The 230686-nt window shown below is 58.2% G+C and carries 209 protein-coding genes, 9 tRNA genes, 3 rRNA genes, 4 pseudogenes and 1 riboswitch (2 of these 226 running past the window's edge); of the genes and pseudogenes, 131 read left to right on the top strand and 94 right to left on the bottom strand.

The window, feature by feature from the left end; translation table 11 throughout:
• The 7 genes from QP027_RS09220 to QP027_RS09190 all read left to right on the top strand — a co-directional run.
• Window positions 1-148, top strand: a 16S ribosomal RNA gene (locus QP027_RS09220) (it extends 1356 nt beyond the left edge of the window).
• Between the two features lie 387 nt (window positions 149-535).
• Window positions 536-3599 (top strand): 23S ribosomal RNA (locus QP027_RS09215).
• A gap of 203 nt (window positions 3600-3802) precedes the next feature.
• A 5S ribosomal RNA gene (gene rrf, locus QP027_RS09210) occupies window positions 3803-3920 on the top strand.
• The 16S, 23S and 5S rRNA genes sit together here, the layout of an rRNA operon.
• 495 nt (window positions 3921-4415) lie before the next feature.
• The gene (locus tag QP027_RS09205) at window positions 4416-5180 is read left to right on the top strand and encodes an ABC transporter ATP-binding protein (protein WP_284824276.1); all 765 of its coding nucleotides are present in this window, start codon (window positions 4416-4418) and stop codon (window positions 5178-5180) included.
• Window positions 5180-7723 carry an ABC transporter permease gene (locus tag QP027_RS09200; protein ID WP_284824274.1) on the top strand — a complete coding sequence of 848 codons (2544 nt, stop codon included), beginning with the start codon at window positions 5180-5182 and terminating at the stop codon, window positions 7721-7723. Before QP027_RS09205 ends, QP027_RS09200 begins: the two co-directional genes overlap by 1 nt.
• A 98-nt stretch (window positions 7724-7821) precedes the next feature.
• The gene (locus tag QP027_RS09195) at window positions 7822-8580 is read left to right on the top strand and encodes an ABC transporter ATP-binding protein (RefSeq protein WP_284824272.1); all 759 of its coding nucleotides are present in this window, start codon (window positions 7822-7824) and stop codon (window positions 8578-8580) included.
• Window positions 8580-11135, top strand: coding sequence for an ABC transporter permease (locus QP027_RS09190; RefSeq protein ID WP_284824270.1), 2556 nt, complete (start codon window positions 8580-8582; stop codon window positions 11133-11135). The genes QP027_RS09195 and QP027_RS09190 overlap by 1 nt, the downstream gene beginning before the upstream one ends.
• A 5-nt stretch (window positions 11136-11140) precedes the next feature.
• Here the strand turns inward: QP027_RS09190 and QP027_RS09185 are convergent, their stop codons facing one another.
• The 3 genes from QP027_RS09185 to QP027_RS09175 are packed head-to-tail and all read right to left on the bottom strand — an operon-like array spanning window position 11141 to window position 13270.
• Window positions 11141-11497, bottom strand: a complete 357-nt coding sequence (locus QP027_RS09185) for a FluC/FEX family fluoride channel (RefSeq protein WP_284824268.1) — start codon at window positions 11495-11497, stop codon at window positions 11141-11143.
• A complete protein-coding gene (locus QP027_RS09180; protein WP_284824267.1) occupies window positions 11494-11838 on the bottom strand; it encodes a fluoride efflux transporter family protein in 345 nt (114 codons plus the stop codon). The genes QP027_RS09185 and QP027_RS09180 overlap by 4 nt, the downstream gene beginning before the upstream one ends.
• Window positions 11839-11848: 10 nt before the next feature.
• The gene (locus QP027_RS09175) at window positions 11849-13270 is read right to left on the bottom strand and encodes an alanine/glycine:cation symporter family protein (RefSeq protein ID WP_284824265.1); all 1422 of its coding nucleotides are present in this window, start codon (window positions 13268-13270) and stop codon (window positions 11849-11851) included.
• Window positions 13271-13531: 261 nt separating this feature from the next.
• Here QP027_RS09175 and pgm point away from each other — a divergent pair, with 261 nt between their 5' ends.
• The 6 genes from pgm (at window position 13532) to QP027_RS09145 (ending at window position 17795) form a co-directional block, all read left to right on the top strand.
• Complete coding sequence (pgm, locus tag QP027_RS09170) at window positions 13532-15190, top strand: phosphoglucomutase (alpha-D-glucose-1,6-bisphosphate-dependent) (protein ID WP_284824262.1); 1659 nt, start codon at window positions 13532-13534, stop codon at window positions 15188-15190.
• Between the two features lie 136 nt (window positions 15191-15326).
• Complete coding sequence (locus QP027_RS09165) at window positions 15327-15845, top strand: MauE/DoxX family redox-associated membrane protein (RefSeq protein ID WP_349293192.1); 519 nt, start codon at window positions 15327-15329, stop codon at window positions 15843-15845.
• Between the two features lie 49 nt (window positions 15846-15894).
• Window positions 15895-16626 carry a DsbA family protein gene (locus QP027_RS09160; protein WP_284824258.1) on the top strand — a complete coding sequence of 244 codons (732 nt, stop codon included), beginning with the start codon at window positions 15895-15897 and terminating at the stop codon, window positions 16624-16626.
• 141 nt (window positions 16627-16767) lie between these two features.
• Window positions 16768-16840, top strand: a tRNA-Ala gene (locus QP027_RS09155).
• Between the two features lie 28 nt (window positions 16841-16868).
• Window positions 16869-16941, top strand: a tRNA-Ala gene (locus QP027_RS09150).
• A 92-nt stretch (window positions 16942-17033) separates the two neighbouring features.
• Complete coding sequence (locus QP027_RS09145; protein ID WP_284824256.1) at window positions 17034-17795, top strand: fructosamine kinase family protein; 762 nt, start codon at window positions 17034-17036, stop codon at window positions 17793-17795.
• On the opposite strand, the gene nadE is transcribed toward QP027_RS09145, so the two are convergent.
• Window positions 17792-18640 carry an NAD(+) synthase gene (gene nadE, locus QP027_RS09140; RefSeq protein WP_284824254.1) on the bottom strand — a complete coding sequence of 283 codons (849 nt, stop codon included), beginning with the start codon at window positions 18638-18640 and terminating at the stop codon, window positions 17792-17794. The genes QP027_RS09145 and nadE overlap by 4 nt on opposite strands.
• 26 nt (window positions 18641-18666) lie before the next feature.
• On the opposite strand from nadE, the gene QP027_RS09135 reads away from it, so the two are divergent.
• The 5 genes from QP027_RS09135 (at window position 18667) to nrdE (ending at window position 24012) form a co-directional block, all read left to right on the top strand.
• On the top strand, window positions 18667-20067 hold the full coding sequence (locus tag QP027_RS09135; protein ID WP_284824252.1) for a sugar porter family MFS transporter: 1401 nt from the start codon (window positions 18667-18669) through the stop codon (window positions 20065-20067).
• Window positions 20068-20223: 156 nt separating this feature from the next.
• The gene (gene ykgO / locus QP027_RS09130) at window positions 20224-20346 is read left to right on the top strand and encodes a type B 50S ribosomal protein L36 (protein ID WP_005511141.1); all 123 of its coding nucleotides are present in this window, start codon (window positions 20224-20226) and stop codon (window positions 20344-20346) included.
• Between the two features lie 472 nt (window positions 20347-20818).
• Window positions 20819-21052 carry a glutaredoxin-like protein NrdH gene (gene nrdH / locus QP027_RS09125; RefSeq protein WP_284824250.1) on the top strand — a complete coding sequence of 78 codons (234 nt, stop codon included), beginning with the start codon at window positions 20819-20821 and terminating at the stop codon, window positions 21050-21052.
• Between the two features lie 172 nt (window positions 21053-21224).
• A complete protein-coding gene (gene nrdI / locus QP027_RS09120) occupies window positions 21225-21761 on the top strand; it encodes a class Ib ribonucleoside-diphosphate reductase assembly flavoprotein NrdI (protein ID WP_284824248.1) in 537 nt (178 codons plus the stop codon).
• 85 nt (window positions 21762-21846) lie between these two features.
• The gene (nrdE, locus tag QP027_RS09115) at window positions 21847-24012 is read left to right on the top strand and encodes a class 1b ribonucleoside-diphosphate reductase subunit alpha (RefSeq protein ID WP_284824246.1); all 2166 of its coding nucleotides are present in this window, start codon (window positions 21847-21849) and stop codon (window positions 24010-24012) included.
• A gap of 71 nt (window positions 24013-24083) precedes the next feature.
• Here the strand turns inward: nrdE and QP027_RS09110 are convergent, their stop codons facing one another.
• Entirely contained in the window at window positions 24084-24800 is a 717-nt protein-coding gene (locus tag QP027_RS09110) for a FadR/GntR family transcriptional regulator (RefSeq protein ID WP_284824245.1), read from the bottom strand.
• Window positions 24801-25107: 307 nt separating this feature from the next.
• Between QP027_RS09110 and nrdF the strand changes: the two genes are divergently transcribed.
• The 5 genes and pseudogenes from nrdF to QP027_RS09085 all read left to right on the top strand — a co-directional run bounded on the left by nrdF (window position 25108) and on the right by QP027_RS09085 (window position 31346).
• The gene (gene nrdF, locus QP027_RS09105; protein ID WP_284824242.1) at window positions 25108-26103 is read left to right on the top strand and encodes a class 1b ribonucleoside-diphosphate reductase subunit beta; all 996 of its coding nucleotides are present in this window, start codon (window positions 25108-25110) and stop codon (window positions 26101-26103) included.
• A 376-nt stretch (window positions 26104-26479) separates the two neighbouring features.
• Window positions 26480-28221, top strand: a pseudogene (ctaD, locus tag QP027_RS09100) (aa3-type cytochrome oxidase subunit I).
• Between the two features lie 143 nt (window positions 28222-28364).
• Window positions 28365-29621, top strand: a complete 1257-nt coding sequence (gene serB, locus QP027_RS09095) for a phosphoserine phosphatase SerB (protein ID WP_284824241.1) — start codon at window positions 28365-28367, stop codon at window positions 29619-29621.
• Window positions 29621-30367, top strand: a complete 747-nt coding sequence (locus QP027_RS09090; RefSeq protein WP_284824240.1) for a peptidyl-tRNA hydrolase — start codon at window positions 29621-29623, stop codon at window positions 30365-30367. The genes serB and QP027_RS09090 overlap by 1 nt, the downstream gene beginning before the upstream one ends.
• 115 nt (window positions 30368-30482) lie before the next feature.
• The gene (locus QP027_RS09085; protein ID WP_284824239.1) at window positions 30483-31346 is read left to right on the top strand and encodes a hypothetical protein; all 864 of its coding nucleotides are present in this window, start codon (window positions 30483-30485) and stop codon (window positions 31344-31346) included.
• Here the strand turns inward: QP027_RS09085 and QP027_RS09080 are convergent, their stop codons facing one another.
• Window positions 31347-33326, bottom strand: coding sequence for an ATP-dependent DNA helicase (locus QP027_RS09080; RefSeq protein ID WP_284824237.1), 1980 nt, complete (start codon window positions 33324-33326; stop codon window positions 31347-31349).
• A 45-nt stretch (window positions 33327-33371) separates the two neighbouring features.
• Window positions 33372-34577: a hypothetical protein gene (locus QP027_RS09075; RefSeq protein ID WP_284824235.1), complete on the bottom strand. Its 1206-nt coding sequence runs from the start codon at window positions 34575-34577 to the stop codon at window positions 33372-33374.
• A gap of 223 nt (window positions 34578-34800) precedes the next feature.
• Here QP027_RS09075 and QP027_RS09070 point away from each other — a divergent pair, with 223 nt between their 5' ends.
• The 3 genes from QP027_RS09070 to QP027_RS09060 are packed head-to-tail and all read left to right on the top strand — an operon-like array spanning window position 34801 to window position 39917.
• A complete protein-coding gene (locus tag QP027_RS09070) occupies window positions 34801-36630 on the top strand; it encodes a dynamin family protein (protein ID WP_284824234.1) in 1830 nt (609 codons plus the stop codon).
• A complete protein-coding gene (locus tag QP027_RS09065) occupies window positions 36627-38078 on the top strand; it encodes a dynamin family protein (protein WP_349293164.1) in 1452 nt (483 codons plus the stop codon). Before QP027_RS09070 ends, QP027_RS09065 begins: the two co-directional genes overlap by 4 nt.
• 6 nt (window positions 38079-38084) lie before the next feature.
• The gene (locus tag QP027_RS09060; RefSeq protein WP_284824233.1) at window positions 38085-39917 is read left to right on the top strand and encodes an Hsp70 family protein; all 1833 of its coding nucleotides are present in this window, start codon (window positions 38085-38087) and stop codon (window positions 39915-39917) included.
• Between the two features lie 27 nt (window positions 39918-39944).
• On the opposite strand, the gene QP027_RS09055 is transcribed toward QP027_RS09060, so the two are convergent.
• The 4 genes from QP027_RS09055 to QP027_RS09040 all read right to left on the bottom strand — a co-directional run bounded on the left by QP027_RS09055 (window position 39945) and on the right by QP027_RS09040 (window position 42913).
• Entirely contained in the window at window positions 39945-40493 is a 549-nt protein-coding gene (locus tag QP027_RS09055) for an RNA polymerase sigma factor (RefSeq protein WP_284824232.1), read from the bottom strand.
• A gap of 17 nt (window positions 40494-40510) precedes the next feature.
• Window positions 40511-40894, bottom strand: coding sequence for a hypothetical protein (locus QP027_RS09050; protein ID WP_284824230.1), 384 nt, complete (start codon window positions 40892-40894; stop codon window positions 40511-40513).
• Between the two features lie 81 nt (window positions 40895-40975).
• A complete protein-coding gene (locus QP027_RS09045) occupies window positions 40976-42331 on the bottom strand; it encodes a nicotinate phosphoribosyltransferase (protein WP_284824228.1) in 1356 nt (451 codons plus the stop codon).
• A 42-nt stretch (window positions 42332-42373) separates the two neighbouring features.
• Window positions 42374-42913 carry a CAP domain-containing protein gene (locus QP027_RS09040; RefSeq protein ID WP_284824226.1) on the bottom strand — a complete coding sequence of 180 codons (540 nt, stop codon included), beginning with the start codon at window positions 42911-42913 and terminating at the stop codon, window positions 42374-42376.
• A 168-nt stretch (window positions 42914-43081) separates the two neighbouring features.
• On the opposite strand from QP027_RS09040, the gene clpS reads away from it, so the two are divergent.
• The 9 genes from clpS (at window position 43082) to rdgB (ending at window position 49376) form a co-directional block, all read left to right on the top strand.
• On the top strand, window positions 43082-43369 hold the full coding sequence (gene clpS, locus QP027_RS09035; protein WP_349293191.1) for an ATP-dependent Clp protease adapter ClpS: 288 nt from the start codon (window positions 43082-43084) through the stop codon (window positions 43367-43369).
• A gap of 50 nt (window positions 43370-43419) precedes the next feature.
• The gene (locus QP027_RS09030; protein WP_284824224.1) at window positions 43420-43959 is read left to right on the top strand and encodes a DUF2017 domain-containing protein; all 540 of its coding nucleotides are present in this window, start codon (window positions 43420-43422) and stop codon (window positions 43957-43959) included.
• Window positions 43959-44912 carry a P1 family peptidase gene (locus QP027_RS09025; RefSeq protein ID WP_284824222.1) on the top strand — a complete coding sequence of 318 codons (954 nt, stop codon included), beginning with the start codon at window positions 43959-43961 and terminating at the stop codon, window positions 44910-44912. The genes QP027_RS09030 and QP027_RS09025 overlap by 1 nt, the downstream gene beginning before the upstream one ends.
• A gap of 12 nt (window positions 44913-44924) precedes the next feature.
• A complete protein-coding gene (locus QP027_RS09020; RefSeq protein ID WP_284824220.1) occupies window positions 44925-45653 on the top strand; it encodes a rhomboid family intramembrane serine protease in 729 nt (242 codons plus the stop codon).
• A gap of 210 nt (window positions 45654-45863) precedes the next feature.
• The gene (locus tag QP027_RS09015; RefSeq protein ID WP_284824218.1) at window positions 45864-46337 is read left to right on the top strand and encodes a MarR family winged helix-turn-helix transcriptional regulator; all 474 of its coding nucleotides are present in this window, start codon (window positions 45864-45866) and stop codon (window positions 46335-46337) included.
• A 10-nt stretch (window positions 46338-46347) separates the two neighbouring features.
• Window positions 46348-47184: a glutamate racemase gene (gene murI, locus QP027_RS09010; protein WP_284824216.1), complete on the top strand. Its 837-nt coding sequence runs from the start codon at window positions 46348-46350 to the stop codon at window positions 47182-47184.
• A 60-nt stretch (window positions 47185-47244) separates the two neighbouring features.
• Window positions 47245-48015: an MBL fold metallo-hydrolase gene (locus QP027_RS09005; RefSeq protein ID WP_284824215.1), complete on the top strand. Its 771-nt coding sequence runs from the start codon at window positions 47245-47247 to the stop codon at window positions 48013-48015.
• A gap of 27 nt (window positions 48016-48042) precedes the next feature.
• Window positions 48043-48774, top strand: a complete 732-nt coding sequence (rph, locus tag QP027_RS09000) for a ribonuclease PH (RefSeq protein WP_284824213.1) — start codon at window positions 48043-48045, stop codon at window positions 48772-48774.
• On the top strand, window positions 48768-49376 hold the full coding sequence (gene rdgB, locus QP027_RS08995) for an RdgB/HAM1 family non-canonical purine NTP pyrophosphatase (RefSeq protein ID WP_284824210.1): 609 nt from the start codon (window positions 48768-48770) through the stop codon (window positions 49374-49376). Before rph ends, rdgB begins: the two co-directional genes overlap by 7 nt.
• On the opposite strand, the gene QP027_RS08990 is transcribed toward rdgB, so the two are convergent.
• On the bottom strand, window positions 49373-49747 hold the full coding sequence (locus QP027_RS08990; protein WP_284824209.1) for a DUF3817 domain-containing protein: 375 nt from the start codon (window positions 49745-49747) through the stop codon (window positions 49373-49375). The two genes, rdgB and QP027_RS08990, sit on opposite strands and share 4 nt — an antisense overlap.
• On the bottom strand, window positions 49748-50245 hold the full coding sequence (locus tag QP027_RS08985) for a hypothetical protein (RefSeq protein WP_432418588.1): 498 nt from the start codon (window positions 50243-50245) through the stop codon (window positions 49748-49750).
• Window positions 50246-50333: 88 nt separating this feature from the next.
• On the opposite strand from QP027_RS08985, the gene QP027_RS08980 reads away from it, so the two are divergent.
• Window positions 50334-50415, top strand: a tRNA-Leu gene (locus tag QP027_RS08980).
• A 154-nt stretch (window positions 50416-50569) separates the two neighbouring features.
• Here the strand turns inward: QP027_RS08980 and QP027_RS12395 are convergent.
• Window positions 50570-50758 carry a replication initiation protein gene (locus QP027_RS12395; RefSeq protein WP_489886174.1) on the bottom strand — a complete coding sequence of 63 codons (189 nt, stop codon included), beginning with the start codon at window positions 50756-50758 and terminating at the stop codon, window positions 50570-50572.
• Window positions 50759-51386: 628 nt separating this feature from the next.
• Between QP027_RS12395 and QP027_RS08970 the strand changes: the two genes are divergently transcribed.
• From QP027_RS08970 to QP027_RS08955, 4 genes are all read left to right on the top strand, one after another.
• Window positions 51387-60182, top strand: coding sequence for a type I polyketide synthase (locus QP027_RS08970; RefSeq protein WP_284824207.1), 8796 nt, complete (start codon window positions 51387-51389; stop codon window positions 60180-60182).
• Entirely contained in the window at window positions 60182-60559 is a 378-nt protein-coding gene (acpS, locus tag QP027_RS08965) for a holo-ACP synthase AcpS (RefSeq protein ID WP_284824205.1), read from the top strand. The genes QP027_RS08970 and acpS overlap by 1 nt, the downstream gene beginning before the upstream one ends.
• A 190-nt stretch (window positions 60560-60749) precedes the next feature.
• Window positions 60750-61175 (top strand): hypothetical protein, encoded by a 426-nt coding sequence (locus tag QP027_RS08960; protein WP_284824203.1) that lies wholly within the window; start codon window positions 60750-60752, stop codon window positions 61173-61175.
• A 1-nt stretch (window position 61176) separates the two neighbouring features.
• On the top strand, window positions 61177-61473 hold the full coding sequence (locus QP027_RS08955) for a winged helix-turn-helix domain-containing protein (protein ID WP_284824202.1): 297 nt from the start codon (window positions 61177-61179) through the stop codon (window positions 61471-61473).
• Here the strand turns inward: QP027_RS08955 and QP027_RS08950 are convergent.
• Complete coding sequence (locus QP027_RS08950; RefSeq protein ID WP_284824200.1) at window positions 61470-62105, bottom strand: TetR/AcrR family transcriptional regulator; 636 nt, start codon at window positions 62103-62105, stop codon at window positions 61470-61472. The two genes, QP027_RS08955 and QP027_RS08950, sit on opposite strands and share 4 nt — an antisense overlap.
• A 2-nt stretch (window positions 62106-62107) precedes the next feature.
• Window positions 62108-62581, bottom strand: a complete 474-nt coding sequence (gene bcp / locus QP027_RS08945; protein WP_284824198.1) for a thioredoxin-dependent thiol peroxidase — start codon at window positions 62579-62581, stop codon at window positions 62108-62110.
• A 93-nt stretch (window positions 62582-62674) separates the two neighbouring features.
• Here bcp and QP027_RS08940 point away from each other — a divergent pair, with 93 nt between their 5' ends.
• Window positions 62675-62953 (top strand): DUF3618 domain-containing protein, encoded by a 279-nt coding sequence (locus QP027_RS08940; protein ID WP_284824196.1) that lies wholly within the window; start codon window positions 62675-62677, stop codon window positions 62951-62953.
• 103 nt (window positions 62954-63056) lie between these two features.
• Window positions 63057-63578, top strand: coding sequence for a DUF305 domain-containing protein (locus QP027_RS08935; RefSeq protein WP_284824194.1), 522 nt, complete (start codon window positions 63057-63059; stop codon window positions 63576-63578).
• Here the strand turns inward: QP027_RS08935 and QP027_RS08930 are convergent.
• From QP027_RS08930 to uxaC, 5 genes and pseudogenes are all read right to left on the bottom strand, one after another.
• On the bottom strand, window positions 63575-64141 hold the full coding sequence (locus tag QP027_RS08930) for an isochorismatase family protein (RefSeq protein WP_284824192.1): 567 nt from the start codon (window positions 64139-64141) through the stop codon (window positions 63575-63577). The two genes, QP027_RS08935 and QP027_RS08930, sit on opposite strands and share 4 nt — an antisense overlap.
• A gap of 79 nt (window positions 64142-64220) precedes the next feature.
• Complete coding sequence (locus QP027_RS08925; protein WP_284824191.1) at window positions 64221-64715, bottom strand: gluconokinase; 495 nt, start codon at window positions 64713-64715, stop codon at window positions 64221-64223.
• A gap of 177 nt (window positions 64716-64892) precedes the next feature.
• A complete protein-coding gene (locus QP027_RS08920) occupies window positions 64893-67013 on the bottom strand; it encodes a cytidylate kinase family protein (RefSeq protein WP_284824189.1) in 2121 nt (706 codons plus the stop codon).
• A 65-nt stretch (window positions 67014-67078) separates the two neighbouring features.
• Window positions 67079-68434 (bottom strand): mannitol dehydrogenase family protein, encoded by a 1356-nt coding sequence (locus tag QP027_RS08915; protein ID WP_284824188.1) that lies wholly within the window; start codon window positions 68432-68434, stop codon window positions 67079-67081.
• Window positions 68431-69836, bottom strand: a pseudogene (uxaC, locus tag QP027_RS08910) (glucuronate isomerase). Before uxaC ends, QP027_RS08915 begins: the two are co-directional and overlap by 4 nt.
• Window positions 69837-70045: 209 nt before the next feature.
• Here uxaC and gntP point away from each other — a divergent pair.
• Entirely contained in the window at window positions 70046-71398 is a 1353-nt protein-coding gene (gntP, locus tag QP027_RS08905) for a gluconate permease GntP (protein WP_284824187.1), read from the top strand.
• Between the two features lie 6 nt (window positions 71399-71404).
• On the opposite strand, the gene QP027_RS08900 is transcribed toward gntP, so the two are convergent.
• Complete coding sequence (locus QP027_RS08900) at window positions 71405-72520, bottom strand: LacI family DNA-binding transcriptional regulator (protein ID WP_284824167.1); 1116 nt, start codon at window positions 72518-72520, stop codon at window positions 71405-71407.
• 185 nt (window positions 72521-72705) lie between these two features.
• Here QP027_RS08900 and QP027_RS08895 point away from each other — a divergent pair, with 185 nt between their 5' ends.
• Window positions 72706-73398 (top strand): hypothetical protein, encoded by a 693-nt coding sequence (locus tag QP027_RS08895; protein ID WP_284824165.1) that lies wholly within the window; start codon window positions 72706-72708, stop codon window positions 73396-73398.
• A gap of 70 nt (window positions 73399-73468) precedes the next feature.
• Here QP027_RS08895 and QP027_RS08890 read toward each other — a convergent pair.
• A tRNA-Lys gene (locus QP027_RS08890) sits at window positions 73469-73544 on the bottom strand.
• A gap of 236 nt (window positions 73545-73780) precedes the next feature.
• On the opposite strand from QP027_RS08890, the gene QP027_RS08885 reads away from it, so the two are divergent.
• The 3 genes from QP027_RS08885 (at window position 73781) to QP027_RS08875 (ending at window position 77939) form a co-directional block, all read left to right on the top strand.
• A complete protein-coding gene (locus QP027_RS08885) occupies window positions 73781-74989 on the top strand; it encodes a L,D-transpeptidase (RefSeq protein ID WP_284824163.1) in 1209 nt (402 codons plus the stop codon).
• 2 nt (window positions 74990-74991) lie between these two features.
• A complete protein-coding gene (locus QP027_RS08880) occupies window positions 74992-75942 on the top strand; it encodes an MsnO8 family LLM class oxidoreductase (RefSeq protein WP_284824162.1) in 951 nt (316 codons plus the stop codon).
• A gap of 320 nt (window positions 75943-76262) precedes the next feature.
• A complete protein-coding gene (locus QP027_RS08875; RefSeq protein ID WP_284824161.1) occupies window positions 76263-77939 on the top strand; it encodes a BCCT family transporter in 1677 nt (558 codons plus the stop codon).
• 63 nt (window positions 77940-78002) lie between these two features.
• Here the strand turns inward: QP027_RS08875 and QP027_RS08870 are convergent.
• Window positions 78003-78078, bottom strand: a tRNA-His gene (locus QP027_RS08870).
• Between the two features lie 47 nt (window positions 78079-78125).
• The gene (orn, locus tag QP027_RS08865; protein ID WP_284824159.1) at window positions 78126-78761 is read right to left on the bottom strand and encodes an oligoribonuclease; all 636 of its coding nucleotides are present in this window, start codon (window positions 78759-78761) and stop codon (window positions 78126-78128) included.
• A 235-nt stretch (window positions 78762-78996) separates the two neighbouring features.
• On the opposite strand from orn, the gene nrdD reads away from it, so the two are divergent.
• Together nrdD and nrdG are read left to right on the top strand one after the other, a co-directional pair.
• Window positions 78997-81123 (top strand): anaerobic ribonucleoside-triphosphate reductase, encoded by a 2127-nt coding sequence (gene nrdD, locus QP027_RS08860; protein WP_284824157.1) that lies wholly within the window; start codon window positions 78997-78999, stop codon window positions 81121-81123.
• A complete protein-coding gene (gene nrdG, locus QP027_RS08855) occupies window positions 81107-81673 on the top strand; it encodes an anaerobic ribonucleoside-triphosphate reductase activating protein (RefSeq protein WP_284824156.1) in 567 nt (188 codons plus the stop codon). Before nrdD ends, nrdG begins: the two co-directional genes overlap by 17 nt.
• On the opposite strand, the gene cmrA is transcribed toward nrdG, so the two are convergent.
• From cmrA to QP027_RS08830, 5 genes are read right to left on the bottom strand one after another with little or no spacing between them, the layout of a single operon-like run.
• Window positions 81655-82455, bottom strand: a complete 801-nt coding sequence (gene cmrA, locus QP027_RS08850; protein ID WP_284824155.1) for a mycolate reductase — start codon at window positions 82453-82455, stop codon at window positions 81655-81657. The two genes, nrdG and cmrA, sit on opposite strands and share 19 nt — an antisense overlap.
• 45 nt (window positions 82456-82500) lie before the next feature.
• The gene (locus QP027_RS08845) at window positions 82501-82806 is read right to left on the bottom strand and encodes a transcriptional regulator (RefSeq protein ID WP_284824153.1); all 306 of its coding nucleotides are present in this window, start codon (window positions 82804-82806) and stop codon (window positions 82501-82503) included.
• On the bottom strand, window positions 82803-83225 hold the full coding sequence (locus tag QP027_RS08840; protein WP_284824151.1) for a hypothetical protein: 423 nt from the start codon (window positions 83223-83225) through the stop codon (window positions 82803-82805). Before QP027_RS08840 ends, QP027_RS08845 begins: the two co-directional genes overlap by 4 nt.
• On the bottom strand, window positions 83222-83635 hold the full coding sequence (locus QP027_RS08835) for a hypothetical protein (protein ID WP_284824149.1): 414 nt from the start codon (window positions 83633-83635) through the stop codon (window positions 83222-83224). Before QP027_RS08835 ends, QP027_RS08840 begins: the two co-directional genes overlap by 4 nt.
• Window positions 83632-84054: a hypothetical protein gene (locus tag QP027_RS08830; RefSeq protein WP_284824147.1), complete on the bottom strand. Its 423-nt coding sequence runs from the start codon at window positions 84052-84054 to the stop codon at window positions 83632-83634. The genes QP027_RS08835 and QP027_RS08830 overlap by 4 nt, the downstream gene beginning before the upstream one ends.
• Window positions 84055-84137: 83 nt before the next feature.
• Between QP027_RS08830 and QP027_RS08825 the strand changes: the two genes are divergently transcribed.
• Window positions 84138-84317 (top strand): hypothetical protein, encoded by a 180-nt coding sequence (locus QP027_RS08825; protein ID WP_284824145.1) that lies wholly within the window; start codon window positions 84138-84140, stop codon window positions 84315-84317.
• Here the strand turns inward: QP027_RS08825 and QP027_RS08820 are convergent.
• Entirely contained in the window at window positions 84314-85519 is a 1206-nt protein-coding gene (locus tag QP027_RS08820; protein WP_284824143.1) for an MFS transporter, read from the bottom strand. The genes QP027_RS08825 and QP027_RS08820 overlap by 4 nt on opposite strands.
• A 123-nt stretch (window positions 85520-85642) precedes the next feature.
• Between QP027_RS08820 and QP027_RS08815 the strand changes: the two genes are divergently transcribed.
• Both QP027_RS08815 and QP027_RS08810 read left to right on the top strand, forming a co-directional pair.
• Entirely contained in the window at window positions 85643-85933 is a 291-nt protein-coding gene (locus QP027_RS08815; RefSeq protein WP_284824142.1) for a hypothetical protein, read from the top strand.
• Complete coding sequence (locus QP027_RS08810) at window positions 85933-86385, top strand: hypothetical protein (RefSeq protein ID WP_284824140.1); 453 nt, start codon at window positions 85933-85935, stop codon at window positions 86383-86385. The genes QP027_RS08815 and QP027_RS08810 overlap by 1 nt, the downstream gene beginning before the upstream one ends.
• 190 nt (window positions 86386-86575) lie before the next feature.
• On the opposite strand, the gene QP027_RS08805 is transcribed toward QP027_RS08810, so the two are convergent.
• Window positions 86576-86652 (bottom strand) — tRNA-Arg (locus tag QP027_RS08805).
• 155 nt (window positions 86653-86807) lie between these two features.
• Here QP027_RS08805 and QP027_RS08800 point away from each other — a divergent pair.
• The 5 genes from QP027_RS08800 (at window position 86808) to QP027_RS08780 (ending at window position 92400) form a co-directional block, all read left to right on the top strand.
• Window positions 86808-88913, top strand: a complete 2106-nt coding sequence (locus QP027_RS08800; RefSeq protein ID WP_284824138.1) for a bifunctional copper resistance protein CopD/cytochrome c oxidase assembly protein — start codon at window positions 86808-86810, stop codon at window positions 88911-88913.
• 157 nt (window positions 88914-89070) lie between these two features.
• A complete protein-coding gene (locus tag QP027_RS08795; protein WP_284824136.1) occupies window positions 89071-89583 on the top strand; it encodes a single-stranded DNA-binding protein in 513 nt (170 codons plus the stop codon).
• A gap of 81 nt (window positions 89584-89664) precedes the next feature.
• Window positions 89665-91335: an energy-dependent translational throttle protein EttA gene (ettA, locus tag QP027_RS08790; protein ID WP_284824134.1), complete on the top strand. Its 1671-nt coding sequence runs from the start codon at window positions 89665-89667 to the stop codon at window positions 91333-91335.
• A 10-nt stretch (window positions 91336-91345) separates the two neighbouring features.
• On the top strand, window positions 91346-91783 hold the full coding sequence (locus QP027_RS08785) for an acyl-CoA thioesterase (RefSeq protein ID WP_284824132.1): 438 nt from the start codon (window positions 91346-91348) through the stop codon (window positions 91781-91783).
• Window positions 91780-92400 carry a DUF8185 domain-containing protein gene (locus tag QP027_RS08780; protein WP_284824130.1) on the top strand — a complete coding sequence of 207 codons (621 nt, stop codon included), beginning with the start codon at window positions 91780-91782 and terminating at the stop codon, window positions 92398-92400. Before QP027_RS08785 ends, QP027_RS08780 begins: the two co-directional genes overlap by 4 nt.
• Window positions 92401-92403: 3 nt before the next feature.
• Here QP027_RS08780 and chrA read toward each other — a convergent pair whose 3' ends face one another.
• Genes chrA through QP027_RS08765 form a run of 3 tightly spaced genes read right to left on the bottom strand, consistent with a single transcriptional unit; the run spans window position 92404 to window position 94944 of the window.
• Window positions 92404-93540 (bottom strand): chromate efflux transporter, encoded by a 1137-nt coding sequence (gene chrA / locus QP027_RS08775; protein ID WP_284824128.1) that lies wholly within the window; start codon window positions 93538-93540, stop codon window positions 92404-92406.
• A gap of 13 nt (window positions 93541-93553) precedes the next feature.
• On the bottom strand, window positions 93554-93928 hold the full coding sequence (locus QP027_RS08770) for a globin (RefSeq protein ID WP_284824126.1): 375 nt from the start codon (window positions 93926-93928) through the stop codon (window positions 93554-93556).
• Window positions 93929-93948: 20 nt separating this feature from the next.
• Window positions 93949-94944 (bottom strand): mechanosensitive ion channel family protein, encoded by a 996-nt coding sequence (locus tag QP027_RS08765; protein ID WP_284826994.1) that lies wholly within the window; start codon window positions 94942-94944, stop codon window positions 93949-93951.
• Window positions 94945-95033: 89 nt separating this feature from the next.
• On the opposite strand from QP027_RS08765, the gene QP027_RS08760 reads away from it, so the two are divergent.
• Together QP027_RS08760 and QP027_RS08755 are read left to right on the top strand one after the other, a co-directional pair.
• The gene (locus QP027_RS08760) at window positions 95034-96170 is read left to right on the top strand and encodes a cystathionine gamma-synthase (protein WP_284824124.1); all 1137 of its coding nucleotides are present in this window, start codon (window positions 95034-95036) and stop codon (window positions 96168-96170) included.
• 109 nt (window positions 96171-96279) lie between these two features.
• Window positions 96280-97011: a GntR family transcriptional regulator gene (locus tag QP027_RS08755; protein WP_284824122.1), complete on the top strand. Its 732-nt coding sequence runs from the start codon at window positions 96280-96282 to the stop codon at window positions 97009-97011.
• A 6-nt stretch (window positions 97012-97017) separates the two neighbouring features.
• Here QP027_RS08755 and QP027_RS08750 read toward each other — a convergent pair whose 3' ends face one another.
• From QP027_RS08750 to pepN, 4 genes are all read right to left on the bottom strand, one after another.
• Window positions 97018-97671: a response regulator transcription factor gene (locus tag QP027_RS08750; RefSeq protein ID WP_284824120.1), complete on the bottom strand. Its 654-nt coding sequence runs from the start codon at window positions 97669-97671 to the stop codon at window positions 97018-97020.
• Window positions 97668-99092, bottom strand: coding sequence for a sensor histidine kinase (locus QP027_RS08745; protein ID WP_284824119.1), 1425 nt, complete (start codon window positions 99090-99092; stop codon window positions 97668-97670). Before QP027_RS08745 ends, QP027_RS08750 begins: the two co-directional genes overlap by 4 nt.
• Complete coding sequence (locus QP027_RS08740; protein WP_284824118.1) at window positions 99085-99546, bottom strand: hypothetical protein; 462 nt, start codon at window positions 99544-99546, stop codon at window positions 99085-99087. The genes QP027_RS08745 and QP027_RS08740 overlap by 8 nt, the downstream gene beginning before the upstream one ends.
• A 99-nt stretch (window positions 99547-99645) precedes the next feature.
• The gene (gene pepN / locus QP027_RS08735; protein WP_284824116.1) at window positions 99646-102039 is read right to left on the bottom strand and encodes an aminopeptidase N; all 2394 of its coding nucleotides are present in this window, start codon (window positions 102037-102039) and stop codon (window positions 99646-99648) included.
• A gap of 119 nt (window positions 102040-102158) precedes the next feature.
• Between pepN and QP027_RS08730 the strand changes: the two genes are divergently transcribed.
• On the top strand, window positions 102159-102785 hold the full coding sequence (locus tag QP027_RS08730; protein ID WP_284824115.1) for a mycothiol-dependent nitroreductase Rv2466c family protein: 627 nt from the start codon (window positions 102159-102161) through the stop codon (window positions 102783-102785).
• Window positions 102786-102872: 87 nt separating this feature from the next.
• Window positions 102873-103355 (top strand): ribose-5-phosphate isomerase, encoded by a 483-nt coding sequence (locus QP027_RS08725; RefSeq protein ID WP_284824114.1) that lies wholly within the window; start codon window positions 102873-102875, stop codon window positions 103353-103355.
• A gap of 86 nt (window positions 103356-103441) precedes the next feature.
• Here the strand turns inward: QP027_RS08725 and QP027_RS08720 are convergent, their stop codons facing one another.
• A complete protein-coding gene (locus QP027_RS08720) occupies window positions 103442-104266 on the bottom strand; it encodes an aldo/keto reductase (RefSeq protein ID WP_284824112.1) in 825 nt (274 codons plus the stop codon).
• 50 nt (window positions 104267-104316) lie between these two features.
• Window positions 104317-105102 carry a DUF1542 domain-containing protein gene (locus QP027_RS08715; protein ID WP_284824110.1) on the bottom strand — a complete coding sequence of 262 codons (786 nt, stop codon included), beginning with the start codon at window positions 105100-105102 and terminating at the stop codon, window positions 104317-104319.
• Between the two features lie 132 nt (window positions 105103-105234).
• On the opposite strand from QP027_RS08715, the gene QP027_RS08710 reads away from it, so the two are divergent.
• From QP027_RS08710 to QP027_RS08685, 6 genes are all read left to right on the top strand, one after another.
• Window positions 105235-105309: transfer RNA gene (locus QP027_RS08710), tRNA-Gly, on the top strand.
• 291 nt (window positions 105310-105600) lie between these two features.
• Window positions 105601-105674: transfer RNA gene (locus QP027_RS08705), tRNA-Pro, on the top strand.
• Between the two features lie 171 nt (window positions 105675-105845).
• Window positions 105846-105919, top strand: a tRNA-Pro gene (locus QP027_RS08700).
• An 88-nt stretch (window positions 105920-106007) separates the two neighbouring features.
• Window positions 106008-107387: a trigger factor gene (gene tig, locus QP027_RS08695; protein WP_284824108.1), complete on the top strand. Its 1380-nt coding sequence runs from the start codon at window positions 106008-106010 to the stop codon at window positions 107385-107387.
• Between the two features lie 157 nt (window positions 107388-107544).
• The gene (locus QP027_RS08690) at window positions 107545-108144 is read left to right on the top strand and encodes an ATP-dependent Clp protease proteolytic subunit (protein WP_284824106.1); all 600 of its coding nucleotides are present in this window, start codon (window positions 107545-107547) and stop codon (window positions 108142-108144) included.
• A 23-nt stretch (window positions 108145-108167) separates the two neighbouring features.
• Window positions 108168-108788, top strand: coding sequence for an ATP-dependent Clp protease proteolytic subunit (locus QP027_RS08685; RefSeq protein WP_284824104.1), 621 nt, complete (start codon window positions 108168-108170; stop codon window positions 108786-108788).
• Window positions 108789-109221: 433 nt separating this feature from the next.
• Here QP027_RS08685 and QP027_RS08680 read toward each other — a convergent pair whose 3' ends face one another.
• Complete coding sequence (locus QP027_RS08680) at window positions 109222-110553, bottom strand: MFS transporter (RefSeq protein WP_284824103.1); 1332 nt, start codon at window positions 110551-110553, stop codon at window positions 109222-109224.
• A gap of 251 nt (window positions 110554-110804) precedes the next feature.
• Between QP027_RS08680 and catC the strand changes: the two genes are divergently transcribed.
• Window positions 110805-111101 carry a muconolactone Delta-isomerase gene (gene catC / locus QP027_RS08675; RefSeq protein WP_284824101.1) on the top strand — a complete coding sequence of 99 codons (297 nt, stop codon included), beginning with the start codon at window positions 110805-110807 and terminating at the stop codon, window positions 111099-111101.
• Here the strand turns inward: catC and QP027_RS08670 are convergent.
• From QP027_RS08670 to benA, 5 genes are all read right to left on the bottom strand, one after another.
• Complete coding sequence (locus QP027_RS08670) at window positions 111098-113671, bottom strand: helix-turn-helix transcriptional regulator (protein ID WP_284824099.1); 2574 nt, start codon at window positions 113669-113671, stop codon at window positions 111098-111100. The genes catC and QP027_RS08670 overlap by 4 nt on opposite strands.
• A 22-nt stretch (window positions 113672-113693) precedes the next feature.
• Entirely contained in the window at window positions 113694-114533 is an 840-nt protein-coding gene (locus tag QP027_RS08665) for a 1,6-dihydroxycyclohexa-2,4-diene-1-carboxylate dehydrogenase (protein WP_432418587.1), read from the bottom strand.
• Window positions 114533-116131 carry a benzoate 1,2-dioxygenase electron transfer component BenC gene (benC, locus tag QP027_RS08660; protein ID WP_284824097.1) on the bottom strand — a complete coding sequence of 533 codons (1599 nt, stop codon included), beginning with the start codon at window positions 116129-116131 and terminating at the stop codon, window positions 114533-114535. The genes QP027_RS08665 and benC overlap by 1 nt, the downstream gene beginning before the upstream one ends.
• A gap of 104 nt (window positions 116132-116235) precedes the next feature.
• Entirely contained in the window at window positions 116236-116730 is a 495-nt protein-coding gene (benB, locus tag QP027_RS08655; RefSeq protein ID WP_284824096.1) for a benzoate 1,2-dioxygenase small subunit, read from the bottom strand.
• A gap of 42 nt (window positions 116731-116772) precedes the next feature.
• The gene (benA, locus tag QP027_RS08650) at window positions 116773-118290 is read right to left on the bottom strand and encodes a benzoate 1,2-dioxygenase large subunit (protein WP_284824095.1); all 1518 of its coding nucleotides are present in this window, start codon (window positions 118288-118290) and stop codon (window positions 116773-116775) included.
• Between the two features lie 537 nt (window positions 118291-118827).
• Here benA and catA point away from each other — a divergent pair.
• Window positions 118828-119697 (top strand): catechol 1,2-dioxygenase, encoded by an 870-nt coding sequence (catA, locus tag QP027_RS08645; protein WP_284824093.1) that lies wholly within the window; start codon window positions 118828-118830, stop codon window positions 119695-119697.
• 86 nt (window positions 119698-119783) lie between these two features.
• The gene (locus QP027_RS08640) at window positions 119784-120905 is read left to right on the top strand and encodes a muconate/chloromuconate family cycloisomerase (protein ID WP_284824091.1); all 1122 of its coding nucleotides are present in this window, start codon (window positions 119784-119786) and stop codon (window positions 120903-120905) included.
• A gap of 65 nt (window positions 120906-120970) precedes the next feature.
• On the opposite strand, the gene QP027_RS08635 is transcribed toward QP027_RS08640, so the two are convergent.
• From QP027_RS08635 to QP027_RS08620, 4 genes are all read right to left on the bottom strand, one after another.
• Complete coding sequence (locus QP027_RS08635; RefSeq protein ID WP_284824089.1) at window positions 120971-122203, bottom strand: benzoate/H(+) symporter BenE family transporter; 1233 nt, start codon at window positions 122201-122203, stop codon at window positions 120971-120973.
• A gap of 146 nt (window positions 122204-122349) precedes the next feature.
• Window positions 122350-123117, bottom strand: coding sequence for a 3-oxoadipate enol-lactonase (pcaD, locus tag QP027_RS08630; protein ID WP_284824088.1), 768 nt, complete (start codon window positions 123115-123117; stop codon window positions 122350-122352).
• Window positions 123117-124343 carry an acetyl-CoA C-acetyltransferase gene (locus tag QP027_RS08625; protein WP_284824086.1) on the bottom strand — a complete coding sequence of 409 codons (1227 nt, stop codon included), beginning with the start codon at window positions 124341-124343 and terminating at the stop codon, window positions 123117-123119. The genes pcaD and QP027_RS08625 overlap by 1 nt, the downstream gene beginning before the upstream one ends.
• Window positions 124344-124353: 10 nt before the next feature.
• Complete coding sequence (locus QP027_RS08620; RefSeq protein ID WP_284824084.1) at window positions 124354-125124, bottom strand: IclR family transcriptional regulator; 771 nt, start codon at window positions 125122-125124, stop codon at window positions 124354-124356.
• 116 nt (window positions 125125-125240) lie between these two features.
• Here QP027_RS08620 and QP027_RS08615 point away from each other — a divergent pair, with 116 nt between their 5' ends.
• From QP027_RS08615 to clpX, 3 genes are all read left to right on the top strand, one after another.
• Window positions 125241-125984: a CoA transferase subunit A gene (locus QP027_RS08615; RefSeq protein ID WP_284824082.1), complete on the top strand. Its 744-nt coding sequence runs from the start codon at window positions 125241-125243 to the stop codon at window positions 125982-125984.
• Window positions 125984-126631, top strand: a complete 648-nt coding sequence (locus QP027_RS08610) for a 3-oxoacid CoA-transferase subunit B (RefSeq protein ID WP_284824080.1) — start codon at window positions 125984-125986, stop codon at window positions 126629-126631. Before QP027_RS08615 ends, QP027_RS08610 begins: the two co-directional genes overlap by 1 nt.
• A gap of 190 nt (window positions 126632-126821) precedes the next feature.
• Complete coding sequence (clpX, locus tag QP027_RS08605) at window positions 126822-128099, top strand: ATP-dependent Clp protease ATP-binding subunit ClpX (protein WP_284824078.1); 1278 nt, start codon at window positions 126822-126824, stop codon at window positions 128097-128099.
• A 75-nt stretch (window positions 128100-128174) separates the two neighbouring features.
• Here the strand turns inward: clpX and QP027_RS08600 are convergent, their stop codons facing one another.
• Window positions 128175-128981 (bottom strand): TetR/AcrR family transcriptional regulator, encoded by an 807-nt coding sequence (locus tag QP027_RS08600; RefSeq protein ID WP_284824077.1) that lies wholly within the window; start codon window positions 128979-128981, stop codon window positions 128175-128177.
• 279 nt (window positions 128982-129260) lie between these two features.
• Between QP027_RS08600 and QP027_RS08595 the strand changes: the two genes are divergently transcribed.
• The 7 genes from QP027_RS08595 (at window position 129261) to QP027_RS08565 (ending at window position 138127) form a co-directional block, all read left to right on the top strand.
• Window positions 129261-130259 (top strand): malate dehydrogenase, encoded by a 999-nt coding sequence (locus QP027_RS08595; RefSeq protein WP_284826992.1) that lies wholly within the window; start codon window positions 129261-129263, stop codon window positions 130257-130259.
• A gap of 29 nt (window positions 130260-130288) precedes the next feature.
• Complete coding sequence (locus QP027_RS08590) at window positions 130289-131755, top strand: Hsp70 family protein (RefSeq protein ID WP_284824076.1); 1467 nt, start codon at window positions 130289-130291, stop codon at window positions 131753-131755.
• 10 nt (window positions 131756-131765) lie between these two features.
• On the top strand, window positions 131766-134459 hold the full coding sequence (locus QP027_RS08585; protein ID WP_284824075.1) for a valine--tRNA ligase: 2694 nt from the start codon (window positions 131766-131768) through the stop codon (window positions 134457-134459).
• Between the two features lie 129 nt (window positions 134460-134588).
• Window positions 134589-136043, top strand: coding sequence for a bifunctional folylpolyglutamate synthase/dihydrofolate synthase (locus QP027_RS08580; protein WP_432418629.1), 1455 nt, complete (start codon window positions 134589-134591; stop codon window positions 136041-136043).
• A gap of 31 nt (window positions 136044-136074) precedes the next feature.
• Window positions 136075-136491, top strand: a complete 417-nt coding sequence (locus QP027_RS08575) for a DUF4233 domain-containing protein (protein ID WP_284826991.1) — start codon at window positions 136075-136077, stop codon at window positions 136489-136491.
• Between the two features lie 9 nt (window positions 136492-136500).
• Complete coding sequence (locus QP027_RS08570; RefSeq protein ID WP_284824071.1) at window positions 136501-137358, top strand: ATP-grasp domain-containing protein; 858 nt, start codon at window positions 136501-136503, stop codon at window positions 137356-137358.
• The gene (locus QP027_RS08565) at window positions 137351-138127 is read left to right on the top strand and encodes an ATP-grasp domain-containing protein (protein ID WP_284824069.1); all 777 of its coding nucleotides are present in this window, start codon (window positions 137351-137353) and stop codon (window positions 138125-138127) included. The genes QP027_RS08570 and QP027_RS08565 overlap by 8 nt, the downstream gene beginning before the upstream one ends.
• On the opposite strand, the gene QP027_RS08560 is transcribed toward QP027_RS08565, so the two are convergent.
• A complete protein-coding gene (locus tag QP027_RS08560; protein WP_284824067.1) occupies window positions 138124-139683 on the bottom strand; it encodes a purple acid phosphatase family protein in 1560 nt (519 codons plus the stop codon). The genes QP027_RS08565 and QP027_RS08560 overlap by 4 nt on opposite strands.
• Window positions 139684-139856: 173 nt before the next feature.
• Here QP027_RS08560 and QP027_RS08555 point away from each other — a divergent pair, with 173 nt between their 5' ends.
• The 3 genes from QP027_RS08555 to ndk all read left to right on the top strand — a co-directional run bounded on the left by QP027_RS08555 (window position 139857) and on the right by ndk (window position 141506).
• The gene (locus QP027_RS08555; protein ID WP_284824066.1) at window positions 139857-140165 is read left to right on the top strand and encodes a hypothetical protein; all 309 of its coding nucleotides are present in this window, start codon (window positions 139857-139859) and stop codon (window positions 140163-140165) included.
• Window positions 140165-141019: a hypothetical protein gene (locus QP027_RS08550; RefSeq protein WP_284824064.1), complete on the top strand. Its 855-nt coding sequence runs from the start codon at window positions 140165-140167 to the stop codon at window positions 141017-141019. Before QP027_RS08555 ends, QP027_RS08550 begins: the two co-directional genes overlap by 1 nt.
• A gap of 76 nt (window positions 141020-141095) precedes the next feature.
• Entirely contained in the window at window positions 141096-141506 is a 411-nt protein-coding gene (gene ndk, locus QP027_RS08545) for a nucleoside-diphosphate kinase (RefSeq protein ID WP_284824062.1), read from the top strand.
• Between the two features lie 59 nt (window positions 141507-141565).
• Here ndk and QP027_RS08540 read toward each other — a convergent pair whose 3' ends face one another.
• From QP027_RS08540 to QP027_RS08525, 4 genes are read right to left on the bottom strand one after another with little or no spacing between them, the layout of a single operon-like run.
• Window positions 141566-142039: a carboxymuconolactone decarboxylase family protein gene (locus QP027_RS08540; protein WP_284824060.1), complete on the bottom strand. Its 474-nt coding sequence runs from the start codon at window positions 142037-142039 to the stop codon at window positions 141566-141568.
• 25 nt (window positions 142040-142064) lie between these two features.
• A complete protein-coding gene (locus QP027_RS08535; RefSeq protein ID WP_284824058.1) occupies window positions 142065-143027 on the bottom strand; it encodes a pirin family protein in 963 nt (320 codons plus the stop codon).
• A 19-nt stretch (window positions 143028-143046) separates the two neighbouring features.
• Window positions 143047-143733 carry a metallophosphoesterase family protein gene (locus QP027_RS08530; protein WP_284824057.1) on the bottom strand — a complete coding sequence of 229 codons (687 nt, stop codon included), beginning with the start codon at window positions 143731-143733 and terminating at the stop codon, window positions 143047-143049.
• Window positions 143628-144569: a purple acid phosphatase family protein gene (locus QP027_RS08525; RefSeq protein WP_284824056.1), complete on the bottom strand. Its 942-nt coding sequence runs from the start codon at window positions 144567-144569 to the stop codon at window positions 143628-143630. The genes QP027_RS08530 and QP027_RS08525 overlap by 106 nt, the downstream gene beginning before the upstream one ends.
• 252 nt (window positions 144570-144821) lie before the next feature.
• On the opposite strand from QP027_RS08525, the gene QP027_RS08520 reads away from it, so the two are divergent.
• The 15 genes from QP027_RS08520 (at window position 144822) to QP027_RS08450 (ending at window position 160996) form a co-directional block, all read left to right on the top strand.
• Window positions 144822-146552, top strand: a complete 1731-nt coding sequence (locus tag QP027_RS08520; RefSeq protein ID WP_284824054.1) for an alkaline phosphatase D family protein — start codon at window positions 144822-144824, stop codon at window positions 146550-146552.
• Window positions 146553-146672: 120 nt separating this feature from the next.
• Entirely contained in the window at window positions 146673-147254 is a 582-nt protein-coding gene (locus tag QP027_RS08515) for a TetR/AcrR family transcriptional regulator (protein ID WP_284824052.1), read from the top strand.
• A gap of 211 nt (window positions 147255-147465) precedes the next feature.
• Complete coding sequence (locus QP027_RS08510; RefSeq protein WP_284824050.1) at window positions 147466-150597, top strand: translation initiation factor IF-2 N-terminal domain-containing protein; 3132 nt, start codon at window positions 147466-147468, stop codon at window positions 150595-150597.
• A gap of 154 nt (window positions 150598-150751) precedes the next feature.
• Window positions 150752-151057, top strand: coding sequence for a 50S ribosomal protein L21 (gene rplU / locus QP027_RS08505; protein WP_284824048.1), 306 nt, complete (start codon window positions 150752-150754; stop codon window positions 151055-151057).
• A gap of 30 nt (window positions 151058-151087) precedes the next feature.
• Window positions 151088-151366: a 50S ribosomal protein L27 gene (gene rpmA / locus QP027_RS08500; protein WP_284824046.1), complete on the top strand. Its 279-nt coding sequence runs from the start codon at window positions 151088-151090 to the stop codon at window positions 151364-151366.
• 167 nt (window positions 151367-151533) lie between these two features.
• Entirely contained in the window at window positions 151534-153045 is a 1512-nt protein-coding gene (gene obgE / locus QP027_RS08495; RefSeq protein ID WP_284824044.1) for a GTPase ObgE, read from the top strand.
• Between the two features lie 23 nt (window positions 153046-153068).
• Window positions 153069-154217 carry a glutamate 5-kinase gene (gene proB, locus QP027_RS08490; RefSeq protein ID WP_432418586.1) on the top strand — a complete coding sequence of 383 codons (1149 nt, stop codon included), beginning with the start codon at window positions 153069-153071 and terminating at the stop codon, window positions 154215-154217.
• A 24-nt stretch (window positions 154218-154241) separates the two neighbouring features.
• Entirely contained in the window at window positions 154242-155150 is a 909-nt protein-coding gene (locus QP027_RS08485; protein WP_284824042.1) for a D-isomer specific 2-hydroxyacid dehydrogenase family protein, read from the top strand.
• A gap of 26 nt (window positions 155151-155176) precedes the next feature.
• Window positions 155177-156088: a D-isomer specific 2-hydroxyacid dehydrogenase family protein gene (locus QP027_RS08480; protein ID WP_284824040.1), complete on the top strand. Its 912-nt coding sequence runs from the start codon at window positions 155177-155179 to the stop codon at window positions 156086-156088.
• A 53-nt stretch (window positions 156089-156141) separates the two neighbouring features.
• The gene (locus QP027_RS08475; RefSeq protein WP_284824038.1) at window positions 156142-157431 is read left to right on the top strand and encodes a glutamate-5-semialdehyde dehydrogenase; all 1290 of its coding nucleotides are present in this window, start codon (window positions 156142-156144) and stop codon (window positions 157429-157431) included.
• Between the two features lie 94 nt (window positions 157432-157525).
• Entirely contained in the window at window positions 157526-158158 is a 633-nt protein-coding gene (gene nadD / locus QP027_RS08470) for a nicotinate-nucleotide adenylyltransferase (RefSeq protein ID WP_284824036.1), read from the top strand.
• Between the two features lie 117 nt (window positions 158159-158275).
• The gene (gene rsfS / locus QP027_RS08465) at window positions 158276-158749 is read left to right on the top strand and encodes a ribosome silencing factor (protein WP_284824035.1); all 474 of its coding nucleotides are present in this window, start codon (window positions 158276-158278) and stop codon (window positions 158747-158749) included.
• 41 nt (window positions 158750-158790) lie between these two features.
• The gene (locus tag QP027_RS08460; protein WP_284824034.1) at window positions 158791-159456 is read left to right on the top strand and encodes a histidine phosphatase family protein; all 666 of its coding nucleotides are present in this window, start codon (window positions 158791-158793) and stop codon (window positions 159454-159456) included.
• On the top strand, window positions 159456-160262 hold the full coding sequence (locus tag QP027_RS08455) for a DegV family protein (protein WP_284824033.1): 807 nt from the start codon (window positions 159456-159458) through the stop codon (window positions 160260-160262). The genes QP027_RS08460 and QP027_RS08455 overlap by 1 nt, the downstream gene beginning before the upstream one ends.
• A gap of 68 nt (window positions 160263-160330) precedes the next feature.
• Window positions 160331-160996 (top strand): ComEA family DNA-binding protein, encoded by a 666-nt coding sequence (locus QP027_RS08450; protein ID WP_284824031.1) that lies wholly within the window; start codon window positions 160331-160333, stop codon window positions 160994-160996.
• A gap of 65 nt (window positions 160997-161061) precedes the next feature.
• Here QP027_RS08450 and QP027_RS08445 read toward each other — a convergent pair whose 3' ends face one another.
• The 8 genes from QP027_RS08445 to QP027_RS08410 all read right to left on the bottom strand — a co-directional run bounded on the left by QP027_RS08445 (window position 161062) and on the right by QP027_RS08410 (window position 167953).
• Window positions 161062-161487: a hypothetical protein gene (locus QP027_RS08445; RefSeq protein ID WP_284824029.1), complete on the bottom strand. Its 426-nt coding sequence runs from the start codon at window positions 161485-161487 to the stop codon at window positions 161062-161064.
• Between the two features lie 194 nt (window positions 161488-161681).
• Window positions 161682-162107 carry a roadblock/LC7 domain-containing protein gene (locus tag QP027_RS08440; protein WP_284824027.1) on the bottom strand — a complete coding sequence of 142 codons (426 nt, stop codon included), beginning with the start codon at window positions 162105-162107 and terminating at the stop codon, window positions 161682-161684.
• A 338-nt stretch (window positions 162108-162445) separates the two neighbouring features.
• On the bottom strand, window positions 162446-163573 hold the full coding sequence (locus QP027_RS08435; protein ID WP_284824026.1) for a ThiF family adenylyltransferase: 1128 nt from the start codon (window positions 163571-163573) through the stop codon (window positions 162446-162448).
• Window positions 163570-164364, bottom strand: coding sequence for a thiazole synthase (locus QP027_RS08430; protein WP_284824025.1), 795 nt, complete (start codon window positions 164362-164364; stop codon window positions 163570-163572). Before QP027_RS08430 ends, QP027_RS08435 begins: the two co-directional genes overlap by 4 nt.
• A gap of 1 nt (window position 164365) precedes the next feature.
• Complete coding sequence (gene thiS / locus QP027_RS08425) at window positions 164366-164569, bottom strand: sulfur carrier protein ThiS (RefSeq protein ID WP_284824023.1); 204 nt, start codon at window positions 164567-164569, stop codon at window positions 164366-164368.
• Complete coding sequence (gene thiO, locus QP027_RS08420; RefSeq protein ID WP_284824022.1) at window positions 164566-165756, bottom strand: glycine oxidase ThiO; 1191 nt, start codon at window positions 165754-165756, stop codon at window positions 164566-164568. Before thiO ends, thiS begins: the two co-directional genes overlap by 4 nt.
• Window positions 165757-165762: 6 nt before the next feature.
• Window positions 165763-166434 carry a thiamine phosphate synthase gene (locus tag QP027_RS08415; RefSeq protein ID WP_284824020.1) on the bottom strand — a complete coding sequence of 224 codons (672 nt, stop codon included), beginning with the start codon at window positions 166432-166434 and terminating at the stop codon, window positions 165763-165765.
• Window positions 166435-166444: 10 nt separating this feature from the next.
• Window positions 166445-167953 (bottom strand): bifunctional hydroxymethylpyrimidine kinase/phosphomethylpyrimidine kinase, encoded by a 1509-nt coding sequence (locus QP027_RS08410; protein ID WP_432418628.1) that lies wholly within the window; start codon window positions 167951-167953, stop codon window positions 166445-166447.
• Window positions 167954-167959: 6 nt separating this feature from the next.
• Window positions 167960-168061, bottom strand: a riboswitch (TPP riboswitch).
• Between the two features lie 146 nt (window positions 168062-168207).
• Between QP027_RS08410 and QP027_RS08405 the strand changes: the two genes are divergently transcribed.
• Genes QP027_RS08405 through QP027_RS08390 form a run of 4 tightly spaced genes read left to right on the top strand, consistent with a single transcriptional unit; the run spans window position 168208 to window position 171839 of the window.
• Window positions 168208-169845, top strand: a complete 1638-nt coding sequence (locus QP027_RS08405) for a ComEC/Rec2 family competence protein (protein ID WP_284824015.1) — start codon at window positions 168208-168210, stop codon at window positions 169843-169845.
• A 14-nt stretch (window positions 169846-169859) separates the two neighbouring features.
• Window positions 169860-170789 carry a DNA polymerase III subunit delta gene (holA, locus tag QP027_RS08400; RefSeq protein WP_284824013.1) on the top strand — a complete coding sequence of 310 codons (930 nt, stop codon included), beginning with the start codon at window positions 169860-169862 and terminating at the stop codon, window positions 170787-170789.
• A 13-nt stretch (window positions 170790-170802) separates the two neighbouring features.
• Window positions 170803-171198: an ankyrin repeat domain-containing protein gene (locus QP027_RS08395; protein WP_284824011.1), complete on the top strand. Its 396-nt coding sequence runs from the start codon at window positions 170803-170805 to the stop codon at window positions 171196-171198.
• A complete protein-coding gene (locus QP027_RS08390) occupies window positions 171195-171839 on the top strand; it encodes a LysE family translocator (RefSeq protein WP_284824009.1) in 645 nt (214 codons plus the stop codon). The genes QP027_RS08395 and QP027_RS08390 overlap by 4 nt, the downstream gene beginning before the upstream one ends.
• Window positions 171840-171898: 59 nt before the next feature.
• On the opposite strand, the gene rpsT is transcribed toward QP027_RS08390, so the two are convergent.
• Both rpsT and QP027_RS08380 read right to left on the bottom strand, forming a co-directional pair.
• Entirely contained in the window at window positions 171899-172162 is a 264-nt protein-coding gene (rpsT, locus tag QP027_RS08385) for a 30S ribosomal protein S20 (RefSeq protein WP_284824008.1), read from the bottom strand.
• Window positions 172163-172347: 185 nt separating this feature from the next.
• Entirely contained in the window at window positions 172348-172929 is a 582-nt protein-coding gene (locus tag QP027_RS08380; RefSeq protein ID WP_284824007.1) for a type II toxin-antitoxin system PemK/MazF family toxin, read from the bottom strand.
• Between the two features lie 214 nt (window positions 172930-173143).
• Between QP027_RS08380 and lepA the strand changes: the two genes are divergently transcribed.
• Window positions 173144-175000 (top strand): translation elongation factor 4, encoded by a 1857-nt coding sequence (gene lepA / locus QP027_RS08375; RefSeq protein ID WP_284824006.1) that lies wholly within the window; start codon window positions 173144-173146, stop codon window positions 174998-175000.
• 11 nt (window positions 175001-175011) lie between these two features.
• On the opposite strand, the gene QP027_RS08370 is transcribed toward lepA, so the two are convergent.
• The 3 genes from QP027_RS08370 to QP027_RS08360 are packed head-to-tail and all read right to left on the bottom strand — an operon-like array spanning window position 175012 to window position 178450.
• Complete coding sequence (locus QP027_RS08370) at window positions 175012-175734, bottom strand: FMN-binding negative transcriptional regulator (protein WP_284824005.1); 723 nt, start codon at window positions 175732-175734, stop codon at window positions 175012-175014.
• Between the two features lie 24 nt (window positions 175735-175758).
• A complete protein-coding gene (locus QP027_RS08365; protein ID WP_284824004.1) occupies window positions 175759-176454 on the bottom strand; it encodes a YoaK family protein in 696 nt (231 codons plus the stop codon).
• 19 nt (window positions 176455-176473) lie between these two features.
• The gene (locus tag QP027_RS08360) at window positions 176474-178450 is read right to left on the bottom strand and encodes a BCCT family transporter (RefSeq protein ID WP_284824003.1); all 1977 of its coding nucleotides are present in this window, start codon (window positions 178448-178450) and stop codon (window positions 176474-176476) included.
• A gap of 124 nt (window positions 178451-178574) precedes the next feature.
• Here QP027_RS08360 and QP027_RS08355 point away from each other — a divergent pair, with 124 nt between their 5' ends.
• Window positions 178575-179204 (top strand): DsbA family oxidoreductase, encoded by a 630-nt coding sequence (locus QP027_RS08355; protein ID WP_284824002.1) that lies wholly within the window; start codon window positions 178575-178577, stop codon window positions 179202-179204.
• On the opposite strand, the gene QP027_RS08350 is transcribed toward QP027_RS08355, so the two are convergent.
• Entirely contained in the window at window positions 179201-180919 is a 1719-nt protein-coding gene (locus tag QP027_RS08350; protein WP_284824001.1) for an FUSC family protein, read from the bottom strand. The genes QP027_RS08355 and QP027_RS08350 overlap by 4 nt on opposite strands.
• Window positions 180920-181072: 153 nt before the next feature.
• Between QP027_RS08350 and QP027_RS08345 the strand changes: the two genes are divergently transcribed.
• Window positions 181073-181210: a hypothetical protein gene (locus QP027_RS08345; protein WP_284824000.1), complete on the top strand. Its 138-nt coding sequence runs from the start codon at window positions 181073-181075 to the stop codon at window positions 181208-181210.
• Here the strand turns inward: QP027_RS08345 and QP027_RS08340 are convergent.
• Entirely contained in the window at window positions 181195-182106 is a 912-nt protein-coding gene (locus QP027_RS08340; protein ID WP_284823999.1) for a ribokinase, read from the bottom strand. The genes QP027_RS08345 and QP027_RS08340 overlap by 16 nt on opposite strands.
• 30 nt (window positions 182107-182136) lie before the next feature.
• On the opposite strand from QP027_RS08340, the gene QP027_RS08335 reads away from it, so the two are divergent.
• Together QP027_RS08335 and thpR are read left to right on the top strand one after the other, a co-directional pair.
• Entirely contained in the window at window positions 182137-182613 is a 477-nt protein-coding gene (locus tag QP027_RS08335; RefSeq protein ID WP_284823998.1) for a hypothetical protein, read from the top strand.
• Window positions 182610-183146: an RNA 2',3'-cyclic phosphodiesterase gene (thpR, locus tag QP027_RS08330; protein ID WP_284823997.1), complete on the top strand. Its 537-nt coding sequence runs from the start codon at window positions 182610-182612 to the stop codon at window positions 183144-183146. The genes QP027_RS08335 and thpR overlap by 4 nt, the downstream gene beginning before the upstream one ends.
• On the opposite strand, the gene QP027_RS08325 is transcribed toward thpR, so the two are convergent.
• The 6 genes from QP027_RS08325 to QP027_RS08300 form a co-directional block, all read right to left on the bottom strand.
• The gene (locus QP027_RS08325; protein WP_284823996.1) at window positions 183116-184285 is read right to left on the bottom strand and encodes a hypothetical protein; all 1170 of its coding nucleotides are present in this window, start codon (window positions 184283-184285) and stop codon (window positions 183116-183118) included. The genes thpR and QP027_RS08325 overlap by 31 nt on opposite strands.
• 78 nt (window positions 184286-184363) lie before the next feature.
• A complete protein-coding gene (locus QP027_RS08320; protein WP_284823994.1) occupies window positions 184364-185743 on the bottom strand; it encodes an ATP-binding cassette domain-containing protein in 1380 nt (459 codons plus the stop codon).
• A complete protein-coding gene (locus tag QP027_RS08315; RefSeq protein WP_284823993.1) occupies window positions 185740-186549 on the bottom strand; it encodes an ABC transporter permease in 810 nt (269 codons plus the stop codon). Before QP027_RS08315 ends, QP027_RS08320 begins: the two co-directional genes overlap by 4 nt.
• Window positions 186546-187484, bottom strand: a complete 939-nt coding sequence (locus QP027_RS08310) for an ABC transporter permease (protein ID WP_284823992.1) — start codon at window positions 187482-187484, stop codon at window positions 186546-186548. Before QP027_RS08310 ends, QP027_RS08315 begins: the two co-directional genes overlap by 4 nt.
• Complete coding sequence (locus QP027_RS08305; protein ID WP_284823991.1) at window positions 187481-188962, bottom strand: ABC transporter substrate-binding protein; 1482 nt, start codon at window positions 188960-188962, stop codon at window positions 187481-187483. Before QP027_RS08305 ends, QP027_RS08310 begins: the two co-directional genes overlap by 4 nt.
• A 45-nt stretch (window positions 188963-189007) precedes the next feature.
• Window positions 189008-189796: a GntR family transcriptional regulator gene (locus tag QP027_RS08300; protein ID WP_284823990.1), complete on the bottom strand. Its 789-nt coding sequence runs from the start codon at window positions 189794-189796 to the stop codon at window positions 189008-189010.
• A gap of 224 nt (window positions 189797-190020) precedes the next feature.
• On the opposite strand from QP027_RS08300, the gene QP027_RS08295 reads away from it, so the two are divergent.
• From QP027_RS08295 to QP027_RS08270, 6 genes and pseudogenes are all read left to right on the top strand, one after another.
• Window positions 190021-191136, top strand: a complete 1116-nt coding sequence (locus tag QP027_RS08295) for a TIGR03364 family FAD-dependent oxidoreductase (protein ID WP_284823988.1) — start codon at window positions 190021-190023, stop codon at window positions 191134-191136.
• Window positions 191137-191295: 159 nt separating this feature from the next.
• A pseudogene (locus tag QP027_RS08290) lies at window positions 191296-192231 on the top strand (phosphate/phosphite/phosphonate ABC transporter substrate-binding protein).
• An 18-nt stretch (window positions 192232-192249) separates the two neighbouring features.
• A complete protein-coding gene (gene phnC / locus QP027_RS08285) occupies window positions 192250-193071 on the top strand; it encodes a phosphonate ABC transporter ATP-binding protein (RefSeq protein WP_284823987.1) in 822 nt (273 codons plus the stop codon).
• Window positions 193072-194745: a phosphonate ABC transporter, permease protein PhnE gene (phnE, locus tag QP027_RS08280; protein ID WP_284823985.1), complete on the top strand. Its 1674-nt coding sequence runs from the start codon at window positions 193072-193074 to the stop codon at window positions 194743-194745.
• 22 nt (window positions 194746-194767) lie between these two features.
• Entirely contained in the window at window positions 194768-195442 is a 675-nt protein-coding gene (locus tag QP027_RS08275; protein ID WP_284823983.1) for an HAD hydrolase-like protein, read from the top strand.
• The gene (locus tag QP027_RS08270; protein WP_284823981.1) at window positions 195439-196443 is read left to right on the top strand and encodes an alcohol dehydrogenase catalytic domain-containing protein; all 1005 of its coding nucleotides are present in this window, start codon (window positions 195439-195441) and stop codon (window positions 196441-196443) included. The genes QP027_RS08275 and QP027_RS08270 overlap by 4 nt, the downstream gene beginning before the upstream one ends.
• Here the strand turns inward: QP027_RS08270 and QP027_RS08265 are convergent.
• The 7 genes from QP027_RS08265 to QP027_RS08235 all read right to left on the bottom strand — a co-directional run bounded on the left by QP027_RS08265 (window position 196440) and on the right by QP027_RS08235 (window position 206129).
• Window positions 196440-197216, bottom strand: a complete 777-nt coding sequence (locus QP027_RS08265; protein ID WP_284823980.1) for a GntR family transcriptional regulator — start codon at window positions 197214-197216, stop codon at window positions 196440-196442. The genes QP027_RS08270 and QP027_RS08265 overlap by 4 nt on opposite strands.
• Before the next feature lie 451 nt (window positions 197217-197667).
• Complete coding sequence (locus tag QP027_RS08260) at window positions 197668-198693, bottom strand: LLM class flavin-dependent oxidoreductase (RefSeq protein WP_284823978.1); 1026 nt, start codon at window positions 198691-198693, stop codon at window positions 197668-197670.
• 70 nt (window positions 198694-198763) lie between these two features.
• The gene (gene brnQ, locus QP027_RS08255) at window positions 198764-200101 is read right to left on the bottom strand and encodes a branched-chain amino acid transport system II carrier protein (protein ID WP_284826988.1); all 1338 of its coding nucleotides are present in this window, start codon (window positions 200099-200101) and stop codon (window positions 198764-198766) included.
• 130 nt (window positions 200102-200231) lie between these two features.
• Window positions 200232-201332 carry a phosphotransferase gene (locus QP027_RS08250; RefSeq protein ID WP_284823976.1) on the bottom strand — a complete coding sequence of 367 codons (1101 nt, stop codon included), beginning with the start codon at window positions 201330-201332 and terminating at the stop codon, window positions 200232-200234.
• Window positions 201332-203086 (bottom strand): maltose alpha-D-glucosyltransferase, encoded by a 1755-nt coding sequence (treS, locus tag QP027_RS08245; RefSeq protein WP_284823974.1) that lies wholly within the window; start codon window positions 203084-203086, stop codon window positions 201332-201334. Before treS ends, QP027_RS08250 begins: the two co-directional genes overlap by 1 nt.
• A 10-nt stretch (window positions 203087-203096) precedes the next feature.
• Window positions 203097-204233 (bottom strand): MalY/PatB family protein, encoded by a 1137-nt coding sequence (locus QP027_RS08240; protein ID WP_284823972.1) that lies wholly within the window; start codon window positions 204231-204233, stop codon window positions 203097-203099.
• A 33-nt stretch (window positions 204234-204266) separates the two neighbouring features.
• Window positions 204267-206129, bottom strand: a complete 1863-nt coding sequence (locus QP027_RS08235) for an ABC transporter ATP-binding protein (protein WP_284823970.1) — start codon at window positions 206127-206129, stop codon at window positions 204267-204269.
• A 105-nt stretch (window positions 206130-206234) separates the two neighbouring features.
• On the opposite strand from QP027_RS08235, the gene QP027_RS08230 reads away from it, so the two are divergent.
• Together QP027_RS08230 and idi are read left to right on the top strand one after the other, a co-directional pair.
• A complete protein-coding gene (locus QP027_RS08230) occupies window positions 206235-206816 on the top strand; it encodes a hypothetical protein (protein WP_284823968.1) in 582 nt (193 codons plus the stop codon).
• Window positions 206817-206827: 11 nt separating this feature from the next.
• Window positions 206828-207379, top strand: coding sequence for an isopentenyl-diphosphate Delta-isomerase (idi, locus tag QP027_RS08225; RefSeq protein WP_284823967.1), 552 nt, complete (start codon window positions 206828-206830; stop codon window positions 207377-207379).
• Here the strand turns inward: idi and QP027_RS08220 are convergent.
• The 3 genes from QP027_RS08220 to QP027_RS08210 form a co-directional block, all read right to left on the bottom strand.
• Complete coding sequence (locus QP027_RS08220) at window positions 207362-208480, bottom strand: phosphotransferase (RefSeq protein WP_284823965.1); 1119 nt, start codon at window positions 208478-208480, stop codon at window positions 207362-207364. The two genes, idi and QP027_RS08220, sit on opposite strands and share 18 nt — an antisense overlap.
• Before the next feature lie 19 nt (window positions 208481-208499).
• Window positions 208500-209795: a carboxylesterase family protein gene (locus QP027_RS08215; protein ID WP_284823963.1), complete on the bottom strand. Its 1296-nt coding sequence runs from the start codon at window positions 209793-209795 to the stop codon at window positions 208500-208502.
• An 83-nt stretch (window positions 209796-209878) separates the two neighbouring features.
• Complete coding sequence (locus tag QP027_RS08210) at window positions 209879-210907, bottom strand: hypothetical protein (RefSeq protein ID WP_284823961.1); 1029 nt, start codon at window positions 210905-210907, stop codon at window positions 209879-209881.
• A 231-nt stretch (window positions 210908-211138) separates the two neighbouring features.
• Here QP027_RS08210 and QP027_RS08205 point away from each other — a divergent pair, with 231 nt between their 5' ends.
• Genes QP027_RS08205 through QP027_RS08195 form a run of 3 tightly spaced genes read left to right on the top strand, consistent with a single transcriptional unit; the run spans window position 211139 to window position 213432 of the window.
• Complete coding sequence (locus QP027_RS08205) at window positions 211139-213106, top strand: M3 family metallopeptidase (protein ID WP_284823959.1); 1968 nt, start codon at window positions 211139-211141, stop codon at window positions 213104-213106.
• A gap of 12 nt (window positions 213107-213118) precedes the next feature.
• The gene (locus QP027_RS08200; protein ID WP_284823957.1) at window positions 213119-213280 is read left to right on the top strand and encodes a hypothetical protein; all 162 of its coding nucleotides are present in this window, start codon (window positions 213119-213121) and stop codon (window positions 213278-213280) included.
• Window positions 213281-213291: 11 nt separating this feature from the next.
• Entirely contained in the window at window positions 213292-213432 is a 141-nt protein-coding gene (locus tag QP027_RS08195; RefSeq protein ID WP_284823956.1) for a hypothetical protein, read from the top strand.
• Window positions 213433-213438: 6 nt separating this feature from the next.
• Here the strand turns inward: QP027_RS08195 and malQ are convergent, their stop codons facing one another.
• The gene (gene malQ / locus QP027_RS08190; RefSeq protein ID WP_284826987.1) at window positions 213439-215571 is read right to left on the bottom strand and encodes a 4-alpha-glucanotransferase; all 2133 of its coding nucleotides are present in this window, start codon (window positions 215569-215571) and stop codon (window positions 213439-213441) included.
• A 118-nt stretch (window positions 215572-215689) separates the two neighbouring features.
• Here malQ and QP027_RS08185 point away from each other — a divergent pair, with 118 nt between their 5' ends.
• The 13 genes and pseudogenes from QP027_RS08185 (at window position 215690) to QP027_RS08125 (ending at window position 227666) form a co-directional block, all read left to right on the top strand.
• On the top strand, window positions 215690-217528 hold the full coding sequence (locus QP027_RS08185; protein WP_284823954.1) for an AMP-dependent synthetase/ligase: 1839 nt from the start codon (window positions 215690-215692) through the stop codon (window positions 217526-217528).
• Window positions 217529-217633: 105 nt separating this feature from the next.
• Window positions 217634-218305: a hypothetical protein gene (locus tag QP027_RS08180; protein ID WP_284823953.1), complete on the top strand. Its 672-nt coding sequence runs from the start codon at window positions 217634-217636 to the stop codon at window positions 218303-218305.
• 3 nt (window positions 218306-218308) lie between these two features.
• Window positions 218309-219415, top strand: a complete 1107-nt coding sequence (gene hemW, locus QP027_RS08175; RefSeq protein WP_284823951.1) for a radical SAM family heme chaperone HemW — start codon at window positions 218309-218311, stop codon at window positions 219413-219415.
• Window positions 219416-219462: 47 nt separating this feature from the next.
• A complete protein-coding gene (gene hrcA, locus QP027_RS08170) occupies window positions 219463-220479 on the top strand; it encodes a heat-inducible transcriptional repressor HrcA (protein WP_284823948.1) in 1017 nt (338 codons plus the stop codon).
• Window positions 220480-220509: 30 nt separating this feature from the next.
• Window positions 220510-221643: a molecular chaperone DnaJ gene (gene dnaJ / locus QP027_RS08165; protein WP_284823947.1), complete on the top strand. Its 1134-nt coding sequence runs from the start codon at window positions 220510-220512 to the stop codon at window positions 221641-221643.
• A 3-nt stretch (window positions 221644-221646) separates the two neighbouring features.
• Entirely contained in the window at window positions 221647-222351 is a 705-nt protein-coding gene (locus tag QP027_RS08160; protein ID WP_284823945.1) for a 16S rRNA (uracil(1498)-N(3))-methyltransferase, read from the top strand.
• Between the two features lie 10 nt (window positions 222352-222361).
• Window positions 222362-223366 carry a PhoH family protein gene (locus tag QP027_RS08155; RefSeq protein ID WP_284823942.1) on the top strand — a complete coding sequence of 335 codons (1005 nt, stop codon included), beginning with the start codon at window positions 222362-222364 and terminating at the stop codon, window positions 223364-223366.
• Complete coding sequence (gene ybeY / locus QP027_RS08150) at window positions 223366-223944, top strand: rRNA maturation RNase YbeY (RefSeq protein WP_284823940.1); 579 nt, start codon at window positions 223366-223368, stop codon at window positions 223942-223944. Before QP027_RS08155 ends, ybeY begins: the two co-directional genes overlap by 1 nt.
• Window positions 223944-225278 carry a hemolysin family protein gene (locus QP027_RS08145; protein WP_284823938.1) on the top strand — a complete coding sequence of 445 codons (1335 nt, stop codon included), beginning with the start codon at window positions 223944-223946 and terminating at the stop codon, window positions 225276-225278. The genes ybeY and QP027_RS08145 overlap by 1 nt, the downstream gene beginning before the upstream one ends.
• 48 nt (window positions 225279-225326) lie before the next feature.
• Entirely contained in the window at window positions 225327-226178 is an 852-nt protein-coding gene (pdxY, locus tag QP027_RS08140; RefSeq protein ID WP_284823936.1) for a pyridoxal kinase PdxY, read from the top strand.
• Window positions 226178-226420 (top strand): annotated as a pseudogene (locus QP027_RS08135) (pyridoxal kinase PdxY); the annotation flags it as partial. The gene pdxY and the pseudogene QP027_RS08135, both read left to right, overlap by 1 nt.
• Window positions 226421-226893: 473 nt before the next feature.
• Window positions 226894-227157: a helix-turn-helix transcriptional regulator gene (locus QP027_RS08130; RefSeq protein ID WP_284823934.1), complete on the top strand. Its 264-nt coding sequence runs from the start codon at window positions 226894-226896 to the stop codon at window positions 227155-227157.
• Window positions 227157-227666, top strand: coding sequence for a hypothetical protein (locus tag QP027_RS08125; RefSeq protein ID WP_284823932.1), 510 nt, complete (start codon window positions 227157-227159; stop codon window positions 227664-227666). The genes QP027_RS08130 and QP027_RS08125 overlap by 1 nt, the downstream gene beginning before the upstream one ends.
• Window positions 227667-227934: 268 nt before the next feature.
• Here the strand turns inward: QP027_RS08125 and QP027_RS08120 are convergent, their stop codons facing one another.
• The 5 genes from QP027_RS08120 to QP027_RS08100 all read right to left on the bottom strand — a co-directional run.
• The gene (locus tag QP027_RS08120; protein WP_284823930.1) at window positions 227935-228588 is read right to left on the bottom strand and encodes a CPBP family intramembrane glutamic endopeptidase; all 654 of its coding nucleotides are present in this window, start codon (window positions 228586-228588) and stop codon (window positions 227935-227937) included.
• Between the two features lie 106 nt (window positions 228589-228694).
• Window positions 228695-228979 (bottom strand): hypothetical protein, encoded by a 285-nt coding sequence (locus QP027_RS08115; RefSeq protein ID WP_284823928.1) that lies wholly within the window; start codon window positions 228977-228979, stop codon window positions 228695-228697.
• Entirely contained in the window at window positions 228972-229274 is a 303-nt protein-coding gene (locus QP027_RS08110; RefSeq protein WP_284823926.1) for a DUF2089 family protein, read from the bottom strand. Before QP027_RS08110 ends, QP027_RS08115 begins: the two co-directional genes overlap by 8 nt.
• Before the next feature lie 116 nt (window positions 229275-229390).
• Window positions 229391-230032 (bottom strand): recombinase family protein, encoded by a 642-nt coding sequence (locus QP027_RS08105; protein ID WP_284823924.1) that lies wholly within the window; start codon window positions 230030-230032, stop codon window positions 229391-229393.
• Window positions 230033-230163: 131 nt separating this feature from the next.
• Window positions 230164-230686 carry the end of a TniQ family protein gene (locus tag QP027_RS08100; protein WP_284823923.1) on the bottom strand. It continues 626 nt past the right edge of the window, so 523 of the gene's 1149 nt are visible here — the last part of the coding sequence; its start codon lies off the right edge, out of view; the stop codon is at window positions 230164-230166.

Here is a 230686-nt window from a genome sequence, read left to right as displayed (position 1 = left end):
ACACACCGCCCGTCACGTCATGAAAGTTGGTAACACCCGAAGCCAGTGGCCTATCCTTGTGAGGGAGCTGTCGAAGGTGGGATCGGCGATTGGGACGAAGTCGTAACAAGGTAGCCGTACCGGAAGGTGCGGCTGGATCACCTCCTTTCTAAGGAGTTTGTTTTTTCCATCAACAGTTGTTGGTGAAGGCAGTTAAGTGACCGGATGTGTTGCTGCTGTGTTTTTTTAAAAATCCGGGTGGAGGCATACCGATACGCGTTGTTGTGTGTTCGGGTGCATGCTGGGTTAGATGTCTTTCCATGAATGTGCATGCTGCGGTGTTGTGTCGTGGTGTGGGGTATGTTGGTGCGCTGTTGGGTGTCTGGGGCAGCATTGTCCTTGTGTGTGACTGTCATGTCGTGGGGTGATCGTGTTGTGTGGTTGCTTCCGTGTGGTGGTTGTGTTGTGTGAGAACTGTATAGTGGACGCGAGCATCTTTATTCTTTTTTGTGTTTTTTGTTTGTTGTGTTCATCCATTGACTGTTTGTTGGTGGTTGTGTGTGTTTTTTATGGGCACATGGTGGATGCCTTGGCATGCTAAGCCGATGAAGGACGTGTGAGGCTGCGTTATGCCTCGGGGAGTTGCCAACTAAGCGTTGATCCGAGGATGTCCGAATGGGGAAACCCAGCACCAGTTATGTGGTGTTACCTGCCGGTGAATTCATAGTCGGTGTGGGGGTGACGCGGGGAAGTGAAACATCTCAGTACCCGTAGGAAGAGAAAATAATGTAATGATTCTGCTAGTAGCGGCGAGCGAACGTGGATGATGGCTAAACCGTATGCGTGTGATACCTGACAGGGGTTGCGTGTGTGGTGTTGTGGGATGCAACTGTTCAGGGCTGTTGACCTGGAGCGTGCGCGAAGCGTTAGTGGAAGTGGTCTGGGATGGCCTACGGAACAAGGTGAGAGTCCTGTACATGAAGGCGTGGTTGTGTGTGTTGTTGTTGTCCCGAGTAGCAGCGGGCTCGTGGAATCTGCTGTGAATCTGCCGGGACCACCCGGTAAGCCTGAATACTTAGTGTGACCGATAGCGGATAGTACCGTGAGGGAATGGTGAAAAGTACCCCGGGAGGGGAGTGAAATAGTTCCTGAAACCGTGTGTTTACAATCCGTCAGAGCACTTCTTATGTGCGATGGCGTGCCTTTTGAAGAATGAGCCTGCGAGTCAGCGGCATGTCGCGAGGTTAACCCGTGTGGGGTAGTCGTAGCGAAAGCGAATACTAAATTTGTGTGTTTCAGTGGCATGTCCTGGACCCGAAGCGGGGTGATCTACCCATGGCCAGTGTGAAGCAGAGGTAAGACTTTGTGGAGGCGCGAACCCACTTAGGTTGAAAACTGAGGGGATGAGTTGTGGGTAGGGGTGAAAGGCCAATCAAACTCCGTGATAGCTGGTTCTCCCCGAAATGCATTTAGGTGCAGCGTTGTGTTAGCTTGCCGGAGGTAGAGCTACTGGTTGGTTGAGCGGGACTATTATCTTAGCAATGTCAGCCAAACTCCGAATGCCGGTGAAGTGTTGCATGGCAGTGAGACTGCGGGGGATAAGCTTCGTAGTCGAGAGGGAAACAGCCCAGATCGCCGGTTAAGGCCCCTAAGGGTGTACTAAGTGGAAAAGGATGTGGGATCGCGAAGACAGCCAGGAGGTTGGCTTAGAAGCAGCCATCCTTGAAAGAGTGCGTAATAGCTCACTGGTCGAGTGGTTCTGCGCCGACAATGTAGTGGGGCTCAAGTACACCGCCGAAGCCGCGGCAATATTTTGTATTGGGTAGGGGAGCGTCGTGCATGGGGTGAAGCATTACCGTGAGGGGGTGTGGACTGTGTGCGAGTGAGAATGCAGGCATGAGTAACGAGTGGTAAGTGAGAATCTTATCCGCCGAATGACTAAGGGTTCCTGGGTCAAGTTCGTCTTCCCAGGGTGAGTCGGGTCCTAAGGCGAGGCCGACAGGCGTAGTCGATGGTTAACGGGTTGATATTCCCGTACCCGTTCATGTGCGTTCAAGAGTGAGGCAGTGATACTAACTACCCATAATCTGATCATGTGCCTTCGGGTGTGTGGTTGGTGCGTGCGTAGGGCCTGATCTGTAGTAGTTCAGTGATGGGGTGACGCAGGAAGGTAGCCGAGCCACCTAATGGTGTGTGGTGTAAGCGTGTGGCACGAGTGCTTGGTAAATCCGGTGCTTTTTTGTGTGAGGCGTGATGCGTAGCCCTTTGGGGTGATGTTGGTGATCCTATGCTGTCGAGAAAAGCCTCTAGCGAGTGCGTGGACGGCCCGTACCCTAAACCGACACAGGTAGTCAGGTAGAGAATACTAAGGCGGTCGGGTGAACTGTGGTTAAGGAACTCGGCAAAATGCCCCCGTAACTTCGGGAGAAGGGGGACCATCGCATGTGATCAGATTTTCTTTGTTGAGCGTGTGGTGGTCGCAGAGAATAGAGGGAAGCGACTGTTTATCAAAAACACAGGTCCGTGCGAAGACGTTGAAGTTGATGTATACGGACTGACGCCTGCCCGGTGCTGGAAGGTTAAGAGGACCTGTTAGGACTTTGTGTTCGAAGCGGAGAATTTAAGCCCCAGTAAACGGCGGTGGTAACTATAACCATCCTAAGGTAGCGAAATTCCTTGTCGGGTAAGTTCCGACCTGCACGAATGGCGTAACGACTTCCCTGCTGTCTCAACCACAGGCCCGGTGAAATTGCAGTACGAGTAAAGATGCTCGTTTCGCGCGGCAGGACGAAAAGACCCCGGGACCTTCACTATAGCTTGGTATTGGTGTTCGATGCGGTTTGTGTAGGATAGGTGGGAGACTGTGAAGCGGCCACGCTAGTGGTGGTGGAGTCGTTGTTGAAATACCACTCTGACTGTATTGGATACCTGAACCTTGGCCCATGATCTGGGTTGGGGACAGTGCCTGGTGGGTAGTTTAACTGGGGCGGTTGCCTCCTAAAATGTAACGGAGGCGCCCAAAGGTTCCCTCAGCCTGGTTGGCAATCAGGTGGTGAGTGTAAGTGCACAAGGGAGCTTGACTGCGAGACTGACAGGTCGAGCAGGGACGAAAGTCGGGACTAGTGATCCGGCACCTACTTGTGGATGTGGTGTCGCTCAACGGATAAAAGGTACCCCGGGGATAACAGGCTGATCTTCCCCAAGAGTCCATATCGACGGGATGGTTTGGCACCTCGATGTCGGCTCGTCGCATCCTGGGGCTGGAGTAGGTCCCAAGGGTTGGGCTGTTCGCCCATTAAAGCGGCACGCGAGCTGGGTTCAGAACGTCGTGAGACAGTTCGGTCTCTATCCGCCGCGCGCGTTGAAACTTGAAGAAGGCTGTCCCTAGTACGAGAGGACCGGGACGGACGTACCTCTGGTGTGCCAGTTGTCCTACCAAGGGCATAGCTGGTTGGCTACGTACGGGAGGGATAACCGCTGAAAGCATCTAAGCGGGAAGCCTGTTTTGAGATGAGGTTTCTTTTGAGGTTCCCTAGAGACTATGGGGTTGATAGGCCAGATCTGGAAGCATCGTAAGGTGTGGAGGTGACTGGTACTAATATGCCGACAAACACATACCCGCACTTTTGTGTGTGGTGATGCAGCGAAAAAATATTGTTTGATCACTGATTAGGTTTGGTGTTCGCGTCCACTGTGCAGTGTCTGACACAATACGTGTCAGGCGCATCTAAATGATTATGTGCATGGCATGCACCGCGTTGTGTGGTGTGTGTTGTGTGGTCCACTTGTTCGCTGGATTGATCGATGTGCCGTTTTTAGGTGTGTCGGTGGTTGATGGCGGCGGGGAAACGCCCGGTCCCATTCCGAACCCGGAAGCTAAGCCCGCCCGCGCTGATGGTACTGCACCTGGGAGGGTGTGGGAGAGTAAGTTACCGCCGGCCTATATGTAAATAGGATAATTGAATAGTGTTTGTGTGTGGAGGGTATGTTCTTCCCACACCCCGTGTGAGCGCCCCTGCTGTGTGTGGTGGGTGCTTGGGGGTGTGGGGGGAATGTGCCCTCCTTTTTCTTGTCGTGGTGCCCGGGTGGTGTGGTGGTGAACAATGATGCACGTTTTACCACCTGCCGGGGTACCGACACCACCTGAAACGGGCACCACTGTACGGTGGTAGCGGTCAAAGGGGGGCACGGTGTCTGAACAGTCATGCACGTTTTACCACCTGCCGGGGTACCGACACCACCTGAAACGGGCACCGTTGTACGGGTGCGATCACCGCAACGAACCATCACCCCCACACACCTCAGGGTTTTCCCGTAGATGGACTGAGACGAAGATCAGGTTGATACCTGATGCGGAAAGTGTGCGCTTCTAGAGACAATTGAGGTAGAAGGTTTCAACGAATGTGACCTCACTTCTGCTCCGCAAAGGATCCGCCATGCCGTCCTCTATCTCTCCAATCTCTGAATCATCAAACTCCCGTGCTGCAGCCAGTGCAATCGACCTCCGCAAGACATACGGCGAAGGAAATACCGCCGTGCATGCGCTAGACGGCGTCACTGTTGACTTGGAGGAGGGTAAGTTCACCGCGATCATGGGGCCGTCCGGCTCGGGGAAGTCGACCTTGATGCATTGCATGGCCGGATTAGATGAACCAACCAGCGGTCAAACGTATCTCGGCACGACTGACTTGTCGCAGCTCAACGATGGTGAGATGACTGCTCTGCGACGCGATCGAATCGGTTTTATTTTCCAGTCGTTCAATTTGGTGCCCACACTAACCGCCGAGGAGAACATCACTTTGCCTGCAAGAATTGCTGGCGAGGCAACTGACGCCGCATGGTTTGACGAAGTCACTCGACGGTTTGGCATCGCTGATCGGTTGGACCACCGTCCGGCTGAGCTCTCCGGCGGTCAACAGCAGCGCGTGGCGTGTGCACGGGCGATCGTCGGCAAGCCTGAGGTCATCTTTGGCGACGAGCCGACCGGCAACTTGGACTCGAACGCATCGACTGAGGTTTTGACTCTGTTACGCAACTCTGTGGATGAAATGGGACAGACAGTTGTCATCGTGACACATGACGCGATGGCCGCGAGCTATGCGGATCGGGTCATTTTCCTGGCGGACGGGAAACTTGTTCACGAACTTGCAGATCCAACGACAGAAGACATTTTGGCTGTGATGGCGGGGTTTGATCAGTAATGGACAACATACTCGTTTTCCTTAGTTGGAAGAACATTAAATCGAATGTCACGCGACTGATACTGTCGGTGATCGCGGTGGTCTTGGGGACGAGTTTCGTTGCTGGTGGCTTTATTTTGACGGCTTCGCTGTCCAAGGCGTTCGACGAAATATTGAAGGCGGGCTACGAAGGGGTCGACGTCACTGTGAGCTCCGAGGGGCCAGTCCCGCTCGTGCGAGGTGAGATATTGCCGGAGCTGGAGCAGATGAAAGAAGTCGCCAAAGTTGAGGCCTTGGACCAGCAAAGCATTGTCTTGATTGTCGATGACGAGCCCGTGCAGACGGGCGGCGCCGGGGCGTGGGTGATTCCTTACGTGGGTGCCAATGAACGCGTCGGCTTCTTGGACGAACGCATCGTGGATGGGCATGAGCCGACGCAGCCGAACCACGCAACACTGAACTCTTCGACGGCTGAACAATACGGAGTTGGCGTTGGAGACAAGGTCGAGATCATTGATCGTGAAGGTCGTCGCGAGATCACCATCGATGCGATTTCTGAAATGGGGATGTCGGTCGGCGACTGGGCGGGCATCCAGATTCCTGCCAGCCAGTACTGGCGCGAATTTGCTGTAGGGGATACAGCATCGTCGTTTAGCTTGAAAGCTGCGGAGGGCACAACCGCGGAGGAGCTTGCCACCCAAGTGCAGTCGAAGCTTCCCGACACCCAGGTGCGCACGGGCGAAGCCGCAATGAAGGAGGAATCGAAGGGGCTGCGGAAGCAACTGTCGTTCGTATCCTACATAATGCTTGGGTTCGGCCTCATTGCATTGCTGGTGGGCACATTTATCATCTCTAATACGTTCTCAATGATTGTCGCGCAACGCACCAGGGATTTCGCCTTGCTGCGCGCACTTGGCCTCTCGCGGAAGCAGTTAACCGGCTCAGTGGTGATGGAAGCAGCGATCATCGGGCTCGTGGGATCCTTCTTCGGAATCCTGCTCGGTATGGGTCTGGTTGCAGCAATCGTTTGGGGCATTGAACAGGGTGGATTGGGCTTTCCTAACGCCGGTATCGGATTGGACTGGAAATCGACGGTAATTCCCATCCTGGTTGGTGTGGGCGTGACTATCTGGGGAGCATGGGCACCAGCCCGTCGCGCAGGGTCCATCCGCCCAGTCGAAGCGATGCGCTCAGGCGATCAATCTACCGCTCAACCGCTGAAAGCGCGTTCGCTAACCGGTGTTCTGCTCTTCCTCGTAGGGCTCGCCTTGACCAGTGCAGCATTGCTTGTCGACGACACCACCGCCGTTCGTGCGTCCCTGCTGGGCGCGGGCGCAGTCGGGTTGGTTCTGGGGTGGTGGCTGTTGTCGGCTTGGGTCGTTCGGGCAGTATTTAGCAAGTCGCCTCCGACGAAGAACGCAGTGGTGACTCTCGCTGGAACGAACCTCGCGCGCAACCCACGGCGTACCGCCTCGACGGCGTTTGCGTTGATGCTGGGAGTAACTCTCGTGTCCACGGTCGGAATCCTGGGCGCGACCATGAAGAACTCAGTCTTCGGCGCCATCGACCAGTACTTGATCGCGGATGCGGTTGTGTCAACCGGGTACATGCCTAACCAGGAGTACCCGAAGGGGGCACTAGAGGACATCGAGGCGATGGACGAAGTCGCTGGCACGCTGACCACGACTTGGGCCCCCGTTACGGTAAACGGCAAGGGCGCTACTTCGGACGGGACTAATCAAGTGACCACGGTTGCAGAAAGCGACCCTACGGTGGCTCTTGCTATCGAGGTCACGGGCGGATCGTTTGAGGATCTTGCTGCGAAACCAGGTGTTGGCATGCGCACTAGCTACGCGGAAGAGCAGGGCGTGAAAATCGGCGACATGGTCCAAGCGGAATCGCCGATGCACCCCGAGCCGATTAGCGTTCCATTGGTAGTGACCTGGGACGACGAAAGCACATACACCAGCATGTCGGTTTCGGCGGCTACGGTCCGCGAATTAGTCCCCGAAGAGTCCATGTGGATGCGGCAGCAAACCTACGTCACTTTCAACGACGGCGTGGACACTCAGGCGGCCCTGAACAAGCTCAAAGACACCGTCTCGCCTTATGAAGTGCTGCAGGTCATGGACCGCGCAGAGTTCCGCGAGGGTGGTGCGACGCAAGTCAACGGCTTGCTTGCAATCGTGTATGCATTGCTTGCCCTTTCGGTAATCATTGCGGTGCTAGGAATTATCAACACGCTGGCTCTATCGATCACGGAGCGCCGCCACGAGTTCGGCATGCTGCGAGCCGTGGGCATGCAAAGGGGTCAGATGCGCCGGATGATCACGCTGGAGTCTGCAGGCATCGCATTGCTTGGAGCGTTCGCCGGCACAGGACTAGGCGTGTGGTTGGGTTATGTATTCGTCAGCGTGCTTAGCGACGATGGCCTCGACCGCCTGTTGATCCCTTGGGGACAGTTGGCCATACTCGTTGCCGGTGCCCTGGTTGTAGGCATGATCGCCGCTATCGCCCCGGCACAGAAGGCCGCGAGGACGCACCCGCTTGCAGCTGTCGAGTAAAAGGCCAGGCAGGGGGTAGTCCTCCCCGGTGAATGTCCCAATGTCGGAGGAGCAAAGTACCATGTACGAAACAGATAGTTCAAGGGAGTTGCACCATCATGGGGAGACATCGTGCCGTAGAAGACGAACCTGAGGACATCGCCGCGCGCGCTATTGCTTTGTACAAGCAGTACGGCGAAGGCGAGACCGCGGTTGTTGCGCTTGATCATGTGTTTGTTGAGTTCGGACGCAACGAGTTCACCGCGATCATGGGGCCCTCAGGCTCTGGTAAGTCGACGCTTATGCACACGATGGCAGGGCTGGATTCGGCGACTTCCGGCTCGGCTTTCATCGGCGATACCGATTTGACGCGTCTCGACGACAAGGCGATGACCAAACTACGTCGCGACCGCCTTGGCTTCATCTTCCAGTCTTTTAACCTGGTGCCTACTTTGACGGCGGCGGAAAACATTACTCTCCCTTCAGATATTGCTGGTCAAAAGATTGACCAGAAGTGGTTTAACGAGATCACGTATCGCCTTGGCTTGACTCGCCGTTTGAATCACCGTCCGGCGGAGTTGTCGGGTGGACAGCAGCAGCGTGTGGCCTGTGCCCGAGCGCTAGTTTCCCGACCCGAGATCATCTTTGGCGACGAGCCCACGGGTAACCTTGATTCAAACTCGTCGCGTGAGGTGCTTGATATCTTGCGTCATGCTGTCGATTACGACGACCAGACCGTGGTCATCGTGACCCATGATGCGCGTGCCGCGTCTTATGCCGACCGCGTGATTTTCCTTGCCGATGGTCAAATCGTAAGCGAGCTTCGTGATCCAACCATTGACTCCATCTTGGCCTTGATGGCGGGATTCGATCAGTAATGGCTTCTACGATGCGAAAGGTGTCGCTGAGAAATATTGCGGCACATAAGCTTCGCCTGGCATTGACCGTCCTCGCCGTGGTGTTGGGCACGGCGTTTATCGCCGGCTCGTTCATGTTTACAAATTCCTTGTCGAACACTTTCGACTCGGCCGTAAACAATGCGTACAAGGGCGTCGATGTCGTGGTGGAGCCTGGACAGGGCAATCCGGGAGTGCCCCGCGATGTTGTCGACCAAGTGATTGCCGATCCCGAGGTTGCAAATGTCAACATTGCTGGGTCGACCACGGTCGTTGTGGCCAACGAGGACCGCGAAGCTTTCCAAACCGGCGGTGGCGCTTCGACGGTGACAACGTATTATTCCGGTGACGCGGTCGTCGGTAAGGCTGTCGAGTTGGTTGAAGGCAGCGCTCCAGCCGGCCCTGAAGAGGTTATTGCGAACAAGAAGGCCGCAGACAAGTTTGATCTCAGTGTTGGCCAGCGCATCATCATCGTTGATCCGGCGACGCAACGCGAGGCCACTGTTGTCGGGCTTTACGACGATGACCTGGACCAAGGCAGCTCGCTGAATTTACGCATGGCTGAGCCGGACTACATCGAAGCGTTTACCGACGGAATTTTCTTACCGTCGTTGTCGGTTGCTGCCGCGGAGGGCACCGAGGCGGAAGAGCTGGTGACGCATTTGTCACAGGCCTACCCCGATATGCGCGTGGAAACTGGCCAAAAGCTAGCCGACGATGCTTCGAAATCCATCGAAGAGGCGCTGAGTTTTGTCAACTACTTCTTGATTGCGTTCGGCCTCGTTGGCTTGCTGGTGGGAACGTTCTTGATCGCGAATACATTCTCGATGATCGTTGCGCAGCGATCCAAAGAATTTGCTCTGTTGCGTGCACTGGGTGCTGCGAAAGGCCAGATTACGCGTTCGGTGGTGGGGGAATCCATCATCGTGGGCTTGATTGGCTCAGCGCTCGGCGTGGCTGCTGGTGTGGGACTTGTGGCCGGCATCAAAATGCTGCTCGCCGCTTTCGGAACCCCACTGCCTGATTCCGGGTTGGGATTATCCACTAGCGCGGTTGCTGTGCCGATGGTGGTAGGCACTCTTGTCACAGTGATTTCGGCTTGGACCCCTGCGCGCCGTGCTGGCCAAGTCGAGCCCGTTGAGGCTATGCGATCGACCGAATCTTCATCGCCGCAGCCGTTGAAAAAGCGCACCATCTTCGGCATCGTGCTCATCGCAGTCGGCGTAGCACTGACCGCCGGGGCGATGTTCTGGGAAGACGGTTCGACTGGGAACCGCGCTTCACTCATTGGTGTGGCTACTGTCGCGGTAGTTATTGGCGTTTTCCTCGCGGGTCCTGCGCTCTCGCTGCCGCTGGTGCCGACGTTTGGTGCGCTAATCGGTTTGCCTTTCCGCGCGGTCGGCCGATTGGCTGCGACCAACTCCAAGCGCAATCCACGGCGCACTTCAGCCACAGCTTTCGCGTTGACATTGGGCATCGCTTTGGTCACCGCGATCGGCATGTTCGGCGCGACGACAAAAGCCTCGATCTCCAGTCTCGTAGAAAACGACATCAGCGCCGATTATGTTCTATCTGGCCCTGATTCCGGCGGGTTCCCTGTGCCCAACGACGTGCCGGAAGCAATCCGCGGGACCAGTGGCGTGGACAACGTCGTGTTTTACGCACAGGCCCCAGTGGCTGTCAATGGACAATTTGCCTACCAAGCTGGACCCCACAGCACCACAGACGTGATGAGCGGGGACCCGAGCCAACTGATTGCCCTAGAAGTCGAAGAAGGCACGGCGGACCTCACAGGCAACACAATCATTGCTCCGCGTGGAGTGGCAGATGCCCAAGGCTGGAACGTGGGCGACACCGTAGAGCTTTCCGCCCCCGCAGTGAGCACGGAAACATTGCAGCTCACCGTTGGCGGCATCTTCACCGAATCTCCGGTATTTCCGAGCTACCTGGTGTCCTACGATGCAGTTCAGGAACTAGTGCGGCCGCAAATGTCGTCGATCATGATGGTCGGAGTGAACAATGACGGCAGCGTCGACGACGATACTTTGCGCGCAAACCTCGAGGCTGCGGTGAAGGATTTCATCGTGGTGCAGGTACGCAGCACCGAGGAAATGTCCGGCTTGGCGTCAGTAGCGGTCGACCAAATGCTGTCGATTCTGTATGCGCTGCTAGCGTTAGCAATCGTCATCGCGATCCTAGGCATCGTCAACACCCTGACCCTTTCGGTGATTGAGCGACGCCAAGAAATCGGCATGCTACGGGCAGTAGGAACTCAGCGCAGGCAGATCCAGACGATGATTATCCTTGAATCCGTCCAGATCGCGGTATTCGGTACCGTCATCGGCATGGCAATCGGGCTCGGCTTGGGGTGGGCCTTCCTCACCGTCCTAGGCGATTCTGGCCTTGAAACCATCACGATTCCATGGACCCTATTGGTCATAATGCTGATTGGTTCGGTGGCAATCGGAGTACTCGCGGCGCTGTGGCCGGCGCGTCGCGCAGCCAAAACTCCGCCACTGGACGCGATTGCTGACTAATTCAACTACAGGTAGCCCCAAATTCGTGCGCCCCAAATCGTCCCACGCCATGCCGCAACCATGCCGACGGCCATCGTCGCAACAAAGTAGGTGGCAAGCATTGTCCATCGACGGGCAAGAACCAATTCACCGAACTGCTTGGCAAGCGTTGACCACGTGGACAGCGCGCCTGCGCAACCTGTCCCCAGCGCCAGTGGGACTATTCCGGGCCCGGTGATTGCCACACCGAGGATTACGCAGGCCACCATGTTTGCTGTCCAGGTTCCGACGAACTCACCGGGGATCTTCGCCAACGCCCAGCGTCCTAAACCTCCGAGGAACCCGCCGGCGACCACCGTGACAACGGCCAGCACCGCGGTCATAGGGTCCTGCCTCGGCGGTAGGCTTCGTCGCCAAGCAAAAATGCGCCTGTGCAGGCAACAAACGTCAATATCACGATGCTCGCGGCGCTCGGTGCGCTTGATTGGGAGGCGACGAGCGCCATGGCGGAGAAAGTTGTAAAGCCGCCGAGGACTCCGGTGCCCCAAAAAGCGCCGGGGCGCAGCAGCCCCATGGCGAAGCAGCCGAGGATGTTGATGGTGAGCGTGGCCCAGAGGTCGTCGATAAGCGGGGCGGAGAATAAAGAAAGCCCGTAGCGTGCCAAGGCGCCGAGAGCGGCGCCGGCACCTACGAGCAGGCCTTCTTTTGCTTGGGCGTTGATCACTTACATGATCTTACTTCCAGTCCATCTGCTGCTTTTCGACGAACGCGCGGACCTCTTCAGGGGAGCGGTTGAGCTTCGGGTCGAACTTGAGGTACTCGCGGGTTTCGCGGGCGACCAATCCAGAAAGGATCAGGAGACCGATGAGGTTTGGCAGTGCCATGAGGCCGTTTGCCAAGTCGGAGAAGGTCCAAGCGAGCTCGAGCTCGGTGGTTGCGCCGATGAAAACGACCATGGTGAAGAACAGGCGGTACGGCAGGGATGCCCACTGACCCAGCAGGGAGATGATGGAACGCTCGCCGTAGTATGACCAGCCGATGATGGTGGAAAACGCGAAGAAGATCAGCGAGACGGAGACGATGGTTCCGCCCCATTGCTCGCCGAGGACGGAAGAGAAGCCTGCCGCGGTCATCGTTGCAGCGTGGTCGGCGCCCTGATCCCAGACGCCGGAGGTGACGATGACTAGGCCGGTGATGGAGACGACGATCATGGTGTCGATGAAGGTCTGGGTCATGGAGACCAACGCCTGGCGGGTGGGGTGGGAAGTCTTCGCAGCGGCTGCAGCGATCGCAGCGGAACCCATGCCGGATTCGTTGGAGAAGATACCGCGGGCGACACCGTAGCGAACAACGGTCATGATGGCGGCTCCGACGAAGCCTCCAGCAGCGGAGGTTCCAGTGAATGCGTCGGTGAAGATGAGTCCCAGGGCGGCCGGGATTTCTCCTGCCATCAGGGCCAGCGCGATGAGGCCACCGGTGACGTAAACGAAGATCATCAGTGGTACGAACGCAGCGGTGATTTTACCGATCGCCTGGATTCCACCGAGCAAGGTCGCGCCGACAGCGACGAACATGATAATGCCGGAGATCCATGGATCGACGCCGAACGTGTCTTCCATGCCCGCTGCCACGGAGTTGCCCTGAGTCAAGTTGCCGATGCCAAACGAGGCGATGACGGCGAAGACGGTGAAGGAAAAAGCGAGGATCTGGCCGGTTGGGCCAGGAATGCCGCGACGCAGGTACTCCTGCGGGCCGCCAGCCTGTTCGCCGTTGGCATCGGTGGTGCGGAAGCGCACACCAAGATACGCCTCGGTGTACTTAGAGGCCATGCCGACTAGGCCGGTGAACCAGACCCAAAACAGTGCGCCTGGGCCACCGATGCTGATTGCGGTGGCAACGCCGACGATGTTACCGGTACCAACGGTGGCGGCGAGTGCGGTAGTTAGTGCCTGGTAGTTGGAGATATCGCCTTCGCCGGATTCGCGATCGTTGTCTACAAACGCGTGGCGCATGGCGCGGCCCAGCGTGCGGAACTGGATGCCGGACAGGCGGAAAGTGAGGAACAGACCGGTGCCCAAAAGAAGTGGGATCAAAAGCCACGGTCCCCACACGAAGGAGGACATGGCACCCAAGACGCTATTTAATGACTCAACCATGTGAAAAAACGTAGTGTGCCGTAGGCCACATCAACAATTAATGTCGACTGGTGGCACTAATGGCACCCCCTCATGAGGGTGGGGCGACGTATCACTCGGATCTCAATAGCGAATCGGGGGAGTGATCTGGGGTGAGCTGCGCGCGGATCACCCGCTTCCGTGGATAAAAGTAGGAAAAGCGACCAAAATGGGAAGAGAGCACTTTTTGTGACCCAACCATCTGGAACCACAGATCCCCATCATTGCCCAAGGAGCAGAGTCATGGCACACGAACGCGCAGGTCAAATTGCACAACCGGAAGATCTCATCGATATCGCCGAATTGGTTACCGCTTACTACACCCGTGACATCGATCCGAACAACCCTGACCAACAAGTGGCGTTTGGTACCTCCGGCCACCGTGGATCCTCGCTAGACAACGCATTCAATGAGCAGCACATTTGGGCAACCACCCAGGCAATCGTCGATTACCGCCGTGACAACAACATCGGTGGCCCTGTTTACGTGGGTCGCGATCCGCACGCGCTTTCCGAGCCTGCAATGGTCTCCGCGCTCGAGGTTCTCTTTGCTAATGACATCGCAGTGCTTGTCGACGACCGCGGTCGCTACACCCCAACCCCAGCGGTCTCGCACGCGATCCTGGCTCATAATGCGAAGCTGGATGGGGGAGTAACCGGCACCGATCCAAAGCGTGCCGACGGCATCGTGATCACCCCGTCCCACAACCCGCCACGCGATGGCGGGTTCAAGTACAACCCGCCATCAGGTGGCCCTGCGGATACCGACGCCACCGATTGGATCGCAGCACGCGCAAACGAGTATCTGCAGAAGGGCCTGGACGGCGTTCAGCGCACCCCGGTGACCGGCGTACTGGATGACCGTGCGACCAAGCACAACTTCATGGACAACTACGTGGCCGATCTGCCCAACGTTGTCGATATCGCAGCAATCCGCGAATCCGGCCTCTCCATCGGCGCAGACCCAATGGGCGGCGCATCCGTGGACTACTGGGGCGCAATCGCGGAGGCACACAAGTTGAACCTCACCGTGGTTAACCCGCTTGTCGACGCCACCTGGCGCTTCATGACTCTTGATACCGACGGCAAGATCCGCATGGACTGCTCCAGCCCGAACGCGATGGCGTCCCTGATCCACAACCGCGACAAGTACGACATTGCAACTGGCAACGACGCGGATGCTGACCGCCACGGAATCGTCACCCCGGATCACGGTCTGATGAACCCGAACCACTACCTGGCAGTAGCAATCGAGTACCTCTTTGCTAACCGCCCAGGTTGGGGCGAGGGCACAGCGGTGGGCAAGACCCTGGTGTCTTCTTCCATGATTGACAACGTGGTCGCATCGCTGGGTAAGAAGCTCGTCGAGGTGCCAGTTGGGTTCAAGTGGTTCGTCCCTGGCTTGATCGATGGCTCCGTGGGATTCGGTGGCGAGGAGTCCGCAGGCGCGTCCTTCCTTCGACTTGACGGCACCGTCTGGTCGACCGACAAGGACGGTCTTATTCTTGATTTGCTCGCGGCAGAGATCACCGCGAAGACCGGCAAGACTCCATCTCAGCGTTACGCGGAACTGGCGCAGGAATTCGGCGCGCCGTCCTACGCTCGTACCGATGCGGCGGCGAACCGTGAGCAGAAGGCAAAGCTCAAGGCTCTCTCGCCTGATGATGTGACCGCGACTGAGCTTGCTGGAGAGCCGATCGTCGCCAAGCTGACGAACGCGCCGGGCAACGATGCACCGATCGGTGGCCTGAAGGTTACCACCGAGAGCGCATGGTTTGCGGCGCGTCCTTCTGGCACTGAGGACAAGTACAAGATCTACGCGGAATCCTTCAAGGGCGAGGAGCACCTGGCGCAGGTCCAGAAGGAAGCTCAAGAGGTAGTTTCCGCAGTTTTGGGTCAGTAAGATACGCCTGCCATTCGGGCCGAAACAGGGGCTCCCTGGAAGAACACAATAGTTGACATGTAACCTTCCAGGGAGTTCACAGCGTGTGGAATGTTGCGATTACGAGACGTCGGCTAGAGTTTTCTGGGTGACCACGATGGAAAGTAACAGTAGCCAGAACGCTGGATCTGAAGTCTTCTTGGATGAGAAACCGGAGACGAATCCGGAGACCAAGAAGGATCGAATCCTCGACATTATCGCGGCGCTGTGCCGGTTTATCCTCGGTGGTGCGTGGGTTTATGCAGGCGCGACCAAGCTGGGCAACCACATGGTGATGACCCAGACGATCGAAGCCTATGAGATTTTCACCCCGTATTGGTCGAACATCCTGGCCCAGCTCATCGGGCCACTCGAAATCGCCGGTGGTCTCTTGTTGCTGGCAGGTTTGTGGATTCGCCCAGCAGGGATCGTGTCACTAGTCGTGCTGGCGCTATTTATGATCGGAATCAGCCAAGCGTGGTCGCGCGGACTCGTGATCGACTGTGGTTGCTTCAACCCAGCGCAATCCGAAGGCGGTATGGATTACCTCTTAACGCTACTGCGTGACGCGGTGTACGTGGTGATGACGGCGTTCATGATCTATCGCCCCTTCAAGCGGTGGGCGATTTACCCTTAAACCTATAATTAACGTATCTACTCCTCGAATTGCGCAAGGTGAAATATAAATGAGCAAGAAGGTTCAAAACCCGAATCAGAGCAGCAGCGCTGGCTTTATTTGGGCAATCGTTGCTGTCGTTGTAATCGCGGCAGTGGTTATCGGCATCTTCGTCTACAACAGCCGGAGTGAGAAAGCGGAAGCGCTAGCCGAGAACATGACGCCCGTCGAGGGCGTTGCGATGGAATACAACAAGGAAGAGGGCACCATCCACCTCATCGCAGAAGATGGTGCGGAGGATTTGCCTTCCGGTTCGGTTTTCGAAGACTTCTCCTGTGTTTATTGTGCTGAACTCTCTCAAGCAACCGACGCGGACATGCTTGAGAAGATCCAGGAAGGAAAGTTGCAGGCCGAGATCCGCCCCCTGAACTTCCTGGACCGCGGCTCCGAGGGTAACTCGACCAAGATTCTGGCTGCGGCGCTCGCGATCGCTGATTCCGGCGACGCGGAGGCTTACTGGAACTTCCGCGACACCATGATGGCGCAGCAGGCAGAGGTCTACAACAAGTGGTCCAATGAGGAGTTCGCTGACCTTGCTAAGAACTTCGGCGTCGAAAGCAAGACTGTCGACGCTATCATCAACGGCGATTACCTCGAAGAAGCCAAGTCCGTTGGCCAGGTCAACTACGACTTCTTGGATAGGGAGACCGGTTCGGTTTCCTCCCCACGTGTTCTCGTCGATGGTGAGGATCTTGAAGGCGAGAAGATGCAGAACTGGGTTAACGAGACTGCACTGCCGTAAAACAACTGGTCAATCCCCTGACACGGATGCCTCAGCGTTTCGTGTCAGGGGATTTTCGCGATTTGGAGGGCGTTTCGCCGGCGGGGTATAGTGTTCAAAGTCGCAAAACAAGTGGCCATAGGTAGGCACACAAGTTGACGCGGGGCATTGGCGCAGTTGGTAGCGCACCACAATGGCATTGTGGGGGTCAGGGGTTCAAATCCCCTATGCTCCACTCGATCAATTTCATACTTCCAAGACTTGGGGCATTGGCGCAGTTGGTAGCGCACCACAATGGCATTGTGGGGGTCAGGGGTTCAAATCCCCTATGCTCCACCCCGCGAAGACCTCGAATTGGGCCAGGTAACACGGCACCAGCTCGGGGTCTTTTTCATGTCTTCGTCCAATCCCGCACGTATCCTGGCCACATGGCAGCTTCGACGTTTACAAAAACTGGCACTAGCCCACACGCGGCCGCAGCGGAGGCAGCTGGCTTAGCCTGGCTGCGCGAAGGCTCCGAGTGCGTGGTCGAAGTCTTCGCAGTCGACGACGATGCCAACACGCTGACGATCCCACGTATCCCGTCCGCCCGCCCCACTCCCGAGGCGGCTTTTCGTGCCGGCGTAGAGCTGGCACAAGTCCATGCCACCGGTGCAACGGCGTTCGGAGCGCCCCCAGCAGGGTGGGAGGGGCCCAACTTCATCGGCCGAGTGCAGCAAGATTGCGTGCCGACGACCAACTGGGCCGATTTCTACGTCCACCAACGGGTGCTGCCTTTCGCATCTCAGGCGCTTCGCCGCGGGACGCTCGATGAAGCCGGATACGCGGTCGTCGATAAGGCGTGCCAAGCGCTGCTTGCGGAGGGGCAGTCTGCACCCGTGTCGAGGATTCATGGCGATCTGTGGGCTGGGAATCTCTTGTTTGGCCCCGATGGCCCGCACTTCATCGACCCGGCGGCACACGGTGGGCACGCGCTCACGGACATCGCGATGCTGGCATTGTTCGGGGCACCATACTTTGAGGAGATCGTTGCAGGCTACCAGTCACGTGGCGAACTTAGCGACGATTGGCGCGCCCGGATTCCCATTCACCAGCTGCACCCGCTGGCCGTGCACACGTTGACACATGGCAGTGGATACGCCGGCGAGCTGGTGCAGGCAGCGCAGCGTACGTTAGCGCTGCTTGGCTAGTCGCGCCACCACTGGTCGGTAGGTTCGACGGGAAGGTGACGCTTGTGCTGGCCGATGCGCCAGAGGTGTTCTAGGCGCTCGCGTGCCGCAACGGGCACCTCCTTGCCTTCGAGATAGTCGTCGATGTGCTCGTAGGTTACTCCGAGCGCCTCTTCGTCGGGAAGCGCTGGACGGTCGTCTTCCAGGTCTGCGGTGGGAACCTTGGCGTAGAGCTCGGGTGGGCAGTCGAGGTAGGCAAGTAGCTGGGCACCTTGGCGTTTGTTGAGGCCTCCCAGCGGCATGATGTCAGCGGCACCGTCGCCGAACTTAGTGAAGAAGCCAGTGATGTTCTCTGCCGCGTGGTCGGTGCCTAGGACTAGTAGTCCGTATTCGCCGGCGATGGCGTATTGAGCGATCATGCGCTGGCGTGCCTTGATGTTGCCCTTGTTAAAGTCGTTGAGTTCATCGGTGCCCAACGCTGCTGCTACGGCTGAGTCCATTGCGGTGGTGGCTGGCTCGATGTTGACGGTAACGCGCTTGTCAGGCTTGATAAAGTCCAGGGCTGCTTGGGCGTCGTCCTCGTCAAACTGCACGCCATGGGGGAGCCGGACAGCGTAAAAGACTGCGTCTGCACCTTGGGAGCGTCGCTTTTCCACTGCAAGCTGGGCAAGTTTTCCACCCAAGGTGGAATCTTGTCCGCCAGAGATCCCGAGCACGTAGCCTTTGGTGCCCGTTGCCGCTAGGTAATCCGCGAGAAAAGTCACACGTTTGTTTACTTCTTCTTCTGGATCGATCAAGGGGCGGGTATCCAGGGATTTTATGATCAGTTCTTGGGTGCGGTCGAGGTTATGGGACATGACTTTCATCGTAATAAGGGGGAAAGATGGTGCCCATGACATCTTCATCAATCACCCCCGCTGGGCCCCCTTCCCAAGAGAATCAGCGGTCACAGTCGACGTACGTGCGCATGGTTGCCGCGATCGCTGCGTTTGGCGGATTGCTGTTTGGCTACGACACCGGTGTGATGAGTGGCGCCCTATTGTTCATCAGTCCCGAATTTGGGATGACTGCAGCCGAGGAAGGTTTTGTCACCTCAATGCTGCTGGTCGGTGCGGCGGTAGGTGCGTTGACAGGCTCCGCGGTGGCGGATCGGATCGGGCGCAAGGCCACCCTGATAGTTGGTGGATTCATCTTTGTCGTCGGTTCGATCTGGTGTGCGCTCGCTGGTTCGGTGCACATGCTCGCGGCAGCCCGCACATTCCTCGGCGTGGCGGTGGGCGCGGTCAGCATTGTGTCGCCGATGTACATCTCCGAGATGGTCCCGGCAAAGGTGCGCGGCAAGTTGGTCTCCCTTAATACCTTGATGATCGTCGTCGGCCAGCTGTTGGCCTATCTTGTTAATTCGTTGCTGGCTCCGACCGGCAACTGGCACCTCATGTTGGGGCTGGCCGCGGTTCCGGGCGCGATCCTGATGTTCAGCATGATGTTCTTGTCGGACACGCCGGTATGGTTGGCGCGCCGAGGTCGGATCGACCAAGCTCGCGCCACGGCGCAACGCTCCGGGATGGAACTTAACGAGCTTACAGCGATCACTGCCACCGACACCGCGGAACGCCAAGCCCAGCAAGGGCAGTGGCGTGCCCTGCTCTCGCAGCGGTGGCTGCGGATTACCGTGGTCGTGGCGGCGGCGCTCGGCGTGACACAGCAGATCACAGGTGTTAATGCCATTGTGTATTTTGCTCCGACCATGATGAACCAAGTTGGTCTTTCAACCGAAAATTCTGTGTACACCTCGATCGTGATCGGCCTTGTCAGCGTCGTTGCTTGTTGGGTTGGGCTGCAGGTGATCGACCGAATTGGGCGCAAGAACCTGTTGACCATCGGTTTGACGGGCAATGTCATTTCCCTGTTGGTCTTGGCGCCGGTCTATGGTGCCGCTCACGGAAACCCAGCGCTTGCATTCGTGTCGTTAGGGCTAATGGCTGTGTTTATCGCCTTCCAGCAGGCGGCCGTTTCGCCGACGACGTGGCTGCTGATCTCCGAGCTCATTCCCACGCGAATCCGCGGGCTGGGGATGGGGCTTGCCGGCCTGGCCCTGTGGATGGCCAACTGGGCCGTGGCACAATTCTTCTTGCCGCTTGTGGAATCGCTCGGTGCTACCAACACCTTTGTCATGTTCGCCGCGCTCGGCGTGGTGGCATTGGGATTCGTTCGCGTGTGGGTTCCGGAGACGATGGGGCGCAGCCTGGAACAGGTCAGCGAGGATCTCCGTGGCCGTTACTCGAAGCAGTAGACCTAGGGAGGTTTTGTTCCTGTAGGGGTTTCGGGTAAAGTAACCCCTCGTGTCACGACTTGGCTCGTATGTTTTGCTCTGTACGGCCTGTTGTTGCGGAGATTTGTACCGTGCAAATCGTCCATTAATAACTCATTGAAAAGAAAGGAGCGCCCGATGAAGGTTCGCAAGTCGCTTCGGTCGCTGAAGAACAAGCCGGGCGCCCAGGTTGTGCGTCGCCGTGGCAAGGTCTACGTCATCAACAAGAAGGAGCCACGCTTCAAGGCTCGCCAGGGCTAAAGCTTCGGTTTCTAGCTACCCCGCGCTGTTTCGCTTCTCGACGAAATGGCGCGGGGTAGTTTTCTTTCTGTATTCTTTTCGGCGCGTCGGAAATGTTTAGGCATGACTACCCCCAATTTGGGGATCTATAATGATAAACCAGTAAGCCAAGGCTGAGTAGGCTATAAGAAATCGCACTGTTGTAACTCTGGGTGCTGTGCCCATGGTTGAAAGGCGAACTACATGTAGGTGATTCTGAAGATCCATCCTGGGAATTCCACGCGTGTAACTACTAGATGTTGTGTCTGTTGCTGAAATCTGACACAAAGTATAGTGTCGTTTCTTGTCAGTCGGAAGGACGCTCAACACTCCGAAACATCCCGGAATGAGCGCGTGGAAGACGCAAGAATTAAGTCGGCGACAACCGTAGTTGCCGCGAGTACACCAGATCAATTGAGAAATCTGACGAGAAGAAGAAAAGAAGGGTTGAGAAATGTCCATCACCGTTTACACCAAGCCAGCCTGTGTCCAGTGCAACGCAACCAAGAAGGCACTGGATAAAGCCGGCCTGGATTACAACCTTGTTGACATCAGCCTTGACGACGAAGCACGCGACTACGTTCTGGCACTCGGCTACCTGCAGGCACCAGTAGTAGAGGTAGACGGTGACCACTGGTCCGGTTTCCGTCCTGACCGCATCCGTGGTCTCGCTGCACTGGCTGCATAACTCGCAGCTACACCACTTCCTCGAAACATACTCGAAACCTACTTGCGATCAAGTAAGTTTCACTTCTTTTCCTTGGCCGCCCGACTAGTTAGCTGGCGGCCTTTCTCATGTGCGGGGAACCTTTCAAGATCCACCGCTAGAAAAGTACATCCAGAAGGGACGTGAGTCGCGCGTGCTCGTCGTGTATTTCTCCTCTGTTACGGAGAACACCCGTCGGTTCGTCGACAAGCTGGGGCTTCCCAGCAAAAGAATTCCGCTGTACCGCAACGATGCGCCGATTCGGATCGACGAACCGTACGTGTTGATCTGCCCGACGTATGGTGGGGGAGCGTCCATGAGCCACCAGAACACTCGACCCGTGCCAAAGCAGGTCATCCGCTTTCTCAATGATGAACACAACCGCGGTCTAATTCGTGGCGTCATCGCAGCGGGGAACTCCAACTTTGGCACCGACTATTGCCTTTCCGGAGACATAATCGCGCGCAAATGCAAGGTCCCGTACCTGTACCGCTTCGAGCTCATGGGGACTCATGAAGATGTCGAACACGTCCGCGCAGAACTGCTTGACAACGCCGAGGCTTTGGGGCTGAAACCGATGGACACCGCGGGGCTTGTAGATGTCCAGCGGAAGCAGGAGGAACAGCGCCAAGCGGCTTCCGATCGCCTTGCCCAGTTGCGTGCCCGTTACGACAATCGTGTGCGGGCCTAGTTCCGCACACGAATCCGCATAAGATCGATCTCCAGACTTAATTCTCAAAATACTTTCAACAATCAGATTAGAAAGGCCTGCACCTGTGTCCTCTCAGACTTTGGGTAAGAACGTAGCTGAACCAGTAAAGAAGGAAGACCAGCTGGATTACCACGCGCTGAACGCGCTGCTGAACCTTTACGACGAAAACGGCCAGATCCAATTTGATAAAGACCGTGAGGCTGCAAACCAGTTCTTCCTGCAGCACGTTAACCAGAACACTGTCTACTTCCACGACCTGGAAGAAAAGATCAAGTACCTGATTGACAACAAGTACTACGAGCCAGAGGTTATCGAGCAGTACGACTGGGAGTTTGTCAAAGAAACCTTCAAGCGTGCCTACGCATTCAAGTTCCGCTTCAAGTCGTTCTTGGGCGCTTACAAGTACTACACCTCGTACACCCTGAAGACCTTCGACGGAAAGCGTTACCTTGAGCGCTTTGAGGACCGCGTGTCCATGACAGCGTTGTTCCTTGCGCAGGGCAATACCGAGCTCGTCGGCGCACTTGTCGACGAAATCATGACCGGCCGCTTCCAGCCGGCAACCCCGACCTTCCTCAACGCGGGCAAGGCGCAGCGCGGCGAGCTGGTTTCCTGCTTCCTGCTGCGCATCGAAGACAACATGGAGTCCATCGGACGAGCGATTAACTCCTCCCTGCAGCTGTCCAAACGTGGCGGTGGCGTGGCACTCCTGCTGTCGAACATCCGTGAGTCTGGTGCGCCGATCAAGCACATCGAGAACCAGTCCTCCGGCGTTATCCCGGTAATGAAATTGCTGGAAGACTCCTTCTCCTACGCTAACCAGCTTGGCGCCCGTCAGGGCGCAGGTGCTGTGTATTTGAACGCACACCACCCGGACATCATGAGCTTCTTGGACACCAAGCGCGAGAATGCCGATGAGAAGATCCGCATCAAGACCCTTTCTTTGGGTGTTGTCATCCCAGATATCACGTTCGATTTGGCAAAGCGCAATGACGATATGTACTTGTTCTCTCCGTATGACGTCGAACGCGTTTACGGCGTACCATTCGCCGACATCTCTGTCACCGAGAAGTACGAGGAGATGGTCGAAGACCCACGCATCCGCAAGACCAAGATCAACGCACGCCAGTTCTTCCAGACGATCGCCGAGATCCAGTTCGAGTCCGGCTACCCGTACATCATGTACGAAGACACCGCGAACAAGGCGAACCCAGTCAAGACCGGTCGCATCAACATGTCCAACCTGTGCTCTGAAATCCTCCAGGTCAACACGCCGTCAGTGCTCAACGACGATCTCTCCTACGACACCATCGGCGAAGACATCTCCTGCAACCTCGGTTCTCTCAACATCGCGATGACCATGGACTCTGATAACTTCTCGCGCACGGTCGAGACCGCGATCCGTGGTCTGACCTCCGTGGCTGATCAGACCTCCATCGACTCGGTACCATCGATCCGCGAGGGTAACGACGCTTCCCACGCAATTGGCTTGGGACAGATGAACCTGCACGGCTACCTCGGCCGCGAGCACATCCATTACGGCTCCGAAGAAGGCTTGGACTTTACCAACGCCTATTTCGCAGCGATCATGTACGAATCCATTCGCGCTTCCCACAAGATCGCCGTAGAGACCGGCCAGAAGTTCAAGGACTTTGACAAATCCGAGTACGCAACTGGCGAATTCTTCGACCGCTACAACCCGGCGGACTTCCAGCCGAAGACCGACCGTGTGAAGGAGCTCTTTGCTAACTCCACGGCTCACATCCCAACCGAAGAGGACTGGGCGAAGCTGAAGGAAGAGGTCGCGCGCGACGGCATCTATAACCGATACCTGCAGGCCGTTCCGCCAACCGGCTCAATTTCCTACATCAACAACTCCACTTCGTCGATCCACCCGATCGCGTCCAAGATCGAGATCCGCAAGGAAGGCAAGATCGGTCGCGTGTACTATCCGGCCCCGCACCTGGACAACGACAACCTGGAGTACTTCGACGACGCCTACGAGATCGGCTTTGAGAAGATCATCGACACTTACGCGGTTGCCACCAAGTACGTCGACCAGGGCCTGTCCCTGACCCTGTTCTTCAAGGACACCGTGACTACCCGCGATATCAACCGTGCGCAGATTTACGCATGGACCAAGGGCATCAAGTCCCTCTACTACATCCGCCTGCGCCAGATGGCGCTGGAGGGCACGGAAGTTGAAGGCTGCGTCTCCTGCATGCTCTAAGAAACGTGCTTAACGACGAAGCCCTGGCAACCATTGTGGTGGCCAGGGCTTCGTCGTCAAGCGGAGAAGGACTAATTCTCGTAGAGTGCGGTGCGCACCTCGCTGAGGATGTCGCGCGCGGCGTTTTCGGCAGCTTGAGCATCCCCATCGACGATCGCTTGGGCGACAGCCTTGTGGCTGGCAAGGGCTTCTTGGGCCGGCTCGTCGGGCTGTAGGCCATAGCGGGTGCGCCCCTCTAGCGCGTACATCAACGAGGGGGCGAGGTCCATGATCATCTCGTTGCCAGATGCCAAGAAGATCATGGTGTGGAACTGCATGTCCGCTTCCAAGAATTCGTCGGTTGCGCCACGCGAGCTGGAACCGAGCTCGATGAGTTCGTCGGCAAGCTGGGCGATCTTCGCCTTTTGCTCTTTCGTGGCAAAAGTGGCCGCGTTGTAGGCCGCGATCGGTTCAATCGCGACGCGCAACTCGGTGAGTGAACGCAGCTGGCGCGGGCGCTGCTCCTCGGCTGCAAGGCGCCAGCGGATCACCGACTGGTCGAACACGGCCCACGAAGTCTCGGGAAGCACCGTGATGCCAACCCGACGCGAAGAAGCGACGAGGCCAAGCTGTTCGAGCGCGCGCATTGCCTCGCGCGCAACAGTGCGAGAAATCCCGAAGCGAGCGGAGATATCTTGCAACGTAAAGGTGCGCCCCTCCGACAAGGTGCCAGCAACGATTTCTCCACCGAGTTGATCGAGTACGGACGTCAGCAGGGGAGCTGCAGGTGACTCATTGGGAGTGGTCATAGTCGGTATTGTCCTTGTAGTTGGGGAACCGAAAGGTGCAACTATTAGTTTAATATCATTTGTCAACGGCGACCCAAGCATGGCCTTTTATGGGGGTAACCGACCATTCCGATTTTACGGCCAAAACCACACAAATTACGTGTGTTTCGGGGGTGTAACTGTGGGATTTGAGGGAGTTTTCACTATGGAGATCAGCAAGCTTTGACAGACTTAACCGGCGGGTGACTCGGCAGGTGGACTGAGATAGTAACTGCGGTAACATGGGTATTTATCATTATGAAACCAACAAGCTAGGAAATGATGACTGGTGTCTGAAGCTCACGAATACGATGCTTACCTCGAATCCCATCCTCAACCGATTAAAGCAATCAACTGGAACGAAATCCCAGATGAAAAGGATCTAGAGGTATGGGATCGCCTCACCGGTAACTTTTGGTTGCCAGAGAAGATCCCAGTGTCCAATGACATCCCAAGCTGGAAGACGCTCAACGAGGCCGAGCAGCTAGCGACCATGCGCGTCTTCGCTAACCTGACACTGCTGGACACTATCCAGGGCACTGTTGGCGCAGTCTCGCTGATCCCTGATGCCCGCACCCTCCACGAAGAGGCGGTCTACACCAACATCGCGTTTATGGAGTCGGTTCACGCGAAGAGCTACTCGAATATTTACATGACGTTGGCATCCACTCCGCAGATCAACGATGCTTTCCGTTGGACCGAAGAAAACGAAGAGGTTCAGCGCAAGGCGAAGATTATCCAGAGCTACTACAAGGGTGACGATCCGTTAAAGAAGAAGGTCGCCTCCACGCTGTTGGAGTCATTCCTCTTCTACTCTGGTTTCTACCTCCCATTGAACTGGTCCGTTCATTCCAAGCTGACCAATACCGCCGACATCATCCGTCTCATCATCCGCGACGAGGCGGTGCACGGCTACTACATCGGCTACAAGTACCAGGTCGGCGTGGCTCAGGAAACACCGGAGCGCCGCGAAGAGCTCAAGGAGTACACGTTCGACCTCCTCTACGATCTGTACGAGAATGAGACCCAGTACACCGAAGATATCTACGACCCACTGGGCTGGACCGAAGATGTGAAGCGCTTCTTGCGTTACAACGCCAACAAGGCGCTGAACAACTTGGGCTACGAGGGGCTGTTCCCAGCGGACGAAACTCGTGTCTCTCCGGCGATCCTGGCATCCCTATCTCCAAACGCAGACGAGAACCACGACTTCTTCTCTGGCTCTGGTTCCTCGTATGTCATCGGTAAGGCCGAAGACACCACTGACGACGACTGGGACTTCTAGATTTCACCAAAGCTGCAGAACTGCCCCCCGATGCGAGGGGCAGTTTTTGCTTTTTGTGGGCAGAGTAAATTCGGCGTGTCGGTCCCTTGGGGCGGGGGAGGATTGGGCTAGGGGAGGGCTCAGTTCGCCCGTAAAACTTGTCCATCGAAAGTTTGAACCAGATAAGGGGGTGAGTCGGACTTTCCCGTGTGCTGCAATGTAAGGACCATTGCATGGGAAGCTAGCAAAGTGCCTGTTCGCAACCTTTTCATTCGGGCATTCTGATGACTTGAAGATAGAAACATAGGAGTATTCGGGGAAACGGGCTACACTCATTTCTGTTACTGGCCCAAAGTGGCTGGAAATAACCTATACCCATCATCTATGATATTGCGGTATGAAAAATGACGCTTACGCAGAGGCCTGCGTAAACGTCGATAGTCAGGAGGATCGCATGACAGCAGTGGCACCACGGCTAGACGACTACGTCGTGCCGGAACGACCACAACCCACCGGTCATGACCGGAAGGGTGCAAAGCTTTACAAGCTTCTCGCTACAACGGACCACAAGACGCTTGGTGTTTGGTACATCATCTTGTCCTTCATCTGGTTCTTTGTCGGCGGACTTATGGCACTTCTGATCCGTACGGAGCTCTTCTCCCCGGGTCTGCAGTTCCTTTCCAACGAGCAGTTCAACCAGCTGTTCACCATGCACGGCACCATCATGCTGCTGGCCTTCGGTACGCCAGTTGTGTGGGGCTTTGCAAACTACGTCTTGCCACTGCAGATCGGTGCACCGGACGTGTCCTTCCCACGCCTCAACGCATTCGGCTTCTGGATCACCCAGGTCGGCGTTGTAGCGATGCTCGCAGGCTTCCTCACCCTGGTGGCGCAGCTGACTTCGGCTGGACAATGTACGTTCCACTATCCGACCAGGTTCACACGCCAGGCGTTGGCGCTGACCTGTGGATCATGGGCGTAGGCATGACCGGTATCGGTACCATCGCATCTGCGATCAACATGCTCACCACCGTCCTCACGATGCGTGCGCCGGGCATGACCATGTTCCGCGTTCCTGTCTTCACCTGGACCATCCTCGCGGGCTCCATCATCGCGCTGATGATTTTCCCGCTGCTGACCGCAGCTGCTCTTGGCGTCCTGTACGACCGTAAGCTGGGCGGACACATCTTCGACACCGCAAACGGTGGCGCAATCCTGTGGCAGCACCTGTTCTGGTTCTTCGGACACCCTGAGGTCTACGTTCTCGCACTGCCATTCTTCGGCATCATCTCCGAGGTCATCCCAGTCTTCTCCCGTAAGCCAATCTTCGGCTACATCGGTCTGATCTTCGCTACCCTCGCGATTGCTGGTCTCTCCATGGCTGTGTGGGCTCACCACATGTACGTCACCGGTGCAGTCCTGCTTCCGTTCTTCTCGTTCATGACCTTCCTGATCGCGGTTCCAACCGGCGTTAAGTTCTTCAACTGGGTCGGTACCATGTGGAACGGTCACATCACCTGGCAGTCTCCGATGATCTGGTCCATGGGCTTCATGTCCACGTTCCTCTTCGGTGGTCTTACCGGCATCATGCTGGCATCCCCACCACTGGACTTCCACCTCGCTGACTCCTACTTCCTGATCGCGCACTTCCACTACACCCTGTTCGGTACCGTGGTGTTCGCATCCTTCGCTGGTGTCTACTTCTGGTTCCCTAAGATGACCGGCCGTATGGCAGACGAGGGGCTGGCAAAGTGGCACTTCTGGTTGACCTTCATCGGCTTCCACACCACCTTCCTGGTTCAGCACTGGGTCGGCAACATGGGTATGCCACGTCGCTACGCGGACTACCTCGACTCCGACGGTTTCACCCTGCTTAACCAGATCTCCACCGTTGGTACCTTCATCCTCGGCGCATCGGTTATCCCACTGGTCTGGAACATCTTCAAGTCTTGGCGTTACGGCGAAGTTGTCACTGTCGACGACCCATGGGGTTATGGCAACTCCCTTGAGTGGGCAACCTCTTGCCCTCCTCCACGCCACAACTTCACCTCGCTGCCACGTATCCGCTCCGAGCGTCCAGCTTTCGAGCTGCACTACCCACACATGGTGGAGCGCATGCGCAAGGAAGCACACACCTAAAGAAGCTCTCACAGGCTCCCTTTAGAGCGAGCTTCTGTTCAGCGTCATTCTGACTACTTGAAACCCCCGGGGCTTAACTCAGTTAAGCAACCGGGGGTTTTCAAATCCCACTTACTTTCACCACAAGGATGTGAACCTACGCCGTGACCAACCACGTCGTTGACCTACAACCAGGTCTCACACACGCAGTTATTTCTGTGACCGGTCCGGATCGGCCGGGTGTCTCTGCTGCAACATTCCGAGTTCTCAGCGCGCACGGCGTTCAGCTTCTCGATGTCGAGCAGGCAAACTTTCGCGGCAGCATGTACCTCGCAGCATTCGTTGGCATCGAAGCCGATGGGCTTGATCGCTTAAAGCAAGGCCTCACCGACACCCTGAAAGGTTACGGACAGCGGGTCACAATCGAGATGGGAGAGCAGGTCGCTGCGAGTGGCCGTCCACGTTCCACCCATGTCGTCGTCATGTTGGGAAATCCAGTTAATGCCCAAGATGTTTCCGAGGTTGGTCGCACGCTGGCAAACTTCAACGCGAATATCGACCGCATCCGTGGTATTTCTGACTACCCGGTCACCGGTCTTGAACTGTATGTGACAATCCCGGACTACACCCCTGGTGACGGGGCGACAATCCGCAAGGCGTTGGCAGAGCTGACCCCACGTCTCGGCGTAGATCTCGCTATCGAGGGCGCAGGCCTAGCGCGCCGTTCAAAGCGCCTAGTTTGCTTCGACTGTGACTCGACTCTGATCACCGGCGAGGTCATTGAAATGCTCGCTGCCCACGCGGGCAAGGAAGCTGAAGTGGCTGAGGTAACCGAGCGCGCGATGCGTGGTGAACTCGACTTTGAGGAATCCCTCCGCGAACGTGTGAAAACTCTTGCTGGACTAGACGCGTCTGTCATCGATGAAGTCGCCGCCGACATCGTGCTCACTCCGGGGGCCCGGACTACGATCCGCACCCTGAAGAAGATGGGATACCGCACCGCGGTTGTCTCCGGCGGGTTTATCCAGGTGTTGGAGGACCTTGCAAAGGAACTCGAGCTTGATTACGTCGAAGCCAACACCCTCGAGATTGTTGACGGCAAGCTGACTGGCAATGTCATCGGCAAGATCGTCGATCGCAAGGCAAAGGCCGAATTCTTAGGTGAGTTTGCAGCTGATTCCGGGCTGACGATGAATCAGACTGTGGCCGTAGGCGACGGTGCAAATGACATCGACATGCTCTCCGCCGCGGGTCTTGGAATTGCGTTCAACGCTAAGCCAGCTCTGAAGGAAATCGCGGACACTTCGGTTAACTACCCATTCCTTGATTCCGTTCTGCACATCCTGGGTATCCCACGCAGCGAGATCGACTTCTCTGACCTGGAAGACGGCACATACCACCGGGTCGCGCTGCACAACTAATGTCCACTGAGCACATCGCCCAAGCGCACGCATTTCTTGCCAGCAGTGTGGCAGTGGACCGAGGTGAGCGAACCGAAGATCCCTCTGACCCGGCAACCGTGCAGGCGATGCAAATCGCATTGCACATCCCAAAGACTGATCCGCCCCGGCGAAACGACCTCCTTGTTGCCGCGGCGCAGTCTGTGGTTGCGGTGTGCTTAGCTCCCGAGGCGGTGACTGATTCGCAGTGGCACGCGCGCCTTGAGCAGTGGTACGGCCACTTAATCCGCAAGATCGCGCGCCGCGGTCGCAACCTGGCCTGGCGTGCAGTGCAATCGACTCCAGGAATCACAGCGCAGTGGGGCAGTGCAGAGGCTCGTGCGTTTCTCCCGTCCGCAGTTAGCGAGGTTCCCACCGAGGTGCGCAAGCTGCAAATCCAAGGCACAGACCTGCCTCTTCACGAGGACAGCGACATCAATCCAACCTGGCCGACCATCGCAGTCAACCGGGCTTTGTCGATGACCGTAGGAAAAGCTGCTGCTCAGGTGGGGCATGCCAGCATGCTCTACGCCGCTCGGATGCCAGCCACGATCATCGTCCCATGGGCGGAACAAGGCTTTCCCCTTAACGTTGTTGAAGCCGCGCCAGAGCTTTTCGACGACGCGGTCAACCACCCCCAATCAGTAGTGGTACGGGACGCCGGATTCACAGAGATCGCACCGAATTCGATCACAACTGCAACTTTTCCACCGGCTGCGAGCATTTAACCGGCAGAGCGCATTTCCAGAGCGCTGACGAAAACACTCGCACCGTTTATTGTTGACTGCATAATCAGGAAACCACTTGGTGTTTCCGGTTGCAGGATTGAAAAGGAGAACCGCCGTGGCTCACACCTCTGAAAAACGACACCGTCAAGGATCAATTCCCGTCCTTGTACCCTTCATCGCCATCCTCGCGGTGCTTGCGTTGATTGCTGCGATGGTCTTTTTCACTAAGGCTGAAACCCCGGTTGCGCAACAGGGTGCAGTCTCTGCAACTGGCGACGATCAATTGGTCGCGGCTCCCGAGGAGACAGCAGGTTCCGAAGACCCACATGCAGGACTTCCCGAGGAACCGAAAATTGAAGAGGGAGGCACCGAGGCTGAGCACTTTTGGTCGGATGCTCCCGTTGATCCAGCGGTAGAGGAGCTGTTGGACAGTGAACTCATCACCGACACCTCCTTCACCGTGCACAAAAACACCTTCGTCGGTGACTACAGCCGAGTTACGCTGAATGGATCATTCGGTGTCAGGGCGAATAAGGATGCTGAAGAACTGTTCGACTTGGTGGAAAAACTCACTCAAGAGTTCTGCTTTAACTCGATTAACCTTTCGAACCTTGACGGCCCGAGCGTGAATTTTGAAAAGGCCTGCGGCAATGAAGGGCTTGCCGACGATTACTTCGCGGTATGGGAGCAAGTGAAGTCCTTCAACGGCAGCAACGTGGTGTACAACTACGGTCGAATCAACGTGGCTCACCGAGTACAGCAAGACGGCGTATTCATCCCGCAAGTTGCCGAGCAGATCAAGGACTTCACCGCCCCAAACAACCCCGAAATCCCGCACACGATCGTTTCCGTTGGTGACAGGTATGGCGCGAAGGAGTTCATCCTCGAACCAGGGGAAGTGCTTGGCGACGTCGTAGCGCGCGAGGCCGATTGGATGCAGGAAGCACCCGCACCAGACGCACCCGCACCCGCGCTGTAACTAGTCGCTAGTAGGTGGCGCGACGAGTCGTCGTAAAGCGCCACGCACGACATCAGGGTCAGTAGTCTCCCAAAAGTCCGGCAGACTGCGTCGCAGAAACGAACCGTAGCGCTTGGTGACCAGGCGATTGTCCAAGACTGCTACTACCCCTCGGTCGTCCACGCTGCGTAAGAGGCGTCCCGCGCCCTGAGCCATGAGCAATGCCGCGTGAGTAGCCGAAACATCCATGAAACCCGAACGTCCCGCGGCATCGGCCGCCTGCGCGCGTGCCTGCAACAGGGGATCATCGGGGCGAGGAAAAGGAATTCTGTCGATGATCACCAGCGACAGGGAACGGCCTGGAACATCCACGCCCTGCCACAAGGTCAAAGTGCCGAATAGGCAGACGTTCTCGCTAACCGCGAACTTCTCGACGAGCGCCCCGGTGGAATCCTCACCTTGGACAAGGATGTCGAAAGGCAGGCGAGTGCGCATCGCTTCTGCGGCCTGTTGAGCTGCTCGGCGCGACGAAAATAGTCCAAGGGTGCGACCGCCAGCCACGGTAATGAGACCGGCGATTTCATCAAGTGTCTCCTGTGCAAGACCGTCGCGGCCAGGAGGAGGGAGGTGCTTCGCGGTGTAAAGAATGCCTGCTTTACGCGGGTCGAATGGTGTTCCGGCGTCGAGTGAATCCCACGAGTCTTTCGGAAGACCCCAGCTTGCCGCCATCGCGTTGAAATTGCCACCGACATTCAACGTCGCTGAAGTAAGCACGACGGTTTGCTCACCAAAAAGTCGGTCGTGGAGGAGACCTGCAACAGACAACGGCGCCACGGCCACGGTATCGCCGTATCTTTCGGAACGCTCCAGCCAGACCACGTCGTCGTGAGCCGCGGGATCATCTTCGTCGAAGACCTCCAGGATGCGCACGATGGCATCGTGCTGTTCTTGCAGGTGATTCTTCAGATTCTCACGTTCAGCGAAGCGCTCCGGATCGTTGGTGGACTCGCCTTCGGGGGTTCGTGCGATGGCATCGCGGGTCCGCCAGAGAGCGTCACGCACGGCGACGAATCCACCGCGCGCGGAATCGGAGATGTTTTCCCACCGTCCGGGTTCTTCTAAGTCCACGGCGGCAGTGAAATCGTCAATGACGTCCTGGAGCTTGTCTTTCTCAGTTGTGGCTCCAAGCTTTCCGGCGCGTCGAGCGGACATCGAGAGGGTGCGGGCTGACACCTCAGAAGTTGCCACCGAAGTGATGCGGCCATCGAGCTCGTGGGCCTCATCAACGATGACCACATCGTGTTCAGGGAGGACGTTGATATCGGCAAGGGCATCAATGGCGAGCAAGGCGTGGTTGGTAACAACAACATCGACATCCCTAGTGCGTCGTTTGGCTACCTCCGCAAAGCATTCCTCGCCGTGGGGGCAGCGCGTTGCACCGAGACATTCGGCAGATGTTACCGACACCTGTCGCCACACTGTGTCGGGTACGCCGGGTTCTAGGTCGTCGCGGTCGCCGGTCTCGGTATCTTGGGCCCATTCGTGCACTCGGGCTACTTGCTGGCCGAGCCAGGATGTGGCGCCGGAGTCGTCGAAAAGCGATTCGGGTGCTTCCTCATCGATGGAGAGTTTATGCAAGCACACGTAGTTGGAACGACCCTTTTGGATAGCAAAGGTGGGACGGCGTTCCATGACTGGCTCTAGTGCGTCGGCGAGGCGGGGGAGGTCGCGTTCGACAAGTTGTCGTTGCAGGGCAATTGTCGCGGTGGACACGATCACGGTCGTGTCATTGGCTTGCGCATAGCGCAGAGCCGGAACCAAGTAGGCAAGAGACTTGCCCGTACCGGTTCCGGCTTGAACAGCGAGGTGACGCTCCTTGTCTAACGCCTGGGTTACGGCTTTTGCCATGGCCACCTGGCCAGGACGCTCAGCGCCGCCGAGGGATTCCACGGCGGCGCTGAGAAGGTCAGTTGTTGTCTGCGTCAGGGGCTGGTCACTCACACTCGAAAGTGTATCTGCTCCAGCTTTACAGAGTTATCCGAGGGCTTACGCGAGGTCGGTCGCAGAGTCGTCGGCACCGGAGAAGTCAGCATCGAAGCCTGCAGAGCTGTCTGGCATATCGGTGATCTCCTGGGTGTTGGCTTCGTCCGCGTAGGAGTCGTAGAAGCCGTCACCGTCGGTGTCTAGGCCGATGGAATCGATCATGCCGTCGCCATCGAGATCTAGGTGAACCTTGTCGGTGATGTCATCCTCATCGGTGAAGACGTGCGCTTCGTCGGTCTGGCCGTCGCCGTCAAGGTCCACCAGTACCTGGTCTTCGATGCCGTCGCCGTCGAGGTCAACGCGGACTTCATCTGCAACTCCGTCGCCGTCGAGGTCGATTGCTGCGGTGTCGATGATGCCGTCACCGGTGGTGTCCATGTACACCTCGTCTGCCTGGCCGTCACCGTCAAGATCAACTGCGACGGTGTCGATTACGCCATCGCCATCGGTATCCAGCTCGACCTCGGTTGCGCCGGTCTCTGGGTTCACGATTGGGTTGGTAGCAGGTGCGTCTGCTGGGGCTTCTGCAGGATCCTCAGCTGGGGCTTCTTCCGGAGCCTCCGTGGTGTCTTCTTCGAGCTCGACATCCTCAGGGGCAGGGGTAGTTCCGGCGTTGCTGTCCATAGCAAGGTCGATGAGTTCCTGCTGCGCTGCGCTCGGGGTTGCAGTGCCCTCGCCGTCGATGCTGGTGGAGTCGATGACGCCGTCGCCGTCGAAGTCGTACTGGCGGAAGTCGTCGATGCCGTCGCCGTCGGTATCAACTACCACTGCGTCTACTAGGCCGTCGCCGTCGAAGTCGTAGATTACTGTGTCGCCCTCGCCGTCGCCGTCGGTGTCTACCTCGACGGTAGTTGGGTTGCCCTCGGAGTCGAAGTCACGCAGCTCCATCTCTGCGACACCGTCGTTGTCTGCGTCAACGTAGCCAGTATCCAGCTTTCCGTCACCGTCGCGGTCGATGAAGATCTGGTTGTGCACCCCGTCGCCGTCGGTGTCGATGTGCAGCTCGTCTGCAGTGCCGTCGCCGTCGGTGTCTACCACTGCGGTTTCTGCGTAGCCGTCGCCGTCGGTGTCAAACTGCTCGATGTTGTCAACGCCGTCGCCGTCGGTGTCAAAGCCACCCATCTTGGTGCCGTCTACGAACTGGGTGTTGTCTGCGGTTGCGTTCTCGTCGCTGGAAACTGGGTTCTGGTTGTTCTCTGGTGTGGTCATGGTGGAGCCCTTTCGTGAGTGATTGAAGCCTTGAGTTGAAGTATTAAGGACTTTGTTCCGTTTGTCCTTTCATCAATTAAATGCGGGGGGCTTTGAAATGTTCCCGACCGTTGTAGAGTTCTTAAGAGAGCCAACTCAGAATGCGTATTGTGGCTGGACAATGTAACTTTCGTGTGGACGATGATCGATTCAATCCGCCCACCGACGAGGAAGAGAGGACCCCTTGGCAGATACACCCGCACGCCCAGCAGGTCGGACTGCACAGGAATCTGTCGAGCGAGCAGCTGACATCGCAAGTCGGTACGGACTCAAAGATGCAGCTAACCATGCGACAAGTCTGGTGAAGGCACAGTTCAAGACAGGTAGCGTCGTCGTCATTGGCGAGATTAAGCGCGGCAAATCCAGCCTCGTTTCGGCGCTTGCCGGCCAGCGCAACCTGCTACCTTCCGACGCAGTAAATTCAACTTCGGTGCCGATGCGCGTGCGTTTCGACGACACACTCGCCCCCGACGCCACGCCGGTATACAAGATGCTGCGTGGCGACGACTACGTGGTCATCGACCGCGATGAGGTGGATAAGTGGGGCACCCAAGATGAGGTCACACGGATCTACGAGTCAGGCAACACGGAAGAGATCGATCAGCTTCCAAGTGCTATCGAGATCACTGTTCCGTCGCGCGATATGGGGACAATGACTGTCGTCGACACGCCCGGTGTTGGTGGCTTGGACAAGTACGCTATTGATGCCGCGATCGCCGAATCCAAGGGTGCGGGTGTGCTGTTGATGGTCTGCGACGCTTCGACACCCATTACTGCCCCGGAGATCGACATTCTCAAGCGGGGATCCGCATCTGCTGGTGCCGTGATCGTGGTGGTGACAAAGACGGATAAGAACATTCGACGGTTCCGCGACATCGTTGCCGATGATGCCCGGTTGATTCGCGAGCACCTTGGCGCCGAGGTTCCTGTCGTGGGTGTCTCTAGTTTGCGCGCACTCGATGCCACTGACATCGACGATCCCCTCCGACGCGGAGAAATCGAGCGCCGTAGTGGTATCACCGAGCTGCGCCACCTGATTTTGAGCCATTCGGAAGATGTGGAGACCCAGGGCGTGCTGCGCGCTGTGGAATCTATTGGCACCACCATGACAACGCTCTTAGAAAGCATCGAGCGCGACCTGCTGATTCATACCCAGACGTCCGAGGCTGTGGAGAGGCTTGAGAACGAGCGAGCAGAACTGGAAAAGGTTCGTGACCAGGCGAGCGAGTGGGAGCAGCTGTTCCAGCGCGACATGTCGGTGCTGAGAAACCAGATGACAGAACAGCTCGATCTCCAGCTGGATTCTCTGCGGCAGACTTGGACCACCAGAATTAGTTCGGAGGGCATGCGTGTTTTGCGCAGCAAGCCGCAGGTCTTTACCTCCCAGATGGAGGTCGACGTCCGTCAGATCATGGAGCAGACTATCGGCGCGTTGATCCAGGAAATTCGTGGACATGCTGCAGCGATGTTCCCGAATAACCCCGAGGTGGTTGACGCAATCACTCAGGAACTCATGCGTTCCGTGGGTAATCCGGCCGTGTCCGAGCGTGACGTGGAGAAGAAGTCCAAGGACCTTTTCGATCCACAGCTGCTGACCCTCGGCGTGGTGGGAGCGGGTGTGTTGAGTGCGATTGTCCCGATCGCTCCCTTGGCCGGTGCCGCCTGGATTGGCGTTAACTTGGCCTATCGTGCGATGCGCAATGGCAAGCAGCACCTGTTGTCGTGGTTGCGTGACACAACGATGACCGTGCGTGGATCGACCACTCGCATGATGGATACGCTCATGACAACCGCGCGGACTGAGATCATGCTGCGCCACCGCGCGAACTTGCGTGAGCAGATCCGCCAACTGCAAGCAGCAATCGAGGAGGCACGCGATGTCGCCCGCTCATCGGAGCAAGATCGCAAGCAAAAGGTCGCTCGACTGACGAAGAACCGTGACATCGTCCAGGCAATGCGCGACGAGTTGAACACTCACGCCGAGCGCGTCAGCGCACGAAAGGTATACGCATGATGAATTCGAGCCGCGTCAACGTCGTCGGCGCATTGAACACTTTGCTCTTGCAAGCTGCAGATGCGTTGCAACAGGGCGGTGGCGACATGGTAAACCAAGCAGAGACTGTTCGGACGATCGTTAACCGCCCGCCGCAGGTTGCCGTTGCAGGTCGCCTGAAGTCAGGCAAATCGACACTGGTCAACGCACTTACGCAGCACAAGATCGCCGCGACTGGTTCCCTGGAGTGCACAATGGCAGTGTCCATTTACTCCGATGGGGCGCCAGCACGCGCGGAGATCCACGATCTCGATGGCGGGGTGCGCCGTATCTCACTTGCTGATGGCCCGCTGACCGGTCTTGGCCGCCCACTGGATGAAATCGATTACATCCATCAGTACCTGCCCAACCGTGAGCTGCGCCAACTTGGCCTCATCGATACACCAGGTACCGCGACGTTGACCGTGGAAAACGAGCAGCGCACCCGGCGCGTGCTCGTCGATGGCCAAAAAGACACTGCGCGTGCATCCGCATGGGCCGATTCCGTCGTCTTCCTCTCGGATTCCACCCCGCGTGACGACGAACGTGAGTTCCTCGCAACTTTGGGAATGACCCCTTTGACGCTGGTGGGTGTTTTGTCGCGCGCGGACTCGTTTGGCGCGGGTGCCTTTGGCGATCGCGATCCGATCGAACACGCGGCCTCACATTCACAGCGCATCGTTCGCGAACTCGGTGGCGCGGTGTCTGCTGTCTTGCCATTGTCGGGCCTACTCGCCGAATCGGCATTGACCGGCCAAATCACGGAGGACTTCGCACGCATGCTTGCAGCACTCGCTCCGCTGAGCCGTACTGAGTTGCTTGATGTCCTCGAATTGCCGGACCCATCCAGTGTTGGTCCGGGTTTGAATGCCCAACAGCGAGACTGGCTGTTGGACACTGTCGGCGAATACGGCATCTTTATCGGACGTAATGTTGCCGCGCAAAGTGGAGCAGTGGGCCTGATGCGTTGGATGGTAGAGGCCAGCGGCCTGCAGAATCTGACCAACTTGCTCACCGGTGACTTGACCTATTACTCGCTGCTTCAGCGTGCAGCCCGGGTGCTTGACATTCTGGACGAATTGGCGGGCACGCATGCCCAGCGCGATCACGCACGCTGGGTGCAATCGGTCACTGTCACTCAACCCGCAATGCAGCAAGTTTTGTTGTACCGTTCTTTCCAACGCACTTATCGTTCTTCGCCGATGTCGCGCCTTGTTCCGATGCTGCACCAGGCCATCACCGCAACCTCTCCAGCAGGTGTGGCGGGTCTCACAGAAAACGCTCCGGAATCCGAGGTGCGCGACGCATTGAACAATAAAATCGTCGAGCTCCAGCAGATGGCTATGGCACCGCTATCAGCCGCTGAAGAAGAAGCTCGCACGCGTCTCGTGGTGGCACACCAGGAGGCACTGAACGTAATTGGAGGATAAATAACCATGACTGCCTGGCATCTCGCGGTGGACTTCGGAACCAGCAATACCGCGGCCGCACACTGCGAAACCGATGGGCACATTGATGTTGTCCAGCTAGGCACTCGAAGTCCTCTGATGCCCTCGGCGGTGTATGACAACAATGGCGAACTTGTCGTCGGCGATGAAGCGTTGTCTCTGGCGGTGGCTGATCCTTCAGGGCTTGTGTCTAGTCCAAAGCGTCTCATCGGACACGACCACATCGATATCCGTGGAACTCGGTTTCCTACGGATTCTGTCGTCGGCGCCGTTTTCACTCACATTTTAGACTGTGCCAAGGCCTTACACGCTGGAACGATGCCGGAATCTGTGACGCTGACTTACCCGGAGGCGTGGGACCAGTACGCGATCAATCAGCTGATCAAAGGCGTCGAGCACGCGGGGATTGAGAAGCATCGCGTGCGTAGCCTATCCGAGCCTCGCGCGGCGGCGGTGCACTACGCACGGGAGGGGAAGATCGCGCCAGGCAGCAACGTGGGTGTTTTCGACTTCGGCGGGGGCACCTTGGATGTTGCGGTTCTTCGGGCGCAGGACAAGGGCGACTTCCAAGTGATCGCGACGCGCGGCGACAACTCAGTGGGTGGACGCACTGTGGATTCCCTGATGTATCAGTGGGTCGTTGACAAGATCGGTCACGACGACCCAGATCTGGCGGACAGCTTGCACAGCGCCACCCCCACCGTGATGCATAACTTGCAGATGAGCATCCGACGCGCCAAAGAGATGCTGTCAGAAACCTCATCGGCAACGATCGAGGTTTCTACCCCTGAGGGCGAAGAGCACATCCTGATCACCCGAAGCGAGTTCAACGACTTGATCCAGGGCGTTTGCGATCGCTCCCGTGAACTCATGGCCGCGGCCTTGCAGGAAGCTGGCGCGCCGGCTCAGTCCACTCCGATCTTCATGACTGGTGGGTCTTCGCGCATTCCGCATATGCAAAACGAGCTTGCCCACGTTGGTTACGTGATGACGCTCGACGACCCGAAAACCGTGGTCTGCCGGGGTGCTCTCCGCGCCAATACCTTGGGTGTCACCAACACCCACGGTAAACCGCCCGCGCCAAAGACGCACGTGAAGCCTGCGACCCAGAAGGCGGCATTTGCGCCAGGGGTGTCGTCGACAAGCAAAAAGGCTTCGAACAAAACGAAAGTCATCGCGGCAGTGTCGGTAGTGGCTCTAGCAGCCGTGGGCATTGGTGCGGCGGCATTGCTGGGAGGTGGCGAGGACACACCGACCAACGTTGCTGGGCCGAATGCGACGACGAGTACTGGGGAGCCGGCGAGCACACAAACCACGGGGGCGCCCAGCGAGGCAGACGGTGGCAACAGCGAAGTGGTGAAGAGCGATGACCCAGGGCACGTGACCAACATGATCCCCGGAATCGCCGATATCGCACCTGCGCCGTTGCTAAATCGGTTGAATCGTTGCAGCTGGGTGCAGCCCGGATCCCTAGGAGTGAAGGCTGTGGACGGGGCGCCGGAAGCAATGCTGAATTGCGTCGTGCGTGTCGACGACCGCCCGGAGACGGGTCGTGCCCTGTACGAGAATCGCCTAGTGGCATTTGGAAAGTCCGCGGAAAAGAATTACGAATTTGCTGTTGACGAGGCAGAAAAACGCAGCGTGTGGATGATGCAAGCGCCATCCGAGGGCAAGCCGGAGGTGCAAATTTTCAATTTCGACGAAGGGAAGGGCTGGTCCGCGTACTATCCAGACGACGAAATCCTGATCATTGCTGATGCCCCGACCTCCGATGAATGGCAGGTACAGCAAGTCCTTCGTGAAGAAGGCTTGATCAAATAGAAAAAGGAGCCTAAGCCCAACGTCGGCTTAGGCGTGCTCAACTCCGCGGGCAATTAACGCCTCTTTCAGGCGTGTACGACCGCGATTGATGCGGCTTTTCACGGTTTGCAGGTTGATACCTTGGTGCTCCGCGATTTCCGCATAACTCATTCCCGCATATTCGCGGAGTACGAGGGCTTCGCGGAACTCATCGCTGAGAGTTTCCATCGCTTCGCGCACAACAATCGTCGCAGTTACCGACGAGTCGACGGCAACATCAGTCGATGCTTCGGCCACGCCGGTGTCTTCTTCCGGGTACTCGCGACGACGCCGCACGACCTGCAGGGCAGCGTTGGAGGCGATCCGGTAAGCCCAAGTGGAAAAACGCGCCCGGGGAACGAAAGAATCGAAGTTCTTCCAGATCGCCGTTAGCGCGTCCTGCATCGCGTCTTCGGCGTCATGCTGATTTCCACACACAGAGTAGGCCACAGCCCACATGCGACGGGACGCATCCTCGACCAGGGTGGCGAATGCTTTTTGGTCGCCACCCTGGGCCTTCTCGATGAGTTCTAATTCAAACGAATGCTCGAGTGTCATGGGAAGGCTGCTCCTTTCTAAAATGCGTCGGACGAGTCGTCGAAAAGATCGGTTTCGTCCGCATCCGCCCCAGAGGTGGGTGCATCAGAAAGCTCGTCCGCTCCGAAATCGGTCGACTCGAAATCATCAAATCCATTCAGATCGTCAGAATCCGTCGCATCATCGGGGAACAACTCTTCGTCGCTAAGCGGTTCGACGAAGAATTCGTCAGAAGCCTCGGGAATGAGGTCGCCTTCCGGCTCGGGAGTCGCAGGATCGAATGCTACGTTTAGCATATGTTCCAAGAGTCCCTCCCGCATGTCGGGAACGGAGTCGAGCGGAGGCAGCACCGACGTGTCTACCTCCGACGCTGCTAGATCGTCCGCGTGATCAGAAAGGTCTGGGTGTGGTGCATCGTGCATCTAGTTTCACCTCCTTTGTATGCCCGTGTAATGCGCGAGCATACAATTTTGTTCCTGAGTGAATTTCTGTTGCTTCGTACTCTAGCGGTGGGGCTTTTCGTACGCAGTTTCTGGGAAGCCAGTAAAGCGGGTGTTGATCGCCGGTTCATCACGGGACAGTGCGAGGCCTTCCCACGGTAGGGTCTCGATTTGAGCAGCCAGGTAATCGCGGGATTCATCAAGCGTGAACTCTTGGTCGGTGCGCTCGCCGTCACGGACGAATGGATAGACCAAACTGCGGGTGGTGAGGCCGTTGACCTTAGGTTCTTCAGCGTCAAATGGGTAGACGATTTCTTCTACCGCAACGCCGGTTTCGCGGTAGGCGCGCACCGCACACTTGGTGCCGCCGGTCATCGCCTTGCCGCGCGAGCGCTTGAACACTGGGTGGCCGTCAACCTCAACGAGCTTGTACACCATTCCCGCTGTCGGAGCACCGGAGCCGGTAACTACCGAGGTACCCACGCCGTAGACGTCGACAGGGTCGCCTCGCAGGCCAGCGATAGCGAACTCGTCAAGGTCAGAGGAGACTACGATCTTAGTGTTGTAGGCACCGAGGTCATCTAGCTGTTTGCGCACGCGGCGAGTAAGCGCGCCTAAATCTCCGGAGTCGATTCGTACACCACCGAGTTCAGGTCCAGCGACCTCGACGGCGGTCTGGACCCCCTGGGTGATGTCGTAGGTATCAACCAACAAGGTGGTGCTTGGCCCCAAGGAGTCGACCTGTGCTTGGAAAGCTGCCTTCTCGTTGGGGGTGCCATCTTCGTTGATGTGCAGCAAGGTCCACGCGTGAGCGGACGTGCCGGAAGCCGGGATTCCGTAACGGAAAGAAGCCTCCATGTTGGATGTTGCCTGGAACCCGGCGAGGTAGGCAGCGCGTGCGGCGGTCACAGCCGCGTACTCGTGGGTGCGACGCGAACCCATCTCGATAATCGGGCGACCGTCTGCGGCAGTGACCATGCGTGCGGCAGCGGAGGCGACTGCGGAGTCGGCGTTCATAATCGACAAAATGACCGTCTCTAAAATGACGCACTCTGCGAAAGTGCCTCGCACGGTCAGGATCGGAGAATAAGGGAAGTACAGATCGCCCTCGCGGTAACCGTCGATTTGGCCGGAGAACTTGTAATTGCGCAGGTAATCCAACGCTTGTTCATCCAGGAAGTCCATTGTTGCCAGCTGCTCTTCTGTAAAGCGGAAATCGCGAACCGCGCGCAGTACACGTTCGGTGCCCGCGACTACACCGTAACGTCGTTCATTTGGCAGTTTGCGGGAGAACACTTCGAAGGTGCATTGGCGATTTGCGGTGCCGTCGCGAAGTGCGGCCTGCAGCATTGTTAATTCGTACTTGTCGGTAAGAAATGACGTCGTGCGAGTCGCGGAAGGGGAATTGTCGGAAGTCATAGTCCTCAAGCTTAACGCAGGAAAGCGCAGAGCTGTGCGACATCACTGGGAAAACGCGACGACGACCCACACTCGATCATGCCCTTGAGCCACGCCGATGCCGATGTTTTCGTGACGTGGGTCAAGTAGAACACGCGTGTGTGCGGGGGAGTGGAGGAAGTCGTCGAGAAGCACGTAGGCGTTTGCGCGGTAGGCAGGTTTGTTGTTTTGCACCATAGCCACGGGTGCATCGATGCGTGCCTCTTCGTTGGTGACGGCGTTGCCTTCGGCGTGCTCCTGGGCGACCCGCTGCAAATTGAAATCGAGGTGAACCGGGCCAATGCCTGGCTCATTGGCGCGCAGATCAAGCACCGCTGTGAAGAAATCCGCCCGGATTTTTTCTAGCTCTTCTGCTTCATCAAAGCTGGGCGCAACATAGCCTTCGGCGCGGGTGCTGCCGGAATCGGGCGTCGCGGGTGGCGGAGGCGGTGTGGTTTCGGCGGTGACGAAGGTCGTGACGAGCGCATACACCACTGCCAGGACAGCGGCGAAGGGTTGCAACAGTGCCAGCGCATCGGAAAGCGTCCGAGGAAACGATGACATGGTTTCTCCTTGTGCTTCCTGTGTTGACCCAATATAGCTAGTGAAAACTGTTGCTAATAGGATTTGCGGTGTGATTGTAGGCTATCCAACTTGCAGGGTTTGTGCCCAGAAAAGAGCAAAATGAGTACTCTAGGTGGCATGAACGGATCACCACACATGGGCTCCCCGATGGCAACGCCTGAACTCGACGAGGAACTAGAAGTCGATGTTGCCACCGCAGAAAACCTGCCGTGGATGTGCATCGTTTGGGACGACCCCGTCAACCTGATGAGTTACGTCACCTACGTGTTCCAGACCGTGCTGGGGTATGACCGCAAGCGCGCAACAGAACTCATGATGCAGGTTCACACCGAGGGTAAAGCTGTTGTCTCCACTGGCGAGAAAGACAAAGTGGAAGGCGACGTAAAGAAGTTACACACCGCAGGCCTGTGGGCCACGATGCAGCAAGCGGGCTAAGCGCTCCCTGGCGGGTTCGAACATTACTGATACGAGAAAGAGGGCTTTTAATGGAGGCGTGGCGCAGAAAAAAGGGACTCATGAGAGCCCCGAAGTTCACCACCATCTTTGATCCGATGGAACGTGAGGTCTTAGGCGACCTCACTGCAACAGTTGCCGAGGCGCTCATCCAGCGAGCGCAATCCGCCCCCAAAGACCCGTTGGCTGAGATGATCGACATGCCTACCGGCCACAAGGACGCTCCTGAAGATCCTTCGCTCGCACGGCTCCTGCCTGATTTTGAGCGCGAAGATGACGAGGAATTCGAGGGTGACCGCGCCATGCTGCGCAGTTTCCACGAAACCGACATCATTAAAGCCAAGCTGGAAAACCTGCAGTTAATCAACACGGTTCTTGGGCCGACTGGTGGCGTCGAAGTCACCCTCGACGAGGCTGAAGCTCACCAGTTCGTCGCGGCGCTCAATGACCTTCGCCTATATGTTGCAGCGGAAGAACACGGCGGCGAGGGCGCAGAGATGGACCGAAAGAACCTTGTCGAGTGGATGGGCTTTTGCCAGGAGAGCCTGCTCGAAGCTCTCATGGGGGCATAATGCAAGGCGCGCTTATCGACGTCCCCGGCCTCCGCGTCGGGCACGCCTCCCTCGGGGATACTGGAGTGACCGCTATTGTCTCCCACGACCCGCGAGGCATGGTGTGCGCGGTAGACGTTCGTGGAGGTGGCCCAGGTACTCGTGAGACCGACCTATTGGCACCACATAACACTGTCGAGCGGGTCCACGCAGTCATGCTGGCCGGAGGCTCTGCGTTTGGCCTTGCAGCAGCCGACGGAGCGATGTCCGCACTCGAAGAGCGAGGCATCGGTTTCCCCGTCTTAGGCGAAGAGGCTCCAGGACCCCGCGTACCGATTGTCCCGGCGGCCGTAATCTTCGACCTCATCGTGGGCGATCACAATCATCGGCCACAGCCGGTCGATGGGGCAGCAGCCATAAAGGCAGCGCTTGACGACGACCCCGACCGGTCGTCGGGAAGCGTCGGTGCAGGCTGCGGGGCAACCGCCGGGGTGCTGCGCGGTGGGTACGGCCAGGCTTCAGTTGTGGTGGGTGAATACACCGTAGCTGCTGGGGTAGTAGCGAACCCAGTGGGCAATGTCATCGACGAAAGCACGGGAGAATTCTTCGGCGCACCGGGAGAAGGCAAGGTGGACGCTGTGGCTTTTCAAAAGCTTGAGCGCCCGATGCCTAAGCTCAACACGACGATAGGTGTTATCGCAACGGATGCGCCTCTGCCGGTGGCACAGCTCCAACGACTGGCCATGACAGGCCATGACGGGCTGGCTCGGTCGGTGCGTCCGGCGCACTCCCCACTGGATGGGGACACACTTTTCTCCGTTTCCACGGCTGAAAACACCACGGCCGTGGATGTTGATCTGCTTTCTAGGCTATGCCAGGCGGCGGCAGACGTTGTGCAATTCGCAATCGTCGATGCAGTGCGCTCGGCCCGCGCGGACTTTGGCATTACAGCATGGCAGGAAATCGCACAGTAAACTCATCCTACGATGACTTACTTGCCACCTTCATACAACAATCCCAACATGCCTCAGGGGCCGCGCGAGCCGCAGGGGCCTACGCCTGGCGTGCCCTCGCGCAGCCCGGTTCCCAACACCGGTTACCCCGCCCAGCATGCAAAGAGCTACGGCGCCAAGACCGGCCTGCTCTATGCGGCCGGCTACGTCGTTGTGATTTGGACTGTCCACCTAGTCAACCTGATTTTTTATAACGGCCGCCTAATCGGTTACGGAATTCATCCGCTGGATCCCTCCGGGCTGCTGCATATTTTTACGTCACCCTTGTTGCACGGCAGCTTTGAGCATCTGATCTCAAATACCGTGCCGGGCGCGATCTTTTGCTTCATTATCGGCTTTTCTGGACATCGGGTCTTTTGGGAAGTCACGATGATCGCAATGATCGTTGGCGGGGTGGGCGTGTGGCTCTTTGGCGGTGTCGGCACCAACCACATCGGGGCTTCGGGCCTTGTCTACGGCTGGTTGGCGTACCTGTTGATACGCGGTATTTTTAATCGCTCTGGCCGACAAATCCTTTTGGGGCTTGGGTTGGGCTTTATTTACTCAGGTTTCGTCTGGGGAGTGCTTCCGGGCACGCCTGGGGTGAGTTGGCAGGCCCATCTTTTCGGTGCTTTGGGTGGTTTCGGGGCAGGTGTATTTATTACTTCCGACGACCCTCCTGCGCTGCGTGCTCGTCGTGACGCGAAGAAGTTGCAGCGGTAAATCTAAGTAATTTTCCGCATTAAAGTATATGCACCCCCATAATCCTGTCAGTTACCTGGGTAACTAAGAATATCTCGCTGGATATTCGAAATCTGAGGGGGTGGGGGGAAATGCATAAGTGCAGGTAGGTTGGGGTGCCGGGGGATAGTTTCCCGTGAACCTAAGTGTGTCTGAGTTTCTTTTCTTAGGTTGTTGCGTATTATAAAGACCATGACCGAGAATATGAATACCTGGTTGACCGAAGAAGAGAACAAGACGTGGGAAAATGTGTGGTCTTTCTACGTTGGATTGCCTTCTAAGTTGGACGCGCAGCTGAAGCGCGATGCTGGTATTAGTCACTTTGACTACTACGCAATGGCACAAATCTCCGAAACCGAAGAGGGCTCCCTACGAATGAGCGAGCTTGCTCAGGCAGCCGACATGTCCCTGTCCCACCTGTCGCGAGTGATCACCCGTCTGGAGAAGAAGGGGTTGGTGAAGCGCGTTCCGGATCCTAATGATGGCCGCTCTACCTTGGCTGAGCTCACCCCAGAAGGCTGGGAAGTTGTGCGCAAGGCAGCGCCGGGACACGTCTCTGAAGTCCGCCGTTTGGTGTTTGACAACCTCACTCCCGAGGAAACTCGCGCGATCAGTTCCGCAATGGCCAAGATCGTGAATGTCATGAACCCGGAGCACGCAGCGTAATATCAGCTGGGTGACTACACTTCGCAGTTCGAACATCGTCGACAACAATTCGCCCATTGGAGTTTTTGACTCCGGCGTAGGCGGGCTCACCGTAGCCCGTACGATCATGGACCAACTACCGGGTGAGTCCATTACATACATCGGTGATACCGCAAACGGGCCTTATGGCCCGTTGTCCATTGCGGAAGTAAGAAACCACGCCATGCGCATTGCCGACGACCTCGTCGAGCGTGGCTGCAAAATGCTGGTCATCGCCTGCAACACGGCGACGGCCGCTTTTTTGCATGATGCCCGCGAGCGCTATGAAATCCCCGTAGTCGAGGTCATCCGTCCCGCAGTCCGGCGTGCGATCACCACCACCCGTAACGGCAAGGTTGGTGTCATCGGCACTTCGGGAACCATCAACTCCGGTGCCTATCAGGACCTATTCTCCTTAAACCCGGGCATCGAAGTCACCGCCGCCGCGTGCCCAGTGTTCGTTGAATTCGTCGAACGCGGCATCACCTCTGGGCGCCAGATTCTCGGGATCGCCCAAGGATACGTCGAACCACTCCAGGCAGCTGGGGTAGATACATTAGTTCTCGGCTGCACCCACTATCCACTGCTGTCCGGCGTGATCCAGCTTGCGATTGGCGACGACGTCACCCTCGTCTCATCAGCCGAGGAAACCGCCAAAGACGTGCTCCGCGTTCTTACGGAATCAGACATGCTGGCCGATGAAGACCACAATCCGATCCTTACCTTTGAGGCTACGGGCGATCCGAAGGTGTTCGAACAGCTCTCCGCCCGCTTCCTTGGCCCGCGGGTCACACACGTGGAACACGTAGAACCACACGAAAGTTTGTAAGTTAAGGAATAATTGGAGACAAAATCTTTTTAGTCGAACAAGTAATGGGGCAGTGATCTTATGCAATTGACAATTCTTGGCTGTTCCGGTTCCCTCGCGGCTCCGGGCAATCCAGGTTCGTCGTACTTGGTCACTCTCGCTGATTCCACTTCCATCGTGATGGATTTGGGGCCGGGCTCCCTCGCTGCACTAGAAGGCGCACAGAATCCTTCTGACGCGCACGTCGTATTCAGTCATCTGCACGCAGACCACTGCTCAGACTTCATCTCGTTGCTGATCTGGCGCCAGTATCACCCTGAAATGGCTGCGCGCAGCCGCAACTTGATGTTCGGACCGACCTACGCGCCGGAACACTTCGGGCGCATGGGCGGTAACGGCCCGTCCGATATCATCGACTTCTCTGACACCCTAGCTTTCGGTCCATGGGTGCCACATCAAAAGGAGCTCCTCGGCTCCGCGACTATCACGCCGTTTCCGGTTCTCCATCCGGCGCAAGAGTCCTACGCGCTGCGCGTCGAAGAATCAAACACCGGAAAGGTGCTGACCTATTCCGGCGATACCGCGTACACTCAAGAGCTCGTCGACGCAGCACGCGGTGCAGACGTATTCCTGTGCGAAGCAGCATGGGGCCCAAGTAGCGAAGGCATGGCCCCAGATATGCACATGTCCGGCGGAGAAGCAGGCCGCGTCGCCCGAGAAGCAGGAGTCAACACCCTGGTCCTCGTCCACATTCAGCCATGGGCCGACAAGGAGGAGACTGCCGCTGCTGCCGCGAAGGAATTCGACGGCGACATCATCGTCGGCTACCCAGGACAGGTGCTCGACGTTTAGGTTCTCCCGGCAGGTACGCTGAGAACCATGACTGAATCTTTCCAGCGCGCCGATGGCCGCGAACTTGACCAACTCCGTGCCGTCCGCATCACACGTGGATTTACCGACAATCCCGCAGGCAGCGTCCTCGTCGAATTCGGCAACACACGAGTCATGTGCACCGCGAGTGTCGAAGAAGGCGTGCCCCGCTTCAAGCGCGATTCCGGCGAAGGCTGGCTGACCGCCGAATACGCCATGTTGCCATCAGCTACTCATGAGCGCATGCCGCGCGAATCCATGCGCGGTAAGGTCAAGGGCCGCACCCACGAGATTTCCCGCCTTGTAGGGCGAGCGCTGCGCGCCGCCGTTGATCTGTCGCAGCTTGGCGAGAACACCATCCAGCTCGATTGCGATGTCCTGCAGGCAGACGGCGGTACCCGCACCGCGTCGATAACCGGTGCGTACGTTGCGCTTGCCGACGCCATTGCAGTTCTGAAGGATCGTGGAGTTGTTCCAGGCGAGCCACTGTTGGATCCAGTCGCAGCGATCTCCGTTGGTATCGTCGACGGCAACGTGTGCCTCGACCTGCCATACGAAGAGGATTCTCGCGCAGAGGTCGACCTCAACGTGGTTATGAACGCCTCCGGCAACTTTGTTGAGATCCAGGGCACTGGCGAGAATGGCCTCTTCGGGCGCGACGAGCTCAATGACATGCTCGACGTAGCCCAGAAAGGGTGCTTTGAACTCATCGAGGCGCAAAAGGCAGCACTGGGATGGTAAAACTGCTCGTGGCCTCGGGGAACGCGAAGAAGCTCCTTGAGCTGGAGGCAGTACTCAAGGAATCGTCGATAAGCGGGGTCGAGCTTCTTTCGCTGAAAGACATCGCTCCCTATCCCGAACCTGTAGAAGACGGCCTTACTTTTGCCGAGAACGCCTTGATCAAAGCGCGCGCCGGTGTACGTGAGACCGGGCTAGCGTGCATTGCCGACGATTCCGGGCTGGCCGTCGAGGCATTGAACGGGATGCCGGGAGTGCTGTCGGCGCGTTGGTCGGGCAGGCACGGCGACGATCAGGCAAACAACGACCTGCTTCTGGCACAGATGTCTGACATTAAGCAGCGTGCGGCGGCTTTTGTGTCGTGTTGTGCGCTGGTGACTCCAACCGGTGAAGCATTCACCGCCGAGGGACGCTGGGAGGGTACTGTGTTGCCCGAACCTCGTGGCGAAAACGGTTTCGGTTACGACCCGCTTTTTGAGCCGGAGGACGCACCTGGTCGCTCGAGTGCCGAACTAACGCCGGAAGAGAAAAACGCCCGCTCCCATCGGGGGCAGGCGCTTCGTCGATTAGCTCCGCATATTGCGCAGCTGGCAGCAGGCGCTTAGGCGGCGTTGAGCTGGAACTTCTCGGTGACTTCGTCGCGACGCCACTTCTCAACAAAGAAGGACAGAAGTGGCACCACGCCGGCGATGACGGTGACGATCCACTGTGGCATAGACCAGCGCGCCTTGAGACCCAAGTTCAGTGCCGCAATGAAGAACGCCAGGTAGCACCAGCCGTGGACGATCGCGACCCAGCCGAGCATCGAGACGTCCATATGCAACAGGTACTGCATGACCATGCGTACGACGAGAAGCAGCAGCATGATGCCCGTAATCCACGCGGTAATCGAGAAGAAGGTCAAAGCCTGCTTTACGCGACGTTTGCGTTCGGGGTGGATCTGCTTCGGTGCTGAAGGGGAGGATGGGGTAGTCATCTAATCACTTTCTACATCTCGGGGGCGCTGGCGACGAGGCTTGTTAAGTTCGTTGAATTCGTCGATATCTAGTTCGGGGCGACTCGGCAAGAAATCCTCGTCGATCTCGGTGATTTCCGGTTCGCTGTTGTCGCCGGTGGCATCACCGTATTTGGCAAGGTCAGCTTGGTAGAGGTAGTCCAAATCATCCACGGCATTTTCTGCGTCGATCTTCTCATTCTCCATCTTGATACCCATGCGGTAGGCATAGACGAAAAAGAAACCAAACAATGGCCACTGTAGGGCATAGCCAAGATTCTGAAAGGTGCCGGTGCCGGACTGGAAGCGAGTCCACTGCCACCAGGCCAGAAGGATCGTGCACACCACAGCGACTGCCAGGAGGATGACGTGCCAGGCCCTGACCTTGATCCGCTTCCTCTTGTGCGGTGCGGAGCCAGGGGAGTGCGTCTCGTCCTCAAGATTGTGTAAATCGCCTTGATTGTCAGTTACCTCGCTCACGACAAATGAGTCTAGCAAGTCCATCGAAAGTTTGAACAATACCCACGATTTTGTACTGAGCGATTCGTAGGTAAAATAGTTCGGGCGCGGGCTTGTGGCGGAATTGGCAGACGCGCTGGATTTAGGTTCCAGTGTCTACGGACGTGAGAGTTCAAGTCTCTCCAGGCCCACCGAGCGAAAGGCCCCCTACCAGTAGGTAGGGGGCCTTTTTCTTGCTCCTTTTGCTCGTGGAGTACAAGTCGGGACGAGCATTGCGCAAATCCGTTCGGCTGGTGGTACGGATTTGCGCAATGCTCGCTCAGACACACCTGGGCCTTGGAATGGTTAGCGTGGACACGTGCGATGTCTCCACCCATCCCGGTCCCACAGAGCCCGTACAAGCGCATCTGGGTGGTCAATATCGACGACTAGGAGGTTGCTCACCGCGTCCGGGTTCGCTTCGACGTATCGCTTGCCCATCGCCTTCGTGCGACTGGTGCGGTAGATACCGTTGCGCAGCTCGTCGCTCGCCAGTGGCCATAGGGGCGGCCATGTCCAGGATTTCGGCTCGATCGAAGACTGCCTTTTGTCCAGTTACATCAATAACTGCGATGGTTCGGTCGGGACTTGGTGATAATCCATTTGTGGATTGACCTGGCGATATGGTCAACCCCGGTGGTCGGCAGCGGCTCTATGAACATCTCGACGTTGATCGCTTGTGCCGCAGTTACGGCCTAAGCCGACCGGGTTTTTACGCCTGGTTTGCTTCCGGGACTTCGGTGGCATGAAGCTAGTTTCGTCAAGCCAGAACGCGAGTTTGTCCAACGAGGAGAGATGGTCAGTGGCCCAGTGACTATCCCAGTGCTCGGGGTTCTTTGTTGTCGGGCCGGAGTAGCCACGGTCATCGTCGACGCTGCGGCGTAGTCCCTCGGTGCGGGCAAGGGTGCCTGGGGCGCCCACACGGCGTGTGCGTGGCCGTTAGACGGGTTTTAACCACCGCGTTAGGTGTACTTACCGTCAAGTTTGGGTGGCGAAATGACCGGACGGTGTCCGACAGAGTAGAATTCTGCCTCACGAGCAAAAGGTGACGCTTTCCTCATGATTGTGTGGGGAGTCAACCGTCGTAAGTCCCCGATCCACTGTTAGTAGGAGCCCTCACACTGTGACTATTACGAGCATTTACTCAGGTCAAGAACGTTTGATTAGCCGGCTTGGGAATGGAGATCAGAAAGAGGGCTTCGCGCTGTCGTTCTCTGGCCAAGGGTATGACTGGCTGGGCACGCTGCGGACTACTCTCGCGGCCGGTGTCGCACCGGCCTTGAACGCAATTGTCGACGAAGCCTCCGCGCAGTTAGCCCCACTAGAGAACTCACTCGCGCCTTACCGTCCCTACGGGTTCCAGCCGATTGCGTGGGCGGAATCGTCGGAAAGCCCAGCGTTTGATGCCTTTGATGCAGCCGTAAGCGTGCCGGGCATCTTGATTGCGCAGCTTGCGGTCTTGGAATCGGCGCAGCAACAGGGGCTGGATGTGAGCCAGCGTGTGGCGGCAATTGGGCATTCTCAAGGCGTACTTGGTGTCGCGGCGTTGGAGAATGATCCAGCGACTGTGCTTGCCATTGCGCAGCTGATCGGTGCAGCGATCACTCGTACGGGTCGGATGGCCGGTTTGGTCCGCGACCACGATTCCAGCCCGATGATGGCGCTGGCCAAGGTTACCGAGGTACAAGTTGTGCAGGCCCTAGCAGGCACCAACGCGGTGATTGGGCTACGCAATTCTCGCGATTCCTTTGTCGTATGCGGCGCTCCGGCAGAGCTGGAAATGGTCGCGGCGCGGCTTGAGGGCGCTTCGGCCAAAGACAGGAAGGCCGTAGAAAACAAGGAGCGTGGTGGCCTCCCGTTTGCGCCGATTATCAATCCATTGTCGGTGCAGGCTGCATTCCACCACCCGGCGATGCAGCCGGCGGTAGAACAGGTCGTTGAGTGGGCTGAGCAAGTAGGCATCGACGCCGATCTGGCGCGCGACCTCGCGGAGCATGTCTTGACCGAAAGTATCGATTGGCTTGCGGAAACTCGCCAGCTCGCGGACCAGAATGTGCGCTGGGTGCTGGAGATCGGACCATCCGGTGGCGTGGCTAAGCTCACTCGCGCCAACGTCGCTGGCCTCGGCATCGGTGTGCTGACGATCTGCGATAACGAAGGCCAAGCACAGCTTTTCGACGTCGGCCTCGCCCCCCAGACTCCTGGGAAGTATGAAAAGTACCAGCCGGTCGTCGTCAAGCGTGGCGAGAGCACCCGCTTGTCGACGCGCCTGACCGAGGTCACGGGGCGCAGCCCGATCATGCTCGCGGGAATGACTCCGAGCACTGTTGACCCCGAGATTGTGGCAGCAGCGGCTAATGCCGGCCACTGGGCGGAACTCGCCGGAGGCGGCCAAGTCACCGACCAGATCCTTGAGGAAAACCTGCAGCGCTTGGCCGACATGCTCGAGCCAGGCGTCAACGCGCAGTTCAACTCAATGTTCTTAAACCCTCAACAGTGGCGCAGCCAGATCGAAGGCAAGCGATTAGTCCCGCGTGCCCGGGCCAACGGCGCCCCGATTGATGGCGTTGTGGTCTCCGCAGGTTTCCCACCGCACGATGAAGCTGTCGCGCTCGTGGAATCTCTCCGCGCTGAAGGTATCCCATGGGTGGCGTTCAAGCCGGGTGCGATCAGCCAGATCCGCAAGGCCTTCAAGCTTGCCGACGCCCTGCCGGATACTCCGATTATCATGCAGGTCGAAGGCGGCAAGGCAGGCGGGCACCACTCGTGGGAGGACTTGGACGAACTCCTCATTGCCACCTACGAGGAGGCTCGTCAACGCGACAACATCATTTTGGCCGTGGGTGGCGGCATCGGGTCGCCGGAAATCGCCGCGCAGTATCTCACCGGTGAGTGGGCGAAGAAGCACGACCTGCCGGCGATGCCCGTCGACGGCATCCTCGTGGGTACCGCAGCAATGGCGACCAAGGAATCAACCGCCAGCGAATCTGTCAAGCGGCTCCTTGTGGAAACCAAGGGCATTGAAGGCTGGGTCGGCGCGGGTGAGGGTCGTGACGGGATGGCATCCGGTCGTTCCCAGCTCGGCGCGGACCTCTACGAGATTGACAATGCGTGGGCGCGCGCCGGCCGTATCCTGGACGAGGTTGCTGGGGACCAGGAGCTCGTCGAAAAGCGTCGCGACGACATCATCGAAGCGATCTCCCACACCTGCAAGCCATATTTCGGCGACACTCAGTCCATGACCTACGAGGCGTGGCTGCGTCGCTACGCTGAACTCGCCGCGCCGTGGGTGGACATCACGTGGTTCACGCGCTTTGCCGAGATGCTCACCCGCGCCGAAGCCCGCCTCATCGACCAAGACCACGGCGAATTTGCTCCGGTCATCGCCGCAACCTTCGACGACGACCCTGCCGCGCTTATCGACGCGCTCGTTACCGCATACCCAGCCGCGGCAACCGACCTCCTTCACCCAGCCGACCGCGACTGGTTTGTTCGACTCTGCCTACGCCCGGGCAAGCCGGTTCCATTTGTGCCGGTCATCGACAAGGACGTCCGCCGCACGTGGCGCAGCGACTCGCTGTGGCAAGCTCACGACGAACGATACGATGCCGACGAAGTCTGCATCATCCCGGGCATCGTCGCTGTCAGCGGCATCGAGCGCGCCAACGAACCCGTCGCGGAACTACTCGGACGATTCGAGCAGGCGGGCATCGAGGCTGTGAGCACCGAGCCGCTTATCGACGACTCCACCGCCTCCCAACGCATCCTCCGCGCGCCGGGAATCAACTGGGTAGGACGCGAACAGACCAACCTTGTCGCTCGCCTTGGCGATTCCGACTACCAGCTGGTCGATATCGACCAGACCACCGCGGAGCTTGTGGTCAACGTGGGCCAGACTGACCTGGCCATCCGCATTACCGCTCCTGTGGATCCAGCGCTGAGCCCATATGTCACGCAAGAAGACGCTGAACAGGCGATGCTCGAACTCACCCGCGTTGCCGCTGGTGGGGAACTAGCGCCAGTTACTGATGGCATCGCTACCTGGACTGTTCCACTGACCACTGCTGATCGCGCCGACTACGACAATGTCACCGCCGGCTACCTGCCGGGTGCGCGTGGGGGAGCGCCGGACGTGCTCGTCGGCAAGGCATGGCCTGCAGTATTTGCAGCCGTGGCGGATGCGAAGATCCCGGGGACCGAAGCACTGGTCGTTGAAGGCATGCTTTCGTTGGTTCATTTAGAGCACCACGTGACCATGTTGGCACCTTTGCCTAGCGACGACGTCACCTTGACGATCACAGCCCATACCGACGAGGTAGCCGATACGGATCTCGGCCGCCTTGTCATCGTGCGCGCCGAAATCACCGCCGACGGCGAAGACTTGGCGACACTGTCCGAGCGCTTTGCTATCCGCGGTCGTGCTGGTAAGACCACCGCACGCACGAACACCTCGGCGCTGCCGAGCGTGGTGGATACCCCTCGTTCGCATCGCGGTTATGCGCGGGTTATCACGCCGGAATCAATGGTGCCGTTTGCAGTGGTGTCTGGTGACCGCAACCCGATTCACGTTTCTGACAACGCGGCGCGGCTTGCCGGCCTCGATGGCGGCGTGATCGTGCACGGGATGTGGACTTCGGCGATTGGTCAGCTCATGGCCGCACAAGCCGGGGGAGAGGTAGTCGAGTACACCGCCACGATGCTCGCGATGATCCTGCCTGGTCAAGAGGTCGAGATCGATGTCGAGCGCACTGGTATCGACAACCGCGCGGGCCGCGGGGAGGTCCGCACCGTAACGGTGACCGCTGATGGTCAGCTCGCGGTGACGGCCACCGCCGTGATGCGCGAGAAGACAACTTTCTACGGCTTCCCAGGCCAAGGTATCCAGTCACAGGGGATGGGCATGGAGGCCTACGCGTCCTCGGCAGCTGCCCGTAAAGTCTGGGACCGCGCCGATCAACACACCCGCGAGAAGCTGGGCTTTTCCATCCTGGAGATCGTGCGCAATAACCCACACGAGGTTGTTGTCGATGGCGAAAAGTTCCATCACCCGGACGGCGCGCTCTTCCTCACCCAGTTCACCCAAGTGGCGATGGCAACCCTGGGCTGTGCGCAGATCGCTGAAATGCGCGAAGCCGGTGTGCTCAACGAGCAGGCGTACTTCGCGGGCCACTCTGTAGGCGAGTACAACGCGCTCGCCGCGTACGCCGAAGTGCTCTCGTTGGAAGGCGTCGTGGAGATTGTCTACCGACGTGGACTTACCATGCACCGCCTAGTCGAACGCGACCTTGATGGCACCTCCAACTATGCGCTCGCTGCCCTGCGCCCGTACAAGATGGGGCTTTCCGGCGCAGATGTCGAAGAGTACATCTCCGAGCTCTCACAGGCCACGGGCGAGTTCTTAGAGATCGTCAACTACAACATCGACGGCCGCCAGTACGCCGTCGCTGGAACCTTGGCCGGTTTGCGTGCCCTCGCAGCCGACGCGGAGCGTCGTGGCCCTGGCCAGCGCGCACTCGTGATGATCCCGGGCATCGACGTGCCATTCCACTCCTCCAGACTCCTCGGCGGTGTGGACGACTTCCGCGCGCACCTGGACTCCCTGATCCCAGCGGAGTTCAACCTTGACGTTCTTGACGGACACTACATCCCAAACCTTGTGGCCCGCCCGTTCGAACTCACACAGGACTTCGTTGCAGCTATCGCCGAGGTCGTTGAGTCTCCCTATATCGCAGAGATTCTCGCTGACTTTGACGCGGCCGCACAAGACCGCATGAAGCTCGGCCGCACAGTGCTAATCGAGCTGCTCGCATGGCAGTTTGCTTCTCCGGTGCGTTGGATCGAGACCCAAGAGCTGCTGCTCACTGCCCTTGGCATCGAATCCTTCGTCGAGGTGGGCGTTGGTGCTTCGCCGACCCTGGCCAACATGCTGGGCCAAACCCTGTTGTTGCCAAAATTCCGCGGCGCCGAATTGTCCGTGCTCAACCTCGAACGCGATCGTGCACTGGTGTTCGCCACCGACGAGGTTGTCCGCGAGGTCGAAGAACTTGTCGACGATTCTCCTGCCGAAGTAGTCCAAGCCGTCAACCCAGCCCCAACCGAGCAACCAGCCCCTGCGCCCGTGTCCTCGGGAAGCGGTGAACGCCCGGCCGACATCGCGTTCACCCCAGCTGATGCCACTGAAATGCTGGTGAGCGTGTGGACCAAGGTCCGCCCAGATCAGATGGGCACCACCGACTCCATCGAGACGTTGGTGGAAGGCGTGTCGTCGCGACGCAACCAGTTGCTGCTGGACCTTGGCGTCGAATTCGGTCTGGGCGCGATCGATGGTGCCGCCGACGCAGCCCTCGACGAGCTAAAAGCCACCGTGACCAAGATGGCCAAGGGCTACAAGGCCTTCGGGCCTGTGCTCGGTGACTCCGTAGCAGACGCGCTGCGCCGTATCACCGGCCCGACCGGGAAGAAACCGGCCTACATCGCCGAGCGCGTAACCAACGCGTGGCAGCTCGGCCAAGGCTGGGCTGACCACGTCACCGCGGCGATTGTCATGGGTACCCGCGAGGGCGCATCGCTGCGGGGAGGTGAGCTTGCTACCCTGCCTGAGGCCTCCACCGCCGCAGAACTCGACGCACTGATCGATGCCGCGGTGCAGTCCGTGGCTCAATCCCGTGGCATCTCCGTCGCTCTGCCTTCCGCTGGTGGTGCGGCTGGCGGAGTGGTTGACTCCGCCGCCCTCGGTGAATTCGCCGAGCAGCTCACCGGTGAAGCAGGCGTGCTTGCCGAAACTGCCCGTGAACTGCTGCGACGCCTAGGCCATGAGCACATCGTGGCGGAATCCTTCGACGAACCCGAGCAGGATCTCATGGAGCTTGTGACGCGCGAGCTCGGCTCCGATTGGCCTCGACAGGTAGCGCCAAGCTTCGACGCTCACCAAGCAGTGCTTCTCGACGACCGGTGGGCCTCAGCCCGCGAAGACATCGCACGCGGTCTCGACATCGACATCACCGGTGCCGGCGAGGAAGCAGCTCGCATCGCTGAGTTCTTTGGCAACACCACGCAGGCCGACCAGGCCCGCGACATGGACCCACTCGAGTTCGCTGACGACATCGCCGTGGTCACCGGCGCTTCCCCCAACGGCATTGGCGCAGCGGTCACCGGCCAACTTCTCGCAGGTGGCGCGACTGTCATCGTGACCACCTCGCACCTAGGCCACAAGCGCCTTGAGTTCTACAAGGACCTCTACCGTACCCACGCCCGCGGCAACGCTGCGCTGTGGGTTGTGCCGGCGAATCTTAGCGCGATGCATGACCTTGACCAGCTGATCGAGTGGATCGGCGCGGAGCAATCCGCCACTGTGGGTGGCGCGAAGAAGGTAACAAAGCCCGCGATGGTGCCGACACTGCTGTTCCCGTTCGCTGCTCCGCGCGTCACGGGCACCCTTGCTGACGCTGGCCCGAGCGCCGAATCTCAGATGCGCTTGCTGCTGTGGGCAGTGGAGCGTCTCATTGCCGGACTATCTCAACTTGGTGTTGATACGCATGTGGGCAATCGCCTCCACGTTGTCCTGCCGGGTAGCCCGAACCGCGGTCGCTTTGGTGGCGACGGCGCTTATGGCGAAGCCAAGGCAGCCCTGGACGCGATGGTGACCCGTTGGCACGCCGAGCCGGTCTGGGGCGATCGCACCAGTGTGGTCCATGCACTAATCGGCTGGGTGCGTGGCACCGGATTGATGGGTGGCAATGACCCGCTCGTTGATGCCGTCGAGGCGAAGGGCGTGACCACTTACTCCACCGAAGAGATGGCACAGCTGCTCATCAGCCAAGCCGCCGCCGAGGTCCGGGCCCAGGCGGCCGAGTCCCCGGTCACCGCTGATTTCACCGGCGGACTGGGGCAGGCTGACATCAACCTCCCTGAACTGGCGCGAGAATTGCAGGGCGGGGGCATCGTCGACAAGCTTGACGACGAGCCCGCGACCGCGCAGGCTCTGCCGACCCCGTATAAGCGCATCGAGTGGACGAAGCCGGACTTCGACGTCACGATCGACCCGAAGGACATGGTTGTCATTGTTGGCGCCGCGGAGATCGGACCGTATGGATCGTCGCGCACTCGCTTCGACGTGGAACTCTCCGGCGATCTCACCGCCGCAGGGGTGACCGAGTTGGCTTGGTCCATGGGGCTGATCGCCTACGAGGACGGCCAGTGGGTCGATGCCGAGGGCAACGACGTGGCCGAAGAGGACATTTTTGAAAAGTACCACGACGAGGTGCTGGCGCGCGTGGGCGTGCGACGCTTCCACGATGACTTCCACATGGTAGACAACCTTGCGCCTGAGCTGACCACCATCTACTTAGAGCACGACATGAGCTTCACGGTGGGAGATCGGGAAACGGCGCGTTCGTTTGTCGAATCCGATCCAGAACACACCGTGGCATCTTTCGATGGTGCGGAGTGGACAGTGACTCGCAAGGCCGGTACCCCGGTGCGGGTGCCTCGTCGCGTGGCGATGACCAGGTTTGTCGGCGGGCAGATCCCAGAGGATTTCGATCCGGCTCTGTGGGGCATCCCGGCTGACATGATTGACAACCTGGATCGTGTTGCGCAGTGGAACCTGATCGCCACCGTGGATGCGTTCTTGAGCTCCGGATTTAGCCCCGCTGAACTGCTGGGCAGCGTGCATCCGGCGCGTGTTTCCTCCACGATGGGTACCGGTATGGGCGGCGTCGAGTCGCTGCGTGCGCTCTACATTGACGGGCTGCTTGCGGAGCCTCGCCCGAACGACATCCTCCAAGAGTCGCTGCCCAACGTTGTCGCGGCCCACGTCATGCAGGACTATGTCGGTGGTTATGGCCAAATGATCCACCCGGTTGCCGCTTGTGCAACCGCGGCGGTGTCGGTGGAAGAGGGCATGGACAAGATCCGGCTGGGCAAGGCCGACGTGGTTGTGGCCGGCGGTATCGACGACCTCTCCATCGAAGGCATCACTGGCTTCGGCGACATGGCCGCTACGGCCGATTCCGCCGAGATGGAGGCCAAGGGCATCGAGCACCGCTTCTTCTCCCGCGCGAACGATCGTCGCCGGGGAGGCTTTGTCGAGTCGGAGGGCGGCGGTGTGCTGATCCTCGCGCGTGGTTCCGTCGCCTACGAGCTTGGCCTGCCTGTCCTGGGCGTGGTCGGGTTTGCGGAGTCGTTCGCTGATGGCGCGCACACCTCGATCCCTGCCCCAGGTCTGGGCGCGCTGTCCGCAGCACGCGGCGGGGTGGACTCGCGTCTTGCTACCGCTTTGCGCGAGCTGGACGTCACGCCCGACGAAATCGCAATTGTCTCCAAGCACGACACCTCCACCAATGCTAACGATCCGAACGAGTCTGACCTGCACGAACGCATCGCAGCGTCCCTGGGGCGTGCCGCTGGCAACCCCTTGTATGTAATCTCGCAGAAGACGCTCACCGGGCACGCCAAGGGTGGTGCTGCGGCGTTCCAGCTGGTGGGGCTGACCCAGGTGCTGCGCTCAGGGATGATTCCGGCGAACCGCTCGCTCGACTGTGTTGACCCTGCGCTGCGTGAGGACTCCCACATGGTCTGGCTGCGTTCTCCGCTCGCCTGCGAAGCGAAGGCCGGCCTAGTCACTTCGTTGGGCTTCGGCCACGTGTCGGCGCTGGTTGCAGTGGTGCACCCAGAGGCGTTTGTTGCGGCGTTGCGCTCTGCGGGGCTCGACGCAGACAGGTGGCTGGCGGAGTCGTCGGTACGCGAAACAGCTGGCTTGGCGCGGATCAATGATGCCATCCACGGCGGCCCGGCGCCTTACGAGCGTCCCGCCGACCGCAACCTTGGCCACGGCGGCAAGGAGCTCGAGGCAGCAGTGCTTCTCGACGACTCCGCCCGCCTAGTCAACGGCGTGCTGAAGCCGGGAGTTGCTGAGTAATGCATATCGGCGTAGATCTGGTCTGCATCTCCGACTTCCGGACGCAGCTCGAGGTGCCCGGATCGACCTTTGAGCAGGTCTTCACCTCGCGTGAGTTGCGCGTGGCAGGGGGAAAACCGGATCGCGCCGAGCACCTCGCGGGGCGATGGGCTGCGAAAGAGGCGTTTATTAAGGCTTGGTCGCAGTCGCTTTACGGGCTGCCGCCGGTGATTGAACCGGATCGGGTGGATTTCGCGGAGATCGAAGTGGTCGCTGACCGGTTCGGGCGTGTCGCAGTGCAGTTGCATGGTGCGGTGGCTGCGGTGGCTCCGGTGGCGCAGTCGCTTTCCATTAGCCACGACGGTGATTACGCCATGGCGACTTGTTTGGTGATGTAGGCGAGGGGCTCGTCGTCAAGCGCACAATGGTTACCGTTTATTGGGTGGCAGCAGAGCTATCCGGGCGACAAACGGTAACCGTTGTTCGAAAATCCCGCAGAAAGGGCTTGCAAAAGTGGAAAGTGCTTTCCTGTACTTTGGTTGCAACGTTCGGAAGCTCCACCTAGACCTTGTAAGGCGGTCGCACCACATGGATAAGCACGACGCACAACAACTTCTCGAACAAGCAAACTCTCTCACCAGCAAGGTGGCCACGTTCTCCCCGAGCTGGTTGGCATACATCTTCTATTGCGCAGCCGGAGCTGTGTACTCCGTCGGGCGACCTGGCGCTAGCGCGGAAGAATCCATGCTAATCATGGGTGGCTCGATTGCGTGGGTCATCGTCGGCATGGTGTTCATTCCGCTGGCCGTGTCCCACAGCACGCCAACTCGTCGGGGATTCACCAAGCGTTGGGGGATCGCCATGTTTGTATGGGCAATACCGTGGGCTGCCACGATGATTGTTGGTCCTCAGCTCACCGAAGCGCAGGGTGTCGCGCTGAGCTTCGTCTACATGGCGCTGGCCGCGATCGGCCCGATGTGGGAGCTCACCGCCTTGCGACGAAATGCAAAGTAACATGGCGCACCCTCGGCATCAGCTCAACCCGCATTTCAATAATCCGCTGCGATTCTCCCTTATGGCCAGTCTCGCGGGCGCTGAATCCATGACATTTCAGCAGGCCAAAGATTACCTTGGCACCACAGACTCCACCTTGTCCAAGCACGCATCGGCCCTGGAGAAGGAAGGGTATGTGAAGATTGACAAGCACTTCGTAGGAAAGAAAGCCCAGACAAAATTTTCGCTGTCCAAGGAGGGCTTGCGCGCTTGGAATGATCACCTCGCTGCGCTGAAGGCGATTGCCGAGGGCCCCTAGGCCTGAGCCACGGCGAAGAGATACGCGATCAACATGCGCTTGATCTCAGGGACCACGCGCACAAACGAGTCTTCGCCCGCGTCAAGGTCACTTACTGCGTAGTTGAGCAGCGAGGAAACGGTGTGGACCAAAAGTCCAGCAAGGTTATAGCGGGCGTCGTAAGAGGCATGCGAGTTGAGCGGCTCCAGTGCGTCCGCGATGATCTCAAGCATTTCGCGCTCGGTGACCGAGGCGGTGTAGCGTGTCGCCGGGGTCGATTGGACCGCGTGCCAAACGGCGCGGCGCGAAGGGTCTTCGTGCCACATTCGGGCGAGGTGGTCGATGAATTCGTCGAGAATATCGGGCCACTGGAGTGCAGGAACTTGTTCGGAGAAACGGCGTAGTTCAGCAACGGCTTCGGCTGTGTCAACGCGGTCAAGCTCGCAGATCAGCACGTATTTATTAGCAAAGAACTGGTACAAAGTGCCGATCGGCACTTCAGAGCGCTTGGCCACTTCGTCGAAAGTGAAGGATTCGAATCCGACATCGACAAGGACGCTTCGGGCCGCCACCAAAATACGGTCGAAGCGTTCCCGCGAGCGGGCCTGGGCGGGCCGGCGGCGGGGGACAAGCAGTTCCTGTTCGTCGGTCATTCTTACAGCGGCAGATCCCGCAGCAGGCGACCAACGTGGCCGGTGGCCTTGACGTTGTACTGGGCCGATTCAATGGTGCCATCGGTACCGACGAGGAAGGTGGACCGGATGACTCCCTGGACGATCTTGCCGTAGTTCTTCTTTTCACCAAACGCGCCCCAAGCGGTCATGACCTCTTTGGACTCGTCGGAAAGCAGCGGGAACGTAAGTTCGTGGTCGTCTCGGAACTTGGCCAACTTCTCTACTGGGTCAGGGCTGATGCCGAGAACAGCGGTGTCGGAGTCATTAAATTGTGCCAAGTTATCGCGAAAATCGCAGGCTTCCTTGGTGCAACCTGGGGTGTTGGCGCGCGGGTAGAAGTACACGATCACACGCTTGCCGGCGTAATCGGAAAGTGAGACATCCTTGCCGGAATCGCTAGGCAGAGTAAATGCTGGGGCGGTATCGCCAACATTGAGTCGCGAGGGTTCAGTCATGGCTTTTAGCTTACCGGCACACAAATTTTGCGACTACACTACTGTGGAGGCAAAGCATTACGTTTACTCAATACCAACACGGGAGTATTTAAAGTGGCACGAGACATCAACGATATTCAGCGCGACATCGCCCGCACCCGTAGCCAGTTGGCTAGCACCCTGGATGAGCTGGCGAACCGCACCCAGCCAAACAATCTGGTTGCTGATGCGAAGGTGCAGGCGAACGAGAAGCTTAACGATCCACAGGTGCAGAACATTCTTGCCGGCGTCGGCGCAGTGGTTGTTGGTCTGATCGCTTTGACTGTTGCTCGTAACCGGAAGAAGAAAAACGAGCTCAAGGAAATCAAGCGCATGCTCGCAGCTCGCGCATAAAAATCGGCTGGTCAAGCCCCGACGGCGCTATACTTTCCTCCAGTCCCATCGATACCCCCTGGAGGTATAAGTGTTGCGTCGTCTTTTCGTATCCCTAAGCGCTGTGAGCATCGCCTTAGGCGCCGCGAGTTGTACCGCTGAAGACACCCCTCGGTACAACGCCACGGACGTGCATTTCCTTGGAATGATGGTGCCGCACCACGAACAAGCCATCGAGATGAGCGACATTTTGTTGGACAGCCCCGATGCTGATCCCCAAGTGCGTGATCTAGCCCAGCGCATCCGCGACGGCCAGGCACGCGAAAACGACCAGATGCGCACGTGGGCGGACGAGTGGGGCGAGCACGAGGCAATGGAATTTCATTCACAGCACATCGCCAACGGCATGGTGATGCCCGACGAGCTCGAAGCGCTAAAAACATTGCGTGGTGACGAGCTGGAGACGCAATTCTTGGAGCTCATGCACATCCACCACGCGGATGTCATCGCAATGACTCAAGGCGAGGTGGATGAGGGGGAGTACGCACCGTTGCAGGAAATGGCTGAGGACATGATCGAGGTGCAGACAGCCGAGATGGGCGAAATGGAAGACATGCTCGGCTTTGTTCCCAGGCCCGCTGCCTAAATGAGGTCGGCGCCTGCCTCGTCCATTTCATTTAATGCGCGGTCACCGCGGGCGTTGTCTACTGCAGCGCACAGTCCTGACAGCACGCGGACCTTGAAGCCTACTTTCAATCCGTCGAGCGCTGTTGCTCGCACACAATGGTCGGTAGCGATCCCGCATACATCGATGGAGTCGATGTCGTTGTGGCGCAGCCACTCTGCGAGCAGGACGCCGTCGGCTTTGCCTTCGAAGCCGGAATAAGCAGCCTCGTACTCGCCCTTGCGGAAAAAGGCTTCGATCTTTTCCAGATCGATTTTTTCATGCATGGCCGCGCCGTTGGTGTTGGCTTTGCAATGGACTGGCCAGGAATCGACAAAGTCTGGTTCGTCAGAAAAGTGGCTGCCGGGGTCGATATGCCAATCTTGGGTGGCGACGACGTGAGAGTAGTTGTTGAGTCGGAAGACGTCAGACTCCATAAAAGACGCGATCTCAGCTGCTACTTCGGAGCCTCGTTCAGTGGCAAGCGAGCCGCCAGGGCAGAAATCGTTCTGGACATCGACAAGAATCAGTGCTCGGTTAGACATGCCTCTAAGCCTAGTAAAAACACAACGCCACCACGGTCGTGATGAACCACAGACCGGGGTGGCGCGATGTTACGCGTGGCTACAGGTTACGCAACCAAGTAGCGGCGTCGTCGACAATGTCTTGGGGCGAGTTGGCGATGTCAAAGACTCTGCCGGACTCGTCATCTTGCAGGGGCTCCAGAGTCTCTAGCTGGGAGTCGAGGAGCGATGCCGGCATGAAATGGCCTGGGCGCTCCGACATGCGGGAGTACAGCAGATCGCGGTCGCCGTGGACGTGGACGAACACAGCATCGGGCGCAGATTCTCGGATCTTGTCGCGGTAGGAACGCTTCAAGGAGCTGCAACCCAGGATTGCGCCCTCGGGGCGAGCTTCAAGCCATTCTCCAATGAGCTGGAGCCACGGCCAGCGGTCTTCGTCGTTAAGCGGAATGCCTTCAGCCATTTTATCGATGTTTGCCTGTGGGTGAAGGTCGTCGCCATCCTTGTAGGGCAGGTCGAGCGCCTCGCCGAGCATTTCGCCGATGGTGGACTTGCCGGAGCCGGAGACACCCATCACAATGATCTTCTTATCCATGGAGATCACCAAGAGCGGCACGTCGTCGAGTGGAGGACATCGAACAGTCCTTTCTAGTTGAATTCTTGGAAAATACAGGGCACCTTGAGCCAATAGATCCAGGGTACCTAACGTAGAAGATGCCCCGGAACCGGCAGGTTGCAGGTTCCATTGGGGCACACTTTCTACTGCCGTTAGTTATTCATCACCAGGCGCGGCCTCGCGGGAGGCGGCATTTGGCTTGGATTCTGGGTACTTGGAACGGAAGCAGTAGGCGATGAACTCTGCGACCTGTTCGTAGGTAACGGACGCGGTGTTGATCACCAGGTCGTAATCCGAATCGTGGTTTGGGTTCCAGTTGTACAAGCGGTCGGACATCTCTGCGCGAATGCGGTCCTCAGTGATGCACTGTTCACGTGCCTCGGCCTCAGAGAGCCCGGTTTGTTGCATGACTCGCTCAACGCGCTTGTCAATCGGTGCGACCAAGCGGACGTGGTAAGCACCCACAACATCACCCAAGACGAGAGCACCGTTGCGGCCCAAGAGCACGCCACCGTTTTCCACTGCGTTGAGTACGTAGTTGGTGTTTTCGGCGGCGATATTGTGGTTCGCCGATTGCTCAGAAGCAGTAGCCAGGTCACCGTCTTGCAGGCCACCGGAGGACACTGCGCGCATCCAGCGGTCGAAGGTGGAGTCGGAAATGAGATCCTTCTTGTCCACCTGAGACAGCTCGGTGGAGCTGAAGCGCTGGCCGATGTATTCAACACCGAGTTCCTTAGCCAGGATCGGAGCGATATCAGTTGCGCCAGAGCCACGCAGACCGAACAGGGTAACGATTGGTGGGTGGTTTGCATCCGCCTTGCGCAGCAGGGTGGAACGACCGTCACCGACGTTGGCAGGGTTGACTGTGCGTTCGACATCGACGCCCTTTGCCTTACCGATGGCGCTTTGAGTGCGGCGCTCGTTGAGATCGGTAATGATCTTTTCGTGCTGCTGCAGGGTCAGTGGGTAGAGGACCATGACCAAAACAGCGAGCAGGGCGAAGACTGCAGGTGCAACACCGGCTGCTACGCGAATACCGCGTAGCGCTTCTTCGGACTGAGCGGCCGCACCAGAGGCATAGCCGAAGGCGCCGATAATGGCACCGCCTGCCCAACCGCCGACACCCTGTCCAACTTTTCGGACGAAGGAGAGGATCGAGTAGGAACCGCCCTCGGAGCGAATGCCAGTCTTCCACTCGCCGTAGTCGACGGTGTCAGCCTGCATCGAGAACATCATGGCGTTGGTACCGCCAGAGCCTGCGCCGTAGAGGAACCAAGCGATAAGGGCAGGGACCAAGCTGGCGGAAGGCAGGAAGAAGATCAGTGTGAAAGCGACTGCAATGAGGATTCCGAAGGCGATGTAGCCGTTGCGCTTGCCAAAACGGGCGGTGATCGTCGGGACAAAGGAGGCCGCCAAAATGGTGCCCAAAGTCTGGGCGAGCATCAGGAAGGTGAACCACTTGGCGTTGCCCAGAACGTCGCGGGCAAAGTACAAGCCCACGGCGTTCATGATGAAGATCGAAGTCAGCAGGAAGAACGCACCGGAGCACAGCACCAGCAGAGGCTTGTTCTGCTTGACCATCTTCAAAGTGTTCTTCAAAGAGATCTGGCCTTGGCCGCGAGGGACAACCTCACGCGAGTTAGCAAAACAGATCAGGTACAAGATGACAGCAAGTACGCCTAGGGCGATACAGGTGAGGGTGAACTTCATGCGGATGCCGTCAGCTTGGGTGTCCTGGAACTGTGGGGCAACCACAGCGGAGAGGATGACACCGGTCAGCGACGATGCGATGGAGCGCGCGCCCGACAGCTTGGAGCGGTCGACTGGGTCCTGGGTCATTGCAGCAGACAGGGAGCCGTATGGAATGTTCACAAAGGAGTATGCCAGCTGGAATGCTGCGTCAAACAGGAAGATCCAGGCGATCGTCGCTGTTGGGCCCAAGCCGGCTGGGGTAGAAAACAGCAGGACGAAGACGATCGCCAGTGGAGTGGAGCCGAAGAGGATCCACGGGCGAAGTCGTCCCCACCTGGTATCAAAGCGGTCAACTGTCTGGCCTGCGATGAGGTCAGCGAAGCCCGCCCAGATCTTGGTAATGCCGTAAATAGCGCCAGCGACACCTGCGGTGAGGCCTGCGATATCCGTCATGTAGACCATGAGGAACATCGAGGTCATCATGAAGGACAGGTTGTTTGCGACGTCGCCAAACGTGTACGTCAGGACCCGGTGGTTCGGCATCCTTCCGGTGGCTGGGGGCGCCGCTTGGGTTGTGGTGGACATTGTTTTCTCCTATTCATGTCCAAGGTGAATTTGTTATGTAGTTTTTGAGTCTCATGTGCGCTGTATTACAGCGCCTTTACTTCGTCGTGAAAACCGCGAATACGCTCGACGGCATCCTCGTTGGCAGCAAGTTCCTCATCCAGGGCAGCGATGAGAGCCTTGACTGGATCGTCGGACTTGCGCGCTGCTTCGAGGTCATCAGCGCGGGTGTCTTGGATTTCGTCGGCGCGCAGGATGTACTCGATCCAGGCAGCAATGGACAGTGCTGCACCGTTGCCGGGGCGGCCATCTGCAAGCTCAGATTTCATGATTGGTACGGCGCGCATACGTTGCTTGGTACCTCCGTCGATGGCGATCTGGGCCAAATTGTGGCGGATGCGCGGATTCTCAAAACGCTCGATCAGGTCGTCGCGGTAACCAGGAATGTCCAGGCCGTCAGCGGTAAGGTGGTTGGCTGCCTCGTCCCAGAGAGCTTCGACACGGGCGCGCACGTCGGGGTCGTTGATCGCCTCGTCGACAGTTGCATGGCCCTTGAGCTGGGCGTAGTACGCCATCAGGGAGTGCGAACCGTTGAGAAGCCACAGCTTGCGACGCTCGAACTGCTCGATATCGTCGACGAATACCACACCGGCCTTCTCCCATTCGGGACGCCCAGCAGGGAATTCTCCCTCGATGACCCACGAGGCGAAAGGCTCGGTGACTACCGGGGAAGCATCCTCGAAGCCGGTCTCGCGCTTGACATCCTCGATGAGTTCATCGGTGGTGGCAGGCGTGATGCGGTCGATGGAAGTTGAAGGGAAGGTGACGTTGGATTCGATCCAGGAAGCAAGCTCAGAGTCAATCTCCTTGGCCAAACCGATCACGGAGTTGCGGGTCAAAGGACCATTATCGGCGACGTTGTCGCAGCTCATGACCGCTAGGCCACCGTATCCGGCAGCCATACGTGCTTTCAGACCGTAGATGATGCGGCCAGCGGCGGTTTCCAGCTTCTCCGGTGTGTCCTTCTGCAGTTCTGAGATGTCGAACTTCACATCATCGTCGTGCAGCAGTGAGCCGTCCTCGGCCAAGTGGTAGCCGGCTTCGGTGACGGTGAGAGTGACAACCGAGACGTTTTCGTCGCCAAGCAGCTCGCGGAAGCGCTCCAAGTTGTAGGAAGGTTGTGCTTCGACCAGTGACGTAATGACCTCGGGGCTATCCCCGTCGCCGGAGCGTGTGACCAGGGTGTAGAGGCCGTCCTGGGGTTCTAGCTGGTCAGAGACGCGACCGGAGCGACCAGTAAAGGATGCGTAGCCCCAGTTGGGATCGGCTTTCTGCGTGTACCAAACCTGGTGGGCGCGGTGGAAAGCGCCGAGGCCTAGGTGGACTAGGCGGATCGGGGCAGCGGGGGCGTCGTAGTTAGTGCGGTTCAGTTTCTGAGTCATAGCTTGAACACCCTCCTTGGGGATGCATCGATGAGGTCGACGATGATTTCTGCGGCGCGGTCTTCTGTGATGCGGTGCTCTGCGACGAGGCGAGCGAGGTAGCCAGCTTCCACGCGACGGGACGTGTTGTGGCGCGCCGGGATGGAGCAGTAGGCGCGGGTGTCGTCGATGAAGCCGGAGTAGCGGGAGAAGCCGGTGGTGCCGGAGGTGTAGGAGCGGAATCGTGCCATGGCGTCGATCTCGTCGATGAACCACCACGGTGCACCGGCATAGACGGATGGGTAGTAGCCAGCCAGCGGTGCGATCTCGCGAGAGAATGTGGTCTCGTCCATGGTGAAGAGGACGAAGTGGAAGTCTTTGTTCTCGCCGAAGTCCTTCAGCAGTGGCTGCAGGGCGTTGGTGTATTCCATCTGGAATGGAATGTCGTGGCCAACGTCGGCGCCGTACTTTTCAAAAGCGCTGGTGGAGTGGTTGCGGTACACGCCTGGGTGCAGGGTCATGGTTAGGCCGTCGTCCTGGGCCATCTCTGCCATGCGGTAGGTCATGTTCGCCTCGAAGGCCAGGGCCTCGTCCATGGTCCAGTCACCGCTGCGGCCCTTGTCAAAGAGGCGCTGGGCTTCTTCGGCCGGGAGGGGGTGGATTCTGCGTTGTGCGTGCCGTGGTCGGTCGAGGTTGCGCCAGCGTCCTTGAAATACTGACGACGATTGCGCATTGCCTCCAAATAGCCCTCGTAGCCGGTCTTTCCGTCGCCGGCTTCGTCGATAAGCTTTTCTACGTTGGAGGCAAAGTTGACGTTGTAGAACTTGGTGTACCCGTCGGGGCGGAAGGTCGGCAGAATGCGCGGCGCAAACGATGGGTCGTTGGTCAAGGTCTTGTGCGCAGCAAGGTCATCGAGCGGATCGTCGGTGGTGGCAAGAACTTCAAGGTTGAATGAATCAGCCAGCGCGCGGGGGCGAAACTCTGGGCGTGCGAGGATCTCATTGAGCTCGTCGTAGATGGCATCGGATTGTTCGGCCGAGATGCGGCCAGGGTCGATACCGAAGACGTGCTCGAATTCCTGCTCCACCCAGTATCCGGTGGCGGTGCCGGTGTACAGAGGCCAGTTGGAGCAGAAGATGCGCCAAGCTTCGCGTGGGTCAGCTTCGTGGCCACCAACGCCAAGTTGGGATAGTTCGTAGCCTGCGGAGTGCAGCATTCGGGTGAGGTAGTGGTCGGGGGAGATCAGCAATTCAGTGGGGTTGGGAAATGGATCGTCGTCAACGAACATTTGCGGGTCTAGATGACCGTGGGGAGAGATGATCGGCAGATCTTCTACATTCGCGAGAAGCCTGCGAGCGATGTCTCGCGTGCCCGGGTCAGCCGGCAGAAGGCGGTCGGGGTGGGATGCATGTGAGCTACTCATAGCATCATTGTGTGTGACGCGAATGGTCACAATCAAGTAGTTGCCGGATGTTGCATCACAGTATTTCACGCCCAGTGACGGGCATCGCGTGAATATAAATGACTTATGCAAGGGCGTTGCAAATTCAATAGATAGTACGAAAGTATGGGGTAGATAACGGCCAACTGATAAGTGCTGCGTGGGTCATATATTTTTGAAAGGAACGCACAATGGAATGGCTCCATATCGTGTGGGTAGTGCTCGGAATTGCGCTGATGCTGCTGCTCAATATCAAATGGAAAATTAACGCAATGATTGCGCTGCTGCTCGCTGCGCTGCTCATTGGCCTTCTTGAGGGTTTCCCTCTGATGGACCTTCTCGACACAATCCAATCCGGGTTCGGGTCGACGCTCGGTTCGCTGGCGATCATCGTCGTTTTTGGTTCGGTGATCGGCAAACTCATGGTCGATTCAGGAGCCGCCGATCGCATCGCAGACACATTGATCGAACGGCTCGGGATCAAAAGGGTAAAGATCGCAATGGTCATCGCTGGCACCATTTTCGGGTTAGCGATGTTTTACGAGGTTGCTTTCATTATTATGGCGCCTCTCATTGTCGCCGTGGCAAGCCGAGCAAATATCCCGTTTATGAAGATCGCTATCCCCGCGGTCGCCGCCACGACTACTGCTCACTCGTTGTTTCCGCCGCAGCCTGGACCTGTGGCTCTGGTCGATGCCTACGGTGCCGACATGGGCATGGTGTATATCTACGGCGCCTTAGTCGCCATCCCGACGGTGATTATTACTGGTTGGGTACTGCCGAGGTTTCTCGGTGATTTGAACTACCCGACCCCAACTTTGCTCCGCGCCGACGAACCGGTACCCGAAGATGAGCGCCCCTCGTTTGCCATCTCCATGTTCGTGCCATTGATTCCGGCGATTCTGATGATTACCGCTACGGTGGCCAACGTCTGGTTGGCTGAAGGATCGACGACGTTCAGCGTGGTCAACTTCTTCGGTTCTTCGGTGGTGTCGGTGACTTTGGCGATGTTCGCTGCGATCTACTTCTATGCCATTAGGACAGGCCACGGCATCAAGTGGGGGATGGATTCGTTTGAAAATGCTGTCAAAGGCATCGCGATGGTCGTCCTCATTATCGGTGCGGGCGGTGCGCTAAAGCAGGTAATTATTGACACCGGCATCGGCGATTACATTGGCTCGTTGATGACGGCGTCGTCGGTAAGTCCTTACATCATGGCGTGGCTAATTACCGTCTTGATCCGCCTAGCGACGGGGCAGGGAGTTGTCTCGGCGATGACGGCTGCGGGCATCATTGCCGCAGCACTGATGGACCCCACCACAGGAACGCTGACCGGAGTGGACCCAGCCTTGTTGGTCATGGCCACGGCTGCGGGCTCCAATACACTAACCCATGTCAACGATGCATCGTTCTGGCTGTTCAAGGGCTATTTTGATCTCTCTGTCAAGGACACCTTGAAAACGTGGGGCCTGCTTCAGTTGTGCAACTCCCTGGTTGGTCTCGGAGTAGTGATGCTGCTCTCGCTGGTGATCCCCGGCGCATAAGACGCTTTACGACGACCTCTTCCGCGGCACCGGCACAGTGCGGGAGGTGGACTCGCGGACAATGAGTCGCGTCGGAAGCACGCGTGGCTTCACCATTGGCTTTTTCAATCCCCGTACAAGGGCGATCAGGTTCGCAGCCGCAACTCGCCCCACGGAGCGCAACGGTCCCGCGACTGTTGTGAGGCTCGGGGTCGAGAGGGTAGCTACGCTGTTGTTGTCGTAGCCCGCGATGAGCAAATCTCGCGGGGCGGTCCAGCCTTCGGCTTGGGCTTGGCTGATGAATCCGCGTGCCACTAAGTCGTTGTAGCAGATGACTGCATCGGTAGGGGCGGATTTCCATTGTGTGAATGCATTGCGACCACCCTTGACGGTTGGGGAGATGACAGTAACCTTGCTGACCTGCATGTGGGACATCGTGGCCAGCTTCTCCTGAGGCAGTGGCATATGGCGCGTGATGATCTCGGTCTTGTCCGGCGCAGTGCCACTGGATGCGTCGAGAAGTGCCCGCCACCGGACCGCGTCGGTCCACGACTCCTCCGGCCAAGATAAATAAGACACAGTGGTTGCCCCCTGCTCCGCCAGGTGCGAAATCAAGTTCGTGGTTCCGTCGTAGTTATCAACCAACACGCTGGGGACTCCCGGCACGGGGCGATTAACGACGACAGTAGGTTTGGTGCGAGCCACCTTTTGAATCTCCGAATTACTCAACCGGGCCGAAACCAAAATGAACCCATCGACTTGGCCGGAAAGCTTGTCGATGGCGGCGAGGGACTTCTGTGGTGATTCCTGGACATCGCTCGCGGTGATCCATACGTCTTCGACCCAACCCGCATGGGCCGCGCCCCGCAGGATCTCGATGTAGTATTCGTTGCTTAGATCCGCGCCGATAAGACCAACGAGGTCTTTGGTTTCACGTAGCGTGCTGCGCGTTTCTAGCTTAGTGCCGTAGCCCAGTTGTGTGGCCACCGCGCGGATCTTCTCGGCTGTTTTGAAACTCACTCGATCTGGTCGTGAGAAGGCTCGAGAAACAGTTGATGGCGATACTCCGGCCACCTCGGCGATGTCGTAAATGGTGACGGAAGGGTTCGGTGTTTCTGGCGACGAGGATTCACCCGAGTTCATATTTCACCACTGTAGTCGGCCGGGCGAGTGAAAAAAGGGGAATGGTAACACCCAAGGTGACGAGGTGGTGCAACTCGCAAGGGGTCACCTAAGCGACGCAATGGTGCCCAGCAGGATAATCTAAGGAGATGAGAAGACCCTTTTGGCGCGGACACGTCCGCGGAACCAACCGTGGAGGTAACTAGATGCTGCGACCAAGGCACACCGTACACCTTGGGGGAGCGGTACTTTCAACACTGCTGCTAGCTTCCTGCGCAAGTTCGGAGCCCCATGCTCCGCTCCAGCTCGAAGAACTACAAGAAACGCTCGTCGAGGCGGAAGATATCGGCGTGGCGGGTATCGTTCAGGAAAACGAGTGGCTCACCGAGGCGACCAAGCTTCAGCCGGGAATGGCGCAGCTGCAGGAAGTGGAGAATAACCGCCAGTGCTCCGACGCGATCAAGCGTGGCAACAGCATGAAGATTCCCGCCATCGCAGCCGCCTCGAGGACTTTCCAAGAGGGCGTTGACCAGATCGCAGTGGGCATATATACAGTCAGCGATACGGAATCCAATGAAGTTGAGCGGATCTATAGTGACATCCTGACTCACTGTGGGGACAACCCGACCAACCCATACAGTAAGGACGAGTTCACAATCAGTGAGCTAAGTAGCCCAGAGCCTGAGGTTACCGGCCTGGTTGTTGAGACCCGAACGATTTGGGGCGATGCCACCACAACCGTTGTGATGCAGCGTCAAATCGGGCACCACGTTGTCACTGCGGGGGCGATCGGTTTCATGGAACCAACACTGGCTCAAGTTTTCAATGAGCAGGTTGCCCGCCTCGAATCCACGCTGGGGAATGACGAAGGGTTACTCGATCGATTCCGGAATAGCTAGGTCGAAGGCGGATCGTCGATAAGCGGAAAAGAAACTGGGGTAGAAGCGGAATGCTTCTACCCCAGTTAGCTGGTGCGCCATCAAGGGATCGAACCTTGGACCCACTGATTAAGAGTCAGTTGCTCTACCATCTGAGCTAATGGCGCCTATCAAGTTGTTCCCCTCTGGGAGGCGTTGTTGCTGTTTAAGCAACGAAGAAGAGAATAACACCATGTGTTGGTGAATGTGAAATTGGCAGGTCAGTGCCCATTTCTGTGTTCTGCAACGAATTCATTGCGATGTATGTGGGCAAGTGGAGATAGGTCACCGTAACGCTTAGTATGTGTTGAAACGATAACTAAGCAGGTGATCAAAATCTGCATAAAGAAAATACAGGGTGATTGTGGGAGCATTCTTCGCCGCTAAGCGTTGGGGCGCGTTGGCCCTGGTTTTTGCTGTTGGAGCGGCAACGGTTGGTTGTACCATCGATGGCGGTTCCGGAGTCTCGCCCGCTGTAGATTCCAGGCCTGCAGCAGACGCTGCGCAGGAGGAAATCGAAGCCCCGCCGAAAGTCTCCGTTGCAGACGAAGCGGAAGATATAAGCCCGCGCGAACCCGTAGTGGTGACCTCTAAAGCCGGTCTAGAATCGGTGGAGATGGTCAACGAAAATGGCAAAGTTGTCCAAGCGGAGATGAACGATGACTCCACCGAATGGACCACTGCAGAAGTTCTCGGTTACAACCGGACCTACACCATCGAAGCGACCGATGTGAACGGCGAAACCACAAAGACCACTTTTTACACCGCAACACCGGACTACACCACGGGTGTGGCGCTTGGACCGCTGCAGGATTCCGTAGTTGGTGTGGGACAAGCAGTGACGTTCCGTTTTACCAACGCGCCGAGTGACCGAGAAGCTGTCGAGAAAGCCATCACCGTCGAGACCTCCAATGACACCGAGGGCGGTTTCTACTGGATCGACCCGAACGAGCTGCGCTGGCGCCCGAAGGAATTCTGGGAGCCTGGAACCACCGTCACCGTCAAGGCCGACATCTACGGCCTCGACATGGGCAAAGGCCTCTACGGCAACGACGACAACGAAACATCTTTCACCATTGGCGATGACATCCGAGCCACCGTGGACGATTCCGCCAAGACATTGACGGTGACATCTAACGGCGAGGTGCTGCGCACAATTCCTGTCTCGCTAGGCAAAGACGGCGGACGGTGGGCCACACCGAACGGAATCTACGTGGTCGGCGACGAGCACCAGTCCCTGACCATGGACTCCGCGACATTCGGCTACTCCATCGAAGACGGCGGCTACAAAACCGATGTCAAGTACGCCACGCAGCTGTCCTACTCCGGCATCTACGTGCACGGAGCACCCTGGGCCACAGGGGCGCTGGGTAGCTACAATCAGTCCCACGGCTGCATCAACATGACCAACAGCGATGCGCAGTGGTTCCAAGAAACCGTCAAGCGCGGCGACCCCGTCACCGTGGAGAACTCCACCGGCGAAACCCTCGCGGGTTGGGACGGCCTAGGCTACTGGAACATCGACTGGGAGACTTGGCAAGCCGGCAACACCGAGACCGGATCTGCGTTCTAACCGTGATTTTCTCCCGCCTCGACCGCGCTCAGTCCATCGCCGGTGAAAGCGATGCAGTTGCTTTACGACGAACAGTTGACCACGCGCGGTTTCTCGAAGAAATCGGCTTCCACCGTTTCTTCGTTGCCGAACATCACGGAGTTCCTGGAATTCCTGGTTCAGCGCCGACTGTTCTTGCCGCTGCCGTTGCTGCGGCGACGTCGTCGATCCAAGTAGGGACTGCGGGAATCATGCTGCCAGCGCACCAACCCTTGATTGCTGCGGAGCAGATAGGGGTGCTGGAGGCTCTCTACCCAGGCCGGGTTGATGCCGGGATTGGCAACTCGGTGGGTTTCACTCCACCCGTACGCGAGGCGTTGGGCCAAGGCGATCCCGCGGAGCTGAAACAAGAGTTCCCCAGGAGAGTTGCCGAGCTGTTGGCTTTTCTGCGCGGCGACGCACCAGTAACAGCGAGGCCAGCGAATGCTGGCGTCACCCCAGTGTGGCTGCTGGCGGGATTCAAGTCCGTTCTTACGGCGGCTGAGCTTGGAATTAACGTGATCGTGGGCGGGCCAAGTTTGTTTGCTCGTGACAGTGATTCTCATCCTTACTTGGACCGTTTTCGCGAGATTCACCCCGCGGGCCACGTCATTGTGGCTGTCGACATAGCCGTTGCTGATACCCGCGAGGGGGCGCGCGAACTCCTGCTGCCTCAGGTGGTGACAGAAGTGAGATCCCGGACTACGGGTTCGTTCGAAGCTCTGCGGGCGGATTGGACTTTGACCCCGCGAGAACAACAGCGGGTGGAAGAGGGGCTCGGCATGACTATTTATGGCACCCCGGACGAGGTGTATGCCCAGTTACAAGAGTTGCAGAAATTCACCGGCGCAGATGATTTTCTGGTCACCGGGGGCATGGCGGACCTGGTGGGGCAGGCGCGCAGCGAACAGTACTTGGCGGAAATGCAAGGATAGTTCGGTAGTCAGTCAATCTTGCTCGGCCTTTTCAGTTTCTCTTTGAAAAGTATCAGCCTGGTATTATCTAGCGGTCCGTAGATCATCAATTGGAAGCTATATTTATGTCGAATCAAGATCACAGTGACAACTCGAAAGATCTGAAGCTAGAAAATGACGAGCTCATCGTCAAGAGAGGCAGAAGTACTGTTCGGCGATCGAACACTCGAATCGAACAGGCCCTACGGAATCGTGCGACTGGGCGCCAGTCAATACACCCAGGATTGATCCCTGGAATCAGTGTGGAGGATACGGGGCGAAAATTCCCTACGAATATCCCTGTGTTTGTTATTGCATTCATTGTGACGGTGCTTGTTATCGTGTGGGCGTTCATTAGCCCAGAGAGCCTCAAAATGACTGGCACCACGATGCAGAATTGGGTAGTTAACAATGTTTCGTGGGGCTACACCACTCTCATGATCGGCACGCTGATCTTCATGCTGGTCATCGGCTTTGGACCCACTGGTCGAATTCGTCTTGGAGCAGATGATGCTGAGCCGGAGTTCTCTACGGCCTCGTGGGTGTCGATGCTTTTCGCGGCGGGGTTGGGTATTGGCCTTATCTTCTATGGCCCGATGGAGCCACTCACACACTATCTGAATGGATCACCTGCGTTTGATCACCTAGAGCCAGGCACGCCAGAGATGATCCAGCCCGCGATGGCACAAGCCGTTCTGCACCAAGCGTCGCTCCCGTGGGTGGTCTACGCGCTGGTAGGTGCAGCCTTGGCGTATTCTTCGTATCGTCGTGGTCGTCTTCCATTGATCTCTGCAGCGTTTGAACCAGTGTTTCCTGACGGTTCCAACCGGATTCTTGGCAAGATCATTGACGTGTTCTCGGTGCTTGTGACACTGTTCGGTACCGCGACTTCTTTGGGCGTCGGTGCGCTGCAGATTCGTACAGGAACATCGATCGTCACCGGCCGGGACCTTGAGGGCAACACATTCACCGTCATCGCGATGTCAGTGTTGACTGTGCTCTTTGTGCTTTCTGCTGTTTCGGGCGTGAAAACGGGCATCCGGCTACTGTCGAACGCAAACATGTTCCTGGTCATTGGCATAGGCGTTTTCGTTCTTGTTGCTGGCCCCACCGTTTTTCTTCTCGACCTCATCCCCGGAACACTCTTGGCCTTTTGGGATAGTTTCGCGTCGATGATGGCAGTCACTCCAACGACAGGTGCTGAAGAGGCCGAATGGCTCACGAGCTGGACGACTCTCTTCTGGGCATGGTGGATCTCTTGGTCACCTTTCGTTGGCACTTTCATCGCGAAGATTTCCAAAGGTCGTACACTTCGAGAATTTGTCACGGTTGTGTTGTTCGTTCCATCAGGCATTTCGATCTTGTGGTTTGTCATCATGGGTGGCACGACGATTTGGCAGAATCAGAACGGTACGGGAATTTCTATTGAAGGTTCCGGTGAAAACGTCTTGTTCGACATGTTCGCCGAGCTTCCATTTAGCCCAGTCATGACAATTGCTGGGCTCCTAGCGATTATTATTTTCTTCGTCACCGCGGCTGATTCCTCGACCAACGTCATGGGGTCGATGTCCCAATCTGGTCGTCCGCTTCCGTCCGCTCCGGTGACGTTGGTGTGGGGAATTTCCCTGGGACTTGTTTCCATTGCTCTGCTTCTTGCTGGTGGGCGCGACGCGCTTTCAGGGTTGCAATCAATCATGGTCGCGATGTCGCTCCCGTTCTCTGTGATTCTGGTCGGACTGGCTGTATCTCTAGGTAAAGACCTGTTTAATGATCCGGCGATGATCCGCCTGCGTTACGCACGGGTGGCGATTCGACGCGGTGTCAAGGCCGGAATCGAAGAGCACGGTGATGACTTTGTCTTTGATGTAACCGAGGTCGACGAAGCCGAGGGCGCCGGTGCTGAGTTTGACTCAGAAAACCCAGCCCACACCGAGTGGTACACCGATGTCGCCACGGAGGACAAAGAGAAAACAGAATAGTGGCGATGACCACCGTGAAATGAAAGGACCCCTCTCGCGAAAGCGAAAGGGGTCCTAATTCTTTGGGGTGGCTGACGGGACTCGAACCCGCGACACCCAGGATCACAACCTGGTGCTCTACCAGCTGAACTACAGCCACCATTGCTGATTAAGCAGCGTGATCTACCTTAACTGATGGTGTCTTAATTACAAAAACCGCTGGTAAGAGGCGGTAGCATCGGCGGCGGCTTGCGCTGCTTCTGCAGTGTCTGGGCCGGGTGCCTCGACGAACACAGCACGGCGGTAGTAATCCAGCTCGCGGATGGATTCCACGATATCGGCTAGTGCGCGGTGCGCCATTCCCTTCGCAGGCTGCTTGAAATACGCTTTGGGGAACCAGCGCCGAGACAATTCCTTGATTGAGGAGACGTCGATCATGCGGTAGTGCAGCGCAGCATCAAGTCGGGGCATTTGCTCACGCAAGAATGCGCGGTCAGTCGCGATGGAGTTGCCAGCTAGGGGAGCGGGGTGTGCGGGGTCGCAGTGCTTTTCGACGAGCGCGAGAACCGCATCTTCTGCCTCCTGCATGGTGACCGTGGATTCGCGGATCTGTGCTGTGAGCCCGTTTTCGTTGTGCATGTTGTTGACAAAATCGTCCATTTCGGCCAACTCTTCCTCGGTGGCGTGAACGACCAGATCGATGCCTTCGTCGAGAATATTGAGGTTGGCGTCCGTGACAAGGGCTGCGATCTCAACGATGACATGGCGGTGGACATCCAAGCCCGTCATTTCGAGGTCGATCCAGACGAGGCGATTGTTCTTCGCTGCTACTTCTTCGCTCATGGTGTTCAGGGTAGTCGGCGTGAATCCGCCCCCACGGTCGGGGGTGGCGACACTAAATCTGGGGGTGCGGGGAAAATGTGCCACTAGATGGGCTGTTTCTGGCTACCTGAAATGTTTCGCAGGCTCATTCAGTGCCGTGTACAACTTCACCCATGCTTTTATCCAATGAAACCGATAGGGTCTCCCATAAGGGGTAATCACAAAGTTGTAATTACGCTGAAAGGAGACCCTTCCGTTGAACGAACAGCAGCAGCCACATTCCGCTCAGACAACCATCCCCACCGCAGTAAAGAAAAGGGACGGGCGCACCGTAGCATTTACTCCTGCCAAGATCCTCAATGATCTCCGCAGCGCACAGCGGGTGTTCAACGTGGAGTTCCGCCGAACTCCGCAGGAAATCGTCGATGCGATCGCCGTGCGGGTTCAACAACATGCCGAACTCACCTCCATGCAGCTGTTTGACATCGTTCAGGACGAACTCCATGAGTCCCCTGCGGTGCTGGCCGCATTCCGTGAATACAAGCAGATCCAGAACACGGCGATCGACAACTCCACCAACCTCGATTTCCAGCTCTCGCGATTGAACAGCGACAAGGTGCGCAACGAGAACGGCAACAAAGACTCCCGCACTTTCATCGTCCAGCGAGACATCGTGGCCGGCACGATCACCAAGGCGAAGGGCCTGGCGATGTTTCCTGATGACGTCCGCCGCGCCCATATCAAAGGCCTGATTCACATTCATGACCTCGATCGCTCGCCATTCCAGGGGATGCCCAATTGCTCCTTGCCCGATTTCGAATACATGTTGGCGCATGGGTTCACGCTGGGCAACGCGCCCATCGAGTCGCCGAAGTCCATCGGGGTGGCAGCTACCTTGCTTGTCCAGCTCCTCGGCGCAATTAGCGGCGAGCAGTACGGCGGAATCTCCATCCACGAGATTGACCGCCTATTGGAGCCGTACGCCCAGCTCAGCCTCGAGAAAAACCGTGACATGTTTGCCGAGGTCACCGAGGACTTCGAAGCACCAGCGCGCAAGAAAACAATCAAAGACATCTATGACGCGATGCAGGCCTTCGAATACCAGGTCAACACCTTGACCACCTCGGCCGCCCAAACCCCGTTCACCTCGATCTCCATGGGGCAAACCACCAGTTGGCTCGGTCGCGAAATCCAAAAAGCCATCCTCGCCGTCCGCGAAAAAGGCATGAGCGGCGAAACCGCAATCTTCCCCAAAATCCTCTACTTCGTCGACGATGGCGTCAACTCCCGCCCCGGCGACCCCAACTACGACATCAAACAGGCCGCGATGCGCTGCTCACGCAAACGCATCTATCCCGACCTAGTCTCCGCACCGCGCATCCGCGAAGCTAAAGACGGCCAACTGATCACCCCGATGGGGTGCCGCAGCTTTCTCCACCCCTGGAAAGACCAGATCGTCGGACGCAACAACTTAGGCGTGGTCTCAATCAATCTGCCTCGCATCGCCATCCAGTCCGAAGGCGACACGCCCACGTTCTTTTCGCTTCTCGACGAAGCCATGGACCTCACCATCAAAGCCCTGAAGATCCGCGAGGATGGGATCCTGAACACCGAGCTCGAATCGGCACCGATCATGTACACCCAGGGCGGGCTCGGTGATCCGACAGGAAAACAGACAGTGCGCGATTGGTACACGGGGGAGCGGGAGAAGGCGTCGTCGATAAGCATGGGCTACATCGGAATCCACAACGCGATGGTGGCGCTGACCGGCGATACCTCGTGGCACAACGATGGCGCCCACCGCGAGCTGAGCTATGAGATTCTGCGCGCGATGAACCGCCGGGTGGAACAAGCCCAGGGCGATTTTCACGCGCAGATGAGCGTGTATTCGACTCCGTCGGAGAGTCTGTGTGACCGTTTCGACGAGTTGGACCGCGCGCGTTTCGGCACCATCGAGGGCGTCAATGATCGCGGCTACTACGAAAATTCGTTCCATTTCCCCAGCTACGTGGAAACCAATCCCGTGCGCAAGATCCATTTTGAGGCACCCTACATGGAGCTGACGCCCGGTGGGTTCATGTTCTACGTCGAGGCGCCAAACCTTGCCCACAACCCTGCGGCTTTCGAGGCGCTGTGGGACGAGGCGTACGAAAACGTCGGCTACTTTGGCATTAACTCGCCGGTGGACACCTGTCTTCTCTGCAACTTCGAAGGCGAGTTCACCTGCGACGCCCAAGGCTACGTCTGCCCGTCGTGTGGCAACCGCGACGAGAACCAGGCATCGGTGACGCGCCGTTTGTGTGGCTACTTAGGCTCGCCGATGAAACGCCCGGTGGTGGCCGGTAAGCAGGAGGAGATTTCGAGCCGTGTTAAGCACTTCTAAAAGCCTGCTTGTCGACGAACGCTCCCGCACCTGGGAGCAAACCGACCAATTTCGGATTGCGGACTACAAGCCATTCCAAGTGCTCGACGGGGAGGGGCTGCGCTGCTCGCTGTATGTAAGCTACTGCCCATTCAACTGCGCCGGCTGCTATAACAAGGCCGCGCAGAAGAAGAGCTACGGCGTGGAGTACACGCCTGAGCTGGAAGAAACGATCATGGCGGATTTGAGAAACCCGCGCGTGGCCGGGCTGACCCTGTGTGGTGGCGAACCGATGCTCAGCGCCACGTGGCTGCTTCCGCTCGTGCGTCGCGTGCGCGCGGAGCTGCCCGAGAAAACAATCTGGTCCTACACCGGCTACCGCTGGGAGATTCTAGTGACCTTTAACGACGAGCGCCGCGGTTTGTTGGAGCTTGTCGATGTGCTCATTGACGGGCAGTTCATTGCCGAGCTTCGTGACGAAGGGGCGCTGCTACCATTTCGTGGCTCGTCGAATCAGCGGCTCATCAACGTGCAGAAATCCCTGGTGGCGGGCTATCCCATCTGCGAGTAGAACTTGCCCACCAGCGGAGCCAAGATCGCGCGCGGGCCGTACGAGCCGGCGAAGTCCATCGCCTTGGACAGTGGCCCTGGCACCACGCGACGCTTGTTGTTGATCATCGCTTCGAGGGTCTCATGCGCACAGGATTCGTAGGTCGTCCACAAGAAGTCCGGGACAACCTTGTCCACGATGGACTGCTCTGCCTCGGGGACTTCGGCCTCACGCACCGGGCCAGGGGCCAACAACGTGACGTGGATGCCCTGCTTCTTTAGCTCGTAGTGCAGTGCCTCAGTAAACGCGTTGACACCCGCCTTTGTGAAGACATAGGTGGCATTGTTCGGGATCGGAATGTTGCCCGCGGCGGATCCGACATTGCAGATCGCCCCCTCACCGCGCGGAACCATCTGGTCTAGTACGGCTTTGGTCAGGCGGAACACGGCGGTGGCGTTGAGGTTGAACTGGTTGACCTCGTAGTCCCAGTCCTGATCCATGAACGGGCCAAAGGAGGCGATGCCGGCGCTGTTGACACAGATGGTGATCTTGCGGGTGGCGATGTCGTCGATAAGTGCGGTGACCTCGTCATACTTGGTTAGGTCGGCGGGGTGTACTACGACGTCGACACCGTGGGCGGCGGAGAGTTCGTCGGCAAGCTTGCGCAGAACTTCCTCGCGGCGAGCAACGATGATCAGGTTGTAGCCGGCTTTTGCGAGGTCGCGGGCCATGGCTTCGCCGATGCCTTGGCTAGCACCGGTGACAAGGGCGAAGGTGTCGAGTGCGGGGGAAGGAAACGTCATGGGGCCATGGTAGCGCGAAGCAGTGGGAAATCGGGGCCTGTTTTCTCAGCCCTCGGCGATTTCCCGCAATGCGACGAGGTGCGCGTCGAAAGCTTCTTTTCCGCGCCGCGTCAGCGTGACCCACACGGTGTCCTTGTCACGCGACAGGCCGTATTCGCGGAAGCGTGTCACATAGCCGGCCTCCTCGAGCACGCCGAGCTGCTTCGACAATGACGCATCGGAGATGTCCACGGCATCGCGGATGTCTGCGAAGCGCATTTCGTATTTCACGTCCGCTTCCACTGCCCCGGCCGCGTTCAGCGCCGCGCAGATCTTCAGCCGATTGATGGGGTGGATGACTGAGTCGATCATCGTTGATTCGCCTCTTGGATGCATGCGAATAGCGCAAGTACGCACGCGTAGATGCCCATAAATGCAGCCCACGCAAGATGTGCTTCAGGACCGCGCGCCACCAACCACGGCAGCGCGGCGCTTGCGATGAACATCAAGAAGTAATACTTGGGCTGTGGTTTGAACAAAAAGTATTCGCCCCGGTTAATGCGGGTTTTCTTTCGCGGACGAGTGGACAACTTAAATATGACGATGCACCCGATGCCAGCAGCAAGCGCAATCCCAGCAGGCAGGTAAGTGCGAAAAGAAAATAAGCTGGTGCTTACCCCGAGGATCACCGAACCGAGGATTGCAGCCCACCAGGCGACATTGCCCCGTGCTTGTTCGCTTATCGACGACACCTCGGCCAACGCATCCCGTGCTTCATCCGGCGTAATCATCGTTGGTTCACCTTTCGGATCCACAGTGCCATCAACGCCGCGCCGAGGATTCCGGCGATGGCCGTAGCGGGAAGGGAATGCTCCGGAGCCATGTAGATGAATCCGGTCATGGCCACGTAGATGATCACTTCGTTCCAGCTGCCACGAATCGAAGGATCGTCGAATGGGTCCTCTCTAGTGCCAAGCCTGCGGAACGGACCTGGGAACAAAATATTGCGCAACACGAACAGGGTGGCGCAGAAAACCACGAAGATGACCACGACGGTGATCCAGGCTTTCCACGTCAGAGCCGCAAAGAATGCGCCCGTGATGATCGACACAACGATGATCGCCCACGCGGGTGTTTGCTTCGTGATGCGCTGCTCAACTTGGGTTACGGCATCGAGGGCGTCTTGGACTGTCTCGCTCATAGTTTGATCACGCCTTTCTGCAACGCAAACCCGCCCGCGAGTGTGAATGCCAGACCCGCTCCAACTGCCCAAGGTAGAGACTCATTAGGAAGGAGATTGAGAGGGAGAAGAAAAATCATTGGAAGAAAGGCTTGCCAGGTGACTCGAGCGTTCTCACCAAGCTTGGGGTCCTGGCGTATGGCGATGCGTGCCGGGCGTGCTTGCAGTTGCTTGTACAGAAGGGCAAACAAGAGTAGCCAGAACAGCAAGAATAGGAGCGACCACGAGGTACCCCATACGGTGAGGCCGACCGCGATACCGAATGCTGCGGTAATGATCCAGATGGCCCAAGTTTGTGGTTGGGTTACGGACTTGTCGCTTATCGACGACACCTCGGCCAGCATGCCTTCCGCCTCCGCCGAGGAAATGTGTTCTGCCATGTGCACACCCCTTCTTGTTTTCCACTACGGAAAGTATGACATTTTCCGTAGTGGAAAACAAGGGTTTAGCTAGGCTTGGGGGCATGGACGTTCAATTCAGTGGAATCGGAAAAATCATTCAGTACACACCAGGAACCATCGGCTACCGGGTTGAAGGAAACTTCAAAGTGATGGCGGACGGGCAAGTGTGGGTAACGGACAAAAAGGGGAAGACACACCTTATCCATCCCGCCGCTGGGCCCGTGGAGTTTATTCTGAGTTAGTGTGCTTGCGTTGCTTTTGTGACGGGCCGGATTGACAGCAAACACACCAGAATGCCGAAGCCAAGGACGCAGACATAGGACTCTATTGCGCTCAACGTGCTCCATTTGCTGAGCGCTGCCACAGCCAGAGAAATTGCGAATGGCACGAGGAAACCAATGTAGGTCAATGAGTAATAGATGCCAATGACTCCGCCTAGTTGTTCTGGCGGTGCGATTCTTTCGGCCTCGATGAGCCCGCCGACCATCATTACACCGTAGGAGCAGCCGAGAACCACTGCGGCGACAAGCATCAGCCATGTCCAACCGCTGAGAGCAACACCGATAGAAACGGCAAGGCCAACAGCTGCCGCCGAAAGACCAACGGCTGCCAGTGGGACTGTGTTGCCCCGTGCGGCCAAGCGTGTGGCAACGGGCTGAATTGACACGCCCGATGACATGGTGACAAACGCAAGTAACCCTAGAAACGCTGTCGCCCATGGAGCGTCGACAGGAACATTGCTGGGAGTGGAAGCGAAGGAGGTCGTCGGCACGCCGAAAACCCATGGAGCCCACGCGGCAATCGTCCAGAAAAACCTTCGCGAAAGCACCACGCGGGGGACAAGTGAACGTCGTTGATTGTTTGGGGTTTGGGTTTCTGGAACCGGCAGGACGAGCACAATAGCGATCGCGGCGAGTGCAATATGAAATAAATAGGGCACTAGCTGTGGAAGGGGAGCGAACTCGGCGACGATTCCTGACATCAAAGGACCCAAACCGAATCCGGCAGAAAGCGCCACTGTGGCCCGGCGTGGACCAGCGGTGGGGTTGTCGTCGGAAAGCTGTTTGACCCAGGCCGCACCAGACGCCATGGCCATACCGACGGACACGCCGATCACAATGCGGCCGATGAAAAGTGGCCAGGACAGGTTCAAAGCGCCGAGTGCCAGAATCGCGGATGCGACCGCGGAGAGAACCAGGCCGGGGATCATAATTGGGCGGCGGCCGTAGCGGTCGGAACTTGCGCCGAAGTAGAGCAATGACGGAATTAATCCGATTGCGTAGATGCCTAGCATTGCGGTCAAGGAGGCCTCGTCTGAATTGTGCTCAGAGCGGTAAACTTGCATCATCGGCGCGAATAGATTGGCGCCAAATCCGACGCTGAACATCGCGAAACCAACGCGTGCCCAGTGCGGCAGACGCGACTGCTGTGTGATGTTGCTCATAAAGGGAGCGTACGTCAAGAAAGCGCGCGGTGGGGAAACTGATCTGTTGGTAGGCGAGTGCCGGTAGGCCAACTGTTCGAAGTGGACTCTGCGGGTGTCCACTTTCCGTTGTAAGTTCAAATCATGGAGATCAGTAGTCTTGGAAAAGGTGCCACCGGGCAGTCTGTGCCCCCTCCCGTGGCGACGGAGATCGCATGGTTGCGTAGCCGGAGGAAACTGGCAACGACACCTGAGCAATTCGCAGCAGTGAGTCGTGAGCTGACTGAGCTTGCACATGCCTTGGAAAGGCGACCAAAGGAATACACCGCTGGCCAATACGTGGTGATCGGAATTGCAGCGATTGCCCTTGGCCTTGTAGTCGGAGTCATTCTCTTGTTCGCCGCCGATGCGATGACAGCGTGGTTGCAGTCATAATGAGTAGCAACAAAGGATCTAATGGCGGGTGCTTCGCCATCGTTGGCCTCATTTTCCTCATCGGGATCGCGCTGTGGACCGTGAACATTGCCTTGTGGATTCTAGGATTTGCGATGCCAATCGTCGGAATCGCCGGCGGCGTATATTTCTTCATCAAGGCAAAACAGGTCGGCGATCAGGGAACCTCGCATGCAGACGCGGACCGTGAATTCGATGAGCTTGTCGACGACGCGCGCTACGAACTAGCAACCACAATCACTCAGTGGGACAACCTCGTGCAAACCAAGGGCATTGGCACCGAACTGGAAGACCAGGGTTACGCAATCGCAAATATCCAACAACGACTCTGGGCCGCCAATGAAGCACTCAATGTGGCAGCGACTCCACATCACAAAGCTGAGGCAGTCAACCAGGCCGACAGTCTTCGTCGAGAAGCGGAAAAGTACCTCTAACTCGGGGGATAGGAGGCCGGGCGCGCTCTAAGCTTGATGTTCGGTTATGTCTTGTAGGGGTTCGCAAGGTGCTTCTGCAAAAGCGTCTGGAAAACCAGACGGTTTTGCAGAAGCACAATGGGATGGTCTCCCTCACACCGATATCCGATGCAAGTAAAGCGCTGACCGGATGACGGCGGCGCGAAAACATTGGTGCCCCCAGCAGGACTCGAACCCGCGACACACCGGGTAGAAGCCGGTTGCTCTAATCCGCTGAGCTATGAGGGCTTGTGTGACATCAAGGAAAGCGTCACAACGAAGACATAGTTTAGCGCACGCTTCAACTGCACTGTAACTTCCCGCGACAGGCGGGCTCACAACGCGACGAAACGGGAGTGAGGGTCGGTTCGGCAATTGGGGCGGAAGAAAGTATCGTAAGGGCCATGTCCAGCAAGCAAAAGGTCCAATCTACCTGGCCACTTTATGTAGCCGCGATTCTCGTCGGAGCGGTGATCGCGGGCGGGATCTCGTATTCCTTCGTTGCCGATTCTTTGGCGGCGTTGGGCATCCCGGATCCAGGACCTGCGACCACGTTTGGCCTGCCTGCGCTGCGTGGCGCTGCATGGCTACTGGCTGCGCTGGCCATCGGCTCGTTTTTGTTCTCTGCGTTTCTCATTCCGCCCGCGGATAAGGCGCTGGGCCAGGCGAAACTAACCGTGGACGGGCATATTGCGGCGCGGACGGGGGCGTCGTCGGCAAGCGGAATTGCGATCATCGGTGTGTTGATGGTGCCGCTGGTGCTTTCCGATGTCTCGGGCACCCCACTCGGGCAGGTGCTGTTTCAACCGTCGGCGTGGGCGACGGCGTTGGCGCAGGTTGCAGAGGCAAAAGTCTGGCTGACAGTGGCGGTGATTGCTGCGATCGTTGCGGTGTGTGGTTATACCTTGGGCGACTGGATGGCGCAGCCGGGCCTGCTTATCGGTGCAGTCGCGATTATCGTGCCCTTGGGCATGGAGGGCCACGCTGCGACGGGCGGAGATCACGACTACGGCACCAACGCGTACCTATGGCACCTGATTTTCATTATGCTCTGGATTGGCGGGCTGTTTGCGCTGATCGCACACGGTAGGCGCCTGGGCCCGCACATGGAAAAGGCGGTGGCGAGGTATTCGCGGATTGCTTTCTTTGCGTTTATCGTCACGGTGATTTCGGGGATGATTTCCACGGCGATTCGCGTGCAGCCGAGTGACCTCTTCACCACCCGCTACGGGCTCATTATCGTTGCGAAAATGGCGGGTGTGCTGATCCTCGGAATTTTCGGTTTTGCGCACCGCCAGTTGACCATCCCCAAGCTGAGTTCCGACAAGAGTGCATTCGTGCGCATCGCGGTCGTCGAGGTCTTCGTCATGGCCGCGGTGACCGGAATCGCGGTGACAATGGGCCGCACCCCGCCACCGCCGCCGCGCGATCCGAACCTGACCAACATGCAGATTCAGATGGGCTACAACCTCTACGAGGCACCGACGTTCCTCGGAGTGTTTACCATCTGGCGCTTTGAGATCCTCTACACAGTGATCGGCATTTTGGCTGCCGTGTACTACCTCTGGCTGCTGCGCCGCGTGGACAATTGGGACCACCGCCGCACGTTTTGGTGGCTACTGGGCTGTGTGTCATTGGGCGTCACTTTGTCCTCCGGCATCGGTATGTACATGCCGTCGGGCTACGCGATGCACATGGTAGGCCACATGATCCTCTCGATGACCGTGCCGGTCTTCCTTGTGCTTGGCGCGCCGCTGACGCTTGTGAAGGAGGCTTTTCCGGAAGGCGAGTTCAATCCGCGCGCGTGGGTCGAGGCGTTTGAGAAGTCGAAGTTTCTCAAGTTCATCACGTATTCGCCGATCTCGACGCTGCAGTTCCTTTTCGTGTTCTACGTGCTCTATATTTTCCCGAGCTTCTACGAGTTGGCGATTTCCGAGCACGCCGGCCACGTCTTGATGAACCTAGCTTTCCTCGTCTCCGGCTACTTCTACTTCTGGGAACTTGTCGGCCCAGATTACATCGAAGGCCGTCCGCGCGTCCCGATCCGCTTAGCCTGGCTGTTCATTTCGATGCCGGTGCACCTCTTCTTGGGCGTATACCTAATGCAGCTCAACACGGTGATGGGCGAGGAGTTTTACCTGTCGCTTGATCTTCCGTGGAATCCAGATCTGCTGCGCGATCAGAAAAACGGTGGTGGCATCGCGTGGGCAGCAGGTTCCTTCCCGCTGGCCTTGGTGTTCGGCATCCTCTTTGTGGGGTGGTGGCGAGAGGACAAGCAAGACTCTGACCGGATGGACACCAAGCTGGATCGCGACGAGGACCAAGAGTGGGAGGAGTACAACAAGATGCTGTCCACATACTCCCGGCACGATGAATCCGCCGCGCAGCACCAGCCTTTCACGACGCAGCAGACGAAGCAGCGCACCAAGCTGGTCAAACCGAGCGCACCGCTTGACGACGACTCCGGGGCCGCAAAGGATACCAACGGAGAAGATCCGCGCAACTCGTAGACCCTGAGATGTCCGAAATCTGTGGATAACAACACTCTATCCACAGATTTTTCGTTGCCCAGAAACCGGATTGTCCGAATTGGGTGATGCTGAGTTCAGTCGCTTCACATTAGGCGACGTGACACAGAAATCACCGCAACTGCAAAGGACGACCAGGATGGCACAACTTCCAATCACGATTTCCGGCAACCTCACCCACGAACCCGAACTAGTCAGTTTCCCGTCAGGTGCGCGCTTGTGCAAACTACGCGTCGGCTCTAGTCGGCGAGTGCGTGCGAAGAACGACTCCCTCGAAGAAGGCTTCGAATGGACCGACGTTGACCACCTTTTCATCGACGTAGAGATGTGGGGCCAGTTGGCGGTCAATTCCAACGTCTCTCTAGTAAAAGGCCACCCCGTTGTCGTTACCGGCTACTTAGTCACGCACACATGGCAGGTCCCGGCCGACTCTAACGATTCTGCGAGCCAGAATGAACAGAAAACCGAATCACATTCACGTATTGTCCTGCGCGCGACGCACGTGGCATTTGATATGAACCGCTACCAGCTCGGATCGCGGAAAGTCTCGCAGCCTACTCACAATGAAGCTGGCGTTGAGATGCCCGAGGAGACCGACGCGCCGGTGCCTGAAGGCGCTGCGGCAGAAACGAAGGAAGGTGTGCCGTTCTAGGTAACGCTGCAAATACGCTCTAGCAACCTGTGATGTAACCTTTGTGATAGTTATTCGCACGTAATACACAAAGGGGTTTTCGTGGCTGAGTTCATCTACACGATGAAAAATGTACGCAGGGCCATCGGTGACAAGGTCATCCTTGACAACGTCACCATGGCTTTCTACCCGGGCGCCAAGATTGGTGTCGTGGGCCCCAACGGCGCAGGTAAGTCGTCGTTGCTCAAGATCATGGCGGGCATTGACCAGCCGAACAACGGTGAAGCTTTCCTGGATCCTGGCGCAACCGTCGGCATCCTGCTGCAGGAGCCACCGCTGAACGAGGAAAAGACCGTTCGCGAGAACGTCGAAGAGGGCCTGGGTGATATCTTCGAGAAGAAGAAGCGCTTCGAGGAGATCGCCGAGGAAATGGCGACCAACTACACTGACGAGCTCATGGAAGAAATGGGCAAGCTGCAGGAAGATCTCGACGCAGCTGACGCGTGGGAGGTCGACTCCAAGATCGAGCAGGCGATGGACGCGTTGCGTTGCCCGCCCGCCGACGAAATGGTTACCCACCTCTCCGGTGGCGAGCGTCGTCGTGTAGCGCTGGCAAAGCTGCTTCTGAGCCAGCCTGACCTGCTGCTTCTCGACGAGCCGACGAACCACTTGGATGCCGAATCTGTACTGTGGCTGGAGAAGCACCTAAAGGATTACCCGGGTGCAGTCCTCGCGATTACTCACGACCGCTACTTCCTTGACAATGTCGCGGAATGGATCTGTGAGGTTGACCGCGGAAAGCTCTACCCATACGAGGGCAACTACTCCACGTACTTGGAGAAGAAGGCAGAGCGTCTCGAGGTTGCGGGGCAGAAGGACAAGAAGCTGCAGAAGCGCCTGAAGGACGAGCTTGCATGGGTGCGTTCCTCGCCAAAGGCACGCCAGTCCAAGAACAAGGCGCGTCTGGAACGCTACGAAGAAATGGCTGCTGAGGCGGAGCAGTACAAGAAGTTGGACTTCGAAGAAATCCAGATCCCAACCCCACCGCGTCTTGGCAACAAGGTCGTTGAGGTTGAGAACCTGACCAAGGGCTTCGATGGCCGCGTCCTGATCAAGGGCCTTTCTTTCACTCTGCCGCGTAACGGCATCGTCGGCGTGATTGGTCCGAACGGTGTGGGTAAGTCCACCCTGTTCAAGACCATTGTTGGCCTTGAACAGCCAGATTCAGGCACAGTTAATGTGGGCGACACCGTTAAGCTGTCCTACGTTGACCAGGGGCGCGAGAACATCGACCCAGAAAAGACCGTGTGGGAAGTTGTGTCCGATGGTCTGGACTACATCATCGTCGGTCAGAACGAAATGCCTTCGCGCGCGTACCTGTCTGCATTCGGATTCAAGGGCGCGGATCAGCAGAAGCCTTCCAAGGTGCTCTCCGGTGGTGAGCGTAACCGTCTGAACCTCGCGCTGACCTTGAAGCAGGGCGGAAACCTGATCCTTCTTGACGAGCCAACAAACGACCTTGACGTCGAAACCCTGGGTTCGCTGGAAAACGCACTGCAGAAGTTCCCTGGTTGTGCGGTGGTCATTTCGCACGACCGCTGGTTCCTCGACCGCACCTGTACCCACATCCTCGCCTGGGAAGGCAATATCGAAGAGGGCAAGTGGTTCTGGTTTGAAGGTAACTTCGGCGATTACGAGAAGAACAAGGTCGAACGTCTCGGCGAAGAAGCTGCGAAACCGTCTCGAGTTACGCACCGCAAGCTGACGCGTTAGGATCGCTTGTATGTCGGAGTTCAGCAACAATCTGCATGTTCAGTCGGTGCCTCTGCGGTGGAGTGATTTTGACCGCTTTGGCCACGTTATGAATGCCAATTACATCGAGATCGCCCAGGAAGCGCGCGTCGAGTTCGCCAACGAGCACTTCGAGGCACGCGGGCACGAGTTCGCGGTGTTTGTACGACACATCGAGAGCGACTACTTGCGCCCGATTTTGCCGGACACCACCGTGGTCACCGTCGAAACGCAGGTTGTTGAAATCGGTAACACCTCATTCACCACGCGCCAAGAGATCAAGGACCGTCAAGGCCGCGTTGCTTGCGTCGTTGAATGCGTCCAGGTTGCTATCGACATGGAAGCCGAACGCCCTCGCTCCCTGACCCAAAAGGAAGTGGGCATCCTTACCCAAGGCCCTGACGCCGACGTAGTTGGCGACATCGCGTGATCACCGAGTCACTCCAAATCACCGAGGGCGCCGCTGGCCTCCGCGCCCTCGTCAGTCGAGCGGTCGGCCTCGATGCCTCCGCCTTGGCCCGCTTTTCGCAGCTTAACGACGACCACCTCGACGTTTTCGTCTCCACACCTTTCGAGGTAATCGCATCGAGGCGAGTTAAAGGCACCAGCTCCCGTGATGGGGCAGTGGTGTCCGCACTTGATCTCAGCGATGCCCTCGCAGTGGAACGTGAAGCGGTTGGGACAGCCCGCGATCCCAATTGGATGGGCGCGTTGCCTCCGAAGGTTGGGTTCGTTGAACGCGAAACCCTGCCGGTAGATGTCGTGCGCGAGTTGGCCAATCAGGGCCAGGATCTTGCACGCCAGTTCTCTGGTCCGCTGGGACCGCCGAAATCTTTGCTGGATCAGACAGTGATCACCATCGATGACGAGGTCGAGATCCCCATGCGGATGGTATTTGCGTGCACCTCATTGGGCTTGATCCCGGGATTTAGCGCACCAGTGGAGATTCCACGTCACCTGCGGGTGTCTACCGTGGGGCGTTGGATCCGCCTCGACGCGCCTTTTGGCACCGTGTATAAGTCAGCGTCACTAGGCCTTTTCGTCTAAGTCTTAGAGGAGTATCCATCCAGCGAGGGCTGCCCCGGCCATCACGGCCCACGGTGGCAACTTCCACTGTGCTAGGGCCAACCAGGTTACTGCGGCAATGGCCAGGCTGGCGATGTTGGTCACGCCGTGGGTAAACACTGGGTCATAAAGCGCTGCCAAAAGCAGCCCGACCACTGCCGCGTTTGCGCCTTTAAACGCTGGTCGCAGAAAGTCGAAGCGGTGCCAGAAGTGCAACCCAGCGGTCATGAGCAAGAACGACGGTAGGAAGATCATGACCGTGGCCAACACAGACCCCCACACACCACCGTCAACCGCGCCGAGGTATGACGCGAATGTGAACAGTGGGCCGGGAACAGCCTGGGCTACCGAGTATCCGGCGAGGAATTCCTGCTGAGTCATCCAACCGTCGCCCACTGCGTAGCTTTCAAGCAGCGGCAGAACAACGTGTCCACCGCCAAACACCAAAGCACCGGACTCGTAATAGGCCGCGGCGCGGTCGAAGCCGAGTGGCCTCAAAGCGAAAAGCAGCCCGAAGAAAAGCACCAAGCAGGCGATCGCAACGCCTTGCGACACTGGGCGAAACTCGGGAGTGTCATCCGCTTCGTCTTTGTCGCCACGAAACGCAAAGAAACCAATGATGCCAGCAATCAGAATGACCCCCATCATGGTCCATGGGACGTCGATCGCCAGCACGGCAATGGCGGCTGCAACTGCGATCGTTGCGGTGAGAGCCGTGTTGGCCATGGACTTTGCCATGGCGGACACTGCATGGAAGACCACGCCGACGGCGGCAGCCAAAAGGCCAGCGATCCATCCTGACTCAGCGATGTTCTGATCACCTGCGAGGAAAAGCCCAAAGAATGCGAGAACGAGCGCCGAAGGGGCGGTGAAGAGGAACCATGACAGGGCCATACCCGGCCAACTGGCGCGGTGGTAGCCCAGAGCCATGCCAACCTGGGAGGAAGCGGGACCTGGCAGGAATTGGGCTAGGGCGACAACGTCTGCGTAGGTGCGGTCGGAAAGCCACTTCTTTTTCTCGACGAACTCATTGCGGAAATACCCCAGGTGTGCGGTCGGGCCGCCGAAGGACGTAAGTCCGAGATAACCAAAGCTCTTTGCGACGTCCGCGATCCGCGACATGAAATCTTCCCACCTACTCCTTGTTAATCATCATGGCTGCAACTCGAACCATATGATCCCACAGGGCATCGCGATGTGCAGCGGATACTTCTAGCTGGTCAAGAGAATTGGACATCATGGAAAGCCACCGTCGTGCCTCGGCATCACCGATCTCATAGGGGAAATGGCGGCGGCGCAGCATCGGTGCACCGCGCTTTTCGTTGAATGTGGTTGGCCCACCCCAATACTGCGCCAGGAACCACTTCAGTCGTTGTTCGGCCCCTTCCCAGTCGTCCTGCGGGTACATTGGCCCGATCAAGTCATCCTCACGGACCTGTGCGTAGAAACCCTCGACCAATGCGGTGAAGAACTCGTCGCCGCCGACGGCCTCGTAAAAACTCGTAGACATACTGGCAAGCCTATGTGCTGTTACTCAGTCTCGGTGCCATCGCCCGGCAAGAGTCGCCCCTTGGGATACGGCAGGGGTACTCCTGCGTCGAGGAGGTCGTCGAGAATGCGTGCATTCAGATGACGCTGTACTGCCCACTGCTTGCCTGGCAGGGTCTTTACTGTGACTCGGTAGCTCATGTGGTCCACCGCGAATTCAGTGGCGCCGTTGAGTACCGGATCGTCGAGGATGCACTTGCGCCATTCGTCGTCGGCAAGCGCTTCTTGTGCGGACTTCTCGATCACATTCGACGCGAGGACTGGGTCGGCGACAAGGGCGATGGGGATCTGGACGCGGGCGACGGAGTAGCGGTCGGAGAAGTTTCCTACCTGGAGGATTTCGCCGTTGCGGACGTACCAGAGGACACCGTCGATGTCGCGAATCGTGGTGATGCGTAAGGTGACTTCTTCGACATCGCCAGAGATGCCATTGACCTCGATGGTGTCGCCGACGCCGTATTGATCCTCCAGAAGCATGAAAATGCCGGAGAGAAAGTCTTTGACCAAGGACTGCGCGCCGAAGCCGAGTGCGACGCCGACGATGCCTGCGGAGGCGATGAGCGGTGCGACGTTGAGGCCGAGTTCGCCAAGGATGGCGAGGATGGCCCACACCCAAATGATGATGGCTGCGGCCGACTTGCCTACTTGTGCCAGTGTCTTGACGCGCTGCTTACGCCGTTCTTCCTGTGCTTGTTGTAGGGCAGTGGCTTCGTCGCCAGTGCGTTTGCGCATCATTGGGAATGCGCGGCCTTGGTTATCGATGTTGTGTTGAGCTGCGCGGCGGATAATGCGGCGTGCAACCCAGTCCAAAATGGTTGCGATCACGAGGATCAGCAAGATTTTCAGTGGGCGCTCGACGATCCATTCTTTGGTGAGCGGGTTCTGCCACCATGCGGAAACGCTGTTAACGGCATCATCAACGGAAGTGGGAACCGGTGTCTCGGAGATCGCTCGAAGTGTCGATTGGGCGTTAAACATCACCGCTTCATCTTAGGCGTGCATATAATTCCTCGCCGAATGGACAGCTTGGTCTACTATTGCTGAAACCCCAGTTTGAAAGGACCCCTATGACTACCGGTTTTTCCACCAACTCGATCCATGCTGGTTATGAACCCGACAGCCTGTATGGGTCCATCAACGTGCCGATCTACGCGTCAACCACTTTTGCGCAGGACGGTCTAGGCGAGCTACGCAATGGCTACGAGTACACCCGCGTGGGCAACCCGACCGTTACCGCTTTGGAGAAGACGGTCGCGGCGCTAGAAAAGGCGGAGTACGCAGTTGCGTATGCATCGGGCATGGCGGCGATCGACACCGTGTTGCGCATTCTGTTGAAGCCAGGCGACCACGTCGTTATCGGAAACGATGCATACGGTGGCACCTACCGCTTGATCAATCAGATTTTCACCCAGTGGGACATTAGCCATACAGTTGTCGACTTCACCGAACCCGACAACGTGAAGAACGCGATTCAGGACAATACCAAGGTCGTGTGGGTGGAAACGCCGACCAACCCGGCGCTAGACATCGTCGATCTCCAGGCGGTGGCGGCAGCGAAGGGGGAGGCGACACTGGTCGTCGACAACACTTTCGCCTCACCGTATCTCCAGCAGCCACTAGAGCTGGGTGCCGACGTGGTGGTGCACTCGTCGACAAAGTACCTCGGTGGGCACTCAGACGTGATCGGCGGCTTGGTCTGCGCGAACGACCGCGACTTTGAAGAACATCTGCGTTTCTTCTTCGGTTGGGTGGGTGCGATTCCGTCTCCTTTTGATACTTACCTCACCGCGCGAGGGATCAAGACTCTCAGCGTTCGTATGGATCGGCACTGCGACAATGCAGAAAAGGTCGCGGAGTTTTTCAACCAGCGCGAAGAAGTCGCCCGCGTGTGTTACCCGGGCCTTGAGTCTCACCCAAACCACGAAGTGGCCAAGAAGCAGATGCGACGCTTTGGTGCGATGGTCTCCGTGATTTTCCAGACGGAGGAGCAGGCGAAGAAATTCTGCACCTCGACAAAACTGCTCTGCTTGGCGGAATCGCTAGGTGGGGTGGAGTCTCTAATTGAGCACCCCGCCACGATGACGCACGTTTCTGTTGAAGGGTCGGAACTTGCCGTGCCATCCGAATTGGTTCGAATTTCCGTCGGTATCGAAGACATCGACGATCTTCTCGCCGACATTGAGCAGGCCCTCGCGCAGCTCTAGTGCGGGGGTAGCAACGCTACCAACTAGACCTTTGAGCGTTATTTGCCGAGTAAACGAGAATGCATGCGTGTAACATTCGAAGCTCAGACCCAGACGAACCGGAGGTAGCATGCCGCGCATTCCCGCTTATGTGGCAATCGCCGAATCCTTGCGTGCCCGAATCGAATCGGGTGAGCTCAAACCAGGAGATCGGCTACCAGCGGAAAGAGAGCTTGTCGACGACTTCAATGTCGCCCGCATGACCGTGCGCCACGCACTTGACACGCTTCAGATGGAAGGTCTTATCGACCGCAAGCGTGGGCGCACCGGTGGCACCTTCGTCCGAAGCATCCCTCCTGTTCTTGATTTGACGCGCATCGTCGGCATCGATCGCCAGCTGCGCGAAATCGGGCTTGAGCAAACCCATCAAGTGGTTCAGTCGGGCATCGTCGAAGCTAATCACAGTGTTTCCTCCGCGTTGTCACTGGAGCTCGGGGATCCAGTCTTTCGCACTGAAATCGTTCGTTATATTGCTGACAACCCGGCGATCGTCGAGGTTTTTTATGTGGCACGAGAGTTTGAATCCGTCATCGAGCATCTCGACCTCGCGCTGATTGATGCGTTTTCGATCACGATGGGAACCACGGTGGATCGTCGTGAAGATCTTGTAACGCCGGGGGCTGCCACGGACGCGGAGCGCAAAACGCTGGATGTGCCGGGCGGAACCCAGCTGCTGCGCATTACCCGCAAGACTTTTGCGGGCGAGGAAGTCATCGCGTATTCCGAACTGGCAATTCGCCCCGATGTTGCCCAGGTGCGCGTGGTCACTCACCGCGAAGACGAAACCTCCCTGCAGCCCTAGGTGGTTCTACACTAGTCTGTATCCAGATCCGCGAATGGTTTCGATTTTTTCGGCTCCGATCTTCTTGCGCAGGGTGCGGATATACACATCAACCACATTGGAACCGGGGTCGAAATCCATGCCCCACACCATGGACAACAATTGCGCGCGCGACAGGATTTGGCCAGGGTGGCGCATGAACGTTTCTAGCAGCCCCATCTCGCGTCGAGAGAGATCCTTCCATTTCCCGTCAATCTCAACGCGCTGGGTGCGTAGATCGAGAACCATGTCGCCACGGCTGAGTTCAACGGACGATGTCTGCTTGTCGTTCAGGCGTAGACGAATGCGAGCCAACAATTCTGCGAACTGGAATGGCTTGGGCATGTAGTCATCGGCACCGCCCTCAAGCACTCGGATTCGGTCCTCCAGTTTCGTGCGCGCCGTGAGAACGATGATCGGGAGGGACACTTTGAGTACTCGGAGTTGGTCGAGCACGTCGGCACCATCCATATGCGGGAGACCCAAATCGAGAATCATGAGGTCGAATTCGCCGGAACGGGCTGCGGCAAACGCCACGGGGCCGGAATCGACCACGTTGCAGGCGTACCCGGCAGACGTAAGACCGCGCTCAATGAAGTCAGCGATGCCACGATCGTCTTCGGCGATCAGGATGCGACTCATTTTGGATCTCCTATCTTGGGGCGTTGTGGCTTCGTTGGGATCTCGATTCCAAAGATGGAGCCAAGACCTGTGGTCGACTCGATGTACGCTCGGCCACCGTGTGCCTCTGCGATGGCCTTAACAATGGATAATCCTAGTCCGGCACCATCTGGTCTTGCGGCGTATTGATCACCTCTTTTGAAGCGATCGAACAACTCTGCCTGTCGCTCTTTGGATACTCCCTGGCCTCGGTCGCGCACCCAGAATCGCACGACCTCGTCGGTCCCAGATCCATGTAACGTGCTGCCGATTTCCACGGAATCGTCGGAGTATTTCAAAGCATTGGAGAACAGTTCGAGCACCGCCTCGGTGATGCGCTCCGCATCCAGCGTAGCGGTTCCCTCCGCGACCTCGAGTAGCTGTGCGCGCTGAGAAATGGTGGAGGCTTTGTCATCGATCTCTATGGTGAGCTCGGTCAGATCGACGGACTCGGGTTTTACAAAGTCGCCTGAGTCAGCGATAGCCAGGGTGAGCATGTCATTAACCATGCGTGACATGCGATCGAGTTCAGCCGTGGCTAAGTCAATGGAGCGCTGCCTTTCCTCCGGAGGCGTCGTTGGCAAAAGCTCCAGTTGCCCGCGGACCACCGTGATCGGTGTGCGCAGCTCGTGCCCAGCATCGTCGACGAATTGGCGCTGCTCAAGGTACGCAAGCTCGAGGCGGTCCAGCATCGCGTTGAAGGTTTCTGCAAGGTGCCCAATCTCATCGTCACTATCCACCGGGACGCGTTGCGTGAGATCAGAGTTGTTGATGGAGGAGGCGACTTCCTGCAGCCGTCGAATCGGTGCGACTACTTGCCCCGAAATCAACCACGCCATCACGATCGAAGCGAGCAGGCCGCCGAAAGAGATCAACGCAATCCACCAGAGGTTGCTGTTGACGTCGGCCCGATCTTGCGCCGAGTAGATAACCGTAGCGAACATGTCGTCCTGGTTCACCGTTACTTTTGCCCAGTGGACGTCTTTCCAAATGCCCGAGGGAACGGGACTGTTGACTATTTCGGCCACTAGCGGATCCTCATATGCCAGTGGTTCCGGATGGTGCCCGCCCAGCTGCGAATAGTCCATCTGGATCATGTGGTTGTCTACAAATCCAACCATGGCTTCTTCGTCATCAGGGATCTGCCGGGAAAGGTACGCCTCAAAGAGTGAGCGCGAAGTTGTGAAGGGCTCACCTGTGTGTGGATCCACGGCTTCGGTGGCGAACCGGTTGAACTCTTCAATCTCTTGCTCCACGGCAGCGTTCGCTGAATCTGTTACCTGTCCGATGAGGAAAGATCGCGTTAGGACGAAGACGGCGCCCATGGTCAGAAGCACGACCAGCGTGGTCCACAGAACCACACGTCGGCGTAGCGAAGAGCGTTGTAATGGTGATTTAGTCATCGTCCCAATCGTCATCGTCCCAATCGTCATCCCAATCATCGTCGTCCCAGTCGTCATCGTCATCGCCGTAGTCGTAATACTGCAAAGGAGCCGGCTGGGGAGCTATTGGTGCAGGAACAGGCGCTGGAGCCGGGGCCGGGGCCGGTGTCGGGGCAGGGGCCGGGGCGGGTGCTGGCGCTGGTTCAGCTGGCTGGACAGGCTCGTCAACCGGTGCCTCATCTGCAGGTGTCTCGTCCGTAGACGTCTCCGCTGAAGCATCCTCCGGCATCGTTGAGGTTTCCTCGGGCTCTGAAGACTTCGTACTTGTTGGATCTGAAGGCAGCGTGATGTGTGCCGACTCTTCGTTGACTTCGGGAACCTTGTTGTTGTTGGCTAGCGCGAGGCCACCAATCGCAACGAGTACAACCAGTGCCAGCAGCGCAATGATGGGTGCAAAGCGGCGAAGCGCGGTCATGGTCAGTCCTTAGAAAAGAATCGAGTGGGAATGTGTCGTGAATCCATTGTGACTGATCAGAATGAAGCAGCTATGAACTCACGATGAAAACTCTCTCATCTAACTTTCGGCATCAACTGTACGGTTGCGTAGACTGCGCGCCACCTTGTCCTGCTCTTCGGAAATCACTCGCCGTAGCCCGGCGGGAAGATCACGAGCAAGCAGCGCATCAGCTTGCGCCAGTGCATCCTCATTGACGGCCCAACGAGGGTAGATTCCAGCCAAAGTGCGTTGCGCCATCTCAGAGGACAGGGTTGTCCAAAGTCGTTCTGCCAACTCGAAGTACTTGTCGGTGAACTGCTCCAAGTCGCGATCAGTGAAGTTGAAACCTTCCATCAGGTAACGGGTATCCACATTGGAAGGTTCACCGGAGACGATCTGCTCAAATGCCCAGTGCTTATCGACGACCGCTCGTGCCCGCAACCTCGCCTGTTCGCCAGTCGCGGAAGTATCGTCCTCTGTATCCAATGCGTTGAGGTCGAGATCGCCCCGTGCGATGAGGGCCGTGATCATTAACCAGCGAAGTTCCTGATTTTTTGAGGTCTCTAGGGCGGCGGTGAAGTATGCCACTGAGTCGTCGTCCAGCGGAATTCGGGCCAGAGCACGATCGAAGATTGCTGCAGGTTCGGACCCGCGGAATGCCCGGTTGAGCAGGTTGAAGCCCTCCTCCTGCCAGTCAGGTGCGACAAAGTTTTTGACCGCCTGTGTCGCCTGGGCGACAAGACGTTCGAGTACCGAAGGCAACGTTTCTTGTGAAGCGAACCGGGCAACCAGGCGGACGAACTCGCGGGCTGCGAGTTCGCCGCCGCGTACCTGCTGCCACAGCGCCGACCAACACAAGGTTCGTGGCATAGGGGCGGCGATGCGGCCGAGGTTTTCCAGGAGGAAAGCTTGCTGTTCAGGTGCGATGCCCATGAGGCAGTAGGTGAGATCGTCGTCATTGACCAGCGCTAGGTCGTGCTCGATGCCCGCGAGCTGGGGAACCTCAGTGCGCTCGTCGGTGATGTCGACCTCGACGAAATGGGTGCGGGTCACTTGGCCGTCGACAAGCGAGTAGAGCCCGATACCGATGCGGTGAGTGCGCATGACCGCGGAGTCTTGCACGACGGCGAAGGAGCTCGGCGTGATTTCAGGGGTCAGTCGGGAGATGCCTGTGGTCCGAAGCCACTGGTTGGCCCAATCGGATAGGTCGCGGCCTGAGGACTTTTCCAATGCGCCGAGAAGATCGTTGAATGACGCGTTAGCAAAAGAGTGGTTTGCAAAATGCTCGCGCACGCCAGCGAAGAAAGCGTCGCGACCAACATAGGCCTGCAGTTGCTTAAGCACTGAGGCGCCCTTGGCGTAGGTGATGCCGTCGAAGTTCTGCTCGGCAGTGGCAACATCCGGCGCGTCGGTAGCCACGGGGTGGGTTGAGGGAAGCTGGTCCTGCTGGTAGGCCCAGGCCTTCTCCACGTTGGCAAAGGTGACCCACGCGTCGCGGTAATCGGTGGCCTCCGCCTGCGCGATGGCTGCGGACCAGGTGGCGAAGGACTCATTGAGCCACAGGTCATCCCACCAGTTCATGGTCACAAGGTTGCCAAACCACATGTGCGCCATCTCGTGCAGGATCGTCTCGTTGCGACGTTCGTACATATAGGGAGTGGTCTCTGATGTGAAGACGTATTCGTCTCGTATCGTCACCGCGCCGACGTGCTCCATTGCGCCCATATTGAACTCGGGGCAGAAAATCTGGTCGTACTTGGTAAATGGGTAGGGGAGGCCGAAGTTCTCGTGGAAGTAGGTAAAGCCCTCTTTTGTCTCGCGGAAAAGACGCTTAGCATCGAGGTGTTCGATCACGGACGCGCGTGCGTAAAGGCCAAGTGGAATATCCGTGACGGTCTCGGTGAAAACTTCGTGTACGCTGGCGTATTCGCCCGCGATGAATGCAATCAGGTAGGTCGACAGCGGGTAATCGATCTCGCAGGTGTGCTGCTTACCGTCGGCGCATGCAGAGACGGTCACGGGTTCGTTCAAAATCACCGTGTACTTCTCCGGCGCGGTCACCGCGATGGAATATGTGGCCTTGATATCCGGTTGGTCGAAGCAAGCGAAAACACGGTGGGCATCCGCGGGCTCAAATTGGGAATACAGATACTCTTTCTGATCGGCTGGGTCGACAAAGCGGTGGAGGCCTTCGCCGGTCTTCGAGTAAGGGATTACAGCATTGACGACGAGCCGATGTTCGCCTTCGGACACCGCGAAGTTGAGGTGGGGTAGGGGTTCGTCGTCAAGCGTTGCTTCCCATTGTGGAGCAGCGAGATCGATAGAAACCTCGCCCGGCTGCGCGTGAAATGTCACGGTAGTGCGTGAGGTAAATTCCCTGGTGCCAGTGATATCTAAGGCAATGTCGTAATGCACGTTTGAGATCAGCTGTGCGCGGAGATCGGCATGGGAGCGGGTCAGAGATTTCGTCATGTGCACCACTGTAGACTGCCACCCCGACATGAAAGAATGTGTTGCCAGTTGGTGGATTCTTGCTACGCTGGGGGCCACATACTTTAAAAGTTTCAAGTAATTTGTGGAAGGACTTATCCATGGCTGAGCAAGTAAAATTCTGGTTCGACGTATCCTGCCCATTCGCGTGGAAGACCTCGCGCTGGATTAAAGAAGTAGCAACCGTGCGCGACATCGAAGTCGAGTGGATCCCGATGTCGCTGGCAGTACTCAATGAGAATGCCGACATCGATGAGGGCTACGCCGACATGATGAAGGCCAACTGGGGGCCAGCGCGGGTGTTTGCGAAGGTCAAGGCCCAGCAGCCAGAGAAGATTGACACGCTCTACTCCTCAATGGGCGAAATCGTCCACGAAGAGGGCAACAATGGCAAGAAGGGCTTCGGCGCTTACGACGAGGTCATTGCCAAGGGCTTGGAACGCGCCGGGCTTGACGCTAGCTACGCCGACGTGGCCAATACTGAGGACATGGATGAGCAGCTACGCGCCTACCATCAGGCTGGTCAGGACGCAGTCGGCTCTGACTCCGGCACCCCGATTGTCCAGGTAGAAGGCAACGCATTCTTCGGCCCTGTGATCACCCGCTTCCCTGCAGGTGAAGAGTCGGGCGAGCTCTTTGATGCCTACAAAACCCTCGCAGCCTACCCATACTTCTTCGAGCTCAAGCGCAACCGCTTTGAAAACCCACAGCTGGGTAGCTGGAAGTAGGCTGCGTAGGTTCGTCGTTAAGTAAAACAACACGCGAATGTGCCACCGGGTGGGGAAAATGCGATGCAGCCCACTAGGATGGCACTCATGCGCGTTTACTTAGGAGCAGACCATGCAGGCTTCGAGCGGAAAAACGAAATCGCCGAACACCTGAAAGCACAAGGCCACGACGTAGTCGACTGCGGAGCATTCGAATACGACGCCGAAGACGACTACCCGGCATTTTGTATTGATGCAGCACAACGCACTGTGGACACCCCAGGATCCCTGGGAATCGTCCTCGGCGGATCCGGCAACGGCGAGCAGATCGCCGCGAACAAGGTCAAGGGCGCACGCTGCGCACTTGCTTGGTCCGAGGAGACCGCGCGTCTTGCGCGCGAGCACAACAACGCCCAGCTGATCGCCATCGGCGGGCGCATGCACTCCAAGGAAGAGTCCCTCGCGATCGTCGACGCATTCCTTGACCAGGCGTGGTCCGAGGCGGAGCGTCACCAGCGCCGCATTGACATCCTCGCCGAGTACGAAAAGACCGGTGTAGCGCCTGAGGTTCCAGGCGCACCGGAAGCATAATTAGCCCACGTACAACGCAGTCGCCGTGACCAGCCACAAATGGTTGCGGCGACTTTTATCGTTGTAGCTAGTGCTTTTCGACGAACTTACTCTCGCTCGTTCGGGTGGAATCCAATGCGGCCTTCGTCGCCTTGGTCCATTGCCTCGATGGCGGACATTTGGTCGTCGGAAAGCTCGAAGTCGAAGACCTCGAAGTTCTCCTGCATACGTTCCTTGTGGTTGGTCTTCGGGAACACGATCAGACCGTTCTGCAGGTGCCAGCGGATCATGACCTGAGCGGCGGACTTGCCGTGCGCTTCAGCAGCATCGGTGATGGCAGGGAACTCGGTTAGGTCCTTCTTCATCTGGCCCAATGGGTGCCAGGACTCGATGGCGATGCCGTGCTTCTTTGCGGTGGCGCGGGTGTCCTTCTGCTGCATCCATGGGTGAAGCTCGATCTGGTTGACCACAGGCACAACATCGGTAGAAGTAACCAGATTGTCCAAGTGTTCAGGCATGAAGTTGCATACGCCGATGGAGCGGGTGAGTCCTTTTTCGCGCTGCTCGGCCATAGTGTTCCACGCAGTGATGTACTTGTTATTGCGGGGAAGCGGCCAGTGGATCAGGTACAGATCCACGTACTCCATTCCGAGGCGCTCGAGTGATTCATTCAGTGCAACGTCGGCGTCTTCGTGGCGATCGTTCCACAGTTTTGTGGTCAGGAAGATTTCCTCACGAGGAATACCGGAATTGTTGATCGCGCGACCAACCCCTTCCTCATTTCCGTAGAACGCTGCGGTGTCGATGTGGCGGTAACCTACTTCGAGCGCCTCGGAAACAACGCGCTCGGCCTGGTCAGGTTCCACAAGGAAAGTGCCGAAGCCGAGCTGAGGTATAGACTTTTTATCGTTGAGTTCGATATTAGGGATCATGCCCCGCGATTCTACCCGTTACTAGGTGTTTTGCACCCCGAATGCGGAAGCTAGAAGTCGAAGCCCCCGAAATCGCCGCCGCCGAGATCGAAACCGCCACCCATATCACCCATGTCGCCGCCGGCATCGCCCATGTCTCCCATGTCGCCAGCATCGCCCATGTCTCCCATGTCGCCGGCGGCATCGCCCATGTCGCCAGCCTCAAACTCTTCGGCCGTTGGTGTGCCGGCCATGCCTGAGAACATCGCAGAGAACATCATCATCGACGACATGCTCCACATTCCGGTAAGCATCGCCGATGCCCACCACGGCTCGGAATACCAGCCAGCAGGAACAGGGCGACCCGCCACGTTGCCGCCCGGGTAGTAGTTCGGAGTTTCTGCCGAGGCGTATGGGGAAGCCGTGAGTGTGGTTCCGTTCTCCTGCTGGATCGTGCGGCGCTCGGTGACCTTGCCGGCGCGGCGTTGCCCTTCGAGCTCCGGAAGCTGCGGGCCAGGAGTCATGCCCATGATTTCGCGTGCTGCGTTGACATAGTGCATGCCTTCCAAGGCAGATTCACGCGCAAGTTGCGCCTGCTTCGCGGTGGAGGCGGTGGATAGTGCAGAGGCTGCTGCGTTGAATCGTTCGGAGGCGTCGGCCATCGCTTGGGTCGAGGCAGCGTCGCTACCGGAGATGTTCAGGACTTGGGATCCGAGGCGATCGACCCATCGCTGCGCGTCTGCTTTCGCGTCTTCAAATTGCACGGCATCGAGTTCAAGCTGCTTTTTCTGGTTGTTTCGCGAGCTGAGGAACCACACCGCGCCACCGGCAATGGCAAGGAGGATGAGTAGGGACATGTCTCTCTTCTTTTTGTTCGGGGACTATTACTCTGCTTAACGACGAAGCCCTCGTTTTAGTTCCGTTTTGTTAGTTTGAGGGAGTGTGCGCTAGACTCCTTTAACGCATCGTGAACATGATGTTTGCGGCATGGGAATGTCGTATAGTGGCTAATACCTCAGCCTTCCAAGCTGAAGACGCGGGTTCGATTCCCGTCATTCCCTCCAAATTTATACGCGGCGGCCCACCTGGGTCGCCGCGTTTTCGTCGTCAAGCGCAAAAGGCGAATTTGCTCGGGGCAAATTGCCCCTCTACGCCCTGATTCCGGGGCAAATTGCCCGGATCGAATTCCCCTTCTTGGGAGCCTTCAACGCACGCCTTCATCCAGTAAACATTAAACCCCAGCACTGTCGATGACCTGCGGTGATGGGGGCGAATTTGTTCCTAGGCATTCGTTGGGTAAAGTACTTCGAGTACCCAAGGTACGGGCCAGTAAAACGGCAAGTACGCAGTACGGACGGGGCGTGGCGCAGCTTGGTAGCGCATCTGCTTTGGGAGCAGAGGGTCGCAGGTTCAAATCCTGTCGCCCCGACAGTCCGAGAGGGCCAGTTTGTGAAATCAGACTGGCCCTCTCTTCGTATTTCCGTTCCCGCCGTGACGAAACTAGCGATGTGCTAATTGCACCCCAAATGTCGGGGCCTGGATTGTTGTTCGCTAGACTCATCCGAGTACGTTTTGAAACGCAATCGTGTTTGAAAGCGCACGGGGCGTGGCGCAGCTTGGTAGCGCATCTGCTTTGGGAGCAGAGGGTCGCAGGTTCAAATCCTGTCGCCCCGACGAAGATGGCCCACCGACGGATCAGTAAAATTCGGTGGGCTTTCTAAATCAACTTATTTATCCACCTATTAATCCAGGAGAGTTACTCGTGAAGACTTCCGTCGAGAAGCTCAGCGACACACGTGCGAAGCTGACCGTCAACGTTCCATTCGAGGAACTCGGTCCGGAAATTGACCAGGCTTACGCGACCATCGCTCAGCAAGTCACCATCCCAGGTTTCCGCAAGGGCAAGGCACCTCGCCAGCTCATCGACGCGCGCTTCGGTCGCGGCCCAATCCTGGAGCAGATCGTCAATGACATGCTGCCAACTCGCTACGAGGCAGCGTGCCAGGAGAACGACCTCAAGGTCATCGGCCAGCCACAGATCGACATCACCAAGATCGAGGACAACGAGTTCGTCGAGTTCACCGCCGAGGTCGACGTTCGCCCAGAGATCGAGGTTCCTGACTTCTCCAAGATCAAGGTCGAGGTCCCTGCAATCAAGGTCGACGAAGAGGCCATCGACGAAGAGCTGGATAAGCTCCGCGAGCGCTTCGGAGAGCTCAAGGACACCGCACGCAAGATGAAGACCGGCGACTTCGCCATCATCGACCTCGACGCAACCGTCGACGGCGAAAAGGTCGACGAAGCTTCCACCGAGGGCCTGTCCTACCAAATCGGCTCCGATGACCTGATCAAGGGCCTCGACACCGCCCTGCGCGGCATGAAGACCGGCGAAGACAACGAATTCACCGCCGAGATGCAGCACGGCGAGCACAAGGGCAAGGAAGCAACCATCAAGGTGCACGTCCAGCAGTCCAAGGAGCGCAAGCTACCTGAGCTTGACGACGACTTCGCGCAGCTGGCTTCCGAATTCGACACCGTCGAGGAACTCCGTGAGTCCACCAAGTCCCAGCTGGAAGAGTCCAAGAAGGCTCAGCAGGCTGCAGACATCCGCGACGAAGTTCTAAAGGCAGCTCTGGAGCAGTCCAAGTTTGCGCTTCCAGAATCCATCGTTGAGGAGCAGGCCCACAACCAGCTGCACCAGCTGCTCGGCCAAATGGCACACGACGAGAACGCGCTCGCCCAGCTGCTCGAGGCACAGGGCACCACCCGCGAGGAATTTGACAAGCAGACCCACGAGCAGGCTGAAGAGTCCGTTCGTACCCAGTTGTTCCTTGATGCAGTAGCTGAGCAGGAAAACCCTGATGTGTCCCAGCAAGAGCTGACCGACCACATCCTGTTCACCGCGCAGTCCTACGGCATGGATCCAAACCAGTTTGTTGCTCAGCTGCAGCAGTCCGGTCAGATCGCCAACCTGTTCGCTGACGTCCGTCGTGGCAAGGCGCTCGCAGCAGCGATCTCGCGCACCACCGTTACTGACGACGAGGGCAACTCCGTTGACCCAGACCAGTACTTCGGTGAGGAAGAGGAAGAAGCTACCGAAGCTACCGAGGCAGCAGAGGCTACTGAGGCAGCAGACAAGTAGTCGTCGTCAAGCCCGCCCCTCCAAGCATTTGTGCTGGTGATGGGCGGGTTTTTGTGTGAATACGCCAGTAGCGAACAGGCGGGACTTTCGGGTGTCGCCCAAGTAAAGTAGTGGCATTGAACGATTTAGATCCGAAAATCTACAAGGAGTTAATTACATGAGCACTGAGCCGATGATGACCTCTCCGGGCGCGGGCATGTCCCTGGGCGATTCTGTCTACGACCGCCTGCTGCGCGAGCGCATTATTTTCCTCGGCCAGCAGGTTGACGATGAAATCGCCAATAAGCTGTGCGCCCAAATCCTGCTGCTGTCGGCGGAGGATCCAACCCGCGACATTTCGCTGTACATTAACTCCCCAGGCGGCTCCGTGACCGCGGGCATGGCGATTTACGACACCATGAAGTACTCGCCGTGCGATATCCGCACCTACGGCATGGGCTTGGCGGCTTCCATGGGTCAGTTCCTGCTCTCCGGCGGCACCAAGGGCAAGCGCTACGCTCTACCACATGCGCGCATCATGATGCACCAGCCTTCCGCTGGCATCGGTGGTACCGCTGCCGATATCTCCATCCAGGCCGAGCAGTTCGCCGCCACCAAGCGCGAAATGGCTGAGCTGATTGCCGAGCACACCGGCCAGTCCTTTGAGCAGATCACCAAGGATTCCGACCGCGACCGCTGGTTCACCGCCCAGGAGGCCAAGGACTACGGCATCGTCGACCATGTCATCGAGCACGCCGACCGCCCGATTAGCAACTAGAACTTCATAGAGGAGATTTTCACATGACTTTCCAAATGCCTAACTCCCGCTACGTTCTGCCAAGCTTCATCGAGCAGTCCTCGTATGGAACCAAGGAAACCAACCCGTACTCCAAGCTGTTTGAAGAGCGCATCATCTTCCTGGGCACCCAGGTCGACGACACCTCCGCGAACGACATCATGGCGCAGCTCCTTGTTCTGGAGTCCCAGGACCCAGATCGCGACATCACCATGTACATCAATTCCCCAGGTGGCTCTTTTACCTCGCTGATGGCGATCTACGACACCATGCAGTACGTCCGCCCCGACGTCCAGACTGTCTGCCTAGGTCAGGCTGCCTCCGCCGCTGCCGTTCTGCTCGCCGCCGGTGCGCCGGGCAAGCGCGCAGCTCTGCCGAACTCCCGCATCCTGATCCACCAGCCAGCGACCCAGGGCACCCAGGGGCAGGTTTCCGACCTTGAGATCCAGGCCGCGGAGATCGAGCGTATGCGCCGCCTCATGGAAGAGACCCTGTCTCGCCACTCGGGCCGCACTGCCGAGCAGATCCGCATCGACACCGACCGCGACAAGATTCTCACCGCCGAGGAAGCAGTCGACTACGGCATCATCGATCAGGTATTCGACTACCGCAAGCTGAATTCATAGAGCAAGCTTCAAGGCCCCAGGGATTTGCCTCCCTGGGGCCTTTGGTTTTCGTTTGAGCGGACAATGGTTGCCGTTTGTTGGTGTTTCGCTGGGGTGCAGACCCGATAAGCGGTAGCGGTTGTGCGTTTTATTGCCGTACGACGACAGCGGGGTCGTCGGCAAGCGATGCCGGCGGCTGTGTGAGGCCGCAGTGTGGTTTTGCGGCGCCACCGGACAATGGTTGCCGTTTGTCGGTGTTTCGCTGGGGTGCAGACCCGATAAACGGTAGCGGTTGTGCGTTTTATTGCCGTACGACGACGGCTGGGTCGTCGGCAAGCGATGCCGGCGGCTGTGTGAGGCCGCAGTGTGGTTTTGCGGCGCCGCCGGACAATGGTTGCCGTTTGTCGGTGTTTCGCTGGGGTGCAGACCCGATAAACGGTAGCGGTTGTGCGTTTTATTGCCGTACGACGACGGCTGGGTCGTCGGCAAGCGATGCTTCCTTGATTTCGGTGTCTGGGGTGCGCAGACCGGCGAGCGCAAATGCGGTGAGAACGAAGACAGCGGCGGCCGACACGTACAGCGCCTGCGGAGTCCAACCGGCTTCAGCGAGGTAGCCGATGATCAGCGGGCCGAGGACAGCGCCAATGCGTCCCACTGCCAGTGCGGTGCCGACGCCGGTGGCGCGCAGTCGCGATGGGTACGCGGCTGGGGTGATGGTGTACATGCCGGTGACGCAGCCGTTGAGCAGCATGCCGACCAAGACACCGAGGGTGAACATGACACCTGGCAGGGAAGTGGAGTAGATGAATCCGACGAGGGCACCTGCGCCGAGGATCGAGAATGTGATCAGGAGGTTGCGGGCAGGGATCTTGGTAGTCAGAGCGCCGAAGATGAGGGATCCGATGGTGCCGCCAAAGGAGATCATGATGCCGCCGATGATGCCTTGTTGGGCAGACAGGCCGGACTCGGAGAGCAGCTTCGGGGTCCACGAGTTGGCAAATGCGAATCCGAAGTTGACAAAGCAGAAGGCGATCCAGAGGCGGAGGGTGACAGGCCAAAAGCGGTCGGAAACCAGCTCGCGGATCGGGGTTTTGTCAGCTACGATGACGGGGTTGAGTTCTACATCGGCGCCATGACCGATGCGGCGGGAGACACGGCGGACGGAGTCGAGGTCGCGGCGGTTGGATAGGTAATCCACGGATTCAGGCAGGATTACCAATGTCAGGAGCAGGCCGATCGCAGAAAGGATCGCGCCGGTGAAGAAGATCCACTCCCAGCCGATGGTCGGGATGAAGCGTGCGGCCAAAGCGCCGCAGATGCTGGCTCCGATGCCGTAGCCGGAGGCGTAGATCGCCATGGCGAGGCCGCGGTATTTGCGATTGGAGTATTCGGAGGTCACCACGGTGATGCAGGCGAGGATACCGCCGACACCGATGCCGGTGACCACGCGCCAGAAGAGGAGGGTTGGGAAGGCCGTCGCCAAGCCGGTCATCGTAAGCCCGACGATGTCGATAATGACGGCGATCAAGATCAGGCGCCGGCGGCCGAATCTATCGGCGGCCGGGCCGAGGAACAGTGCGCCAATACCAACGCCAATCAGCGCGGACGAGAGTAGCCAGCCAAGGGCGGATGGGCCGATGCCGAACTGATCGGAGATAGCATTGGCAGAGTACGCCATAGCGACCAGATCGAAGCCGTCGAGGGCATTGAGAAAGGTGACCAGTGCGACGATGAGCCACTGGTACCCGGTCATCGGGGAAGAATCAATGCGTGAACGAATATCCATGCGGAAAAAGTCCTTTTGCGTGTGCGGAAGTGGGAAATACGCGCGAACAAGTCAGGCGAGGCTTCCGTTCGGCGCAAGGGCTCTCGGCTTCACGGAGTATTCAATTTTCTGTGGTTGAAATTTAGCGCACTGCCACCGGGAGGTACCCATTAATATTCACAAAGCCACGAGCTCGGGCACAGTTGAGTGGTTTTAGGGTAATAGTGGGAGGAGCTGCAATGTACCTACTACTACTTCAATGAGGATTTGAAATGCTGTTTCTTGCACGTATGGACGTGAACTTCCCAGACGACATGGACCCAGAGGTCATGGCGGATTTCCAAGCGAAGGAAAAGGCATACTCCGGCGATCTGCAGGAGCGTGGCATCATGAAGGCGATCTGGCGCGTAGTGGGAGAGTACGCCAACTACTCCGTTTACGATTGCAACGATCACGATGAGTTGCACTCGATCTTCCAGGGCTTCCCGATGTTTAAGTACATGGATGTCAAGGTCACACCGTTGTCTAAGCACCCAAACGCACTGCGCTACTACCTGCTGGAGGACTAGAGTTCCGTCAGCGCTCGCGCTAGCTCGGAGCGGTTGCGGATCGCTAGTTTCTGATACACCCGGGTCAGGTGGTACTCCACCGTCTTAGCAGACAGGAACAGCTCCGCAGCCGCTTCTTTGTTGGTCGCGCCTTGCGCAACCAGGGTGGCGATCTCCATCTCCTGTGGCGTGAGCATGCCTTTTTCTTTGCCACGCGTGCCTAGGCCACTGGCTCGGCGCTCGCGGTTGCAGCGCTCCACCAGGAAGTCCGCCCCCATCATCGCGAACTGTTCGCCAGCGCGGGCGAAGCAGTCGTCGGCAAGCCTGCGTTTGCCTAGACGACGAAGCGCCTGGCCGTATTCGAAGAAAATGCGCGAAGAGTACAGCGGTAGATTCAACGGCTCGATCATCTCGACTGCCTCGTCGAAGAGTTTGACGCCACGATCCACATCACCCCGTGCTAAGAGCAGCCGTCCGTGTGTCATGTGCAGCTTTGCTTTGCTTGATACAACTGGAGAATCGCGGCAGCGTTCGTAGCCTTTGGAGATTTCCTCTTCGGCTTCGTCGAGACGGCCTGCGTGGACGAGCGCATTGCCCCACAGATCGCGCCACGGCCAGAACCCCGGCTGGCCGGTATCGGTTTCTTTGTCCAGTTTGCTCAGGTATTGGCCCACGCGTAGCGCCGAGGAGAAATCCGACTTAGACATCGCCAGGTGCAGGCGCGCCATCGCTGAGGGGATTTGTTGGATGGGGAAGACATCGTTGCTCAAGGTGAGACGGCTGGAGTACATCCGGGTGAGTTCGTTGTCGCCGCGGAGGTTCGCCGCGATGCAGGACGTCCATAATAGAAGCGGTTCGAGAAACTGAATTCCAAAGCGTTCGGCGCGTGCGAGGCCGCGCTCGACGCTGGCGGTTGCCTGATCAAGATCGCCCAGCAGCAGGTGGGTGCGCGCCAACCATGCGTCCATCCAAGTAGCGATGCGTTCCGAGCCCTCGCCAGTGCTTACCGACGTCAAATGTTGCAGCGCACTGGTCGCGTCGTCATGCACTAGCGAGATCCAGCCCTTGGCCATGTGACGGCGCTGCGCCATGATTGGTGTCTCCCACGGCAGTGCCGAGCCTTCAGGCATCGTGCCGCCCACGGCCGCCTTGCCGATCAGCGAGACGTAGTAGGCCTCTTGATACGCCGGGGAGCTTTGTGATGCCCATGAGCCGACGGTGTGCGCCCAGCCCAGTAGCTTTTCCGGCTGCCATTCGCACAGCGAGAGCAAAACCTGCTGGCTTGCGACTCCGGCGCGCAATTCATGATCGTCTATGGAGCGGGCCTCCATGGTGCTCCATGAACGCTCCATGAGGGTCTTCGCCTCGTAGCGCCGTCCTTCGTGCAGAGCGAGGTATCCGCGGATACTGTCAATCTGTGGATCAGCGCCCTGCGTGCGCAGCTGCAACGTGTACTGGTGAGCGCGCGGAATATCCGAATCGGCGATAAGGGATTCGATCGCCTTGAGCTCGGTATGAGAGACCATGCGGGAATCCTGCGCGGTACGAGCAGCCAATCGAAACAGCTTGAAAGCCTGGCGATAGTTGCCGTCGGCGCTTACCTCACGAGCTCGGCGAATCAGCTGCGTTGCCAGCGAGTCTGAGGTCCCAGGCAGTGCGTAGGCTTCGTGGATCAGCGCCCCAGTTTCATTTGCTTGGCGACGATACCACGCGGCGGCTCGACGGTGGATGTCACGCTTGTGCGCTGGGGGAGTAGATGCACGCATCACCGCCAAGTCCGTGGGGTTGGTAAAGATAACAACGCGTTTGCTGCCTTCCGGAACAGCCTGGATGAGCCCAGAGGTAAATGCGGCCGAGATGTGCGCGGAATTAGTTACGAGTTCTTGGAGGACTTCTAAATCCGAACACTGGCTCACAACTTGAAGTACCTCGCCCAGTTCGAGATCACGGGTGCGCTTTTCAAAGGCCACCCGCCAGTGCGCGGGGAGTGGCAGGTAGGGCTGGTTACTTCGCCAATGATCCTCCGGAGCGGCATCCAAAATATCTTTGACCAGCGTCAGATGTCCGCCTGTGACCTCCAAGACGCGGTGTGCTACATCGGGGGTGAGGTGCACCCCGCGATACTTCAGACTCAGCGCCGAAATATCCTCGATACCCAGCGGAGGCAGCGTCACCGAGAGATCCGCCAACGGCGCATACGCTTCCAGGGCAGGGGTCGAGGTCGTCGCCAGCAAGAGCACAAAGCGACCCTTGCGGGTACTCCGGGCTAGCTCGACGAGCTCATGCAGCGAGGATTCGTCGGCCCATTGCGCATTATCGACGATTACAACGTGCGCGGAGGTGTCGTCGTCAAGCGTGTCAAAGCTTCCGACCTCTTTTTCGATGTCAGTGCGCACCCAACCTTGAACCTGCGTCCGCCACGGCATCGTTTGCGCGCGCACGATGGTAAAACCGCGGATGGATCGAATGACTTTGTCCAGCAATCCGGCAACTCCCGGGCCAGACACGATGACGATCGTGCCCGATCCGGGAGGCGTGTCGACGATGCGCTCGATGACACGTTGCGTCTCGGCAACTGCGCTATAGACCATGTGGCTACGCTACCAAGTGCGTTTAGCCCTGATCTCCACCGGCGACCGGAAGGACGCTGCCGGTGATATAGCTTGCTTCCCTCGACGCGAGGAAGACGATCGGGGCGGCCTGCTCGTCGAGGGTCCCGTAACGCTTGAACAGGCTTGAGTCGATGGTCTGGTCGACGATTGCCTGGTACCACTGCTTTTCCTGCTCGCCTTCGGGGCCCGGGCCGCGCTTGACCTTGCGCTCAGGAGCCAACGTGCCGCCTGGTGCAGTGGCGACGACACGCACGTTCTTCTCGGCGGCCTCGAGTGCAAGCGCTGAGGTCAGAGCATTGACACCACCTTTCGAAGCGGCGTAGGGCACGCGGTTGACCCCACGCGTTGCTACGGAAGACACGTTGACGATGGTGCCGCCCTCGGCGTCGATCAAGCGGGGGAGCTCAGCGCGTACCGACCACAGAGTGGTGAAAAGCGAGCGCGTCACTTCCTTTTCGATCTCTTCCGGCGCGTAGTGCTCGAATGGCTTGGCCCAGATGGTGCCACCGACCACGTTGATGGCAACGTCGATGCGTCCGAACTTGTCTTCGCATGCCTGCGCCATGGCTTCTGCACCCTCGAAAGTTTCAAGGTCGGCGGTGGCCCAGCCGATGTCGGCGCCGGAGCGCTGCGCGATTTCGTCAGCAACTTCGCCCACCAACTCGGCACGGTCAACGAGGAAGAGTTTGCCGCCTTCGAACGCGATTCGGTTGGCCACCGCTAGGCCGATGCCTTGCGCCGCCCCGGTGATAAGGACCACCTGGTCAGCAAATCGATTGGGGGTAAAGAGTTCGGGGGCGCCGTCGATGCCCTGGCCAGTTGGCATTTCTCCGATGGCCATTAGTTGCTCTCCTCGATCGCGCGGTGCACGGTCTCGATGGCGCTGCGGTGGTGGCGCTCAATGACCTCTCGGACCTGGGCGAAGTCCTTTGCTTCCAGGGCGTCGACAAAATCGTAGTGGTCTTGGACCACACCAGGCGCTACGAAACTGGAGTCACCCAGCTGGGTGTGCATAACCTCGACGACGTCGAGCACGTTGTAGGCCTGCTTCATGGCATCGTTACCCGAGCGGTCGAAGAGGTAGTTGTGGAACTTTTCGTTCGCGTCGGTGTAGGCGGTTGCGTTAACAAAGCGCTCGTTGCCCACGTGCTGTGCACATTCGTCAGCGAGTTTGCGCAGCGCGGCGTAGTCTTCGTCGTCAAGCAGCTCGATCATCAAGGTGACGACACCGAGTTCGAGCGCCATGAGCGCATTGAACTGCGCTGCGGAGTCGGTCTTGGCGGTGAGGACGTGGCCGGTTTCGACGCCGCCAGCCTCGTCGGAGGTGACGGTCTTGGACACGCCGTCTTCGACGACGCTGACGGTGGTGGTTTCTTGACCCGTCTCGGCAACCTCTGCATCGGCCGATGCTGCTTCGGAATCCGGGGTGATGCTTGGGGTGAACTTCTCGTAGTAGAAGTTGGTTGGCGGGTTGTCCAACCCGTTGAGGAACTTGCGCACAGCCTCGACCATTGGAGGAGGGCCACACAGGTAGATGTCGGATTCGCCGTCGTGCAAGTGCTCGTCGGTCATATGGTCGGTGACGTAGCCCTTGCGCTCGTGCTCCTCGTCTTCGGCAGAAACAACGGAGAACCAGTCGAAGTCCTTGATGCGCTCCTTGTAGCTGTTTAGGCGGTCAACCTCGACGATGTCGTGGTTGAAAGTAGCGCCGTAGATGAGTCGGACCGGCTGATCCATGTCTGGGGTTTCAGCGAGCTTCTCCAGGATCGCGAGGATCGGTGCAAGACCGGTACCGCCTGCGAGCAGGGTGATAGGTGCAAGTGGCTCACGCAGGAAGAACGAGCCCATTGGCCCGGTCAGGTTCAGACGGTCGCCGACCTTGGCTTCTTCGGTGAGGTAGTGAGTCATCTTGCCACCCGGGGTGTACTTCACCAGGAAGGTCACGATGTCTTCGCTTGGGCCGGAGCTGAAAGAGTAAGAACGGTGGAAGTCAGAGTTTGGTGGCGCCACGTTCATGTACTGACCCGGCAGGTAGTGCAGCTGGTCGCGCTCTTCGAGCTTCACAGCAAAGCGCACTGTGGACTCGGAAAGACGGTCGAGCTCGGTGATATGGCCGATGAGGGTAGCAGCGCCTGTTTTTGCTGCAGCGGAGGTAGTTGCGATCTGAACCACCATGTCGGCAATCGGGTAGGTCTGGCAGCAAAGGATGTAGCCCTCGTCTGCTTCGTCCTCCGTCATGGCGTCGTCAATGTATTCGCCTTCTTCATACTCGCCGGATTCGCAGAAGGCCTTGCATGTGCCACAAGCGCCGTCCCGACAATCAAATGGGATATTGATTCGTGCCTTGTAGGCAGCGTCAGTAATAGTCTGATCTTCTTCGATCGTAATGAAGCGGGTAACACCGTCTTCAAAAGAGAGGGCAACTTGTGGTTCAGCCATGAGGGGACTCCTTCTACCGGCACGCGGGAAAGGCGCGGGCGGGGATGATTTAAGAATTAAAAGAAATAGGAGGGTGCCCGGGATGAGCCGGGCACCCGAGGCGACTACAGCATGTAGACATCCACCACGTGGTGGATGTAGTCGTTCTTCAACACGACCTTCTTCTTCGCAATCTGTGGCTTCTCACCAGAAAAATCAATGGTGAGCCAGGTGGTACCGAAGTAGTGGTCGGTGGTGTTGTAGCGGAAGTAGTAGGAAATCCAGTTGTAGCGGACATCGACTTCCTGTCCACGACGCTCCAGGATTTCCAGGTTGGTCAGGTTATGGCCCGTACGTGGGTCCGGGATCGAGGTCGCGGAGGAACGCTCGGTGCGGATACGGAAAATGCGGTCTTCCATACCAGCGCGGGTTGGGTAGTAAATCAGCGAGATCTCGGTCTGAGGATCCTGGGTCAGCTGCTCATCGACATCCCAGGCCGGCATCCAGTACTCAGCGTCTGGGCGGTAGCACTCTAGCCACTCTTCAAACTGGCGGTCGTCGAGAAGGCGGTTTTCGTAGTACAGGAAGTCGAGGATCTGATCGCGGGTGATTTCGGACATGGTGCAAAGCTCCTTGAAATTTCAGAATGAAGTGGTTGGGAATTACTGCTTGCGCTTACGACGAACACGACGGCCGCCGGACGCGGCTTCTGCGGTACCGGAGCTCTGCGATTCAGCCTTCTTTGCAGCGCGTTCCTTTGCCCACTCCACAGTTGCCTTGGATGCACGCTCGTCGTCACGCACAAACTTCGAGGTCTGGCCAGCAAGGTCTGCATCTTCCTGGTCCACTGCCTTCTCCATGACCTCTTCCCAGTAGGCGTGCTGGATTGGGTAGAGTCCCTCGTCCTCAGTGCGGGTGCCGGAACTTAGAACTTCGTTCATACCGAGCTTCTTTGCCAACTCATTAGGTCCCTCAACCTGATGGCCCAGGCCGCGCGTCATGTCATTCCAAGGGAAGGAGGTTGCCATGTAGGTCTTCTGGCAGGAGCGGAACTCTTCGAGGTCATCCGGGGTAGCCATGCCGGTTGCATTGAAGAAGTCCTCGTACTGACGGATGCGCTGCGCGCGGTTTTCAGCAGATTCGCCCTTTGGTGCGATGCAGTAAATGGTGACTTCGGTCTTGTCTACCGAGACCGGCTCCCAACGACGGATTTGGGTGCCAAACTGGTCCATGAGGTACAGGTTCGGGTAGAGGCACAGGTTGCGGGACGCGCTGACCATGAACTTGCCGCGCTCTTCGCCGTGCAGTTCCTTAAGCTCCTCCAAGCGATCGAATACTGGGCGGTCTTCTGGGTTTGCCCACTCAGACCAGAGAAGAAGGTGGCCGTAAGGGTAGGAGAAGTAGCCGCCACCCTGTTCGCCCCACTTACCGGCGTCCATCGCTTTGGTGTCGTTGGCGGACTCGCCGGTCGAGCGGCGTGAAGTGGTTGCTGCGTAGTTCCAGTGCACGGAGGAGACGTGGTAACCGTCGGCGCCGTTTTCTGCCTGCAGCTTCCAGTTGCCGTCGTAGGTGTAGGTGGACGCGCCCTTGAGAACCTCGAGGCCCTCTGGGGACTGGTCTACTAGCATGTCGATGATTGCGCGGGTGTCGCCGAGGAACTCATCCAGTGGCACGACGTCGTCGTTAAGCGAGCCGAAGAGGAAACCACGGTAGGACTCGAACTTTGGAACGCGACGTAGGTTGTGGGAGCCGTCGGTGTTGAAGTTCTCCGGGTATGCGCCGTTCTTTTCGTCCTTCGCCTTCAATAGCGCACCATCGTTGGAGAACGTCCAGCCGTGGAACGGGCAGGTCAAGGTGGTGCGGTTGTCTACCTTTTTGCGACAGAGCATCGCGCCGCGGTGTGAACAAGAGTTGATCAGGCAGTTGAGCTCGCCATCCTTGGAGCGGGTGATCACGACTGGCTGGCGACCGATGTTCGTAGTGAAGTAGTCGCCAACATTTGGGATCTGGGAGTCGTGAGCAAGGAAGATCCAGTTACCTTCGAAGATGTATTTCATCTCCAGATCGAAAAGCTCTTCATCGGTGAAAATCTCGCGGTGAAGGCGCACAACTCCTTCTTCCGGGCGATTGTCCAGGGCACGGGACAAGATTTCGCGAACATCGGCTGTATGGGATGTCATAGGTGCTCTTCCTTTACTTTTTGCGCTTTAGTAGCAGTTGGATGGAAAACTGGATGGAGTTACTCGAAAAGGTTTGGGTTAAGTACCTAAACCGGCCGTGTGGCTAGCGTTTTCGATCCGCCCACATATCAAGTCAACTTGAGTGGTGCGATAAGTCGATTGTGCCTAATAATGACCTGTATCACATTCGGGTAATCCCTAGGCTTGGGTAGGGGGTGCGGTTTTCAGTGGTTATTTCCGCAGGCAGTGGAGGGTGGGGTAAGGGATCTGTCAATTCTTGGTGCGGTACCCCCGGAAAATTGGGCATATCCCTAGCCTTGGATAGGGGCTTGTTTGTTCGCCCTGTGAACGACCCGTGCGCTAGCTGCACGGTTCCGGGCAGGGAGCGGTTTTCGGAGTGTAGGGACCCATTCCGGTGAGTTACCCCCTATTGCATACCCAACGTGCTTTGGGCCACACTTTGACTACGCCGTCAGCCCAGATCGTGAAGCGGGGCAGGCGAGTAAAAACCCCATCCCCACATAAGAGGAGAACAGTATGTCTTTCCAGAACCTTGCAGCAGAACAGGGTGACCCAAGCGCAAAGGGCTCCGGTAACGCAGCGACTGACAAGTTCAAGAACGAGGCTGTCAAGTCTGACACCAGCACCGAGCGCGCGGGTGCAATCTACACCGATCTGCTTGCTGCTATTGGTGAGGTAGCTCGCAAGCACGAGGTAACTTACGACGAGTACCGCGTGCTGAAGAACTGGATGATCCAGGTTGGCGAGTACGGCGAGTGGCCACTGTGGCTCGACGTCTTCGTTGAGCACGAGATCGAGCAGATCAACTACAACCGCATGGGCTACACCGGCACCAAGGGCTCTATCGAGGGTCCTTACTACGTTGAGAACGCACCAGAGCTGCCTTGGAAGACCGAGATGCCAATGCGCGACAAGGATCGCGAAGCAACTCCACTGATCTTCAAGGGCCAAGTCGCCGACGTTGACGGCAACGGACTTGGTGGCGCAACCGTTGAGCTGTGGCATGCCGACGAAGACGGCTACTACTCCCAGTTCGCACCAGGCATCCCAGAGTGGAACCTGCGCGGCACCATCCGCACCAACGAGAACGGCGAGTACGAGATCAAGACTCTGCAGCCTGCTCCGTACCAGATCCCAACCGACGGCCCAACCGGCTGGTTCATTGCTTCCTACGGTGGCCACCCATGGCGCCCAGCTCACCTGCACCTGCGCGTGAAGCACCCAGGCTACCGCGAGATCACCACCCAGCTCTACTTCCAGGGCGGCGAGTGGACCGAGAACGATGTCGCAACCGCTGTGAAGCCTGAGCTCATCCTGGACCCACAGGCAGACGCTGAAGGCCAGAACGTAGTCGAGTACGGCTTCAAGCTGGACAAGGAAGACTAATCTGGGTTCTTAACCGAACACACCAACAAGCCCCCGCATCCCATACGGTGTATGCGGGGGCTTGAAGTGCTAGCAAGGAGAAAAGAATGTCTGATCTAACGATTGCTCAAGTAAACACGTCACTGCTCGATGTTCCACTCATTCGTCCGCACGGGTTTGCAACCTACACGGCCACCGCCCAGCCGATTCTTCTTGTCGAGGTAGTGCTCGACGGTGGTGTTAAGGGCTACGGCGAAGGTGTCGTTCCAGGCGGCCCGTGGTGGGGTGGCGAGTCCGCAGAAACCATGAAGGTGATCATCGATGGACACCTTGCGCCGATTATGAAGGGCCGTGAGGTTAACGAGCTGGTCAAGATTCTCGATGACTTCGAAGGTTCTGTAGCCAATATGCGCTTTGCCAAGGCTGCGGTGGACGTTGCGATGCATGACGCGTGGGCTCGTGCATTGGGAATCCAAGTGCGCGACCTTTTGGGCGGTCGCTTCCGCGATGACATCGATGTGACGTGGGCGCTCGGGGTTCTGCCACTGGATCAAGCGGTTGCAGAAATCGAGGAGCGCATCGAAAGCCACGGACACAAGTCCTTCAAGCTAAAGATGGGCTCCGGCGACCCCGATGTAGACACCAAGCGCATTGCGGAGCTTTCCGACGCTCTCAACGGCAAGGTGGGGCTGCGCATCGATGTCAATGCGCGTTGGGATCGCATCACCGCGCTGCGCTTCCTGCCACGCCTTGCCGAAGCGGGAGTCGAGCTCTTCGAACAGCCAACCCCCGCTCACGACATCGACACTCTGCGCGAGATTACTACGCGTATCGGCGTTCCGGTCATGGCGGATGAGTCAGTCTGCTCCCCAGCAGACGCTCTGGCTGTGGCGAAGGCGCAAGCCGCCGATGTGATCGCGCTGAAGACCACCAAGTTGGGTGGTCTCCAAGAGTCGAAGAAGACTGCAGCTATCGCCGAGGCCGCTGGTCTTGCCTGCCACGGTGCTACTTCTCTAGAAGGGCCTTTCGGTACCGCGGCGTCGTTGCACTTTGCGTGTGCTACTCCGGCTATCACCTTTGGCTCCGAGCTCTTTGGTCCGATGCTACTTAAGGAGTCCTACACCACCGAGGATTTGGTCTATGAAGATGGCGTTGTTCGCCTCCCTGAAGGACCAGGTCTTGGTCTAGAGCCCGACTGGGACAAGGTCAAGGCGTTCGCACGCGACTAACGCGAGGCATGCGGAAGAAGGCCGGCTGGGGTATGTGCCCCAGCCGGCCTTGGTGTTTCCAGCAGCTACTTGGACTGCTCTTTTCGGTCGAGCAAGAAACCAACGATGACGCCAGAGACCAAACCCCAGAAGGGCGATGTTAGTCCGAGGAACGTTACCTCTGTAATGGTGACTAGAAAGCACACCAGCGCACCGGTGGAAAACGGGCCCGCAAAGCCAGCAACAAAGGCATTGCGCAGGGGCACCAGCATAGCCAGTCCAGCCAACGCTGAGATGAACGACGTTGGCATCGCAAGCATGAAACCCACGAACACAGGCGCGACAAGGCCCACGGCGATCGCGCTCCAGCCGTTAGCAATGGCGGAAGCATAATGGCGGGAGTGATCTTTGCTGGATACGATCAGAGCGTTCGTGGGGCCAGTAAGACAGGTAGGAGCACACCCGATCAGCCCGACCGGAATCGTCCAGAGCCCGGAAACTGCGGCAGAGAGATTCACTCCCTGATTGTGGCCCGCCGCCGCAAGAACCGCGACACCTTGGCCGTTCTGGACGAATACGACCGTGATGGCCAGTGGAATGACAAGTTCAACCATTGCCGCCCACGAGAATTCCGGGCTAACAAAATGAGGCTGCGCGATGATGCCGTTCTCGGTGATATCGCCCGCGAACTGTCCAGAAACGATTGCGATCAGGGTGCCGAGAATCGCGGCCGTGGCGACAGGCGGAACCCATCGAGCAATCACCGGGATCATGGTAAGGGCAATAAATACCACGGTCATGGGAAGTGCGATAACGGGGTCGTCGATAAGCGATTGGATCAGGTCAACACCAAACCGTAAGAACACGCCAGCGACCATGGCCATCACGATGGTCGCTGGGATCAAACTCATAATGCGACCGATCAGACCCGTCCAACCGAGGAAAAAGACAAGTAGACCGGTAGCCATGTATGCACCCACGACCTCGTTGAGGGATAAGTGGGTGAGTGCATCACCGACGAGAACTGTGCCCGGGATTGTCCAGTAATACGCCATAGGCGAGCGGTAGAAGTAGCTCGTGATAAGCGTGACAAAGCCGTTTCCCAAAAGCGCACCCATCACCCAGGAAGAAGTCTGCTCCGGGGAAAGATTGCCTGCTGCAGCCGCGGCGAGAATGACGGCGACGGGGCCGGATGCGGAAAAGATCAGGGCGACGAGCGCGTTTCCGATCTCTTGCGGGCCCATATCGCGGATAATTTCGCCGGGTGTTGGTCGCTTATGCCGTGGGCGCTCGATAGCCCCCCAGAGCGAGTTGTTCATCAAAATCTCCCAGGTTGAGGTCTATACCGTTCTACGCACGATACCTTAAAAGGATGTGGTGTGGGACACATTAGCGCCCGATAAAGTATCGGTGCTAGGGATCGTGGCGGTTTAGACGGTCAGAGCAGCGTCCCACACGAATCTAATCAACGCAGGAAATCGCGCAGCGCCCGAGTGAACTCCTCGGGCGCCTCAAGGGTTGGAACATGGGCACCCGGTACGACAACAGATTGCTTCGGTCCGCTGATACCTTCGGCGATTGCGGCGACAGTTGCAGGCGGCGTGGATTCGTCCAGCTCGCCGGCGATGGTCAACACAGGGCAAGTGATGGCGCTTAACTCGTCTCGGAAATCCCACTTTGCCAGTGCATCGGAGCACTGGGCGTAGCCGTCGCCGGAGACGGAAAGCACCATGTCTTTGGCCGCTTGCTCGACCTCAGGGTGCGAGTCGCGGAAATCCTCTGTGAGCCACAGGGACACAACCGCATCGACCATCGGTGCCATGCCTTCTGCGCGGGTGAGCTCGGCGCGTGGCTCCCACTTTTCCGGACCACCGAAATAAGCGGCGGTGCAGGCGAATACGGCCTTGGTTACACGCGGCGAATGTGCTGCCAGATACTGGGCGACGGCACCGCCCAAGGACAGCCCTACGACGGCAAAGTCTTCAACGCCAGCGTCACTGAGAGCAGACAAAATGTCCTCGCTGAACATTGCAATGGAAGCTTCGCCTTCGGCGACATCGGCCAGCGGAGAACCACCATGGCCACGGTGGTCAACGGCAATCACGCGGTAGTCCGCTGCCAAAGCGTCCAGCTGTGGTGCCCACATCTCGGTGGTAGAAGCGATCGAGCCGACGAAAACTACCACCTTGTCGTTGGTCTCTTCGCCTTTTTGTACCAAGTTTAAGTTTGTCATTAGTTCTCTTCCTTCTCGATCACTGCTGCAAGGCCCTGGCCGCCACCGATGCACATGGTGACCAGTGCGCGCTTTGCATCAGTGCGTGCCATGTAGTGGGAAGCGGTCACCATCATGCGTGCGCCAGTAGCGCCGACTGGGTGGCCTAGTGAGATGCCGGAGCCGGAAGGATTCAGGCGCTCGTCGTCAGGCGAAATGCCCCATTCGTTCAGGCAGGCGAGGGCTTGGGCAGCGAAAGCCTCGTTGAGCTCGATGAGGTCGATATCGTCAAAGCTTAGGTCAAGACGATCGAATAGTTTCTTCGTCGCGGCGACTGGGCCGATGCCCATTGTCTCTGGCGCAACGCCTGCAACTGCCCAGCCGCGGAAGAGGGCAGCAGGGGTGAGACCAAGTTCTTCTGCCTTCGCGCGGGTGGTCACAATCATGGCCGCAGCGCCATCGTTCTGGCCCGAGGCGTTGCCTGCGGTCACGGTTGCTTCCTGGTCCTGGCGTCCCATGACTGGGCGGAGCTTGGACAGCGACTCCATCGTGGTATCCGGGCGAATGTGTTCGTCGGTGTCAACGATAATTGGGTCACCTTTGCGCTGAGGAACCTCTACTGGAACGATCTCTGCGCTAAAGAAGCCCGCATCGGTTGCTGCCGCTGCGCGCTTGTGCGAGTTGTAGGAGAGCTCATCCTGAGCATCACGCGGGATATTGTATTCGCGTCGGAGGTTTTCAGCGGTCTCGATCATGCCGCCAGGGATTGGGTGATTCTTGCCGCCCGCCTTCTCGCGTCCTTCCGCGAGACGATCGTGCAGCACCATGTCGCCACCCTTTTTGCCCCAGCGAATGTCGGCATCAACGGTGTATTCCGTGCGAGACATCGATTCTGCACCACCGGCGATGATGAGTTCGGCGGCACCAGAAGCGATGTGAGCAGCAGCAGTAGCAATCGCCTGAAGGCCAGAACCGCATCGGCGGTCCAGCTGCATGCCCGGGACAGTTTGGCCAAGGCCCGCATCGAGAGCAACCACGCGGCCGAGTGCAGGGGCGGCGCCGTTTGGTGAGGCCTGGCCAAGAATCAGATCGTCAACGTCTTCGGCGCGCAGGCCGGAGTCTTGCATTACGGCTTTGACAACCGTAGAAGCGAGGTCTTGGACGGACACCGTTGTAAAGGCGCCTCCGTAACGTCCGACCGGGGTGCGCTTCGGATGGCAGATAACGATATCTGTTGGCTGGTTCATGATGTCCTTTCTAAGACTGATGGGTCGTTGCGATGTCGTTGGAGATTGCTCGACAGGTGGCTAAGAGTTCGGGCAGGAAGGTGTCAAATAGTTCGTCTTGCTCGTGGACCGCGGCCTGTGTGGAGATGTTCACAGCCGCGACGACTTCGTTGTCGCCATTGAATACCGGTGCTGCAAGTGACCGAAGTCCAGGTTCCAGCTCTTGGTCCACGACAGCCCAGCCGTCTTTGCGGATTTGCTCAAAGACCGCACGGAGCTCAACTTCGTCGACAATTGTGCGCGGGGTGAGCGCTTTACGACGAGACGTGGCGAAGTACTCATCCAGCTCTGCCGGTGGCAAATAGGCCAATAGCACTCGGCCCATCGAAGCCGCATGGGCCGGAAAGCGGGTGCCGATCGTGATGTTGACCGTCATGATTTTGCGTACCGGGACTCGTCCTACGTAGACCACATCGTGGCCATCGAGGAGAGACAGGGAGCAGGATTCGTCGATAGTGCGCGAAAGCTTTTCTAGGTGCGGTTGGGCAATCGCGGGAAGGCCCAAGCTGGACATGTAGGCGTAGCCCAGCTCGAGGACTGAAGGTGTAAGCCAGAATTCAGAGCCGTCTGTGTCTGCGTAGCCCTCTGCGACCAGCGTGTGAAGGAATCGTCGCGCCGTAGCACGCGCAAGCCCGGTGGCTTCGGCGACTTGCGCCAAAGTCTGTCGGGGGTGCTGTCTATCAAAGGTGCGAATGACTGCCAAGCCTCGACTCAGTGATTGGACGTGAGGAGATGTCGTCACTAGTAGCGCTCCTTCGTTAGTGCTGGGGTTAGAAGCTAGCGTTGTCCACACTACCCGACGGGGTTCGCATTGTGAACCCTTGTGCATGTATCGCACACACCTGTATAGTGTTTTCCATGCTTGATAAAACTGTTGCCACCGTCGATGCAGCCGTGGCCGACATTCCCAATGGCGTGTCCATCGCCGTTGGCGGATTTGGTCTGGTTGGCATCCCCGCTCGATTGATTGATGCTCTGCGCGCACAAGGCGCAAGTGAGCTCACCATTATTTCCAACAACCTTGGCACCGATGGCTTCGGCCTAGGACTCCTGCTGGAGGACAAAAAGATTGTCCGGTCCATCGGGTCTTATATCGGTTCCAACAAGGAGTACGCGCGCCAGTATCTCTCTGGCGAACTTGCGGTGGAATTCACCCCGCAGGGCACCCTTGCGGAGCGCATGCGCGCAGGTGGCGCAGGCATCCCGGCGTTCTACACCAAGGCTGGCGTAGGCACTCAGCTGGCAGAGGGGGGAATCCCCACCCGATACAACTCCGACGGCACCATCGCCGAATACTCCAAGCCAAAGGAAACTCGCGAGTTTAACGGCGAGGTCTATGTCATGGAAGAGGGCATCCGCGCTGATTACGCCCTAGTCCACGCCAACAAGGGCGACCGCTACGGAAACCTGGTCTTCTCTAAGACCGCACAGAACTTCAACCCAGACGCAGCAAAATGCGGCAAGGTCACCATCGCGCAGGTCGAGGAGCTTGTCGACGAAATCCCGGCCGACGAGATCGAACTGCCAGGCATCTATGTGGACAAGGTCGTTGAGGTTGGCCCACAGGAAACAGGAATCGAAAACCGGACGGTGAGCAAGTAATGACCTGGACACGTGAAGAAATGGCAGCTCGTACTGCCCAAGAACTAGAGAACGGACAGTACGTCAACCTGGGGATCGGCATGCCGACCCTCATTCCCGGCTTCCTGCCGGAAGATCTTGAGGTTGTACTGCACTCCGAGAACGGAATCCTCGGCGTTGGAGCGTACCCGAAGGATGATGAGGTTGATCCTGAACTGATTAACGCTGGTAAAGAGACGATTACCGTCGCGCCGGGTGGCTCGTTCTTCTCCTCGTCGGAATCTTTCGGCATGATCCGCTCTCGCGCAATCGACGTTGCAGTGTTGGGCGCCATGGAAGTGTCCCAGTTCGGAGACCTGGCCAACTGGATGATTCCAGGAAAAATGGTCAAGGGCATGGGTGGCGCGATGGACCTAGTTCACGGCGCGAAAAAGATCATCCTGATGATGGACCACGTGACGAAAAAGGGTGCTTCCAAGGTTCTTACCGAGTGCAAGCTTCCGCTCACCGGTGCCAAGTGTGTTGACCTCATCGTGACCAACTACGCAGTTTTCGAGGTGGATTCTAAGAAGGGCCTAACTCTTGTCGAAGTTGCCTCCGGTGAAACCGTTGATTCCGTGCGTGAGGTCACCGAGGCTCCTTTTACTGTGGCCGACTCGGTCGCGTAATACCTGCTTAGTTTGACTTACCCGTTACACTCGAAAGGACCTAGGTCGCACAGGCGATTGCAATGGTCGTTTAAGTAGGCGGTTGAGATAGTTTTCCACCGTCACAGGGATGATTAACGTACCCTGAAGCTGAAGGCGACCTATTCCGTGCACAATCGCCCGAGAGAGTAAAGCGAGAGTCAATCCACACATGGCAGTTACGCAAGATAGCTCAGACCTGCTCAAGTGCTCCTTCTGTGGAAAGAGCCAAAAGCAGGTAAAGAAGCTGATCGCCGGCGGCGGCGTGTACATCTGCGATGAATGCATCGAACTATGCAACGAGATCATCGAAGAGGAGCTTCACGGCGCAGCCGAGGCTGAGCGCACTGAAGGCAACCGTCTCCCACGCCCTTCGGAAATCTCCTCTTTCTTGGACCAGTACGTCATCGGCCAGGATGCTGCGAAGCGTACTCTTTCCGTAGCGGTATACAACCACTACAAGCGCATCCGCGTGGAAGAATCCAAGAGCACCCGCTCCAAGCGGGAAGAACAAGTTGAGATTGCAAAATCCAACATCTTGCTGCTTGGCCCTACCGGTTCAGGAAAAACCTACTTGGCGCAAACCCTAGCGCGCATGCTCGATGTGCCTTTCGCTATCGCCGACGCGACAAGCTTGACTGAAGCTGGCTACGTGGGTGAGGACGTAGAAAACATCCTGCTTAAGCTCTTGCAAGCCTCCGACTACGATGTCCCGCGCGCACAGCGCGGCATCATTTACGTCGACGAGGTGGACAAGATTTCGCGCAAATCTGAAAACCCATCCATCACTCGTGATGTGTCTGGCGAGGGCGTACAGCAGGCGCTGCTGAAGATCTTGGAGGGTACCGTAGCTTCTGTTCCTCCACAGGGCGGACGCAAGCACCCGAACCAAGAGTTCATCCAGTTTGATACTTCCAACGTTCTTTTCATCGTCGCCGGTGCCTTCGCAGGCCTGGAAAAGGTCGTCGCCGAGCGAGTGGGCAAGAAGGGGATCGGATTCGGAGCCGAAATCGAAACTGCTGACGAGCGCGAAAAGCAAAACATTTTGGCACAAGTGCAGCCGGAGGACCTAGTCAAGTTTGGCTTGATTCCGGAATTCATTGGCCGACTTCCAATCGTTGCCACCGTGGACAACTTGGATCGAGAGTCCCTAATCAAGGTGCTCACCGAACCCAAGAACTCCCTGGTTAAGCAGTACGAGCACCTGTTTGCCATGGACAATGCCCAGCTCACCTTCACCGACGAGGCGCTTGGACAGATCGCTGATAAGGCCGCCGAACGAGGCACAGGTGCGCGTGGTCTGAGGGCGATCATGGAGGAAGTGCTGGTTCCAATTATGTATGCTCTCCCAGACCGCGACGATGTCGACGAGGTCGTCATCTCAGATGCGGTAGTCCGCGGCGAAGCCGAGCCCGAGTACGTGCTTATCGACGAAAAGAAGAGCGCGTAATACTCGCATAGCCAGAGAAAACGATAGCCCGGCGCACGAAAGTGCGCCGGGCCTTCGTCGTTAAGCGAAAGTGCCTTAGTAGATATCCTTTTCAAACCCGTATACCTCGTCATTGCTGATCGGGCTTGGGGTGGGTGCTCGTTGGACGAGGTAACTTGAGTAGCCCGAATCGGAAATGTTTGAGGTCAGGAAGGCCAAGACAGCATCGATGACAAAACGCCGCATGCCTTCTGTGTTCTCGCGGCTCTGAAGATCGATATCGAAGAGGTTAACTGTGAGGTCGTGTCCGGTCACTCTGTAGCTGCCCAGCGCCAAGATCAGTGCGAGCAGGTCATGGGTGGAAATCCCCGGGCGGAAAGCGCCGACATCTTGACCCATCAACAACAGTCGCTCGAGATGGAGGGTTAGCTCTGAGGCGTCGGAAATGGCGGACATCTCCACCAGATCCAAGACAGGTTCAAGACTTTCTCGCAGCACCAGGCGAAGTGATTCTGGCTCTTCCACCATGCGGTAGAACATTGCGTCGACGAAGCGACGGACTCCTTCGACCGGGACGGTAAAGGACCTATTGTGCACTTCCGTCGGCGGCTGAAGGTTCGACAGGGCTGTGGCAAGAGTGCGGTGGTAGAGCCCGCGCTTGTCTCCAAAATGATAATGAATCATGCGCTTGGACATGCCTGATTCTTTGGAAATAGCGTCAAGCTTGGTTTCCTGAAAGCCCTGAATGGCAAAGCGATGCAGTGCGATTGTAATGACATCTTCTGGGGTGGCTGTTTCCTCTGGAACCTCGACCAATTTGGAGTCGGCAAAGTTAGCGGGGGAAGCTGGGGTAGATTCATACGCCTTGACTGAGGGGGTTTCGTCTTCGTGGGGCGTTGACATCGATCCGCAAACTCGCTTTCTGCATACTTTTCCGCTCGGACATTAGTTCTGGCTTCTATCGTGCCCCAAGTACACCCGTTATTGTGGAGGCTATGCTTTTTCCCACATGAAATGGGGTATTTCCGCAGGGATGAGGGGGTGGTAGGGGGTGGTGTGGGTGTGAGGTGGTGGTCCACGCACGGGGGTGTTATTCCAGTTTCGTTTTCGGTACGATTGAACTTTGTCCTGTGAATACAAGCGGGCCATGCGTGGCCCAGGAAAATAGAGGTTCATCGCGTGATGGTTTCTACCGAGTCGTCTTCTGCGTCATCCCCAGTCAAAATTGCGGTTACCGGAGCGGCGGGAAACATCGCGTACTCCCTGCTCTGGCGCCTTGCTGCAGGTGAAGCTTATGGCACCGATCGCCCAGTGGAACTGACCTTGCTGGAAATCCCCGGTGCCGTGCGCACTGCTGAAGGCGTTGCCATGGAGTTGGAAGATTCAGCCTTTGACCTGTTGACCAAGGTCACCGTCACGGATAATCCTGACGTAGCGTTCGACGGAGCTAACGCAGCCTTTCTCGTAGGCGCGAAGCCACGTGGCAAAGGCGAAGAGCGCTCCGATCTCTTGGCGGGCAATGGCAAGATTTTTGGCCCACAGGGTAAGTCCATCAATGACAACGCAGCCGATGACATTCGGGTGCTTGTAGTCGGCAACCCTGCCAATACCAATGCAATGATCGCCGCGAACTCCGCACCCGATGTTCCGCGCGACCGCTTCAACGCTCTCATGCGCTTGGACCATAATCGTGCAGAGTCGATGCTGGCGAAGAAGCTCGATATCTTGTCCAGCGATATTGAGCAACTCACCGTTTGGGGTAACCACTCGGCAACTCAGTTCCCAGACTTGAGCTACGCCGCAGCGCACGGCAAGAAGCTGATCGACCAAGTAGACAATGCCTGGTACACCGAGGAGTTCATCCCGCGTGTTGCAAAGCGTGGCGCAGAAATCATTGAGGTGCGTGGCAAGTCGTCTGCAGCATCAGCAGCATCCGCGGCAGTTGACCACATGCGTGACTGGGTGCAAGGCACCGCCGGCTTGTGGACCACAGTTGCTCGTCCTTCTGAAGGCGAGTACGGCGTGCCTGAGGGGCTGGTCTTCGGCTACCCAGTCGTGGGCGAGAATGGCACGTGGAAAGTCGTCGAAGGTCTGGAAATTAGCGATTTCCAGCGCGAACGCATGGACGCCAATATTGCAGAACTCCAGGAGGAGCGCGAGGCCGTGTCTCATCTTCTGTAGCCCTCCGTGATCCGGACTAGGCTACAGGCATGCGCTTTGGCATTGACTTCGGAACAACACGAACGGTAATTGCAGAGGTTGATCGCGGTAACTATCCCGTGGTCAACCTCACTGATACTTTGGACGACCCGCGTGAATTTGTCCCGACAGTAGCTGCTTTAAGTGGCGGAGAAATTGTCTGTGGCTGGGAAGCTGAGGCGCTGGGCGGCCCTAATTTTGTCCGCTCCTTTAAACGCCTTCTCGCGGCTCCCGATGCTTCGTCGGATACGCCCGTGTATTTCGGCGAAGAGTCTCGGCCGATCTCTGAGGTGCTGGCAACCTACGCTCGCCACATCGTTAGCCAGCTTGAGGAATATACCGACGAAGAGATCGAGATCGTGCTCGGCGTCCCAGCCAATGCCCGTTCCGCTCAGCGACTGCTCACCCTCGATGCTTTTCGACGAGCAGGTGCAACCGTCCTAGGACTAGTGAATGAGCCGAGCGCCGCGGGTTTTGAATACACCCACCGTCACTCGCGCACGCTAAATACTAAGCGCACCTCCATCATCGTCTACGACCTTGGCGGAGGCACTTTTGACGCCACCCTGCTACGCATCGACGGCCCGCGCCACATCGTGGAACTATCTACAGGCATAGCGCGTCTCGGAGGTGATGACTTCGACGACGTCCTCGCGGGACTCGCACTAGACCCCGAGTCAATCGCCGCCGGAATCCCGACCGAGCAGATGGACACGATCCGCCAAGCGAAAGAAGCCATCAAGCCACAAACACGGCGCATCATGTTGGACTTTGAGGGCAAAGAGGCTGTTGTCCCCGTGGCGGAATTCTACGGGGCCGCGACTCCACTGGTAGAAAGCACAATCACCGCGCTTCAGCCATTGCTGGGCAAGCAAAACACCCTGAAGAACACAGACATCGCTGGCATCTACCTTGTCGGTGGTGCGTCGGCATTGCCGCTTGTGCCACGGATGTTGCGTGAGACCTTTGGGCGACGAGTACACCGCTCACCTCTGCCAACTGCTTCCACTGCCGTGGGGCTGGCCATCGCCGCTGATCCGGAATCAGAGTTCCACTTGACGGATCGCCTGGCACGTCGGATCGGCGTATTCCGTGAAGAAGATGCCGGGCGAACGATCAGCTTCGACGAGTTGGTCGGCCCGGAGGATTCGTCCGCCCACGGCGAAGTAATTGTCACCCGCAATTACCAGGCGGTACACAACGTCGGCGTGTTTCGGTTTGTCGAGTATTCCAGCCTCGAAGACGGAAGCCCCGGGGACTTTACGGTGTTGGCAGAGATCAGCGTGCCGTTCGCGCAAAACCTGCGCTACGTGGATGATCTTTCACAGGTGGAGGTGACTCGTCGTGAGTTCGGGCCACAGGTCGAAGAGACCATTAAGGTCGACTCAGACGGTGTCGCACACATTACGATCGCGCTGGATGACGGCTATGCCGTATCGGTGACAGCCGAGGTGGGGGAGCAACCCGCAACCCGCTAGACTAGTCCGCGTGACTGATGCATTAGTGGGCAAGAACCGAGCAGATTCCCTCCCGAAGAGTTGGGAGCCGCAAACCCTGGAAGCAGATATTTACCAGGGCTGGGTGGACAAGGGCTATTTCACGGCCGATGCGGGCAGCGACAAGCCTGCGTATTCCATCGTGTTGCCGCCACCTAATGTGACAGGTCAGCTGCACATGGGGCATGCACTTGACCACACCTTGATGGATTCCCTCGTGCGCCGCAAGCGCATGCAAGGCTTCGAAGTGCTGTGGCTGCCAGGGATGGATCATGCTGGCATTGCAACCCAGACCAAGGTCGAAGCCATGCTCAAAGAGACCGAGGGTAAGGATCGCTACGACTACGGCCGTGAGGAATTCATCGGACGCGTCTGGGAATGGAAAGAGCAATACGGCGGCACCATCACCGAGCAGATGCGCGCCATCGGCGACTCTGTCGATTGGTCCCGCGAAGCGTTCACCATGGATGACCGCCTCTCGCGTGCGGTTCAGACCATCTTCAAGATGCTTTACGACGAAGGCATGGTCTACCGCGACTACCGCCTGGTCAACTGGTCGCCGGTTCTTGAGACCGCCGTTTCCGACATTGAGGTCGTCTACAAAGACATCGAGGGCGAGCTTGTATCGCTGCGCTACGGCTCCCTGAACGACGACGAGCCGCACCTTGTTGTTGCGACGACTCGTGTTGAGACAATGCTTGGCGACGTCGCTATTGCTGTTCACCCAGAGGACGAGCGCTATAAGGACTTGGTTGGCCAGGAATTTGACCACCCTTTCCGCGACGATCTGAAGATCAAGGTCATTGCCGACGATTATGTCGACATGGAGTTCGGCTCAGGTGCCGTGAAGATCACTCCGGCGCACGACCCGAACGACTACGAAATGGGCCTGCGCCACAACCTCGACATGCCGATCATCATGGACGAAAAGGGCTTCATCGCCGACACAGGCACCCAGTTTGACGGAATGACCCGCGAGGACGCTCGCGTCAAGGTCCGCGAGGCATTGGCGGAGCAAGGGCGCATCGTCAAGGAAGTTCGTCCATACGTGCACTCGGTGGGGCACTCGGAGCGCTCCGGTGAGGCGATCGAGCCACGCTTGTCACTGCAGTGGTTTGTCAAGGTCGAGGAGATGGCCAAAATGTCCGGCGACGCAATTCGCCAGGGCGACACCACAATCCACCCAGAGTCGATGGAAAAACGCTACTTCGATTGGGTAGACAACATGCACGACTGGACGATTTCACGCCAGCTGTGGTGGGGCCACCGCATCCCAATCTGGTACGGGCCGGAAGGCGAAGTCGTCTGCGTCGGCCCTGATGAGGAGCCACCAGCAGGTTTTGAGCAGGACCCAGACGTCTTGGATACTTGGTTCTCATCCGCTCTGTGGCCATTTTCCACCCTGGGCTGGCCGGAGAAGACCCCTGATCTGGACAAGTTCTACCCAACCTCGGTTCTTGTCACCGCCTACGACATCCTGTTTTTCTGGGTCGCCCGCATGATGATGTTCGGCACATTCGCAGGAAAGAAGACCCCAGAGATCTTGGGGGAGGGCAACGATGGTCGTCCGCAGATTCCTTTCCGCGACCTGTACCTGCACGGACTGGTCCGCGACGAAAAGGGCCGCAAGATGTCCAAGTCTTTGGGCAACGGCATCAATCCGATGGATTGGGTTGAGCAGTTTGGCGCAGATGCCCTGCGCTTCGCGCTGGCTCGTGGCGCGAACCCCGGCGTCGATCTGCCCATCGGCGAGGACAACGCCCAAGCGGCCCGCAACTTTGCAACCAAGCTTTACAACGCGACAAAGTTCGCACTGCTCAATGGCGCGGCCGTCGGCGATCTCCCCGCACGCGATGAGCTGACCGACGCTGATCGCTGGATCCTCGACCGACTAGAAGAAGTTCGCTCCAACGTAGATACGAAGCTTGACGATTACCAGTTTGCCAAGGCAAATGAGGACCTCTACCACTTCGTGTGGGACGAACTGTGCGACTGGTACCTAGAAATCGCCAAGACCCAGATCCCGCGCGACGGCGAAACGACTCAGGGCCGCAACACCCAGATCGTTCTGGGCCGCGTTCTTGATGTAGTGCTGCGCCTCCTGCACCCAACTATGCCGTTTGTCACCGAGGTCTTGTGGCAGGCGCTGACGGAAGAAGTATCCATCACTCAAGCTGCATGGCCAACGGTGGAGGACACCAACGGAGGGGCAACTAAGGATGACGTCGCTGCTCGCCGCATCGAAGATTCGATCAAGCTGATCACCGAGTTGCGTCGCTTCCGTGCCGACCAAGGCGTGAAGCCGTCCCAGAAGGTGCCGGGCTCCTTGGACTTCGCTGCCGCCGACCTTGCAGGCCAGGAAGCCATGATCCGCGACATCGCGCGTGTGGAGGCTCCGGGTGAGGACTTCGAATCGTCGGCAAGCATTGAGATGCGACTGTCCCAGACCACTTTGGACGTTGCGTTGGATACCTCTGGCACCGTCGATGTGGCAGCGGAGCGTAAGCGTCTGGAGAAGGATTTGAAGGCTGCGGAGAAGGAACTTGAGACGACCAGCAAAAAGCTCCAGAATGAACAGTTCCTAGCCAATGCGCCGGAAGCGGTCGTGGAGAAAATCCGCGAGCGGCAGAAGGTAGCTCAGGAAGAATCGCAACGAATTGCACAACGCTTGGAGGCACTGAAGTAAATGTCGGATCACGGCCCGCGCTCACACTCGGATGATGAGCAAATCAAGCGAATCCTCGAATCGATCGATGCGGGCGCCGACTTTGCTGAAGATTCGGATCCAGCCGCGCAGTCCGAGTACGACGTCACAATGACAGAGTCTGGAGTCACTCTCACCGTGGGCTCACCGCGTGACGACGAGACACCCGCGGACGACCTCGAAGTGGAAAACGTTGAACGCATCGACATCCCCGTCACCGACGAGGATCGTGCTGCGCTTAGTCGCGTCGAGGCTGAGTTGAACGCGCGCGCCAGTGAGCGCGAGATCGATCCTTCCACCGAGAAGATCTCACTGCTGCTGGATTTCTTAGGTACTCCGCAGCAAACCTACAAGGCGATTCACGTCGCGGGCACAAACGGCAAGACCTCCGCGGTGCGTATGATCGGCTCGTTGCTCGGCGCATTTCACCGCCGTGTGGGCTACTTTGTCAGCCCCCAGCTCACTTCCGTCACCGACACAATCGGCATCGATGGCGAATCGATCCATCCCGCGGATTTCGTGCGCATCTACCACGAGATTTCCTCGTTCATCGAGCTTATCGACGAGCGCTACGAGGTTCCGCTCTCCAAGTTCGAGGTGCTCGTGGCGATCGCTTACGCAGCGTTTGCCGACGCGCCGGTGGATGTCGCTGTGATCGAGACCGGCATGGGTGGAACATGGGATGCCACCAACGTGATCGATGCGGATGTCGCAGTGATCATGCCGGTGGGACTCGACCACACCGACTTCCTCGGCGAGACCGTTGCGGAAATCGCGGAGCACAAGGCAGGCATTATTCGTAACGGAGACACCGTGGCGATCGCTGCAGAGCAGTCGCCAGAAGCCATGAATGTCGTGCTGCGTCGCGCTGTCGAGGTCGGCAGCACGGTTGCAAGGTTCGGCACTGAATTCGGGGTAAAAGAATCGATGGTCGCCGTGGGTGGCCAGACCCTCGCTCTCCAAGGCTTGGGCGGGATTTATGATGGGCTTTTCCTCCCCGTATCCGGTGAGCACCAGGCGAAAAACGCGGCGGTAGCGCTGGCTGCGGTCGAGGCTTTCTTCGGCGCGCGAGCGGATCACCAGCTGAACCAGGAATCAGTGCGTCGCGGCTTCGCAGCAGTTGACATACCGGGGCGTTTAGAGCGCGTGAGCGCTGCGCCAACGACGTTTGTCGATGCGACACACAACCCAGCAGGTGCGCAAGCCTTGGCCCAAGCCTTGGAGCGTGATTTCAATTTCACCCGACTCGTCGGTGTAGTCGCAATCCTGATGGACAAAGACGCTGACGGTATTTTGCGAGCACTTGAGCCGCAGCTCTCGGAGGTAGTGATTACCCAGAATAACTCTCCGCGCGCGTATGATGCTTACGAGCTTGCAGAGGTTGCCCGCAAGATCTTCGGCGATGAGCGAGTACACGTCGAAGAGCACCTCCCCAGCGCCTACAATCTGGCCGTGGAGCTGGCAGGCGAGGATGACGCCGAGGCCGGCACCGGTGTGGTGTTTACCGGATCAGTAGTCACCGCCGGCGAGGCACGAGAACTGTTTGGAAAGGACACGCATGAGTGACGCACACGAGTCGACCGCGCCCAACGCCGAGGTGAGCGAAGACCAGTACGGCCCGTTGGGTCCTGGTCATGCGCCGACGAAAGACCCGATGAAAAGCTTTAACGGGGTCGTGGCAGGCACGTTGATCTTGGAAGCCATCACAATCTTTCTTGCGCTCACAGTCATTTTGAAGATTGACAACGGTGCACTGTGGACCACCTTCAATTGGGTTTCCATCACGGCCCTGGGTGCTGCTCACTTTGTGCTTGCCTTTTTGACCCGGTTCAAGTGGGCGCTTCCCGTCGCGATCTTCCTACAGGTTTTGCTGCTCGCCGGATTCTTCATCCATTGGTCCGTCGGAGCAATCGGCGTCATGTTCGGCTTGGTGTGGTGGTTCGTTCTTCACCTGCGTCGCAACATGATCGAGCGTATGCGTCGTGGCCTCCTAGTTACCCAACACCTCGGATAACAAGGGCTTATGATGGCCGGGTGGATCGTCGTCAATGCGTTTTATTCTTCGCCCAAGTTCGACGAGCTCCATGAGTGGCTGAAGCGGTCGGCAGGCGAGGCACGCTTGACGACGACAATGGTCACAAACGCCCAGGTCCAGGGACTGTTGCGCCGCGGTGAGCGCCCCGAGTGGGTGCTGTTTTGGGACAAAGACGTGCACGTCGCGCGACTCATTGAGGCTTTCGGGATTCGATGCTTGAACAGTGCCCGCGCGATCGAGATGTGCGACGACAAATCGCGTACGTATCTCGAACTCTTGGCGCAGGATATTCCGCAGCCCGAGACCTGGGTTGTGCCGCTGAGATTTGCGTCCACTGCCTGGGATGATTCCTGTTTTGTCGACGACGCTATCGATGCCATGGGCCTTCCCCTAGTGGCCAAAGAGGCGTTTGGGTCTTTCGGCGCACAGGTGCATTTGGTGCATTCGCGAGATGAGCTTGTCGGTTTTCTCGACAATCTTGGCACCGCGCCAGCACTCTTGCAGCGGTTTGTCGCGTCGAGCACCGGCCGCGACCTGCGCCTACAAGTCGTGGGGGACCAAGTGGTCGCGGCGATCGAACGTAACGCGCAGGCAGGGGAGTTTCGCGCGAACCTCACGCACGGTGGCACCGCGCACGCAAATGCTCCTACCGTAGCGCAACGCGACCTTGCATTAGCGACGACCGCAGCGCTCGGATTGGACTTCGCCGGCGTGGATCTTCTTTTCGGCGAAGACGGTGTGCCGGTGGTGTGTGAGGTCAATTCCAACGCTCATTTTGTCAACATATCTCAGATCACGGGCATCGATGTGGGCCGTGCGATCATGGAGCACATTCGCGATGCTTAAGCTTTGGCTCATATACGACGCGGAGCGTAAGGCGCGAAACCAGTGGCTGATTGATCACTACCGGGAGCTGGGCCCCCGGTTCGGATTCGAAATCGATCTTGTCATGGCTGAGGACCCCCTACCAGTAGAGGCACCATGCGCAGCGATCGTGCGTTGCGTTGCACCAAGCCTGCGAGAACAACTCGAACGGCGCGGGATTCAAAGCTTCAACTCTGCGGAGTTAGCTCGTATCGCCAACGACAAATGGCTTACCTACAACTACCTGCGAGAACAGGGCGTACAGGTGATGCCGACCGCCTTGGCAAGCGAGCACCATTTCGACTTCCCGTTCGTGCAAAAGCCACGTGATGGTCATGGCGGGACGGGGGTGCGCCTTGTCTCGGCTCCGGGGGAGGGGTCGTCGTCAAGCGCTCTTATCGTGCAGGAGCTGTGCGACACCCCGGGCGTTGACCTGCGAGTATATCTACTTGGAGGCGAGATCTTGGCGACGATGCTGCGCACCTCGGACCGTGACTTCCGCTCTAACTTCAGCCTTGGGGGCAAAGCAGAGCACTATTGCTTATCGACGACTGAGCGCGCGCACATCAAGACTGTTATCGAAAGTGCGCCTCTGCTGGCCACCGGGCTGATTGGGGTGGATTTCATCTCCCACGATGGTGCATGGGTGGTCAATGAGATCGAGGACGTTGTCGGCGCCCGAATGCTGTATCAGCACACCGACATTGACATCGTTGAGAAGCACCTAGCTTTTATTGCTCAAGCGGTTTAGTGCTTTTTGAAAGACGAGCCAGAGTCCTTATTCACACTGATTTCACCGACATCGCGGATGTCCAAGCGGAAGCCGTTTGCTGCCTGCAGGATCGGCGCAGCTAGGAGCAAAGCGACACCACTGATCATGGCAATCACAGTTGCAAACGCCATGCTGGCTCGGCTGCTTGCGATGTTCTTCTGGGCCTCTTCAGGAGACAACGTGCCTTCGGGCACCGGGACCGGATTCTTGCTCAGGGTGACTTCGTCGATAATGGAATCATCCGCAGCGTTGCGCGTAGATACCTTCAAGGTGTCCGCTGTGATAGTGATCTGCGAATAGTCTGGGGAGTAGTCCTGTTGCGCAAACGCGGTGGTGTGGCGAGTCCACCCTTCGGCCCGCATCTGATCGACAGTCGCCTCTGGGTGCGCTTTTCCATCGTTATCGTGCAGGTCGTAGAACTGTGATCCGGTGGACGAGTTCGCGGTGATGTACAAGACTTCACTATCGCCCTGATGGAACGCATCGCCAGGCGCGGCAAGCTCGTTCGGGATATTCGGGGTTGTGCCATCGATCAAGTGCGAACGGCTGTAGGAATGGTCATGCCCGGAAAGAACCAAATCCACTCCAACCTCGGAAAAAGTCGGGGCGAGGGCATCACGGAGGCGATTGATCTCAGGATCGTTTTTGTGCGCACCTTCGGAGTACAGCGAGTGGTGGAAGGTGACGATGACCCAATCCGCCGAGGCACCCTCACGGGTGACTACATCGTGAACAAACTGGCGATCTGCTTCGATGCTTGGAGTATTCGTTGCACTAGTGTCCAACGAGACGATGAGCGCGTTGTTGTGATGGAAGAAGTAGTTTCCTTCAGGGTCAACATTGGGGCGGACGAAGTAGCTGCCAAATGGTTCCACTCGGGTGTCGTCGTTGCCGCGGTTTGCAGCGGTGGGCACCGAATTCAGCGCGTTTGCGTGGAAAAGCTGGTCGTAGCCGTCGCGGTTATGGTTCTTGTTGTCTACGTGGTCGCCACCGGTGACTAAGAGCTCCGCGTCCGCGTTGTTTTTCAGGGCTTGGTCGGTGACGGTGTGCCACGCCTTGCCATCGCGCTCGATGTCGTCAGCTCCGATTTGCGGATCACCGAAGAACAGCATTTTCCAATCGTCGGCCCCAGAACCGGTGGTAAAACGATGCTCTTCTCCCCAGTGCTCGCCATCGCCGATGCGGTAGACGTATTCTGTGCTCGGCTTGAGGTCAGATACAGTCGCCGCGTAACCGAAGAGCCCCTTGTCAGCGCTACCGGCTGAGCGGGCATCGATTGATTCAGTATTGCGACTAAGCCCAGCGGAAGCGGGTGCTACCTGCACCTGCTGGTTGGCAACGTCGTCGGAAACCGAGGTCCACGACAAGATGACCTCGGTCTCGTCTGTACCGACCCCGACGAGCACATGGCCTGGTAGGGGAGCATCGTCGGCTTGGGCGAAAGCTTGAGTTGGCACGACAAAGCTAGTGCTGACGACAGCCGCAGTGACGGCTGCGGCAAGTGCGGTGCGGGCGCGGAAAAGATTGGTCTTCACGACGGACCTCTCTAAGAAGTTTATACGGAGCTTCTCTAAGTATCTGAGTTCACTGAGAGTTTATCAAGTTTGACGCAACAACGTGTTGTCAGAGTAACTTTTGCCGAGGCAACGGTAGAAAAGCCCACGTATTCGGGGAGAAATGTTGCCAAGGGTTCACTACTGTATGGCCTATGCGCAACCTATCTTTCGCCGTAGCAGCACTGTTTACTATCGCCGCCATCGTCTTGCGATGGACCGCACAGCCACTGTGGCAGGTCTGGATTGTCCTCATTGTTGCTGCCGCATTCCTCATTCTGGGTTTTGTCAAGACAGCTCAGGAGCGGGGTCCCGAAGAGATTGTTCTCACAGAGGAACAAAAGGACACGCTGCGGACTTTAAAGAGCGAAGGAAACGAATCCGGGGCGATCCGGCAGGTGCATCTGTGGTTTAGGTATGCATCGGCGGAAGATGCCCAGCGAGTAGTGAAGGAACTGGACTAATGAAGAGAAGCACAACGACGATTGCCTTGGCCGGAGCAATTGTTGCGTTCATCATTTCTCTTGCCCTGCTTTTGGGCGCCATTGTCTATTCATCGAATAGTGGCACAGGCAATTCGACTGCGGCGGACAACACGGAGAGCACCTCGGTCGATCCTAACTCGGGGGAGACTCCAGCAGAGGCCACCGGTGCCGATGACAGTGGCTCGCTAGGAGACTTTGCTGAAGGCCCTGAGGCGGGCGATCCCGAAGCTGAAGACGTTGAAGAATGGGAGCGCCCAGACATGCCCGTCCTTCCACCACTGCCGGATCAATACAGGGTGGAGTCGGCAACCCCAATGGAAGATCCACTGCGCAAGTACGATTTGTACAACGACAGCCCTGACCGCGTGAAGCTTAGCTCCCGTCCTGGGTACCAGGAGATGGTCGACCACGTCTCCGGGCGTTACCTCTACTATCAGGGCATGATTGACGATGGCTCGCTTTGGAGCCTCGCGCCAGACGGACACACAATTGACCAGTCGTATAACCGTTCATTCTGGATCGTGGTGTCTGACTACGGAACAGGCATCGACACCCGCACGATGAATTTCGATCACCCTGAGGAGAGCTTTGAGTCCGCAGCTACACCAGAAGATGCGGATGCCGCCATCCAGCTCATGCGCGACAAGATAGATGAATACGAGCGCCGTTTCTGGGCGGGAGAACCACTGGATACCGTCATCGAGATTACAAACGGCGATGGAAGTATCTTCTCTTCCAACGCTACCTACCGGCCGTGGCGCGAAACCCATCCAGAAGCGCTGCAATACCGCAACGAGGACGGAAGTCTCACCGGCGAAAACCCAGCGGCCTAGATCTGCATTGCCGCAGGAAGAAACTTTCCCCCCTTGAGCCAGCGCACACAAGGAGCATTAGGTAGGGTATTGAAACATGACTGAACGTACACTCATCCTTATCAAGCCAGACGGTGTTGCAAACGGCCACGTTGGCGAAATCATCTCCCGCATCGAGCGCAAGGGCCTCAAGCTCGTCGAAATGGACCTGCGCACCGCAGACCGCGAGACTGCTGAGCAGCACTACGCTGAGCACCAGGACAAGCCATTCTTTGGCGAGCTGGTTGATTTCATCACCTCCGCACCACTGGTTGCAGGCATCGTTGAAGGTGAGCGTGCAATCGAAGCATGGCGTCAGCTCGCTGGTGGCACCGACCCAGTGTCCAGGGCAACCCCTGGCACCATCCGCGGCGACTTCGCACTGACCGTCGGTGAGAACGTCGTCCACGGCTCCGACTCTCCAGAGTCCGCAGAGCGCGAGATCGCAATCTGGTTCCCAAACAAGTAGTCGCTTAACGACGAAATCCCCTGCCAAACGGCGGGGGATTTTCTTGTTCGGGGACAACGCTAGATCTTGCTCATTGGCGGATGCCCCGAGGCGATGGAGATGCGGTTGAACGTGTTGATCAAAATAATCGCCCACTCAAGTGCAGCAACTTGCTCCTCGGCGAGTACCTTGCATGCCCGCAAAGCGGCATCTGCGTGACGACGACCAGGTGGCAACAGCGTCAGCTCTTCCGTAAGGTCAAGCGCTGCAAGCTCTTGCTCGCTGAAGTAGTCGGGCGATTCGCGCCACGACGGCAAGATATCAAGTTTTCCTTCCGAGACGCCGGCGCGCCGGGCCGCCGGAGCGTGGATCGAGAGACAAGCGCTGCAACCATTAAGTTGGCTTGCGCGAACACTGACCAGCTCGATGAGGGATTCGGGAAGGTCTACTTCCGGGTAAATTTTGTTCATGTGGGCGACCACGCCACTTTGCGCGCGGTAGACGGCAGGAAAGAATTTGTCAAGGTATGGGCCGTGTGGTGTCTTTTCGCTCATGTCGCTTACTCCTTTGGTTGAGAGGCTAATTAATTCGAAGTTCTGGGCGCGCGACCGGTGCAGGGTTTTCGCGTGGTTTCACCGCGATTATTGGAAATCGCGGTGCGGGAAGCCACGGGCGACCTTGTGGATCATGGCCGATATAGCCCAGCGTCTTTCCAAAACGTTCCGACTGGGACTGCCATTCCTCGCGATAGCTTTCAACTTCGCCGCTGTTTCGACCGATGAAGTTCCACCACATCACGATTTCTTCTTCAAACGGTGTGCCACCGATCAAAATGAGCTTCGCGGCGTGCGGTGCAGTGTTGGTGATAGTCAATGCGTCAGCCCCGACGCCCGTATAAGCTAATTCGGTTGGTTGCACCGCTACATCTTCAAATGTGATTTCTCCAGAGTCGACTAGCAACCCATGCTCAAAGGTAGCGTCGACTTCGAGGGTGACCGAAGATGAAGGGTCAAGTGTGATCTCAGCGCCGACCATCGGGGTAAACACGGTCACGGGTGATGTTTCCCCGGCGAGCGTGCCGACGAAGGTGAGGATCTCGGCGCCTTCGCGTCGGACTCGATTGGGCGCGTGATTCTCAAACAGGCGTGGGCCGTGGCGCGCGTCGTCGGGAAGCACTGTCCACAGCTGTACGCCGTGGAGCGTTGTGGTGTCCTGGGTGGTGACCTCGGAATGGCAGATGCCTGAACCTGCGGTCATGAGATTGACCTCGCCTGGAACGACCACGGCATGGTTTCCGCCGGAATCATGGTGGGTGATGTTGCCTTCAAATAACCACGAAACGGTCTGTAAACCCGTGTGGGGATGTGGTGCTACATCCATACCGCCAGTGACCGAGACGTCGTCGGGTCCGTAGTGATCCGCGAAACACCAGGCGCCGATCAATGAGCGCTGGCGCTGGGGGAGGGTGCGGTGAACGGTCATCCCGCGGGGACCGCCAAGCGGAACCGCGCGCGAGGTGATGATTTCTACTGGGACAGTCATGCGCCCCAGCCTAGTGAAATTAGAATCGAGCCCCGAAGAAGTTCAGAATCTGCCGGTAGTAGGGGACCAACACCGCGATTGAGCCGTTGCCAGCGACCAAGACTTCTTTGAGCCAATCCAACAGGCGGTCCTGGGAGATACCGAACTGAGCTAGCTTTGCCTGCAGCGCCGATGGATCCTCGGCTACCGGTTGGATCGTTGCTCCCGGGGTCGTCGGAGCCGGGGTGCCCTCCTTCGAGATCGTGACTTCGTCGACAAGCTCCGGGGAGTACACGTTGTGAGTGGTGACGGTGAGCTCTGAAGGTGAGATCTGAATATTGGAGAAATCCGGGGTGTAATCCTGCGCCCAGAACGCAGTAGTGGGCAGCTCGGAGTCGGTGCCTGCGACGGCATCGCGGGTGAGGTTCGCTCGCTCGCCACCCTGCTGGTCGTGGAAGTTGTAGTACTTCGATCCGCTGGAGGTCGTCGAGGTGACATACAGAACCTGGCCATCTGTTGGGACGAGGCGGTCGCCGATCGCCGGTAGAGTCTCTGGTTTCTGCGGGACGGTACCTTCCATCAGGTGAGTGCGGGTGTAGATGTGGTCGTGGCCGGAAAGAACTAGGTCAACACCAACCTCGGAGAAGACAGGGGCAAGCCCCTCGCGCAGAGCGATGACATCGTCGTCGTGGGTGTGGCTGCCTTGGGAGAAAGGAGCGTGGTGCATGCCAGCGATGATCCAGCCTTGTCGCCACCGCGCTGCGCGACCACCTGGCGAATGAATTCTTGGTGGCGTTGGATGTCCGCAGGGGCGCTGGACATCGAGTTGATACCGATGAACAGGGCGTTGTTGTGCTCGAAGAAGTAGTTGGCGTTGTTATCGGTTTCGTTCGGCAGGTTGTAATGCTCGTCGAAGTATTTTTGACCCAGCTGATAGTCCTCGTGGTTGCCGTAGAGAACTCCGGTGCGGTAGCTGCGTACCTCGGAAGGGGAGAAGAATTGGGCGTACTGGGCGATCTGGTCTCCCCAGCCGTCGACCTGGTCTCCGAGGTGCATCAAGAATGCCGAATCGGGGTAGGTCTGCGTCGCCGTGCGGGTAGCGTCGCGCCAGGCCTGGCCATTTTCTTCGATCTTTAGATCGACACCGATTTGTGCGTCGGCAAAGGCAAGGAAATTCCAAGTGTCGTCGCCATCGTCGGTGGTGAACTCGTATGCGTTGGACCAACCGCCCTCATCTGACCCGATCTGGTAGGAGTACGAGGTTGCTGGGGTCAAGCCGGTGATCTCGGCGTGCTTGGAATCGAAAAGGTCGGCGCCGGCATCGACGTCGTATGCAGGGACTTGCTGCGTGGCGTCTGGTTGGTCGACAGGTGTGACGCGGACGAACTCTTGGCCCGCATAGTCAGATCGCCAAGAGAAGGTTGCGCTGGACTCGTCTTGTCCGATTCCCAGCATCGTGCGGTAGATAGGGTGTGATTGCGCCTGCGCTACAGGCACACCTGCGATTGACGTTGCACCGACTGCCAACGCGGTCATGATAGCAACAGGGATGGTACGGCCCACGGTGATTCCTCTTCTGGTTTCCTGCTTGATCCGCAGCTGCGAAATTCCTGCGAACGATCTGGCAAGTACACCATGTACACGTGGCTGATTAGTGACGCTAGCGTGACGTCCAGGTGAATTGAGCTTTTGAGCCACAAAGGGTTGATCAAACTAGCAACCCTTTTGGGCAAAATAGTGAATTCGGAATGAACAGAGGGGGAATACTTTCCGCAGTCGGTTGAGGAAAGGGTCTGCGCTGGCCAAGCTGACATCATGACCACACCACGCGGATCTTCGCACCGTACAAACATTCCACGCCGTTCCTTCATTGCTGGCACATCCGTAGCTGCTGCAGCAGTCGCCGCCCAGTCTGTACCTGCTGGGGCACAGTCATCAACCTCGTCGTTGTCGTCGGCAAGCCCGGCAATGTCGTCGTCCCCGCACGCTCTGCCTGGGTTTGAGGCTCCGGCGATGGCTACCTTCATGCATGGTGTCGCTTCGGGTGACCCGATTCCCGATTCCGTCGTTTTGTGGACTCGCGTGACCCCGCAGGAGGATGCGGTGCCTGGCTCGGGTCTGGGGTCGGATGTTCAAGTTCTGTGGGAAGTTGCGGTGGATGAGGGCTTTACGACGATCGTGCGTAGCGGTGAAGTTATCGCCTCGGCGGCGCACGATCATACGGTGCACGTTGACCCGCACGGGCTTGAGCCGGGAACGATCTACTACTACCGTTTTCATGCTTTGGGGGCGACATCCCCAGTTGGTCGGACGAAGACCGCGCCAGACTTCAACGCCGATCTAGGGCAGCTTTCTCTCGCAGTTGCATCGTGCGCGAACTGGGAATGTGGTTATTTCTCCGCCTATCGCGACATGGCGGAGCGCGCTCGCAGGGACGAAATTGACGCGGTGGTGTTTCTCGGTGATTACATCTACGAGTACGAGCAGGGCGGCTACGTGGGAAAAACCGGTGCATCGCGTGATCACTGGCCTGCGTGGGAGATTGTCTCTTTGCAGGATTATCGCACCCGCCACGGTCGCTATAAGACGGACCCGTACTTGCAGCAGGCACATGCTTCGGCACCGTGGGTAGTGGTGTGGGACGACCATGAAACTGCGAACAACTCGTGGCGTGACGGTGCGGAAAACCATACCGAGGGTGTGGAAGGGCGCTGGGTTGGTCGTCGTCAAGCAGCTTTGCAGGCGTACTTCGAATGGCTACCTGTACGCGCGACAAGTCCGAGCGAGGGCGGTCACATTTATCGCACGCTGCGTTTTGGCACTCTTGCCGAGCTAACCATGCTGGATTTGCGTACCTACCGAGACGCGGAGACTACGGTGTTTAACTTTGCAGACCCGAACCGCACAATGTTGGGCGCGGAACAGACGGAGTGGGTGGCGGGGCAAATCGCTACGTCATCCACGACATGGAATGTGCTGGGTAATTCGGTAATGATGGCGCCGTTAAAGGTGCTGACTTTGCCTGAGACTTCATCTGAGGCTTCAACGGCGAACGAGGCAATTGGTTGGATTAGTGAGCGCACTACGGGAATCGCGGTGAATTCAGACCAGTGGGATGGTTATGCGCATGATCGCGAGCAACTGTTGGGGCGTTTGAAAGAACATGGCTCCACCCTTTTGTGTCTAACGGGAGATATTCATTCGGAGTGGGCCAACGAGATTTACTCCGGGGATCAAGTCATCGGCTGCGAGCTTGTAGGTACCTCAATATCAGCGCCCAATGTTGACGAGATCGTGACCGATAAGCTTGGCGCTTACCACCCGGAGAATAATGCGATTTCCCTGCTGGTTGAGGAAGTTGTGCGAGACCAAAACCCGTGGGTGCATCACCTCGACTTTGATGCGCATGGGTATGCAGTAGCGCGGATTCGTCAAGAGGAAGTGGACATGGAGTTCTACCGCGTGAGTGACGTTGAAGTTGACAACGCGCCCGTTTTGCTTGCGGAAACGAAAACATGGCGTGTCGGTGCGGGCTTTGTGAGGTAAGATGCATATTTATTTAATTGAATGCGCTGTTTGGCGTGATTCGTAATATCTCGATTAGATTTTCGATCAGATTAGATATAAGTTGAAACGCATCTAAAGGACGGAAAGGAAGGGATCGGCATGCCTCGCAGGGCAGAGCAAGCACGGGCGGTTGAGAAGCGCCAAGCGATTTTGTCGGCAGCATCCGAAATCATGCTTTCCGAGGGGCTCAACAACGTCACCCACCGACAGGTCGCCGCCAAGGCAGGCGTTCCGGTGGGATCGATCGGCTATTACTACGACAGTCGCGAGAAGTTGCTTCAGACATGTCTTGAACTCGTGGACGAAACACGATCAAAATTATTTGCAGAAGTGTCGACGCGTGTGACTCCTGAGACATCTGTTGAGCAACTCGCTGAATGGATCGTTCACGCGACCACGTTGGGCGGAAAAACCTCTTTGGCCAGCTTGGTGGCGGTAGCCATCGATGCGCTTCGAGAAACAGGCGAACTGCCCAATCTTGTGCGTGGGCACTGCCGAAACCACAAAGATGAGATCGAGAGTTTGCTGGCGATTGCCAATATCGATCGTAAAGCCGCTGAGCTGATTTACGAAGATGTGGTGGGCGTAGCGGTACACGATGCACTGAAGTCTGAGCGGAAGTCGGATGTTGCCACCGATGCTGTTATCTCGACACTGCAGAAATTTGACAAGAGGCCGTAACGCCAATTCTTGCCAAGGTGTGCCACAATGGTGAGGAAGCGTAGCCTTCTGATCTCGTTTTTCTTCGAGACCACTTGGTAACCGCTGAAAAGCTTTAACACCCCGCACACTTTCCGCTTTAATCTGCACGCTGTGTGGCGGCGGCGATGCGCTTTCTGCGTCGCCAGCGCCCGGCATGCTGCTTATAGTGGCTGAAAATAGGAGATAGGTCGTGGCTGACGCCAGCGAGAAGCAGGAAACAAACGACAACTCGAGCACGCCGGAGCGTAAGTCGAAGAGAGCTACAAAGAAGACGGCAAAGAAGTCGGCCAAGAAAACCGCTAAGAAGGCCAGCCAACCAGCACAAGAAACCGCACTTGGCTCGAACTCGATTGCAACTTTCGATCGTTCCAAGCTCACCGATAAAACCCGCGTGTTTGCCCTTGCGAAAGAACTTGATCTTCCTTCCAAGGACTTGGTCATCGCGCTCAATAGCGTCGGCGTTGTAAAGGTGGCGCAATCGACGCTGACCCGCGCCGAGGCGGAGCAACTCCTTGACGTGCTGCAAGGAGTAGCGGCAGATCCGAAGGTGAACACCGTGGCTCCGGCTGACGTGGCCGCTGAAGCGGATGAGAAGATCCGACAGCGTGTACGCAAGGACGTAGCAAACGAGATTCATCAGATCGAAGAAAAAGTCGAGGCAGACCTAGCTTCAGCGCTTGACGACGAGCCGCTTGACGACGATGCACCAGCCGACGACGTTCCTACCGAGGAAGTCCCAGCGGAAGATTCAGTCGAACCTGTCGCCTTTGAAGCGAACCTTTCTCCCGACCACGAGCCTTTGATCGACATCACCCCTGACGTCACGCCTGCTCCCGCAGAAGAGACGGCAGCTGAATCTCACGCACCACTGTTTAAGGCGCCGTCGAATCGTCGACGTGCACGGCGCGTAACCGAGCCTGCCAAAACGCAAGCTGAGCAGAATGACGAGTTCGATGGGTCGTCGTCAAGCAAGCTCGACCGAGACAATCGAAGCCAAACAAACGATGCTCCTGCCGAGGAGCTCTACGACGAGCAGGATGACGCGGTACAAGAACCGGTAGCGATTAAGGGATCGTCGCGTTTGGAAGCGCAGCGTCGCCGACGGAGCGAAAAGCGTGCCGAAGGGCGCAAGCGTTCCCGTATCGTGTCGCAGGCGGAGTTCCTGGCACGGCGTGAATCTGTTGAACGCACCATGGTCGTGCGTGAACGCGAACGCCATGATCATCACGGCATGATCACCCAGGTCGGCGTGTTGGAAGACGGCCTGTTGGTCGAGCACTTTGTTACCAGCGAAGAAAACACCTCGATGATCGGCAACATCTACCTTGGACGAGTGCAAAACGTGCTGCCAAGCATGGAGGCCGCCTTCATCGATATCGGCCAAGGACGCAACGGCGTGCTGTACGCCGGTGAAGTCGATTGGAAGTCGGCCGGCCTGGGCGGGCGTTCGCGCAAGATCGAGCACGCGTTGAAGTCTGGCGACCAGGTGGTCGTGCAGGTAACCAAGGATCCGTTGGGGCATAAAGGTGCTCGTCTGACCACCCAGATTTCACTGGCAGGACGCTACTTGGTCTACGTTCCGGGTGGTCGCAGCGCTGGTATTTCGCGAAAGCTTCCAGCGCCTGAACGGAAGCGTTTGAAGGAGATTCTCAACAACGTTGTTCCAGGCAAGGGTGGTGCCATTATTCGCACCGCAGCCGAGGGCGTGCCGGAAGAAGCGATCGCAGCAGACGTCAACCGTCTTCATGTGCAGTGGGAGACCATTCAGGAGCAGGCTGCAAAGGAAAAGGCCTCCAAGGGTGCTAAACCTGTCACCTTGTACGAAGAACCAAACATGCTGGTCAAGGTGATCCGTGATCTGTTCAACGAAGACTTCTCTGAGCTAGTCGTCGACGGAAAGCGTTCATGGAACATCGTGAACAACTATGTCACTTCGGTGGCACCTGACCTCGCAGACCGCCTAGTCAAGTACAACCGTGCTGAGCATGGCGGCAACGATGCGTTCGAGGAGCACCGTGTGGAAGAGCAGCTGCAAAAGGCTCTATCGCGCAAGGTCTGGCTGCCGTCTGGCGGTTCTTTGGTGATCGATCGCACCGAGGCTATGACCGTAATCGACGTGAATACCGGTAAGTTTACGGGTTCTGGTGGCTCGCTCGAAGAAACGCTGACCAGCAACAACCTGGAAGCGGCTGAGGAGATCGTGCGTCAGCTTCGCCTGCGCGATATCGGCGGCATGATCGTTATCGACTTCATCGATATGATTCTGCCGGAAAACCAGGACCTTGTTTTGCGTCGCCTGAAAGAAGCCCTCGGCCGCGATCGCACTCGCCACCAGGTATCGGAAGTAACTTCACTTGGTCTGGTCCAGCTCACTCGCAAGCGCTTGGGCACGGGACTGCTGGAGACATTCTCCACTGAGTGTGAACACTGCAATGGGCGCGGCATCATCATCTGGGACGATCCCGTCGAGCACGAGCCAGAAACCCACGAGCCACCGCGCAAGCGTCGCAAGCCTGCGCAGACTCCAGGGGAGCACCCAGCGGCCAAGGCAATGCATACGCGTGACGACGACCAGGATCTCGCGCCGGAGACTGATGCTGAGGAGGCCCACGATGTCGCAGCAGTCGCAGGAGTCGTAGAAAAAGACTTTGAAGCACTTGCGGCATCGGTCGTCGCGTTCGTTGACAACGATTCGGAAGATGACGCAGGCGACATCGTGGAAGACACCGTAAGCGAGAATGCGAGCGAGAATGCTGGCGAGGAAAAGCGCAGCGCTTCGCGCCGCCGAGGACGTCGCGGTCGTGGACGCGGGCGTGGGAAGCCAGCTGCGGAACAGGCAGCTACGAATAAAGACGCTGCTGGCCAAGCAGAGGAGGAGCAGACTCCGCAATCGGGTGAGAAGACGTATGAGGAGGCAGTTGCTGAGTTTGAAAACTCACCGCGCCGCAAGCGTCGCACGCGTGGCAATTCTCGTTCCGATCACCGCCCGCGTGAAGAGGACTTCGTAGCGCAGGTGGATCAACCAGCGGAAGATTCGGTGGACGAGTTGGTCGTCGACAAGCCGGCTGACCCGATCGCCGAGGCTCTTGTGGAGAAGATCATCGACGAGCGGCTCACAGGATCCGGGCGTGGTCGCCGACGTGCTGTGCGCCGGGCTCGTACTTCTCAGGTCAAGGCTCCTAGCGTTGACGAAAAGACTGAGTCGGCGCATGATGCTCAGAAGGAACCGAAGAAGAAGTCAGTTGCAAGTTCGACACCTGCTTCGTCTTCGTCGCGGGGTCGTGGGCGTCGTCGTGCTACGCGGCGAACCTCTCAGGCGTAGGCGTTTTGTAGTTTAGCCCCAGTACAGTGTATTCTTTGACAGTCGCTGTTTTGGGGCGCCTTCAGGCGGCTTTCAAAACACATTTTCGTTTCTGTCCATTAGATACTTGCGGCGTCGCAGGTATCGTGCGAGTTTAGATAAGGGGTAACCCTCTATGTACGCGATCGTCAAGACCGGCGGCAAGCAGTACAAGGTTGCCGAAGGCGACCTCGTCAAGGTCGAGAAGATCGAGGGTGAGCCAGGCGATGCCGTGGCTCTCACCCCGGTTCTACTTGTCGACGGTTCCAACGTCACCACCAAGGCGGACGACCTGGCTAAGGTCAGCGTTTCCGCAGAGATCGTCGAGCACGGTAAGGGCCCGAAGATCGATATCATGAAGTACAAGAACAAGACCGGTTACAAGCGTCGCCTCGGCCACCGCCAGCCGCTGACCGTTCTGAAGATCACCGGCGTTAAGTAACGTCCGGAATTTTCCTAAAGGAGGAAGAACATGGCAACCAAGAAGGGCGCATCGAGCTCCTCGAACGGTCGTGACTCCGAGGCAAAGCGCCTTGGCGTAAAGCGCTTCGGCGGCCAGCAGGTCAAGGCAGGCGAGATCATCGTTCGTCAGCGTGGCACCAAGTTCCACCCAGGTGAGAACGTTGGCCGCGGCAGCGACGACACCCTGTTTGCACTTGAGGCAGGCTCCGTTCAGTTCGGCATCAAGCGCAACCGTCGCATCGTCAACATCGTTCCTGCTGAAGAGCAGGCAGCAGCTGCGACTGCATAAATCTTGAGCTAGGAGGCACCCAGACCCTGCACAGGGGCTTGGGTGCCTCCTTGTTTTCTCCCTCCTCCGTGCAGGCTCACGTCTTGCATCACAGGAAGATCATTCACTCCGTTGTCAATGGCTGATACCATACGAGAACGGTACTCAACCAGCAGAAAGGCATGCACATGGCACAATTTGTCGACCGCGCAGTCCTCCACCTTCAAGCAGGAGACGGCGGACACGGTTGTGTGTCCGTGCACCGCGAAAAATTCAAACCGCTCGGCGGACCAGACGGTGGCAATGGCGGACACGGCGGGGACATCGTGCTCGTTGTCTCTCCCCAGGTCCACACCCTGCTTGATTTCCAGTTCCGCCCGCACGTCAAGGCCGAACGAGGTGGCAATGGCGAAGGCGATCACCGCAATGGCGCACGCGGCGAAGACCTCATTCTAGAGGTTCCAGTGGGCACGGTTGTGCGCAACTCGAAGAACGAAATCCTCGCCGACCTTACCGTTCCTGGAACCAAGTTCGTTGCTGCGGCTGGTGGCTTTGGCGGTCTAGGCAACGCGGCGCTGGCGAACGCAAAGCGCAAGGCGCCCGGTTTTGCTTTGAAGGGGGAGCCGGGGGAGGCACTCGATCTAGTTCTTGAGTTGAAATCAATGGCTGACGTCGGCCTCGTTGGTTTCCCTTCTGCTGGTAAGTCGTCGCTGATTTCTGTGTTGTCGGCGGCAAAGCCGAAAATCGCCGATTACCCGTTTACCACGCTGCAGCCGAATTTGGGCGTGGTCAACGTTGGCGACGATACGTTCACCATTGCCGACGTACCTGGCCTCATCCCGGGCGCGAGCGAAGGCCGCGGCTTGGGCTTGGACTTCCTCCGCCATATTGAGCGCACCGCTGTGCTAGTCCATGTGGTCGATACGGCGACGTTGGAACCGGGACGCGACCCGCAATCCGATATCGAAGCACTCGAGGCAGAGCTCGATGCTTACGCAGACGACCTGGACCACGACTCGGGGCTGGGAGATCTTCGCCAACGCCCGCGTCTCATCGTGCTGAACAAAGCCGATGTGCCCGAAGCTGAGGAGCTAGCCGAGTTCATCAGGGCTGACCTCGAAGAACAGTATGGTTGGCCGGTATTTATCATTTCGGCCGTTGCACACCAAGGCCTGGAAGAGCTGAAGTGGGCCCTGTGGGAAATCGTGAAGAAGGCACGCAAGGCGCGCCCGAAGCCGAAGGCGGATCCACACGCAGAAAAGACGATCATTCGGCCGCAAGCCGTGGACAAGCGCTCTTCTGGTGGCATCGTGGTTGTCCCAGATCCAGAGGTGCCGGGGGCGTTTATTGTCACCGGAGAGAAGGCATCGCGCTGGGTGAATCAAACCGATTTTGAAAACGACGAAGCGGTCGGCTACCTCTCGGATCGCCTCAACCGCGCGGGCGTGGAAGACCAGCTGCGCAAGCTCGGCGCTGCCGAGGGCGCGACCGTTACCATCGGAGAAATTTCTTTCGATTGGGAGCCTTCGCTCGCCGGCGATCCTACCCTGGCAGGCCGTGGGCACGATGCCCGAATGAATGCGACGACACGTTCGTCCGCTGCTGAGCGCAAGCGTGCTTCCCAAGCTCGTCGTGGCTTGATCGACGAATACGATTACGGCGATGGGGAAGAAGCCGACCGCGAACGCTGGCAGGGCTAGCCGCATCCGTAAGATATGTGAACATGACCCTGCCTGCAGAGCACAAAGACGTATCCTCGGCGTCCCTGCGTGAGCACATTGCAAACGCTAAGCGGATCGTCGTCAAGCTTGGTACTTCATCGTTGGTAGATCTTGACTTCACTGTGTCGTCGGGGAAAATCGACCGAATCGTTGATGCACTCGAGGCGCGGATGGCAGCAGGCTCTGATGTGGTTGTTGTCTCGTCGGGCGCGATCGCCGCAGGCATGGCTCCGCTCGGGCTGCGCATCCGCCCCCAAGACTTGGCGACGAAGCAGGCAGCTGCGGCGGTCGGTCAGGTGTACCTTTTCCAGGAGTGGGCGAAGTCCTTTGCACGGCATAATCGCACAATCGGCCAGGTGCTCCTGACTGCGGCGGACGCGGGACGGCGCGAACGCGCCCGCAATGCGCAGCGCACCATCGATCGTTTGCGGCAGCTGGGCACCGTGCCGATCGTCAACGAAAATGACACCGTGGCAACGTCAGAGATGCGGTTTGGCGATAATGATCGGCTCTCGGCGATCGTCGCCACCCTTACAGCTGCCGACGCGTTGATCCTGCTTTCTGATGTCGACGGGTTGTACGACCGCAATCCGGCCGAGCCTGGGGCCCAATTCATCGACGAAATTCGCAGCGGCCATGATTTAGCCAACGTTACCGCCGGAGACGGAGGCCGCTTGGGTACAGGCGGCATGGCCTCGAAAGTGTCCGCCGCCCGCCTGTCTGCGCGCGGTGGTGTACCAGTACTACTGACTTCTACGCAGAACATCGATAAAGCGCTGGGCGACGCTTCGGTGGGCACCGTTTTTCATACGCGACCGAATCGCAAACTCTCGGCGTGGAAGTTCTGGGCTTTGTATGCTGCCGACGCGGAGGGGGTTCTGCACCTCGATGCTGGCGCTGTCAAGGCGGTGACCAGCGGGGGGACCTCGTTGCTCGCGGTAGGTATCACGCGCATCGAGGGCGATTTCAAAGCGGGCGACATCGTCGAGATCCTTGGGCCGGAAGGCGAGGGTGTCGGCCGTGGCGAGGTGGCATATGATGCCGCAGACTTGGCAGGAATGTTGGGCAAGCACACCAACGAATTGCCGGAAAGCCAACGCCGTTCGGTGGTTCATGCGGACTACTTGTCCAATTACGCTTCCCGCCTATAGAAAGATTCTGGATAGGGTGGGGCTATGAAGTTTACGTTCCTCGGTTCCCCCTGGCCTGAAGTCGTTGCTGAAGTAGAAGCAGCGGGTCACACCTACGTTTCTGAACTCGACCATGCGGAATGCTTGATCTACCGTGGTGAGCCTTTGCCACAGTTGCCGCCGAGTATCCAGTGGATTCAGTTTGTCTACTCGGGAATCGATCGCATCTTGCCACTCATCCGCAGCACCGACGTGCGCTGGGCCAACGCATCCGGCGTCTACGCCACACCAGTAGCAGAGGCAGCGTTGGCATTGACCTTGTCGGTCATGCATCAGCACAAGCCGGCAACGTTATACGGCACTTTTCGTGCGCGGGGAATCCTGGATCAGCACACGCAGTTGCTTGCTGACGACCAGCGCACCGTAGCAATTCTCGGCGCCGGCGGCATCGGGAAACGCCTAATCGGCATGCTAGAGGGGTTCGATGTGTCCACGGTCGCTGTGAATCGCTCCGGTCGCCCGGTCGAAGGGGCAACGGAGGTCGTGACCTTCGATCAGATCGAGGCCGTGTGGCCACGCGCAGACGTCTTGGTGAATCTTCTGCCGCTGACCGCTGAGACCGAAGGGCTCGTCGATAAGCAGGTTTTTGAAGCGTTGCCGGATCACGCGGTGGTGGTCAACGTTGGGCGTGGGCCTGTTGTTGTCACCGACGATCTTGTGTACGCGCTGGAGAGCGGGCAGATCGCGGGAGCTGGGCTTGATGTGACTGACCCAGAGCCTTTGCCGGAGGACCATAAGCTGTGGCAACTGCCGAATTGTACGATCACTCCGCATACTGCGACTACGGGTTCAACCGGTAGGAAGTTCATTGCGCCGTGCATCATTGAAAACGCGAGGGCGTTTGAGGCAGGGGAGACGATGCCGACTGAAATTGACAAAAGAAAGGGCTACTAACACCGTCAACGTATAAGGTGGGCGCTATGAAGTTTACGATGCTGCCCACCGTTTGGGACGACACCGTCGCGGACATTGAATCGGCCGGCCACACGCACGTTGCTCTTGACGAGTCTCCTGATCTCATCGTGTTCAACGGCGGCGCCGACGATTTTCCCGACGCTCTGCCCGACAGCGTCAAGGTGGTGCAGTGCGCGTTCGCAGGCATCGACGCATTGGATCAAGCGGGGATCCTGCGGAAAAACAAAGTCCGCTGGGTCAACGCGGCAGGGGTGTACGACGACACAGTAGCGGAATCGACGATCGCTTTACTCCTCGCGGTGCTGCACCAGCACAAGTACGCCAAGGATTGGTCCGCACGCCCTAGCATCGCTGAGAACCAGCAGTTCCTCTTTGAAAACAAGACCGTTGCGGTGATTGGCGCGGGTGGAATCGGCGAGCGCTTGATCAAACTGCTCAATGTGTTCGGCTGCACCACGATTGCAGTGACACGCTCCGGCAGGGAAGTATCGGGCGCAACGGTGTCCATGAGCACCTCGCGCATCGACGAAGCCTGGGAAACTGCGGACTACTTCGTCCTGCTCACCCCGCTTACCGACGACACCCGCGGCATGGTTAACCGTGACGTCTTGCAGAAGATGAAACCAAACGCCGTGGTGATCAATGTCGGGCGCGGGCCGTTGATCGTGACCGATGACTTGGTTGAGGCCCTGCACAAGGGCACGATTTTCGGAGCTGGTCTTGACGTCACCGACCCGGAGCCGCTGCCCAACGATCACCCATTGTGGTCGTTGGATAACTGCGTGATCACCCCGCACACTGCGAATACGGAAAAATACATTCGGGACCGCGTCGGTGCGCTCACACGGTACAACTGGGAGGCTTTCAGCGTAAGCCAGCTCATGCCTACCGAGGTCAACGTAGAGCATGGGTATTAAGTGCAATAGCCTTTCGGCTGGTGAGGTGTAGACACACGCTACACTGGGACAGCATGAGCACGCAGACAGCCGAACAGCGCGCCGCAGAGCGCAACGAAGTCCTCCGCAAGGCACAAGCCGCGAAAAAGGTCGCGCCCGTGTTGGCAACCCTGCCCACGGTGGACAAAGACGCTTTGCTGCACGCGGCCGCCGATGCCCTGATCGCGCGTACCGACGAGATCTTGGCAGCAAACCAAGCAGACATCGATTCGGGGCGCGCCGAGGGTATGGCGGAATCGCTGATCGATCGACTTTCTCTAAACACCGACCGCGTTGCAGGCATCGCCGGCGGATTACGCCAGGTAGCTGGTCTTCAGGACCCTGTCGGTGAGGTGTTACGTGGCGGCCTAATGGCAAACGGTATCCAGATGAAGCAGGTGCGGGTTCCACTCGGTGTCATGGGTATGGTCTATGAGGCTCGCCCAAACGTTACAGTTGATGCGTTCGGTCTGGCGATCAAATCGGGCAACGTTGCGCTTTTGCGTGGATCGCGCACCGCCGTGCACTCCAACCAGAAGCTCGTGGACATCCTGCAGGAGGTAGCGCAGGAGCACGACTTGCCCACAGAGATCGTGCAGCTTCTGCCGTGCGAATCTCATGATTCGGTGCAGGACCTAATTACCGCTCGCGGGCTTGTCGACGTAGTGATCCCACGTGGATCCGCGCGCTTGATTGAAGCGGTGGTGACTGGAGCTACCGTTCCCGCGATCGAAACCGGCACGGGCAACTGCCACTTCTTCGTTGACAAGGATGCCGACGTTGATTCTGCAATCGAGATGCTGATCAATGGAAAAACCCGTCGCGTGTCGGTGTGCAACGCGACGGAGACTGCGCTGATCGACCAAGCGCTGGATCCATCCGACCAGCTACGCATCATCGAAGCCTTGCAGGAAGCGGGCGTGACCGTACATGGCGACAAGGCCGCGCTGGGAGTCTTGGGCGCACGCGACGTTGTCGAAGCCACCGACCAGGACTGGGCCGACGAGTATCTTTCGATGGACATCGCCGTCAAAGTTGTCGACGGGGTGGAGGAAGCGGTTCAGCACATTGCCACCTGGTCATCTGGGCACACCGAGGCCATTGCATCGATGAACGCCTACACGTTGCAAAAGTTTGCCAACGAGGTTGATTCAGCTGCGGTAATGCTCAACGCTTCGACCGCCTTCACCGACGGCGAGCAGTACGGGATGGGTGCGGAGATCGGGATTTCTACCCAGAAGCTGCACGCGCGTGGGCCGATGGCGTTGCCAGAGTTGACCAGCACGAAGTGGATCCTGGAAGGAACGGGCCAAACCCGACCTTAGGTTTCAACTGCGCTTGCATAGATTGTTTCAAATTGAAAACAATCTATGCAAGGCTTGGGTGACGGATTGTCGGCTTTGGCTAGACTAAGCCGATATGAACTCATCGAGCGCGGAGATTAAGGATTCAAGGCCACGACGCATCGGCGTCATGGGTGGCACATTTGATCCGATTCACAATGGTCACCTGGTTGCAGCGAGCGAGGTTGCTGACCGGTTCGACCTGGACGAGGTCATCTTCGTGCCCACCGGTGAGCCGTGGCAGAAGGCAGACAAGAAAGTCAGCAAGTCGGAAGACCGCTACTTGATGACAGTGATCGCCACTGCATCAAACCCACAATTCAGCGTCTCACGCGTTGACATCGATCGCCCAGGACCGACTTACACCATTGATACGCTGCAAGATCTACGCCAAAAGCTCCCAAACGATGAGCTCTTCTTCATCACCGGTGCAGATGCGTTGGCATCGATTTTGTCGTGGCGTGATTGGGACAAGATGTTCGACTTGGCTGAATTCGTCGGAGTAACCCGCCCCGGTTACGTGTTATCGGAAGAAATGCTTCCCGAGGAACACCACGACCGCGTCCACCTAATCGATGTTCCAGCGATGGCGATTTCATCAACCGATTGTCGCGACCGAGCCAAGGTGGGCCGACCGGTGTGGTACTTGGTCCCAGACGGGGTTGTCCAGTTCATCGCCAAGCACAACTTGTACGCGGCAGCCGAGTAGATCCTCGCGTTACCCAATCCTTGTGCTCTGAGTGGATAAATCTAGTAGTAACGTGGGAGACTAAAACAACCAGCTTGAATCAAGCCTTCTCAATTTCAGATTAAGGAACCAACCCATTTGACTGCTTCGACAGAATCCCGTGACCTAGCCTCAATTGCGGCCAAAGCCGCGGACGAAAAACTAGGAAAAGATATCGCTGTCATCGACGTGTCCGACGTGATGGCTATCAGCGATATCTTCGTTGTTGTCACCGGTGGCAACGAGCGCCAAGTCCACGCCATCGTAGAAGAAGTTGAAGACGAACTTTCCAAGGCGGGCGCGGAGCCGAAGCGACGAGAGGGCAATCGCGAAAACCGTTGGGTGCTGCTCGACTATGGCCACTTTGTTGTCCACGTCCAGCGTGAACAGGAACGAGAGTTCTACGGCCTCGATCGCTTGTACGCGGATTGCCCTCGCATCGAGGTCGAGGGAGTAGAAACCGCAACCAGCCCAGGAGAGTGGGCGGACGATGTGGACTTCCGCACGATCGATAATATCGACGATCTCCCGCTTGCTGGCGAAGGCCCAGCAGACGGCGAAGACGATTACTAAGCCGAAACGCGTCCACTACTAGCGGAGAAGGAGGGAATCTAATGCGACGACTGATCATGCTGCGCCACGGTCAAACAGACTACAACGCTGGTAAAAGGATGCAGGGCCAATTAGATACCCAACTTTCTGAAACCGGCGTGCAACAAGCGCACCTCGCAGCCGATGTAGTGGAAAGCCTTGGAGTCGTCAAAATTTTGTCCTCCGACCTGACCCGTGCCAAGGACACCGCCGACATTATCGCGCAGAGATTAGGGCTTGACGTGGTCGTCGATAAGCGATTGCGCGAGACCCATCTTGGCCAGTGGCAGGGTAAGACTCATGGTGAAGTCGATCGTGATTTCGCCGGTATGCGCGCGTCGTGGCGACACAACCCGGAGTGGGCGCCACCCGGAGGAGAGTCACGAGTGGAGGTGGCGCGGCGCGCGCGTCCGGTTGTGGAAGAATTGATGCGCGATTTTTCCGGCTGGGACGATAACGCGGTGCTGATCGTTGCACACGGCGGAACCATCTCCGCTGTGACGTCACACCTGCTGGGGTTGAGCGTCGAACAGTACCCGATGTTTTCGGGTTTGCGAAACACCAACTACTCGCAGCTCATCGCTCGCCCGAAGTTCACTCCAGGCGAGAATGCCACTCAATTCAACGCTGAGAATGTCGTGGATGCGCAGTGGTACCTCGATGCCTGGAACCAAGGGCTGGGTGGATAATGACTGTTCGCGTCGTGACCGATTCCTCCGCTGGGCTGCCACAGAGCATTGTCGACGAACTCGATATTGTCGTCGTAGATCTGCATGTGATGGGCGAAAATGGCGAGTTTTCCACTAGTGGGTTGAGCGCGCTCGAGCTTGCCGCAGCTTACGCGCGTCAGCTCGAACGTGGCGGCGACGATGGAGTCGTAGCGCTGCACCTATCTAAGGACCTTTCCGCAACGTGGTCGGCGGCGGTGTCTGCGGCAGCAGTTTTCGACGATACTGTGCGGGTGATCGATACCCAATCGGTCGGAATGGCTGTGGGCGCTGCTGCGATGGCTGCGGCGAAATCAGCGCAAAATGGTGCAGATTTGGATGAGTGTCAACGCGTGGCAGAAGAGACTTTGCAGCGTAGCGAGACCTGGGTTTACCTGCATCACCTTGATGAGCTACGCAAATCGGGACGCATTTCGGCCACCACCGCAATGCTTTCCGCTGCGCTTTTGGCCACCAAGCCGTTGATGCATGTGCGCGACGGCAAGATTGAGCTAGCGGGGAAGACGCGCACCCAGACGAAGGCATTTACAAAGCTTGTGGAGTTGGTCGTCGAAAAGGCTGGTGGCGAACCCGTATTTGTCGCAATTCAGCACGCTAACGCGCTGGAGTCCGCGGACGTGTTGGAGCGCGCCTTCAACGAGGTCTTGCCGGAGGGCTCGTCGGTGCTGGTGTGTGAGCTAACCGATGTGCTGAGCGTGCACAGTGGCGAAGGTGCCGTAGGAATCTCGGCGGTTTTCTCTGACTCCTTTGTGGATAGCATCGACTAGCGGCGGGTTTTCCACAGCTTATTTTGCACGCCTCGTGCATATCGCTGGGCGCTTCTAGCGTAGGAGGCATGAGGTCCGTAGACAGACTGAAAGAACTCACTCGGCCGACGGGTGAGGAAGACCTGCTGCGCGTAGAGTATCCCGCCCCACGGTGGAAAATCGAGCCTCGCGTGGCCCTAGCCTGCGCTGGGCTCTTGGCGGTGTTGCTGGGCGCATGGTGGCTGGGGCAGCCTCGCGTTGCAGAGCCAATCGATTCGGCTCATGACTGGGCTAGTGCATTATCGACGACCACCGACCCCGCAGAGTCCGAAGAGCCAGCGGAAATCGTTGTGTCAGTTGTCGGGCGGGTGGAACATCCTGGGCTTGTGACTCTGCAGCGCGGGCAGCGGGTTGCCGATGCCCTAGACCAAGCGGTGGTGCTAGGCGACGCAGATACTGTGTCATTGAACCTTGCCCAAGTGCTGGCGGATGGACAGCAGATCTACGTGCCGGAAGTCGGGGAAGCTGCGCCGCTTCCCGCGCCGCACGCGGAAGCGGAGGCGGGCAGTATCTCGTTGAACTCCGCGGGCGCTGCGGAGCTGATGGAGCTTGACGGGGTCGGGGATGCGACAGCTGCTGCGATTATCGCCCACCGTGATCAGATTGGCGGTTTCACTGAGATCGAGCAGCTTCTGGATGTGAAAGGCATCGGTCCCGCCAAGTTTGAGGCGATCAAGGGTGAGGTGTCACTTTAAGGGAACGGCACGCGAAAGGGCGCCGTAGGTGCATAGTTCACCCACGACGCCCTTTCGCGTGACAATTAGGCCGCAAAGTGTTCCGCGGCGGCGCGGCGTGCGCGGAAGATGTTTGGAATCGTTCCCAGGGAAGTAGCGCTGTGATACGCGATGGTGGCGTGAAGCTGTGCGATTGGGTCGACGTCAGGGTGGAAGACGGCGAAGACGAATTTGTTGGCGTCGATGGCAGTGATGATGTGCATTTCATCCTCAAAGGTGACAACCATGTCATCGAGGTCGCGGGTTCCGCCCAGTGCACGGAGAGTCTTCTCTTTCGCGTTCACTGCCTGGGCGTAAAAGGCTGCGGCGACGTTGATGTCGATGTTGGTGCCAGCCGGAGTAGCGGAGAAAGCGAAGCCGGTATCGCGGTCGACGATGCTCGCTCCGAGGCATCCGTCTACGTCGGTGGTGATGTGGTGGGCGATGTTGTCAAGAGTGGTCTGTGGAAGCATGGTGTCCTTCTACGTTGGGGAAGCGTTCTTTGGAGTACGACCTAAAGCTAACAACAAGTGACAGGTGTTAACGGATGTGACACGAGATAAGTATGAGTTTCTTGAGAAAGCTTAGAAATAGAACAGCGCCACCGCCTCTTTTTCGAGGTGGTGGCGCTATCTGATTGCTTCCGGGCTACCGAATTCGACTATGTTTAGGCGGCCCAGGGGTGGGGTGCGGCGTGTCGCGGCTGCTCTTCTGCGGTGAGGGTGCCAAGCGGCTGCGCGCGGTTGTACGCGATGACTCCGTGAAGCTCCTGAACCGGATCGACATCTGGCGTGAAGACCGTGTAGATGAAATTTTTGGAGGTAATCGGAGTGATGATGTGTAGCTGGTCCTCAAATGTGAGAACGATGTCGTTGAGGTCGGACTCGAGGCCAAGGGCCTTGATCGCCTTCATCTTGGCCTTGACCATCTCGGTGGCATAGGCGGCTGCGAGATCAAGCTCGAGGGAGTCGTCGTGAACTGCGGCAGCGAGTGCAAACCCGGTCTCCAGGTCAACGACGCTAGCGCCAAGGCAACCATCTACGTTGTCGATGATCCCCTGAGCAAGTGCGTTGAGCTTGTTCTGGCGAGACATGATCATTTCGAGTCCTTCTTGGTCTTTCCTGGTTGTTCCTGGTTCAACGAGTGGTTATCTACTGTTGGGCCGTGTGTAGAACAGGCTAACAACGCGAGCTGGTAAATCGGCACGTTGACACATAAGAGGGTGTTAATTTCTCCATAGCCAAAGCCTTAGTGCTTGGTGTACATGGAAACGAACCTGAGAAACAGCTGAGTTACATACTAACAGCGCTCCACGAAAGTGCGACATTAGATGGCGAAATCAATTCGCCCGAAAACACTGGACTGTTTTGAGGGATGAATAAACTGAGAAAATCGGGTGAGATTATGGTGAGTTGGAGTTCCCTGTGAGTTTTACTTCCGGGCGTCGCCGTGCGCGTTGACGCCTCCCGGAAGGCTTAGAAGCACGATTTCGTGCCGCCTAGCCAACTGTTCAAACTTATCGACGAACATGCGCGACCGGCGCCCGCTGGCACAGTAGACCACTGCCGTGGATGTGCTGAGGGTACGTAGCGCGTCTTCGACCAGTGCATGATCGTTCTCCCACTCTGACATAGGAAGATGAACGACGCTGTCGGCGGGGAGTGCAAGATCGGACAGTGCCTTTTCGCCCACTTCACGTACGTCGATCGCGATTGCTTCACCGCGTTGGACTGAACTCAGCAGCCCTTTGTCGCTCATCGGTACGTGATTAGCGGTAGGGGTGTCGTCGAAAAGCTCTGTGACCAGAGGGCGCGCTGGATCGGCTTCGACCTGAAAGTGGCGGACGTCGGCGGTGAGCGCGTTGTACATCAGCAACGAACCCGCCTGGGGGCCGGCGCTGAGCCCGGTGATGAATTTAATCGCTTCGGTGGCCATAAGATTGCCCACCACGCTGGTGGTCACGCCGAGAACCCCCGCGGTGGCGCAGTCGGGTGCGTTCGCGGGATCGGGTTGGGTGGGGTAGAGGTCGCGCAATCCCACGCCCCGGTTGCCCTGGTGGCCTGACCACCACAGGGCCACATCGCCGCGGTACTGCAACACGGTGCCCCAGACGAGAGGCGTGCCAGTAGCTTCGGCCGCGTCGGCCGCGAGGAACTTGGTGTTAAACGTATCGGATCCATCGATGAGCAGGTCGACGTGGGCAAGCAGGTCGATCGCGTTTGTGGCAGTAAAGCGATCGTTGATGGTGTTGACCACGATCCCTGGTTGGTGCTGGGCTAAGCGCTCAGCAGCGGCATCCACCTTGGGCCGCCCCACATCGTCCGCACCGAATAAGATCTGGCGATGGATATTAGTAAAGTCCACGATGTCGTCGTCGATCACCGTGATCTCGCCAACACCGGTAGCCGCGAGACTTTGCATCACGGGACAGCCAAGCCCGCCGGCGCCGATAACAAGCACATGCGCGTTATGCAGCGCCTCCTGGCCGGAGACACCGAGACCAGGGAGTAGCGTCTGGCGCGCCACGCGACGCAGTTCCTCGTTCCCCAGCGCCGTCATAGAACCTGATCCGCCCAACTAGCGAGCCCATCGAAACTAGAGGAAGCGACGGCGCCTTCTGCGTGAGAGCGTTGTGGAATCCGACCGGCCTCTCGGGCAAGTTTCCCGGCTTCCACCGCTAGGCGCATCGCATGAGCCATCGCAACAGGGTCTTGGCAGCGGTTGATCGCGCTGGCCAGGAGTACTCCACTGCAGCCCAACTCCATTGCGAGGGCGGCATCAGATGCGGTGCCCACACCCGCATCGAGAAGGACCGGCACCTCGGCGCGCGAGCAGATCAACTCGATATTGTGCGGATTAAGAATCCCCAGGCCCGTGCCGATTGGCGAGCCCAACGGCATCACGGCATGCACCCCAACATTTTCAAGCCGCTTGGCGACGACAGGGTCGTCCGACGTATACGCCATGACGACGAACCCGTCCGCGACGAGCAACTCGCAGGCATCGACAAGTTCGACGACGTCGGGAAGCAGAGTGTGCTCATCGGCGATGACTTCCACCTTGATCCAGTTTGTTCCCAGTGCCTCGCGCGCAAGCTGCGCGGTGAGGACCGCATCGCGGGAGGTGCGACAACCTGCAGTATTAGGCAAAACGTCGATACCCAAGCGTTGCAGTAGTTGGAAGACGGATTCGCCGCCGCCCGTGGTTCGGGCGCTGTGGCGGCGCATCGCCACGGTGGTTAGCTGGGTTTCACTGGCGACGAGGGCGTGCTCAAGAATCTCTTGGCTCGTTGCGCCTCCGGTGCCCATGATGAGGTGGGAGTCGAAGGTCTTGTCTGCGATGGTGAGCATGTTAGCCTCCTTGCACCGCGGTGAGAATATCAACGAAATCGCTGGCTTCGAGGCTGCGATCCCACTGGCTGGCCGGCACCACTTTGCCGTTGATCGCAACGGCAATACCTGCCGGCTCGGATTGGCCGGTATCGGCTGCCACTAATTGAGCCACGGTCAGTTCGTCGGGAACCTCGCGGACCTCGTTGTTAATAGTCACTTTCATGGCAGATCCTTTCGTCGTTGGTCGCAGTGGCGGTAGGGGTCGCACGCGGATATGTGGAAGTCTGTTTTGCCCGTGATGCCAAGGTCAGCGCCTGCGTGAGCTCCCAGCGCCGAGAGCAAAATGCCGTGGCGGAAGTATCCGGTGGAAATCACCAGATTGTCGCCGGCGAGGCCAAGATACGGGAGGTCGTCCGGCGTTCCAGGGCGATCGCCGGTGGTGATTTCGATGATCTCGCATTCTTCGAGCGCAGGGACGATGCGTATCGCATCGCGCAGTAGCGCGAATACGCCGTCAACCGCAGGGGCTGTGCGCATGTCCTCGCGACTGGTTGCGCCAATAGCGATGGTTGAGTCGGTTCGGGGGATGATGTAAACGGGGCGATCCTCGACAAAAGCGCGTATCACCCGCCCGACGGGTGGCTCTTGCCCTTCCGCCACCCTCAGACGAATCATGTCACCACGTACTGGCCGCAATTTCAGCGGACTCAGCTCCTTTGCGGGGTACCAACCGGTTACGCTGGAGGTGCCAAGCCCGTTGCACATGTAGACACTTGCGCCCACCTCGAAATACGCTGAGTCCGACTCAACTCGGTGGCAGTGTCTCACCGCGCCCTCCTCGTCAAAGGTGCAGTCTAGGTGGGTAACGGTATCGTCGATAAGCGAAACGCCGGTCTGCCGAAGAACCTGAAGCAGCGTAGCGGAATACATGCTCGGGTTGATCTGGTGGTCGCCTGGGATGTGAACAACGCCTGCCAGTTGCGGGTTCAGCGCAGGCTCCGCGGCACGCGCGTGGCGTAGCGGAAGGCGCTGGACGTGCAACGAGTGGTCGTGCTGGTGGTCGGTCAACTCCATGAGATGAGTGGCATCGGCGCGGTCGGCGGCGACCACAAACGTTGACTCCGTACGATAACCCGTCTCCTGCGAGGTATAACCCGAAAGGCGCCGGAGCATCTCGGGGAAAAGCGCTCCCGACTCGACCATCAGCGGATAGAGCGGCTCTTGTTTGTACTGAATTTCCGCCACGGGTGCGAGCATGCCGCCAGCTGCACGTGTTGCCCCACTCACCGGAGCCGGATCGATCACTGCGATCGACGCTGCCGGAACGTCGCGAGTGAGCAGCTCAAAGGCGGTGGATAGGCCGATGATTCCAGCGCCGACGATGACGTGATCGAAACGAAAACTATTCACAGGTGGCTACTTCCGGTCGAATGCAGAAACGATGCCAGCTGCCATCGCACGCGGGTCGGATGATGCCATGAACTCCCGCACGATGGCCACGCCATCAACGCCGGTGGCTGCTAAGTCGGCGGCGTCGGCGGCGTGGACATCGCCGATGGCAACAACGGGGACGCGACTGGCCTGGACAAGCGCTGGGTAGCCTTCGAGCCCGATCGGCGGTCGGCCCGAGTTCTTGGTTGGGGTGGGGCGAAACGGGCCCGCACCGACGTAGTTAATGGAATCCGCCAGCTCGTTGGCACCGCGCACGAGCTCCAACGTGCCGGTGGTCAACCCAATGATCGCTTGTGGTCCCAGCACTTTGCGCGCCAGCCGCGGATCAAGATCATCCTGGCCGATATGCACGCCGTGGATATGGTGGGTGTCCATCAGCGCGGCGGCGACGTCGACGCGATCGTCGATAAGCACTCGGGTGAGAGGGTTGGCTACCTGAACTGCGTTGGCTACCTGGATAGACAGCTCGGTGAGGTCGCGGACGCTAATCGGCTTGCTGCGGATTTGGACAACCCCTGCGCCACCGGATGCCGCCTCGGCCGCAATACGCGCGATGGCGGGGAAATCGGCAGGCGCAACCGGTGCGACACCTAGGGAGCCGGTGACGAAATAGCAGCGCAGATCAAGCTGGGTCATAGATTGTCCTTTACTTGTCGACGACCCAAGCCCGGTCGGCCTGGTCAAAGAAATCGACTTCATAGTGCGATGCGATATCGCACGCCTTGATGGCGGCGTCGAGGTGTTCGGGGTTTTGAGCGAGGGCTTGTTCGACGCGCTCGATGGCACTGCGCGTGGAGGATTCGAACTCCTCGCTGGCGTAAGTGGCCAGCCAATCGTGGTACGGGTGATCCGGGTGGTTCGCCTCGGCTAGGCGCAGGCCGACTTCGTGGTACAGCCAGTAGCAGGGCAGCACCGCCGCTTGGCCGACAGCGTGCGCGTCGCCGTAGACCGAGGCAAGAAGAAAATCGGTGTAGCCTTGCGTGACCTGCGACATCCGCTGCTGCTCTTCGGGAATGTTGGCGAGCCAGGTGTCTTGCATCTCGCGTTCCGCGGCGATGGCACCGTCGGCGTCGATGGCCCACTGGCCGCCGAGTTTACGCAGCGCCTTGGCGTATTGGCCGAGGTACAGGGCATCTTGCTGCAGGTAGAAGATGAAATCGTCGTGGCGTAGGGTGCCCGCGCCGAGCTGCTGGATAAACGGCAGTGCAAGGATGTCGGTGAGATAACCGGCGGTGTCGTCCCACATCTTCTGGGTGTATGGTCCCGCGGGGTGCAGGCGGGGCTGGGTTGGGGCGGAGGCAGACGGGGCCCAAGTGCTCGCCGCTCGGGTCATGCGACGAGTGGTGTGAGAGTGGTCAACGGGGCCGTTGCTCGTACCGATTTTGAGGGCGTCCGCGTTGCTGATTGCCTCATGGAGCCAGCGCGAGGCCCACTCGACAGCGTCAGCAGGACTGTGGCCTGCCGCGAGCCTCGTTGCCAGTGCCGACGACAACGAGCATCCCGTGCCATGGGTATTTGTGGTGGCGATGCGCTGAACTGGTACAGAATGCACCGCTCCATCAGGGCTGACTAGCGCATTGTCTGCGTGATCGCCGGTGAAATGTCCGCCCTTCATCAAAACGTGCGCCTGAAGTGTCTTTGCGAGTCCAGCGGCTTGGTCAAGAGCTTCGTCGATAGTAGCGGCTACGTCGCAGCCCGCAAGAACAGCTAGTTCCGGCAGGTTCGGGGTGACGACGTCCGCGTTGTGAGCAAGGTCGAGTACGGCCGCTTCAGCATCGCGCTGCAGCAGACGATCGCCAGACGACGCGACCATCACCGGATCCAACACCACGAGGCACGGAATGTCTTGGATGAACTCCTTGACCGCTTCGGCGATCTCGACCGAACCGAGCATGCCGATCTTTACCGCGTCGATGGCGACATCGCTGGCCACCGACTGCAACTGCGAGCGAAGAAAATCGATCGGCGGGGTGAAGATTTCCTGGACACCGCGGGTATTTTGCGCGACCAAGGAGGTAACGACACTGTAGGGGAAACCGCCAGCTGCGGTGATGGATTTGATATCGGCTTGGATCCCGGCCCCGCCTGTCGGGTCGGTGCCCGCAATGGTCAAAACGCGCGGAATTGCGCCTTGGTTGTCGCCGGAATTGGGTATGAAAGTATAGGTCATCGAGGACGATCCCTTCGCTAGTTCGAACTAGAGCAGGTTCGACGGGTGTGATCTCAGCACCTCGATTGTCAAGGTGCACCCCGTGTCACTGTCTTTGAAGCTAGCACAACGAAAGTTGGGGATTGGGAAGTCCTCTGGGTTTGTGGATAACACGCCGGTTAGGTGACGCGTCAGCGCAGTTATCCACAGCTATTTGTGCAGGGGGAATCCCGTTCGGCCGAGTGACTTAACCTGCAGAAGTGAGCGAACTCCGACTAGTCCCTGCCGCCGCAATGACGTGGCTTGTGACGCTGTGCGTCCTAATCGGCGTGCCTCGCGTGGCCGTGGTTGGTGCATGCGTGCTTGGCATAGTCTTCGCGGCCACCAGACAATGGGGTCAGCTCATCCTGTGCAGCGCGTTCTCTGCGGCTGCGGCTTTTCTCGCTTCGGCCCGGGTCCGCGCTGCGCAGGCATTTTCGCTTGGCGACGACCTCGTGGCCACGGTCGTCGCCAAGCCGAAAGAGCTGGCATCCGGCACGTGGTTGGTGAAAGTCAGAGCGGGTGGGTATCCCGCAGAGATTCCCGTGTTTGCCGAAGAATTGCAAAGTGGGGTGGTGCCGGGCGCACGGGTGGTCGTCGCAGGTGGTCTGCGGGAATCTGATCGGCCCGGGGTCGGATGGTTCACGCTCAATGGGGACGTTTCCGTGGTGGACCCGCCGCGAGGTTTTGCGGCTTTCGCGGCCCACGTTCGTGAGTCGTTAGCCATATCGGTCGAGGCACACGTCCCGGATCATTCCCAAGGTCTCATCCCAGGCATGGTGCTCGGCGATACTTCGCTGCAATCCCACGCGGAGCAGGATGCATACATTGCCACGGGGCTTTCGCACCTCTCGGCGGTCTCGGGGGCGAACGTGGCAATCGTCGCCACCGCTTCCGTGATGATCGCGCGCGCCGTTGGCGTGGGGCTTCGTGCGCAAGTCGTTGCAGCTGGTGTCACGGTGTTTGTCTTCGCAGGTTTGGTGGGCGCGGAGCCTTCGGTCCTGCGAGCCACCGTCACGGGTCTTGTCGGACTGGTGGCAGTGCTTGCTTCGTCGAATGTGCAGCCCATGCACGCCCTCAGCTTAGCGACGATCGCGCTTGTCCTCTTCGACTCCGACATGGCGGTCAACTACGGGTTTGCTCTCTCAGTGGCCGCGACAGTCGGGATAATCGCGCTCAATCCGATGCTGTATCGCTGGCTGGCGCGCACCCGCTGGCCGGACATCCTCGTCCGCGCACTCGCGGTGGCGATCGCCGCCGACCTCATGACCATGCCGATCATCGCGTTGATGACCGGCGAAGTCTCACTAGTATCCGTCGCCGCCAACGTGCTGGTTGCACCTGCCACCGCGCCCGTGACCGTGCTCGGCCTCATCGCGGTGCTGCTGACATTGCTTCCCGGCGGGCTTGAGCAACTCCTCTTTTTCGCAATCCAACCCTTCACCTGGTGGATTCACACCATTGGACACGGCCTCGCAGCCCTACCCAACTCCACCACATCCGCCACACCGTGGTTGGTCTTGCTTGGTTACGGGTGGGTACTCGCCGGTTTCATGTACCACCGCCCCCGCACCACGCTGTTGTTCGTCCTCGCAGCCCTCATACTTCCCATGCTCAGCGCGCCGCGCGCACCGGAGGTGGATATCGGGCAGTTGGCAACGTACGTCGTCGATAAGCAAGAAAACATAGAGCCCATCCCGACCGGAACCGAACTGATCGTCGTGCTTGACGACGAAGGCCGGCCCGCCCCACGTGGCACCCGCACAGCCGGGGGCATCCCGGTGCTCTTTCCGCACCGCGACGGGGAAGTGCGTGTGCACGAGGACGGTAGTCAACACGCAGCCGACGGGCGGTTCTAGGTAGACTAACCAGCATGTTAAATCCAGCTCACCTTGTTGTCGGCGATGATACGTTTCTGCAGGAACGTGCGACCAAAGCCATCATCGACCAGGTGGATCCTCGCGCTGAGGTGCAGCGCTTCAAAGCGGGAGAGGTGACCGAGGGCGAATTATTGCAAGCCACCAGCCCTTCGCTCTTCGCCGAGGAACGCGTGGTGGTGTTCACCGGCACCGAGGCGGCGGGCAAGGAGCCGACCGAGCTGCTGCTTCGCGCGGCGGTCGATCCCGCGCCGGGTATGACGCTGATCGTCTGTCACTCGGGAGGAGGGCGGAACAAATCTCTGGTGCCAAAGTTTAAGAAGGCGTGCGAGGTGCACGAGGCCGGCGCGATCAAGAACACCAACGAACTGTCACGCTGGATCACCAACGAGTTCCGCAGCCACAACGTGCGCCCGACCCCCGACGTGATTTCCGCGCTGCAAGAATCGGTGGGCTCTGACCTGCGTGAACTAGCGGCCGCGGTTGAGCAGCTAGTGGCAGACACCGAAGGCGAAATCACGGTGCGCTCCGTGCGCGCCTATTACACGGGCGTGGCAGAGGTGTCCGGTTTCGATATCGCCGATGCTGCTGTGCGCGGGAACCTTAATTTCGCGCTGGGTTCCACGCGGCGCGCTTTGCAGCTGGGGATCAGCCCGGTGGCGATCGCGGCAGCGCTTGCGAGCAAGGTCGGCGATATTGCCAAGCTCTACAGCACCCGCGGCAACCCGGATCAATTGGCAAAGCAGCTGGGGATGCACCCGTTCGTCGCAAAGAAAACGATGCAGGTGGCGAGGAATTGGTCGGGCGATGCGGTGAGCGAAGCCGTGATCATCATCGCGGACCTCGATGCAGAAGTGAAAGGTCAAGGTGGCGATCCGGATTTTGCCATCGAGAATGCAGTCCGACGGATCGCCAAGCTCGCGTGATAGATTCGTGAACATGAGTGAGAATGGAAACGACGTCCCTCAGGACGTGCAGGAATTCGCAGCCCGCCTGTTCAACTACGCGCGCACCGGCGACATGCAGCTTGTCGAATACGTTGACCAGGGTGTGAACGTCAACCTCACCAACCAGGACGGCAACACCTTTGTCATGCTGGCGTCCTACAGTGGCCAGCCGGAGCTGGTCAAGGCTCTCATCGAGCGTGGCGCGGAGGTGAACCAACCGAACGGTCGCGGGCAAACCCCACTGGGCGGTGTGATCTTCAAGAAAGAAGACGCAATCATCGATCTCCTCCTCGAAGCTGGCGCGGATCCCCATGCAGGCCACCCTTCCGGCGTGGAAGCTGCGCAGATGTTTGGGCGTGAAGATCTCCTAGAGAAGTTCAATAAGTGATCTGGACCGATCTTGGCGGTCTAGTGTTGCTCAACCTCGCGGGCGCCGCCTCGCCTGGACCCGACATCGTCCTCATCACGCGCACCGCGGTGCGCTCGCGCAAGCACGCATTGGCGACGACCCTTGGGATCCAAGTCGGCGTATTAATGTGGTGCACGCTGACCGTCGTCGGCGCTGCCGCGCTGCTCAATGCATTTCCGACGATCCTTGAATTCGTTCAGATCATCGGCGGTGGTTGGATCACGTGGATGGGCATCTCGATGCTCCGCAGCGGTTGGGCGGAACGCGATAACCCGCCGGTTGATACCGACGAAGCAGAAGCAAGGTTAGGATCGACGCGCTCGTCATTTTGGAAAGGCCTGATCACAAACCTTTCCAACCCGAAGATCGTGTTGTTCCTGGCGGCTTTGGTGGCGCCGCTGTTGCCACCGAGCCCGTCGGTGAGCACAGCAGTGATCGTGATCTTAGCGCTGTGGCTGACATCGATGGCTTTGCAGGTGGGCATCGTCCTCGTGGTCTCAACAAACGCGGTGCGCGAGAAGATGTTGCGAGCCGGCCCATATATCGACATGGGCGCCGGACTGTTTTTCCTTGTCGCGGGCGTGAGCCTGATCGTGCGTGGAATCGTCGGTTTGCTCTGAAATATGGAAAAGACCCGTTCTCCCCAAAAGGGAAGAACGGGTCTCAAGCGTTTTAAGGCTTAGTCCATCTTGTTCAGGGCCTTAGCCATGTTCGACTTCTTGTTTGCCGCGTTGTTGCGGTGGAAGACTCCCTTGGTGACTGCCTTGTCGAGCTTGCGGGAAGCAACGCTGAGCTGCTCAGTTGCTACAGCCTTGTCGCCGGACTCGACTGCCTCGCGGAACTTGCGGATCTCGGTGCGAACTGCAGAGCGAACTGCCTTGTTGCGCTGACGACGCTTCTCGTTGGTAAGAACGCGCTTCTTCTGCTGCTTGATGTTTGCCATTGTGACATACCTCTTGAAAATCGATGTTGAGTGAACTAGTCGATCTACCTGCACGAGGACTACAGTGCTTAGCCATTTGAAGACGCGAACCCAAGGTCCTGCCCGCGTTGCCAAGCACACCCCACTACCGCAGGCGTGAACAACACGTCGACCTTAGCAGGGGTGTTGCGGCTATTCCAAAACGCTTATGCCCAGTGAAAGCGGCTGCGCAGGCGATTGGCAACGACATCAAAGCGCAAACGCGGGAAAAGAACGCCTCGACGACGCACGTCGGTCTCCGGCACTGTCAGCGTTTTGTCCAGGCGTAGCCAGCAGCGGCCGGGCGCATTTTGCCATTCGCCACTGCCGATTTCCAAGAAGTTGTCGCCAAATGCCTTGGTGCCGGTGGAAATTAATAGACCATGGATATGCAGGCTGTTGCGACCAACGACGAGCATTGGGCGCTCTTCCGGAGGATCAGAGGGAACCGTCACCCACACAACTTCGCCTGGCTCGGCGGGGCCATCAAGGTCGGGGGAGTAGTACACCGATCGCGCGAGGGTGGCAGTGGGGTCAACCTTGACGCGGGATGCATGTTGGCGAGAGGGAGCACCGTCGGTGGTACCCAAGCGTTCGCGAAGCGATTCGAGGCCCTGATCCAAGTGATTGGTTTTCTCGGCCTTGCGCGAGCGAGCTCGATCGCGGAGTGCAGACCGGCGCGTTGACACCTTCTCCGAGTCGATCGGAGTGGTGTTGTCCATGGTGCGCCATGGTCGCAGGAAACTCATCGTCAATCATTCCCGTTGGAGGTGGGAGAAACTTATTGCTTCCAACCGTAACGGTATGGTCACGGGTAATTCAACCCCCTTTTTGCAGCGGGAACCCCTATCTGGGGTGTGGGGTCGTCGATAAGCAAAGTGGCGTGTGAGATCCCGGTTAAAAAATACCCACCACCTTGGGTAGAGTAGGAAAGGTTAATAATAGAAGGGACCCGTTCGGCCAATGGCAAAAAACTTCAATAATTTCGCCGAGACCACTTTCACGGATCCTGCGCGGATTCGTAACTTCTGCATTATCGCGCACATCGACCACGGTAAATCCACCTTGGCCGACCGAATCTTGCAGCTCTCCAACGTGGTGGAAGCGCGCGACATGCGTGACCAGTACCTAGACAACATGGACATCGAGCGCGAACGCGGCATCACAATCAAGGCGCAAAATGTTCGCCTGCCGTGGACTCCCCGCAGCGGCAACCATGAAGGTGAGGAGATCATCCTCCAGATGATCGATACGCCAGGTCACGTCGACTTCTCCTACGAAGTCTCCCGCGCACTTGAGGCGTGTGAAGGTGCGATCTTGCTTGTCGACGCAGCCCAGGGCATCGAGGCGCAGACGCTTGCCAACCTCTACATGGCGATCGATAAAGGCTTGGAAATCATTCCGGTTCTGAACAAAATCGACTTGCCGGCGGCGGACCCAGAGAAGTACTCGTTTGAGATTGCCAACATCATCGGCTGTGAGCCCGAGGACGTGCTGCGTGTCTCCGGCAAAACGGGCGAGGGCGTGGAAAAGCTGTTGGACACCGTTGTGGATATGATCCCGGCGCCTGAATCACCAAACGGTGCAGATGCGCCGGCTCGTGCCATGATTTTCGACTCCGTTTACGACACCTACCGCGGAGTCGTCACCTACATTCGTATGGTCGACGGTGAACTCCGCCAGGGCCAGAAGCTGCACATGATGAACACCGGCACAAATCTGGAGCTGCTGGAGATCGGCGTGGTGTCGCCGACCCCGAAGAAGGTGAAGGGGCTAGGCCCCGGCGAAGTCGGCTACCTGATCACCGGCGTGAAAGACGTCCGCGAAACCAAGGTCGGCGATACCGTCACCTCCGCCGACAAGGGCGCCTCCGAGCCGCTTAAAGGCTACGAGGACGTCAAGCCCATGGTGTATTCGGGCCTGTTCCCAGTGTCCCAGGAAGACTTTCCGGCACTCCGCGAGTCTTTGGAAAAGCTCCAGCTTAACGACGCTTCCCTTACCTGGGAGCCCGAAACCTCTGTCGCCTTGGGCTTCGGCTTCCGCTGTGGTTTCTTGGGTCTGCTCCACATGGAGATCACCCGCGACCGCCTCGAGCGTGAGTTCGACCTCGACCTGATTTCCACCGCGCCTTCCGTTACCTACCGCGTTGTGGCGGAAGACGGTAGCGAGCAATACGTGCACAACCCATCGGATTGGCCGGGTGGCAAGCTACAGGAGGTGGCCGAGCCGATCGTCAACATGACGATCATCGTGCCGTCTGAGTTCGTTGGCACCACGATGGAGCTATGCCAGATGAAACGTGGCCAAATGGAGAACATGGACTACCTGTCCGAGGACCGCGTCGAGCTGCGCTACACCATGCCACTGGGCGAGATCATCTTCGACTTCTTCGACATGCTGAAGTCTCGTACTAAGGGCTACGCCTCGCTGAACTATGAGGAGGCTGGCGAGCAGGAAGCAGACCTGGTCAAGGTGGACATCCTGCTGCAGGGCGAACCAGTGGACGCGTTTTCCGCCATCGTGCACAAGGACAACGCCCAGTGGTACGGAAACAAAATGACCAAAAAGCTCAAAGAACTCATCCCGCGCCAGCAGTTCGAGGTGCCGATCCAGGCTGCGATCGGCTCCAAGATTATTGCCCGCGAGAATATCCGGGCCCTGCGCAAGGATGTCTTGTCCAAGTGCTACGGCGGCGACATCTCGCGAAAGCGCAAGCTGTTGGAGAAGCAAAAGGCCGGCAAGAAGCGCATGAAGTCCATCGGCTCGGTCACCGTGCCTCAGGAAGCATTCGTCGCTGCGCTGTCTACCGACGAAGAATAACCGCTAGCCCTTTAGCCGCGTTCGTACTTATACACATGAGGCGGACGCGGCTTTGACGGCTTAGGCACCGGAAGCTGCGCAGTCACAGCGTTGCGCGCGGCGCGCTGTTCGGCCCACGGGATCGCCTTGGACTCCATTAGGCTGGCGACCTGCGCTGCTTCTTCGGTGCCTCGTCGACGCAGGTTATCTGCGGTGTACTGGATCTCGTCGGGTGTCAGTCCCTGATGGAGCTTCCACTTGCCCAGCACCTCAGTGACCTCGATCTCGACTGCGACAAGCGCGGGCAGGATGTCCTTGACCAGTCGGGGATCGGAGTGCTCGGGGACGTTCCATTCGTCTTCGAACTTGTCGACGAGTTCTGCCAGGTGACGCAGCGTGAATTCCTCATCGTGCTGGCGGTGGCGCATCCGGCCCTTCATGTGCACGGTGACGTAGTCCATCGATGGCACGCGAGGTAGTCGCGCGTCCTCCGGCTCCGGCGGGAGGTCTAGCCCGGAGATGAACGTGGTTGGCCCCTGGACAATGATCAGAACTTCTTCGTCCTCCCACTGGCGGTTCACCCGGGCGAAGTGCGTTTCGACGACCACGCGGTCGTCGTCAAGCTTCAGCACGAAAGGCAGCAGCGTGGCCTCCATGCCTTCGTCGGAATTGGTGACAAACTGTCCAACCCCGATGCTCGATGCGAGCTCGAGCGCCTCTTCGTGATCCATTCGATAAGCATTGGTGACATACATATCACCATGGTACGGGGAAGCGGTTCAGTACGGCGCGACTTCGATTCGTAGGACGCTTTCGCCGCGCAGGCGCCACAGCAGGGTGAAGGTGGACATCGCCAAGATCATGACAGTGGCCACGTAGAGAGCATTGAGCCCCAGCCAGGCGTAGGCAAAACCGCCGACGAGCGCCCCGGAGCCCAGGGAAAACGCGATCAGGAAGTGTTGCATCCACGCCTGGTGCGCGCCACCAAAAAACGTGTCGACGAAACGCTGACCCATCTTGACCAGCGTGCCCGTCATGTAGGTAAGCGCGATGGACACTTCGCCGCGTTTCTCAAAGATACTGTTCATCGCGCCGATGCCCAGCGACGCCACACGCACAGCGACCGCCGGCGCGCCGAGCAGCAGCGTGAAGGAAGAACTCACGAACAGCAGCGCCACGTTGAGAACAACCACGTTTTGTACCCACGCCGGGCGCACCCGCAATGCCGCTAAACGACGAACAAGCGCGCCTTCCATAACGCCCAGCAAGAACAGCACGACGCACGAGGCCGCCAGCCGCACCATCTCCCAGTCCCCGCTGACGGCGGAGGCGGCGATGCGGGTGACGTTACCTGACATGAACGACAAGAAGACGCCGCCAAGGAACATGAAGGCGAGGGCGTCGACAAAGCCTGCGATAAAGGCAAAACCCGCGCCGAGCAGGTGCTCGCGGCGGGAGTGTGCTGAAACAGACATGCCTTTACTCTAGCGGGGTCTACTGTTGATTGTTCTCCTGCGCCTCGGCCTCCAATTGGGCCAAGCGCTCGGCGTCGCGCTTTTCTAGCTCGGCTTTTTCGGCGGCTTCTTTCTCGGCGCGCTCGATGCGCTGTGCCTGTAGGTCCTCGTCGACGTAGCCGTCGGCCCACTCGCCGGTCTCGTAGTCGTAGTCGACCTTTTTGCCTTCCTCGTCGGTGCGCTGGTACCAGTCGGTAAGGGACTCGTCAGTGGAGTCGAACTTCTCGCCAGCACCCTCGCCTGCTGGAGCCTCGGTGACGGAGAGCGCGAAGTCGTCGCCATGCTCCTTCAGGCCGCGGACCACGGCGTTTTCTACTGCCGTACGCGCGTAAGTGCGGCGGATGGCGATCGGGTCGGTGCTGAGGTCCTTGATAAACGCGACCATCATGCCCAAGATGACCACGGAGAACGGCAGCGCGATCAAGATGGTGAGGTTTTGCAAACCAGATAGGGAGTCCTCGCCGCCGGAGAGCAGCATGACGATCGCGATACCCATCATGCACAGTCCCCAGAACACGACAACGAGCTTGTTCGGGGAAGGATCGCCCTTGGAACTCATGGTGCCCATGACCACGGAGGCGGAGTCTGCGGAGGTGATGAAGAAGATCGCGAGGACCAGCATCAGCAGGAACGGGGTGATCTGCGCTAGCGGGAGTTCGGCGAACATTGCAAAGAGCACCTGCTCGGACGATGCGGTGCCGTCGAATGCTGCGAGTCCGTCTCGGGAGAAGGTGATCGCGGTGCCGCCGAACACGGTGAAGGCGAAGATCAGGATGGCCGTCGGGACGAGCATGGTGGCTAGGGTGAACTCGCGAAGTGAACGGCCGCGGGAGATCCGTGCGATGAACATGCCAACAAACGGCGTCCAGGCGATCCACCACGCCCAGTAGAACGCGGTCCATGCGCCTTGGAACGCGACGGTATCCTCGCCCCACGACAAGGACCGCGAAGCCATGTTCAGGTACTCCGACAGGTAGTACACGGTGCCCGATGGAATCAGGTTGAGCAGGAACAACGTCGGGCCGGTAAGGAATACAAACACCACTAGCAACAGCGTCAGCGAAATGTTTGTATTGGACAGGTAGCGGATTCCGCGGGACACGCCCGAGATCGCCGAGAGGATGAATCCCGCAGACAACACGCCGATGATGATGAACAGCACGGCGTTGCCTACCTCGCCGACACCGCTGACGATTTCCACACCGGTAGCGATCTGCGTTGCGGAAAGTCCCAGGGTGGCAGCAGTGCCAAAAAGCGTGGCGACGATCGCCAGCATGTCAATCACGCGTCCCAGCACGCCCTGGGTGCGGCCCAAGCCGAGCAGCGGCGTGAAAACGGAGGAGATGAGGGAGACGCGGCCTCGTCGATAAGTGCTGTAGGCAATCGCCGCGCCGACGAAGGCGTACAGTCCCCACGCGGCCAAGCCCCAGTGGAAGTGGGCTTGGGCGACGGCTTGGTGCAACGCGGCAGGGGTGCCCGCTTCCACAGTTTCTGGTGGCGGGTCAAGATACATCCAGAGCGGCTCGGAAGGGCCGAAGAAGAAGATTCCCACGCCGATGCCCGCGCCGAACATCATCGCGATCCATGAAAAACGGGAGAACTCCGGTTCTTCGTCGTCTTTGCCCAGGCGAATCCTGCCGAAGCGGGAGAACGCAAGGATAACCATGATGAGGATGCCGAGCAGCATCACGATGTTGAGCAGCCAGCCCGCGTTTTCCATCCCCCACGCGAACGCGGTGGAGGCTGTGTCCGCCACGGACTGCGGGTTGATGATGCCCCACGCGATGAACGCCAGGATCGCAACGGCCGTGATCGCGAAGACGAACTTATCTACGCCGAAGCGGTTGCGTTGTTCGTCGACACTGATGCCGGGAACAAGGCCTGGGTGGATGTTGTGCGGATAGAGACCCGCAGCAGTGGAGGATGAATGGTCGTTGTCGGGTGTTGGCTGGGCCATGATGGGTCAGGGTCCTTAGTTGGTGCCACTTTCAGGGAACCAGGTTGCGTACAGTTGCGATTAAGACAACTAGTAAACCATAGACAGACGTTTATTCCTCATCGAAATGAAAGTAAAACACGTAATGCGTATTGATATCTGGTCCGATTATGTCTGCCCGTTCTGCACGATCGGTGAACGCCACCTAGCGATGGCGCTGGAAGACTACGACGGCGACGTGGAGATTTTCTGGCGCTCATTCCAGCTGGATCCCACCGCGCCGAAAGAACCTACCGAGACGGGCGTGGACTACCTAGTCAAATCAAAGAGTATGTCGCGTGAGCAGGTTGAACAGATGCTCAGTGGCCTGGCCCAGCGTGCGGAAATGATTGGCCTGGATTTCAACTGGCGCGACCAAGTCATCGCGAACACGTTTGATGCGCACCGCGTTGGCCACGCCGCCCGCGCGCAGGGAGTGGGCAACGAGTGGGACCAAGCGCTCAAGCATGCGTATTTCACGGACGGAAAAAATGTGGCAAGCGCTGAGACCATGAAAGAAATTGGCACCGCAATCGGCCTTGAAGCTTCGCTTATCGACGACATCCTCGCCTCGGATCAGTACGCCGATTCGGTTAACGAAGAGATCCAAGCGGCGCGACAGATGGGCGTCAACGGCGTGCCGTTTTTCGTCTTCGACGGCAAGCTAGCGGTGTCGGGGGCGCAGCCACCTGCAGTGTTCAAGGATATGCTGAAGGAACTAGAAAATATGGACTAGCTGGCGGCCTTGACGATTTCGGCGAGCTCAGCGATCTCACCAGGGCTGAGCTGGACGTCGTTGCGAGCATTACAAAAATCCAGCAGTGCGTAGCCGGCGCGCTGCACATCGCCGTGGTTTGCCCACTCTTGGATTGCCACATCGGGATGGTCCATCGCCAGCGAGTTGATCGCACGGCGTTCTGAGAGCAGCTCGTACTGAAGGTCGCGACGTTCTTCCTTCGCCCCGCTTGGTGGCGTGATGAGGAGTGCGCCAAGAAGCGATCCCATGGCTTTGCGACAACGGATAATGAGCCGATAGTGGTTTTGGCGTTCCGCGCTTGGGCGCCAAAACCACAAGAAAAGGGAGCCGAACACGACAGACAAGAGCACTTCGACGGTGCGGTCGACAAACACGGTACCTAGTGGCTGGCTCATCGAGTCGCCCATCAATAGCGCCAGCGGGGTAGTGAAGATGACGGTGAAAGCGTAGTTTTTGGTGACGAAGAACTCGGCGCCGAACTGGCACACGGCCAGCACCAGCAGCAACCAGTACCCGGACACCTCGAAGTAATGAAACAGGGCAAACAGCACGATTCCCAAAAGCGAGCCGAAGAGTCGGTGCATACCCCGGACCTGGCCAGGGATCCGGTCGGGGCCCCACTGGAGCATTAACAGCGCGGACACTACCGCCCAGTCAGGTCGATCGAAACCAAGCGCAACGCCGACCAGTGCGGAAAGAAACGTGGCGAAGAACACTTTCTCCGCGGTGATAAACGCGTGGGAATGGCGGTTGGCGGAGCGGGTCAGCCGATACATCACGGACGGCCTGGTGTGGGGTATGGCTAGGCGTTTTTCGTCGAAAAGCGTGGCGATGTCGGAGTCGTCGTTGGAGGAAAAACCCACCTCGGAATTGCGGATGACCAAGCGACGGTGCGAATCCATGACGCGGTCGACAAGGTGGTACTGGGATTGGTCTACGACGTTGCCACCAGAGATGATGCCAGCGTCGTTGAGCGCGGACCACGCAGTGGCGACGGCATTTTGCGCCTGGTGATGCTGGCCGAGTGTCGGAGACGAAGCCTCCTCAAAGTTCGCGACGGCCTTGTCGGCGGTGATGACGGCTTGGCGCTCCGGCCCGTGAGGATGCACCAATTTGCCAGACATGCCCACGAAGATCGCGGACACCGCGCCAACGATCGCCCAACCACCAACCTCCAGAGGGTTGAAACCAAGTCGCGCCACCATCGTCGACCCGCCCGCCACCATCACGATGAAAAATACCCCTGGAGGACTAAGCCGCAGCGCGTTTTGCACATAGGTGCCAATCGTGGAGATCAGCACAGTAAACAAGCCGGAAAGCATCAGCCACCAGTGGGATCCGCCCGCCTCGAGCTGCGCCCACATCACCGAGCCGACAAATGCGCCAGACGTTGCGCCCAAGACCAAGAGCATAGCGGCGGTAGCCATCACGCTGAGCCGTGCACGGTATGGGTGGCCCTCACCGTAGATCACGATGAACCCGCCGGATGCGATCAGAACAGTCGCATTCTCGTGGCCCAAGGCAAGCGCGAGGGCACCGGGGACAGCCACAGCGATGGCCGCCCGCAACGCGCCCGGCCAACGGGGTGCAGAGGAATGGAATGCAGTAAAAAGGCGCCACGGGTTCGGGCGCTTCGGCAGGGGTTCGTGCTCTAGGGCTGCGCGGGTGCGGTCGTCGATAGTAGGAGGTGTCAACCTAGTGGTGTCCTTGGGGTAGGGGGTCAACGCGAAAAGCCGCCAGCGAACAGGTCACGGCGACAAGTTGGAGTATATCCGGCGTGTACTTTCCAGGCTTACCGACGACCCGTCGCTACTCGATCAGCGACGAAGAGCGCTAGGATCAAGGGCATGCAGGCACCAAATTCACACGAGCAGGCGGATCTGACCGCCCGTGAGCATGAGGAGTTTGACCTCTTAGCTAGCTGCTTTGAAGTTCATGAAGAGCACGTCTTGGATCCTTCGTTGATGTTCTACATCTGCGAGTAGATCTCTGGCAGCGGGTCCTCCGCACAGGGATACGAAGGCTGCGCGCCGGGCTTCGTGACGGCGTACGCGCCGACCCGTGAGGCAAACTGTGCTGCTTCGACCAGCGAATCGCCCGCAATGATGCGGTGGCACAGCGCGCCTGCAAATGCGTCACCGGCGCCCACAGAGTCCACAGCGGTGACGGTGGCAGCGGGAATTTCGACCACCCCCGTGGCGTCTGCCACCAGTGCGCCTGCCTTGCCCAGGGTCAACACCACAGAAGGGAAACCCACCTCGAGCAGCTTCGTGGCCATCGCGCGCGGCCCCGCGGCTTCAACGTCGAACTGGGCGAGGATTAGTCCCGCCTCGTGTTCGTTGGCAAGCAACGGGTCGGCGTGGAGCAATGCCGCGTGGTCGACGTCGATGACCGGGGCGAGGTTTACCACTACCCGGCCGGTCGCGTGACGTACAGCTTCGGCGAAACCATCGGCCGGGATTTCGCCCTGCAACAACACGATCTCGGCGGCGCCCACAAGTTTCCGGTGTTCCCGCACGTAGTCAGCCGTTACGGTGGCGTTCGCGCCGGGCGCAACGATGATGGTGTTTTCCCCGTCTGCGCTGACGGTAATTACAGCAAGACCTGTGACTTGGTCTGTTTCCGCAACGGAGGAAAGGTCGACGCCCGCTTCGCGCAACAGGGTAGTGGCGGGCGCAGCGTAGGAGTCGTTGCCTACCGCTCCTACCAATGCGACCGGCGTACCCAACTTTGCCGCAGCGACAGCTTGGTTTGCGCCCTTGCCCCCAGCGGTGATCGTTCCGCCACTGCCCAACAGAGTTTCACCCGGTGTGGGATGCCGATCAACTTTCACCGTGAGATCAGCATTAATCGACCCGACGACAACTAGCTTGGCACTCATACCCCAAATATAACCGCTACCATCAAATTCATGACCACACCTGCGCATTGGATCGCATCCGAAATCGAGGCTGGCCGCACTGGGCTTCAGTCGATGCTGGACCGCTCGCCGTTTCCCCGAGTAGCACTTCGCACGATCGCCGAAGACGGGGACTTTCACATCATTGACCACCGCTACGTGGCAAGGAACCCAGACTTCAAGGGCGAATCATGGTTCCCGGAGAAATCTGCGCTCATCGATCGCGGCGACGGCACCTGGGGCCTTGTCATCGATGTCACAGATGAGCTGCGTGCCGGAGGGTCGTTGCCGGTACCCCGCGCTCTGATCAACGTGCTTGGGGTGCCCCGCGCCGATCGCGTCGTACTGGACTCTGATACTGGTGCGAAAATCGTCAGCTTTGTGAATGACGAGCCGAAGGTGTCGTCGATAAGCTCATTGCTTCACGACGACACCCGTGTCACCCTTGTCTTCGACCCCGAAACGAAGCGTCTTACAGTGGAGGCATGAGTAGGCGTCTATTTGCTGCGTTGACTCCTTCGGAGCCTGCGCGGGAGCACCTCATCACTGCGCTGCGTCCGATCCGCGAGCGTGACTGCAATCAGTTGCGCTTCACCGAACCGGACAATTGGCACATCACCTGCGCGTTTTACGGGGAGACAGCCGAAGACCCCGAGTGGCTGCTCGGCCACCTAGCAGCTGCCTCGACGGGGCCGCTGGAGCTTTGCCTCTCGGGTGCTGGGTCGTTTTCGTCTCGCACGCTATGGATCGGGGTTGGAGGCATGAGGGATCGCTTGCGCACGCTCATGTCTGGGTGCGTGCTCGATCCTGAAGAGGCCGCGCGGCAGCGGGCGCACCTCACCGTGGCGCGCGCCCACCCGCGACTAAGTGATCCGTGGCTTTTGGGAGACATCACCCATGCCTTGAGCGTCTACCGCGGACCAAGCTGGCAAGCGACGACGATCGGTCTTTACGAATCATTCCTCGGGCAAGGCAGGTCAGGTCAGCCGCGCTACGAACTTCTAGGCACGACGGAACTATAGCGCGACAGCGGATGCTCATTTCTAATCAGCGCCCCTCCAGGCAAGATTTGGTGTGGAGCCCCGCGGATATTGGTGTAGCGTTCGTGCATCCCGGCTCGCCCATTGTGGTAGCGACAGAGCAGGCTGAGGTTGGACAGGAGGCTCAATCCACCTTTCGAAAAGGGCACGTTGTGGTTGAGCTCGCAATAGGCCACGGGAACTGAGCAATCTTCTCCAGCGCACAGGGTTTGGTTGGCTTCTTGGAGGCATCGGTCTTTGTAGCTGCCGTGTCGGGAAAGTGCCTTGTCAACGGCCGCTGGCGTAACGGGTGCGATCCCATCGCGTGCTCGCCGAGCTTGTTCAGCCTTGAGTTTGGTGCGGTTGTTGATCGGAGTATTACCGGTGGCGATGCTGATTGCCCCATGCATAGGAGTCAATCCGATGAACTCCGCAACTGGGTCGAGCTGCTTGGACATGAGCTCGGTACCGGTCATGATGGCGCCGCTAGTGGTCTGGACCAGCACGTCGGAGCCCTCACCGCTAAGAATCCGTCGGATATTCTCCAGGGTCACCAGAACCTTAATGCGGTACACCGGTGCGCTTTGAGATGGTTTGAGAAAGGCAGCGATCGCGGCGTCTGGGACGGAGATGCCGTTGTCTGCCGCGTGCTTTCGTGCAAACGCCTCGATTTCGCGTATCGACGACGACGCAGCTCGCAAGCTCAATGTGGCTTCAGTGGTGCCCTTGTGGTGGGTGATTTTCAGCGACGGCTTGGATTCAGGCTTCGCCCCCGCAGCGTTATAGGCGGCGAGTTTCTCCCTCGCATGCCTGCGGAAATCACGGTGGTTGCCGACGAAGCGCGTTAGCTCCAATCGCAGGGCCCAATCTTTGGAGGAGTCGTGGAGTCTGCGCACAACCCTTTCGATCGCACCCAGACGATCGAATCCCAGCTTGTTGGAGGCAGCGTTCTCACGCGCCTGGCGCTGGCGACGAGTTGATTTGGTGGGGCCGAAGTAGACGTGTCGGAGGGCATGCATGCTACCAACGAGGCCCGGTTCGGCACCGAGGGCCTCAAGTTCCGCGGCGGGAAGCAGCGGTTCCAGCAGAGCGATGGCGCTGGAGCCGCTGGCCACGAGCCAGTCGTTGATAGTGAAGGTCATGGCTCGAGGCTAAGTCAGCCGCAACGAGCTTGCCGACGACGCCGGCGTAATGTCCGAAATCTGTGGAAAACAACAAATCTATCCACAGGCGCCCGGGATCGCCTGGAGCAACGAGCGGGTGTACTCGTGTTGCGGGTTAGCCCAAATCTCCTCAGTGGGCCCAGTTTCTACGATGCGCCCTTGGTGAATGACTGCGATGGTCGGGCAGACCTCGCGGACCACGGAGAGATCGTGGGAGACAAACACCAAAGTGAGCCCGTATTCGTCGACAAGCGAATCGAGTAGTGCGAGCACTTGACGGCGTACTGTGACATCGAGGGCGGAGACGGGCTCGTCGGCAAGCAAGATCTCGGGGCGAGGCGCAGCGGCACGCGCGATGGAGATGCGCTGGCGCTGGCCGCCGGAGAATTCGTGGGGGAAGCGGCTAGAAACTCCGGGGAGGCCGACTTGGTCTAAGACTTCGTCGGTGCGTGCTTGGTCGACGCCGGATTCGCGGATGGATTTGCCCACTTTAATTCGCGGGTTGAGCGACGATTGCGGATCCTGGAACACCATCTGGAGTCGCCCGCCGACCTCAACGGTGCCTTGGTCTGCAGTCGAGAGCCCGGCGATCAGGCGTAGCAGCGACGTCTTGCCGGAGCCGGAGCCGCCGACGATGCCGAGGCGTTCGCCGCGTCGGATTGTCAAGGAGACGTCGTCAACGGCAAGTGTTGTGCCACGGGTGAGGGAGACATTGTCCAAGGTTACGATAGGTTCGCCGACTGAGTGCGCATGCGCTGGCGGTCCAGGCTGAGCCGCAGCAATGAGCTTCTTTGCATAGTCCGACTCGGGGTCAGCGATACTGCCTTGGTGGAATATCAAGACGCGGTCGGTCATGCGCTGCACCACGGCCAGATCGTGGCTGACGAACATGAGCGCCATGCCGCGGGATTGGACGAGCGAATCGAGCAGCTTCAAAATCGTATCCTGCACTGTTACGTCTAGCGCGGTAGTGGGCTCGTCGCAGATCAGGAGGTCGGGGTCGCCAGCGATTGCCATCGCGATGAGCACGCGCTGGCGTTGGCCACCGGACAACTCGTGCGGGTAGGCATTGTAGCGGTCGACGCCAACTTCTCCCAGCAGGCTGCGTGCGCGCTCGGGGGAGGAGGCTTCAGCGATTTGGCGTCCCACCGGCATCAAAGGGTCAAGGGCCGACATCGGCTCTTGAAACACCATGCCTACTTTGGTTCCACGGACGGTGCGTCGCACACGTTCGGGCGCGGCCACCATGTCCACACCATCGACATCGACGGTGCCTGTCGCGCGCAGCCCGGCCGGCAGCAAACCCATGATCGCCAGCGCGGTCATAGACTTGCCGGAGCCTGATTCGCCGATGATGCCGAGGCGCTCGCCGGGTGCGATAGTCAGGTTGATGTCGGAGAGGATGCCGTCGATGGTGAGATTTTCCACGCGAATCATGCGCGCCTCCTTGAGGTTGGGTCGAGCATGTCACGCAGGCCGTCGCCAAGCAGGTTGAAGCCGAGCACGGTTAGCGCAATGGTTAGGCCGGGGAAGATCGCCAAATGTGGTGCGGAGGCCAGAAAGCCTTGCGACGATTGCAGCATGCGGCCCCATGAGGCGTACGGAGCCGGCGTACCAAGCCCGAGGAAGGACAGGCCGGCTTCAGCGAGGATGGCTAGGGCGAAAGACACGGAGACCTGCACGATGATCACGCCAGCAATGTTTGGCAGGACGTGGCGCCACGCAATCAAAGGCCCTGGGACGCGGGAGATACGCGCGGCCAGGATAAAGTCCTGCGTCATCACACGCAGGGTCCCGGCGCGGGCGACGCGGGCAAACCCGGGGATGCCCGCGATGCCGATCGCCAGCATGACGATGCCCGTCGAGGCCCCGAACACGGCGGTAAAGACGATCGCAAGCAGCAGCGCGGGAAACGCCAGAAGTAAGTCGGCGCCACGCATAATCAGAGTTTCCGCCCAGCCGCGCCGCATGCCCGCCGCGATGCCTAGCGGCACGCCGATCAGGGTGGAGAGAGCCACCGCGACCAAGCCGATCGACAGTGTGATGCGAGAACCCTCGAGGATCCGCGAGAAAATGTCACGACCGAACTGATCCGTGCCCATCAGGTGCGCGAAAGTGGGGCCGGAGAGGCGGTCGTCGACAAGCGCTTGAGTGGCATCGTATGGAGTCCACAGCAGCGACAACACAGCGGTCAGCACCGCGACGGCGACGATTGCGCCACCAATTTTTCCGTTCAGGTTCATGCTTGCCCCTTCAATCGCGGGTCGAGCACGCGGTAGGCCAGATCGACGAAAAAGTTAATTACCAGGGTGAACACCACGAGTAGCATCATGACTGTTTGCACCGTGGTGAGATCGCGATTAGCCACCGCATCGATGAGCATCGAACCGAGCCCCGGGATCACGAACACGCGCTCGATGACCACCGCACCGACGATCAGGCTGGTCAGCTGCAGCCCCGTGACCGTCAGCACCGGCAGGGCAGCGTTACGCAGGGCATGCCGATAAAGCACTTCGCTTCTCGACGACCCCATCGCCCGGGCCGTGCGAATATAGTCCTTACCCAGCTCTTCGAGGATGGCGCTGCGTACGTAGCGGGTGAGGATGGCGGCCTGCACCAGCGACAATGCGATCACGGGCAGTACGAGGCGCGCCGCGAACTGGCCAAAGTCATACCCAGGCGGGACCCAACCGTTGGCTGGCAGCCAGCCTAAGCCGACGGCGAACACCGCGACTAGGAGGATGCCCACGAGGAAGCTCGGCACCGCGATGCCTACCTGCGTGAGGGCCGAGAGGAATTCTGCGCGCCGCTTGCCGTTGTGGCGGGCGAGGTAGATTCCCAGCGGAACTGCGATGGCGAGAGACACGACCATTGCCGCGATGCAAAGGATAAAAGACACCGCTGCGCGATCGAGTACCAGTGGTGTGATGTCTTGCTGGCTGGCGAGTGAGATTCCGAAATCTCCCGTGAGAAGGCCCCCTATCCAGTCGAAATACTGGCTGATCAGTGGGCGGTCGGTGCCTAGACGCGTGGATAGCTCGGCGACGGCATCCTCTGTCGCGGTAACTCCAAGGGCGATGCGCGCCGGGTCGCCGGGGATTGCGCGCAGCAGGACGAAGATGATGACGCTGGCAAGAAACAGCATCACAACGAAGCGGGCGATGAGGCGGTAGATCATGGGCGATCCACCCCGGCAAGCGGCAATCCGTCAGTGATCACATTCGGTTGTACTCCCGTGATCCCGGGCGCGGTGACCACGATGTTTGGCGTGTTGGCCAAGGTGAGCGCGGCTGCATCAGCCATAATGTGCTCCACCGCCTTTGTCATGTGCTCGGTCTGGTCCGATTCGTCGGCGAGCGCGATTTCCTCGCGGACCGCGGCGGAATCGTAGCCGAGGTAATAATCGGGATTGCCGAACAGTGCCGGCAGGTCACGCGGCTCAACGTGCGCGATGAGAGAAGCTTGGTAGTCTTTTTGGCCCATCACTTGGCCCAGCCACACGGCTGGGAACTCCAGCGTCTCCAGGGTTACCTTGAATCCGACCTCTCGGAGCTGGGAGAAAAGAAGCTCGGCGGCTGTTTGCGCGTACGGCAGACTTGGCACCGAAATGGTGATTTCGGGCTCTCGGCCCGCCAGTAGTTCTTCCGCCTTCATTGGATCGAAGGGGTAGAAGTCTTCACCGGTGTACCACGGGTCGGTTGGTGGGATGGGCGCGCCTCCCGTGTTGGTAGCCATGCCTTCCCAGACGACTTGGTTGAGGGCATCGCGGTCGACGGCGTAGGCGACTGCTTGGCGCACGGTGGGGTCGTCGAATGGTTCTGCCTTGTTGTTCATGGAAAAGATCACTTCGCCGTTGGTGGTGCCGACGTTGACAGCGAACTCGTCTTCCAACGAATCGAGCAGCTCTGGGGCTTGCAGGGCCCAGACCACATCGACGTCGCCGGCGCGTAGTGCGTTGACAGTGGCTACAGAATCCGAGAAGTAGCGAATCGCCGCATCTTCATGCGCAGGCGTTGCCCAGTAGTCGTCGCGAGCCTCGAACGACACGGATTCCCCCACGGTGAATCGCTTCAGCGTGTACGGCCCGGTGCCGATCGGTTCGGTGGCTAGCGTTGCTACTCCCGCCGGCGTCATCATCGCGCCGGTCAAGGTGCCCATTGACCACAGCCAGCGGTTTGAGGGCTCAGCAAGCTTAACGACGAGCGTGTGGTCGTCTGGCGTCTCCACCGATTCCACTGGGTCCATTTGGGCTTTGAGACCGTTGGTCCATTTCTCTTTGACGTAGTTGATGGAAAACGCCGCGGAGTGAGCATCGAACGGGTCGCCGTTGGAGAAGGTGACATCGTCGCGAAGCTTGAATGTGTAGGTGAGGCGATCGTCGGAAAGCTCCCAATCCTGCGCCAAGTGGGGCTGGGGGTCGCCGGATTCGTCGATGCGTACGAGTGTCTCGTAGACGTTGGACATGAGGGCCTGTGGAATCGCAGCGCCACCGGTGGAGGTGAAATCGAGCGAGGCCGGGGCGCCGGAGGTACCGACGACGATGCCTACCCCTTGCACTCGACCGACTTCAGTCGAGGTGGAGCCGGCGGAGCAAGCCGCGAGAAGTGACGCTGCCACGAGGGCGGCGCCGAACCGAATGGTTCTAGAGGGGGTCATGACCAGTAAGGGTAGTGTGTCATGGCATGTGAGGTGAAATTCGTCTCAGTCGCTTTGTGACACCATTGACACCGGCTGAGGTGTGCCGCGGCTCGTCGTTACTGCAAAGCTTGCCTTGTCGAAGAGGTAGCGATCGTCCGAGGACTCGATGGGTACGCCTGCAGAATTAAATGCGCGGCGGCGCACGCGAAGCATGGGGGTGCCGGGTGCGATGTCGAGAAGCTTGGCATCTTCGTCAGTGGCACCGATTGCGTCGATGACGCGGGTGGCGTGATCAATGTCGACGCCTGAGGCTAAGAGGTGCTCGTAGATGGAACCGGAGTCGGTATCAACCGCAAGGATGTGCTTGCCCACTTCAAGCGGGTAGTTGAGGCGTTCGACCATCGCGGGTACATCGTCCATGAGGCGGAGGCGGAAGACGCTTACCACCGAGTCGTCGGCATCGATGTTGAGCTCGGCGGCAAGTTGCTCACCCGCGAAGGTACGTGTGACCCATTGGGTCTTTTGGCCTGGCACCACGCCGGAATTTCGGCACCACTGGGAAAATGAAATGACGCCATCGAAAGACTGTGATGGCAATTTGTCTAAGACACGAGAGCGGCGACCTTGGCCGGAAGAAATGAGGCCCTCAGAGCGCAAGGTAGCGATTGCTTGACGGACTGTTCCTCGCGCGGTGCCAAATTGTCGGCACAGGTCGGCTTCGGAGGGGATTGCATCGCCGGGCTGGAAGGTGCCGTCGCGAATGGCTGAGCGGAGGTAGGCCGCGATGTCTTGGTTTGTGGCGGCGCTAGTCGAAGCGCTAGTCGAAGGCCGACTGGGTTCGACGGTAGTCATGGCATCCTCATCTTCACGTGGTGCTTGTCTAGTTGAGACGTCTCAGTGTTTAACAAGATTGTGCCACAGCCGCATTGGCGAATGGTGTTTCGCCCTCGATTAACGCGCTCTGTCCCCCATATTGTGGTCACTTTCCGCATTGACTTGTCCACAAAAGATGAACATTGGGTTAACTTGTCTAGGCAGGTGTGGAACTGTGGGGGTTTGCGGGACACAATGAACTCATGACACATGACCTAATTGTTGTTGGCTCCGGAATCCTTGGCCTAGCTACGGCCTACCTTGCGCATAAGCAGGGGCAAACGGTGCACGTAATTGAGGCGGGGGATCGCCCCGTTGAATCGTCCATCCAAAACTTTGGCCACGCCTGTTTTACTGGCCAGGCTGATCTGATTCAGCCCGTGGCTGCCCGGGCGAGGCGAGGGTGGCTCGAAGCTGCCCATGACGTGGGATTTTGGGCCGCCGAATCCGGCACCTGGATCCCCGTCATGACCGATGTTGAGATGCAGGTTCTGCGAGAGTTTTCAAGCCATCGAGGTGAAGATCAAGCTCGTTTGGTTGGGGCGGCGGAAATCGCGGATGCGTTGGCCAATCCGGGCTTGGGTGCCGTCGGCGGTGCACACTTACCGCAGGACGTGCGCGTCAACCCACGCGAAGTCGCGCCACGTATCGTGGAGTGGCTACGAGGTGAAGGTGTCGATTTTACCTGGAACACGCAGGTCACGGGCATCGGTGATGGCGTTGTCGAGACCGTTCGTGGTGCCTTTGATGCTCGATATGTGGTTGCCTGCCCTGGATACAAGCTCATGGGGCTCTTTCCGGGGTTGGCGGAGGATCACGGTGTGCGCGTGTGCACCTTGGCGATGTCCCTCATAGAGCGCCCCAGCCGACTTGGCCCAGAGTTTGGAATGCTCACGGGTACCTCACTGGCTCGCTACGCCGGTTTTGCGGCGATGGAAAGTGTTCCTGAACTGCGCGCCGAGCTTGCCCAGCGCGAGCCGGAGCTGGTGGCAATGATCGCAAATCTCATGGTTACTGGTATCGATGCAGGTCTCCTGATCGGTGATTCCCACGCCTACAGCCTCACTCCGGAACCTTTCATTGAAGAAGACGTGGCATCCACGCTCTTGGATCGGGCTACGTCGCTATTGGGGATCGAAGCCCCTCGGGTAAAGCAGCGCTGGCTTGGTCGCTACTCCGATTCTGCCACGACGAACCTTGTCCTGGAGCGTCCAGATGAAAAGACCACGGTTATGGTCGTGACCTCGGGTATCGGCATGACGTTGTCGTTTGGTGTTGCGGATCTGGCATTGCGCGGTGGCAGTGTTGAGGGGTTCTGACTGGAGCGGTCGTCGACAAGCGTGCGTTGAAAAAGACATCAGGAGAACACAAGGTTACTTGTATATGAACAGATTCAACTCGCCTAGACAAGTGGGATTACATGGTGCAGAATCAGCCTTGAACCTGACAATCCCACCATCCGTGAAAGGCCTGACATCATGTCCCTGAACCTCTTCCGCGCTGGCGCAATCGCCGGCATCACCACCGTGACTGCCTTGGGCCTTGTTGCCTGTGGCTCCGATTCGTCCGGCGGCGACACCATCACCTTCGCCGCCGTTCCATCGGAATCCTCCGCGAGCCTTGAGTCCTCATTCGAAAACTTGACCAAGCTGCTGGAAAAAGAGACCGGCAAAACTGTTGAGTTCCAGAATGCTTCCGATTACGCAGCAGTGATCGAGGGCATGCGCGCCGGCCAGATCGATGTTGCTTCCTTCGGCCCGTTCTCCTACGTGATCGCAAAGGATTCCGGCATCAACATGGAAGCCGCAGCTTCCCCAACCAACGACAAGGACGAAGCACCTGCCTACACCTCCTTGGCCTAAGTCAAGGCCGACAATGAAGACATCAAGGGCCTTGAAGATCTGAAGGGCAAGAAGGTGTGCTTTGTCGATCAGGCCTCTACCTCCGGTTACCTCGTGCCAATGAAGGGCATCATGGACGCCGGCCTGGATATGGACGCTGACCTCGAGCAGGTTCTCGCTGGTGGGCATGACGCGTCGCTGCTAACGCTTGATTCGGGCACCTGCGACGTAGCATTCGCGCACGACACGATGCTGACCACCCTCGAAGGGTCCGGCCAAATTGAACCAGGCGCGCTGAAGTCCGTCTGGGAGTCCGACCCGATCACCGAGGATCCGCTGTCTATCAACTTCGACTCCCTGGGCGAAGAAACGGCTAACGAGATAATGACCATCTTGCGTGAAAAGGCCAACAAGCCAGCAATGGTTGAAGCCGGCATCTGCGAGTCTGAGGAAGACTGCGTCCTGCCAGAAGAAATCGAGTACGGCTACGTGGAGGTCACCGACGCGGACTTTGACGCGATCCGAGACATCTGCAAGGTCACCGAAGCTGACGCTTGTCAGAACGTCGGCTAAGAGAGGATTTGAGCAACGATGAATGCTTCTGCAGAATTTCAGGCCGAAGTCGATGAGATTTACGCTGTACAACTCGACCATGTAACCAAGGACTTTGGCGGGGGAGTCCTCGGCCTTGACGACATCACCGTCGGATTCAAAACGGGAGCAATCACCGTTCTCCTGGGTCTTTCCGGCTCAGGCAAATCCACCCTTCTCCGCCACATCAACGGCCTCCACATGCCGACCACCGGCGAGATCCGCGTGCTTGGTAAGAACGTTCCAGAACTGAACAACAAGGAGATGCGAGAGCTGCGCCGCGATGTGGGTGTCATCTTCCAGTCCTTCAACCTGATCGGGCCCATGTCGGTGTTGGAAAACGTCTGCACCGGCCGCCTTGGCAGCCTCAAGGGGCCGCGTCTTTCTCTGATGATGTACCCGAAAGAGGTTCGTCGCGAAGCTCTGGAAAAGCTTGACCGCGTGGGTCTTGCTGATCGCGCGTACCAGCGCGCGGACACCCTGTCGGGTGGTCAGCAGCAGCGCGTCGCAATCGCTCGCGCTTTGATGCAGCACCCCAAAGTTTTGCTTGCCGACGAGCCGGTCGCCTCTCTCGACCCAGTGTCGTCCAACGACGTGATGAACCTGCTGAAGCAGATCTCCGAGGAAGACAACCTCACCGTCATCTCGTCCTTGCACCAGGTGCAGCTAGCGATCGATTTCGCGGATCGCATCATTGGCCTGCGCAGCGGACAGATTGTCCTCGACCGAGAAACCGCGGGGCTTTCCGCCGCAGAGGCTTCGGAAATCTACTCGTCGGTCTCGGGAATGCCACTCAACGAAGATGAGGACGTGCATTCATAAATGACCACGACACTTGAACCTCGTGACATCCAGGCCCCGGCGCGTCCAAAAACGAGCGCGAACAACATCGCGGCGCTGATCGTCGGAATTGCTCTTGTCGTCGGCGGTGCTTGGTCGATCTCCGAGCTTGGCATCAACTTTGCGACGATTGCCAATTCCTTTGACAACGCCGTGAACTTCGTGGGGCGTATGTTCCCGCTAGACTTCCCACCCGTAGGTGAGACCATCGGCCTTATCCTTGAGACCCTGGCCATCGTTTTCCTTTCGACCCTGTTGGCGGTAGTTCTGTCGATCCCTGTGGCTCTGATGTCGGCGCGCCCGACGTCGTCAAGCAAAACGGCGCAGCTCACCGGGCGTGCGCTGACCGTGCTGGCTCGCGCCATTCCAGACCTCGTCCTGGCGATTGTGTTCCTGCGCATGTTCGGTCTCGGCGCAACCGCGGGCATCTTGGCGATGGGCATTCACTCCGTCGGAATGATTGCGAAGCTCTACGCGGACGCAATCGAAGAGCTTGACGACGGCCCGCGCGAATCCATCGAATCAGCTGGTGGCACGCGTCGCCAGCAGGTGTGGGCCTCGATTCCGCAGGTCCTCCTCCCACAGATGATCGCCACTGCGCTCCACCGCTTTGATATCAACCTGCGCACCTCGGTCCTGTTGGGCTACGTGGGCGTGGGCGGCATCGGCCTGGCCATTTCGGAATCACTCCGAGTCCTTGACTATCAGCGTGGCATGGCCCTGGCACTTATCGTTTTGGCGCTGTGCATCGTGATCGAGATGATTTCGGGAGCTACACGCGCCGCCATCATGCGCGGCAGCGGTGGCAGCGTTCAGGGCGGAACGTGGGTTGATCGGGCACTGAACAAAGATCGTCAGACTGGCGCTAACGACGTCGTCCTCACACCACCGTGGTCGAAGAACCGCCTCAACCGTTTCGGTGTTGTCGTGCTCCTGATCGTGTTGACCATCTGGGCGTTCTGGGAAGTCAACATCGACGGTAAGGCACTGGCCACGGGCTTGCTCAACCTGCCTCAGACCTTGGGGCTGTTCTTCCCTCCATCTACCGGGGGAGCGCTTGACACGATGCTGGAACAGCTGGTGGTCACGATCCAAATTGCTCTTGCCGCGACTCTCATCGGCGCAGTCATCGCCATCCCCGTAGGTGTGCTCGCTGCGCGCAACGTTGTTTCCAACAAGTACGTGCATCAGTTCTTCCGCGGATTCATTGTTGTTGTTCGCGGTATCCCCGAGCTCATCTTGGCGATCATCTTCGTGGTGATTTCTGGCCTCGGTGGAGTTGCAGGCACCTTGGCGCTCTCAGTGGGTGCCGTCGGCCTGTTGTCCAAGCTTGTTGCAGATTCGCTCGAAGAGACTGACGTGGAAGTCCAAGAGGCGATCCGGACAGCGGGCGCCACGGGGCCCCAGGTGTTCTTCTCTGCCACGGTGCGCCAAGCAGCTCCGGCGTTTATTGCGCACACGATGTACCTGCTGGATACCAATATCCGTTCGGCAACGCTGCTCGGTGTTGTCGGCGCCGGCGGTATCGGGTTCCTCCTTCTCAACGCATCGCGCATCAACCAATTCGATGTGGTCACGATGATCCTGATTCTGATGGTCGCCGTGGTCCTTGTTGTCGAAGGCATCTCCATGTGGCTTCGCAAAACTATCCGCTAACCAGCCCGAAAGGCTAAAACCAATGAAGAAACTAGCCATCTTTGACATGGCAGGAACAACTATCGACGATCGCGACGAGGTCTACCGCGTGCTTCGCGAAGCCACTGAGCGCGAAGGTGCCCGCTATAGCGACGACGAGTTCCAGCAGTACATGGGCACCGAGAAGAAGTACGCCATCGGCCAACTTCTCACGATCGGCGGAGTAGAGGCAACCGATGAGGTCGTCGATAAGGCATGGGAATGGTTCCGTGCGGAGCTTCGCCGCACCTACACCGAGAACCCGCCGGTGCCGCTGCATGGTGTCGAAGACGCGCTGCGCGGATTGCGCAATCGTGGCGTGAAAGTCGCGCTGACCACAGGATTCTCTCGGGAGATCGCCGATATTATCCTCGGCGCGATGGGCTGGGAGGTCGGCACGACCATCGACGCTTCATGCACGGGCGACGAAGTGTCCATGGGCCGTCCTGAGCCGTTTATGATTCAAGACGTCATGCGCCAGACGGGCATCACCGACCCCGCGGATGTCATCAGCGCGGGTGACACAGCAGCTGACATCGAGTCGGCGCGACGTGCTGGAGTCACGTCAGTCGGGGTTCTTACTGGGCATCTCACTAGCGAGAATTTCGCGGACCTCGGGGCCGATATCGTGCTTCCATCTATTGCCGAACTGCCAGCTCACGAAGTGATGAGCGAATGACTGCACGCGCGCAGCTGTGGCAGGGAGGTTTGGACTTCACACTGATCGACATTCCGCTACCCGAGCTGAACACCGACGAGCTCCTCGTCGAGCTCACGGCCGCGACGATTTGCGGGTCTGATCGCCACACGGTGGAGGGGCGACGCTCGAGTCCATGTCCATCCATCCTCGGGCACGAAGGTGTTGGCGTCGTTGTCGCTTCTCGACGAGCAACTGTCCCTGTAGGTACTCGCGTGGTCTTTTCGGTCACTGCGGTGTGCGGTACCTGTGCAATGTGCACCCGGGGGCTGACGGCGAAGTGCACGACGGTGATGAAGGCCGGGCACGAAGAATATTCCTCGCCGTGGCCGTTGTCTGGAACCTATGCCAGCCACATCCATGTTGTTGCTGGGCAAGAGGTAGTGGAGGTGCCGGATTCTGTCTCCGATGGTGCCGCCTCCACCGCTGGTTGCGCCGTGGCCACGGTCATGGCGGTTATCGAGGCAGCGGGGGACCTTTCCGGCAAAACCGTCCTGGTCAATGGGGTCGGCATGCTCGGCCTCATCGCTTGCGCCGCCGCGCGTGGCCACGGTGCAGCTGAGGTTATTGGGTGTGATCCGAATGAGTCGTCGTCAAGCATTGCGCACGGGGTAGTGGATCGGCTTGTCCGTACTGTGGGCGACGTGAAAGTCGACGTGGTCCTAGAGCTTTCCGGCGCGCGTCAAGGCGTTATTGATAGCGTTGCGGCGCTCAAGGTCGGCGGGATTGCTGTGCTGGCTGGCAGTGTTACACCGACGAAGCCGATCAACCTCGACCCCGAGTGGCTGGTGCGCGGTTGGCGCACGATTACGGGAGTGCACAACTACGAGCCTCGGCACATCAAGCAAGCCGTGGACTTCCTTGTCACCTTCGGCAGTGTCTTGCCGTGGGGGCGCATCCTTGGGGGGCCGATCCCTCTGGCAGACCTACCTATCGCTTTCGCGCACCCTGACGGCGCGATGCGGACGATCGTTGTCCCTTAAGAGGGGTTATCTTCCCACTGGTCAGGAATTTCTACCCAGAGTGGGGAGGAAGAACCTCGTACGTTGTTCATGCCTAAACGGATCTGATCCGCACGGTAGCGGTAGTCGGCGTATTCGATGACTTCACCGGCATGGGTGTACGATCGCAGGGTCATACGGAACAGCGGGAAGCCTTCCTCCACCTTGAGCGCCTTGGCATCTTCTTCGTTTGCCGGAATTGCAGTCAATACGCGGGAGACGTTATTAAAGTCGACGCCGGCGCGCAGCAGGTGACGGTGCAGGGAGCCAGAGTCGGTATCAAAGTCCATGATCAGGCGACCAACTTCGCTTGGAAAGTGCATCCGTTCGACCAAGCACGGGACGCCATCAGCGGAGCGAACGCGATGCACGGAGAAAATTGGATCGCCTTCGGTAATCTCGAGCGCTTCCGCGATCTCGCTTGACGCTGGCTGACGCGCCACCCACAAGGTGCGCTGTCCCGGTTCTTTGCCGAGAGCACCTAGCCAAGCACTGACCGAGAACACGGCATCGAAAGACTCAGTGCGTGTGTTATCTAGCACGATTGATCGGCGGCCGCGACCCGATGAAATCAGGCCTTCGGCGCGGAGGGTAGACATCGCCTGGCGTACGGGTCCACGCGATGAATCGAATTGCTTACAAAGTTCGGCCTCAGAAGGTAGCGGATCGCCGGCCTTAAAGTGGCCGGAAAAGATCTCCTGGCGGATAAACTCTGCAATCTCTTCATGTTGCTGAGGGGGCCTCAACGTCGACATGTTTTCTCTTCTCTGGGTAAAGCGTAAGGTGGCTATTTCTCTTAATCTCTGGTGTGAATAAAGCAACACGGAAATGGTTTCCGCGTTATCTATTCGACACTGATTGTACATGCATGTGCGCCAGGCATGAAATGAAAAACTGCATGAGCGGGGCTGGGGGACGGCAAAAATAGCTTGTATATACTTTTAATGGTTTCCATGTTTGTAAAAGCGCAGGTTACAGACGTGACTTTTCTCACTATACGGGAAGGTAAAGATCAGGAACGGAAATCGAATGAAATTCAAGGGGGTAGATGGGGGTATAGATACTAAGTGTCGCCAAAATACTTCGTGGGCAAAGCAAATGTATCGCCAATTCTGAGAGACATTGTATTGCCTCTTCATCTGCGAACGACAAAACCCCGCCTCCACTGAGAGGCGGGGTCGATGGGTGAGCTATTAACCCAAAGCGCTAGAAGGAGCCGGGAGCCCCGGCGGGGGCATTCGGGTCAAGCTCCCATGCATCGGCCAAGATCTCCATGGATCGTTGGGCTTCGGCGTTGGTCCGGCCCTGCAGTGAGATCATGAGCTCGTCCGCTTGCGCCATGGTGGCAAACTGCTCCAGATACTCCACCACATCCGTGCCGGTTCCCACTGCGGTGAATTTCAACATCTCGATGATTTGCTGACCCTGGTAGGAGTTGACCACCTGGTCCAGCTGTTCGTCGGTAAGCGTGCGACCGCCAGGGCTGATCTTGCGCTTGACGCGAGAACGGCAGACGCCCTCGAACTGCTCCTGGGCTTCCTCGCGGGTGTCGGCAGCGGTGACATTGACCGCCGCGATCACATACGGCTCGGACAGTACTTCCGATGGCTCGAAATTTTCCCGATAGTACGTCGTGGCCTGTACTAGGTGCGCGGGGGCGAAGTGGGAAGCAAAGGAGTATGGAAGCCCAAGCTTTGCGGCCAGCGACGCGCCAAACATCGAAGAGCCGAGGATATACAACGGCATCTTGACGCCCACGCCCGGCACCGCGGTCACGCCCGGAACGGTCGGTCGACCCGTGAAGTACCCGTGCAACTCGACAACGTCGTTGGGAAAGTTTTCGGCGGCGCGGGGGTCTCGTCGCAAAGCACGCCCCAGCGTGTTCTGGTCCGTGCCGGGAGCGCGGCCGAGCCCCAAGTCGATACGGTCAGGATAAAGCTCTCCGAGGGTGCCAAACTGCTCCGCGATCACGTAGGGGGAGTGGTTGGGCAGCATAACGCCGCCGGCACCAAGGCGAATCTTCTCGGTTCGCGCGCCGATATGCGCAATGAGTACGGCTGGCGAGGACGATGCAATCGTCGGCATGTTGTGGTGCTCGGAGTACCAGATGCGGGAGTACCCCAAGCGCTCCGCCTTCTGCGCCAGTTCGACCGATCGTTGCATGGACTCGCCGGCTGTTTCGCCGTCGTAGATCATGCAGAAATCAATGAGTGACAAGGGGAGTCGAGACATAAAAGTACCTTCCGTTGAGTTGATACTCACAACCCTACGGAAGGTACGAAAAATTTGCGCTTAGCGACGACTATACCGCCATACGGGCAACAAACGAGCGGTCATCGGCGGGTGCCTCGCGCTTTTGGGCGAAGTCGATGACAAGGCCGATGATGAAGGCAACCACGACTGGCAGGACCCAGCCAAGGGAGAGATCCTGCATCGGGGACCAATTCACTGCCGCACCCGCGGCCTCAGGCAACCAGCCCATGCCGAGGACGACGGAATATGCGGACCAGATCGCTGCAACCCACAGCGGGATGCGGTACGCCCAGTAGAAGTAGGTCTTGCCGCGGAAAAGTGGCTCGATTAGTGCGATAAAGATGAGCGCGATGGCCGGTGGGTACAGGAAGGTAATCACTGGAGCAGCAATGGCCATCACAGCGGACAGGCCTTGGGTAGCCATTGCGGCAGAGGCAACGGCGAAGATGACCGCCCAGGTCTTGTAGGAAACGCCGGGGGTAATGGTGTTGAAGAATTCCGAAGTGGAGGTGATTAGGCCGACGGCGGTGGTCATGCAGGCGAGCAGGACGATGAGCGCGAAGATGATCTGGCCAGGCTGGCCCATGGTTTGCAGGGCGGCGTCGGAAAGCAGCGGTGCGCCGTTTTCGTACTGTTCCCCGTTTTCGATGACGCGACCGATGAAGCCCAGGCCCAAGTACATCATTGCGAGGAGGAGGCCTGCGCCAGCGCCGGCAAGAATCGTGCCGGTGACCAGCGGCTTGCCCTCCGGGAAGCCCTTGTAGCGCAAGGTGGAAATCACGACGATGGAAAACGCCAGTGCGGCGATGGAGTCCATGGTGAGGTAGCCCTCGAGCAGGCCGGTCGCCATCGGGGCGTCGGCAAACTTCTCGGTTGGTGCGCCCGCCTCGCCGTTCATGGTGGTCACGGACAGGGTGATCAGGATAATCAGCAGGATCACCAAGGCTGGGGTGAGGAACTTGCCCAGTGAGTCCATGATTGTGTTCGGGTTCCACGACAGTGCTAGGGCGATGCCGAAGAAGATGGTGTTAAAAATGCCCGACGCCAGTAGCGAGTCCCAGCCGGTAATCGGGGTAATCGCGGTCTCAAACGACACCGCGCCGGTACGTGGAAGAGCGTAAAAGGCACCAATAGACAGGTACGCCAAGATCGGGAAGACGATGCCGAAGATAACGCCGCCACGACGTGCAAGGTCGCGCACATTATTACCGGACAGTGAAATAGCAATAACAGCGAGAACCGGAAGGATCACGCCGGAGCCGATAAAGCCGAGAATCGCAGGCCAGAAGCTGGTGCCCGCTTCTACACCGATCATCGGAGGGAAGATTAGGTTTCCTGCGCCGAAGAACATGGAAAACAGCATCAGCGCGGTCACGACAATAATCATCGTCCGCGATTGGTTAGTTGGTGCGGGGGTTGTACTCACGGGGAACCTTCCAAAGGGGTACTCAAAACAATTAAGTGGAGAATACCCTACGCACTACCCCTTTCCATTTTCACCCTGGGGGTGACCTGGATTACCCCTGGGTAAGCGTTGTGATCGCCCTCAAAGGAACATCCACCAATTCAGGGCGGTTATTCGCCTCATAGACCACCTCGTAGGCGGCTTTGTCGATCACGTATGCAGCCAGCAGGTCCCGGTCGATCGGACCGTATCCGGAAAGATACTTATCGACGATCGCCTGTTCCCATTCCTGATCTCGTTCACTCAGGGCAGCCACGTAGCCGATCGAACGCACCATGCCTGCGATGTCTCGCGCACGATGATCGGGGAGAACGCGCTGCTCCAGCGGACGCGCGGGCTCGCCTTCAAAGTCAATGAGATACCACCGGTCGCCCGTGCGCAAAGTCTGGCCGAGGTGAAGGTCACCGTGGATGCGCTGGATTTCTACGTCGGTTCCCGAGAGTTGGTGATAAAACGCGCGGATCGTGTCTTCCAACTCGGCTAGCTGTGGTGCTTGAGGCAAGAGCTCGTCTAAGTGCTGATTCAGGGAGGCCCCGATCGAGGCCATGGTGACAGTCTCGGTGCCAAAAGCCCGTGCCAAATGATCGTGAACCGTGCGGGTAGCCTTGCCGAGCTCACATGCGAGGTCTCCGAAATCCTCTGTTGCCTGCGCGAGGTCGAACCCGTCTTTGCCGTCCTTGATGCGCTGCTGCATCATCGCCAACGTGTAGGGCTTGCCATTGAGCTCGTACGAAACGTGCCCGCGGACACCTGCGACGTTGGGGCAGTCGCCGATGGCGGAAAGAAGCTCGACGTCGGGGTTTACCCCTGGTTCGAGTTTGCGGTAAACCTTGACCATCCAGTCGTCGTCGACAATCAGGCTGGTGTTTGACTGGTCGGCGCCGAGTGGTTCGGCAGCAGTGCCGGAGAAATCACCGTGAATCTCGCCGAAGCTCGACGCGTGGGCCAAGTAGGCGGCCGCGCCGTCGTCGGAATTGAGACAATCGTGGTCGGTGGTTTCGTCGTAAAGCACTTGGTAGAGGTCAACCGTATCGCCGTGTGCGACGCGCAGGATCTGCCATTGGAAAACCCCGGTGGGGCAACTGCGCTCCATGTCGACCGAATCGATGGGCTCCGATTTTGCGCCGTAAAAGCGCTCTTGAGAAAGATCCATTAAATTTCTCCTGAAATGTCGAACCAGAAGAACCCGTGGGGTGCAAGGGTAACAAGCCACGGCAGCTGGCCGATGGTTGGGAAGTACTCGCGGCCCGACAGCTCGCGCGGGGTGATTCCGTTGTAGTGCTCTAGGTGCATTTCAACTGCCTGAGGTCGCGAGGTGAGGTTGTTCACGCACAATACGCGTTCGCCGTCGAACTCGCGGATGAAAGCCAAGACCCCGTCGTTGCTGTGGTTGACAAATTCCAAGTTGCCGCGACCGAATGCCTTGTATTGCTTGCGGATATGCACGCGTTCGCGAACCCAGTGCAAGAGGGAATTGTCGCGGGTCATCTGGGCTTCGACGTTAACGGCATGGAAGCCATACTGGTCGTTTTGGATTGCCGGCAGGTAGAGGCGCTCGGGTTCGGCGCGGGAGAAGCCGCCGTTGCGGTCATTGGACCATTGCATAGGCGTGCGTACGCCGTCACGGTCTGGCAACCAAATGTTGTCGCCCATGCCGATCTCGTCGCCGTAATACAAAAACGGCGATCCTGGCAGGGAGAGCAGGATGGCGTGGGCCAGCTCCAGTCGGTCGCGGTGACCACCCAACAGAGGTGCGAGGCGACGGCGGATACCCACGTTTGCCTTCATGCGCGGGTCAGCAGCGAAGTTGGTGTACATGTACTCGCGCTCGTCCTCGGTGACCATTTCGAGGGTCAACTCGTCGTGGTTGCGCAGGAACATACCCCACTGTGCTGACTCGGGGATCTCGGGGGTCTCGTTCAAAATGTCGATGATGGGCTGGGCTTTTTCCTGGTGCATGCCCATGAAGATGCGTGGCATCACAGGGAAGTGGAAAGCCATGTGGCACTCGTCGCCGATGCCCGGCTCGCCGAAGTAGGCAACGACCTCGTCTGGCATCTGGTTGGCCTCGGCCAAGAGGAAGCGGTTGGGGTATTCCTCGTCGAACATCTTGCGCACGCGTTTGATGAACTGGTGGGTTTCCGGCAGGTTTTCACCGTTGGTGCCGTCGCGCTCGAAAAGATATGGAATGGCGTCGAGACGGATGCCGTCCATGCCAAGGTCAAGCCAAAAGCGAATGACATCGAGCACTGCGTCTTGGACGTTCGGGTTGTCGTAGTTCAGGTCGGGCTGGTGGGAGAAGAAGCGGTGCCAGAAAAACTGCTTGCGAACTGGGTCGTAGGTCCAGTTCGAGTCCTCTGTATCGACGAAGATGATGCGGGCTTCTTCGTACTTCTTATCCGTATCGCTCCACACATAGTAGTCGCCGTAGGGGCCGTCGGGATCGCGGCGTGACTCCTGGAACCATGGGTGCTGATCAGAAGTGTGGTTGATCGGGAAGTCAGTAATGATGCGAATGCCGCGACGGTGCGCTTGGTCCACTAACTCGACGAAGTCTTCGACAGTACCGAACTCAGGCAGCACCTTGCGGAAGTCGCGGATATCGTATCCGCCGTCTTTGAGCGGCGAATCGTAGAACGGTGGCAGCCACAGGGCATCGATACCGAGCCACTCGATGTAGTCGAGCTTTTCAGTCAGCCCTTTCAAGCTTCCCGAGCCCGTATTATTGGGATCGAAGAAAGCTCGCACTAACACCTCGTAGAAAACGGCGTCTTTGTACCACTCGGGGTCCGGCTCCTCCCAAGGTTCGTTTCCTGGCGCTGGAGTAGGAGTGTCAAAATCAATGGCGGCCGGCTCCACGATCAAGCCAGAGCCGTCAATGTCAGAGGTGTATGTTTGCTCGTCCATGCATTCCAGACTAAGCAGAACTTGCGATTGATGCACTAATTCTGTGGACGGCCTCCGCAAGAATCTCGGGACTCGTCGCAAAGTTCAGCCGTGCCTTGTGCTCTCCGCCGGTGCCAAAGGTGACGCCTTCATTCAGCGCGACTTTTGCTTGGCGACGAAGCCATTGCGCCGGTTTTTCTTCCTGCCCAAGGGCAGTTTCGGAGAAGTCCAGCAGCATCAGATACGTGGCTTCTGGAATGGTGAATTTGACCCCTGGAATCGCTTGCGGGAGCGTACGGACGAGGTAGTCTCGGTTTGCGCGCAGAGCCTCGATTTGTTCGTCTAACGCTTCGGTTCCAAAACGGTAACAGGCCTCGGCAGCGATCACCCCTAGCGTTCCCGTGCCGTCTTTTGCCACCCCGGTGAGGGACTTCCACACCTCGACGTCGCTCTCGTTGCTAAAGATAATTTGTGCGCACTTGAGTCCCGCGACATTCCACGCCTTGGACGTTGCGGTCACAGTAATGCAGACATCGGCGGCGGTGTCGCTGACTCCCGCTGCACAAACGTGAGCACCGTCGAGCACAATTGGCGCGTGGATCTCATCGACAAGCACGCGAGCGTTATACCGCGCCGCCAGATCGGTGAGCTGGCGCAGATCGTCCTCGTCAAATGTGTATCCCCACGGGTTGTTCGGGGCCGCGAGCAAGATAGAGCCTGCGCCATGTTGAAAGGCTTCTTCTACCTCTGCCAGGTCGATGCCACCCTCGGCGTTAATTTCCACTTTCTCGCGCCCCGCGGTCTCGGGTAGCTCGAGAAACGGTGGGTAACTAGGCACCGGCACGATGACGGGCGAATCTTTGCGGGTGAAGTACTGAATGCCCAGCAGCATGCCACGCACGACATCGGCGACGGCAAAGACTTTTTCTGCATCAGGTCGCCAGCCATAGCGTTGGGAGTAGAAATCAGTCAGTGCCTGGGGAAGTCCACTTGTGGCAGGTGTGTAGCCAAAAGACTCGTTGGCTACTGCCTGCTGGATTGCTTCTAATACGGGGGCAGCGGTGGGGAAGTCACTTTCGGCGATGAAAAGTGGCAGCACGTCATCATCGTATTGCGTCCACTTGCGGGTGCCGCGGGCTTGGAGTTCTGTCAGTGATGGAAATTTCATACTAGACAGAGTAGTCCATTGGTGCCATACTTGTCAGTCTTGGGGGTCTTCCTCGTCCGAAATGAAGCCAAACTGCTTCAACCGCTCGCGATCAGCCTCGGACGACGATGCCGTAAGGGCCAACAATTCCGAGTAAATGCCACCCGAGCCGGCAAGTTCATTTGGCGAGCCAATCTCGTCAACGCGACCAGCGTCGAGGGTGATGATGGTGTCCACGTCGGCGATCGTCGACAAGCGGTGCGCGATAATGATGGTCGTTCTGTCCTTCATCAATTCGTTGAGGCCGGCCTGGACCGCTCGTTCCGACTTGTTATCTAGAGCGGAGGTTGCTTCGTCGAGAAGCAACAGTGGTGCGTCTTTCAACATGGCGCGCGCAACCGCAACGCGCTGCTTTTGTCCTCCAGACAGGCGCAGGCCACGCTCGCCGATGACGGTGTCGTAGCCATCGGGGAAAGCGGAGATAAACTCGTGGGCGTTCGCGCGCCGAGCCACATCCATGATTTCTTCTTCGGTGGCGTGTGGCTTGCTGTAAGCGATGTTTTCCCGGATGGTGCCGGAGAACAGATTGGGCTCTTGGAACACAACGCCCACCGAGGCACGCAGTTGAGCGGCCGAGAGGTCCTCGACATCTTGATCACATACGATCACCGAGCCATCGCTAATCGGATAGAGACCCAGCAACACGTTGACCAGAGTCGATTTGCCCCCGCCAGACTCGCCCACGAGTGCAATTCGCTCGCCGTGGTTCGCGCGGAAGGAGATATTGGAAAGGACCTGCTCGCCTTCGGTATAGGAGAAGCAAACATTGTCAAACTCCACTACTGGATCTCGGGTGGGAAGCGGAGCAATCGGGTCGTCGTTCAGCGCGGGTACGCCCGATGCCTGCGTGGCGGCGACGATCTCGGCGTTTGCGGTTGGCTCCTCGGTCTCTTCCATGACCTTGAAGTAGTCGCGGGAACCCGCAATGGCGCGCTGGGCCGCGTCGACGATCCAGCTCATCATGAACACCGGCTGTCGTGCCATGTTCACCAGCTGGATGAGCATGACCATATCGCCCAAGGTGAAGTGGCCGTTGAGCGTGCGCAGGAAGAGCAGAATGTAGATGCCGAGGAAGATTACGTTCATCGCAATGCCGCGAACTGTGTCCATTCCGTGCCACCAGCGCGACTGCGGGCGCGTAATTTCAACAGTTTTTCCGTAGCGGGTGCCAAACTCGTCGAGTTCGCGGACTTCCGCGACGAAAGACTTAGTGACCTTAACCTGACCGATGACCTCTGAGAAGCGACCATTGGCAAGGTCAATTTGCTCATTCTTCTCCTTCTCCCACACCTGCCAGCGCTTGGAGGTAAGAGCAGTAAGCCACATGTACAGAGGGAACAGCGCTGCGAGCAAGAGGGTAAGCGGCCAGTAGTAGATCGTCGTGATAACCAATACGGCGACGACCTGCAATAGAGTGGGCAAGAAGCTGTTGGAAAAGCTCTGAATAAACTGCGTGACTGATGCGATCGAACGATCGAGACGCGCGATGACTGTGCCCGTGATCTGCTTGTCAAAATAGCGCTGCGGCAAAGTGAGTAGCTTCGCAAAGTAACGCGTGGAAAGGATCTGCCGCATGCGTGCAGCCATGACGTCACCGTAGTAGCCGCCTAGGTTATTCAAGATGGTGCTGAGAACCTCGGCGGCAAAAAGTGCGACGGCCAGCCAAATGATCGTCTGTGTGACCGATGCCGCCGCTGTTTCGCCGGAGACAGCAGCGACGATGGTGTCGGTTGCTTCGCGCAGGATGAATGGGTTGACAAGTGCCAAACCTGCAGACAACGAAGCGAGGATAACAATCGCAACGTAGTACGGCCACAGAGCTGAGGCGCTACGCAGGACACGCGATAAAGAATTCATGAAAGTCTACTAATTCCTCTGAGGTAATTCCGTACGGGTAGTATCGCCACTACAGTAATGCTTTAGTTGTGCTTTAGGGCGAATCGCAAAATGGAAGGGCAGTGCATGGCTCCCCACAAGATGACTTTGAGGAAGCGCGTCACAGCGCTGGCGCTGGCGTGCGTCACTGCTGCGTCCCTAGTTGCCTGCGGAGACTCTAAATCGACAGGAGAGTCAGGCGCTGACGGCGAGTCTGTGATCACTCCGACCACAGGCGTAGCTACCCCGAGCGAAGCGGCCGATGCCGAGTTCCAAATTAACCAAGTGCAGCCACTAGTCACCGACGAACTCGGTGGTGAGCGCGTCGATGATCCCGGCATGAAATTGTCCTACACATGGCAAGGCACTGACTACGCGCCGATGGGTGGCTCCGTGGTCACCGTGGCCGTGACCAATAACGATGAAGTACCGATGCCGGTCGAGGCGCTGGGCACCCCGGTGCTGAAATTCACACGGAACAGTTCACAGGAAGAAGCGGCCTCGAAGAGTGCAGAGGCAGCAGGGATCCCGCAGACAGGTTTGGACATGCAGCTGGGCCCTGGAGCCACGACTAATGTTCACTATGCGTTCGATGTGACCACCGGCAATCTGTGGAAGGCTGAGTTCACCATCGGAAACGTGACTTTTTCCGGCAACCTGAATAACTAAGGATCATTTACGTGTCTACCCCCGAGCTGGTTGTGTTGTGCAACGCTGACGGAACACCGACTGGCAGCGCCAACAAGGCTGAGATTCACAGCGACTCAACGCCCCTCCACCTTGCGTTCTCCGCGTGGCTTTTCGACGATCAAGGCAACCTTCTTATCACCCGTCGCGCTTTGGGCAAACTGACGTGGCCGGGGGTGTGGACCAACAGCTTCTGCGGACACCCTGCTCCGGGGGAGAAATTCCATGACACTGTGCGCCGACGCGCCTTGGAAGAAATTGGCCTCGAAGCTAGTGGCATCGCTGAGGTTCGCGATGTTGTCCCTGATTTTCGTTACCGTGCGGTTGATTCTTCCGGCGTTGTAGAAAACGAGATCTGTCCCGTCTTTGCTGTGCGCATGGCGGCTGGAGCAGAAATCACGCCAAACCCGGAAGAAGTCGATTCCTTCATCTGGGTTCGCCCGACCGATCTGCTGACCGCAGTAGATGCCACCCCGTGGGCATTTTCGCCATGGCTGGTGTCTGAACTTGCGGACACCAGGCTGCGATCAGTCCTCGAAGCTTAAAAGCCGCTTCGCCTGGCGACGTTGGTAGTCGTTTTCTGCCCTCGCCCACATCATGAGACCGCGATTGGTCTGGCACAGTCTAAACACTGGGTCGTGAGGATCGAGCCCATAGCCTTCGAGAACGATCGGCATGACTAAGTCACACCACTCGGGGTTAGTTGCGCCGAAGAAGCGGATTGAGGAAGCCAGGCACGACATATCGTCGGTCGCGCTTCGGAGCTCGAGGGTATCCGGGCTTGGGACAGACTCGGTGAAATCGACGATGGCCCAACTGTCGTCGCTAAGCAGGGCGCGACCCATGTGTAGGTTGCCATGCACTCGTTGCGCAGGGAATGTCTCGGGCATTGCTGCGATCAGCGTTTGCAGGTGATCGTAGAATTGTTCCAGCTCGGGGTGAGTAGGTAGTAGCTCGTTGTACTCCCGCATGATGACCTTCGCCATGTACTCGCTCGGCCAGATTTCTGTGGGAAACGCCATTGCCAGCGCATCGTGAAGGTAGCGCACTGTCTCGCCAAGATGGAAGAGCTGATCGTGATGGTATAAACCGGCCGCAGAGTAAATTCGGATCAGTTCATCGCCGGGGGTGCCCTCCATGAGCGTTTCTACAGCTGAGATGGTGTACTGCTGATCATTGAGGTTCACTGACACGTGGCCCAGAATACTTGGGAAATGCGGGCCGGAGAGCTGAGAGAGCAGCACAACCTCGTCGGCAGTGCCGGGCAGAAGGTATTGGAAAACGCGGATCATATACTTCTTGCCAGTGGTCGTCTCCCTCACTTTGAAATTCAGGGTGCTTTTCGAGGTGCTCGGAGCAGACAAGACTTCGATGGCCTCCGGCAGGTAGCCATGGAGCGTCGCCCCGACGGTGAGGGGATCGCCACTATCAAGACCGTTTTTCATCCACTCGGATGCTTCGTGGGCGATGTCATTTCCCTGCTCGTCTGCGAAGAACTGGTAGATCCCCTGTTCTTTGCAATCGACGATGTAGTGATGACCCGACTGGAACGGCACCTTCATTAAGACGTCCACCGTGGGAGTGACGTCACGATTTCCGCGATAGAAATCCTGTTGTGGCAACCACTCGGCGATGCTCAGTTCCATTGTTTGTCGGGGGTCCTTTCTACTGTGGCGAGTCAAGCCGAGCGAATGCCTGACGTATGTATCCCAGGGGGTCCTGAGCTACCGTGGCGTTTCTTCCTGATAGATCGACAATCAGTGTCGATTGGTTACGTTCTTTTTCAAATTCGGGCCAACCGGCTTCTCCGGTGCGCGCGTACTTGACGAGCCAACCATTTAGGCCCTCTCCAGCAGAATAGGGCTTCGCACCGAATAAGGGGCGGATATCGCGCGAATGGTCCGCAGGATTGCGGTCATCTGGGTGGAGTTCAGCGTGCCACACGCGCCCTGGCGCTTCGTGGGCAACGATGTCGACCCAGCGACGAATCGTTGCATCTCCGATCAGTCTGCCCGCGATGTTCCTGGGTGACATCGCACGCGCGTCGCCGAGCCAGTTGGACACCTGCCCCGGCGCAATTCCCATCGCGCGCCCTAGGGTCCGCGCAAACAACGCACCGAGTCCAATTCGGTCTGCGAACTGTGCCGGCGGGTTCATGTAGAACTCATCTCGAACACTGGAAATCACGACATCAACGTCCGCCATTTCTTGTGGGGCCAACGGATGAGGCCCCAACGCCATGTCCAAGAGGTGGCGATTGCGAAACCGCTTGTAGGCGCGCAACCTGCGCTGCGGGCTCGCCTTGGACAGATTCTCCCGGCTTAGTCGCATTCCGCCAAAGGCGAAGCTCAGGTCGGACTTGCGATCGTCGTAGCTTTGGCGCGGGAAGCATGGGCTCATCGCGACGATTCGTCGAAAAGCGCCGCGGTAATGGTCCTTGCGAGCCAACCACAGCGCGGTGGTAGCGCCTGCGGACTGACCGACGATCGTGACGTTTGTGGGATCACCGCCGAATGCCTCGATGTTCTTCTGGATCCATTCCAAAGCGAGATTGCAATCGTCGATACCGCGATAGTGGTGGGGAGTGTCCCCGGGGAATCGGGTGAATCCTTCCAGGCCAACGCGGTACCCGATCTGCACCTGCACGATGCCCTGCGTTGCGTTGGCATAGCCGTCTGCACGCGGATCCTCATGTGTTCCTGATTCGAAGCGTCCACCATGAATGTAGGCGATGACTGGGTAATCATTCGTGTCAGAGGCACCTGCCGGTGTCGTGATTGTCAAAGCGATATCGTCAGGGCGGGGCTGGGATGCGTCGATAAGAATCCCGGTGTGAGCAGGCTCAGCATCCATGAAAGGGGCTGCGGTGCGCAGGAATGGGATGGAATGAAACGTGTCGACGACTCCGTCGCTTATGCCAACGACGGTGCCAGCGGGACAAGTAACTTCGGCAGCTTGCATACCTACAAATTACCAACCAGTGGTGAACTATTGCGTGACCTAGCTTGCAGTAATATTTTCCTTGTTTTTGGCTACGCTTTCTTTCAGGCTCTGCATAAGTTCCAGCGGAGTGGTCTTATAGGTGATGCCGGGATCCATGTCATAAACCGTGAATTCGGCATAAGCGAGAGCCTGCAAGGCGGTAAATAGGGGGAGCAAACGCTACCCCCGTAACCCTCGAACATCGCCGCGCACACCATGTCAGACCAGACGGGATCGCCAGCAATCAACTCGTTGGATACTTGCAATGTAGCGAGATCCCAAAGCGGGGAATTCATTTCGCGCCGTTGCGCGTAGGGTAGCTCTGGATTGCCCCCGAAGCCTGTGATCCACCAGTCATTCAGATCGGACTGGAGATGGGACACTGTGAGCTGGCCGTGGACGCGTTGAACCGAGACTTCGCCGTCAATCGCCGCGCAGAGTCTGTCAAAGAAATCTTTGTATTTCTGCAGATCAGGAGCCTGTTGGATAAGCGAGTCGAAGTAGCTGGTGAGCTTTTCCCGGTAGTGTGCTGCGTCGATGGCGGTGGTGCTGAATCCAAGAAGCATCGCATCGTGCATCACGCGGACGATTTCGCCGAGCTTTTGCAGGCAATGGTGGGAATAGAGACCGGCAGAGACGAAGTCTTGCGTAATGTCTGCTGCGCTATCGCCTGGGAGGGGAGAAGTGATAAGGCCAATGGTGACCGGAATGTGGTCAATGTGGCAGGACAGCGTGTGCTCAAGCGTAGGAGTCTGAACAAAGGAAGCATTGCTGAGAATGTCTGCTTCAGGATTAATTCCTGGTTCCAGCCGTCGGTACAGCTTTAGGTCGGCAACGTGCTCGTCCGCAGTGTTGTGGATAGTCCACTGCACGGAATTTTGGTCGGTGGAGCGTAACTTGCACGTCATCCCGCGGAAGCTTTCGACTGCGTGGCGTGATGTGCCGCACGTGTCAAAGAGGAGGTCAAGGACGTAATCCCCACTCAAGTGGGTGACGTCATTGCCGTCCTGGTCCACGATTTCCTGCCGGAGCGCTCCGTCGACTTTAGTGATGCGGGGTGTGCCGGGAAATGAAGTGGTCGGCATACTCATCGCTTACTCCTTGCTGTGTGTCAGCCTTAAAGACCTGTGTAGTACTTGAGAGTATCGCTTTTTCTCTTAATGCGACAATTGACAGAGCAGGGATTTTGGAGTGTAACCCCGAGGGTTATCCCAAAGGGGTAATACAACTGTAAACGTGGATAATATTGAGGCAGAAATGAATAATTTGCGATCTAAGGGGTAAATTCCAGGCCGATTAGTAACCCCGTACCATGGAGAGCCATGAGCACCAATCCTTTGCTGTCGCCATCCGAGCTTCCTTATCAACTCCCAGACTTCCGCTCGATTAGTCTCGCACATGTAGAGCAGGCATTACCGGTAGCACTTAAAAGGCACAACGAAGAAGTCGCCCACATTCTCAACGAGCCGGTGGCTACTTGGAGCAATACTGTTGAAGCCCTCGAGCTTGCTGGCGCGGACCTTGAGCGCGTCACCGCCTGGTTCTTTAACCTACAAGGCACCGACGCCACTGAAGAATTCGACCGCGTTGCCGATTGGATGGTCCCGCAACTGTCCAACCACGCCGACGCGATCTACCAAAACGCCGAACTGTACCGCCGTATTCTTCAGGTCGAGGTTCCCTCTGATGAGGAATCGCAGCGTTTGCATGACAAGCTCGTGCGTGCGTTCCAGCGCCGTGGTGCTGACTTGGATGAGGCTGGGAAAACCCGGCTGTCCGAGATTAACCAGCGCCTTTCGGAGCTGTCAGAAAAGTTTGGCCGCAATCTCCTCTCCGATACGACAAAACTCGCTGTCCGCTTCGATTCGGCCGACGACCTCGCAGGGCTTTCCGACGAACGCATCGCCGCAGCCTTGGATGCTGAAAAGGGCGACTACGTAATTCCCATTGAATTGCCGACCACGCAGTCCGCCCAGTCGCAGCTGGAATCCCAGGAATCCCGCCATAAGCTTTTCGATGCTTCTCGCAGCCGCGGCAAAGAATCCAATCGTGACATCGTCTTAGAGTCGGTGCGGCTGCGCCAGGAGCGCGCCAAGCTACTGGGTTACAAGACCCACGCCGACTTTGTCATCGCCGAGGAAACGGCAGGAGATGCGCAGTCCGCGCGTGACCTCATCGCTGATCTCGCACCCGCTGCGGCAGCGAATGCAGAGGCCGAACGCAAGCTCGCGGCCGAGCTTGCCGGCTATGATCTTGACGGCGCCGACTGGCCCTACTGGCAGGCGCAGCGCGCCGAACGAGAGCTCAACGTCAATGAGGCCGAGCTGCGCAAGTACTTCCCGCTTGACCAAGTATTACGCGATGGGGTGTTCTACGCGGCGCACAAGCTCTACGGGATTGTCGTCGAGAAGCGAGATGATCTTTCAGGCTACCGTGACGATGTCGACGTATGGGAGGTCATCGACCATGACGGCGCAGGCCTTGGCCTGCTGCTCACCGATTACCGGGCGCGGCCTTCGAAGCGCGGTGGCGCGTGGATGAGTTCATTCGTTGATCAATCGCGGCTTGCTGGGACCAAACCGGTTGTGGTGAATGTGATGAGCGTGACGGACAATCTGCTGTCAATCGATGATGTCACCACAGTTTTCCACGAATTTGGCCATGCGCTACACGGTCTGCTGTCTGATGTGCGCTACCCGACTCTGTCGGGCACCAGTGTTCCGCGTGACTGGGTCGAGTTCCCGTCGCAGATCAACGAAAACTATGCTTTTGCTCCAGAGATTGTGCGCAACTACGCGCGCCACGTGGACACCGGTGAGGTCATTCCAGACTCCCTCATGGAGGCCGTTGTAGCGTCGCGGCAGTTCGGTCAAGGCTTTGCCACGGCTGAATACCTCGCTGCGAGCGCGATCGATCTTGCCTGGCACTCGCTTGACGACGAGATTCCCACCGACATCGACGCATTCGAAGCAGAGTCATTGCGGCAACTTGGATTAGACATTGACGGGTTGGAACCGCGCTACCGTTCGACCTGGTTCAACCACATCTTTGCTGGCGGGTATTCGGCGGGCTATTACTCATACCTCTGGGCGGAAGCGCTCGACGCTGATGGGTACCGATTGGTAGAGGAGCGGGGCATCAACAGGGAAACAGGCCAACTGTTCCGGGACACGATCCTGTCGCGCGGTGCTGCGAGCGACTACGCTGAGGCCTACCGCGCGTTCCGTGGCAGGGACAAGGATGTGCAACCGCTTCTCGAGCGTCGCGGGCTAGCCGGTGTCGACATCTAAGGCGGGGTCATAATGGGAGAGCTACTTGTTGATCTCACCCAAGCCAGCATCTGGATCCAATTACCCGTCATGCTGCTTGTCATCATGCCGCTGGCGGGCGTAGGTGCGGTGCTCCTTTTAAGCGCGATTGATCGCCTTGGGGCGCTATTCGGGAAACTCAAAAAGAAACAGTAAGGTGGCAGATTATGGCCAACCCTGAAAATCTGCGGAAGCAAGACATGAAGCTTCCGAAAGCAAAGCGGAAGTACCCGCAGTCCCGGGTCACCCAGTCGCTGTGGATTCTCCTCGCGCTAGTCGTGGTAGCGGGACTGATCGGGCTCTTCTAATGCTTGTTAATAGCGCTTCGATGCCTCTGCGACGCGCTTGAACAAATCCAGCGATGCTAGATCCTCGATGAGCACGGACTTGCCATTGCCATCAGTCAGCGGGATGCACCAATTGCGGTACTGTTCCGAATTGGTGCCGGGTTGATTCTGCACGCGACGATCGCCCACCATGTCCACCAAGTTGGTGCACGTCAAAGCAGACGAAGTGCCCGCGATATAGCGGTTGAGGCCAACCAAGAGATCGTCGATGTCGCCGCGGTGGGTGCGGGAGCGATCCGAAAATGTCATGTTCGCCAGCGCGGTTCCTTCAAAAGCTCCGGCCTGGCGCGCAGCGTCAAGGACCTCGCCCTGCCACTTCGCGTCAGTCGCATCTACCTCTTCTAGATCGTCATCCAACAGGCCAAGTTGTTCGCGCAGCTCGTTGTGTACGCCAGCGAGGTAGCCAGCGGTTGGAGGCAAATCGTGAGTGCCCACCGACGACAGTGCTAGCTGACGGTATTCGTGCTGTAAACGAGGACCTTCCTGCGACGGTGACGACTCGAACCACAGAACCGAAGTGCCCATTACGCCACGGGCGGCGAGGGCATCTTGCACCCAGTCCTCAAAGGTTCCAAGGTCTTCACCAACGACGACAGCGTCTGCGCGTTCGGCCTCAAGAGCCAGCACTCCGAGCATTGCTTCGTGATCGAAACGCATGTAGGTGCCCACTGTCGGTGGCTCCATACGTGGCATCCAGAACAGGCGGAACAGTCCGAGGATGTGGTCGACGCGAATACCGCCGGAGTTTCGCAGCACGGTTGCCAGCAAGTCGCGCCAAGGGCCGTAGCCCTCTTCGGCTAGGCGCACTGGGTTCCACGGCGGCTGCGACCAATCCTGGCCGTGTTGGTTGTAGTTGTCTGGCGGCGCGCCTACCGAGGCATCAGGCACAAGCACATGCGCCAGGGTGTTGGCATCGGCGCCACCTGGGTGAACGCCCACCGCGAGGTCGGTCATAATGCCGATCTTCATACCGGCCTTCTTCGCCCGTTCCTGAGCTTCCGCGAGTTGCTCATCGGCAAGGAACTGCAGCCACATGTAGAAACGTGCGAGCTCGTGAACCTCGTCGTCAACCGCGTGGCGGTTAGCGTCCGGGCCGTAGGTAAGCTCCTGTCGTGCGCACCACTCGGCGAAGGCTTCAAGGCCTTCTCCTTGCTCCGCGATGAAGTCCTCGAATTCGAGAGTACGCTCAGCGCTGAACTGGGTGAAGAAGATCTCGCGCAGCGTGGACAGTTTCGCGTCGTAAATCGGGTTGCGCTCGATGACATCTGCGGAGGTGTTCGTTGAACGCAGGGCAGAAGCAATTTCGCCAACCTGGGTCAACGCCTCTTCGTCGAGGTTGCCAAACTCCGGCACGTCTTCCACGCGGATGTAAATCGGGTTGACGTAGCGCCGGGTCGTCGGCAAGTACGGGGAATCCTCTACCGGTGGGAAAGGCTCCGCCGCATGAACCGGGTTGATAAGCAGGAAGTCTGCACCGTTTTTCGCCAAGACCTCTGCCAGCTGGCCAAGGTCGTTGAAATCGCCGATGCCCCAGGATTTCTGCGAACGGACAGAGTACAGCTGCGCCATTACGCCGTAGACGGGGCTGTCGATGTAGCGGTCGGTCGTCGACAAGCGATCGGGCGTAATGATCAAAGTGGTGTACTGCTGGTCTCCGTTGGATTCGAGATGCAGGCGGTGCCAGCCCAAGGGAAGGTCTCCCGGCAGGTGGAAGGTTGCCTCGCCCCACTGGATGCCGTCACGCTCGACGGGTTGGGACCAGTTTTCGTCTTGGTAGCACTCGCGACGGGTGCCGTCTTCGAGCGTGACCCACACATTAGCCGGGGCTCCGTGGTGGACATGCACGTTGAACTGCTTCTCCTCGCCGGCCACGGCAACGACGGAAGCGGGGAGTGGACGTGTCGACTCGACAATTCGGTGGCGCTCGAGAGCCTGATGCAGCTCGTCGTCAGAAGGCTCTTCTGAAAGGTCAACACCGATTGAGCGCAGGAGCTTCAACAGCGTCTCCGCAGGTGGGGTGACCAATTTGCCCTCGGAATCCGTGTAGGACGTGGACAGTCCGTACGCGTTGGCAAGGGTGTTCAAAAGCTCTACGTTCATCACAAAGCACCATCTTGCCAAAGAAAACCGGCTCGCGCCGTCTTTCTACCGATAAGCCGACGGGCGAAGGTAGGGTAGAACAACTAGAACCCGTACAAAATCCAGAAAGGCCCCGGCCATGTCTCAAGCGTTCTTCGAAACACCCGCCGATTTCACGGTGGCGCCCACAGAAACGTGCCTCAGCGCACTGATCGGACTGTGCCGGGCCAACCCTCATCTGGTTCTATTTACCCGCCCCCACAACTATGAGTGGGTCAACGTCACCGCGGGCGAATTCCTCGACGAGATCTATGAAGTAGCCAAAGGCCTGATCAACGCCGGGGTAGAGCCTGGCGACCGCGTAGCACTGCTTTCTACCCCCCGCTATGAGTGGAGCCTTTTGGACTATGCGATTTGGGCGGCCGGCGGCGCTGTCGTACCGATTTACCCATCGTCGTCAGGCAGCCAGGTGCAGTGGATTATCGAAGACTCCGGCGCCGTCCTGGCGATCACCGAATCACGCGAGCACACCGATCTCATGACCAACCTCGTGCTTGACGACGAAGGCTCACCGCGCATCATCGGCTCGCCAACCAAGCTGCGCCGCGTACTGGAATTGAATGCGTCTGCGATCGACACCCTGAAGTTTGAGGGGCGCAACATTACCGACGAAGCGGTGGATGAGCGCATCCGCAATGTGAAGCAGGATGATCTTGGTTCGCTGGTGTACACCTCAGGTACCACGGGCAAGCCAAAGGGCTGCATCTTGACGCACAAGAACTGGATCCACCAGATTCGCGGTCTGCAGACTCACCCGATTGGTGCGATTGCACGTCCCGGCATGCGCATGGTGACGTACCTGCCGATGGCTCACGTCCTGGCGCGTGCGGTCTCCCTCGCCGTGACCATCGCTGGTGGCACCCAGTCGCACTGGAATGATCCGGGCACTCTCACGATGGAGCTGCAGCGCACGCGACCGCACCTTGTGCTGGGTGTTCCGCGCGTGTTTGAAAAAGTGCGCAACGCTGCCTACAACAAGGCGGCTGATGGCAGCGCGATCAAGGCTGGACTCTTCCGTCGTGCAGAGAAAGTAGCGATCGAATATTCCAAGGCACTGGACACCGAGGCCGGCCCTTCTCGCAAGCTCGAGGTGCAGCGCAATCTGTTTGAAAAGCTCGTCTACAGCAAGATCAAGGATGCGCTTGGCGGCCAAGTGGACTTTTGCATTACCGGTGGCTCGGCGATGAGCCCCGAGCTTGGGCACTTCTACCGAGGAATGGGCGTGCCGGCGTACGAGGGCTATGGTCTGACAGAAACCACCGCCGCTGCCGCTGTGAACTTTGGGGAAGAGACCAAAATCGGCTCTGTCGGCAAGCCTGTGGGCGGATACTCGGCGATGGTCAACGACGACGGCGAAATCCTGATCAAGGGTGCCGGCGTATTTACCGGCTACTTGAACAACGACGAAGCAACCAAGGAATCGCTGGTAGATGGTTGGTTTAACACCGGCGACCTGGGTGAGATCGACGACAACGGCTTCATCACAATAACGGGACGCAAGAAGGATCTCATCGTCACCGCGGGCGGCAAAAACATCTCGCCGCAGCCGATGGAGGAGATCATCCGCCAGGCTCCGTTGATTTCGCAGGCGCTGGTCGTCGGCGACGGCAAGCCGTTCGTGGGGGTCTTGGTTACCCTCGACTCGGACGAGCTGGCGCGCTGGAAGGCCGATCGCAATATCCCTGAGAACAAGCAGGTCCGCGATTTGGCCGAGGACATCGCCTTGCGTGCGGAAGTTCAAGACGCGGTGAATATGGCCAACGCCACCGTGAGCCACGCCGAGCAGATCAAGAAGTTCCGGATCCTAGACCGTGATTTGTCCGAGGAAGACAATGAGCTGACCCCAACGCTCAAGGTCAAGCGCAATGTTGTGTTCCAGCGCTTCGCCGAAGATATCGACAAGCTGTACAAGCGATAAGAATCTCCGGCGCGCCGTCCGGATTTTCACACTTGAGTGCAATAGAGTCCTATTGCGGAAGTCAAACTCTCAAGCTTTACTTGAATCCATTTGAAGGGGGTCTCGGTGCAAAAAATCGCGGCTACGTTGCGCCACCGTGAACTGACCCAAGAGATCTACAACATCGGCGATGAGGTGGCCGAATACATCGAGCACCTCGCGGAAGCAATCGCCGATTATGACGGGGAACTTACCGAGGACTGCCTGGCGGAATTCAACGAAATCATCGAGGACGCCCGCGTGGATGCCCGCGCTATCATCGGCGAGCTCATCGGCCTGCGCCAGGCACTGACCTCCGGCGTGCGGGCAGGCGTGCTCTCAGCATCTGCCTCGGATGAGGAAAAGGTCCCCGAGCCGGAGCTGCTTGATGCGCGAGGCCTCGAAGAGCTTTTCCCAGTCAGCGGCGCTCTTTTGCGCGTCGACGACATGCAGACCAGCTTGATTTCTCGTACAGACTTGGTCACCCAGCACTTAAGCGAAATTGTCGAGTTTGTGCTTGAGCAAACCGACATGGTCGCTCGCGAGCTCGGCGTCGTGTCCCTGCCTCACCTTTACGCCCGGATCGGCGACATCGTTCGAGTCGCCGTGACTGGTTGGATCGAAACCGTGGTGCACGACCATCCGGCATTCGCGCGCACCATGCGTGGCTCCAACCCGCCGGCGTTTTTGGAGGAACGTGCTCGCATCGACGCGATCGTGGCCAAGGTGGCTGCGAAGCGTTCGCTGCGCGGGGCTTAATCTATGGCTTTCGGCGTCTACATTCACGTCCCATTTTGTGCGACCCGCTGCGGCTACTGTGACTTCAACACCTACACGCCCACTGAGGTTGATTCCTCCTACGGCCAGTACCTAGACAGTCTTGAGCGCGAGTTGGCACTAGCCGAAGGACCTGTTGCTGACACCGTGTTCATCGGTGGCGGCACGCCGAGCTTGCTTGGCGACGAAGGCCTCGCCCGCATTTTGACCGCAGTGAGGGAGTCTTTTGGATTGGCTTCCGACGCGGAAGTGACCACGGAGTCAAATCCAGAATCGACAAGCCCAGAATTTTTCGCAGGCATCCGCGAGGCCGGCTTTACCCGCGTGAGCCTGGGCATGCAGTCTGCCTCTACGCCGATCTTGAAGGTGCTTGATCGGACGCACACGCCTGGTCGTGCGGTGGAGGCTGCGAAAGAAGCCAAGCGCGCAGGTTTTGAGCACGTCAACCTAGACATGATCTACGGCACGCCCACCGAAACCGACGACGACGTGCGCCGCACCCTGGACCATATTCTTTCCGCCGACGTGGACCACGTCAGTGCCTACAGTCTGATTGTCGAAGACGGAACCGCCATGGCACGCAAGGTCCGTCGGGGTGAGTTGCCGGCTCCAAGCGAAGACACTTACGCGGACCGATACAACATCATTTCCTCTACCTTGGAGGACGCAGGTTTCGGGTGGTACGAGGTATCCAACTGGGCCAAGGCCGGCGGAGAATGCCAGCACAACCTGATCTACTGGCGCGGGGGTCGCTGGTGGGGAGCAGGTCCTGGCGCGCACAGTTACGTGGGTAACGAGCGCTTTTATAACGTTAAGCGGCCCGAGAAATACAACGAGATGCTTGCTGCAGGCGAGCTCCCGATCCAAGACCGTGAGCAGCTCACCGAAGCCGACGAGCACATGGAAAAGATCATGCTGGGCCTGCGTCTGAAGGAAGGAATCCCGCGCGAGTGGATAGGCCCCGGCGCTGAGTCCGTCTTGGCGTTACACGAGGAAGCGGGCAGGGTGGTCGTCGATAAGCGTGTGCGTGTGACCAATCACGGCAGGCTGCTTGCCGACGGCATCATCACCGATATCTTGGCAGCTGAGTAATCGAGGATTACAGTAGGGTTAGCAGTCAGGGAAGGAGAGTGCCAGATATGGCCAGTGCGACCGAAAAAAGACGCCAAGCGGTCTTGCGTGCGATCGTGGCTGACTTCATTGCCCTTCAAGAACCCGTCGGCTCGAAAGCGCTGGTCGATCGGCATAACCTTAAAGTGTCGTCGGCGACCATCCGCAACGACATGGCGGTGCTGGAAGAAGAAGGGTTCATCCAGCAGCAACACGCATCGTCCGGGCGGATGCCCACCGAAAAAGGCTACCGAGCGTTTGTAGATAGTTTGCACGACATCAAGCCGCTATCCGCGGTGGAACGCCGGGCGATCATCGATTTCATCGAAGGTGGCGTTGACCTAGAGGACGTTTTGCGGCGTTCGGCGCAGCTGCTCGCGCAAATCACGCGCCAAGCCGCGGTGGTTCAATTGCCGACCCTCACCGTGTCTCGCGTGAAGCACTGTGAGGTGGTGGCGCTCTCCCCGCACAGGCTGCTACTAGTGCTGATCACCGACAACGGGCGCGTTGATCAACGCAACGTGGAGCTCGCACGACCGATCGACGATGCCGGCGTGTTTGCCCTACGCGACCTGCTCAACGGCGCGCTCTTTGGCAAAACGCTCACCGACGCTTCGGCCTCGCTCGCCGAGCTTGCCGTGGCTGCGCCCGTAGAAATCGCCGACCACGTGATGCGGGCGGCGACCGTGCTGATTGAGACGCTGGTGGAAAAACCCACCGACAGGCTCATCATCGCGGGTGCCGCAAACCTCACCCATCTGCCGCGCTCGCTGCATGAGGTCATCGACGCGCTGGAAGAACAAGTCGTCGTGCTGAAATTGCTGGCCAACGTGCCGGAGCTCGGTGGCGTGAGTGTGCGCATCGGTGAAGAAAACGAAGAAATCGAGCTGCACCGCGCCTCAGTGGTGACGGCCGGGTATGGCTCCGACGGGGAAACTCTCGGCGGCCTTGGGGTGCTCGGTCCCACATACATGGACTACCCCGGTACCATTCAAAAGGTTGCCGCCGTGGCGCGCTACATCAGCCGCGTCCTTGCAGGCGAATAACAAACTTATTAGATAGAAGGATTTATAACTGTGGCTCGTGACTACTACGGGATTCTCGGGGTGGACAAGAACGCCTCCGATGCCGAGATTAAGAAGGCTTATCGACGACTCGCGCGTAAGTACCACCCAGACGTGAATCCAAGCGAGGAAGCCGCGGAGAAATTTCGCGAAGCTTCCGTAGCACAAGAAGTGCTCACCGACCCTGAGAAGCGACGCATCGTCGACATGGGCGGCGACCCAATGGAACAAGGGGGCGGAATGCCTGGAGGCGCCGGCGGTTTCGGCGGCTTCGGCGACATCTTCGAGGCCTTCTTCGGCGGCGCAGGTGGCGGCGCGCGTGGCCCGCGCTCCCGTGTCCAGCCTGGTGCTGATGCACTATTGCGCACCACCATTAGCCTCGAAGAAGCATTCGCTGGCGTGAAGAAATCCGTCACCGTAGACACCGCGGTGGTCTGCGACTCCTGCCAAGGAACCGGCTCCGAATCCAAGGCGGCGCCCGTCACCTGTGACCACTGCCAGGGAGCAGGCCAGGTCCAAGAAGTGCAGCGTTCCTTCCTTGGCAATGTCATGACCACCATGGACTGTCCAAAATGCCAGGGCTTCGGCGAAATTATCCCCGATCCGTGCAAGAAGTGTGGTGGTGAGGGCCGGATGCGTGCACGCCGCGACCTGACCGTCACCGTGCCGGCTGGCATCTCTGACGGCATGCGCATCCGCATGGCGGGACAAGGCGAAGTCGGCCACGGCGGTGGGCCGGCCGGCGACCTTTACGTCGAGGTGACGACCCAGCGCCACAACACCTACTACCGCGAAGGCGACAACCTCCACATGAAGCTCCGCGTGCCGATGCTCGATGCCGCCCTCGGCGTGGACATCGATGGCACTGACCTAGCCGGCAAGGACTTCACCATCAATGTCCCCGCAGGCACCCAGCCCAACGAGCAAATCGTCCTCGAAGGCGAAGGCATGCCACACCTGCGCGCAGAAGGTCGTGGCAATTTGATCGCCCACGTGCAAGTCACCGTCCCAACCGACCTTGATGATAAGTCCCGCGAAGCCCTAGAGAAGCTCCGCACCGCGCGAGACAACGACATCACCGAGATCGAAACGGACCAAGGCGACGGAAACTTCTTCAGCCGCATCCGCGACCGTTTTAAGCGCTAAAACATGTCGCTGCCGTACTTCATCACAGAATCGCCCCTCTCCGGCCAACTTGCAGGTGCAGAGGGGCGCCACGCAGTCACCGTCAAACGCATCCAGCCAGGCGAAGAAGTTATGCTCGTCGACGGCCACGGTAGCTGGGCACGCTTGCACGTCACCGCCACCACCGGCAAGGATATGCTCACCGGCGACATCGTAGAGCACGGCATTGAAAATCGGCCCTCTCCGCGGGTCACGATCGTCCAGGCGATCCCAAAGTCCGAACGGTCTGAGCTGGCCGTTGATCTTGCCACCCAAGCTGGGGCCGACGACATCATCCCGTGGATCTCGCATCGCACGATTGCGCGCTGGCAGGGGCCAAGAGTGGCCAAGAATGTCGAGAAATGGCAGGCCACGGCCCGTGAAGCTGCCAAACAGTCGCGCCGCGCATTCGTCCCCGCGATCCACGACCCGGTAACGACAAACCAGCTGCGCGAGGCGATCGTCGACAAGCAAGCGCTCGTTTTGCACGAAGATGCTGAACGCTCCCTCAAAGACATCATTTTCGCCGATCATGTCTTCCTCATTGTGGGCCCTGAAGGTGGCATCGGTGCTGATGAGCTGGAGTTATTAGGGGCCACAAGCGTCAAGCTGGGGCCTGAGGTGTTGCGCACGGCGACGGCGGCTGCGGTGGGGCTTGCTGCCATCGGTGCGTTGACAACCCGCTGGTAGGCTGTGACGCATGACAGAGGTAATGTCGCATGCAGTTCAGCTGGATTCTGCCTACGAGCAGTCGGTGTTCGGGATTAACGACGAGAATCTGAAAGTGCTCGGCAACCTCGTCGGGGTCGACCTTTTCGCCCGAGGAACCGGGGTGTCCCTGCGCGGGCCATCACATGCGGTGGCTCGCGCGGCGCGAGTGTTAGCGGAGTTGGAATCCATGGCGCGTCGAGGTGTGGTTATCTCCCCTGATGCTGTCACGCACGCGGTGAATATCATGGAGACTGATAATCCGGATTCGGTTGCGGACATGCTCGGTGCGGAGATTGTTTCGCGCAGGGGCAAAGTGATCCGCCCGAAAACCGCGGGTCAGAAGACCTATGTCGACGCAATCGACGAAAACACCATCGTCTTCGGAATCGGCCCGGCTGGTTCGGGCAAGACCTACCTCGCCGTGGCAAAAGCCGTGCAGGCGCTACAGTCTAAGCAGGTCAAGCGCATCGTTTTGACCCGTCCAGCTGTCGAAGCGGGGGAGAAGCTGGGATTTTTGCCCGGCACCCTGAACGATAAAATTGACCCCTATTTACGCCCCCTTTACGACGCCCTGCGCGACATGCTCGACCCCGAGATGATTCCGAAACTCATGGAGGCCGGCATCATCGAAGTGGCACCCCTGGCGTACATGCGCGGACGCACCCTCAACGACGCCTTTGTGATCCTCGACGAGGCACAGAACACCACCCCGGCGCAGATGAAAATGTTTTTGACCCGCCTTGGATTTGGCACAAAAATGGTCGTCACGGGTGACATCTCCCAGGTGGACTTGCCGCGCGGCCAAATCTCGGGCTTGCGCCTGGTACGGCGCATTCTCAGCGGAGTGGAGGACATCCATTTCGCGGAACTCGGATCGGGCGATGTCGTTCGACACTCCCTCGTTGGCCGCATCGTGGATGCATACGATGTCTACGATGCAAAGCACGAGGCAAAAAACACAGCCCCTCAAGCGGGCACAAATGAGGAATCCTAATGAGCATCGAAGTACTTAACGAATCTGGCTACGACGGCATCAATGAAGAGATGCTTGTCGACGTCTGTTCCTACGCGCTTTCGGCAATGGACGTTCATCCAGACACCGAGGTCACCATTACCCTGGTTGACACCGACACGATGGCTGATTTGCATGTGCGCTGGATGGACCTCGAGGGACCAACCGACGTCATGAGCTTCCCCATGGACGAGCTGACTCCGGGAGGCGGACGGCCCGATGCCGCGTCGCCAGGGCCCGCGATGCTCGGCGACATCATTCTCTGCCCGGAATTCGACGACAAACAGGCGCGCGCCGCGGGACACCCTCTCGGGCATGAACTTGCGCTGCTGACGGTGCACGGGTGCCTGCACCTTTTGGGATACGACCACACCACGCCCGCCGACGAACGCGAGATGTTCGCCCTGCAGAACGAAATCCTCGCCGACTGGTACGACGACCTCGCCGGCCGAGATACCGAGTACCAGCCGAAGCCAGCGGGAAAGCACGCGTTCCCCTCGGCGGCGGATCGGGTGGAACTGGATGGGCTCGTCGCTAAGCAAGAAGAGGGCGAGAACTAGTGGAGGTATGGGCCCTCTATGGCATCGTCGCGATCGTGGCGATGCTGCTTTCTGGACTGGTGGGAACGGTTGAGGCGGCGGTCAGCTCCATTTCGCGCGCGCGGGTGGAGAACATGGTCAAAGACGAGGTCCGAGGCGCGCCGGGCCTACTTCGCGTGCTAAATTACCGTGCAAACCACATCAACCTGCTGGTGATGATCAAAACGATCCTTGACGCAACCGCTGCAGTGTTTGCCGCGATGATGACGATGGACCTCATCAGCTCGGATGCTTGGGCGATTACTGCAGCGATCGCCGCAGTGACCCTCTTGACGTTCGGTGTGGTCGGTACGTTTTCCCGCACGGTGGGCAAACGCAATCCGTATTCGGTATCCCTGCACTCTGCGCAAGTGCTCGCGGTGATCAATCGAATTATGGGCCCTCTTTCGAAGCTGCTTATCTGGATTGGCAATCTCATCAGCCCTGGCCACGGCTTCCGCGACGGACCTTATGCCACGGAAGTTGAGCTGCGCGAAATGGTCGATATTGCGCAAGAACACGGCATCGTCGAAGTCACCGAACGTCGCATGATCCAAAACATCTTCGACCTCGCCTCGACATTCGCAAAGAACGTCATGGTGCCACGTCCCGAGATGATTTGGCTTGAAGCCGACAAGTCTGCTGGTCAGGCGACTAACCTAATGATCCGCTCAGGGCACTCGCGCGTGCCGATCATCGGCGAAAACGTCGACGACATCATTGGTGTCGCATACCTTAAAGACATCGTCGCCGAAACCTACCACCGCACCGACGGCGGACGTGGTGTGCCCGTTGCCGACATCGTGCGCGCACCGTTTTTCGTTCCGGAGTCCAAGCCGCTCGACGAGCTTTTGCATGAAATGCAGCGTGATAACACACACATGGCTTTGCTTGTCGACGAATACGGCGGCATCGCCGGCCTTGTCACCATGGAAGACATTCTCGAAGAGATCGTTGGCGAAATCACCGACGAATACGACGAGAGCGAGGTTGCGCCGATCGAAGAAATCGCCCCTCGCCAGTACCGCGCAGTGGCTCGCCTTTCCCTTGAGGATCTAGTGGAGTTCCTCGACGATCACTTAGGCTTCGAACTCGAATTCGACGATGACACTGTGGGCCAAGTCGACACCGTTGCAGGACTTATCTCTTACGGCCTTGGACGAGTCCCTCTTCCAGGCTCGCACGTGGACATTGAGGGCGTGCGTTTCACCGCGGAGGGCGGACGTGATCGCCGAGGCCGCATGAAGGTACGCAGCGTCTTGGTTGATGTTCCAGCGCTTGCGGAGTCGGAAGGTGACGACCAGGGCGAGAAATAACTCACCCTGATTCGCAGCCGTATAGCAGTGAGGGGCATCATAGAGGGCATGAAAAATATCCTCTCGATTCAGTCCGCAGTTGCCTACGGTCATGTTGGCAACTCCGCAGCCGTGTTCCCTCTTCAGCGCATTGGCCACGAGGTATGGCCGGTGTATACGGTGAACTTCTCAAACCACACCGGCTACGGCGACTGGGGAGGTCCTATGATTCCTGCTTCCGACGTTGCGAGTGTGATCCGAGGCATCGAGAACCGTGGAGTTTTGGGTGAAGTGGACGCTGTCTTGTCCGGCTACCAAGGTGGCGACGATATTGCGGACGTCATCATCGATGCTGTTGCACGAGTTAAAGCTGCTAATCCAAACGCGGTGTACGCGTGCGATCCGGTTATGGGCAACGCAAAGTCGGGCTGCCACGTTTCTGATAACATTCCGCCTTTGCTGCGCGACAAAGTTGTTCCAGTGGCGGACATCATCACACCCAATCAGTTCGAGCTGGGTTACCTCACTGGGATGGAGGCGACTGATCTGGATTCGACCCTCAAAGCCGTGGAAGCAGCCCGTGAGATGGGCCCTTCGACCGTTCTGGTCACTAGTGTTTTGAGGCCCGACCGAGAATCAGGAACCGTCGAAATGCTCGTTGTCGACGACAAGGGCAAGTGGATTGTCGAAACGCCTTATCTTCCCTTCAAGCGCAACGGTTCCGGCGACGTTACTGCGGCCTTGTTTACTGGGCATTACATTAATTCCGGCGATGCGGCGGATGCTTTGGCGAAAACCGCGTCATCAGTGTTTGACCTAGTCGAGGCAACTTACGAGGCTGATTCGCCAGAACTCCTCCTCATCGAGTCCCAAGAGGCATACGCCAACCCGCGCCTGCAGTTTGAAGTCCGCGAAATCTAATGAACATCCTGTCGATCCAGTCCGCAGTGGCGTATGGGCATGTAGGGAACTCAGCAGCCGTGTTTCCAATGCAAAGGCTCGGCCATGAGGTCTGGTCGGTTAACACGGTAAATTTCTCCAACCACACCGAATACCCAGACTGGGGAGGACCCATGTTCTCTGCGGAACAAATCCAGTCGGTGATCGATGGGATTGAGGCTCGAGGGGTTTTCTCACGCGTAGATGTTTGTCTCTCGGGATATGTCAGGGTCAGAAGGCATTTGCACAAATGTCAGAAGACGATTGCACAGATTCCGAGGGCCGTTTTGCCGCAATGTCCGGTTATGTGAACGTCGAGGGTTCCTTCTGCCGCGTAGCTAATGCCCCCAGTTTCTTTGCGCAGTGCCCGGTAGACTGTTGTTTCCAGAAGTCGTCTGCACGATTCTCAGAAGTCCTCTTTACCGGCATAGGTGTATGTCTGGTTGCTCCCATGATGAAGCCATGCAGCTTCGCCCAACATGACACTTGGCCACGACCGACCGGTCGATCCCGGAGTTAACGAAAATGTCCGCGCTACCAGTTGACTTCTAAAACTGACGACGGCGCTGTTACGACAGTGCCACCCAGCACGGTGAGGCGAACACGAAGGAAATGATCGGGTGCTCACTCCCTGCGAAGAGAGGCAGACTCGCCCTAAAACTTGACAGAACGTTGCTTTTATACAATACTATGATGTGTGAGCCCAAAGAAACGTCCTTCACGGCCTATCTATAACCGTATCCGGGTTCTTCGCACCGAACGAGACATGTCACGCCTGCAGCTCGCCGAACTGATCGAGGCCAACCCCCAAACCGTGGGCGCCCTGGAGCGTGGCGACTACTACCCCAGCCTTGACTTGGCTTTCCGCATGTGCGAAGTATTCCAACTACCGGTCGAAGCGGTGTTCTCCCGCACTGAGTTCACACCCATGTCCGCAGACATCTACGCCAAGGAGCGGTGATGAGCACCAGACAGACCTCCCCCCGATCAACGACGCCCGCCATTGTCGCCCGCCGCAATCTCTTGATACTTGCCGCCGACGGGCTCTCTGGCCTCATTATCCTGGCTGCCGTGATTAATTTCATCAGCGTGGGTTGGGGCTTCACCCTGTGGGTGGTCGGGACTATAGGGGCAAGCTTCAGCATGTTTGCGCTGCGCTCGCAGGTCCAGAAACAAGATATCCGGGAGGGTGAACTGGATGAGTACCAGCTGGATCGCTTGCACCGGGCCCGCCGGTCCGGATTCACTGTCGCGATGGTCGGTCTGATGTTCGTCACTGTTGTCCTGTGGGCGTTGCCTGCAGTACGGCTACTCGACCTTGAGGATCCGTTCACTATGCTCACCGAGTTGATTCGTGCTGCCGGCTACCTAGCCACGGCATTTCTCGTGCGTGTGCCTTTTGCCGTGACCCGCCTGATTGCCTCCGAAGTCAACCGAGATGAACTCATCTCACATGGCCGAGCGGTGTGACTTCCGACTTTGCCTGATGTTCTTTTCGGAAGACGAAGTGTTCGCGCTAGCCGAGGAGACTCCGATGGGGATAAACCCAGCGTTCCAGAAAGACCCATAGACGGCCACTACCTCTCATGGATCATCCTCCCGAGGGGGAAAATATCGTCAGGATCAGGAGCCGCTGGCACAGGTGGCCTACTTTTTCTTGCAGGTGAAAGACTCGTAGCTGATAGCTGACGATTGTGAGCGGTGATTTTGCTTGCCGGCGAGCGTGGACAATTGCTGGTTACGCCAGTGCTGCTGCGGATACCGCCGTAACAAGAGTGTTGATTCCCGCGTGCAGCAACAGTGGGCCCCAGAGATTTCGGTGGAAGACCCGGAGAAGTCCGAGAGCAATACCCAGGGTGAACAGGTAAGCAAACAGCATGGGAGCAACGTGGGTGAGGGCGAAGATTAATGCGCTCGCCACGACCGCAGTGAATACCCCGCCCCGGCCCAGGAGGAATCCGAAGATCACGCCGCGAAAAAGCATCTCCTCCCATAGAGGCACCAGCACCCCGACAGTGACCACAGCAGCAGCGATGGTTAGTGGTGTCATATCTGTCACCGGGGACGTAGACGAGGTGCCTGCAGGAGAGTCTGTATAGCTTGCCGGGTCGATTCCGGTCAGCACGAACATGATTCCCTGGACTGAAATCAAGAGGATCAGAATGACCGGGATCTGCCAGGTCAGATGTAGAAGCCGGAGAGTTGGCCGATGAAATCCGATATCGGACAACCCCAGACCTTCTCGGCGTAGCACTACGGCGATGAGCGTGAAGATGATTAGCGCATGCAGACATATCGCGGCAACGATGACGGGGACAAACCAATCTCGAGGCTCGGAAACGAGCAGGAGCCAGACGAGCGCTGAGCCGAAAACCACAATCGTGGTTGCCACCACAGCTACCAGGGAGAGGAGAGCCGTCCTGGCAGAGGGTTCCTTCTTTCGGGGCGGGTGGCCTTGTCGATCTACGGCGTGCGGCATGAGAGTGCTGTGACCAGTTCTACTGGATGATCGTGTTGTCGATTTTATCGTTCTCACGCTGAAACTTTTCTTCTCGAGCACGGTAAACTCCTCGGTGCACCGACAGGAGGCAGAGGAATCCCACGGCCGCCATGAGCCAGTCACGCAGGGAATTCATCTGCCCTTCAAAGAGCAACCAGCCGACAAGAAGTACCCAGGTCACCGGGAAAACCGCCCCTGCCCAGGTGGGGCCGAACCGGGACAGCAGGTAGTGGCCGCCAAAGACGACCACAACGCCAACCAGGACCGGTAATAACTCATTCATCAGTTTTCTTCTCCTTCATTGACGTCCGGTAGAGCTCGATGATTGAGTCCGTCGTTTCTCCAGGTAGCCTGCTGTCGACTGCGAACGAGCGCAGGTTACGGATGAACGGGTCCTGCTCGGTGCCGGCAAGCGTGACTTTGTCGATGATGCGATTCAAGCGTTGTCGAATAGTCGGGTAGGACACGTCATAGACTCGTGCCAGCTCCTTCAAACTCCCGGAGGAGAGGATGAAAGAACGCACGAATTTAAGATCCGCATCCGATAGTGCGTCAATCCAATTGTTGTCGGTCATCATCCACCCAACTCAATATTATTGAACTCTACTTTAATAATATTGAAGTTTAGGCGAGATCGCCACCGGAGCCCTAATTGGTCTTGCCCTACGTGTTGAGTCAGCGCCTTTTGATGTTTCTAGACGACGCCAGAATCCGTCTTTTTCCCGCCGGTCAACAGCTTTCGCCCGTCCTCGCACAGTTCCCCCGTCGGTGAGACATGGCGGTAGAGAGTCTGACGGGTAATCCCGAGTTCTTTGCAGAGTGCCGCGACGCTGGTGTCCGGATGTCCCATTGACGCCATCGCCAGCCGCACCTTGGCGGGGGTCATCTTGAATGGCCGTCCACCCTTGCGTCCCCGGGACCGGGCCGACTCGAGACCGGCCTTCGTCCGCTCAGAGATCAGCTCACGTTCGAACTCGGCCATGGCGGCGAAGATCCCGAAGACCAGCTTGCCCTGTGCCGAGGTCGTGTCGATCGCCGCGCCCTGGCCGGTGAGTACTTTGAGTCCGACGCCGCGGGCGGTGAGATCGTGAACGATATTGACCAGATGCCGCAAATTACGACCTAACCGATCAAGCTTCCACACCAACAAGGTGTCCCCGGGGCGAAGTGCTTTCAGGCACGAAGCTAATTCTGGTCGATCTTCTTTTTTGCCCGACGCCTTGTCCTTATATAGGTGATCTGGATCCACTCCAGCAACAAGTAGGGCGTCACGCTGTAAGTCAGTGGATTGTGACCCATCCGCTTTTGAAACCCTCATGTAACCAATCAGAGTCATAGCTATTTCCCATCACTTATACGAACGTTTACGTGACACTTTTTTACCATGGGCCCACGTCCACAAAAATTGTCACTTAACGCGTTATTTATTCTACGTTAAGTGAACGGTATGAAAAAAGAATAAAGTGACTAAAATTTGGTTGGGATACCTAGGTCCTCAAAATTGTCTCGGACACTTTGCACATACTTCTCAGCTTTTCGGCGAAGAGCGACGATGAAGTTAAATAGACGGCGGGCCATCTCCGGATCACGTTGGGCTTCCTCGATCGCGTCGGTAAGGGCCGGCCACAATTCCACCCACGCACTTACCGGGGAAGGTCTCATTGATCGCGGGCGCCCGGGATGAACCTCCTCATCGGGTTCGGGAAGAAACAAGGCGGCCTGCTGGCCCCGTCCGATAAGGTCGGACGACTCGAGAAGACGCATCGCGGTTGCGGCCGCCTCAAGAACCCTGCTTTGCTGGAACCACGGCAGACGTTCATAAGGTCGCCACGTCCATATCCCAGCTCGATACTCATACCCTGTCTTCTCCCAGACAGCACGTATCACTTGGGCGGCGGTGCCACACTCAGAGATGGTGGCGCACAGTTCGTCGATGATGGTGCGTAGCAGTCGGAACCAGACGCCGGCATGGACTCGTCGTCGCGGCAGG

Origin of the sequence: Corynebacterium breve (assembly GCF_030252165.1) — a bacterium.
Lineage (GTDB): Bacteria > Actinomycetota > Actinomycetes > Mycobacteriales > Mycobacteriaceae > Corynebacterium > Corynebacterium breve.
This window is presented reverse-complemented; position numbering and strand designations above follow the sequence as displayed.

What these genes read in the sequence shown, in the direction of transcription:
- orn (WP_284824159.1), bottom strand. Translation starts at nt 78,761, where the DNA reads ATGAGCGAAGAAGTAGCAGCGAAGAACAATCGCCTCGTCTGGATCGAC.
- QP027_RS09190 (WP_284824270.1), top strand. Translation starts at nt 8,580, where the DNA reads ATGGCTTCTACGATGCGAAAGGTGTCGCTGAGAAATATTGCGGCACAT.
- rplU (WP_284824048.1), top strand. Translation starts at nt 150,752, where the DNA reads ATGTACGCGATCGTCAAGACCGGCGGCAAGCAGTACAAGGTTGCCGAA.
- QP027_RS08450 (WP_284824031.1), top strand. Translation starts at nt 160,331, where the DNA reads ATGAGGTCCGTAGACAGACTGAAAGAACTCACTCGGCCGACGGGTGAG.
- QP027_RS09065 (WP_349293164.1), top strand. Translation starts at nt 36,627, where the DNA reads ATGATGAATTCGAGCCGCGTCAACGTCGTCGGCGCATTGAACACTTTG.
- QP027_RS08680 (WP_284824103.1), bottom strand. Translation starts at nt 110,553, where the DNA reads ATGGATATTCGTTCACGCATTGATTCTTCCCCGATGACCGGGTACCAG.
- QP027_RS08210 (WP_284823961.1), bottom strand. Translation starts at nt 210,907, where the DNA reads ATGAGTATGCCGACCACTTCATTTCCCGGCACACCCCGCATCACTAAA.
- pepN (WP_284824116.1), bottom strand. Translation starts at nt 102,039, where the DNA reads ATGACGAAATCTCTGACCCGCTCCCATGCCGATCTCCGCGCACAGCTG.
- catC (WP_284824101.1), top strand. Translation starts at nt 110,805, where the DNA reads ATGCTGTTTCTTGCACGTATGGACGTGAACTTCCCAGACGACATGGAC.
- QP027_RS08480 (WP_284824040.1), top strand. Translation starts at nt 155,177, where the DNA reads ATGAAGTTTACGATGCTGCCCACCGTTTGGGACGACACCGTCGCGGAC.
- QP027_RS09045 (WP_284824228.1), bottom strand. Translation starts at nt 42,331, where the DNA reads ATGACTTCCGACAATTCCCCTTCCGCGACTCGCACGACGTCATTTCTT.
- nadD (WP_284824036.1), top strand. Translation starts at nt 157,526, where the DNA reads ATGAACTCATCGAGCGCGGAGATTAAGGATTCAAGGCCACGACGCATC.
- QP027_RS08825 (WP_284824145.1), top strand. Translation starts at nt 84,138, where the DNA reads ATGGACGTTCAATTCAGTGGAATCGGAAAAATCATTCAGTACACACCA.
- QP027_RS08320 (WP_284823994.1), bottom strand. Translation starts at nt 185,743, where the DNA reads ATGATTCGCGTGGAAAATCTCACCATCGACGGCATCCTCTCCGACATC.
- pdxY (WP_284823936.1), top strand. Translation starts at nt 225,327, where the DNA reads ATGAAAAATATCCTCTCGATTCAGTCCGCAGTTGCCTACGGTCATGTT.
- treS (WP_284823974.1), bottom strand. Translation starts at nt 203,086, where the DNA reads ATGGACGAGCAAACATACACCTCTGACATTGACGGCTCTGGCTTGATC.
- phnC (WP_284823987.1), top strand. Translation starts at nt 192,250, where the DNA reads ATGAATGCTTCTGCAGAATTTCAGGCCGAAGTCGATGAGATTTACGCT.
- nrdH (WP_284824250.1), top strand. Translation starts at nt 20,819, where the DNA reads ATGTCCATCACCGTTTACACCAAGCCAGCCTGTGTCCAGTGCAACGCA.
- QP027_RS08360 (WP_284824003.1), bottom strand. Translation starts at nt 178,450, where the DNA reads ATGGCCCAGCCAACACCCGACAACGACCATTCATCCTCCACTGCTGCG.
- QP027_RS08570 (WP_284824071.1), top strand. Translation starts at nt 136,501, where the DNA reads ATGATGGCCGGGTGGATCGTCGTCAATGCGTTTTATTCTTCGCCCAAG.
- QP027_RS08325 (WP_284823996.1), bottom strand. Translation starts at nt 184,285, where the DNA reads ATGACCTTCACTATCAACGACTGGCTCGTGGCCAGCGGCTCCAGCGCC.
- QP027_RS09205 (WP_284824276.1), top strand. Translation starts at nt 4,416, where the DNA reads ATGCCGTCCTCTATCTCTCCAATCTCTGAATCATCAAACTCCCGTGCT.
- QP027_RS08755 (WP_284824122.1), top strand. Translation starts at nt 96,280, where the DNA reads ATGCCGCGCATTCCCGCTTATGTGGCAATCGCCGAATCCTTGCGTGCC.
- rdgB (WP_284824210.1), top strand. Translation starts at nt 48,768, where the DNA reads ATGGTAAAACTGCTCGTGGCCTCGGGGAACGCGAAGAAGCTCCTTGAG.
- QP027_RS08110 (WP_284823926.1), bottom strand. Translation starts at nt 229,274, where the DNA reads ATGATGACCGACAACAATTGGATTGACGCACTATCGGATGCGGATCTT.
- QP027_RS08745 (WP_284824119.1), bottom strand. Translation starts at nt 99,092, where the DNA reads ATGACTAAATCACCATTACAACGCTCTTCGCTACGCCGACGTGTGGTT.
- QP027_RS08115 (WP_284823928.1), bottom strand. Translation starts at nt 228,979, where the DNA reads ATGAATGAGTTATTACCGGTCCTGGTTGGCGTTGTGGTCGTCTTTGGC.
- QP027_RS09145 (WP_284824256.1), top strand. Translation starts at nt 17,034, where the DNA reads ATGGCAGCTTCGACGTTTACAAAAACTGGCACTAGCCCACACGCGGCC.
- QP027_RS08635 (WP_284824089.1), bottom strand. Translation starts at nt 122,203, where the DNA reads ATGAACAACTCGCTCTGGGGGGCTATCGAGCGCCCACGGCATAAGCGA.
- phnE (WP_284823985.1), top strand. Translation starts at nt 193,072, where the DNA reads ATGACCACGACACTTGAACCTCGTGACATCCAGGCCCCGGCGCGTCCA.
- QP027_RS08720 (WP_284824112.1), bottom strand. Translation starts at nt 104,266, where the DNA reads ATGATCCCTAATATCGAACTCAACGATAAAAAGTCTATACCTCAGCTC.
- QP027_RS09135 (WP_284824252.1), top strand. Translation starts at nt 18,667, where the DNA reads ATGACATCTTCATCAATCACCCCCGCTGGGCCCCCTTCCCAAGAGAAT.
- QP027_RS08445 (WP_284824029.1), bottom strand. Translation starts at nt 161,487, where the DNA reads ATGCTTCCACAGACCACTCTTGACAACATCGCCCACCACATCACCACC.
- QP027_RS08260 (WP_284823978.1), bottom strand. Translation starts at nt 198,693, where the DNA reads ATGTCTCGACTCCCCTTGTCACTCATTGATTTCTGCATGATCTACGAC.
- clpS (WP_349293191.1), top strand. Translation starts at nt 43,082, where the DNA reads ATGGCAACGCCTGAACTCGACGAGGAACTAGAAGTCGATGTTGCCACC.
- QP027_RS08540 (WP_284824060.1), bottom strand. Translation starts at nt 142,039, where the DNA reads ATGAGCGAAAAGACACCACACGGCCCATACCTTGACAAATTCTTTCCT.
- QP027_RS08820 (WP_284824143.1), bottom strand. Translation starts at nt 85,519, where the DNA reads ATGAGCAACATCACACAGCAGTCGCGTCTGCCGCACTGGGCACGCGTT.
- QP027_RS08845 (WP_284824153.1), bottom strand. Translation starts at nt 82,806, where the DNA reads ATGATCGACTCAGTCATCCACCCCATCAATCGGCTGAAGATCTGCGCG.
- QP027_RS08440 (WP_284824027.1), bottom strand. Translation starts at nt 162,107, where the DNA reads ATGTCTCGCCAGAACAAGCTCAACGCACTTGCTCAGGGGATCATCGAC.
- QP027_RS08715 (WP_284824110.1), bottom strand. Translation starts at nt 105,102, where the DNA reads ATGTCCCTACTCATCCTCCTTGCCATTGCCGGTGGCGCGGTGTGGTTC.
- QP027_RS08950 (WP_284824200.1), bottom strand. Translation starts at nt 62,105, where the DNA reads ATGACCGACGAACAGGAACTGCTTGTCCCCCGCCGCCGGCCCGCCCAG.
- QP027_RS08550 (WP_284824064.1), top strand. Translation starts at nt 140,165, where the DNA reads ATGAAGAGAAGCACAACGACGATTGCCTTGGCCGGAGCAATTGTTGCG.
- lepA (WP_284824006.1), top strand. Translation starts at nt 173,144, where the DNA reads ATGGCAAAAAACTTCAATAATTTCGCCGAGACCACTTTCACGGATCCT.
- QP027_RS09020 (WP_284824220.1), top strand. Translation starts at nt 44,925, where the DNA reads ATGACTTACTTGCCACCTTCATACAACAATCCCAACATGCCTCAGGGG.
- QP027_RS08270 (WP_284823981.1), top strand. Translation starts at nt 195,439, where the DNA reads ATGACTGCACGCGCGCAGCTGTGGCAGGGAGGTTTGGACTTCACACTG.
- QP027_RS08835 (WP_284824149.1), bottom strand. Translation starts at nt 83,635, where the DNA reads ATGAGCGAGACAGTCCAAGACGCCCTCGATGCCGTAACCCAAGTTGAG.
- QP027_RS09055 (WP_284824232.1), bottom strand. Translation starts at nt 40,493, where the DNA reads ATGACACTCGAGCATTCGTTTGAATTAGAACTCATCGAGAAGGCCCAG.
- hrcA (WP_284823948.1), top strand. Translation starts at nt 219,463, where the DNA reads ATGGCCAGTGCGACCGAAAAAAGACGCCAAGCGGTCTTGCGTGCGATC.
- QP027_RS08595 (WP_284826992.1), top strand. Translation starts at nt 129,261, where the DNA reads ATGGTTTCTACCGAGTCGTCTTCTGCGTCATCCCCAGTCAAAATTGCG.
- QP027_RS08240 (WP_284823972.1), bottom strand. Translation starts at nt 204,233, where the DNA reads ATGAAATTTCCATCACTGACAGAACTCCAAGCCCGCGGCACCCGCAAG.
- QP027_RS08520 (WP_284824054.1), top strand. Translation starts at nt 144,822, where the DNA reads ATGACCACACCACGCGGATCTTCGCACCGTACAAACATTCCACGCCGT.
- QP027_RS08555 (WP_284824066.1), top strand. Translation starts at nt 139,857, where the DNA reads ATGCGCAACCTATCTTTCGCCGTAGCAGCACTGTTTACTATCGCCGCC.
- QP027_RS08185 (WP_284823954.1), top strand. Translation starts at nt 215,690, where the DNA reads ATGTCTCAAGCGTTCTTCGAAACACCCGCCGATTTCACGGTGGCGCCC.
- ndk (WP_284824062.1), top strand. Translation starts at nt 141,096, where the DNA reads ATGACTGAACGTACACTCATCCTTATCAAGCCAGACGGTGTTGCAAAC.
- cmrA (WP_284824155.1), bottom strand. Translation starts at nt 82,455, where the DNA reads ATGACGTTTCCTTCCCCCGCACTCGACACCTTCGCCCTTGTCACCGGT.
- benC (WP_284824097.1), bottom strand. Translation starts at nt 116,131, where the DNA reads ATGGCTGAACCACAAGTTGCCCTCTCTTTTGAAGACGGTGTTACCCGC.
- nadE (WP_284824254.1), bottom strand. Translation starts at nt 18,640, where the DNA reads ATGAAAGTCATGTCCCATAACCTCGACCGCACCCAAGAACTGATCATA.
- QP027_RS08370 (WP_284824005.1), bottom strand. Translation starts at nt 175,734, where the DNA reads ATGTATGTCACCAATGCTTATCGAATGGATCACGAAGAGGCGCTCGAG.
- QP027_RS08600 (WP_284824077.1), bottom strand. Translation starts at nt 128,981, where the DNA reads ATGTCAACGCCCCACGAAGACGAAACCCCCTCAGTCAAGGCGTATGAA.
- QP027_RS09195 (WP_284824272.1), top strand. Translation starts at nt 7,822, where the DNA reads ATGGGGAGACATCGTGCCGTAGAAGACGAACCTGAGGACATCGCCGCG.
- thiS (WP_284824023.1), bottom strand. Translation starts at nt 164,569, where the DNA reads ATGAAAGTGACTATTAACAACGAGGTCCGCGAGGTTCCCGACGAACTG.
- QP027_RS08160 (WP_284823945.1), top strand. Translation starts at nt 221,647, where the DNA reads ATGTCGCTGCCGTACTTCATCACAGAATCGCCCCTCTCCGGCCAACTT.
- QP027_RS08625 (WP_284824086.1), bottom strand. Translation starts at nt 124,343, where the DNA reads ATGAACCAGCCAACAGATATCGTTATCTGCCATCCGAAGCGCACCCCG.
- QP027_RS08335 (WP_284823998.1), top strand. Translation starts at nt 182,137, where the DNA reads ATGACCACACCTGCGCATTGGATCGCATCCGAAATCGAGGCTGGCCGC.
- holA (WP_284824013.1), top strand. Translation starts at nt 169,860, where the DNA reads ATGTTAAATCCAGCTCACCTTGTTGTCGGCGATGATACGTTTCTGCAG.
- QP027_RS08690 (WP_284824106.1), top strand. Translation starts at nt 107,545, where the DNA reads ATGAGCACTGAGCCGATGATGACCTCTCCGGGCGCGGGCATGTCCCTG.
- QP027_RS08125 (WP_284823932.1), top strand. Translation starts at nt 227,157, where the DNA reads ATGAGCACCAGACAGACCTCCCCCCGATCAACGACGCCCGCCATTGTC.
- QP027_RS08395 (WP_284824011.1), top strand. Translation starts at nt 170,803, where the DNA reads ATGAGTGAGAATGGAAACGACGTCCCTCAGGACGTGCAGGAATTCGCA.
- QP027_RS08275 (WP_284823983.1), top strand. Translation starts at nt 194,768, where the DNA reads ATGAAGAAACTAGCCATCTTTGACATGGCAGGAACAACTATCGACGAT.
- QP027_RS08460 (WP_284824034.1), top strand. Translation starts at nt 158,791, where the DNA reads ATGCGACGACTGATCATGCTGCGCCACGGTCAAACAGACTACAACGCT.
- malQ (WP_284826987.1), bottom strand. Translation starts at nt 215,571, where the DNA reads ATGAACGTAGAGCTTTTGAACACCCTTGCCAACGCGTACGGACTGTCC.
- QP027_RS09025 (WP_284824222.1), top strand. Translation starts at nt 43,959, where the DNA reads ATGCAAGGCGCGCTTATCGACGTCCCCGGCCTCCGCGTCGGGCACGCC.
- QP027_RS09060 (WP_284824233.1), top strand. Translation starts at nt 38,085, where the DNA reads ATGACTGCCTGGCATCTCGCGGTGGACTTCGGAACCAGCAATACCGCG.
- obgE (WP_284824044.1), top strand. Translation starts at nt 151,534, where the DNA reads ATGGCACAATTTGTCGACCGCGCAGTCCTCCACCTTCAAGCAGGAGAC.
- QP027_RS08530 (WP_284824057.1), bottom strand. Translation starts at nt 143,733, where the DNA reads ATGCACCACGCTCCTTTCTCCCAAGGCAGCCACACCCACGACGACGAT.
- QP027_RS08195 (WP_284823956.1), top strand. Translation starts at nt 213,292, where the DNA reads ATGGCCAACCCTGAAAATCTGCGGAAGCAAGACATGAAGCTTCCGAAA.
- QP027_RS09185 (WP_284824268.1), bottom strand. Translation starts at nt 11,497, where the DNA reads ATGACCGCGGTGCTGGCCGTTGTCACGGTGGTCGCCGGCGGGTTCCTC.
- QP027_RS08200 (WP_284823957.1), top strand. Translation starts at nt 213,119, where the DNA reads ATGGGAGAGCTACTTGTTGATCTCACCCAAGCCAGCATCTGGATCCAA.
- QP027_RS08900 (WP_284824167.1), bottom strand. Translation starts at nt 72,520, where the DNA reads ATGAACTCGGGTGAATCCTCGTCGCCAGAAACACCGAACCCTTCCGTC.
- catA (WP_284824093.1), top strand. Translation starts at nt 118,828, where the DNA reads ATGTCTTTCCAGAACCTTGCAGCAGAACAGGGTGACCCAAGCGCAAAG.
- QP027_RS08615 (WP_284824082.1), top strand. Translation starts at nt 125,241, where the DNA reads ATGCTTGATAAAACTGTTGCCACCGTCGATGCAGCCGTGGCCGACATT.
- rph (WP_284824213.1), top strand. Translation starts at nt 48,043, where the DNA reads ATGACTGAATCTTTCCAGCGCGCCGATGGCCGCGAACTTGACCAACTC.
- QP027_RS08725 (WP_284824114.1), top strand. Translation starts at nt 102,873, where the DNA reads ATGCGCGTTTACTTAGGAGCAGACCATGCAGGCTTCGAGCGGAAAAAC.
- QP027_RS08685 (WP_284824104.1), top strand. Translation starts at nt 108,168, where the DNA reads ATGACTTTCCAAATGCCTAACTCCCGCTACGTTCTGCCAAGCTTCATC.
- QP027_RS08765 (WP_284826994.1), bottom strand. Translation starts at nt 94,944, where the DNA reads ATGTTTAACGCCCAATCGACACTTCGAGCGATCTCCGAGACACCGGTT.
- acpS (WP_284824205.1), top strand. Translation starts at nt 60,182, where the DNA reads ATGCATATCGGCGTAGATCTGGTCTGCATCTCCGACTTCCGGACGCAG.
- QP027_RS09075 (WP_284824235.1), bottom strand. Translation starts at nt 34,577, where the DNA reads ATGACCACACCAGAGAACAACCAGAACCCAGTTTCCAGCGACGAGAAC.
- QP027_RS08730 (WP_284824115.1), top strand. Translation starts at nt 102,159, where the DNA reads ATGGCTGAGCAAGTAAAATTCTGGTTCGACGTATCCTGCCCATTCGCG.
- QP027_RS08920 (WP_284824189.1), bottom strand. Translation starts at nt 67,013, where the DNA reads ATGTCCACCACAACCCAAGCGGCGCCCCCAGCCACCGGAAGGATGCCG.
- QP027_RS08815 (WP_284824142.1), top strand. Translation starts at nt 85,643, where the DNA reads ATGGAGATCAGTAGTCTTGGAAAAGGTGCCACCGGGCAGTCTGTGCCC.
- QP027_RS08800 (WP_284824138.1), top strand. Translation starts at nt 86,808, where the DNA reads ATGTCCAGCAAGCAAAAGGTCCAATCTACCTGGCCACTTTATGTAGCC.
- QP027_RS08485 (WP_284824042.1), top strand. Translation starts at nt 154,242, where the DNA reads ATGAAGTTTACGTTCCTCGGTTCCCCCTGGCCTGAAGTCGTTGCTGAA.
- QP027_RS08435 (WP_284824026.1), bottom strand. Translation starts at nt 163,573, where the DNA reads ATGACGGCGCTGGGGAACGAGGAACTGCGTCGCGTGGCGCGCCAGACG.
- QP027_RS08380 (WP_284824007.1), bottom strand. Translation starts at nt 172,929, where the DNA reads ATGAGTTTCCTGCGACCATGGCGCACCATGGACAACACCACTCCGATC.
- QP027_RS09090 (WP_284824240.1), top strand. Translation starts at nt 29,621, where the DNA reads ATGTCCACTGAGCACATCGCCCAAGCGCACGCATTTCTTGCCAGCAGT.
- QP027_RS08760 (WP_284824124.1), top strand. Translation starts at nt 95,034, where the DNA reads ATGACTACCGGTTTTTCCACCAACTCGATCCATGCTGGTTATGAACCC.
- QP027_RS09015 (WP_284824218.1), top strand. Translation starts at nt 45,864, where the DNA reads ATGACCGAGAATATGAATACCTGGTTGACCGAAGAAGAGAACAAGACG.
- QP027_RS08925 (WP_284824191.1), bottom strand. Translation starts at nt 64,715, where the DNA reads ATGGATAAGAAGATCATTGTGATGGGTGTCTCCGGCTCCGGCAAGTCC.
- QP027_RS08475 (WP_284824038.1), top strand. Translation starts at nt 156,142, where the DNA reads ATGAGCACGCAGACAGCCGAACAGCGCGCCGCAGAGCGCAACGAAGTC.
- QP027_RS08580 (WP_432418629.1), top strand. Translation starts at nt 134,589, where the DNA reads ATGACAGAGTCTGGAGTCACTCTCACCGTGGGCTCACCGCGTGACGAC.
- QP027_RS08810 (WP_284824140.1), top strand. Translation starts at nt 85,933, where the DNA reads ATGAGTAGCAACAAAGGATCTAATGGCGGGTGCTTCGCCATCGTTGGC.
- ykgO (WP_005511141.1), top strand. Translation starts at nt 20,224, where the DNA reads ATGAAGGTTCGCAAGTCGCTTCGGTCGCTGAAGAACAAGCCGGGCGCC.
- benB (WP_284824096.1), bottom strand. Translation starts at nt 116,730, where the DNA reads ATGTCCGAAATCACCCGCGATCAGATCCTCGACTTCCTGTACTACGAA.
- QP027_RS08205 (WP_284823959.1), top strand. Translation starts at nt 211,139, where the DNA reads ATGAGCACCAATCCTTTGCTGTCGCCATCCGAGCTTCCTTATCAACTC.
- pcaD (WP_284824088.1), bottom strand. Translation starts at nt 123,117, where the DNA reads ATGACAAACTTAAACTTGGTACAAAAAGGCGAAGAGACCAACGACAAG.
- QP027_RS08960 (WP_284824203.1), top strand. Translation starts at nt 60,750, where the DNA reads ATGGATAAGCACGACGCACAACAACTTCTCGAACAAGCAAACTCTCTC.
- QP027_RS08295 (WP_284823988.1), top strand. Translation starts at nt 190,021, where the DNA reads ATGACACATGACCTAATTGTTGTTGGCTCCGGAATCCTTGGCCTAGCT.
- QP027_RS08315 (WP_284823993.1), bottom strand. Translation starts at nt 186,549, where the DNA reads ATGAACCTGAACGGAAAAATTGGTGGCGCAATCGTCGCCGTCGCGGTG.
- QP027_RS08665 (WP_432418587.1), bottom strand. Translation starts at nt 114,533, where the DNA reads ATGGCCATCGGAGAAATGCCAACTGGCCAGGGCATCGACGGCGCCCCC.
- QP027_RS08430 (WP_284824025.1), bottom strand. Translation starts at nt 164,364, where the DNA reads ATGCTCACCATCGCAGACAAGACCTTCGACTCCCACCTCATCATGGGC.
- QP027_RS08565 (WP_284824069.1), top strand. Translation starts at nt 137,351, where the DNA reads ATGCTTAAGCTTTGGCTCATATACGACGCGGAGCGTAAGGCGCGAAAC.
- QP027_RS08215 (WP_284823963.1), bottom strand. Translation starts at nt 209,795, where the DNA reads ATGCAAGCTGCCGAAGTTACTTGTCCCGCTGGCACCGTCGTTGGCATA.
- gntP (WP_284824187.1), top strand. Translation starts at nt 70,046, where the DNA reads ATGGAATGGCTCCATATCGTGTGGGTAGTGCTCGGAATTGCGCTGATG.
- QP027_RS08785 (WP_284824132.1), top strand. Translation starts at nt 91,346, where the DNA reads ATGTCGGAGTTCAGCAACAATCTGCATGTTCAGTCGGTGCCTCTGCGG.
- clpX (WP_284824078.1), top strand. Translation starts at nt 126,822, where the DNA reads ATGGCAGTTACGCAAGATAGCTCAGACCTGCTCAAGTGCTCCTTCTGT.
- proB (WP_432418586.1), top strand. Translation starts at nt 153,069, where the DNA reads ATGACCCTGCCTGCAGAGCACAAAGACGTATCCTCGGCGTCCCTGCGT.
- brnQ (WP_284826988.1), bottom strand. Translation starts at nt 200,101, where the DNA reads ATGATTATTGTCGTGACCGCGCTGATGCTGTTTTCCATGTTCTTCGGC.
- pgm (WP_284824262.1), top strand. Translation starts at nt 13,532, where the DNA reads ATGGCACACGAACGCGCAGGTCAAATTGCACAACCGGAAGATCTCATC.
- QP027_RS08300 (WP_284823990.1), bottom strand. Translation starts at nt 189,796, where the DNA reads ATGACTACCGTCGAACCCAGTCGGCCTTCGACTAGCGCTTCGACTAGC.
- QP027_RS08830 (WP_284824147.1), bottom strand. Translation starts at nt 84,054, where the DNA reads ATGGCAGAACACATTTCCTCGGCGGAGGCGGAAGGCATGCTGGCCGAG.
- QP027_RS08305 (WP_284823991.1), bottom strand. Translation starts at nt 188,962, where the DNA reads ATGACCCCCTCTAGAACCATTCGGTTCGGCGCCGCCCTCGTGGCAGCG.
- QP027_RS08955 (WP_284824202.1), top strand. Translation starts at nt 61,177, where the DNA reads ATGGCGCACCCTCGGCATCAGCTCAACCCGCATTTCAATAATCCGCTG.
- chrA (WP_284824128.1), bottom strand. Translation starts at nt 93,540, where the DNA reads ATGTCGCGGATCGCGGACGTCGCAAAGAGCTTTGGTTATCTCGGACTT.
- QP027_RS08915 (WP_284824188.1), bottom strand. Translation starts at nt 68,434, where the DNA reads ATGACTCAGAAACTGAACCGCACTAACTACGACGCCCCCGCTGCCCCG.
- QP027_RS08670 (WP_284824099.1), bottom strand. Translation starts at nt 113,671, where the DNA reads ATGGTCTATAGCGCAGTTGCCGAGACGCAACGTGTCATCGAGCGCATC.
- QP027_RS08750 (WP_284824120.1), bottom strand. Translation starts at nt 97,671, where the DNA reads ATGAGTCGCATCCTGATCGCCGAAGACGATCGTGGCATCGCTGACTTC.
- QP027_RS09005 (WP_284824215.1), top strand. Translation starts at nt 47,245, where the DNA reads ATGCAATTGACAATTCTTGGCTGTTCCGGTTCCCTCGCGGCTCCGGGC.
- QP027_RS08590 (WP_284824076.1), top strand. Translation starts at nt 130,289, where the DNA reads ATGCGCTTTGGCATTGACTTCGGAACAACACGAACGGTAATTGCAGAG.
- bcp (WP_284824198.1), bottom strand. Translation starts at nt 62,581, where the DNA reads ATGACTGAACCCTCGCGACTCAATGTTGGCGATACCGCCCCAGCATTT.
- benA (WP_284824095.1), bottom strand. Translation starts at nt 118,290, where the DNA reads ATGACATCCCATACAGCCGATGTTCGCGAAATCTTGTCCCGTGCCCTG.
- QP027_RS09175 (WP_284824265.1), bottom strand. Translation starts at nt 13,270, where the DNA reads ATGGTTGAGTCATTAAATAGCGTCTTGGGTGCCATGTCCTCCTTCGTG.
- QP027_RS08455 (WP_284824033.1), top strand. Translation starts at nt 159,456, where the DNA reads ATGACTGTTCGCGTCGTGACCGATTCCTCCGCTGGGCTGCCACAGAGC.
- QP027_RS08515 (WP_284824052.1), top strand. Translation starts at nt 146,673, where the DNA reads ATGCCTCGCAGGGCAGAGCAAGCACGGGCGGTTGAGAAGCGCCAAGCG.
- QP027_RS08795 (WP_284824136.1), top strand. Translation starts at nt 89,071, where the DNA reads ATGGCACAACTTCCAATCACGATTTCCGGCAACCTCACCCACGAACCC.
- QP027_RS08990 (WP_284824209.1), bottom strand. Translation starts at nt 49,747, where the DNA reads ATGACTACCCCATCCTCCCCTTCAGCACCGAAGCAGATCCACCCCGAA.
- QP027_RS08340 (WP_284823999.1), bottom strand. Translation starts at nt 182,106, where the DNA reads ATGAGTGCCAAGCTAGTTGTCGTCGGGTCGATTAATGCTGATCTCACG.
- thpR (WP_284823997.1), top strand. Translation starts at nt 182,610, where the DNA reads ATGAGTAGGCGTCTATTTGCTGCGTTGACTCCTTCGGAGCCTGCGCGG.
- QP027_RS08235 (WP_284823970.1), bottom strand. Translation starts at nt 206,129, where the DNA reads ATGAATTCTTTATCGCGTGTCCTGCGTAGCGCCTCAGCTCTGTGGCCG.
- QP027_RS09040 (WP_284824226.1), bottom strand. Translation starts at nt 42,913, where the DNA reads ATGTCATCGTTTCCTCGGACGCTTTCCGATGCGCTGGCACTGTTGCAA.
- QP027_RS09030 (WP_284824224.1), top strand. Translation starts at nt 43,420, where the DNA reads ATGGAGGCGTGGCGCAGAAAAAAGGGACTCATGAGAGCCCCGAAGTTC.
- QP027_RS08415 (WP_284824020.1), bottom strand. Translation starts at nt 166,434, where the DNA reads ATGACCCAGCTTGATCTGCGCTGCTATTTCGTCACCGGCTCCCTAGGT.
- QP027_RS08230 (WP_284823968.1), top strand. Translation starts at nt 206,235, where the DNA reads ATGGCTCCCCACAAGATGACTTTGAGGAAGCGCGTCACAGCGCTGGCG.
- QP027_RS08105 (WP_284823924.1), bottom strand. Translation starts at nt 230,032, where the DNA reads ATGACTCTGATTGGTTACATGAGGGTTTCAAAAGCGGATGGGTCACAA.
- QP027_RS08740 (WP_284824118.1), bottom strand. Translation starts at nt 99,546, where the DNA reads ATGACCGCGCTTCGCCGCTTTGCACCCATCATTGCGCTGCTGGCACTG.
- QP027_RS08310 (WP_284823992.1), bottom strand. Translation starts at nt 187,484, where the DNA reads ATGATCTACCGCCTCATCGCCCGCTTCGTTGTGATGCTGTTTCTTGCC.
- QP027_RS08610 (WP_284824080.1), top strand. Translation starts at nt 125,984, where the DNA reads ATGACCTGGACACGTGAAGAAATGGCAGCTCGTACTGCCCAAGAACTA.
- QP027_RS08930 (WP_284824192.1), bottom strand. Translation starts at nt 64,141, where the DNA reads ATGTCTAACCGAGCACTGATTCTTGTCGATGTCCAGAACGATTTCTGC.
- hemW (WP_284823951.1), top strand. Translation starts at nt 218,309, where the DNA reads ATGGCTTTCGGCGTCTACATTCACGTCCCATTTTGTGCGACCCGCTGC.
- QP027_RS08365 (WP_284824004.1), bottom strand. Translation starts at nt 176,454, where the DNA reads ATGTCTGTTTCAGCACACTCCCGCCGCGAGCACCTGCTCGGCGCGGGT.
- QP027_RS08265 (WP_284823980.1), bottom strand. Translation starts at nt 197,216, where the DNA reads ATGTCGACGTTGAGGCCCCCTCAGCAACATGAAGAGATTGCAGAGTTT.
- QP027_RS08155 (WP_284823942.1), top strand. Translation starts at nt 222,362, where the DNA reads ATGACAGAGGTAATGTCGCATGCAGTTCAGCTGGATTCTGCCTACGAG.
- ybeY (WP_284823940.1), top strand. Translation starts at nt 223,366, where the DNA reads ATGAGCATCGAAGTACTTAACGAATCTGGCTACGACGGCATCAATGAA.
- QP027_RS08345 (WP_284824000.1), top strand. Translation starts at nt 181,073, where the DNA reads ATGCAGGCACCAAATTCACACGAGCAGGCGGATCTGACCGCCCGTGAG.
- QP027_RS09110 (WP_284824245.1), bottom strand. Translation starts at nt 24,800, where the DNA reads ATGACCACTCCCAATGAGTCACCTGCAGCTCCCCTGCTGACGTCCGTA.
- QP027_RS08840 (WP_284824151.1), bottom strand. Translation starts at nt 83,225, where the DNA reads ATGATTACGCCGGATGAAGCACGGGATGCGTTGGCCGAGGTGTCGTCG.
- QP027_RS08250 (WP_284823976.1), bottom strand. Translation starts at nt 201,332, where the DNA reads ATGGATCTTTCTCAAGAGCGCTTTTACGGCGCAAAATCGGAGCCCATC.
- QP027_RS09200 (WP_284824274.1), top strand. Translation starts at nt 5,180, where the DNA reads ATGGACAACATACTCGTTTTCCTTAGTTGGAAGAACATTAAATCGAAT.
- QP027_RS08535 (WP_284824058.1), bottom strand. Translation starts at nt 143,027, where the DNA reads ATGACTGTCCCAGTAGAAATCATCACCTCGCGCGCGGTTCCGCTTGGC.
- QP027_RS09050 (WP_284824230.1), bottom strand. Translation starts at nt 40,894, where the DNA reads ATGCACGATGCACCACACCCAGACCTTTCTGATCACGCGGACGATCTA.
- QP027_RS08640 (WP_284824091.1), top strand. Translation starts at nt 119,784, where the DNA reads ATGTCTGATCTAACGATTGCTCAAGTAAACACGTCACTGCTCGATGTT.
- QP027_RS08895 (WP_284824165.1), top strand. Translation starts at nt 72,706, where the DNA reads ATGCTGCGACCAAGGCACACCGTACACCTTGGGGGAGCGGTACTTTCA.
- rpmA (WP_284824046.1), top strand. Translation starts at nt 151,088, where the DNA reads ATGGCAACCAAGAAGGGCGCATCGAGCTCCTCGAACGGTCGTGACTCC.
- QP027_RS09165 (WP_349293192.1), top strand. Translation starts at nt 15,327, where the DNA reads ATGGAAAGTAACAGTAGCCAGAACGCTGGATCTGAAGTCTTCTTGGAT.
- QP027_RS08355 (WP_284824002.1), top strand. Translation starts at nt 178,575, where the DNA reads ATGCGTATTGATATCTGGTCCGATTATGTCTGCCCGTTCTGCACGATC.
- QP027_RS08220 (WP_284823965.1), bottom strand. Translation starts at nt 208,480, where the DNA reads ATGGAACTGAGCATCGCCGAGTGGTTGCCACAACAGGATTTCTATCGC.
- QP027_RS09160 (WP_284824258.1), top strand. Translation starts at nt 15,895, where the DNA reads ATGAGCAAGAAGGTTCAAAACCCGAATCAGAGCAGCAGCGCTGGCTTT.
- QP027_RS08770 (WP_284824126.1), bottom strand. Translation starts at nt 93,928, where the DNA reads ATGTCTACGAGTTTTTACGAGGCCGTCGGCGGCGACGAGTTCTTCACC.
- rpsT (WP_284824008.1), bottom strand. Translation starts at nt 172,162, where the DNA reads ATGGCAAACATCAAGCAGCAGAAGAAGCGCGTTCTTACCAACGAGAAG.